209 protein-coding genes, 2 tRNA genes, 1 other RNA gene and 1 riboswitch (2 of these 213 only partly in view) are annotated in these 224,233 nt (G+C 60.2%); of the genes, 116 read left to right on the forward strand and 96 right to left on the reverse strand.

Translation table 11 applies throughout. The features are described 5' to 3' along the window. Positions 1-543: the 5' portion of an ABC transporter ATP-binding protein gene (locus ACJ8QF_RS16355; RefSeq protein WP_004937534.1), read on the reverse strand. Its footprint begins 381 nt before the window's first position; the window shows 543 of its 924 coding nt (coding positions 1-543); its start codon is at positions 541-543; its stop codon lies beyond the left edge, outside the window. 210 nt (positions 544-753) lie between these two features. On the opposite strand from ACJ8QF_RS16355, the gene can reads away from it, so the two are divergent. After that, complete coding sequence (can, locus tag ACJ8QF_RS16360) at positions 754-1,410, forward strand: carbonate dehydratase (RefSeq protein WP_015379031.1); 657 nt, start codon at positions 754-756, stop codon at positions 1,408-1,410. 38 nt (positions 1,411-1,448) lie between these two features. On the opposite strand, the gene hpt is transcribed toward can, so the two are convergent. The 4 genes from hpt to cueO all read right to left on the reverse strand — a co-directional run bounded on the left by hpt (position 1,449) and on the right by cueO (position 4,321). After that, on the reverse strand, positions 1,449-1,985 hold the full coding sequence (gene hpt / locus ACJ8QF_RS16365) for a hypoxanthine phosphoribosyltransferase (RefSeq protein WP_048234659.1): 537 nt from the start codon (positions 1,983-1,985) through the stop codon (positions 1,449-1,451). A gap of 90 nt (positions 1,986-2,075) precedes the next feature. After that, the gene (locus ACJ8QF_RS16370; protein ID WP_004937524.1) at positions 2,076-2,351 is read right to left on the reverse strand and encodes a type II toxin-antitoxin system RelE/ParE family toxin; all 276 of its coding nucleotides are present in this window, start codon (positions 2,349-2,351) and stop codon (positions 2,076-2,078) included. 5 nt (positions 2,352-2,356) lie between these two features. After that, positions 2,357-2,548, reverse strand: coding sequence for a type II toxin-antitoxin system RelB family antitoxin (gene relB, locus ACJ8QF_RS16375; protein WP_004937521.1), 192 nt, complete (start codon positions 2,546-2,548; stop codon positions 2,357-2,359). A 105-nt stretch (positions 2,549-2,653) separates the two neighbouring features. Further along, positions 2,654-4,321 carry a multicopper oxidase CueO gene (cueO, locus tag ACJ8QF_RS16380; RefSeq protein ID WP_442537688.1) on the reverse strand — a complete coding sequence of 556 codons (1,668 nt, stop codon included), beginning with the start codon at positions 4,319-4,321 and terminating at the stop codon, positions 2,654-2,656. Between the two features lie 217 nt (positions 4,322-4,538). Here cueO and ACJ8QF_RS16385 point away from each other — a divergent pair, with 217 nt between their 5' ends. The 3 genes from ACJ8QF_RS16385 (at position 4,539) to speD (ending at position 6,697) form a co-directional block, all read left to right on the forward strand. After that, entirely contained in the window at positions 4,539-4,886 is a 348-nt protein-coding gene (locus ACJ8QF_RS16385; protein WP_004937515.1) for a YacC family pilotin-like protein, read from the forward strand. 125 nt (positions 4,887-5,011) lie between these two features. After that, the gene (gene speE / locus ACJ8QF_RS16390) at positions 5,012-5,875 is read left to right on the forward strand and encodes a polyamine aminopropyltransferase (protein WP_004937512.1); all 864 of its coding nucleotides are present in this window, start codon (positions 5,012-5,014) and stop codon (positions 5,873-5,875) included. A 27-nt stretch (positions 5,876-5,902) separates the two neighbouring features. Then, positions 5,903-6,697 carry an adenosylmethionine decarboxylase gene (gene speD, locus ACJ8QF_RS16395; protein WP_004937510.1) on the forward strand — a complete coding sequence of 265 codons (795 nt, stop codon included), beginning with the start codon at positions 5,903-5,905 and terminating at the stop codon, positions 6,695-6,697. Positions 6,698-6,729: 32 nt separating this feature from the next. Here the strand turns inward: speD and yacL are convergent, their stop codons facing one another. The 6 genes from yacL to pdhR all read right to left on the reverse strand — a co-directional run bounded on the left by yacL (position 6,730) and on the right by pdhR (position 17,490). Next, entirely contained in the window at positions 6,730-7,092 is a 363-nt protein-coding gene (gene yacL, locus ACJ8QF_RS16400; protein ID WP_016930072.1) for a protein YacL, read from the reverse strand. Between the two features lie 139 nt (positions 7,093-7,231). After that, positions 7,232-9,829, reverse strand: coding sequence for a bifunctional aconitate hydratase 2/2-methylisocitrate dehydratase (gene acnB / locus ACJ8QF_RS16405; protein WP_004937504.1), 2,598 nt, complete (start codon positions 9,827-9,829; stop codon positions 7,232-7,234). 512 nt (positions 9,830-10,341) lie between these two features. Further along, positions 10,342-11,766 carry a dihydrolipoyl dehydrogenase gene (gene lpdA, locus ACJ8QF_RS16410; RefSeq protein WP_004937500.1) on the reverse strand — a complete coding sequence of 475 codons (1,425 nt, stop codon included), beginning with the start codon at positions 11,764-11,766 and terminating at the stop codon, positions 10,342-10,344. 233 nt (positions 11,767-11,999) lie between these two features. After that, a complete protein-coding gene (aceF, locus tag ACJ8QF_RS16415; RefSeq protein ID WP_004937497.1) occupies positions 12,000-13,883 on the reverse strand; it encodes a pyruvate dehydrogenase complex dihydrolipoyllysine-residue acetyltransferase in 1,884 nt (627 codons plus the stop codon). 13 nt (positions 13,884-13,896) lie between these two features. Beyond that, complete coding sequence (gene aceE / locus ACJ8QF_RS16420) at positions 13,897-16,560, reverse strand: pyruvate dehydrogenase (acetyl-transferring), homodimeric type (protein WP_004937495.1); 2,664 nt, start codon at positions 16,558-16,560, stop codon at positions 13,897-13,899. 165 nt (positions 16,561-16,725) lie between these two features. Then, positions 16,726-17,490: a pyruvate dehydrogenase complex transcriptional repressor PdhR gene (pdhR, locus tag ACJ8QF_RS16425; RefSeq protein ID WP_004937490.1), complete on the reverse strand. Its 765-nt coding sequence runs from the start codon at positions 17,488-17,490 to the stop codon at positions 16,726-16,728. Between the two features lie 631 nt (positions 17,491-18,121). On the opposite strand from pdhR, the gene ACJ8QF_RS16430 reads away from it, so the two are divergent. Then, positions 18,122-19,498: an amino acid permease gene (locus ACJ8QF_RS16430; RefSeq protein WP_004937488.1), complete on the forward strand. Its 1,377-nt coding sequence runs from the start codon at positions 18,122-18,124 to the stop codon at positions 19,496-19,498. Between the two features lie 64 nt (positions 19,499-19,562). Here ACJ8QF_RS16430 and ACJ8QF_RS16435 read toward each other — a convergent pair whose 3' ends face one another. From ACJ8QF_RS16435 to ACJ8QF_RS16445, 3 genes are read right to left on the reverse strand one after another with little or no spacing between them, the layout of a single operon-like run. Then, positions 19,563-20,798 carry a c-type cytochrome gene (locus ACJ8QF_RS16435; protein WP_442537689.1) on the reverse strand — a complete coding sequence of 412 codons (1,236 nt, stop codon included), beginning with the start codon at positions 20,796-20,798 and terminating at the stop codon, positions 19,563-19,565. Beyond that, the gene (locus ACJ8QF_RS16440; protein WP_004937484.1) at positions 20,795-21,349 is read right to left on the reverse strand and encodes a (2Fe-2S)-binding protein; all 555 of its coding nucleotides are present in this window, start codon (positions 21,347-21,349) and stop codon (positions 20,795-20,797) included. Before ACJ8QF_RS16440 ends, ACJ8QF_RS16435 begins: the two co-directional genes overlap by 4 nt. After that, positions 21,346-24,135: a xanthine dehydrogenase family protein molybdopterin-binding subunit gene (locus ACJ8QF_RS16445; RefSeq protein WP_442537690.1), complete on the reverse strand. Its 2,790-nt coding sequence runs from the start codon at positions 24,133-24,135 to the stop codon at positions 21,346-21,348. Before ACJ8QF_RS16445 ends, ACJ8QF_RS16440 begins: the two co-directional genes overlap by 4 nt. Positions 24,136-24,343: 208 nt before the next feature. Here ACJ8QF_RS16445 and ACJ8QF_RS16450 point away from each other — a divergent pair, with 208 nt between their 5' ends. Beyond that, entirely contained in the window at positions 24,344-24,928 is a 585-nt protein-coding gene (locus ACJ8QF_RS16450; protein WP_048325364.1) for a nucleotidyltransferase family protein, read from the forward strand. A gap of 8 nt (positions 24,929-24,936) precedes the next feature. Continuing rightward, a complete protein-coding gene (locus ACJ8QF_RS16455) occupies positions 24,937-25,989 on the forward strand; it encodes an XdhC family protein (RefSeq protein ID WP_049239917.1) in 1,053 nt (350 codons plus the stop codon). Here ACJ8QF_RS16455 and ACJ8QF_RS16460 read toward each other — a convergent pair. Next, the gene (locus tag ACJ8QF_RS16460; protein ID WP_442537691.1) at positions 25,913-26,779 is read right to left on the reverse strand and encodes a helix-turn-helix domain-containing protein; all 867 of its coding nucleotides are present in this window, start codon (positions 26,777-26,779) and stop codon (positions 25,913-25,915) included. The genes ACJ8QF_RS16455 and ACJ8QF_RS16460 overlap by 77 nt on opposite strands. A 152-nt stretch (positions 26,780-26,931) precedes the next feature. Beyond that, entirely contained in the window at positions 26,932-28,578 is a 1,647-nt protein-coding gene (fumA, locus tag ACJ8QF_RS16465; protein WP_004937467.1) for a class I fumarate hydratase FumA, read from the reverse strand. 349 nt (positions 28,579-28,927) lie between these two features. Here fumA and ACJ8QF_RS16470 point away from each other — a divergent pair, with 349 nt between their 5' ends. From ACJ8QF_RS16470 to ruvX, 6 genes are all read left to right on the forward strand, one after another. Further along, on the forward strand, positions 28,928-29,440 hold the full coding sequence (locus ACJ8QF_RS16470; protein WP_004937462.1) for a SprT family zinc-dependent metalloprotease: 513 nt from the start codon (positions 28,928-28,930) through the stop codon (positions 29,438-29,440). Between the two features lie 101 nt (positions 29,441-29,541). Then, positions 29,542-30,237, forward strand: coding sequence for a deoxyribonuclease I (gene endA, locus ACJ8QF_RS16475; protein WP_015379043.1), 696 nt, complete (start codon positions 29,542-29,544; stop codon positions 30,235-30,237). A 69-nt stretch (positions 30,238-30,306) separates the two neighbouring features. Beyond that, positions 30,307-31,038 carry a 16S rRNA (uracil(1498)-N(3))-methyltransferase gene (rsmE, locus tag ACJ8QF_RS16480; RefSeq protein WP_004937458.1) on the forward strand — a complete coding sequence of 244 codons (732 nt, stop codon included), beginning with the start codon at positions 30,307-30,309 and terminating at the stop codon, positions 31,036-31,038. A 10-nt stretch (positions 31,039-31,048) separates the two neighbouring features. After that, positions 31,049-31,999: a glutathione synthase gene (gene gshB / locus ACJ8QF_RS16485; protein WP_016930084.1), complete on the forward strand. Its 951-nt coding sequence runs from the start codon at positions 31,049-31,051 to the stop codon at positions 31,997-31,999. 133 nt (positions 32,000-32,132) lie between these two features. After that, entirely contained in the window at positions 32,133-32,696 is a 564-nt protein-coding gene (locus tag ACJ8QF_RS16490; RefSeq protein ID WP_004937452.1) for a YqgE/AlgH family protein, read from the forward strand. Next, complete coding sequence (gene ruvX / locus ACJ8QF_RS16495) at positions 32,696-33,118, forward strand: Holliday junction resolvase RuvX (protein ID WP_103830044.1); 423 nt, start codon at positions 32,696-32,698, stop codon at positions 33,116-33,118. Before ACJ8QF_RS16490 ends, ruvX begins: the two co-directional genes overlap by 1 nt. Here ruvX and ACJ8QF_RS16500 read toward each other — a convergent pair. Continuing rightward, positions 33,115-34,137, reverse strand: a complete 1,023-nt coding sequence (locus ACJ8QF_RS16500; RefSeq protein WP_131165516.1) for a type IV pilus twitching motility protein PilT — start codon at positions 34,135-34,137, stop codon at positions 33,115-33,117. The genes ruvX and ACJ8QF_RS16500 overlap by 4 nt on opposite strands. Before the next feature lie 20 nt (positions 34,138-34,157). Here ACJ8QF_RS16500 and ACJ8QF_RS16505 point away from each other — a divergent pair, with 20 nt between their 5' ends. Genes ACJ8QF_RS16505 through hemW form a run of 6 tightly spaced genes read left to right on the forward strand, consistent with a single transcriptional unit; the run spans position 34,158 to position 38,325 of the window. Next, a complete protein-coding gene (locus tag ACJ8QF_RS16505; protein ID WP_004937443.1) occupies positions 34,158-34,865 on the forward strand; it encodes a YggS family pyridoxal phosphate-dependent enzyme in 708 nt (235 codons plus the stop codon). 19 nt (positions 34,866-34,884) lie between these two features. Continuing rightward, positions 34,885-35,706: a pyrroline-5-carboxylate reductase gene (proC, locus tag ACJ8QF_RS16510; RefSeq protein WP_442537692.1), complete on the forward strand. Its 822-nt coding sequence runs from the start codon at positions 34,885-34,887 to the stop codon at positions 35,704-35,706. Between the two features lie 31 nt (positions 35,707-35,737). Then, the gene (locus ACJ8QF_RS16515; RefSeq protein ID WP_004937436.1) at positions 35,738-36,292 is read left to right on the forward strand and encodes a YggT family protein; all 555 of its coding nucleotides are present in this window, start codon (positions 35,738-35,740) and stop codon (positions 36,290-36,292) included. Continuing rightward, entirely contained in the window at positions 36,289-36,579 is a 291-nt protein-coding gene (gene yggU, locus ACJ8QF_RS16520; protein ID WP_004948014.1) for a DUF167 family protein YggU, read from the forward strand. The genes ACJ8QF_RS16515 and yggU overlap by 4 nt, the downstream gene beginning before the upstream one ends. A gap of 17 nt (positions 36,580-36,596) precedes the next feature. After that, positions 36,597-37,190 (forward strand): XTP/dITP diphosphatase, encoded by a 594-nt coding sequence (locus ACJ8QF_RS16525; RefSeq protein ID WP_325962499.1) that lies wholly within the window; start codon positions 36,597-36,599, stop codon positions 37,188-37,190. Beyond that, complete coding sequence (gene hemW, locus ACJ8QF_RS16530; RefSeq protein WP_048796774.1) at positions 37,183-38,325, forward strand: radical SAM family heme chaperone HemW; 1,143 nt, start codon at positions 37,183-37,185, stop codon at positions 38,323-38,325. The genes ACJ8QF_RS16525 and hemW overlap by 8 nt, the downstream gene beginning before the upstream one ends. 36 nt (positions 38,326-38,361) lie before the next feature. Here the strand turns inward: hemW and ACJ8QF_RS16535 are convergent, their stop codons facing one another. The 6 genes from ACJ8QF_RS16535 to trmB form a co-directional block, all read right to left on the reverse strand. Then, positions 38,362-38,610: a DUF2442 domain-containing protein gene (locus tag ACJ8QF_RS16535; RefSeq protein ID WP_004937422.1), complete on the reverse strand. Its 249-nt coding sequence runs from the start codon at positions 38,608-38,610 to the stop codon at positions 38,362-38,364. Beyond that, positions 38,594-38,836 carry a DUF4160 domain-containing protein gene (locus tag ACJ8QF_RS16540; RefSeq protein WP_004937418.1) on the reverse strand — a complete coding sequence of 81 codons (243 nt, stop codon included), beginning with the start codon at positions 38,834-38,836 and terminating at the stop codon, positions 38,594-38,596. Before ACJ8QF_RS16540 ends, ACJ8QF_RS16535 begins: the two co-directional genes overlap by 17 nt. Before the next feature lie 94 nt (positions 38,837-38,930). Next, positions 38,931-39,653 (reverse strand): DUF2884 domain-containing protein, encoded by a 723-nt coding sequence (locus ACJ8QF_RS16545; RefSeq protein WP_015379052.1) that lies wholly within the window; start codon positions 39,651-39,653, stop codon positions 38,931-38,933. Positions 39,654-39,683: 30 nt separating this feature from the next. Continuing rightward, positions 39,684-40,607, reverse strand: a complete 924-nt coding sequence (glsB, locus tag ACJ8QF_RS16550) for a glutaminase B (RefSeq protein ID WP_004937414.1) — start codon at positions 40,605-40,607, stop codon at positions 39,684-39,686. Positions 40,608-40,702: 95 nt separating this feature from the next. After that, positions 40,703-41,029, reverse strand: coding sequence for a YggL family protein (locus ACJ8QF_RS16555; RefSeq protein WP_004937412.1), 327 nt, complete (start codon positions 41,027-41,029; stop codon positions 40,703-40,705). Continuing rightward, entirely contained in the window at positions 41,029-41,748 is a 720-nt protein-coding gene (gene trmB, locus ACJ8QF_RS16560) for a tRNA (guanosine(46)-N7)-methyltransferase TrmB (protein ID WP_004937410.1), read from the reverse strand. Before trmB ends, ACJ8QF_RS16555 begins: the two co-directional genes overlap by 1 nt. Before the next feature lie 177 nt (positions 41,749-41,925). Here trmB and mutY point away from each other — a divergent pair, with 177 nt between their 5' ends. The 3 genes from mutY to mltC all read left to right on the forward strand — a co-directional run bounded on the left by mutY (position 41,926) and on the right by mltC (position 44,435). After that, positions 41,926-43,026 carry an A/G-specific adenine glycosylase gene (gene mutY / locus ACJ8QF_RS16565; protein ID WP_004937408.1) on the forward strand — a complete coding sequence of 367 codons (1,101 nt, stop codon included), beginning with the start codon at positions 41,926-41,928 and terminating at the stop codon, positions 43,024-43,026. Then, positions 43,023-43,295, forward strand: a complete 273-nt coding sequence (locus ACJ8QF_RS16570) for an oxidative damage protection protein (protein WP_004937404.1) — start codon at positions 43,023-43,025, stop codon at positions 43,293-43,295. The genes mutY and ACJ8QF_RS16570 overlap by 4 nt, the downstream gene beginning before the upstream one ends. A gap of 63 nt (positions 43,296-43,358) precedes the next feature. Further along, positions 43,359-44,435: a membrane-bound lytic murein transglycosylase MltC gene (gene mltC, locus ACJ8QF_RS16575; protein WP_004937402.1), complete on the forward strand. Its 1,077-nt coding sequence runs from the start codon at positions 43,359-43,361 to the stop codon at positions 44,433-44,435. A 48-nt stretch (positions 44,436-44,483) separates the two neighbouring features. Here mltC and speF read toward each other — a convergent pair whose 3' ends face one another. Next, positions 44,484-46,649, reverse strand: coding sequence for an ornithine decarboxylase SpeF (gene speF, locus ACJ8QF_RS16580; RefSeq protein ID WP_041922371.1), 2,166 nt, complete (start codon positions 46,647-46,649; stop codon positions 44,484-44,486). 705 nt (positions 46,650-47,354) lie between these two features. On the opposite strand from speF, the gene ACJ8QF_RS16585 reads away from it, so the two are divergent. The 16 genes from ACJ8QF_RS16585 to ACJ8QF_RS16660 all read left to right on the forward strand — a co-directional run bounded on the left by ACJ8QF_RS16585 (position 47,355) and on the right by ACJ8QF_RS16660 (position 66,171). Further along, a tRNA-Phe gene (locus tag ACJ8QF_RS16585) sits at positions 47,355-47,430 on the forward strand. A gap of 625 nt (positions 47,431-48,055) precedes the next feature. Continuing rightward, the gene (locus ACJ8QF_RS16590) at positions 48,056-48,538 is read left to right on the forward strand and encodes an Hcp family type VI secretion system effector (protein WP_004937362.1); all 483 of its coding nucleotides are present in this window, start codon (positions 48,056-48,058) and stop codon (positions 48,536-48,538) included. A 47-nt stretch (positions 48,539-48,585) separates the two neighbouring features. Next, positions 48,586-49,068, forward strand: a complete 483-nt coding sequence (locus ACJ8QF_RS16595) for an Hcp family type VI secretion system effector (RefSeq protein ID WP_004937359.1) — start codon at positions 48,586-48,588, stop codon at positions 49,066-49,068. A gap of 36 nt (positions 49,069-49,104) precedes the next feature. Then, complete coding sequence (locus tag ACJ8QF_RS16600; RefSeq protein ID WP_226883070.1) at positions 49,105-49,965, forward strand: hypothetical protein; 861 nt, start codon at positions 49,105-49,107, stop codon at positions 49,963-49,965. A 910-nt stretch (positions 49,966-50,875) separates the two neighbouring features. Continuing rightward, positions 50,876-52,171, forward strand: a complete 1,296-nt coding sequence (locus tag ACJ8QF_RS16605; protein ID WP_033645776.1) for a lysine N(6)-hydroxylase/L-ornithine N(5)-oxygenase family protein — start codon at positions 50,876-50,878, stop codon at positions 52,169-52,171. Positions 52,172-52,221: 50 nt separating this feature from the next. After that, positions 52,222-53,106: an ATP-grasp fold amidoligase family protein gene (locus tag ACJ8QF_RS16610; RefSeq protein ID WP_004937352.1), complete on the forward strand. Its 885-nt coding sequence runs from the start codon at positions 52,222-52,224 to the stop codon at positions 53,104-53,106. Positions 53,107-53,745: 639 nt separating this feature from the next. Then, complete coding sequence (locus ACJ8QF_RS16615) at positions 53,746-54,660, forward strand: alpha/beta hydrolase (RefSeq protein WP_442537693.1); 915 nt, start codon at positions 53,746-53,748, stop codon at positions 54,658-54,660. A gap of 427 nt (positions 54,661-55,087) precedes the next feature. Next, positions 55,088-55,498, forward strand: coding sequence for a GNAT family N-acetyltransferase (locus ACJ8QF_RS16620; protein ID WP_004937348.1), 411 nt, complete (start codon positions 55,088-55,090; stop codon positions 55,496-55,498). Between the two features lie 27 nt (positions 55,499-55,525). Continuing rightward, a complete protein-coding gene (locus ACJ8QF_RS16625; protein ID WP_004937346.1) occupies positions 55,526-56,215 on the forward strand; it encodes a helix-turn-helix transcriptional regulator in 690 nt (229 codons plus the stop codon). Positions 56,216-56,235: 20 nt separating this feature from the next. Next, positions 56,236-57,537 (forward strand): cytosine permease, encoded by a 1,302-nt coding sequence (locus tag ACJ8QF_RS16630; RefSeq protein ID WP_004937343.1) that lies wholly within the window; start codon positions 56,236-56,238, stop codon positions 57,535-57,537. Between the two features lie 529 nt (positions 57,538-58,066). Then, entirely contained in the window at positions 58,067-58,681 is a 615-nt protein-coding gene (locus tag ACJ8QF_RS16635; protein WP_004937341.1) for a helix-turn-helix domain-containing protein, read from the forward strand. Then, positions 58,682-59,578 carry a queuosine precursor transporter gene (locus tag ACJ8QF_RS16640; RefSeq protein WP_004937338.1) on the forward strand — a complete coding sequence of 299 codons (897 nt, stop codon included), beginning with the start codon at positions 58,682-58,684 and terminating at the stop codon, positions 59,576-59,578. It abuts the gene before it with no gap. After that, positions 59,556-60,395 carry an NADPH-dependent 7-cyano-7-deazaguanine reductase QueF gene (gene queF, locus ACJ8QF_RS16645; protein ID WP_154871717.1) on the forward strand — a complete coding sequence of 280 codons (840 nt, stop codon included), beginning with the start codon at positions 59,556-59,558 and terminating at the stop codon, positions 60,393-60,395. The genes ACJ8QF_RS16640 and queF overlap by 23 nt, the downstream gene beginning before the upstream one ends. Before the next feature lie 122 nt (positions 60,396-60,517). Continuing rightward, a complete protein-coding gene (locus ACJ8QF_RS16650; protein WP_442537694.1) occupies positions 60,518-62,665 on the forward strand; it encodes a phosphocholine-specific phospholipase C in 2,148 nt (715 codons plus the stop codon). 85 nt (positions 62,666-62,750) lie between these two features. Then, positions 62,751-63,887 carry an ABC transporter substrate-binding protein gene (locus tag ACJ8QF_RS16655; RefSeq protein ID WP_442537695.1) on the forward strand — a complete coding sequence of 379 codons (1,137 nt, stop codon included), beginning with the start codon at positions 62,751-62,753 and terminating at the stop codon, positions 63,885-63,887. Between the two features lie 160 nt (positions 63,888-64,047). Beyond that, a complete protein-coding gene (locus ACJ8QF_RS16660) occupies positions 64,048-66,171 on the forward strand; it encodes a TonB-dependent receptor family protein (protein ID WP_280631210.1) in 2,124 nt (707 codons plus the stop codon). A 26-nt stretch (positions 66,172-66,197) separates the two neighbouring features. On the opposite strand, the gene ACJ8QF_RS16665 is transcribed toward ACJ8QF_RS16660, so the two are convergent. Then, the gene (locus ACJ8QF_RS16665) at positions 66,198-67,094 is read right to left on the reverse strand and encodes a LysR family transcriptional regulator (protein ID WP_015379061.1); all 897 of its coding nucleotides are present in this window, start codon (positions 67,092-67,094) and stop codon (positions 66,198-66,200) included. 272 nt (positions 67,095-67,366) lie between these two features. On the opposite strand from ACJ8QF_RS16665, the gene ACJ8QF_RS16670 reads away from it, so the two are divergent. The 8 genes from ACJ8QF_RS16670 (at position 67,367) to ACJ8QF_RS16705 (ending at position 78,375) form a co-directional block, all read left to right on the forward strand. After that, positions 67,367-68,683: a M20 family metallo-hydrolase gene (locus tag ACJ8QF_RS16670; RefSeq protein ID WP_280631209.1), complete on the forward strand. Its 1,317-nt coding sequence runs from the start codon at positions 67,367-67,369 to the stop codon at positions 68,681-68,683. Continuing rightward, a complete protein-coding gene (locus ACJ8QF_RS16675; protein ID WP_442537696.1) occupies positions 68,680-70,131 on the forward strand; it encodes a M20 family metallopeptidase in 1,452 nt (483 codons plus the stop codon). The genes ACJ8QF_RS16670 and ACJ8QF_RS16675 overlap by 4 nt, the downstream gene beginning before the upstream one ends. Positions 70,132-70,231: 100 nt before the next feature. Further along, positions 70,232-71,758, forward strand: a complete 1,527-nt coding sequence (abgT, locus tag ACJ8QF_RS16680; protein ID WP_004937321.1) for a p-aminobenzoyl-glutamate transporter — start codon at positions 70,232-70,234, stop codon at positions 71,756-71,758. Positions 71,759-71,936: 178 nt separating this feature from the next. Beyond that, a complete protein-coding gene (locus ACJ8QF_RS16685) occupies positions 71,937-72,863 on the forward strand; it encodes an aminoimidazole riboside kinase (RefSeq protein ID WP_442537697.1) in 927 nt (308 codons plus the stop codon). A 194-nt stretch (positions 72,864-73,057) separates the two neighbouring features. Then, a complete protein-coding gene (locus ACJ8QF_RS16690; protein WP_442537738.1) occupies positions 73,058-74,467 on the forward strand; it encodes a carbohydrate porin in 1,410 nt (469 codons plus the stop codon). A gap of 63 nt (positions 74,468-74,530) precedes the next feature. After that, a complete protein-coding gene (locus tag ACJ8QF_RS16695) occupies positions 74,531-75,901 on the forward strand; it encodes a sucrose-specific PTS transporter subunit IIBC (RefSeq protein ID WP_442537698.1) in 1,371 nt (456 codons plus the stop codon). Then, a complete protein-coding gene (locus ACJ8QF_RS16700) occupies positions 75,901-77,310 on the forward strand; it encodes a sucrose-6-phosphate hydrolase (protein WP_442537739.1) in 1,410 nt (469 codons plus the stop codon). The genes ACJ8QF_RS16695 and ACJ8QF_RS16700 overlap by 1 nt, the downstream gene beginning before the upstream one ends. 21 nt (positions 77,311-77,331) lie before the next feature. Continuing rightward, complete coding sequence (locus tag ACJ8QF_RS16705; RefSeq protein ID WP_015379068.1) at positions 77,332-78,375, forward strand: LacI family DNA-binding transcriptional regulator; 1,044 nt, start codon at positions 77,332-77,334, stop codon at positions 78,373-78,375. Between the two features lie 57 nt (positions 78,376-78,432). On the opposite strand, the gene exbD is transcribed toward ACJ8QF_RS16705, so the two are convergent. Continuing rightward, positions 78,433-78,855 carry a TonB system transport protein ExbD gene (gene exbD, locus ACJ8QF_RS16710; protein WP_004937307.1) on the reverse strand — a complete coding sequence of 141 codons (423 nt, stop codon included), beginning with the start codon at positions 78,853-78,855 and terminating at the stop codon, positions 78,433-78,435. 3 nt (positions 78,856-78,858) lie between these two features. Beyond that, entirely contained in the window at positions 78,859-79,839 is a 981-nt protein-coding gene (exbB, locus tag ACJ8QF_RS16715; protein ID WP_004937304.1) for a tol-pal system-associated acyl-CoA thioesterase, read from the reverse strand. A gap of 431 nt (positions 79,840-80,270) precedes the next feature. On the opposite strand from exbB, the gene metC reads away from it, so the two are divergent. Beyond that, positions 80,271-81,467, forward strand: coding sequence for a cystathionine beta-lyase (gene metC / locus ACJ8QF_RS16720; RefSeq protein WP_442537699.1), 1,197 nt, complete (start codon positions 80,271-80,273; stop codon positions 81,465-81,467). Positions 81,468-81,612: 145 nt separating this feature from the next. Beyond that, a complete protein-coding gene (locus ACJ8QF_RS16725; protein ID WP_004937300.1) occupies positions 81,613-82,275 on the forward strand; it encodes a DedA family protein in 663 nt (220 codons plus the stop codon). Between the two features lie 10 nt (positions 82,276-82,285). On the opposite strand, the gene ACJ8QF_RS16730 is transcribed toward ACJ8QF_RS16725, so the two are convergent. Beyond that, the gene (locus ACJ8QF_RS16730; protein WP_442537700.1) at positions 82,286-83,206 is read right to left on the reverse strand and encodes a LysR substrate-binding domain-containing protein; all 921 of its coding nucleotides are present in this window, start codon (positions 83,204-83,206) and stop codon (positions 82,286-82,288) included. A gap of 108 nt (positions 83,207-83,314) precedes the next feature. On the opposite strand from ACJ8QF_RS16730, the gene ACJ8QF_RS16735 reads away from it, so the two are divergent. Then, positions 83,315-84,343, forward strand: a complete 1,029-nt coding sequence (locus ACJ8QF_RS16735) for a zinc-dependent alcohol dehydrogenase family protein (RefSeq protein WP_004937296.1) — start codon at positions 83,315-83,317, stop codon at positions 84,341-84,343. Positions 84,344-84,350: 7 nt separating this feature from the next. Here ACJ8QF_RS16735 and ACJ8QF_RS16740 read toward each other — a convergent pair whose 3' ends face one another. Continuing rightward, entirely contained in the window at positions 84,351-85,238 is an 888-nt protein-coding gene (locus tag ACJ8QF_RS16740) for an AraC family transcriptional regulator (protein WP_404948517.1), read from the reverse strand. Between the two features lie 226 nt (positions 85,239-85,464). Between ACJ8QF_RS16740 and yqhD the strand changes: the two genes are divergently transcribed. The 3 genes from yqhD (at position 85,465) to ACJ8QF_RS16755 (ending at position 88,484) form a co-directional block, all read left to right on the forward strand. After that, a complete protein-coding gene (gene yqhD / locus ACJ8QF_RS16745) occupies positions 85,465-86,628 on the forward strand; it encodes an alcohol dehydrogenase (RefSeq protein ID WP_015379073.1) in 1,164 nt (387 codons plus the stop codon). A gap of 284 nt (positions 86,629-86,912) precedes the next feature. Next, on the forward strand, positions 86,913-87,737 hold the full coding sequence (dkgA, locus tag ACJ8QF_RS16750) for a 2,5-didehydrogluconate reductase DkgA (RefSeq protein WP_004937289.1): 825 nt from the start codon (positions 86,913-86,915) through the stop codon (positions 87,735-87,737). A 141-nt stretch (positions 87,738-87,878) separates the two neighbouring features. Next, positions 87,879-88,484 carry a transglycosylase SLT domain-containing protein gene (locus tag ACJ8QF_RS16755; protein WP_004937286.1) on the forward strand — a complete coding sequence of 202 codons (606 nt, stop codon included), beginning with the start codon at positions 87,879-87,881 and terminating at the stop codon, positions 88,482-88,484. 63 nt (positions 88,485-88,547) lie between these two features. On the opposite strand, the gene ACJ8QF_RS16760 is transcribed toward ACJ8QF_RS16755, so the two are convergent. Continuing rightward, positions 88,548-90,716 (reverse strand): YgiQ family radical SAM protein, encoded by a 2,169-nt coding sequence (locus tag ACJ8QF_RS16760; protein ID WP_004937285.1) that lies wholly within the window; start codon positions 90,714-90,716, stop codon positions 88,548-88,550. 80 nt (positions 90,717-90,796) lie between these two features. Beyond that, positions 90,797-91,531, reverse strand: a complete 735-nt coding sequence (locus ACJ8QF_RS16765) for a GntR family transcriptional regulator (protein WP_004937283.1) — start codon at positions 91,529-91,531, stop codon at positions 90,797-90,799. A gap of 658 nt (positions 91,532-92,189) precedes the next feature. On the opposite strand from ACJ8QF_RS16765, the gene ACJ8QF_RS16770 reads away from it, so the two are divergent. Together ACJ8QF_RS16770 and ACJ8QF_RS16775 are read left to right on the forward strand one after the other, a co-directional pair. Continuing rightward, positions 92,190-93,587 (forward strand): purine-cytosine permease family protein, encoded by a 1,398-nt coding sequence (locus tag ACJ8QF_RS16770; protein WP_280631203.1) that lies wholly within the window; start codon positions 92,190-92,192, stop codon positions 93,585-93,587. Continuing rightward, entirely contained in the window at positions 93,584-94,516 is a 933-nt protein-coding gene (locus ACJ8QF_RS16775) for a PfkB family carbohydrate kinase (RefSeq protein ID WP_171404413.1), read from the forward strand. The genes ACJ8QF_RS16770 and ACJ8QF_RS16775 overlap by 4 nt, the downstream gene beginning before the upstream one ends. Before the next feature lie 34 nt (positions 94,517-94,550). Here ACJ8QF_RS16775 and ACJ8QF_RS16780 read toward each other — a convergent pair whose 3' ends face one another. Both ACJ8QF_RS16780 and xapA read right to left on the reverse strand, forming a co-directional pair. Beyond that, positions 94,551-95,801: a nucleoside permease gene (locus ACJ8QF_RS16780; RefSeq protein WP_280631202.1), complete on the reverse strand. Its 1,251-nt coding sequence runs from the start codon at positions 95,799-95,801 to the stop codon at positions 94,551-94,553. A gap of 80 nt (positions 95,802-95,881) precedes the next feature. Continuing rightward, a complete protein-coding gene (gene xapA, locus ACJ8QF_RS16785; RefSeq protein WP_004937273.1) occupies positions 95,882-96,703 on the reverse strand; it encodes a xanthosine phosphorylase in 822 nt (273 codons plus the stop codon). Positions 96,704-96,840: 137 nt separating this feature from the next. Between xapA and ACJ8QF_RS16790 the strand changes: the two genes are divergently transcribed. Then, positions 96,841-97,752 carry a LysR family transcriptional regulator gene (locus ACJ8QF_RS16790; protein ID WP_004937271.1) on the forward strand — a complete coding sequence of 304 codons (912 nt, stop codon included), beginning with the start codon at positions 96,841-96,843 and terminating at the stop codon, positions 97,750-97,752. Between the two features lie 17 nt (positions 97,753-97,769). Here ACJ8QF_RS16790 and ftsP read toward each other — a convergent pair whose 3' ends face one another. The 3 genes from ftsP to parC form a co-directional block, all read right to left on the reverse strand. After that, positions 97,770-99,185 (reverse strand): cell division protein FtsP, encoded by a 1,416-nt coding sequence (gene ftsP, locus ACJ8QF_RS16795; RefSeq protein WP_004937270.1) that lies wholly within the window; start codon positions 99,183-99,185, stop codon positions 97,770-97,772. A gap of 132 nt (positions 99,186-99,317) precedes the next feature. Then, the gene (locus ACJ8QF_RS16800) at positions 99,318-100,052 is read right to left on the reverse strand and encodes a 1-acylglycerol-3-phosphate O-acyltransferase (protein WP_004937266.1); all 735 of its coding nucleotides are present in this window, start codon (positions 100,050-100,052) and stop codon (positions 99,318-99,320) included. A gap of 246 nt (positions 100,053-100,298) precedes the next feature. Continuing rightward, on the reverse strand, positions 100,299-102,572 hold the full coding sequence (gene parC, locus ACJ8QF_RS16805; protein ID WP_015379079.1) for a DNA topoisomerase IV subunit A: 2,274 nt from the start codon (positions 102,570-102,572) through the stop codon (positions 100,299-100,301). A 325-nt stretch (positions 102,573-102,897) separates the two neighbouring features. On the opposite strand from parC, the gene ACJ8QF_RS16810 reads away from it, so the two are divergent. Both ACJ8QF_RS16810 and ACJ8QF_RS16815 read left to right on the forward strand, forming a co-directional pair. Further along, positions 102,898-103,479, forward strand: coding sequence for an NAD(P)H-dependent oxidoreductase (locus ACJ8QF_RS16810; RefSeq protein ID WP_131165415.1), 582 nt, complete (start codon positions 102,898-102,900; stop codon positions 103,477-103,479). 33 nt (positions 103,480-103,512) lie between these two features. Beyond that, positions 103,513-103,821, forward strand: coding sequence for a putative quinol monooxygenase (locus ACJ8QF_RS16815; RefSeq protein WP_004937258.1), 309 nt, complete (start codon positions 103,513-103,515; stop codon positions 103,819-103,821). Between the two features lie 8 nt (positions 103,822-103,829). Here the strand turns inward: ACJ8QF_RS16815 and ACJ8QF_RS16820 are convergent, their stop codons facing one another. The 6 genes from ACJ8QF_RS16820 to nudF all read right to left on the reverse strand — a co-directional run bounded on the left by ACJ8QF_RS16820 (position 103,830) and on the right by nudF (position 109,247). Beyond that, positions 103,830-104,726 carry a LysR substrate-binding domain-containing protein gene (locus ACJ8QF_RS16820; RefSeq protein ID WP_015379080.1) on the reverse strand — a complete coding sequence of 299 codons (897 nt, stop codon included), beginning with the start codon at positions 104,724-104,726 and terminating at the stop codon, positions 103,830-103,832. 82 nt (positions 104,727-104,808) lie between these two features. Then, a complete protein-coding gene (gene parE, locus ACJ8QF_RS16825; protein ID WP_004937254.1) occupies positions 104,809-106,704 on the reverse strand; it encodes a DNA topoisomerase IV subunit B in 1,896 nt (631 codons plus the stop codon). A 46-nt stretch (positions 106,705-106,750) separates the two neighbouring features. Beyond that, positions 106,751-107,335: an esterase YqiA gene (yqiA, locus tag ACJ8QF_RS16830; protein ID WP_004937252.1), complete on the reverse strand. Its 585-nt coding sequence runs from the start codon at positions 107,333-107,335 to the stop codon at positions 106,751-106,753. Further along, entirely contained in the window at positions 107,335-108,162 is an 828-nt protein-coding gene (cpdA, locus tag ACJ8QF_RS16835) for a 3',5'-cyclic-AMP phosphodiesterase (RefSeq protein WP_004937250.1), read from the reverse strand. The genes yqiA and cpdA overlap by 1 nt, the downstream gene beginning before the upstream one ends. Before the next feature lie 27 nt (positions 108,163-108,189). Next, positions 108,190-108,615 (reverse strand): DUF1249 family protein, encoded by a 426-nt coding sequence (locus tag ACJ8QF_RS16840; protein ID WP_004937244.1) that lies wholly within the window; start codon positions 108,613-108,615, stop codon positions 108,190-108,192. Further along, a complete protein-coding gene (gene nudF / locus ACJ8QF_RS16845; protein ID WP_004937242.1) occupies positions 108,615-109,247 on the reverse strand; it encodes an ADP-ribose diphosphatase in 633 nt (210 codons plus the stop codon). The genes ACJ8QF_RS16840 and nudF overlap by 1 nt, the downstream gene beginning before the upstream one ends. A gap of 347 nt (positions 109,248-109,594) precedes the next feature. Between nudF and hasF the strand changes: the two genes are divergently transcribed. Together hasF and dhaR are read left to right on the forward strand one after the other, a co-directional pair. Then, positions 109,595-111,094, forward strand: a complete 1,500-nt coding sequence (gene hasF / locus ACJ8QF_RS16850) for a multidrug efflux transporter outer membrane subunit HasF (RefSeq protein WP_049241513.1) — start codon at positions 109,595-109,597, stop codon at positions 111,092-111,094. A 150-nt stretch (positions 111,095-111,244) separates the two neighbouring features. Further along, positions 111,245-113,194: a dihydroxyacetone kinase operon transcriptional regulator DhaR gene (dhaR, locus tag ACJ8QF_RS16855; protein ID WP_442537701.1), complete on the forward strand. Its 1,950-nt coding sequence runs from the start codon at positions 111,245-111,247 to the stop codon at positions 113,192-113,194. Here the strand turns inward: dhaR and dhaM are convergent. The 4 genes from dhaM to ACJ8QF_RS16875 are packed head-to-tail and all read right to left on the reverse strand — an operon-like array spanning position 113,191 to position 117,497. Next, the gene (dhaM, locus tag ACJ8QF_RS16860; protein WP_131165417.1) at positions 113,191-114,621 is read right to left on the reverse strand and encodes a dihydroxyacetone kinase phosphoryl donor subunit DhaM; all 1,431 of its coding nucleotides are present in this window, start codon (positions 114,619-114,621) and stop codon (positions 113,191-113,193) included. The two genes, dhaR and dhaM, sit on opposite strands and share 4 nt — an antisense overlap. 11 nt (positions 114,622-114,632) lie before the next feature. Beyond that, positions 114,633-115,265 (reverse strand): dihydroxyacetone kinase subunit DhaL, encoded by a 633-nt coding sequence (gene dhaL / locus ACJ8QF_RS16865; protein WP_004937232.1) that lies wholly within the window; start codon positions 115,263-115,265, stop codon positions 114,633-114,635. Positions 115,266-115,274: 9 nt separating this feature from the next. Next, positions 115,275-116,345 (reverse strand): dihydroxyacetone kinase subunit DhaK, encoded by a 1,071-nt coding sequence (gene dhaK / locus ACJ8QF_RS16870; protein WP_442537702.1) that lies wholly within the window; start codon positions 116,343-116,345, stop codon positions 115,275-115,277. 51 nt (positions 116,346-116,396) lie between these two features. Beyond that, on the reverse strand, positions 116,397-117,497 hold the full coding sequence (locus tag ACJ8QF_RS16875; protein ID WP_442537703.1) for a glycerol dehydrogenase: 1,101 nt from the start codon (positions 117,495-117,497) through the stop codon (positions 116,397-116,399). A 353-nt stretch (positions 117,498-117,850) separates the two neighbouring features. Between ACJ8QF_RS16875 and ACJ8QF_RS16880 the strand changes: the two genes are divergently transcribed. Then, positions 117,851-118,513, forward strand: coding sequence for a DUF1190 family protein (locus tag ACJ8QF_RS16880; protein WP_004937226.1), 663 nt, complete (start codon positions 117,851-117,853; stop codon positions 118,511-118,513). 3 nt (positions 118,514-118,516) lie between these two features. Next, positions 118,517-119,677: a glutathionylspermidine synthase family protein gene (locus ACJ8QF_RS16885; RefSeq protein ID WP_004937224.1), complete on the forward strand. Its 1,161-nt coding sequence runs from the start codon at positions 118,517-118,519 to the stop codon at positions 119,675-119,677. A gap of 48 nt (positions 119,678-119,725) precedes the next feature. On the opposite strand, the gene ygiD is transcribed toward ACJ8QF_RS16885, so the two are convergent. Continuing rightward, a complete protein-coding gene (ygiD, locus tag ACJ8QF_RS16890) occupies positions 119,726-120,508 on the reverse strand; it encodes a 4,5-DOPA dioxygenase extradiol (protein WP_004937222.1) in 783 nt (260 codons plus the stop codon). 325 nt (positions 120,509-120,833) lie between these two features. Here ygiD and ACJ8QF_RS16895 point away from each other — a divergent pair, with 325 nt between their 5' ends. After that, complete coding sequence (locus ACJ8QF_RS16895) at positions 120,834-122,366, forward strand: alkaline phosphatase (RefSeq protein WP_280631194.1); 1,533 nt, start codon at positions 120,834-120,836, stop codon at positions 122,364-122,366. A gap of 52 nt (positions 122,367-122,418) precedes the next feature. Here the strand turns inward: ACJ8QF_RS16895 and ribB are convergent, their stop codons facing one another. Then, positions 122,419-123,072, reverse strand: coding sequence for a 3,4-dihydroxy-2-butanone-4-phosphate synthase (gene ribB, locus ACJ8QF_RS16900; RefSeq protein ID WP_004937218.1), 654 nt, complete (start codon positions 123,070-123,072; stop codon positions 122,419-122,421). 109 nt (positions 123,073-123,181) lie between these two features. Then, positions 123,182-123,342, reverse strand: a riboswitch (FMN riboswitch). A 147-nt stretch (positions 123,343-123,489) separates the two neighbouring features. On the opposite strand from ribB, the gene ubiK reads away from it, so the two are divergent. Next, positions 123,490-123,765, forward strand: a complete 276-nt coding sequence (gene ubiK / locus ACJ8QF_RS16905; RefSeq protein WP_280631193.1) for a ubiquinone biosynthesis accessory factor UbiK — start codon at positions 123,490-123,492, stop codon at positions 123,763-123,765. Between the two features lie 51 nt (positions 123,766-123,816). On the opposite strand, the gene hldE is transcribed toward ubiK, so the two are convergent. The 3 genes from hldE to ACJ8QF_RS16920 form a co-directional block, all read right to left on the reverse strand. Beyond that, positions 123,817-125,247 (reverse strand): bifunctional D-glycero-beta-D-manno-heptose-7-phosphate kinase/D-glycero-beta-D-manno-heptose 1-phosphate adenylyltransferase HldE, encoded by a 1,431-nt coding sequence (hldE, locus tag ACJ8QF_RS16910; RefSeq protein WP_004937214.1) that lies wholly within the window; start codon positions 125,245-125,247, stop codon positions 123,817-123,819. 77 nt (positions 125,248-125,324) lie between these two features. After that, on the reverse strand, positions 125,325-128,162 hold the full coding sequence (gene glnE, locus ACJ8QF_RS16915) for a bifunctional [glutamate--ammonia ligase]-adenylyl-L-tyrosine phosphorylase/[glutamate--ammonia-ligase] adenylyltransferase (protein WP_442537704.1): 2,838 nt from the start codon (positions 128,160-128,162) through the stop codon (positions 125,325-125,327). Positions 128,163-128,207: 45 nt separating this feature from the next. Then, positions 128,208-129,515: a CYTH domain-containing protein gene (locus tag ACJ8QF_RS16920; RefSeq protein WP_442537705.1), complete on the reverse strand. Its 1,308-nt coding sequence runs from the start codon at positions 129,513-129,515 to the stop codon at positions 128,208-128,210. A gap of 278 nt (positions 129,516-129,793) precedes the next feature. On the opposite strand from ACJ8QF_RS16920, the gene ACJ8QF_RS16925 reads away from it, so the two are divergent. Both ACJ8QF_RS16925 and ACJ8QF_RS16930 read left to right on the forward strand, forming a co-directional pair. Continuing rightward, entirely contained in the window at positions 129,794-130,414 is a 621-nt protein-coding gene (locus tag ACJ8QF_RS16925; RefSeq protein ID WP_004937209.1) for a TIGR04211 family SH3 domain-containing protein, read from the forward strand. A 122-nt stretch (positions 130,415-130,536) separates the two neighbouring features. Continuing rightward, entirely contained in the window at positions 130,537-131,781 is a 1,245-nt protein-coding gene (locus ACJ8QF_RS16930; RefSeq protein WP_004937206.1) for a multifunctional CCA addition/repair protein, read from the forward strand. A 39-nt stretch (positions 131,782-131,820) separates the two neighbouring features. Here the strand turns inward: ACJ8QF_RS16930 and bacA are convergent, their stop codons facing one another. Continuing rightward, positions 131,821-132,645, reverse strand: a complete 825-nt coding sequence (bacA, locus tag ACJ8QF_RS16935) for an undecaprenyl-diphosphate phosphatase (RefSeq protein WP_004937204.1) — start codon at positions 132,643-132,645, stop codon at positions 131,821-131,823. A gap of 133 nt (positions 132,646-132,778) precedes the next feature. Next, on the reverse strand, positions 132,779-133,138 hold the full coding sequence (folB, locus tag ACJ8QF_RS16940) for a bifunctional dihydroneopterin aldolase/7,8-dihydroneopterin epimerase (RefSeq protein ID WP_015379095.1): 360 nt from the start codon (positions 133,136-133,138) through the stop codon (positions 132,779-132,781). Positions 133,139-133,245: 107 nt separating this feature from the next. Between folB and plsY the strand changes: the two genes are divergently transcribed. Further along, entirely contained in the window at positions 133,246-133,884 is a 639-nt protein-coding gene (gene plsY, locus ACJ8QF_RS16945; protein WP_004937201.1) for a glycerol-3-phosphate 1-O-acyltransferase PlsY, read from the forward strand. Positions 133,885-133,914: 30 nt separating this feature from the next. Here plsY and tsaD read toward each other — a convergent pair whose 3' ends face one another. After that, positions 133,915-134,928 (reverse strand): tRNA (adenosine(37)-N6)-threonylcarbamoyltransferase complex transferase subunit TsaD, encoded by a 1,014-nt coding sequence (tsaD, locus tag ACJ8QF_RS16950; RefSeq protein ID WP_015379097.1) that lies wholly within the window; start codon positions 134,926-134,928, stop codon positions 133,915-133,917. Positions 134,929-135,253: 325 nt separating this feature from the next. On the opposite strand from tsaD, the gene rpsU reads away from it, so the two are divergent. The 3 genes from rpsU to rpoD all read left to right on the forward strand — a co-directional run bounded on the left by rpsU (position 135,254) and on the right by rpoD (position 139,353). Next, entirely contained in the window at positions 135,254-135,469 is a 216-nt protein-coding gene (gene rpsU, locus ACJ8QF_RS16955; protein ID WP_001144069.1) for a 30S ribosomal protein S21, read from the forward strand. A 136-nt stretch (positions 135,470-135,605) separates the two neighbouring features. After that, on the forward strand, positions 135,606-137,354 hold the full coding sequence (dnaG, locus tag ACJ8QF_RS16960; protein ID WP_442537706.1) for a DNA primase: 1,749 nt from the start codon (positions 135,606-135,608) through the stop codon (positions 137,352-137,354). Between the two features lie 157 nt (positions 137,355-137,511). Then, complete coding sequence (rpoD, locus tag ACJ8QF_RS16965; protein ID WP_004937194.1) at positions 137,512-139,353, forward strand: RNA polymerase sigma factor RpoD; 1,842 nt, start codon at positions 137,512-137,514, stop codon at positions 139,351-139,353. 55 nt (positions 139,354-139,408) lie between these two features. On the opposite strand, the gene ACJ8QF_RS16970 is transcribed toward rpoD, so the two are convergent. After that, entirely contained in the window at positions 139,409-139,861 is a 453-nt protein-coding gene (locus tag ACJ8QF_RS16970) for a nuclear transport factor 2 family protein (protein WP_442537707.1), read from the reverse strand. 15 nt (positions 139,862-139,876) lie between these two features. Further along, positions 139,877-140,365 carry a G/U mismatch-specific DNA glycosylase gene (mug, locus tag ACJ8QF_RS16975; protein WP_442537708.1) on the reverse strand — a complete coding sequence of 163 codons (489 nt, stop codon included), beginning with the start codon at positions 140,363-140,365 and terminating at the stop codon, positions 139,877-139,879. 146 nt (positions 140,366-140,511) lie between these two features. Here mug and ACJ8QF_RS16980 point away from each other — a divergent pair. From ACJ8QF_RS16980 to ACJ8QF_RS16995, 4 genes are all read left to right on the forward strand, one after another. Beyond that, a tRNA-Ile gene (locus tag ACJ8QF_RS16980) sits at positions 140,512-140,587 on the forward strand. A 122-nt stretch (positions 140,588-140,709) separates the two neighbouring features. Continuing rightward, the gene (aac(6'), locus tag ACJ8QF_RS16985; RefSeq protein WP_442537709.1) at positions 140,710-141,150 is read left to right on the forward strand and encodes an aminoglycoside 6'-N-acetyltransferase; all 441 of its coding nucleotides are present in this window, start codon (positions 140,710-140,712) and stop codon (positions 141,148-141,150) included. Between the two features lie 293 nt (positions 141,151-141,443). Beyond that, positions 141,444-142,085, forward strand: a complete 642-nt coding sequence (locus ACJ8QF_RS16990; RefSeq protein WP_442537710.1) for a YbhB/YbcL family Raf kinase inhibitor-like protein — start codon at positions 141,444-141,446, stop codon at positions 142,083-142,085. Positions 142,086-142,233: 148 nt separating this feature from the next. Continuing rightward, a complete protein-coding gene (locus ACJ8QF_RS16995) occupies positions 142,234-142,983 on the forward strand; it encodes an AraC family transcriptional regulator (RefSeq protein WP_346595660.1) in 750 nt (249 codons plus the stop codon). Positions 142,984-142,996: 13 nt separating this feature from the next. Here ACJ8QF_RS16995 and ACJ8QF_RS17000 read toward each other — a convergent pair whose 3' ends face one another. After that, a complete protein-coding gene (locus tag ACJ8QF_RS17000) occupies positions 142,997-143,713 on the reverse strand; it encodes an HPP family protein (protein ID WP_088381934.1) in 717 nt (238 codons plus the stop codon). A 171-nt stretch (positions 143,714-143,884) separates the two neighbouring features. Here ACJ8QF_RS17000 and yfcF point away from each other — a divergent pair, with 171 nt between their 5' ends. After that, positions 143,885-144,520: a glutathione transferase gene (gene yfcF / locus ACJ8QF_RS17005; RefSeq protein WP_004937171.1), complete on the forward strand. Its 636-nt coding sequence runs from the start codon at positions 143,885-143,887 to the stop codon at positions 144,518-144,520. Between the two features lie 74 nt (positions 144,521-144,594). Here yfcF and ACJ8QF_RS17010 read toward each other — a convergent pair whose 3' ends face one another. Genes ACJ8QF_RS17010 through ACJ8QF_RS17020 form a run of 3 tightly spaced genes read right to left on the reverse strand, consistent with a single transcriptional unit; the run spans position 144,595 to position 148,627 of the window. Further along, a complete protein-coding gene (locus tag ACJ8QF_RS17010; RefSeq protein ID WP_004937169.1) occupies positions 144,595-145,836 on the reverse strand; it encodes an aromatic amino acid transport family protein in 1,242 nt (413 codons plus the stop codon). A 58-nt stretch (positions 145,837-145,894) separates the two neighbouring features. After that, positions 145,895-147,349, reverse strand: a complete 1,455-nt coding sequence (locus ACJ8QF_RS17015) for an NAD-dependent succinate-semialdehyde dehydrogenase (protein ID WP_049189083.1) — start codon at positions 147,347-147,349, stop codon at positions 145,895-145,897. Between the two features lie 12 nt (positions 147,350-147,361). Then, a complete protein-coding gene (locus tag ACJ8QF_RS17020) occupies positions 147,362-148,627 on the reverse strand; it encodes a 4-aminobutyrate--2-oxoglutarate transaminase (protein WP_016930169.1) in 1,266 nt (421 codons plus the stop codon). Positions 148,628-148,748: 121 nt separating this feature from the next. Between ACJ8QF_RS17020 and pdxR the strand changes: the two genes are divergently transcribed. Continuing rightward, a complete protein-coding gene (gene pdxR / locus ACJ8QF_RS17025) occupies positions 148,749-150,221 on the forward strand; it encodes a MocR-like pyridoxine biosynthesis transcription factor PdxR (protein WP_442537711.1) in 1,473 nt (490 codons plus the stop codon). A gap of 22 nt (positions 150,222-150,243) precedes the next feature. On the opposite strand, the gene ACJ8QF_RS17030 is transcribed toward pdxR, so the two are convergent. After that, on the reverse strand, positions 150,244-151,863 hold the full coding sequence (locus ACJ8QF_RS17030) for an ATP-binding cassette domain-containing protein (RefSeq protein WP_442537712.1): 1,620 nt from the start codon (positions 151,861-151,863) through the stop codon (positions 150,244-150,246). Positions 151,864-152,170: 307 nt separating this feature from the next. Between ACJ8QF_RS17030 and ACJ8QF_RS17035 the strand changes: the two genes are divergently transcribed. Further along, the gene (locus ACJ8QF_RS17035; RefSeq protein ID WP_442537713.1) at positions 152,171-154,192 is read left to right on the forward strand and encodes an oxidoreductase; all 2,022 of its coding nucleotides are present in this window, start codon (positions 152,171-152,173) and stop codon (positions 154,190-154,192) included. Between the two features lie 194 nt (positions 154,193-154,386). Here the strand turns inward: ACJ8QF_RS17035 and rlmG are convergent, their stop codons facing one another. After that, positions 154,387-155,526 (reverse strand): 23S rRNA (guanine(1835)-N(2))-methyltransferase RlmG, encoded by a 1,140-nt coding sequence (gene rlmG, locus ACJ8QF_RS17040; protein ID WP_442537714.1) that lies wholly within the window; start codon positions 155,524-155,526, stop codon positions 154,387-154,389. A 149-nt stretch (positions 155,527-155,675) separates the two neighbouring features. Here rlmG and ACJ8QF_RS17045 point away from each other — a divergent pair, with 149 nt between their 5' ends. The 5 genes from ACJ8QF_RS17045 to sstT all read left to right on the forward strand — a co-directional run bounded on the left by ACJ8QF_RS17045 (position 155,676) and on the right by sstT (position 160,664). Further along, complete coding sequence (locus ACJ8QF_RS17045) at positions 155,676-156,182, forward strand: M48 metallopeptidase family protein (protein ID WP_033632026.1); 507 nt, start codon at positions 155,676-155,678, stop codon at positions 156,180-156,182. Between the two features lie 49 nt (positions 156,183-156,231). Then, positions 156,232-157,212: a Gfo/Idh/MocA family protein gene (locus tag ACJ8QF_RS17050; protein ID WP_049241481.1), complete on the forward strand. Its 981-nt coding sequence runs from the start codon at positions 156,232-156,234 to the stop codon at positions 157,210-157,212. Between the two features lies 1 nt (position 157,213). Further along, positions 157,214-157,945, forward strand: coding sequence for a glutamine amidotransferase (locus ACJ8QF_RS17055; protein ID WP_004937150.1), 732 nt, complete (start codon positions 157,214-157,216; stop codon positions 157,943-157,945). 252 nt (positions 157,946-158,197) lie between these two features. Beyond that, positions 158,198-159,166, forward strand: coding sequence for a TerC family protein (locus ACJ8QF_RS17060; protein WP_015379153.1), 969 nt, complete (start codon positions 158,198-158,200; stop codon positions 159,164-159,166). Between the two features lie 262 nt (positions 159,167-159,428). Then, a complete protein-coding gene (gene sstT / locus ACJ8QF_RS17065) occupies positions 159,429-160,664 on the forward strand; it encodes a serine/threonine transporter SstT (RefSeq protein ID WP_004937146.1) in 1,236 nt (411 codons plus the stop codon). 53 nt (positions 160,665-160,717) lie between these two features. Here sstT and ACJ8QF_RS17070 read toward each other — a convergent pair whose 3' ends face one another. Both ACJ8QF_RS17070 and uxaC read right to left on the reverse strand, forming a co-directional pair. Further along, positions 160,718-162,205, reverse strand: a complete 1,488-nt coding sequence (locus ACJ8QF_RS17070; protein WP_021505094.1) for a UxaA family hydrolase — start codon at positions 162,203-162,205, stop codon at positions 160,718-160,720. A 20-nt stretch (positions 162,206-162,225) separates the two neighbouring features. Beyond that, on the reverse strand, positions 162,226-163,638 hold the full coding sequence (uxaC, locus tag ACJ8QF_RS17075; RefSeq protein ID WP_004937143.1) for a glucuronate isomerase: 1,413 nt from the start codon (positions 163,636-163,638) through the stop codon (positions 162,226-162,228). A gap of 295 nt (positions 163,639-163,933) precedes the next feature. Between uxaC and ACJ8QF_RS17080 the strand changes: the two genes are divergently transcribed. From ACJ8QF_RS17080 to ACJ8QF_RS17130, 11 genes are all read left to right on the forward strand, one after another. Further along, on the forward strand, positions 163,934-165,232 hold the full coding sequence (locus ACJ8QF_RS17080) for an MFS transporter (protein WP_015379157.1): 1,299 nt from the start codon (positions 163,934-163,936) through the stop codon (positions 165,230-165,232). 119 nt (positions 165,233-165,351) lie between these two features. Beyond that, positions 165,352-166,128: a transcriptional regulator ExuR gene (gene exuR, locus ACJ8QF_RS17085; RefSeq protein ID WP_442537715.1), complete on the forward strand. Its 777-nt coding sequence runs from the start codon at positions 165,352-165,354 to the stop codon at positions 166,126-166,128. 186 nt (positions 166,129-166,314) lie between these two features. Then, positions 166,315-166,761 carry a hypothetical protein gene (locus ACJ8QF_RS17090; RefSeq protein WP_004937135.1) on the forward strand — a complete coding sequence of 149 codons (447 nt, stop codon included), beginning with the start codon at positions 166,315-166,317 and terminating at the stop codon, positions 166,759-166,761. Positions 166,762-166,897: 136 nt separating this feature from the next. Next, positions 166,898-167,578 (forward strand): DedA family protein, encoded by a 681-nt coding sequence (locus ACJ8QF_RS17095; RefSeq protein ID WP_004937132.1) that lies wholly within the window; start codon positions 166,898-166,900, stop codon positions 167,576-167,578. Beyond that, entirely contained in the window at positions 167,575-167,949 is a 375-nt protein-coding gene (mzrA, locus tag ACJ8QF_RS17100; protein ID WP_004937130.1) for an EnvZ/OmpR regulon moderator MzrA, read from the forward strand. The genes ACJ8QF_RS17095 and mzrA overlap by 4 nt, the downstream gene beginning before the upstream one ends. A gap of 243 nt (positions 167,950-168,192) precedes the next feature. Beyond that, positions 168,193-168,564: a DUF1090 domain-containing protein gene (locus ACJ8QF_RS17105; protein WP_442537716.1), complete on the forward strand. Its 372-nt coding sequence runs from the start codon at positions 168,193-168,195 to the stop codon at positions 168,562-168,564. A 164-nt stretch (positions 168,565-168,728) separates the two neighbouring features. Then, positions 168,729-169,034, forward strand: a complete 306-nt coding sequence (locus ACJ8QF_RS17110) for a DUF883 family protein (protein WP_004937125.1) — start codon at positions 168,729-168,731, stop codon at positions 169,032-169,034. A 2-nt stretch (positions 169,035-169,036) separates the two neighbouring features. Beyond that, positions 169,037-169,438 carry a phage holin family protein gene (locus ACJ8QF_RS17115; protein ID WP_033636106.1) on the forward strand — a complete coding sequence of 134 codons (402 nt, stop codon included), beginning with the start codon at positions 169,037-169,039 and terminating at the stop codon, positions 169,436-169,438. Further along, entirely contained in the window at positions 169,435-169,722 is a 288-nt protein-coding gene (locus ACJ8QF_RS17120; RefSeq protein ID WP_004937121.1) for a YqjK-like family protein, read from the forward strand. Before ACJ8QF_RS17115 ends, ACJ8QF_RS17120 begins: the two co-directional genes overlap by 4 nt. Before the next feature lie 294 nt (positions 169,723-170,016). Then, positions 170,017-170,412, forward strand: a complete 396-nt coding sequence (locus ACJ8QF_RS17125) for a DoxX family protein (protein ID WP_004937119.1) — start codon at positions 170,017-170,019, stop codon at positions 170,410-170,412. A 70-nt stretch (positions 170,413-170,482) separates the two neighbouring features. Then, positions 170,483-171,469: a glutathione S-transferase family protein gene (locus tag ACJ8QF_RS17130; protein WP_004937116.1), complete on the forward strand. Its 987-nt coding sequence runs from the start codon at positions 170,483-170,485 to the stop codon at positions 171,467-171,469. Positions 171,470-171,520: 51 nt separating this feature from the next. Here the strand turns inward: ACJ8QF_RS17130 and ACJ8QF_RS17135 are convergent, their stop codons facing one another. Continuing rightward, positions 171,521-172,417 carry a LysR family transcriptional regulator gene (locus tag ACJ8QF_RS17135; RefSeq protein WP_004937113.1) on the reverse strand — a complete coding sequence of 299 codons (897 nt, stop codon included), beginning with the start codon at positions 172,415-172,417 and terminating at the stop codon, positions 171,521-171,523. A 107-nt stretch (positions 172,418-172,524) separates the two neighbouring features. Between ACJ8QF_RS17135 and ACJ8QF_RS17140 the strand changes: the two genes are divergently transcribed. Continuing rightward, positions 172,525-173,226: a pirin family protein gene (locus ACJ8QF_RS17140; protein ID WP_004937111.1), complete on the forward strand. Its 702-nt coding sequence runs from the start codon at positions 172,525-172,527 to the stop codon at positions 173,224-173,226. Positions 173,227-173,283: 57 nt separating this feature from the next. Here the strand turns inward: ACJ8QF_RS17140 and rnpB are convergent. Both rnpB and rsmI read right to left on the reverse strand, forming a co-directional pair. Further along, an RNA gene (gene rnpB, locus ACJ8QF_RS17145) (RNase P RNA component class A) lies at positions 173,284-173,661 on the reverse strand. Between the two features lie 41 nt (positions 173,662-173,702). Further along, entirely contained in the window at positions 173,703-174,566 is an 864-nt protein-coding gene (gene rsmI / locus ACJ8QF_RS17150) for a 16S rRNA (cytidine(1402)-2'-O)-methyltransferase (RefSeq protein ID WP_004937108.1), read from the reverse strand. 62 nt (positions 174,567-174,628) lie between these two features. Between rsmI and ACJ8QF_RS17155 the strand changes: the two genes are divergently transcribed. Genes ACJ8QF_RS17155 through dolP form a run of 4 tightly spaced genes read left to right on the forward strand, consistent with a single transcriptional unit; the run spans position 174,629 to position 178,245 of the window. Beyond that, a complete protein-coding gene (locus tag ACJ8QF_RS17155; RefSeq protein WP_442537717.1) occupies positions 174,629-176,668 on the forward strand; it encodes a penicillin-binding protein activator in 2,040 nt (679 codons plus the stop codon). After that, positions 176,665-177,018, forward strand: a complete 354-nt coding sequence (locus tag ACJ8QF_RS17160) for a YraN family protein (protein WP_134942552.1) — start codon at positions 176,665-176,667, stop codon at positions 177,016-177,018. Before ACJ8QF_RS17155 ends, ACJ8QF_RS17160 begins: the two co-directional genes overlap by 4 nt. Before the next feature lie 51 nt (positions 177,019-177,069). Further along, positions 177,070-177,660 carry a DnaA initiator-associating protein DiaA gene (gene diaA, locus ACJ8QF_RS17165; protein WP_004937103.1) on the forward strand — a complete coding sequence of 197 codons (591 nt, stop codon included), beginning with the start codon at positions 177,070-177,072 and terminating at the stop codon, positions 177,658-177,660. A 9-nt stretch (positions 177,661-177,669) separates the two neighbouring features. Then, a complete protein-coding gene (dolP, locus tag ACJ8QF_RS17170) occupies positions 177,670-178,245 on the forward strand; it encodes a division/outer membrane stress-associated lipid-binding lipoprotein (protein ID WP_004937101.1) in 576 nt (191 codons plus the stop codon). 39 nt (positions 178,246-178,284) lie between these two features. Here the strand turns inward: dolP and mtgA are convergent, their stop codons facing one another. From mtgA to arcB, 3 genes are all read right to left on the reverse strand, one after another. After that, complete coding sequence (mtgA, locus tag ACJ8QF_RS17175) at positions 178,285-179,016, reverse strand: monofunctional biosynthetic peptidoglycan transglycosylase (protein WP_442537718.1); 732 nt, start codon at positions 179,014-179,016, stop codon at positions 178,285-178,287. Continuing rightward, the gene (gene elbB, locus ACJ8QF_RS17180; RefSeq protein WP_049189093.1) at positions 179,013-179,666 is read right to left on the reverse strand and encodes an isoprenoid biosynthesis glyoxalase ElbB; all 654 of its coding nucleotides are present in this window, start codon (positions 179,664-179,666) and stop codon (positions 179,013-179,015) included. The genes mtgA and elbB overlap by 4 nt, the downstream gene beginning before the upstream one ends. A 237-nt stretch (positions 179,667-179,903) precedes the next feature. Continuing rightward, positions 179,904-182,243 (reverse strand): aerobic respiration two-component sensor histidine kinase ArcB, encoded by a 2,340-nt coding sequence (arcB, locus tag ACJ8QF_RS17185; protein ID WP_049189094.1) that lies wholly within the window; start codon positions 182,241-182,243, stop codon positions 179,904-179,906. Between the two features lie 411 nt (positions 182,244-182,654). On the opposite strand from arcB, the gene ACJ8QF_RS17190 reads away from it, so the two are divergent. Beyond that, positions 182,655-183,362, forward strand: a complete 708-nt coding sequence (locus tag ACJ8QF_RS17190) for an acid phosphatase (RefSeq protein ID WP_442537719.1) — start codon at positions 182,655-182,657, stop codon at positions 183,360-183,362. On the opposite strand, the gene ACJ8QF_RS17195 is transcribed toward ACJ8QF_RS17190, so the two are convergent. Continuing rightward, entirely contained in the window at positions 183,357-184,289 is a 933-nt protein-coding gene (locus tag ACJ8QF_RS17195; protein WP_004937093.1) for a TIGR01212 family radical SAM protein, read from the reverse strand. The genes ACJ8QF_RS17190 and ACJ8QF_RS17195 overlap by 6 nt on opposite strands. A gap of 691 nt (positions 184,290-184,980) precedes the next feature. Between ACJ8QF_RS17195 and gltB the strand changes: the two genes are divergently transcribed. The 3 genes from gltB (at position 184,981) to ACJ8QF_RS17210 (ending at position 191,519) form a co-directional block, all read left to right on the forward strand. Beyond that, positions 184,981-189,441 carry a glutamate synthase large subunit gene (gene gltB / locus ACJ8QF_RS17200; RefSeq protein ID WP_442537720.1) on the forward strand — a complete coding sequence of 1,487 codons (4,461 nt, stop codon included), beginning with the start codon at positions 184,981-184,983 and terminating at the stop codon, positions 189,439-189,441. 14 nt (positions 189,442-189,455) lie between these two features. Beyond that, positions 189,456-190,874: a glutamate synthase small subunit gene (locus ACJ8QF_RS17205; RefSeq protein WP_015379170.1), complete on the forward strand. Its 1,419-nt coding sequence runs from the start codon at positions 189,456-189,458 to the stop codon at positions 190,872-190,874. 165 nt (positions 190,875-191,039) lie between these two features. Beyond that, the gene (locus ACJ8QF_RS17210; protein ID WP_004937086.1) at positions 191,040-191,519 is read left to right on the forward strand and encodes a hypothetical protein; all 480 of its coding nucleotides are present in this window, start codon (positions 191,040-191,042) and stop codon (positions 191,517-191,519) included. A gap of 64 nt (positions 191,520-191,583) precedes the next feature. On the opposite strand, the gene sspB is transcribed toward ACJ8QF_RS17210, so the two are convergent. From sspB to zapE, 5 genes are all read right to left on the reverse strand, one after another. Beyond that, the gene (gene sspB, locus ACJ8QF_RS17215) at positions 191,584-192,084 is read right to left on the reverse strand and encodes a ClpXP protease specificity-enhancing factor (protein ID WP_004937084.1); all 501 of its coding nucleotides are present in this window, start codon (positions 192,082-192,084) and stop codon (positions 191,584-191,586) included. Positions 192,085-192,089: 5 nt separating this feature from the next. Next, positions 192,090-192,731 carry a stringent starvation protein SspA gene (gene sspA, locus ACJ8QF_RS17220; RefSeq protein WP_004937082.1) on the reverse strand — a complete coding sequence of 214 codons (642 nt, stop codon included), beginning with the start codon at positions 192,729-192,731 and terminating at the stop codon, positions 192,090-192,092. 325 nt (positions 192,732-193,056) lie between these two features. Next, complete coding sequence (gene rpsI, locus ACJ8QF_RS17225; protein ID WP_004937080.1) at positions 193,057-193,449, reverse strand: 30S ribosomal protein S9; 393 nt, start codon at positions 193,447-193,449, stop codon at positions 193,057-193,059. Between the two features lie 15 nt (positions 193,450-193,464). Further along, positions 193,465-193,893 carry a 50S ribosomal protein L13 gene (gene rplM, locus ACJ8QF_RS17230; protein ID WP_004937079.1) on the reverse strand — a complete coding sequence of 143 codons (429 nt, stop codon included), beginning with the start codon at positions 193,891-193,893 and terminating at the stop codon, positions 193,465-193,467. Between the two features lie 264 nt (positions 193,894-194,157). Continuing rightward, entirely contained in the window at positions 194,158-195,285 is a 1,128-nt protein-coding gene (zapE, locus tag ACJ8QF_RS17235) for a cell division protein ZapE (protein ID WP_275095205.1), read from the reverse strand. 231 nt (positions 195,286-195,516) lie between these two features. Between zapE and zapG the strand changes: the two genes are divergently transcribed. The 3 genes from zapG to degS all read left to right on the forward strand — a co-directional run bounded on the left by zapG (position 195,517) and on the right by degS (position 198,616). Further along, positions 195,517-195,918, forward strand: a complete 402-nt coding sequence (gene zapG, locus ACJ8QF_RS17240) for a Z-ring associated protein ZapG (protein WP_004937074.1) — start codon at positions 195,517-195,519, stop codon at positions 195,916-195,918. A 180-nt stretch (positions 195,919-196,098) separates the two neighbouring features. Next, on the forward strand, positions 196,099-197,469 hold the full coding sequence (gene degQ / locus ACJ8QF_RS17245; protein ID WP_004937072.1) for a serine endoprotease DegQ: 1,371 nt from the start codon (positions 196,099-196,101) through the stop codon (positions 197,467-197,469). Positions 197,470-197,557: 88 nt separating this feature from the next. Beyond that, positions 197,558-198,616, forward strand: a complete 1,059-nt coding sequence (degS, locus tag ACJ8QF_RS17250) for an outer membrane-stress sensor serine endopeptidase DegS (RefSeq protein WP_016930201.1) — start codon at positions 197,558-197,560, stop codon at positions 198,614-198,616. Between the two features lie 71 nt (positions 198,617-198,687). Here degS and murA read toward each other — a convergent pair whose 3' ends face one another. The 7 genes from murA to mlaF form a co-directional block, all read right to left on the reverse strand. After that, the gene (murA, locus tag ACJ8QF_RS17255) at positions 198,688-199,947 is read right to left on the reverse strand and encodes a UDP-N-acetylglucosamine 1-carboxyvinyltransferase (protein WP_004937068.1); all 1,260 of its coding nucleotides are present in this window, start codon (positions 199,945-199,947) and stop codon (positions 198,688-198,690) included. A 55-nt stretch (positions 199,948-200,002) separates the two neighbouring features. Further along, on the reverse strand, positions 200,003-200,257 hold the full coding sequence (ibaG, locus tag ACJ8QF_RS17260; RefSeq protein WP_004937066.1) for a BolA family iron metabolism protein IbaG: 255 nt from the start codon (positions 200,255-200,257) through the stop codon (positions 200,003-200,005). Positions 200,258-200,397: 140 nt separating this feature from the next. Continuing rightward, the gene (mlaB, locus tag ACJ8QF_RS17265; RefSeq protein WP_004937064.1) at positions 200,398-200,700 is read right to left on the reverse strand and encodes a lipid asymmetry maintenance protein MlaB; all 303 of its coding nucleotides are present in this window, start codon (positions 200,698-200,700) and stop codon (positions 200,398-200,400) included. Then, positions 200,700-201,329, reverse strand: a complete 630-nt coding sequence (gene mlaC, locus ACJ8QF_RS17270) for a phospholipid-binding protein MlaC (RefSeq protein ID WP_004937063.1) — start codon at positions 201,327-201,329, stop codon at positions 200,700-200,702. The genes mlaB and mlaC overlap by 1 nt, the downstream gene beginning before the upstream one ends. A gap of 14 nt (positions 201,330-201,343) precedes the next feature. Beyond that, positions 201,344-201,892, reverse strand: a complete 549-nt coding sequence (gene mlaD / locus ACJ8QF_RS17275) for an outer membrane lipid asymmetry maintenance protein MlaD (protein ID WP_004937061.1) — start codon at positions 201,890-201,892, stop codon at positions 201,344-201,346. Positions 201,893-201,896: 4 nt separating this feature from the next. Then, positions 201,897-202,679: a lipid asymmetry maintenance ABC transporter permease subunit MlaE gene (mlaE, locus tag ACJ8QF_RS17280; protein WP_004937059.1), complete on the reverse strand. Its 783-nt coding sequence runs from the start codon at positions 202,677-202,679 to the stop codon at positions 201,897-201,899. Between the two features lie 4 nt (positions 202,680-202,683). Then, positions 202,684-203,499 carry a phospholipid ABC transporter ATP-binding protein MlaF gene (gene mlaF, locus ACJ8QF_RS17285; RefSeq protein WP_004937055.1) on the reverse strand — a complete coding sequence of 272 codons (816 nt, stop codon included), beginning with the start codon at positions 203,497-203,499 and terminating at the stop codon, positions 202,684-202,686. Between the two features lie 303 nt (positions 203,500-203,802). Here mlaF and ACJ8QF_RS17290 point away from each other — a divergent pair, with 303 nt between their 5' ends. From ACJ8QF_RS17290 to npr, 11 genes are all read left to right on the forward strand, one after another. Next, positions 203,803-204,780 carry a calcium/sodium antiporter gene (locus ACJ8QF_RS17290; RefSeq protein WP_004937053.1) on the forward strand — a complete coding sequence of 326 codons (978 nt, stop codon included), beginning with the start codon at positions 203,803-203,805 and terminating at the stop codon, positions 204,778-204,780. Between the two features lie 16 nt (positions 204,781-204,796). Then, entirely contained in the window at positions 204,797-205,783 is a 987-nt protein-coding gene (kdsD, locus tag ACJ8QF_RS17295; RefSeq protein WP_004937051.1) for an arabinose-5-phosphate isomerase KdsD, read from the forward strand. A gap of 17 nt (positions 205,784-205,800) precedes the next feature. Next, on the forward strand, positions 205,801-206,355 hold the full coding sequence (gene kdsC / locus ACJ8QF_RS17300) for a 3-deoxy-manno-octulosonate-8-phosphatase KdsC (protein ID WP_004937049.1): 555 nt from the start codon (positions 205,801-205,803) through the stop codon (positions 206,353-206,355). Next, a complete protein-coding gene (lptC, locus tag ACJ8QF_RS17305) occupies positions 206,352-206,930 on the forward strand; it encodes an LPS export ABC transporter periplasmic protein LptC (protein WP_004937047.1) in 579 nt (192 codons plus the stop codon). The genes kdsC and lptC overlap by 4 nt, the downstream gene beginning before the upstream one ends. Next, the gene (lptA, locus tag ACJ8QF_RS17310; protein WP_004937045.1) at positions 206,899-207,438 is read left to right on the forward strand and encodes a lipopolysaccharide ABC transporter substrate-binding protein LptA; all 540 of its coding nucleotides are present in this window, start codon (positions 206,899-206,901) and stop codon (positions 207,436-207,438) included. The genes lptC and lptA overlap by 32 nt, the downstream gene beginning before the upstream one ends. A 6-nt stretch (positions 207,439-207,444) precedes the next feature. Beyond that, on the forward strand, positions 207,445-208,170 hold the full coding sequence (gene lptB / locus ACJ8QF_RS17315; protein WP_004937040.1) for an LPS export ABC transporter ATP-binding protein: 726 nt from the start codon (positions 207,445-207,447) through the stop codon (positions 208,168-208,170). 52 nt (positions 208,171-208,222) lie between these two features. Then, positions 208,223-209,656, forward strand: coding sequence for an RNA polymerase factor sigma-54 (gene rpoN / locus ACJ8QF_RS17320; RefSeq protein ID WP_004937039.1), 1,434 nt, complete (start codon positions 208,223-208,225; stop codon positions 209,654-209,656). A 23-nt stretch (positions 209,657-209,679) separates the two neighbouring features. After that, positions 209,680-209,967 carry a ribosome hibernation promoting factor gene (gene hpf, locus ACJ8QF_RS17325; protein WP_004937038.1) on the forward strand — a complete coding sequence of 96 codons (288 nt, stop codon included), beginning with the start codon at positions 209,680-209,682 and terminating at the stop codon, positions 209,965-209,967. Between the two features lie 155 nt (positions 209,968-210,122). Continuing rightward, complete coding sequence (ptsN, locus tag ACJ8QF_RS17330) at positions 210,123-210,584, forward strand: PTS IIA-like nitrogen regulatory protein PtsN (protein WP_016930212.1); 462 nt, start codon at positions 210,123-210,125, stop codon at positions 210,582-210,584. A 127-nt stretch (positions 210,585-210,711) separates the two neighbouring features. Next, on the forward strand, positions 210,712-211,566 hold the full coding sequence (gene rapZ, locus ACJ8QF_RS17335; RefSeq protein WP_015379177.1) for an RNase adapter RapZ: 855 nt from the start codon (positions 210,712-210,714) through the stop codon (positions 211,564-211,566). Beyond that, complete coding sequence (gene npr / locus ACJ8QF_RS17340) at positions 211,563-211,835, forward strand: PTS phosphocarrier protein NPr (RefSeq protein WP_004937034.1); 273 nt, start codon at positions 211,563-211,565, stop codon at positions 211,833-211,835. The genes rapZ and npr overlap by 4 nt, the downstream gene beginning before the upstream one ends. A gap of 42 nt (positions 211,836-211,877) precedes the next feature. Here the strand turns inward: npr and ACJ8QF_RS17345 are convergent, their stop codons facing one another. From ACJ8QF_RS17345 to ACJ8QF_RS17390, 10 genes are all read right to left on the reverse strand, one after another. After that, entirely contained in the window at positions 211,878-213,794 is a 1,917-nt protein-coding gene (locus tag ACJ8QF_RS17345) for a BglG family transcription antiterminator (RefSeq protein WP_442537721.1), read from the reverse strand. A 51-nt stretch (positions 213,795-213,845) separates the two neighbouring features. Beyond that, positions 213,846-215,060, reverse strand: a complete 1,215-nt coding sequence (locus ACJ8QF_RS17350) for a lactonase family protein (protein WP_442537722.1) — start codon at positions 215,058-215,060, stop codon at positions 213,846-213,848. 87 nt (positions 215,061-215,147) lie between these two features. Then, positions 215,148-215,888: a 2-dehydro-3-deoxy-phosphogluconate aldolase gene (dagF, locus tag ACJ8QF_RS17355; protein WP_004937022.1), complete on the reverse strand. Its 741-nt coding sequence runs from the start codon at positions 215,886-215,888 to the stop codon at positions 215,148-215,150. Then, entirely contained in the window at positions 215,885-217,003 is a 1,119-nt protein-coding gene (locus tag ACJ8QF_RS17360; RefSeq protein WP_021505110.1) for a DgaE family pyridoxal phosphate-dependent ammonia lyase, read from the reverse strand. Before ACJ8QF_RS17360 ends, dagF begins: the two co-directional genes overlap by 4 nt. Continuing rightward, complete coding sequence (locus tag ACJ8QF_RS17365; RefSeq protein ID WP_286093612.1) at positions 216,987-218,126, reverse strand: amidohydrolase/deacetylase family metallohydrolase; 1,140 nt, start codon at positions 218,124-218,126, stop codon at positions 216,987-216,989. The genes ACJ8QF_RS17360 and ACJ8QF_RS17365 overlap by 17 nt, the downstream gene beginning before the upstream one ends. A gap of 63 nt (positions 218,127-218,189) precedes the next feature. Beyond that, positions 218,190-218,840 (reverse strand): DUF4310 family protein, encoded by a 651-nt coding sequence (locus tag ACJ8QF_RS17370; protein ID WP_004937013.1) that lies wholly within the window; start codon positions 218,838-218,840, stop codon positions 218,190-218,192. 11 nt (positions 218,841-218,851) lie between these two features. Continuing rightward, positions 218,852-219,628 (reverse strand): DUF4311 domain-containing protein, encoded by a 777-nt coding sequence (locus tag ACJ8QF_RS17375; protein WP_004937006.1) that lies wholly within the window; start codon positions 219,626-219,628, stop codon positions 218,852-218,854. 30 nt (positions 219,629-219,658) lie between these two features. Continuing rightward, the gene (locus ACJ8QF_RS17380; RefSeq protein WP_004937003.1) at positions 219,659-219,955 is read right to left on the reverse strand and encodes a DUF4312 family protein; all 297 of its coding nucleotides are present in this window, start codon (positions 219,953-219,955) and stop codon (positions 219,659-219,661) included. Continuing rightward, on the reverse strand, positions 219,955-220,320 hold the full coding sequence (locus tag ACJ8QF_RS17385) for a glycine-rich SFCGS family protein (protein ID WP_004937000.1): 366 nt from the start codon (positions 220,318-220,320) through the stop codon (positions 219,955-219,957). The genes ACJ8QF_RS17380 and ACJ8QF_RS17385 overlap by 1 nt, the downstream gene beginning before the upstream one ends. Positions 220,321-220,356: 36 nt before the next feature. Continuing rightward, positions 220,357-220,674, reverse strand: coding sequence for a glycine dehydrogenase (locus tag ACJ8QF_RS17390; protein ID WP_086016691.1), 318 nt, complete (start codon positions 220,672-220,674; stop codon positions 220,357-220,359). Positions 220,675-221,128: 454 nt separating this feature from the next. Here ACJ8QF_RS17390 and rnk point away from each other — a divergent pair, with 454 nt between their 5' ends. After that, positions 221,129-221,539 carry a nucleoside diphosphate kinase regulator gene (gene rnk, locus ACJ8QF_RS17395; protein WP_004936993.1) on the forward strand — a complete coding sequence of 137 codons (411 nt, stop codon included), beginning with the start codon at positions 221,129-221,131 and terminating at the stop codon, positions 221,537-221,539. 37 nt (positions 221,540-221,576) lie between these two features. Here the strand turns inward: rnk and ACJ8QF_RS17400 are convergent, their stop codons facing one another. The 3 genes in view from ACJ8QF_RS17400 to ACJ8QF_RS17410 are tightly spaced (each overlapping or abutting the next) and all read right to left on the reverse strand, a layout consistent with a single transcriptional unit that may run on beyond the window. Next, positions 221,577-222,365: a sulfite exporter TauE/SafE family protein gene (locus tag ACJ8QF_RS17400; protein ID WP_004936987.1), complete on the reverse strand. Its 789-nt coding sequence runs from the start codon at positions 222,363-222,365 to the stop codon at positions 221,577-221,579. Beyond that, complete coding sequence (locus ACJ8QF_RS17405) at positions 222,358-223,239, reverse strand: formyltransferase family protein (RefSeq protein WP_004936983.1); 882 nt, start codon at positions 223,237-223,239, stop codon at positions 222,358-222,360. Before ACJ8QF_RS17405 ends, ACJ8QF_RS17400 begins: the two co-directional genes overlap by 8 nt. Next, positions 223,236-224,233: the 3' portion of an FAD/NAD(P)-binding protein gene (locus tag ACJ8QF_RS17410; protein ID WP_004936982.1), read on the reverse strand. The gene runs 457 nt beyond the window's last position; only the last 998 of its 1,455 coding nucleotides appear in the window; its start codon lies beyond the right edge, outside the window; it ends in the stop codon at positions 223,236-223,238. The genes ACJ8QF_RS17405 and ACJ8QF_RS17410 overlap by 4 nt, the downstream gene beginning before the upstream one ends.

Below are 224,233 nucleotides of genomic sequence, written 5' to 3' on the forward strand. Positions count from 1 at the left end.
ATCTTTCAGGAAGCCCCACATCGAGCGACGCAGCTCAATATCCACCCCGGCTGTCGGCTCATCGAGGATCAGCAGCTTCGGCTGATGCATCAGCGCGCGGGCGATCATCAGGCGGCGCTTCATGCCGCCGGACAGCATGCGGGCGCGCTCGTTGCGCTTGCCCCACAGATCCAGCTGATTGAGGTATTTTTCGGCGCGCGCCATCGCTTCACGCCGCGTGACGCCGTAGTAACCCGCCTGGTTCACCACGATCTGCAACACGGTCTCAAACGGATTGAAGTTGAACTCCTGCGGCACCAGGCCGAGCTGGCGCTTGGCGTTGACGATGTCTTTATCGATGTCGTAACCGAATACCCGTACGCTGCCGGCCGTTTTGTTCACCAGCGAGCTGATGATGCCGATGGTGGTGGACTTTCCGGCGCCGTTTGGCCCCAGCAGGGCATAAAAATCCCCCGCTTCGACGCTCAGGTCAATGCCGCGCAGCGCCTTGACGCCACCGGCGTAAGTCTTGGTCAGCTGCGCTAATTCCAGTGCATAATTCATATGTAAAATAGTACCTTATAACGATGAGTATGCCGCCACCCCCCTGTTTGCGAGGCTTGAAACACTAACGATAATCCTAGCATCGGCGACATTTTCACTGCGTCGAATCCGTGCGCTAAATGAGGCTGCACCACTGTTCCGATTTCCAAATTGTGACGCTTACCCTATATTACCCCAACGCAATCTGTCCGTTACGGGTCAATCACCTCCATGAAAGAAATCGAAGAGCTTATCGCCAACAACCAGGCCTGGTCGGCCAATATCAGTCAGGAAGACCCGGATTTTTTTGAACGTTTAGCCCAGGCGCAAAAGCCCCGCTTCTTATGGATTGGTTGCTCTGACAGCCGCGTTCCCGCAGAACGCCTGACCGGCCTCGAGCCGGGTGAACTGTTCGTCCATCGCAACGTGGCGAACCTCGTAATCCACACCGATCTTAACTGCCTGTCGGTGGTGCAGTATGCGGTAGATGTGCTGGAAGTCGAACACATCATCATCTGCGGCCACCTGGGCTGCGGCGGCGTGCAGGCGGCGGTGGAAAACCCGGAGCTGGGTTTGATCGACAACTGGCTGCTGCACATTCGCGATCTGTGGTACAAGCACAGCTCGCTGCTGGGCGAGCTGCCGCCGGAACAGCGTTTCGACATGCTGTGCGAGATCAACGTCATTGAACAGGTGTACAACCTGGGCCACTCCACCATCATGCAATCGGCCTGGAAGCGCGGCCAGAAGGTGATGATCCACGGTTGGGTGTACGGCATTCAGGACGGCCGCCTGCGCGATATGGAAGTGCTGGCGACCAGCCGCGAGAGCCTGGAGATGGGCTACCGCAAAGCGATAGCCAAACTGAAGCAGGATAAAGGCGTATAACCCCGCCGCGGGCGCGGCTTGCCGCGCCCCACATCCAATTACTCGTCCAGCAGCACCACTTTGCCGACGTACGGCAGGTGACGATAACGCTGAGCGTAGTCGATGCCATACCCCACCACGAACTCATCCGGGATCGAGAAGCCGACATATTCAACCGGCACCTGCACTTCACGGCGCTCAGGTTTGTCCAGCAAGGTGCAAATCGCCAGCGACTTCGGCCCGCGCAGCGCCAAAATCTCGCGCACTTTGTTCAGCGTGTTACCGGAATCGATGATGTCTTCCACGATCAGCACGTCTTTGCCGCGAATGTCTTCGTCCAGATCCTTGAGGATCTTCACGTCGCGGGTGGTGGACATGCCGCTGCCGTAGCTGGAGGCGGTCATAAAGTCGACTTCGTGCGGCACGTCGATCGCGCGGCAGAGATCGGCCATGAACATGAAGGAGCCGCGCAGCAGCCCGACCAGCACCATGTCGCTGCCGCTGTCGCGGTAATGTTCGGTGATCTGGCGGCCAAGTTCGGCGATACGGGTCTTAACTTCCTGCTCGGAAATCATTACGTCTACAGTGTGTTTCATAGTATTCAGGTCAGTTGCCGGAAGAAAGGTGCGGAGTTTAGCATAGGCCGTTACGAGTTGCCTCTCTCCCGGACAGGGGAGTTTTCTTTATTAAGGGTATTCCTGACGAGCATGCAGGACACCCACTATTTCAATATGTGCAGCCAGCACGCGGTAAACCACAATGTAATTAGGATGAACGACCATTTCACGCGTCCCGTTTACCCTGCCTGGCCGGAACAGATAAGGATGTTCTGCTAACGGGATAACCGACTCTTCAATGCGTTGCAACAGAGCCTCAGCGGCAACGGGATTTCGCTCCGCGATAAAGGCAAGCAGCGTGTATAAACCCGTTTTTGCTTCGTCAGTCCATTTGACGATCAACATGAAGGTCAGGCCGATTTTCTTTTGGCTTTTGCCTGTTCGATAATGTGTCGAGCACCGGCCATGACCTCGTCATGGGGGACGCGCGGGGTGTCGCTATTGATGGAAGATTCCACCGTGCTTCTGAACCAACGATCATAGCTATCAGCCTGCTCTTGAGTCTCAAACTCAGAAACGATGGGATCCAATTTTGTCGGCATGACGCACTCCTCAACAGCTGATATTTTAATCAGTATAACGACTTCCTTTCATTGAACCAAGCGGTGGCGACGCGAGCGCGCCGCCACATGAGCGCCGGGCCGCGATCATTCGTCGACGGTAAAGCCCATCATCATGCCGGTATCTTCGTGTTCCAACAGGTGGCAGTGGGCCATATACGCATGTTCGCTGCTTGCCGGATGATCGAAGCGCACCAGCACTTCGCTGCGCCACCCTTCGACGCGCACCGTGTCCTTCCAGCCGCTGCGATGCGCCGCCGGCGGTTTGCCGTTTTCAGACAAGATACGGAACTGGGTGCCGTGAATGTGGAACGGGTGCAACATCATGTCGCCCTCGCCGGAAATGGTCCATTTCTCATACTGGCCAAGTTTGGCGGCGAACATCGGCTTGGTCATGTCGAAGGCCTTGCCGTTGATCATGTTGCCGTGGCTGAAGTCGAACGGTTTGGCTTTACCCTGCGCGCCGCCGTGATCCATCCCGGCCATCTTGCCATGATCCATGCCTTTCATGTTGCCGTGATCCATGCCCTGCATGCCGCCCTTCTCCATGCCTTTCATGTTACCGTGGTCCATGCCTTGCATGTCTGCGCCACCCGTCGCGCCATGATTCATGCTCATGCCGGCCATCGCCTGGTGGCCATAGCGATCCATCAGCGCCTGCATGCCCAGCATATCCAGCTGCGGATCCATCATCAGCTGTAGCCAGCGCTCCTGGATACCGGCGGTGGCAGGCAATGTCGGCAGCTTCACCAGGCTATCCGGCATGGCTTTAATGCCCTGCGCCAGCGAGGGCTGAATGCGCAGCACCGGCAGCGGTTGATCGAACGGCGCCAACGTCATGCCCATCTGCTTCACCGGCAACGTCACGATATCGAATGCTTTCCCATCCGAGGCATCGACCAGCACTTCAAAGCGTTCGCCCATCAGCATCGGCAGCTCGGTCAGCTTCACCGGCTCCGCCAGGAAACCGCCGTCGCTGGCGATAACGTACAGCGGACGATTGTCACTGGCCGCCAGATTCAGCGAGCGGGCGTTACAACCGTTGAGGAAACGTAGACGCAGCCAGCCGCGCGGCGCCAGATGTTGAGGATACTGCGCGCCGTTGGTGAACATGCGATCGCCAAACCAGCCCACCGCCGCGCTCATCACGTCCAGGCGGTATTCGATCTGCGCGTCTTTGCCCAACCGCTTATCCTGCAGGATCACCGGAATATCATCCTGCCCCCAGGTTTTCGGCAGCGGCAGTTTGGCGCTTTCGTCATCTTCCAGCAGCACCAGCCCCGCCAGCCCCATCATCACCTGGCTGCCGGTTTTACCGTGCGTATGCGGGTGGAACCAGCAGGTGGCCGCCGGTTGATCAACGGTGAAATTCACCGTGCGCGTCGCGCCGGGATGGATCAGCGCCTGCGGGCCGCCATCGACGTCGCCGGGAATTTCCAGGCCGTGCCAGTGGACGGTACTGGCCTCCGCCAGGCGGTTTTTGATATCGACCGTCACCGGCTGGCCACGCTGCAGCTTCACCGCCGGCCCAAGCAGCGCGCCGTTGAATCCCCAGGTTTTGGTGGCGGCGCCGGGCAACCAGCGGGTTTCCCCCGCCTGCAGCGCCAGCGCAATCTTTCCCTGCGCGTCGGGCGTCAACAGCGGCGGTACCGGCAGGGCCGGCCGCTCGGCCGCTAAGGCGGCTCGGCTCCATAACGGCAATGCGCTCGCCGCGCCCAGCGCGGCGGTTAATTTAATAAAATCACGGCGTAACATCGCTGACTCCCTTTTCTCAGTGACATAACTCAATGCCGCCAGCCTAAACCTTCCCCCAGGCGGAAGGTCAAGCCTTTCCTGGCGGTATTTTAAGCTATGCCTCACAATCAAGAGAGTGTGACTGGCAAGCGCGACGCCGGCCCGCCGGCAATAAAATTTGGTGCCTTTACAGACAAGTGTGGTAACGTCAGCAGACGACAAACAGGCCTATTTCATGATGAAAAAAACAACGTTATCGATGCTGTTGCTGGCGATGCTGGGCTTCTCCAACGCCAGTCTGGCGCTGAATGAATCCGAGGCGGAAGATCTGGCCGATCTGACGGCGGTATTTATTTATTTGAAAAATGATTGCGGCTACAACGATTTGCCAAACGCGCAAATCAAACGCGCCATTGTCTATTTCGCGCAACAAAACCGCTGGGATTTGAGCAACTACAACAGTTTCAATATGAAGGCGCTGGGCGAAGACAGCTATCGCGATCTCAGCGGCATCGCCATTCCAACGCCCAAGAAGTGCAAATCGCTGGCGCGCGACTCGTTGAGCCTGCTGGCCTACGCCAATTAATTCTTTCCCCTTCTCCCATCCGCTTAACGCTCTCTCTGTCTGAAATTCAACCGTGCATCGCCAGGCAGAGTTAGCTATGATGTTGCGCCGATTTTTCATGGCTGTTATTACGGAGTTTCCCGCACATGACCCAGAAAGAAATTTGGTACGAAACGCTGCATACGGGCTTCGGCCAGTACTTCTCGGTAGAGAAGGTGCTGTACCGCGAGAAGACCGATCATCAGGATCTGGTGATCTTCGAGAACCCGGAGCTGGGGCGCGTGATGGCGCTCGACGGCGTGGTGCAAACCACCGAGCGTGACGAGTTCATCTATCACGAAATGCTGACCCACGTGCCGCTGCTGGCGCACGGCCGGGCGAAGAAAGTACTGATCATCGGCGGCGGCGACGGCGGCATGCTGCGCGAAGTCAGCCGGCACCCTGGCGTGGAGCAGATCACCATGGTCGAGATCGACGCCGGCGTCGTCGAGTTCTGCCGCCAGTACCTGCCCAACCACAGCGCCGGCGCCTATGACGATCCGCGCTTCAAGCTGGTGATCGACGACGGCGTCAACTTCGTGAATCAAACCGACGAAACGTTCGATGTGATCATCTCCGACTGCACCGATCCGATCGGCCCCGGCGAAAGCCTGTTCACCTCGGCGTTTTATGAAGGCTGCGCCCGCTGCCTGAATGAGGGCGGCATTTTCGTCGCGCAAAACGGCGTCTGTTTTCTGCAGCAGGACGAGGCGGTCAACAGCCACGCCAAACTGAGCCGCTACTTTAGCGACGTCAGCTTCTATCAGGCGGCGATCCCGACCTATTACGGCGGCATCATGACCTTCGCCTGGGCGAGCCAGGACCCGGCGCTGCGCCAGCGCGATCTGCCTGCCCTGCAACAGCGCTTTAACCAAAGCGGCCTACACTGCCGTTATTACAACCCGGCAATTCACGTCGGCAGCTTTGCCCTGCCGCAATATTTGCTCAATGCCCTGAACGTAACACGTTAAGCGAGAAGATAAAGGAGGTGGCCCAAATTGCATAAGCTAAAACTGCACGGCTTCAACAACCTGACCAAGAGCCTGAGTTTTTGTATTTACGATATTTGTTACGCCAAAACCGCGGACGATCGCGACGGCTATATCGCCTACATAGACGAACAATATAACGCCAACCGGCTGACCGAGATCCTGAGCGAAACCTGCTCGATCATCGGCGCCAATATTCTGAACATCGCGCGTCAGGACTACGAGCCGCAGGGCGCCAGCGTCACCATCCTGGTCAGCGAAGAGCCGATCGATCCGAAAGACGTCGATACGTCGGAACACCCCGGTCCGCTGCCAAATACGGTCGTCGCGCACCTGGACAAAAGCCATATCTGCGTACACACCTACCCGGAAAGCCATCCGGAAGGCGGGCTGTGCACCTTCCGCGCCGATATCGAGGTTTCGACCTGCGGCGTAATTTCGCCCCTCAAGGCGCTGAACTATTTAATTCACCAGCTGGAATCCGACATCGTCACCATGGACTATCGCGTGCGTGGTTTTACCCGCGACGTGAACGGCGTGAAACATTACATCGATCATGAGATTAATTCGATCCAGAACTTTATGTCGGAAGACATCAAGGCGCTGTACCACATGATGGACGTGAACGTTTACCAGGAAAATATCTTCCATACCAAGATGTTGCTGAAGGATTTCGATCTGAAGCACTACCTGTTTAACGCGGAGCCGGAGGCGTTGAGCGCCGCCGAGCGCAAGCAGATCACCGATCTGTTATGGAAAGAGATGCAGGAAATCTATTACGGCCGCAATATTCCGCATCTGTGATGGAAAGGGCGCGGCACGCCGCGCCCTGATGCTTAGTACTTCAGCATGAAAGAACGATAGGCTTTCAACACCCGCAGGAAATCCTCAACGCCGCAGAATGAGAGGCTTTCTTCGTCGTAATAGTTCATCCCCTCTTCCATTTCATCGCCCTCGAACTCCAGCTGATTGGCGCGGATCATCACTTCTTCACCATCCATCAGCAGCGTATATTCATGGCCTTCCAGCTGCCATTGACGCTCGCTGCCTTTGACCTCGGCCGCACCGGCTTCAATGCGGTCCAGCAGGTTGAAATCGCCTTTGACTTCTTCGTTGATCCAGTGGCCAATCGCTTCATGCCCCATCGAAAATCTGACGATCACCTGACCGGTGACGTCACGCAGAAATTCGTAATCCATAGCATGCCCTCCTGAGCCCTTTTTCTTAGTGTAAACATAAATGGCTGACTAACTCAGTGAGCGCTCGCAAAGTTGGCAACTGAGCAAAATAAAACGGGAGGCCAAGGCCTCCCGTTAAACAGCTGCGCAATATAGCGGCTTACACGGCGGTTTGGAAGATCACGCCGTCGGCTTTTTCGGTGTACTGCCCCAGCTGGTCAAAGTTCAGGTAGCGGTAGGTATCCGCCGCCGTCTTGTCGACCTGCGCCATATAGGTCTGGTACTCGTCCGGCGTCGGCAGGCGGCCCAGCAGGGACGCTACCGCGGCCAGTTCGGCAGACGCCAGATAGACGTTGGCGCCGGTGCCCAGACGGTTCGGGAAGTTACGGGTTGAGGTGGAGACCACCGTCGCGCCGTCCGCCACGCGCGCCTGGTTACCCATGCACAGCGAGCAGCCCGGGATCTCGATACGCGCGCCGCTCTTGCCGAAGACGCTGTAGTAGCCTTCTTCGGTCAGCTGAGCCGCATCCATCTTGGTTGGCGGCGCCACCCACAGACGGGTCGGCAGCTGGCCCTTGTGCTGATCCAGCAGCTTGCCGGCCGCACGGAAGTGGCCGATGTTGGTCATGCAAGAACCGATGAACACTTCATCGATTTTGCTGTTGGCCACGTCGGACAGCAGGCGTGCGTCGTCAGGATCGTTCGGTGCGCACAGGATCGGCTCTTTGATCTCGTTCAGATCGATGTCGATCACCGCTGCGTATTCCGCATCCGCATCGCCTTCCAGCAGTTGCGGATCCGCCAGCCATTTTTCCATGCCCTGAATACGGCGCTCCAGCGTACGGCGATCGCCGTAGCCTTCGGAGATCATCCACTTCAGCAGCACGATGTTGGAGTTCAGGTACTCTTCGATCGGCGCCTTGTCCAGCTTGATGGTACAACCGGCGGCGGAACGTTCGGCGGACGCATCGGTCAGCTCAAACGCCTGCTCGACCTTCAGATCCGGCAGGCCTTCGATCTCCAGAATGCGGCCGGAGAAGATGTTTTTCTTGCCCTTCTTCTCGACGGTCAGCAGACCTTGCTGGATCGCGTAGTAAGGGATGGCGTGCACCAGATCGCGCAGGGTGATGCCCGGCTGCATTTTGCCTTTGAAGCGCACCAGCACCGACTCAGGCATATCCAGCGGCATGACGCCGGTCGCGGCGGCAAACGCCACCAGGCCGGAACCGGCCGGGAAGGAGATGCCGATCGGGAAGCGGGTATGGGAATCGCCGCCGGTGCCGACGGTGTCAGGCAGCAGCATGCGGTTCAGCCAGGAGTGGATCACGCCGTCGCCCGGGCGCAGCGAGACGCCGCCGCGGTTCATGATGAAATCAGGCAGCGTGTGGTGCGTGGTCACGTCGACCGGTTTCGGGTACGCAGCGGTGTGGCAGAACGACTGCATGACCAGATCGGCGGAGAAGCCGAGGCAGGCCAGGTCTTTCAGCTCATCGCGGGTCATCGGGCCGGTGGTGTCCTGAGAGCCGACGGAGGTCATCTTCGGTTCGCAGTATTCGCCAGGGCGAATGCCGGCGACGCCGCAGGCGCGGCCGACCATTTTCTGCGCCAGCGAGAAGCCTTTGCTGCTGGCGGCTACCGGTTTGGCGATGCGGAACACGTCGCTGTGCGGCAGACCCAGCGCTTCGCGCGCCTTGGTGGTCAGGCCGCGGCCGATGATCAGCGGGATACGGCCGCCGGCGCGCACTTCATCCAGCAGCACGTCGGTTTTCAGCTCGAAGTTGGCGATCAGCGCGCCGGTCTCGTGGTTGCGCACTTCACCTTTGTACGGGTAAACGTCAATCACGTCGCCCATGTTCAGCTCGGACACGTCCACTTCGATCGGCAAGGCGCCGGCATCTTCCATGGTGTTGAAGAAGATAGGCGCAATCTTGCCGCCCAGCACCACGCCGCCGCCGCGCTTGTTCGGCACGTGCGGGATGTCGTCGCCCATGAACCACAGCACCGAGTTGGTGGCGGATTTACGGGAGGAACCGGTGCCGACCACGTCGCCGACGTAGGCCAGCGGGAAGCCTTTCTTGTTCAGCAGCTCGATCTGTTTGATCGGGCCGACGCTGCCAGGCTGATCCGGCACGATGCCTTCACGTTCGTTTTTCAGCATCGCCAGCGCGTGCAGCGGGATGTCCGGGCGCGACCAGGCGTCCGGCGCCGGAGACAGGTCGTCGGTGTTGGTTTCGCCGGTCACTTTGAACACGGTGACGGTGATCTTTTCCGCCAGTTCCGGGCGCGACAGGTACCATTCGGCATCGGCCCAGGACTGCATGATCTGTTTGGCGTGCGGGTTACCGGCCTTGGCCTTCTCTTCCACGTCGTAGAAGTTGTCGAACATCAGCAGCGTGTGGGACAGCGCTTTGGCGGCGATCGGCGCCAGCTTTTCGTTGTCCAGCGCTTCGATCAGCGGATGAATGTTATAGCCACCCTGCATGGTGCCTAACAGTTCAATGGCTTTCTCGGGGGTAACCAGGGGGGATGTCGCTTCACCTTTGGCGATGGCCGCCAGGAAACCTGCTTTGACGTAGGCGGCTTCGTCGACGCCCGGTGGAACACGGTTAATCAGCAGGTCTAACAGGAATTCTTCTTCGCCTTTTGGCGGATTCTTCAGTAGTTCGACCAGCGCGGCCATTTGGGTGGCGTCTAGCGGCTTAGGGGCGATGCCCTCAGCAGCACGCTCGGCTACGTGCTTACGGTATTCTTCTAGCACGACGTTCTCCTCGCTCTCATTGTCATTTATTGTGCCTGGCGTATATGCAAACCGGGTTTATACCCTTTGGGTTTCACTCTGTGGCTAGGCGATCGGCCCGTAAAGGCCCCGAAACGGTGATTGGGGCAAACAAGCACGGTCAAACAGCGTTACAGCATGAAAGACTGATGGGTAGAGCGCACGGCGATATTGATGCCATCTATCCTGACGGGGCACTGCTGTCGATGTCCTGGACTGTAAGGTACAGTGCCCGGTTCCGCTCAGCCAGCATATCAGGATTTGAAACGGTTGTTAATTCGTTCACATAAAAGCAACATTAAATCTTTGCTGAATCGTTGAGCGCAGCGTAATCGGCTGCCGGACTAGCAGGACATTATATCCATATAATTAGAGTGGATATAAGCATGAGGATCGGAATTTGGCGCAGCGGCCACAAAAAATCGCGTTCTGCATCTGAGTAAAAAAACGGCCCCTTTTCAGGAGCCGCTTGATGACCGGTCAAACCAGCAGAATTACTTCTTCTTGGCTTTCGGGTTAGGCAGATCGGTGATGCTGCCTTCGTAGATTTCCGCCGCCAGGCCCACGGATTCGTGCAGGGTCGGGTGAGCGTGGATGGTCAGCGCGATGTCTTCCGCGTCGCAGCCCATTTCGATAGCCAGACCGATTTCACCCAGCAGCTCGCCGCCGTTGGTGCCGACAATCGCGCCACCGATGATGCGGTGAGTTTCTTTGTCGAAGATCAGTTTGGTCATGCCGTCTGCACAATCGGAAGCGATCGCACGGCCGGAAGCCGCCCACGGGAAGGTGGAGGTTTCGTAGCTGATGCCTTTCTCTTTCGCTTCTTTCTCGGTCAGACCCACCCACGCCACTTCCGGCTCGGTGTAAGCGATGGATGGGATCACTTTCGGATCGAAGTAGTGCTTCATGCCGGCGATAACTTCTGCGGCGACGTGGCCTTCGTGCACGCCTTTGTGCGCCAGCATCGGCTGACCGACGATGTCGCCGATGGCGAAGATGTGCGGCACGTTGGTGCGCAGCTGCTTGTCGACGTTGATGAAGCCACGCTCGTCAACTTCCACACCGGCTTTGCCAGCATCCAGCAGTTTGCCGTTCGGCACGCGGCCGATCGCCACCAGCACCGCGTCGTAACGCTGTGGTTCTGCCGGCGCTTTTTTACCTTCCATCGTGACGTAGATGCCGTCTTCTTTGGCTTCTACCGCGGTCACTTTGGTTTCCAGCATCAGGTTGAACTGCTTGCTGATACGTTTGGTGAAGACTTTCACCACGTCTTTATCTGCCGCCGGGATAACCTGATCGAACATTTCAACGACGTCGATCTGTGAACCCAGCGCATGGTATACGGTGCCCATTTCCAGGCCGATGATGCCGCCGCCCATAACCAGCAGACGCTCTGGGACGGTTTTCAGTTCCAGCGCATCGGTAGAATCCCACACGCGTGGATCTTCATGAGGAATGAATGGCAGTTGGATCGGACGAGAACCTGCGGCGATGATGGCATTGTCGAAGTTGATGGTGGTTGGGCCGTTTTCGCCTTCCACAACCAGGGTGTTAGCGCCGGTGAACTTGCCCAGGCCGTTGACCACTTTCACTTTACGGCCTTTGGCCATGCCAGCCAGACCGCCGGTCAGCTGAGTGATGACTTTTTCTTTCCAGACGCGCACTTTGTCGATGTCGGTTTTCGGCTCGCCGAAAACGATGCCGTGTTCGGCCAGCGCTTTGGCTTCTTCGATCACTTTGGCAACGTGCAGCAGTGCTTTGGAAGGGATACATCCCACGTTCAGGCAAACCCCGCCCAGAGTGGAATAACGTTCAACCAGAACGGTTTCAAGACCTAAGTCAGCGCAACGAAAGGCTGCAGAGTAACCTGCCGGGCCCGCCCCAAGTACCACGACCTGAGTTTTAATTTCAGTACTCATCATGACCTCTTAATTGATTGTCCGGCGGGTCAGACGTCATTTTTATTGCTAATCGATCTCATAACGCCCTTCATCCACCGGGACGCTTACACCGCGAGCAGTTTACAGAATTGTTAATAATCTGCAAAGCGTGTTCGAGTGACCCGTGTCTCAACAATTTTGTCGAGTTATGCAAAATCCGACAAAACTGCTACAGAATCGTCAGGGGCGCAGCATGCTGCGCCCCTTTTGCATTACATCACCAGACGGCGAATGTCGGACAGCATGTTGTTGATGATGGTGATGAAGCGCGCACCATCGGCACCGTCGATAACGCGGTGGTCGAAGGACAGCGACATCGGCATCATCAGGCGCGGCATGAACTCTTTACCGTTCCAGACCGGCTCCATCGCAGACTTGGAGACGCCCAGGATAGCCACTTCCGGCGCGTTGACGATCGGCGCGAAGTGAGTCGTCCCGATACCGCCCAGGCTGGAGATGGTGAAGCAGCCGCCCTGCATCTCGCCCGCGGTCAGCTTGCCGTCGCGCGCTTTCTTGGAGATGGTCATCAGCTCGCGAGACAGCTCGGTGATGCTCTTCTTGTTCACGTCCTTGAACACCGGAACCACCAGGCCGTTCGGGGTATCTACCGCCACGCCGATGTTGATGTATTTCTTCAGCGTCAGCTTCTGACCGTCTTCGGACAGCGAGCTGTTGAAGCGCGGCATCTGCTCCAGAGCGGCAGCAACGGCTTTCATGATGAACACGACAGGCGTGAACTTCACGTCCAGCTTGCGCTTGGCCGCTTCTTCGTTCTGCTGCTTGCGGAACGCTTCCAGATCGGTGATGTCGGTTTTGTCGAAGTGAGTCACGTGCGGGATCATCACCCAGTTGCGGCTCAGGTTCGCACCAGAGATCTTCTGGATGCGGCCCATTTCGACTTCTTCGATCTCGCCGAACTTGCTGAAGTCCACTTTCGGCCATGGCAGCATGCCCGGCAGACCGCCGCCGGCAGCAGCCGGAGCCGCTTCAGCGCGTTTCACCGCGTCTTTCACGTAAGCCTGAACGTCTTCGCGCAGGATGCGGCCTTTACGACCGGTGCCTTTCACTTTCGCCAGGTTAACGCCGAATTCACGCGCCAGACGACGAATGACCGGAGTCGCGTGCACGTAGGCCGCGTTCTCGGCGAACTCGCCTTTGTCTTCAGCTTTCGCAGCCGGAGCGGCGGCTTTAGCGGCGGCCGGCGCCGGCGCAGCGTCCGCTTTAGCGGCTGGCGCGGCGGCAGCGGCAGGCGCAGCGCCTTCCACTTCGAACACCATGATCAGGGAGCCGGTTTTCACTTTATCGCCGGTCGCGATCTTGATCTCTTTCACGGTGCCCGCGAACGGCGCAGGCACTTCCATGGAGGCCTTGTCGCCTTCCACGGTGATCAGAGACTGCTCGGCGGCAACCTTGTCGCCTACCTTGACCATCACTTCGGTCACTTCGACTTCGTCACCGCCGATGTCCGGCACGGCGACGTCTTTGGCCGCAGAGGCCGCAGGCGCTGCAGCGGCAGCCGGTGCTTCAGCCGCAGCCGGAGCAGCAGCGGAAGCGGCGCCGGCCACTTCGAACACCATGATCAGGGAACCGGTTTTCACTTTGTCGCCGGTCGCGATCTTGATCTCTTTCACGGTGCCCGCGAACGGCGCAGGGACTTCCATGGAAGCCTTGTCGCCTTCCACAGTGATCAGGGACTGCTCGGCTTCCACCTTGTCGCCCACTTTCACCAGGATCTCGGTCACTTCAACTTCGTCGGCGCCGATGTCCGGCACGGCAACGTCTTTGGCCGCAGCGGCAGCCGGGGCAGCAGCTGCTGCTGCCGGTTTTTCTTCCGCTTTCGCCGCCGGTGCAGCTTCCGCTGCGCCTGCCGCTTCGAAGATCATGATCAGTTTGCCGGTTTCGGTTTTATCGCCGACCGCCACTTTGATCTCTTTCACCACGCCCGCCTGCGGGGAGGGCACTTCCATGGAAGCCTTGTCGCCTTCCACGGTGATCAGCGATTGTTCCGCTTCAACTTTATCGCCGACCTTCACCAGAATCTCGGTGATTTCGACTTCATCTGCACCGATGTCCGGTACGTTGATTTCGATAGACATTATTCAGTACCTCTTAGGCCAGACGCGGGTTAACTTTTTCCGGGTTGATGTCGAATTTCTTGATTGCGTCAGCAACCACAGAAGCTTCGATCTCACCGCGTTTAGCCAGTTCACCCAGAGCAGCAACCACCACGTAGGACGCATCGACTTCGAAGTGGTGACGCAGGTTTTCGCGGCTGTCCGAACGACCGAAGCCGTCGGTGCCCAGTACGCGATAATCGCTGGCCGGCACATAAGTACGAACCTGTTCGGCGAACAGTTTCATGTAGTCGGTAGAGGCTACCGCCGGCGCGTCGCTCATCACCTGAGCGATGTAAGGCACGCGTGGCGTTTCGGTTGGGTGCAGCATGTTCCAGCGCTCGCAATCCTGGCCGTCGCGCGCCAGTTCGGTGAATGAGGTCACGCTGTAGGTGTCGGAACCCACGCCGTAGTCCTTCGCCAGGATCTGCGCAGCTTCGCGCACGTGGCGCAGGATGGCGCCGGAGCCCAGCAGCTGCACCTTGCCTTTGCTGCCTTCCAGCGTTTCCAGCTTGTAGATACCCTTGCGGATACCTTCTTCCGCACCCTGCGGCATCGCAGGCATGTGGTAGTTTTCGTTCAGCGTGGTCAGGTAGTAGTACACGTTTTCCGGGTTGTCGCCATACATGCGCACCAGACCGTCGTGCATGATCACCGCCACTTCGTACGCGTAAGCCGGATCGTAAGAGATGCAGTTAGGGATGGTCAGAGACTGAATGTGGCTGTGGCCATCTTCGTGCTGCAGACCTTCGCCGTTCAGGGTAGTACGGCCCGAGGTCCCGCCGATCAGGAAGCCGCGCGCCTGTTGGTCGCCCGCTGCCCAGCACAGGTCGCCGATACGTTGGAAACCGAACATCGAGTAGTAGATGTAGAACGGAATCATCGGCAGATCGTTGGTGCTGTAGGAGGTCGCTGCGGCCAGCCAGGAAGAGGCTGCGCCCAGTTCGTTGATGCCTTCCTGCAGGATTTGGCCTTTCTCGTCTTCTTTGTAGTAAGCAACCTGCTCACGGTCCTGCGGGGTGTACTGCTGGCCGTTCGGGCTGTAGATACCGATCTGACGGAACAGACCTTCCATACCGAAGGTACGCGCTTCGTCGGCGATGATTGGCACCAGGCGATCTTTGATCGACTTGTTCTTCAGCATCACGTTCAGGGCACGCACGAAGGCGATAGTGGTGGAGATCTCTTTGTTCTGCTCTTCCAGCAGCGAGCTGAAATCTTCCAGCGCCGGCATTTCCAGCTTCTGGGTGAACTCCGGCAGACGGGTAGGCACGTAGCCTTTCAGCGCCTGGCGACGTTCGTGCAGGTATTTGTACTCTTCGGAATCTTTCTCGAAGGTGATGTACGGCAGTTTTTCGATGTCAGCATCGGCAACCGGCACGTTGAAACGATCGCGGAAGTGGTGAACCCCTTCCATGTTCATTTTCTTCACCTGGTGAGCGATGTTTTTACCTTCCGCGGTTTCACCCATGCCGTAACCTTTGATGGTGTGGGCCAGGATAACGGTCGGTTTGCCTTTGGTGTCCTGCGCTTTTTTCAGTGCAGCGAAGATTTTCTTCGGATCGTGACCACCACGGTTCAGCGCCCAGATTTCGTCGTCGGTCATGTCTTTGACCAGCGCCGCGGTTTCCGGGTAACGGCCGAAGAAGTGCTCGCGCACGTAAGCGCCGTCTTTGGATTTGAAGGTCTGGTAGTCGCCGTCCAGGGTCTCGTTCATCAGCTGAACCAGTTTACCGCTGGTGTCTTTGCGCAGCAGCTCGTCCCAACGGCCGCCCCAGATCACTTTCAGCACCTGCCAGCCTGCGCCGGAGAAGATGCCTTCCAGTTCGTTGATGATCTTGCCGTTACCGGTGACCGGGCCGTCCAGGCGCTGCAGGTTGCAGTTGATGACGAACACCAGGTTGTCCAGCTTCTCGCGGGTGGCGATGGTGATGGCGCCTTTGGATTCCGGCTCATCCATCTCGCCGTCGCCCAGGAAGGCGTAAACGGTCTGCTCAGAGGTGTCTTTCAGGCCGCGGTGTTCCAGGTATTTCAGGAACTTCGCCTGATAGATGGCGCTGATTGGGCCCAGGCCCATGGATACGGTCGGGAACTGCCAGAATTCCGGCATCAGCTTAGGATGCGGGTAAGAGGACAGACCGTTGCCGTGCACTTCCTGACGGAAGTTGTTCATCTGTTCTTCGGTCAGGCGGCCTTCAAGGAAGGCGCGCGCGTAAACGCCCGGAGAGATGTGGCCCTGGAAGTAGACCAGGTCGCCGCCGTCTTTCTCGTTGCGTGCGCGGAAGAAGTGGTTAAAGCAGACTTCATAGAAGGTCGCGGAAGACTGGAAGGAAGCCATGTGGCCGCCCAGCTCCAGGTCTTTCTTGGATGCGCGCAGAACGGTCATGATCGCATTCCAACGGATCGCAGAGCGAATGCGGCGTTCCAGATCCAGGTTGCCTGGGTAAGCCGGTTCGTCTTCTACCGCGATGGTGTTGACGTAGTTGTGCGCTGCAGCACCGGCCGCAACGTTAACGCCGCCTTTGCGGGCTTCTCCCAATACCTGATCAATCAGAAACTGAGCTCGCTCAACACCCTCTTCACGGATGACCGATTCGATCGCCTGCAGCCAGTCGCGGGTTTCGATCGGATCCACGTCATTGTTTAAACGTTCTGACATGGTGGTATTCCTTATCTGTCTAATGGTTTGTTTGGAGCCTGTCTTCCTGTGCTCTGTGAAAAAACACACGAAGACAGGCCCATCAGTTTAGTTGCCGCTTAAGTACTTAACTAAGTACCTCGAACTTAACCCCCGCAGGCTGGTGTACCCTGAAGAGGACAGCTCTTAATCCTTGCGTTGCTGGAGACGCCGCAGCGATCTCTCGCGCCGAGTATGCTCCCGGCTGAGATCCAGCAAGATTTCCTCGATAAACGCCAAGTGGCGATGCGAGGCTTCACGGGCCTTTTCCGGCTCGCGTGCCACAATCGCCTCAAAAATTCCGGCGCGGTGGCTGCTCACTTTTGCCAACATCTCACGGCGCGAGTAGAGCAATTCAAAGTTCTGACGCACGTTCTGTTCCAGCATCGGCCCCATGCAGCGTAGCAGGTGAAGTAACACAACGTTGTGAGCGGCTTCGGTCACGGCGATTTGATACTGCATGACCGCATCGGCTTCGGCGTCGAGATCGCCGCTGTCTTGAGCCTGTTGAATCACGATGTGGCAGTCGCGGATGCGCGCCAGATCTTCATCGGTGCCGCGCAGCGCCGCGTAATAGGCGGCAATGCCTTCCAGCGCGTGACGGGTTTCCAGCAGATCGAACTGTGATTCGGGATGGTCGGCCAGCAGCTCGGCCAGCGGATCGCTGAAGCTCTGCCACAGATTAGTTTGCACGAAGGTGCCGCCGCCCTGACGGCGCAGGAGCAGCCCTTTCGCTTCAAGGCGCTGAATGGCCTCTCTCAGAGAAGGACGGGAGACATCAAATTGTTTCGCCAGCTCGCGCTCCGGAGGCAGTTTTTCGCCTGGGCGCAGTGTCCCCTCGAGGATCAGGTATTCGAGCTGTTGCTCGATAACATCTGACAACTTGGGTTGGCGGATTTTGCTGTAGGCCATGAGTGAATTCTTCTCTGCGAATGGCGCGGAGTCAATTGGTAATACCAATTTCAAAAACGTGACGGTAAAGTAACAAAGTATTCACCTCCTGTCCATACGGGCCTTGATCGAAATCAGGTTACCCGCACATTTTAACACCCCGCTGAAAACCCCGCTGCAAACCGGTAACGCCGTGATGGTATTACCATTTACGCGGCGGGTTGGGGATTTAACTTTTACCAAACCTTACGCAAGGCAGAGTGCAAACTTTTTGCCCGAGTTTTATTGCATGGTTATTACGCTTTAATGAATGGCTATTTGGCGAGCAGCGCAACGGCGGTTCGTTCATTATTTGAACGCAGCCCACCGTTCAGATCTACGTTATTTTTGCGCATTATGTGATTTGTTGCTTATTTCATGCACTGAATCCCCCCTGCCGTCACACAACCCGCATTTTGTTTCCTAAACTGCTGCAATCTTAATCACTCACACGACAAAGCAGGTGCAAACCGACGCACATAACATTATTCTCTGCCAAACGGTAGCGGCGCCGTGGAATTAATAGCTATAACGCCGTAAATAAAACAAAACACACATCGTAACCACTGCTTTACAGGCAGGTGGGCATTCACAACGACAGAGGGTTAGATTGATGGATGGTCAACAGCATGGTGACCAGCTGAAGCGCGGCCTGAAAAACCGCCATATTCAGCTCATCGCCTTAGGTGGCGCAATCGGCACCGGGTTATTTCTCGGTATCGCTCAAACAATAAAAATGGCCGGCCCGTCAGTGCTCCTCGGCTACGCCATCGGCGGCTTCATCGCGTTTCTGATCATGCGCCAGTTGGGAGAAATGGTGGTAGAAGAGCCGGTCGCCGGTTCCTTCAGCCACTTCGCCTACAAATACTGGGGCAACTTCGCCGGCTTCGCCTCCGGCTGGAACTACTGGGTGCTGTATGTCCTGGTGGCGATGGCGGAGCTGACGGCGGTCGGCATCTACGTGCAGTACTGGTGGCCGGAGATCCCCACCTGGGTTTCCGCCGCGGTATTCTTCCTGGCGATCAACGCCATCAACCTGGCCAACGTCAAAGTTTACGGCGAGATGGAGTTCTGGTTCGCCATCATCAAAGTGGTGGCGATTATCGGCATGATCGTGTTCGGCGCCTACCTGCTGTTCAGCGGCATGGGCGGCCCGGAAGCCACCGTCACCAACCTGTGGGCGCAGGGCGGGTTCTTCCCGAACGGCGTCATGGGTCTGGTGATGGCGATGGCGGTGATCATGTTCTCCTTCGGCGGCCTCGAGCTGGTCGGCATCACCGCCGCTGAAGCCGACAACCCGCAAAAAAGCATTCCGAAAGCCACCAATCAGGTGATCTACCGCATCCTGATCTTCTATATCGGTTCGCTGGCCATTCTGCTGTCGCTGTACCCGTGGGGCAAAGTGGTCGAAGGCGGCAGCCCGTTCGTGCTGATCTTCCACGCGCTGAACAGCAACCTGGTGGCGACCGTGCTGAACATCGTGGTGCTCACCGCCGCGCTGTCGGTCTACAACAGCTGCGTCTACTGCAACAGCCGCATGCTGTACGGCCTGGCGCAACAAGGCAACGGTCCGAAAAGCCTGCTGAAGGTCGACGGCCGCGGCGTGCCGGTGGTGGCCATCGGCATTTCTGCCCTCGCCACCGCGCTGTGCGTGCTGATTAACTACCTGATCCCGGGCCGCGCCTTCGAACTGCTGATGGCGCTGGTGGTGTCGGCGCTGGTGATCAACTGGGCGATGATCAGCCTGGCGCACCTGAAATTCCGCGCCGCCAAAAACCGCGAAGGCGTGGTGCCGAAGTTCAAAGCGTTCTGGTACCCGTTCAGCAACTACCTGTGCCTGCTGTTCATGGCCGGTATCCTGGTGATCATGTACCTGACGCCGGGCATTCAAATCTCGGTGCTGCTGATCCCGGTATGGGTGGCGATCCTGGCCGTCGGTTACGCCATCAAACAGCGCAGCCAGCGCGTCGACGGCGTCACCAGCCGTTGAATCCCGCGACCGCGCAATAAAATGGCCCGCAGATGCGGGCCATTTTTTTTTGCCTGAACGCCGCTTACTTGCGCAGCGCTTTCACCTGCTCGGCGGTGATGTCCGCCGGCAAATCGCCCCAGGTCACCCGCAGGTAATTTACCAGTTCCGCCACGTCGGCATCGCTCAAACGCTCGCCGAAGCCCGGCATGCTCTGCATGCTTTCACCGTTCGGGAACTGCTGGGCCGGCAGGCCGTCCAGCACCGACACGATCAGGTTCTTGCCGTCCGCCTGGCGCAGCGTGGCGTTATCGCGCATCGCCGGCGCGACATGCGGTTTGCCCTCGCCTTCACGTGCATGGCAGCCGGCGCACTGATCCAGATAGGCCATGCGCCCGGCATCGCTGCCTTGGCCCATTTTCACCGGTACCGCCGCCGGCGGCTGCTCGCCCATCAGATACAGCGCCAGCGCCTGATGGTCTTCCGGCGTCAAATGACGGGTGCTGAGATCCACCACCATATGCATCTCACTGAAGGCCGAACCCTGCGGCGCGAGGCCGGTGCCGAGGAAGCGGCTGACGTCCTGCGGCGTCCAGCCGCGCTGCGCCAGACCGTGCGGCGTAATGTCCGGCGCCATGAAGCGGCCGAGATCGCCGCCCTGCATCGGTTTGCCGAGATCCATCTGCCCCAGCGCGCCGCGCGGCGTGTGGCATTCGCCACAGTGGCCCAGCACATCGGCCAGATAGCGGCCGCGCAGCCATTGCGGCGAGCTGCCCTGCGAGCTGGCCGGCAGCGGATCCTGGCTGCGGAACAGCAGGTTCCAGCCGATCAGCGCCATGCGCTGGTTGAACGGGAACGGCATCTCGTTGGCCGGAATGGCCACGTCCACCGCCGGGCGCGTCATCAGGTAAGCGTAGATGTCATCGGCGTCCTGACGCGACATGCCCTTGTACGAGGTGTAAGGCATCGCCGGGTACAGGTGCCGCCCGCCCGGCGCCACGCCCTGCGTCAGCGCCAGGAAGAAGTCGTCCTTGCTCCAGCGCCCGATGCCGTGGTCGGCCGACGGCGTCAGGTTGCTGCCGTAAATCGTGCCGAACGGCGTGTCCAGCGGATAGCCGCCGGCCAACGGCGCCCCGCCGCTGGCGGTATGGCAGGCGGCGCAGTCGGCGGCCTGCGCCAGATAGCGGCCGCGCGCGATCTGTTCGGCGCCGGCGGTCACCTGCTGCACCGGGCCATCGTAACGGCGGTTTTCCCGCCACCACAGCAGCGCAATCACCACGATCGCCACCAGCACAATCAACACTGCGAGACGTTTTTTCATTGCGCCGTCTCCTTCAGCAGGCCCGGCGTTTTCAGTACCACGTCGCGCACCGCTTCGTAGTAGCGCACGTAGCCGGTGCAGCGGCAGATGTGGCTGTCCAGCGCCTGCTCGATAGCGTTCTCCAGCTGCTCGCGGGCGATCGGCTCACGCTTGAGCTTTTCCACGAAAATGGTGGCGGCGTTGACGAAGCCCGGCGTGCAGTAGCCGCACTGGAAGCTGTAGTGCTCCAGAAACGCCTGCTGGATCGGCGACAGCTCAACCACCTCCCCCTGTTCGTCCACCCTGGCGTGGCCTTCGACGGTGCGCACTTTCTTGCCGTTGAAGAAATGCGCGCCGGTGATGCAGGTGCGCACCTCTTCGCTGGTGCCGCTCGGGTGATCGACAATCGCCACGCAGGCGTGGCAAATGCCCTGCCCGCAACCGAGGCGCGAACCGGTCAAATCGAGATACTCGTGCAGGAAATCGATCATCATCAAGCCTTCCGGCACCTCGATCGGGCCGTACTGTTTCTCGTTGATGGTCAGGGAAATCGGCTGGGTTTTAATGCTCATTGTAATACCTCACGAATATTTTCTGCACGAACGGGCAAATCACGGAAACGGTGGCCGGTGGCGTCGGCAATGGCGTTGACCAGCGCGGCCACGATCGGGATCATCACCACTTCCGCCATGCCTTTCGGCGGATCGGTTTCCGACAGCGCCGGCAGGATGTCGCCGCTCTGTTTCCACACCGCCACATCACTGGCGCGCGGCAGGTGGTAACGGTTGAAGTTCCAGGTGCCGTTGCCCGGGCCGTCTTCGTACAGCGGTAAATATTCGTGCAGCGCATGGCCGATGCCCATCGCCAGCCCGCCCTGCAGCTGGCCGGAAACCAGTTCCGGCACGATCAGGTTGCCGCACTCCATGATCGAGTGGTGATTCAGCAACTCCACCTGGCCGGTGGCGATATCCACCGCCACTTCCGCCAGCGTGCCGACGGCGCTGTAGTAGGTCACCGCCGCATTGTTGCGCTGGGTCGGCGGGTAGTAGACCTGCCCGCGCGCCAGCGGCTTGAATTCGCCGCCGGCGTTGCGCAGCGCCATGCCGTCGATCGGCAGGCGTTCGCTTTTGCCGTTCAACGTGAAATCGGCCTCCGCCCACTGCCAGCGGTTGAAGACGTGCACCGCCGCGCCGGTGACGCCGCCCATCTGATAAGCCGTCTTGGCCAGCAACTCGAGGCTCAGCACCGACATGCCCGCCGCCGTCAGGCCGCCTTCGACCCAACGCGCATCTTCGCGCCGCACCACCAGCGGCGCAGCCTGGCCGCCGCCGATACCGGCCTGCCACAGCGCCATCGCCGCCGGCCACAGGCCGTGATCGAAGATCAGGCGCGCCGCTTCGCGGGTGCTGTGCGAGAAGTAATAGGCCGAATTGCTGGCGCTCGACGGCGAACAGTAGCTCGGCGTCCAGTTGGGGTTGGTTTGCAGCTTATCCTGCTCTTCCTGCGACATCAGGTAAGGATCGCCGCTGGTGACCATCGGCAATACCGACCAGTCGGTGACCGAGAAGTGGGCTTCGTCGGCCGGTTTGCCCAGCCACTGCGCGCACAATACCGACTGCGAGGTCGACATGCCGGTGCCCATCTCCGCGCCGCTGTGATGCAGCGTGATGCGGCCATCTTCGCTCAGCTCCACCCGGGCGAACGAGGTTTCCGCCCCGGTGCCGAAGTCTTTCTGCACGCAGCCGAAGCCGACGCCATAGCGCTTGCCGGGATGGCGGCTCTCAAACTCGGCCTTGCGTTCGGCGCGCTTGAGCCACATCTCGTGCTTCGCCGCCTTCTCCAGCACTTCATCAGCGCGGATCGCACCGGCCGGGATCGCCCCCTGGGTGTTTTTCATGCCGGATTTCAGCACGTTGCGCAGGCGAAACTCGATCGGGTCGATCTTCAGCTCGGCGGCCAGCTCATCCACCATCATCTCGGTGGCGGCCATGCTCTGTAGCGTGCCGTAACCGCGCGCCGAGCCGGCATCGATGGCGCGTGAGGCCAGCCCGACCGACGACAGATCGCTTTTCGGGAAGTAGTAAATCGACTGGGCGGCGGTTGCGCCGACCATCACCACCGAAGGGGTGAAGTTGCTGCGGCCGCCGCCGTCCGCGGTCATGTCACCGAGGAACGACTGCATGACGCCGGTCTGCTTATTCACCGCGATGCGGTAGTTCATGTCGAACGCATGGCGCTTCAGCGCCGTCTGGAACTGCTCGAAACGGTCATTGGCCAGGCGCACCGGGTGGCCGTCGCCATACATCGCCGCCACCGCGCCGTAATACGGGAAGTTGTAGTGATCTTTCGAGCCGTAGCCCACGGTGTAGCACGGGTGCAGGATCAGCTGTTTCACCGGCGGGTTGCGCTTGGCCAGCATGCGCGGCATCTCGTCGGCCACTTCCTGCGGCGACTGAGTCGGCACCACCAGATGCAGGGTTTGCGTCTGCGCGTCGAACCAGCCGTTGGCGTTGTCCGGCTCCAGCGCCGAGGTGTCGATCGACTGCGTGGTGTAGCGGCGTGACATCACCAGCCAGTCGGCCGGCGGATTCGCCAACTCGTCGGCGATCAGGCCCGCATAGCGCATGCCTTCCTGATCCAGCTTGCCGCCCTCGTGCCCTTCCGGCCACACCGGCAGGTGTTTTTTCATCGATACCGGGAAGATCGGCGTATCCTTCAGGCTGGAGAAGCGATCGTCGTCGAACGGCTGTTCTCCCCCCACCCGCACGTAACGGAAACTGCCCCAGGGATCGCGCTCCAGCGGGCCGGTGACCGCGCCGTATTTGATGGTTTCCTCACGGAATTTCAGCTTGTCCTTGGCGAAGCGGAAACGGGCGAAGTCGTGATAGATCAGGATCGCCACCGCCTGGCCGAGATAGGCAGGGGTTTTGCCGTTCGGCAGCAGCATGTCGTCACCGTAGAACGCCGGAAAGGCCAGGCCATCGCGCGCCAGATCTTCCGCCGTCACCAGGCGATCGGGCTGCAGCTCGTCCCCCAGCAGCGACAGATCGACCCCCTCGAACAGCCGGTCGGCTTTGGTCACGCGCAGAATGAAGGCGTGCGCCTGTTTCTGCGGCCAGTGCGGCATGTCCACCGCGCGGATATCGCGTGCGAACACCTTCTGCCCCATGACCTTGGCGCGGCCGTCGATACGGAAACGCACGCGCTTGGCCTGCGGATCCCAGTTGGGTGACTGGAGGATTTTTTGCTCGAACAGCGCGGCGTAGGCGCGGCTGTACAGGGGGGCGAGGTACACGGAGACCCCCGCAATCACGGCGCTTTTGATAAAGCGGCGCCGCGACGGGTTGAAATTGCTCATAAATAAGTCCTTCACGTCTTTCTTGTAATTGGTTTTTGTTCGCGGTGTTGTTGCGCAAACGCTGACGACCTTGCCGTAGACGTCATAAGCATATGCTTATAACTAAAATTATGTGATGATTAACAGGCTGTTTTCAACAAAAAAACATTTACAAAACACAGGTAGTTTGTAGGCTAATAAATAATTTGCGCAAACGCGGACTTCAACCATGACCACGGGCATTGTCATTACCGCCGCCGGACGCGGAGAGCGCTTTATTCAGGCCGGCGGCCAGGGCAACAAATTGAACGCCGGGTTTGCCGATGCGGCGGGCGAGCGGCGTTCGCTGTTCGAGCACACCCTATGCCAGGCGCTGGCCTCCGGCCTGCCGGTACAGGTGGTGACCCGGCCGGATAATCTGCCGGTACTGGCAGCCTGCGCCGCCAACCAGGTGCCGGTCACCTTGCTCGCCAGCGCGGGCCTCGGAGACTCGATCGCCGCGGGCGTTGCGGCCACGCCGCACTGGCAGGGCTGGCTGATCCACCTGGCCGATATGCCATTCGTCGGCGCCGACGTTTTCCGACAGGTGGCGGATGCCTTACGGCAACACCCGATCGTGCGCCCCTGTTATGCGCAACAGCCCGGTCACCCGGTCGGCTTTTCCGCTCTATTGCGCAAACCACTTTGCCAACTGCGCGGCGATAATGGCGCGCGTGAACTGCTGCAAGGCGCGGCAGTCCACCTGCTGCCGCTTGAGCACCCCGGCGTCGTGCGGGATATTGATCTTCCATCGCAACTCCCGGCCAGCGAGTAAATTCACCTATGCAACATCTTGATGTCACCGTGGTCAGCCAGGCGATAAGCTGGCTGCAACAACAGCCGGTTTGGTTATGCACCGTGCTCAGCACCTATGGCTCTTCGCCGCGCTCGCCGGGCGCGTTGATGGCGGCGACCCGCGACGGCCGCTACAGCGGCTCATTGTCGGGCGGATGCGTGGAGGAGGACTTTCTGCGGCGCGTGGCCGCCGGGGAGTATCAGGCGGCCAGCCAGGTGATTCGTTATGGCGAAGGCGGCATGACGCCCAACGTGGCGCTGCCGTGCGGCGGCGTGCTGGACGTGCTGATCGAGTATCTGCCGGCGGGAGAAGCCAGCGTCGCTTACCTGCAGCGCATCGCCGGCGCGCTGGAAGGGCATCACGCGTTGCTCAAACGCCTGACGCTGCCCCACGCCTGCCACAGCCTCGAGCAAAGCCACTTCACCAGCGCCACTCAGGTCGAACGCCGGCTCGAGCAGATTACCCTGCACATCGCGGCCGCGCCGCGCCTGCTGATCGCCGGGCTGTCCAGCGTGGCGCTGTACTGCGCCGATTTCGCCGTGGCGCTGGGGTTTGAGGTGCTGGTGTGCGAGAACCGCCCGGAGGCGCTGGACAACTTCGCCGCCGAGCTGAAGCCCGGCGTGACGCTGCTGCGCCAGTTTCCGGCCAAGTTCATCGAAGAGGGGGGCTGCCACGCCAATACCGCCGTCGTGGCGCTGACCCACGATCCGCGCATGGACGATCTGACGCTGATGGAAGCGATCCACACCCCGGCGTTTTATATCGGCGCCATGGGCTCGCTCAGAAACAGCGCACGCCGGCGCCAGCGGTTGCAGCAGATCGCCGAGTTCACGCCGCAGGAGCTGGAACGCATCCATGCGCCGATCGGCCTGCCGTTGGGCAGCAAAACCCCGGCGGAAATCGCCCTGGCGGTGATGGCGGCGATCGTGCAGCAAAAAAACCGGCTGCCGGCCGCCGACGGGATCAGTGCAGCGGCACCACCGGCACCAGATGCTGCAGCTCCAGGTGCAGCTCCTCTTTCCCGCTCAGCGAATAGCTGAACACCGTCATGTCCGGCCCGTCGCCGCGGGCCAGCCCCATTTCGGGCAGCACCTGCGTGTAGATTTGAATGATGTGATCATTGAGCGCCACCGGCTTGCCGGAATAGCGAAAACGGCAAAACTCGCCGTGGATCTCCGGCAGCGGCTCCAGCGCCACGCCTTCACGCAGCGGGTAGTCCGCCGTCACGCCCAGGGTATAGTCGACCCTGACCCGCTCGCCGTCCGGCACCAGTTGGGTAAACGAATAGGTTTGCGTCGGGCGCTCGCCCAACAAGGTGTAGAACTGCGCCCGCAGCGCGCTGCGCTGCGGCAGATGCGACTTGTCCAACTTTTCGATATCCAGGTGATAAGCGTACTGTTTGCCATGAAAGGCGTATTGCCCTCTGGCGATGCTGACGCGTTCGACCTGAATATCGCCGGGCTGGCTGGCCGCCAGCGAACGCACCAGATTGCTGAAGTCCTGTTTGCGGGCATGACGATACACGCTGGGCGATTCGGCGAAATGTTTCTTGAAACAGCGCGAGAACGTCTGCTGGTTATCGAATTGATACTCGACCGAAATATCGAGGATGCTCTTCTGCGTGAAACGCAAGGCGAAGGCGGCGATGTAGAGGCGACGAGCGCGAATGTAGGAAGCTAACGATAATCCGGTCTGCTTCTTGAACATGCGCTGCAGGTACCATTTCGTATAGCCTGACTTGGCGGAAACGATATCCAACGACAGCGGATTGGTCAGGTTATCTTCAATCCAGACCAGCAGTTCCCTGATATGATTTTCCTGCGTTCCCATGTGCTTGCTGAAACCTTCTGTTGCCGATATTCCATTAGTCGAATTTTAGTGCTATCCGCGTAGGGTATACAGGTTAAAACTCGGCGTCCAGCAAGCTACAGGACTTTACACAATCCCCCTTCGCCGCCCGCAGGCGGCGAAGGGGGCAACGCTTATTTCAGGCAGCTGGAGCACTGACCGGCCTGGATCTTCTGGAAGAAGTCATTGCCTTTGTCATCCACCAGGATAAACGCCGGGAAATCTTCCACTTCGATTTTCCAGATCGCTTCCATGCCCAGCTCAGGGTACTCCACGCACTCCAGGCTCTTGATGCTCTGCTGCGCCAGCACCGCCGCCGGGCCGCCGATGCTGCCGAGGTAGAAGCCGCCGTGCTTGTGGCAGGCATCCGTCACCTGCTGGCTGCGGTTGCCTTTCGCCAGCATGATCATGCTGCCGCCGTGGGATTGCAGCAGGTCGACGTAGGAATCCATACGCCCGGCGGTGGTTGGCCCCAAGGAACCGGATGCATAGCCTTCCGGCGTTTTAGCCGGGCCGGCGTAGTAGATCGGGTGGTCCTTGACGTACTGCGGCAAGCCTTCACCGCGATCCAGGCGCTCTTTCAGCTTGGCGTGCGCGATATCGCGGCCGACGATGATGGTGCCGCTCAGCGACAGGCGGGTGGAAACCGGGTACTGCGACAGCTGTTTGAGGATCTCGGCCATCGGGCGGTTGAGATCGACCTTGATCGCCTCGCCCTCCCCGGCCTGGCGCAGCTCCTGAGGAATGAATTTACCCGGATTGTGCTCCAGTTTTTCCAGCCAGATGCCGTCGCGGTTGATCTTGCCTTTGATGTTGCGGTCCGCCGAGCAGGAGACGCCCATGCCGACCGGGCAGGAGGCGCCGTGGCGCGGCAGGCGCACTACGCGGATATCATGTGCGAAGTATTTGCCGCCGAACTGTGCGCCCAGCCCCAGGTTTTGCGCTTCTTGCAGCAGTTCCGCTTCGAGTTCCAGATCGCGGAACGCCTGGCCATGCTCGTTGCCTTCCGTCGGCAGGCCATCGTAATACTTGGTCGAGGCCAGTTTGACGGTTTTCAGCGTCGCTTCCGCCGAGGTGCCGCCGATGACGAACGCCACGTGGTACGGCGGGCAAGCCGCGGTGCCCAGCGTACGCATCTTGTCGACCAGGTAGTTTTTCAGTTTGCCCGGCGACAGCAGCGCCTTGGTTTCCTGATACAGATAGGTTTTGTTGGCGGAACCGCCGCCCTTGGCGATGCACAGGAACTTGTACTCTTCGCCGTCCACGCTGTAGAGATCGATCTGCGCCGGCAGGTTGCTGCCGGTATTGACCTCTTTGTACATATCCAGCGCGGCGTTCTGCGAATAGCGCAGATTCTCTTCGATGTAGGTGTTATACACCCCGCGCGACAGCGCCTCTTCATCGCCGCCGCCGGTCCAGACGCGCTGGCCCTTTTTGCCGACGATGATCGCCGTGCCGGTGTCCTGGCAGGTCGGTAAAATACCCTTGGCGGCGATTTCTGAGTTACGCAGAAATTGCAGCGCAACGTACTTGTCGTTTTCGCTGGCATCCGGATCTTTGAGGATATCAGCCACCTGCTGTTGGTGCGCCGGGCGCAGCATGAACGAGGCGTCGTGGAACGCATGCTGGGCAAGCAGGGTTAACGCTTCAGGGGCAACTTTCAGAATTTCCTGGCCTTCAAATTCGCTCACGGAAACATGGTCGCGGCTCAGCAGGTAATATTCGGTATCGTCTTTCTTCAGCGGGAACGGATCTTGATAGTGGAACGGTTTATTCGACATTGATCTCTCACTTGCAACATCAGCTGCGTTAAATTCACACTTGCGGCGCGCGACGCGGCGCCTTGTCAAAAAACTGCCTCCACCTTACGTATTTTTAATCAGTCAGTTATTGCGCCAAATCGCAAAATAACCGCTATTTGCGTAAGGGATTACCGCAGGCGGCGTTTCAACCTTGCTCGGTGAGAACTGCGGGTACAGGCTCATCATGCACGCTTTATTATCCCGCAGTTAACACATTGATTACAATCCATCGGCGGCGATCGTCTTATCAATGTGGTGAAAAAGCGCCGGATGCGATTTGCGCCGGGACATATTGTCAGCCGCCGCGCCATTGCTTAAGCTAGCCGCAATGAACAAACCGAGAATCCCCATCGCGCTGCAACAAGCGGTGATGCGCTGCCTGCGAGAAAAGCTGCAGTTGGCCCGCCAGCATTTTGCCGTCGAATTCCCCGAACCCAGCATCGTCTATCAGCAACGCGGCACCAGCGCGGGCACCGCCTGGCTGCAAAGCTGGGAAATCCGTCTGAACCCGGTGCTACTGCTGGAAAACCAACAGCCGTTTATCGATGAAGTGGTGCCGCACGAACTGGCGCACCTGCTGGTGTTTCGCCAATTCGGCCGGGTAGCGCCGCACGGCCGCGAATGGCGCTGGATGATGGAAAGCGTGCTGCTGACGCCCGCCAGCCGCACTCATCGTTTCGAAACCGCCTCGGTGCAAAGCAAAACCTTCCCCTATCGCTGCGGCTGCGGGCAGCACCAGCTCACCATTCGCCGCCATAACCGCGTGCTGCGCGGTGAAAGCGAATACCGCTGCCGCCGGTGCGGCGAAAAACTGAAATTTCTCGCTAGCGAGAACCTTTAGTTAAACGATTTATACGTTAAAACAAGTAAATATCGCCATTTGCCACTGCCGACAAGTTCCGTTACCCTGCCTGCTTTTCCAATTTTGAGCTGTTTTGGAATATGCTTCGCAGAATTTTGTTTATGGCGGTTTTCGCCGCAGGCGCCGCACAGGCGCACGGCATCAATAACTTCTCTCAGGCCAAGACGGCGGCGGCCAAGATTAACCAGGATGCGCCGGGCAGTTTTTACTGCGGCTGCCGCATCGAGTGGCAAGGCAAGAAGGGCATTCCCGATCTCGCCGGCTGCGGCTATCAGGTGCGTAAAAACGCCCAACGCGCGCAGCGCATCGAGTGGGAACACGTGGTGCCGGCCTGGCAGTTCGGCCACCAGCTGCAGTGCTGGCAAGACGGCGGGCGCAAAAACTGCAACAAAGACGCCACCTACCGCCAGATAGAAACCGATCTGCACAACCTGCAGCCGGCGATCGGCGAAGTGAACGGCGACCGCAACAATTTCATGTACAGCCAATGGAACGGCGGCGCGGGCCAGTATGGGCAATGCCCAATGAAGGTGGACTTCAAGAATAAACAGGCGGAGCCGCCCGCCCGCGCCCGCGGCGCCATTGCCCGCACCTACTTCTACATGCGCGATCGCTACCAGCTGCGGCTGTCACGCCAGCAAACCCAGCTGTTTGAAGTGTGGAACCGGCAATATCCGGTGAGCCAATGGGAATGTCAGCGCGAAGCACGTATCGCCAAGGTGCAGGGCAACCACAACCCCTATATTCAACAGGCTTGTCAGCAGCGGAAAAGCTAACCTACTATAGCCTTTATCTTTCATGGTGCCGCCAACCTGCGGCGCCGTTTCGTCAGGATCAGACTACCCATGCGCATACCCCGCATTTACCATCCGCAACCGTTGACCGACCGGGCGGAGATCGCCCTCAGCGAGGACGCCGCCAACCACGTCGGGCGCGTGCTGCGCATGAGCGCCGGCCAGGCGCTGCAGCTGTTCGATGGCAGCAACCAGGTGTTCGACGCCGAAATAATCCGGGTGGACAAAAAGAGCGTGCTGGTGCGCCTTGGCGACGGCCGCGTGGATGACATCGAATCGCCGCTCAACCTGCATCTGGGCCAGGTGATCTCGCGCGGCGAGAAGATGGAGTTCACCATCCAGAAATCCATCGAGCTGGGCGTCAACGTCATCACCCCGCTGTTTTCCGAGCGCTGCGGCGTGAAGTTGGACGGCGAACGCCTGGCGAAGAAAATCCAGCAATGGCAAAAGATCGCCATCGCCGCCTGCGAACAGTGCGGCCGCAACCGCATTCCCGAAATCCGCGAGGCGATGTCGCTGGAGGCCTGGTGCGCCGAGCAGGACGGCAGCCTGAAACTCAACCTGCACCCGCGCGCCAGCCACAGCATCAACACGCTGCCACAGCCGGTGGATCATGTTCGCCTGTTGATCGGCCCGGAAGGCGGTTTGTCCGCCGACGAAATCGCCATGACCACCGACCACGGATTTACTGATATTCTGCTGGGACCACGCGTTCTGCGTACCGAAACCACAGCGCTCACCGCCATTACCGCTCTGCAGGTCCGCTTCGGCGACCTGGGTTAAAGGAGAAAAGATGATTAAGCTCGGCATCGTGATGGACCCTATCGATTCCATCAACATCAAGAAAGACACCAGCTTCGCCATGCTGCTCGAAGCGCAGCGCCGCGGTTACGAATTGCACTACATGGAGATGAACGATCTCTATCTGCATGCCGGCGACGGGCGCGCCCGCACCCGCCTGCTGAGCGTGAAGGAAGACAAGGAGAGTTGGTTCAGCTTCGGCGCCGAGCAGGATCTGGCGCTGCACGAGCTGGACGTGATCCTGATGCGCAAGGATCCGCCGTTCGATACCGAATATATCTACGCGACCTACATTCTGGAACGCGCCGAAGTTAAAGGCACGCTGGTGGTCAACAAGCCGCAAAGCCTGCGCGACTGCAACGAGAAGCTGTTCACCGCCTGGTTCTCGGAACTGACGCCGGATACGCTGGTCAGCCGCAGCGCCGCGCACATCCGCAAATTCCACCAGCAGCACGGCGACATCATCCTGAAGCCGCTGGACGGCATGGGCGGCGCGTCTATCTTCCGCGTGAAGCAGGACGATCCTAACCTGTCGGTGATCATCGAAACCCTGACCGAACACGGCAGCCGTTTCTGCATGGCGCAGAACTTCCTGCCGGCGATCAAGGACGGCGACAAGCGCATCCTGGTGGTGGACGGCGAGCCGGTGCCTTACTGCCTGGCGCGCATTCCGGCGCAGGGCGAGACCCGCGGCAACCTGGCGGCCGGCGGCCGCGGCGAAGCGCGCCCGCTGAGCGAAAGCGACTGGAAAATCGCCCGCGCCGTCGCCCCGACGCTGAAAGAGAAAGGGCTGATCTTCGTCGGCCTGGACGTGATCGGCGATCGCCTGACCGAGATCAACGTCACCAGCCCAACCTGCGCGCGCGAGATCGAGGCGGCATTCCCGATTTCGATTACCGGCATGCTGATGGACGCGATTGAAAAGCGCCTGGCGGCGAAGTAATGCGCAATGCGGGCGGCATGCCGCCCGCTGTTCTGCATCGCGCCCGCCAAAGCGCGCCTTGAAAGGCGGCGGGTATAGCCGCATACTGGCGGCTGTTTATTTTCTCACCCATTGATTACCTTATACTAACGCCATGAATTTACAGCACCATTTTCTGATCGCCATGCCAACGCTGCAGGATCCTCGCTTCAAACGCTCGGTGATTTACATTTGCGAGCACAATGAAGAAGGCGCCATGGGTTTGGTGATCAATAAACCGGTGGAGCAATTCACGGTAGCCACGGTGCTGAGCAAGCTGAAGATCATGCCGCCTGCGCGCGATCCGGCCATCAGCCTGGACAAACCGGTGTTCGCCGGCGGCCCCCTGGCGGACGATCGCGGGTTTATCCTGCATACGCCGCGCCACGGCTTCGGCGCCAGCATTCAAATTTCGCCCAACACCATGATCACCACCTCGAAAGACGTGCTGGAGACGCTCGGCACCCCGGAACAACCGGACGACGTGCTGGTGGCGCTGGGCTATGCGGGTTGGGAAAAGGGCCAGTTGGAGCAGGAAGTGTTGGAAAACGCCTGGCTGACCATCGAAGCCAACACCGACATTCTGTTCCGCACGCCGATCGCCAGCCGTTGGCGCGAGGCGGGGAACCTTCTGGGCATCGACATTCGCAGCATCGCCAACCACGCAGGACACGCCTGATGAGCAACCGCACCATTATCGCCTTCGACTTCGGCACCAAAAGCATCGGCGCGGCCGTCGGCCAGGAGCTGACCGGCAGCGCCCGCGCCCTGCCGGCTTTCAAAGCGCAGGACGGTTCGCCGGACTGGCTGAAAATCGAAAAACTGCTGAAGGAGTGGCAGCCGGATTTGGTGGTGGTCGGCCTGCCGCTGAACATGGACGGCACCGAACAGCCCGTTACCGCCCAGGCGCGCAAGTTCGCCAACCGCCTGCACGGTCGCTTCGGCATTCAGATCGAGCTGCATGACGAGCGCCTGAGCACCGTGGAAGCGCGCGCCAACCTGTTCGATCGCGGCGGCTTCCGCGCGCTTGATAAAGGCAGCGTGGACTCCGCCTCCGCGGTGGTTATCCTCGAAAGCTGGTTCGAACGGCAGCTGGGTTAACCCCTCGTTCCCTCCCCCGCGCACTCCCCCAACACGCCGGCGTCGATCCGCTGCTGCAAACCTTGCTCAAAGGTTTGCATGCCGGACTGCGCGCCGGTTTGCAACACGCTCGCCAACTGATGGGTTTTCCCTTCGCGGATCAGGTTGCTGACCGCCGCCGTCGCCGTCAGCACTTCAAAGATCGCCACGCGTCCGCCGCCAGGGCGCCTCATCAGCTTTTGCGCGATCACCGCTTGCAGGCTGCCGGCCAGCTGGGCGCGCACATAGGGTTTCTCTTCCGCCGGAAACACGTCCACCAGCCGCTCCACCGCCTGCGGCGCGCTGCGGGTGTGCAGCGTCGCCAGCACCAGGTGGCCGGTCTCCGCCGCGGTGAGCGCCAGCCGGATGGTGGCGATATCGCGCAGCTCACCCAGCAGGATCACATCCGGATCTTCGCGCAGCGCGGCGCGCAACGCCGCATCGAAGCTGTGGCTGTCACGGCCGATCTCCCGCTGCTGGATCAGCGATCGCCGGCTGCGGTGCAGGAATTCGATCGGATCCTCCAGCGTCAAAACGTGCCGCGGCTGGTGCCGGTTGATCTCGTCGATCATCGCCGCCAGCGTGGTGGACTTGCCGCTGCCGGTGGCACCGGTGACCAGGATCAATCCGTCGGCGCGCCGCAGCAGCGCCGGGACGATGGCCGGCACCGCCAGCTCGGCAAGCGAAGGCGACTGCCCGGCGATACGCCGCAACGCGAGAGAAATTCCCGCGCTTTGCTGAAAAACGTTGGCCCGCAGCCGCTCCCCGCTCGGCCTGTGCAGCGCCAGATCGACCTGCCCCAGCCGCCGCAGGCTCTCGCGCTGCTGCGCATTCAGCAATCCGTCGCAGAGGGCCTGCGCGCCTTGCGCCGTCAGCGTTGGCGCCGCCGCCAGCGGCTGCAGTTCACCGTCGATGCGCAACATCGGCGGATGACCGGCACAAAGGTGCAGATCGGAAGCATTATGCTTTACACTAAGGGCCACGAATTCATCGATATCCATATCACTCTCCCGGGTCAATAATGAGCACTATCCAACAGAACCTGCAGGATGTCAGAAACCGCATCGCGGCCGCCGCGCAAAACTGCGCGCGGGCGCCAGAAGAAGTTGCCCTGCTTGCCGTCAGCAAAACCAAACCTGTGGCGGCGATCGAAGAAGCCATCGCCGCCGGCCAGCGCGCCTTCGGCGAGAACTACGTGCAGGAAGGGGTAGACAAGATCCGGCATTTCGCCGAGTCGCCGCAAAGCGGCGAGTTGGTGTGGCACTTTATCGGCCCGCTGCAATCCAATAAGAGTCGGCTGGTGGCGGAACACTTCGCCTGGTGCCATACCGTGGATCGGCTGCGCATCGCCCAGCGCTTGAGCGATCAGCGCCCGGCCGACATGCCGCCGCTCAACGTGCTGATTCAAATCAACATCAGCGACGAGCAAAGCAAATCCGGCATTGCGTTGGCCGAGCTGCCGGCGTTGGCCGAAGCGATCGCCGCGCTGCCGAACCTGACGCTGCGCGGCCTGATGGCTATTCCGGCGCCGGAAGCGGATTATCAGCGGCAGCTGGCGGTATTCAGCCGGATGAACGACGCATTTCTCGCCCTGCGTCAGCGCTATCCGCAAGCCGATACGCTGTCGATGGGCATGACGGACGATATGGCGGCGGCGATCGCTGCCGGCAGCACCCTGGTGCGCATCGGCACCGCAATTTTTGGCGCCCGCGACTACTCGCAGGCCTGACACACAGACGAGGGATTTGATGCAACATCGCAAGATTACCTTTATCGGCGCCGGCAACATGGCGCGTGCAATCATCGCCGGCCTGGTGGCGGGCGGCTATCCAGCCAAATCCATCAGCGTCTGCGCCCCTTCGCCGAAAAACCGTGATGCGCTGGCTGCAGACTACGGCATCGTCAGCAGCGGCGACAATGTCGCCTGCGCGCGTGAAGCCGAGGTGGTGGTGCTGGCGGTCAAACCGCAGATGATGGCCGACGTGTGTCAGCCGCTGCGCGAACAGGTCGACTTCAGCGGCAAGCTGGTGCTGTCGATCGCCGCCGGTATTCAGGTCAGCCGTTTCTATCAGCTGCTCGGCGACAAGCTGGACATCGTGCGCATCATGCCCAACACTCCGTCGCTGGTCGGCAAAGGCATGAGCGGGCTGTACGCGCCGGCGCAGGTCAGCCAGCGGGATCGCGATTACACCGGCGATTTAATGGCGTCGGTCGGTAAAGTTTGCTGGGTCGATGACGAAAATGGCATCAACGGCGTGATCGCCGCCGCGGGTAGCGCCCCGGCCTATTTCTTCCTGTTTATGGAAGCGATGCAAAAAGAGGCCGAGCGCATGGGCTTCGACAGCCAGACCGCGCGCGATCTGGTACAACAGGCCGCTTCCGGCGCCGCCGCATTGGTGGAAGCCAACCCGGATACGCCGCTGGGCACGCTGCGCGAGCAGGTGACCTCCAAAGGTGGCACCACTGCCGAAGCGCTGCGGGTGTTCAACGAACGCCAACTGTCGGAAACCGTGGCGCAAGCGATGCAGGCCGCCGTTTCCCGTGCCCAAGAGATGGAAAAATTATTTTAAATAACCGCGAGTTAAGGAGAAGGACCACTTCATGCTAACGCTGACTTTCCTGGTCAAGACCGTTATTGATCTGTACGTGATGGTGCTGTTGCTGCGCATTTGGATGCAGTGGGCGCGCACCGATTTTTACAACCCGTTCTCACAGTTTGTGGTGAAGATCACCCAGCCGGTGGTCGGCCCACTGCGCCGCATCATCCCGTCACTGGGGCCCATCGACAGCGCTTCGCTGCTGCTGGCGTTCCTGCTGATGACCATCAAGTACCCGCTGCTGCTGCTGATTCAGGGCGGCGCGATGTCGCTCAGCCCGTATAACCTGCTGTTCGGCCTGATCTCGCTGGTGAAGTCCGCCGGCTACCTGATCTTCTGGGTGATGATCATTCGTGCGCTGATGAGCTGGGTAAGCCAGGGCCGCAGCCCGATCGACTACGTGATGTACCAACTGACCGAACCCTTGATGGCGCCGATCCGTCGCATCATCCCGGCGATGGGCGGCATCGACTTTTCCGCCATGGTGGTGATCCTGATCCTCTATCTGATCAACTACCTGGGCATGGATCTGTTCGGTGAGATCTGGTTCCTGCTGTGAGTGCAGTCACTCCGGTGCTGGACGGGCTGGCGATCAGGCTATATATTCAGCCGAAAGCCAGCCGCGACCAAATTATCGGCTTGCATGGCGACGAACTGAAAGTCGCCATCACCGCCCCGCCGGTCGACGGCCAAGCCAACGCCCATTTGATCAAGTTTATCGCCAAGCAGTTCAAAGTGGCGAAAAGCAACGTCACCATCGAGAAAGGCGAACTGGGGCGGCATAAACAGTTACGCATCGTGAATCCGCAACAGATCCCCGCCGTGGTCGCGGCGCTCATCGAATAATTTTCAAGGTAGTCATTATGCAAAAAGTCGTTCTTGCCACCGGTAACCCGGGCAAAGTGCGCGAACTCGCCGACCTGTTGGCCGATTTCGGCCTGGACGTGGTCGCACAAACCGATCTGGGCGTGGAGTCCGCCGAAGAAACCGGCCTGACGTTTATCGAAAACGCCATTCTGAAAGCGCGCCATGCGGCACAGGTCACCGGCCTGCCGGCGATCGCCGACGACTCCGGCCTGGCGGTCGACGCGCTGGGCGGCGCGCCGGGCATCTACTCCGCGCGCTATGCCGGTGAAGATGCCGACGATCGGCAGAACCTCGACAAGCTGCTGGCGGCGTTGAAAGACGTGGCGCCGGGCCAGCGCGGCGCGCAATTCCACTGCGTGCTGGTCTATCTGCGCCATGCGGCAGACCCGACGCCGCTGGTGTTCCACGGCAGTTGGGCCGGCGAAATCACCGAGCAGGCCGCCGGTGCAGGCGGCTTCGGTTACGATCCGGTCTTCTACGTGCCGGAGCTGGGCCGCACCGCCGCCGAGCTGAGCCGCGACGAGAAGCGGGCGATTTCGCACCGCGGCAAGGCGCTGAAGCTGATGTTGGAAGCCATGCGCAATGCTTAAGCTGCCCCCGCTGAGTCTCTACATCCATATCCCATGGTGCGTGCAGAAATGCCCGTACTGCGACTTCAACTCCCATGCGCTGAAGGGTGACGTGCCGCATCAGGAGTATGTCGATCATCTGTTAGCGGATCTGGATGCCGACCTGCCGCTGGCCGGCGGCAGGGAAATCAGCACTATCTTTATCGGCGGCGGCACCCCCAGCCTGCTGAGCGCCGAGGCGATGCAGGCCTTACTGGACGGGGTGCGGGCGCGCATTCGCGTCGCCGACGACGCCGAAATCACCATGGAGGCCAATCCCGGCACCGTGGAGGCCGATCGCTTCAGCGGCTACCAGCGCGCCGGCGTCAACCGCATCTCCATCGGGGTGCAGAGCTTCAGCGCCGAGAAGCTGAACCGTCTGGGGCGCATCCACGGCCCGGAAGAGGCCAAACGCGCGGCGACTCTGGCGACCGGCCTTGGCCTGCGCAGCTTTAACCTCGATCTGATGCACGGCCTGCCGGATCAGTCGCTGGAAGAGGCGCTGGACGATTTGCGCCAGGCGATCGCCCTCAATCCGCCGCACCTGTCGTGGTATCAGCTGACCATCGAACCGAACACCCTGTTCAGTTCGCGCCCGCCGGTTTTGCCGGACGACGATGCGCTGTGGGACATCTTCGAGCGCGGCCACCAGTTGCTGAGCGCCGCCGGCTATCAGCAGTATGAAACCTCGGCCTACGCCAAGCCGGGCTACCAATGCCAGCACAATCTCAACTACTGGCGCTTCGGCGACTATCTGGGGATCGGCTGCGGCGCGCACGGCAAGGTGACCTTCAGCGACGGACGCATCCTGCGCACCGCCAAGACCAAGCACCCACGCGGCTTTATGCGCGGCGACTACATGGACAAGCAGCATGAGGTGGCGGCGGCGGATCGGCCGTTCGAGTTCTTCATGAACCGCTTCCGCTTGCTGGAAGCCGCGCCGCGCGCCGACTTCGTCAACTACACCGGGCTGGCGGAAAGCGTCATTCGCCCGCAGTTGGACGAGGCGCTGGCCAAAGGCTATCTGGAAGAAACCGCAGAGCACTGGCAGATCACCGAGAAGGGCAAACTGTTCCTCAACTCGCTGCTGGAACTGTTCCTGGCGGACGACGAGTAAAAAAAAGCGCTGAATAATCAGCGCTTTTTTTCATGTTCAGGCGGCATTATGAGGGCGATGCGTCACGTCGCCACGCCCCTTCAGCAATCCCTCAACGGAAACATCCTCGTCCAACGCATCCCAATGGATGCCGCGAGCGCTGAGTTCATACTCTGCCCGCTGTTCTTGCGTCGCATTCAACAAACGCGGAAACCAGGCCAGTGGCACGCCAATAATTCGGGCGTCGCTCAGTTCGACCCACATCGTCGCATCGTCAAAGCTGACGCGTTTAGCCGAAATACTCATGCCAAGCCTCCAAAAACAATGCCTGATAGGTATCAACCAGACCCGCCAGCTCTTTTAGCGTTCTGGCGTTAAAGCCGTCATTACGCGCCAACTGCACGCCAGGAACCAACCAGAATTTCGCTTCAGCCTCAGCGTCTCTGATATGAACATGCGGCGGCTCAAGCGGGTCACCCTCGTTGGAATAAAAAAAGAACCTGTAGCCTTTATAACGGAATATCACTGGCATCAATGCAAAATCCTTTTGCCGATTGATTATAGTTTAGCCAGTTTGTCAGATAGCCGTCGTGAGGTCAAAAACGCACGGCGGCTACGCCTATCCGTTACTTCAACGCCTTCAGCAGATCCTTGCGCTGGGTTTCCAGTGCGGTGACGCGGTTGCACACATCATGGCCGAAGTTCTGGAAGTCCTGCTCCTGATTGTTCCATTCGTTCTGGATCGCCTTCTGCAAGCCGCCCAGGTTGCCCATGATCGCCTGCAGCGGGTTACCGCCGCTGTTGGCGGCCTGTTTGACGCCCATTTCGTTCAGGCTGTCCTGCAGCACGCCGCCCATGCTCTGCTGCACGATGTTGCGGCCATCCTGTTCCACCTGGTCGATCGCCTTGTGGTGGAAGGTCAGGCCGTCGCTGCGGTGCTCGATGATGCGGTTCATCTGCTGTTTCAGCTGGCCATTCAGGGTGGTCAACCGGTTGCGCACGTTGCTGTTGCTGCCCAGCTCTTTGACGATCACTTTATCCAGCGCTGCGCGGGCTTTCTCCAGGTGTTTCTGCGCGCCGTCGTCGATCCACGGCAGTTGCTTGCGCAGCGCGCTCTGGTAACTGAAGGCTTTCTGCCGCTGGCTGTCGTTCAGGCTCAGCGCCTGGCCGTTGCGGATCACGTCGCCATCCGGCGAGATTTGCAGGTCGCCGCTGGCGCCTTTCACCTGCACGCTCTGCGGGCTGATGATCACATCGTCCTGGGGTTTAACGCTGCATTGGTACTCGGCGTGGGCCTGCGCGGCAGTCGCCGCCAGCAGCAGTAAGGCTAACCCGGTTTTCTTCAACATAGCTTCTCCTGACTCCCATCCAGACTGGGATTAAAAAATCGAACGACCGATACGTTGAGACAACAGTTCCAGCGCCGCAGTTCCCGCCAGCGAGTTGCCGGAAGCATCCAGCTCCGGCGACCAGACGACGATCGACAGCTCGTCCGGCACGATGGCCACGATGCCGCCGCCCACGCCGGACTTGCCCGGCATTCCCACCCGATAGGCGAATTCGCCGGCGCCGTCGTACATGCCGCTGGTCATCATCAGGGCGTTGATCTGCCGAGCCTGCAGCGGGCTGATCACCGCCTCGCCGCTGAGATCGCGGCCGTGATTGGCCAGATAGACGAAGCTGCGCGCCAATTCCACGCAGCTCATGCGCAGCGCGCAGTAGTGGAAATAGGTTTGCAGCACGGTGATGACGTCGTTTTCGAAGTTGCCGAACGATTTCATCAGATAGGCGATGGCCGCATTGCGATCGGAGTGTTCGAACTCGGAACGCGCCACCCGCAGGTCATAGGCCAGATCGTCTTCGCCGGCCAGCTGACGCACCACCTCCAGCATGCGCTGTTTGGGGGCACTGAGCCGGGTTTGCAGCATGTCGCACACCACCAGCGCGCCGGGGTTGATAAACGGATTGCGCGGTTTGCCCTGCTCCATCTCCAGCTGCAGCAGCGAGTTGAACGGCAGGCCGGAAGGCTCTTTGCCCACGCGCCGCCAGATCTCAGGCTCCTGATAGCGCGTCAGCGCCAGCGTCAGGCTCAGCACTTTGGAGATCGACTGGATAGAGAAGCGCTCCGCGGCGTCGCCGGCCTGGAACAGTTCGCCATCCACCGTACACACGGCGATCGCCAGCCGATCGGCGGGCACTTCTGCCAACGCAGGGATGTAGTCGGCCACTTTCCCCTGGCCAATCAGCGGGCGCACCTGTTGCAGGATCTCTTCCAGCAACGCGTTATCCAATGTTGTTACCACCTCGGTCACACTCCGGGCAAAACAAAGGCGCCGTTAAGGCACCTTAGATCAATAAAACGGCGCGGCGCGAAGCCGCGCTCATCGGGCAAGCGCGATCAATCCCACCAGATATCGAACAGATCGCTGACCTTAACGTCGGTCAGTTTGCGCGCTTCCAGCCAGTTTTTCACCAGTTCGCGATGCTCGTCGGTGCAGTGGCCGATCTTCTGCAGGCAGATCAGACCTTCCCACTGCAGGTAGCCGCTGCCGTCAAACGCCAGGCCGTTCGGCTCGATCACTTCATCGATGAAGGTATCCAGCGTGCTGTCGATGTCTTCCACCGACGTGCCTTCGGCAAAACGCCAGGCTACGGAGAAACCCAGCTCCTGAAATTCTTCAATGTGCAACTTTTTACGTAAACGACGACTGCGGTTCTTAGCCATTATTCTTTCCTCTCAAACATCAAGTCCCAAACGCCATGTCCCAGGCGCTGGCCGCGTAATTCAAATTTCGTCAGCGGGCGCGAATCCGGACGCGGCACGTAATCATTATCGCTGGAAAGATTACGGTAGCCTGCGACCCCGTTCATAACCTCTAACATATGTTCCGCATAAGGTTGCCAATCGGTAGCCATGTGGAAGACCCCGCCGGTCTTCAGCTTGCGCAGCACCAGTTCGACAAACGGCGTTTGCACGATGCGGCGCTTGTTGTGGCGCGCCTTGTGCCACGGATCGGGGAAGAACAGCTGCACCATGTCCAGCGAGCCGTCCGGGATCATGTTTTCCAGCACTTCAACCGCATCGTGGCACATCACACGCAGGTTGCTCAGCTTCGCCTCGTGGGCGTCGGCCAGGCAGGCGCCCACGCCCGGCGAGTGCACTTCGATCCCTAAAAAGTTCTGCTGCGGATTGTTGCCCGCCATGGTCACCAGCGAGGCGCCCATGCCAAAACCGATCTCCAGCACCGTCGGCGCTTCGCGGCCGAACAGCGCGGCGAGATCGACAGCGTCAGCCTGATACTCCACGCCCATCACCGGCCAATAGTTCTCCAGCGCGTGCTGCTGGCCTTTGGTCAGCCGCCCCTGGCGGCGGACAAAACTGCGGATACGGCGCATCGCGCGGCCGTTCTCATCAAATTCCGGGGAGATGACGTCATTAATCATAGTGCTTTCTGTCTGTTTGGCTGCCAATTAGGGAAACGCGCATTATGCAAAGATACATTGGTTTAGCAAGTGTTCATCTTCTGTACCCGCCGTGCGGCGTCGGAAAGTTCCGGTTTACAGCATCATGACTCTATGCTGCAATCTCGCTTCATTTTCTGCCGGATAACGACGCTGCTCATGATGCAAGCACAACAATTCGCACAGGTGGTGCTTGACTGGTACCAGCGCTACGGTCGCAAGACCCTGCCGTGGCAGCTGGAGAAAACCGCCTATCAAGTATGGCTCTCCGAGGTGATGTTGCAACAGACTCAGGTTGCCACCGTCATTCCTTATTTTCAGCGCTTTATGGCCCGTTTTCCCAACGTGCGCGCGCTGGCGGAGGCTCCGCTGGACGAAGTGCTGCATCTGTGGACCGGCCTCGGCTATTACGCCCGCGCCCGCAACCTGCACAAGGCGGCGCAGACCATTGTCGCACAGCACGGCGGCGAGTTCCCGACAACCTTCGCAGAAATCGCCGATTTACCGGGCGTCGGCCGCTCCACCGCCGGCGCGGTGCTGTCGTTGGCGCTGGGCCAACACTATCCGATCCTCGACGGCAACGTGAAGCGCGTGCTGGCTCGCTGCTACGCGGTGGAAGGCTGGCCGGGCAAGAAAGAAGTCGAAAACCGGCTGTGGAAAATCAGCGAAGAGGTCACCCCGGCGCAGGGCGTCGGCCAGTTCAACCAGGCGATGATGGATCTGGGCGCCATGGTCTGCACTCGTTCCAAGCCCAAGTGTGAACTCTGCCCGCTCAACGTCGGCTGCCTGTCTTATGCCAATCACAGCTGGGCCAACTACCCCGGCAAGAAACCCAAACAGACCCTGCCGGAAAAAACCGCCTACTTCTTATTGCTGCAGCACGGCGACCGCGTGTGGCTGGAGCAGCGCCCGGCGGTGGGCCTGTGGGGCGGCCTGTTCTGCTTCCCACAGTTCAGCGCGCGCGTGGATTTGGAACTCTGGCTGCAGCAGCGCGGTCTGAAAGGCAAGCGCCTGGAACAGCTGACCGCGTTTCGCCACACGTTCAGCCATTTCCATCTCGATATCGTGCCGATGTGGCTGTCGCTCGACGCGGCGGGCAGCGGCATGGATGAGGGCGCGGGTCTCTGGTATAACTTAGCGCAGCCGCCGTCGGTCGGGCTGGCAGCGCCGGTGGATCGCCTGTTGCAACAGCTGGCGAAGCAGCCCCCGATCCAACAAAACTTATATGGCGATAGCGCCATCGACGAGGAATTAGCATGAGCCGCACCATTTTTTGTACTTTCCTGCAGCGCGACGCCGAGGGCCAGGACTTCCAGCTTTATCCCGGCGACGTCGGCAAGCGCATCTACAACGAGATCTCCAAGGAAGCCTGGGGCGAGTGGATGAAGAAGCAGACCATGCTGATCAACGAGAAGAAGCTGAACATGATGAACGTGGATGATCGCAAACTGCTGGAAGAGGAAATGATCAAGTTCCTGTTCGAAGGGCACGACGTGCACATCGAAGGCTATACGCCGCCGAGCGAATAACGCTGTTGGGGCCAGGCGCTGGCCCGCTTCAATCCTCTTATACTTCTTCCAAACGGCTTTAAGATGAAGAAAATTTTAGCTTTGCTCGTAATAGCGCCTTTGCTGATCTCCTGTTCCGGCAAAAAAAGTGAAGAAATCAACGAAGCCTGGATCAAAGACACCAACGGCTTCGACATTCTGATGGGGCAATTCGCTCACAACATCGAGAACATCTGGGGTCTGAACGAAGTTCTGATCGCCGGGCCGAAAGACTACGTCAAATATACCGACCAATACCAAACCCGCAGCCACATCAACTTCGATACCGGTGCCATCACCATCGAAACCATCGCCACCACCGATCCGGCCGCGCACCTGCGCCAGGCGATCATCAGCACGCTGCTGATGGGTGACGATCCGGGTTCCATCGATCTCTATTCCGACGCCAACGATATCCAGATCAGCAAAGAGCCGTTTCTGTACGGCCAGGTGCTGGATAACAAAGGCGCGCCGATCCGCTGGGAATGGCGCGCGGCGCACTTTGCCGATTACCTGCTGCAGACCAAGCTGCAAAAACGCACCTCCGGCCTGCACGTCATCTACTCGGTCACCATCCAGCTGGTGCCAAACCACCTGGACAAACGTGCGCATAAATATCTGCCGATGGTGCGCAAGGCGTCGGAAAAATACGGCGTAGACGAGTCGCTGATCCTGGCGATCATGCAGACCGAATCGAGCTTCAACCCCTATGCGGTGAGCGGTTCGGACGCGCTGGGCCTGATGCAGGTGGTGCAGCACACCGCCGGTAAGGATGTGTTCCAGATGCGCGGCAAATGGGGCACCCCGAGCCGCAGCTACCTGTTCGATCCGGAGAACAACATCGACACCGGCACCGCCTACCTGGCGATCCTGCAGAACAACTACCTGGGCGGCATTCAGAACCCGACCTCGCGCCGCTATGCGGTGATCACCGCCTACAACGGCGGCGCCGGCAGCGTGCTGCGGGTGTTCTCCAGCGACAGGACGCGCGCGGTGGGCATCATCAACGGCATGCAGCCGGGCGACGTGTACCAAACGCTGACCACCAAACACCCGGCCGCCGAGTCGCGCCGCTATCTGGTGAAAGTGAATACCGCGCAGAAGAGCTACCGCAGAAAGTAGCGCTTCCCGCGTGGAAATGAGAAGGGCCGGTGCGAACCGGCCCTTTTTTTACTGCTTGATCATATAGCCAAAGATGCGCTTCCAGCCGTGATCTTTTTTCTCGATGTAGACCCCCTGCAGCTCCGGCGAGAAGCCCGGCAGGCGGTTGATACCCTCCTCCAGCGCCAGGAAGTAGCGCTGCACCGCGCCGCCCCACACTTCGCCCGGCACCACGCACAGCACGCCCGGCGGATACGGCAGGGCCCCTTCCGCCGCGATGCGCCCTTCCGCCTGGCCGATCGGCACCAGCTCGACGTTGTCGCGGATAAACTCCACGTTGGCGTCCTGCGGGTTCATCACCACCGGCGGGAAATGATCCTGACGGAACATCTCCTTTTGCAGCTGCTTAACGTCAAAGCTGACGTACAGATCGTGCATCTCCTGACACAGCCGGCGAATGCTGTAGCCGCGGTAACGCTGCTCGTTCTTGCGGTACACCGTCGGCAGCACCACGCTCAGCGGCGCATCCTCTTCGACATAGCGTTCGAACTGCGCCAGCATCTCCACCAGCTGTTCCATCTTGGCCGGGTTCTCCGCCGGGGTCAGCAGGAACAGGATCGAGTTGAGATCGCACTTCTCCGGCACGATGCCGTTCTCGCGCAGGAAGTTGGCCAGAATGGTGGCCGGCACGCCGAACTCGGTGTATTGGCCGGTCGCGGCGTCAATCCCCGGCGTGGTCAGCAGCAGCTTGCACGGATCCACCAGATACTGATCCTGGGCATAGCCTTCGAAGCCGTGCCACGTCTCCCCCGGCACGAAGGTGAAGAAGCGCGCGTCGTTGGCGATCAGATCGGTATCGTGATCCTGCCAGTCTTTGCCCGCCACCTGCTGCGGAATAAACGGCTTCAGCTGCGAGCAGCGCGTGAGCAGCTGTTTGCGCGTCTCAATGCCCAGCTTGACGCAGTCCATCCACATGCGGCGCCCGGCGGGGCCGGCGTGCATCTTGGCGTTGACGTCCAGCGCGGCGAACAGCGGATAGAACGGGCTGGTCGACGCATGCAGCATGAACGCGTTGTTCAGGTGCTTGTGGTTGCAGTGGCGCTTTTGCCCTTTGATATGGTCGTCTTTCTTATGGATCTGCGAGGTCTGCGAGAACCCCGCCTGCTGTTTATGCACCGACTGGGTGACGAAAATGCCCGGATCGTGCTCATCCAGCTCCAGCAGCAGCGGCGAGCACTCTTTCAGCATCGGAATAAAGCCTTCGTAACCCACCCAGGCGGAGTCGAACAGAATGTAATCGCACAGGTGGCCGATGGTGTCGATCACCTGGCGAGCGTTGTAAATCGTGCCGTCGTAAGTGCCGAGCTGAATGATCGCCAGCCGGAACGGCCGCGCCGCCGCGGCTTTCTCCGGCGCCACCTCGCGGATCTGCTCGCGCAGATAGCGTTCGTCGAAGCAGTGCGCATCGATGCCGCCGATAAAGCCGAACGGGTTGCGGGCGGTTTCCAGATAGATCGGCGTGGCGCCGGCCTGGATCAGCGCCCCGTGGTGGTTGGATTTGTGGTTGTTGCGATCGAACAGTACCAGATCGCCGCGGGTCAGCAGCGCGTTGGTCACCACCTTGTTGGCCGCCGAGGTGCCGTTGAGCACGAAGTAGGTTTTATCGGCGTTGAACACCCGCGCCGCGTGCTTTTGCGCATCCTTGGCCGAGCCTTCGTGGATCAGCAAATCACCCAGCTTGACGTCGGCGTTGCACATATCGGAACGGAACAGGGTCTCGCCGTAGAAATCGAAAAACTGCCGGCCGGCCGGGTGCTTGCGGAAGAACTCGCCGCCCTGATGGCCTGGGCACGCAAAGGTCGAATTCTCCATCTCGACGTAGGTCTTCAGCGTTTTGAAGAACGGCGGCAGCAGCGCCTGCTCGTAGGCGTCGGCGGCGGCCTCCAGCTGCGCCATGTAGAACGGCTTGCTGGCGCCGGCCAGCAGCGCGAAAACACCACTGACAAACGGCAGATAGTCCGGCGAGAGATGCTCGTCCCCTTCCACCGCCACGAAGGTCGGAATGTCGAACCCCGTCGCCTGCAAGCGCGCCAGAATGCCGGCGTTCACGTCGGCGACCGACACCACCGCCGCCGCCACGTCGGTGTAGTCCGTCTGCTCTACGCGCACGATCTGGCGCAGCGTCTCAATGGTGGCGACCAGGCTGGCGCTGGTCGCGATTTTCAATTCTTTCATCATGCTGACTCTCAAACGGTGAAGGATGAGGGTGTGCCACCGGCACGGTAATGAGATAACGCGGTTATCCCGGTAAAAGCGATACCCGGGCACGGCAGCATAAGCGGCGTGCGTGACCGGCTCATGATCGGGGATCATCAGGCGGCTATCGGGGGAACTGGTCTTGGCAGCGTCCGACAGGCATCAGTAAAATCAGGGCCGCAGCGCTGGCTTTACGCATGCCTAACAGCGAGCGTCAGGCGGCCTTACCGCATGGCCGGCAGGCGTATTCGGGCGGATGACGTGCGGAGGAAACAACGGCGGAACGGTGGCGGCGTCAGATGTCTGGTGCGCAGCAGCGCTTGAGCAACAAAACCAGTCATGCCAATAACCCTCTGGCTTATAAGAAGCGGAAACACCGTCAGGGAACGGAGAGTGCTAAAATTTGCGCAATGATTGCATGATTCGTTGCAGGGTTCAAGCGAGAATCGCCTTGATTGAACGTCCATTGATTAAAGCATAATTCATTGTTATTTAATTGAAAAGCCAAAAATCGCGCGTTTAAAGATGGTATAATTACACGTTTTATATGCATATTTATTGAATGCGGATATCCCCCCGTCCCCCGCTCCTCCGGGCTTGCTGCCTGAAAATAGAGCAACCGATCGGCTTTGTGACAGAAAGCGATTGACGCCATCCGGCCAATACGGTTTAATGCGCCCCGTTGCCCGGATAGCTCAGTCGGTAGAGCAGGGGATTGAAAATCCCCGTGTCCTTGGTTCGATTCCGAGTCCGGGCACCATATTCAGAAGAACCCGCTTATGGCGGGTTTTTCGCTTTCTGAGATACGGACTCTCCATCGAACTGCGTTCGATTATTCGGCCAAGGGCCTCACCCTGCGGGCCAGCGCTAAAGCGCTGTTCAACGCGGCGCCAGCGCCGGTTGTCCGAGTCCGAGTCCGAGTCCGAGTCCGGGCACCCTATTCAGAATAACCCGCCTATGGCGGGTTTTTCGCTTTCTGGGGTACGGACTCTCCATCGAACTGCGTTCGATTATTCGGCCAAGGGCCTCACCCTGCGGGCCAGCGCTAAAGCGCCACCGCATCATCCGATGGATGTGCAATTTCGCATTACAGGTGCACTTTCTCAAAAGGCCCGTCCCCAATCCTCCAGGCGTCAAACGAGCGCACTCATATTCTCCGTTTATTGAGTGTTTTTATTGTCATTCGGTGATGGAATATAGCCACGAACCTCTAACGGTATCACTTTGTTAAATCACAATATATTGGATTAAAACTAGGAACATTCCGAATAAAAACGACATTGCTGTTAATTCATTCATATAAGGCTATGCTGAATTTTACCCATTGATAAGACATTTTTAACCTATTCCGCTGCCAACGCGAAATAATGGAGGATCCGGCGACAATGGCAATTGATATGTATATGAAAGTTGAAGGAATGACGGGCGAGTCCCAAGACAGCAATCATAAAGGATGGACCGACGTACTTTCGTTTAACTGGGGCGCTTCACAGCCAGGAAATATGGCTGTCGGCGGTGGGGGCGGTTCCGGGAAAGTGAATTATCAAGACCTCCGTATTCAAGCGCTTATCGACAAATCTACACCCGCCATTCTTAAATATTGTTCCAGTGGAAAACATGTCGCGAAAATCGAGCTTTCCGTATGCAAAGCGGGCGGCAACCAGGTGGAATATTCCAAAATCGTTCTCGAAGACGTGCTGGTGACGCAAACCGATTTTAATGGTGTCGGTCAAAATGATGCGATCCTGGTTGATTACGCCTTCCAGGCGTCAAAAGTCACCATGAGTTACTGGGAACAAGGCAGCAGCGGCACTAAAGGCGCGGAAAGCAAATCTGGTTGGGATATCAAGCAGAATAAAGAGAGCTAAGTGCATTCGGGCACCTAACAATACGTTAATGATCGGGTGATAAAATCATGGCAATGGATATGTTTTTAAAAGTTGAAGGCATTAATGGCGAATCGAAAAATGCGAATCACAAGCAATGGATCGATGTCTTCTCCTTTAACTGGGGCGCGCGGCAGCCTGGCAATATGGCCGTTGGCGGCGGCGGCGGTACGGGTAAAGTGAATTTTCGCGATCTGACCGTACAGGCTCTGATAGATAAAGCGACACCTGCCTTATTGAAATACTGTTCGGCCGGTAAACACCTCGCCAAGGTGCAGTTGTCGCTTTGCAAAGCCGGTGGGCAGGAAGTGGAATATACCCGCATTACCCTGGAAGATGTATTAGTGACTCATACCGACTTCATCGGTGTCGAGCACGGTTCCACGCTAGGCATTGAATACTCTTTTCAGGCCGGTAAAGTATCGATGGAATACTGGGAGCAAGCGAAGCAAGGCAATAAAGGAGCTTCGGTGCAGATGGGCTGGGACATTAAGCAAAATAAAGAAAGCTAATCACATTACGGTGCATATCGTAATGGCGGGGGGATTATGGCATTTCCTAAGTCACATGAAATTTTAGCTCTGACATCGCAACACGAATCGAATAATCGGGTGTCAGCCAACTTTTTGACCCGTGAGATTTTGAATGAGGCGCTGATCCTCGTCAGGTCTCTGTCACCAGAAGAAGTCTTTCGATTAACAAAAACGGAGACCGGCCAGATCGCGTTTACGCTGGGTGAACTCAAAGATGAAAACAACCGCCGATTGACAGCCAATAATATTGAGTCAGGACAACGACCAGGCGGAAGAATTAATCATCTGGATAACCGCATTAATGTCTCTTTTCCCGGAACCTCATGGCAAATGGGGGCGCGTGTTCAGCATTTTGAGAATATCGCGTCGAGTACCGTCGGCGGAGCCGGTCTGGTTTTGATCGCGGGATTATGGACGGGGGCCGGTTCTGGCGTTGGCAGCATTTTAGGCAGAAATGCCGCCCAGCTCGCGGTAGTGACTGGCACGTATTTGGGTAAACGCTTCGTGACCAATAAAACCATGGTCGTGAATCAGATGGCGGCGCATATCAAAAACCTTGCCGATATGTTTAACTCCACCCACAACGCCTTTAATGATTTCAAGTTCGAAAGCGCAGCCAAGCGCGCACAATACAGTCCCGATCCTCAGGCAGAGCACCCTATTACTTTTGAACAGAAAGTCACGGATAACAATGCAGTTCCTGCTAATCATACCGATGCCATTCAGGCTATCGTGCGCCGTTTTGTGACGGGAACTTACCAACGTGTAGATATCGTCGGCCAGGGCGATATGTTTATAAAAGTCTTTTTCAGCGATGGGGAACTGGACATTTCGCAAGCCCAATATGACTACCTCAGCAATTTGAAGCTCCCGTGATTGATCAACCTGGCAGGTCTTCGCGGTTCTGGCGCAACGGTTGTCATTCTGTCCAGGGTGCAAAAATGCCTCGAACTGACGGAAAGATTTTTATTGTCGGTAAGAATGGTCAATGACGATGACAAGGCAGACTGCCGGATCGGACGCGATCGTTGCGCCAGCGTGGCCAGTTTTTTTCACACTCGGCTCAAACAAGCGCCCTCTCCGGGCAGTCTTTGTCCGGCATTAATTAAACGAACCCTGCCCCCGGTAGTTAACGCGAACCCTCCGCGTCCATAGGGTGCAACTCGGGGTAAAATATTGCCGTTCGGGGGGCAACAAGAGGAGATAAAGGTACAGAAATGTGCGTATCACCTTAGTGAAAAAGTGTGATGCCCTGCCGCAAAAAAACAAAATAAAGCATTGAATTAAATGATAAAAATTAACTTACAACGCACGGATTTCATAATTTCACTTCCGATTTCATCTTTGCAAAAAGCATCCTGCCTCTAATATCACGTTATTTCACCTTCCCCGCGCCTATTTTAAGGCTATTCTAAGCAACGAATACACCGAGCCCGGCAGTGCAATGGCATATACATCAGAAAAGCAGATAAGAACTCATACGGTGGGCATCCTCCCTGGTGGCCGTTTTCATGGCTTGATGAATCAGGGGGGCATCGGAATTTTACTTAGGAATATTCATTAAATACACGCGCAAACCTTCATAGGGATTTTCATGGAAAGAAATACGCCCGTAGCCTTTGCCTGATGCGCTACCTAATGCTAAACGGGCATTTAAAATTGCGGTATTTTTGGCCCGTACACCTTTTAATTACATTTAATTCGTGAAGCTTAATTATAAGAAAAAGGCAGCCTCTATCTGCAGTCGTATTTCTGGGTATTATTCTCATTATACTGGAGCTTATTAATGAATCAGCGTTTGGATATCATCGGTATTGGCCTTGGCCCGTCGAATCTTAGCCTGGCAGCCTTAGGAAGTGAAATAGAGGGATTTACGGGACAGTTCCTTGAGCGCAAACCTCATTTCTCCTGGCACCCAGGGATGATCCTGGCGGATTGCAGTATGCAGACCAACTTTTTAAAAGATTTAGTGAGCGCGGTTGCCCCAACCAATCGCTACAGCTTTCTCAACTATCTGGTAAAAAACAGAAAATTTTATCGTTTCCTGACGACGGAGCAGCGCACCGCATCGCGCGAAGAGTTCGCCGATTACCTCACCTGGGCCGCCGCCGGGATGGGATCATTGGCATTCAATCAAGACGTTCAGCGGGTCGAATTTGACGATCGGCAGCGCCAGTTTGTGGTGACCACCTCGAATAAGGTCTTCCACGCCAAACACGTCAGCATTGGCATAGGCAAGAAAATAAAGTTGCCGGATTGCGTGACGACGCAAAGCGATCGCTGTTTCCATGCCAGCGAAATGATGCTGCGCAACCCCGATCTGACCGGCAAACGCGTGGCGATCGTCGGCGGCGGCCAGAGCGGCGCAGATCTGTTCCTGAATATTTTTAAAGGGGAATGGGGGCAGCCGGCGCAGCTCGACTGGATATCGCGCCGCAATAACTACAATGCGCTCGATGAGGCTGCTTTTGCCAACGAATACTTCACACCCGATTACGTCGAGAGCTTTTACTCACTGGACAGCGCGGCCAAGCGGCATATGCTGGCCGAACAGAAGATGACCTCAGATGGCATCACCAGTGAGTCGCTGCTGGCGATTTATCGCGCCATGTACCACCGCTTCGACGTCCTGCGCGAGAAATTATGGGTGCGCCTGCTGCCCAGCCGTTCGCTGACGGCCGTGAAACACACGCTGGATAACGCCTTCCAGCTCGAAACGCGTCATCATCTCGATCACGGCCAGGAAACCTTCAAGGCGGACGTGGTGATCTTTGCTACCGGATATCAATCGGCGACGCCTGAGTTCCTTGAGCCTTTGGCCCACCGGTTGTTAAAGACTGCGGACGGCGAATACCGCATAGCCCCGGACTTTACCTTTGAGTGGGAAGGCCCAGCGGAGAACTGCTTATTTGCGATGAACGCCAGTATGCATAATCACGGCATTGCCGATCCTCAGCTGAGCCTGATGGCCTGGCGATCGGCCCGCATTCTTAATCGGGCGTTAGACCACAAGCCTTTTGATCTGGGAACAACGCCGACAGCCATTCAATGGCGCAGTGAAAGCGTGCCGCCCGCGTTTTAAATACAAGAACGTCTTAATCATTGTCACTATGCTTTGATGGAATTACGTATATGAAGAGACAATTCAAGAAGTTTATTCTGAATCAGCTGGCCGTATTAGCCCCCGAGTTCAAGGCCAGATTGATATACAAAAGGGCATTTGGCAAACCGCTGAATTTACAGTCGCCATCAACCTGGAATGAAAAAATAAATCATCTTAAGTTGAATGACTACAGTAATAACGCATTAGTGACTCAATGTGCAGATAAATATGCGGTGAGAGAGTACATCAAAGAAAAGGGATGCGAAGAGATTCTTAATGAGTTGTATTTTTCCTGTGATTCAGTGCAGGAAATACCGTGGGAAACGCTGCCTGATAAATTTGTCATTAAGGGAAACCACGGTTCAGGGTATAATTTAATTTGCCAAAATAAACAATCGTTGAACATTAAAAGCGCCTCTCATCTGATCGATGGATGGATGAAAGACGATTACTGGAAAACCTATGTAGAACTCAACTACAAAGGGATACAAAAAAAGATCATTGGGGAAAAGTATATCGAATCGCCCAATGGTCACGGGCCTGAAGACTATAAAATCTATTGTTTCCGCGGTGTGCCTTACTGCACCTTGCTGTGCGTCGGCAGGGATACCGGGACGCCAAAATATTACTTCTTCGACAAAGAGTTCAAGTTCCTTTGCTATAGCGAAGACTGTCTGGCATTGAGCCAGGAGGAGATAGACGCTTTCGTGAAGCCTGAGGGATATGATGAACTGTTTGAGTACGCCACTCGCTTGTCGGCGCCCTTTGAGTTTGTTCGCGTTGATTTCTACATCTCGCAAGGCCACATCATTTTTGGCGAGCTGACCTTTACCCCCTCCGCCGGATTGGATACGGATATTTTGCCGCCGACCGATATTTTGCTTGGCAAGATGCTGACGCTGCAGCAGCACTGATTTTTACCGGACGCCCACAGGGAAGATCGGGCGGCGCAGTGCCCAGCGCGAGGAGGAATACCGGCCGGCATGTTCGCAACCTGCCGGCCGGTATTGCCCTGAAGGTATCGGGCCCATGATCTCGCTTGTTCATACCGCCGTTACAGAAAAACCCCGCCACCTATCCCTGATAGCCCGCAACCGACCCAGGCGCAATACCTTAGCCGGACCACATAACCATTTGAAAAATAATGGCATTAAATGATCAATAAGAATCACTTACATATTTATAATAAAATGTTCTATATGTATAGGAAGCTATAATATAAGATACCGGAAAGTTTCCCTGGTGTTGTTGTGTGTCTTTGCCCTATTTTATAGGGCTTTTTTTGCTAAAAATCGTTGATAACCGTGTGTTTCCCCCGCTATTCGCCATTCCCCTCCCCATAAAAACCATAACCATTTCTAATTAATTGCAATCTCTCTTATTCCTGACTTACCAATAATAACAATGAGTTGCTATTAACCCGGCAAAGCAACTGGCGGCCCTCTTCCGGGTTTTGGCCGCCATTCGCGGCCGGAATGTCCGCCCTAAAGGTAGGTTTTTGCCGGGCGCGAACGGATGCTACTATCGGCCTTTTTCCGAAGGTGTTAACCCGCATGTTTTTGTCCAACCGGCATTTTATCTCTGCGCTTCTGGCGCTCGCCATCGGCCTTTGGCTGCCGGGTTCCGTGCTGGCCAGGCCCGATTTGGAACGCAAGATCGGCACTACCGTAGCCGATAGCGATTCTGCCGATTACCGCTTCAGCGACCTGCGCTTCACCTCCGCCGATGGCCGACGGCATTACCGCGTTCGCATCGCTCAACCGCATCGGGCGCCTGAGCCGGGCGGCTATCCAACGGTTTATTTCCTCGACGGCAACGCGGTGCTGATGGAGTTAAACGCCGCCTTACTGGCCAAATTGGCAGCGGCGAAGCGGCCGCCGGTGCTGGTCATGATCGGCTATGACAACGATCTGCGCATCGATGCCGCCGGCCGCGCCTACGACTATACGCTCCCTCTGCCGGCAGGCATGAAGACACCGCCGCGGGCCGGCGGGGGCGCGGATGCGTTCCTGCAATTGATTGAAACTCGGATCAAACCGGCGATCGCCGCCAGACTGGCGGTCGATCCGCAGCGGCAGACGCTGTGGGGGCACTCCTACGGCGGGCTCTTCGTTCTGCACACGTTGTTTACCCATCCTGCCGCCTTTCAGTGCTATATCGCCGTGGAACCCTCGCTGTGGTGGGGCAACGGCATGATCCTGCAAGAAGCGCAGCAGATGACGGAACGGCGCGCGGCGCCGGCGATAAGGCTGCAACTGTGGGTTGGCCTGGCGGAACGCGATCGCGCGGCCCCGCCCGGTGTAAAGAGCCCCGCTCTGCCGGCGGACGCAACGCATTTGCTGGCCGAACAGCTGGCGCAGCTTGACGGTTTCACCGTCGGCTATCGGGAATGGCCCGCCTTAGGGCACGGCGCCATGCTGGGCGCGACCATCGAGCCGGCGCTGGGCAGCGTCATCGCAGAAGACTGAATTCGCGGCTCAGAAGGTATCGGCCACATTTTCATCTGCGGCGCATATCTTCTGATAAGAAGAGTGTTTAATATCTGAGACAGAGAACGGTGGCCGCGGGCGGGCGCGTCAAAAAACAAAGTGGCTCCCCCGTCGGCAAGTGAGCTTGCTCTATCCGGTGGAGCCATACAGTACTGCAGTTTTCCCGGTGGGGCCCTGGTGAGGCGCAAGTAGGAAAAGATGGTGTAAGCAGGGCATTTCAGCGTTTTAATACCGCCTGTTTCACTATTTTCTTCTCCCTGTGGCGCCTATCATAAGCGCCCGTTCACCAGGCGGAAAAGGGTGAAAACCACCCTTGAAATACATTAACGAAAGTGATATTAGAAGCGGTTGGGGCGAAAGCGCCTAGTTCAGTTTTGAATAATTAAATCAGGGAATTATATTAAAAATGAATATTAATATCACCGACAAACCCAACCCGCAGGATGAAGAGTTCGTTATCGACAGCCTTTGGGCGCACAATCACAAAACCCAGCCCGTAGACATTCACCCGCTGTTCCTGACCGTTACCGACGACAACCAGCAGATCGTCGGCGGCCTGGTCGCGCGCACCTGGTGGGGCGGCCTGGAAGTGCAGTATCTGTGGGTTGGCGATCAATGCCGCAAAAGCGGGTATGGCCGCCAATTGATGGAGTTGGCCGAAGAAGAAGCCCGCAAGCGCGGTTGCCATATGGCCTATGTCGATACCTTCGATTTCCAGGCCAGAGGCTTCTACGAAAAATTGGGCTACCGGGTCTATGGCGAGCTGGGCGACTATGCGCATCGCCACACCCGCCATTATCTGGCTAAAAGCCTGTAACGCGGCCTGAGCGGCACAGAGGTGGGTATGGGTTCATCACATAAAAATAATGAATCTTATTTTAAGGGCCTCATCACCATGATGGAGCACCTGAGCGAACCCTGGGGCATCAAAGACCACCTGTCCCGCCACCTCTATATGAACCGCGCCGCTTATCTCTATACCAATACGCCGCTGAATTTCGACGTCGCCGGCAAATATGACCACGAGTTCCCCGCCGACTGGGCCGACTCCGCCGCCGACTTTATCGAGCATGACAAGATGACCGAAGCGGCGCGCGATCGGGTCACGGTCATAGAAACGCACTACTGGTACGGCAAAGACAGCCTGACGCCGTTTATCAGCGAAAAGCTGCCGGTGTACAACGATGACAAACAGGTGATTGGCGTGATCTGGAACGCCAAGCCGATGAACAGCCTGTCGCCGCTGAAGTACATCAATCAGCAAAAACCCAGCGTGTTGACCACCGAAGTCAATAACGAGCTGTTCACCCGTGCCGAACTCGATGTTATTTTCCTTATGCTGCAACGATTTACGGTGAAAGAGATCGCCAAAATCTATAATGTCAGCAATAAGACCATCGAAAACCGCATTTATAACATTTACCAGAAGGCCAACGTGCATACTCAGCAGCAATTTGAGGAGTACTGCAAATACGCCAATCTGGATAACTACATTCCCGATCGCCTGATAACCAAAGGCATTCAGTTTATTTGAACCGCAAGGAAGATCTCACCGTGATAAAGATCGAAGATTATCCGCTCACCCGGGTGCCGCAGGATAAACGAGTTTCGTTTTTAAGCGTGGCCATCGTGCATATGGGCATGCTGACCGCACTGGACCAGTTCATGCTCGGCGCCGTACTCGGCAATTCCATGACGCTGATTGACGCCTTCACCGCCATCTTCGTCGGCAGCCTGATCTTCGGCGTGGTGACCTACGGCCTGGGGCTGGCGGGCATGCGCGAAGGCATTTCCGGCAGCCTGCTGGCGCGCTGGTGCGGCTTCGGCCGTCTGGGCTCGGTGCTGATAGGCGTGGTGGTTGCCGTCAGCCTGCTGGGTTGGTTCGGCATTCAGAACGCCATTTTCGCCAAGTCGCTCGACTTCGCGCTCGGCAATAAGCTGGGCTTCGGCCTGGCCGCCGGGCTCTCGGGCACGCTATTGACCATCCTGGTGGCATTCGGCTTCAAGGCGCTGCGCATCGCCGCCCGTATCGCGGTGCCGATGTTCATCATGCTGGTGGCCTATATTTCGGTGACCGCGCTTTCCGGCCATAACCTGCAGGAGATCATCCAGCTGGCGCCGCCGGGTGAACCGCTGACCATCAGCGCCGGCATCACCATCGTCGTCGGCGGCGCCATCGTGGCCAGCCTGATGACCCCCGATCTGACCCGTTACTCCAAAAACGGCAAACACGTGCTCGGCGTCACGCTCTTCACCATTATCGCCGGCGAGTTCGTGGTGAACGGCCTGGCGATCCTGATCGCCAAAACCCTGGGCACCGCGGATGTGGTCACCATCATGTCGCAAGCGGCCGGCGGCGCCGGTTTGCTGGTGGTGGTGTTCTCCACCCTGCGCGTCAACGATCTCAACCTGTACTCTTCTTCGCTGGGCATCGTCAATGCGGTGGAAGGCATCACCGGCAAGAAGCTGAAATACACCTACACTACGCTGGTGATCGGTATTCTGGGCACCACCCTGTCGGTGCTGGGCATTCTTGACCGCTTTGTCGACTTTCTGACGGTGCTTGGCGTGGTCTTCCCGCCGATTATCGGCATCATGCTGGTGGACTATTATCTGCTGCGCAGCCATCGCAAGATCCTGGATGAGAGCCGCCGGACCGGCCAGTTGCCGAACGAAACGCCAACTATCGGCTGGGCGGCGATCGTCGCCAGCATCGCCGGCGGCGCCGTTGGCCTGGCGACCGAATGGGGCGTACCAACCATCAATTCCCTGGTCGCTGCCAGCCTGCTGTATTGGCTGCTTAAACTGGTCTTCAGCCGGGCGCAAAAACCGCTGGCATCACAGAAATCGCTCTGATTTTCGTGAACGCGGTAATGCACTCCTCCGGTAACGGGGGAGTGTTAGACGCTCGAAAAGGGGATTCAATGCAAAAGAATGAGCCGATCGCGCAGACAAACGGCCGTGGTGGTTAGGGTCCCTGGTGTCGGTAGCAAGCTATCCATTATGCTCAGAGTGTGGCAACGCCCCCTCTGAGCTTTTTATTATAAAAACTGTCGGCTTCCGTGTTTTGATCGTAAAGAGAAACTTCAGCTTGCATGAACAGTAGCCCATGAAATCGGCTTTGGTCAACATAAAAGTAAACATAAAACCGGCTTTTGTGTTCACTTTTCCATAAGAAAAACCTAATCAATTGATTTGCACGGCTTTATCTTTCGCGCAGAGAAAGCAGACCGCCTCCGCTGATATCATTGCGCTAAACGGCTGACGGAAAACAATAATTACTGCTAATAATCAGTTCGTTACCTGCTCGCCTGCGCCTTTTTATCTGGACAACGCCACTGCGTAAGATATAGTGAAGCCTGCGTAATGTTTGTAAGGACAGCCAATGAAAACCACCAACGCACAGCGCAAAATCAACATCATTAAAAATATTGAATATCTGATGCGTACCCGCGGTGAAACCAAGGCTTCCTTTTCCAATCGCAGCGGCCTGACGCGCACGACTCTCTACAAAATTCTTGACGGAAGAGTGAACAACGTTCAGCAATCCACCGTGAATCGGATCTCCGATTTCTTCGGTGTCTCCTGTGAAGAGATCGAAGATTACGATCTGGAAAAGCTGGAGCTGCTTAACGAAACGCTGTCCACCGAAGGCAACAAGAACCCTTCCGCCATTCCGGTAATCCCGCAGTCGCGCTATCTGGCCGTCTCGCAGCGCAAGATCGGGCAACTGGTCACTGAGTTCCCTTTGACTTATTTCTTCGGCGATGAGTCGAACATGTTGGCAATGAAAATAGAGACCGAAATTAAAGGGTCATTTATTCCCGGCGAAGTCATCATCATCAAACGCCCGCCGGTACTGATTTGCGATTCGCCTTTGCTGTATCACTCGGGAAAAAGCGGCTTCTTTGTGGTTGACGACAAAGACAGCGAAAGCATGGACAAACGCCCTCAGGACACCGTGCAATTCCTGGGTTACATCGTTGGAGAAAGGCTATAAATGGAACCGAATCAGAAGTTCAAGCTGTTGGGCTTCACCCGGCATGGCACCATCGCGGCCAATGTCATGGTATTGGCCACCGGCAAAACCATCACCATGGGGCTGAATGAGCTGGCCGACAGCGAAATATCGGAAGATTTAAGCCGGCATGAGCTGCAGGCGCTGTACCGTAAACTCTATGGTGACAACCAACAAAAAACCGCCTACGAGCTCAGCGATCGCCATGAACGATCCTGGTACGCCTACCTGATTATTACCGTGGCACTCAGCGTGATTTATATTTTCTCAACGCTGTGCGGCGTCAAGCCAATCCAAATCCCGGTGCTGAATCTCATCACGCCGCCGGCGATCTTCATTTACCCGCTCACGTTCATTCTGGTGGATATCCTCAACGAATTCTATGGCTTACGGCTGGCCAGGCGCACCATCATCATCTCGTTTATCGCCAATCTGACCTTCGTCCTGGGCGTTTGGGTAACGACGCTGGTGCCGAGCATTCCGCAGTGGGAGTACAGCGAGACCTACAACGGCATCGTGCACAGCATCATGGCGGTGCTGGTGGCCTCGTCGGCGGCCTATCTGATCTCCGAAAACGTCAACTCCTACCTGCTCTGCAAAATCAAAGAGTTGACCAATTCCCGCTACCTGTTTGTGCGCGTGATCACCAGCACCGTAGTGGCTTCGGCCATCGACAGCGTGGTGTTCTGTACGCTGGCGTTCTACAACGTGCTGAGCTGGGACATCATCAAAACCATGATCCTGTCGCAGTTCCTGATCAAGGTGGTTTACGCCCTGCTGGGCGTCGGGCCGATCTACGCCACCCGCAGTCTGTTTAATCGCTACATCAATACCGAACAAGCAAAGGGCAATGAATATGCATATCCAAAAGCAAGATAAAATCACCCATCTTGGCGCGAACTCCGATTATCCGGATCAATATGCTCCCGCATTGCTCGAAGCCTTGCCGCGTGCCCGCGGCCGCGATCTGATCGGCGTGGACGAGCGGCAGCTGCCGTTCAGCGGCTTTGATCTCTGGACCGCCTTCGAGCTGTCCTGGCTCAACGCCAAGGGCAAGCCGGTGGTGGGCATCGGCGAATTTACCTTCCCGCATTCCTCGTCGAACCTGATCGAATCCAAATCGTTCAAGCTGTATCTCAACAGCTTCAACCAAACGCGCTTCGACAGCGTGGAACAGGTGAGCGCCGCCATGCAGAAGGATCTGTCGCAGGCGGCCAATGGCCAGGTCACCGTCAAGCTCTATCCGGGTCTGGAAGGTTATCCGGCGCAAATCGATCGCCTGCCGGGCATCAACATCGACGATCTGGATATCGCGGTCGACGACTTCGCCTTCAAACCGGAATACCTGAGCGGCGCGGCCGAGAGAGGGGAGCACGTAGCGGAGACGCTGTCTTCCAATCTGCTGAAATCCAACTGCCTGGTCACCAATCAGCCGGACTGGGGCAGCGTGGTGATCCGCTATGAAGGCCGCCAAATCGATCGTGAAAGCCTGCTGCGTTACCTGATCTCCTTCCGCCAGCACAACGAATTCCACGAGCAGTGCGTCGAGCGCATTTTCAACGACATCAAGCAGAGCTGCCGCCCGGAAAAACTCAGCGTGTTCGCGCGTTACACCCGCCGCGGCGGCCTGGACATCAACCCCTTCCGCAGCGATTTCGAAACAGCGCCGACGCTCGGCCGCCTGATCAGACAGTAAGCCTCATCCCCAATGCTCCCGCCAGGGAGCATTGTTTCTCTCGCTTTCATCTCCCTGTTATTTTTCGCCATTATCGTCGTCAGCGGCTATCTTCAAAGCACACTGACGGAGATTAACGACGCATGCCTGACCTTTCTCGCAGAGACATCCTGCGGGCTGCCGCCATCGGATCGGCGTTCTCGCTGTTGCCCGCCTCGATTCGCAAAGCGCTGGCCATTCCCGCCAATAACCGCACCGGCACCCTGCGCGACGTCGAACACGTGGTGATCCTGATGCAGGAGAACCGCTCTTTCGATCACTACTTCGGCACCTTGCCGGGCGTGCGCGGCTTCAGCGATCGCTTTACCATTCCACTGCCCGGCGATCGCCTGGTCTGGCAGCAACAGGGCGCCGAACGGCTGGTGCTGCCCTACCATCTGGACAGCAAACACGGCAACGCCCAGCGCGTCACCGGCACGCCGCACTCGTGGGTGGATGAGCAAGCCGCCTGGGATCACGGCCGCATGAGCGCCTGGCCCACCTACAAAACGCCGGCCTCGATGGGCTACTACCGCCAGCAGGAGCTGCCGTTCCAGTTTGCGCTGGCCAACGCCTTCACCCTGTGCGATGCCTATCACTGCTCCATCCACGCCGGCACCAACACCAACCGGCTGTTCCACTGGACCGGCACCAACGGCCCGTCCGCCGCCGACGTGGCGGTGGTGGTCAACGAATGGGACAGTCCCGGCCCGGCGGACAGCGGCTACCAGTGGACAACCTATCCGGAACGGCTGGAGGCGAGCGGCGTCAGCTGGAAGGTATATCAATTCCTGCCGGACAACTTTACCGACAACCCGCTGGCGGGTTTTCGCCAATACCGCGCCGCCAGCATTCAGGTGGGCAACCCGGCGTGGCCGCCGAAAGACTTCAACGCTTTCGTGCCTTATAGCGATGCGCTCAACGAGGCCGCACCGCTGTACAAAGGCAACGGCAACACCCTGCCGGCCGCCGACGGCAACGATCTGGACGCCATGCTGGCCGGATTCCGCGCCGACGTGCAGCAGGGCAAACTGCCGCAGGTCAGTTGGATCATCGCGCCGGCGGCCTATTCGGAACACCCCGATCCCTCCAGCCCGGTACAGGGCGGCTGGTTCACCCAAGAGATCCTCAACGCGCTGACCGACAACCCGGAGGTGTGGAGTAAAACCGTTCTGCTGGTCAACTACGACGAAAACGACGGCTTTTTTGACCATATGCCTTCGCCTTCCGCGCCGTCGCTGCGCGAAGACGGCAGCTTCGCCGGTAAATCGACGGTGCCGTTCGACACCGAGATCTTCCAGCACGTGGCGCCTCCCGGTTCGCAGGATCAACCGCCGCCGGACGGCCGCATCTACGGCCCCGGCCCGCGGGTGCCGATGCTGGTGCTGTCGCCCTGGAGCCGCGGCGGCTGGGTCAATTCGCAGGTTTTCGATCACACCTCGGTGCTGCAATTTTTGGAAAAGCGCTTTCAGGTGCATGAGCCCAACATCAGCGCCTGGCGCCGCGCGGTGTGCGGCGATCTCACTTCGGCGTTCAACTTTGTCGATCCTAACGGCGAAGCGCTGCCGAGCCTGCCCGCCACCAGCCGCCACGCCGCCGACGGCCTGCGCCAGCGTCAGGAACAGCTGCCGCAAGTGCCGCTGCCATCGCCCGCCCACCAGCGTTTACCCCACCAACGCCGCCTGTCGCGCCCTTCCCGCGCGTTGCCCTACCAGCTGCACGTCGAGGCCAGCGTCGCGGCCGAGCAACGCCGCGTGACGCTGAACCTGTTCAATACCGGCGAGCAGGGAGCGGTGTTTCACGTCTACGACCGGCGCGATCTGGCGCAGATCCCGCGCCGTTTTACCGTCGAGGCGGGCAAGGCGGTCAGCGACGACTGGCAAACGGAGAATGAGTACCATCTGTGGCTGCTTGGCCCCAACGGCTTTCATCGTGAGTTGCGCGGCGCCCTGAGCCGGCCGCAGCCGGAGGTGCGTTTGCGCCCGACGGGCCGCAACCTGCTGCTGCAGTTGAATAACCCGGCCCCCGAAGCGATAACGGTCACCCTTGAACGCTGCCCTTACACGCAGCAAGGCCCGTGGCCTATCACGCTGCCTGCGGGCGGCAGCCATCAGCAAGCGTTTGACGCCCGCGCCAGCGGCGGTTGGTACGATATTACGCTGCAAAGCGCCGGGGGCTGGCTGCGTCGCCTGGCGGGGCGGCTGGAAGATGGCGAACACAGCGTCAGCGACCCGCTGATGGGCCATGAATAACTATCGGCATCGAGGGAGTTCAAAAATCGAAAGGATATCGCTTATCATTGCGCTCTCGTTCTTCGCCGATTACCCAAGGATCTTCATGCCCGCTGTTCTTATCGCCAAAGCCGGCCGCTGGTTGGCCGCCTGCGTTTTACTGTTGGCCGGCGCCGCTCAAGCCGCGCCGATCGTCGTCACCGATGTCGCCGGCCGCCAGGTCACCCTGCCGCAACCGGCCAAACGCGTTATCCTGGCCGATGCCCGCGCGCTGCTGGCGCTGAATATTCTGCATCCGCAGGAGCCGCTGAAAAACATCATCGCCTGGGACAACTCGCTGAAGGTCAAAGCACCGGATCTGGTTGAAGCCTACGCGAAAAAATTCCCACAGGTCATGCAGATCCCCACCTTCGACAACCCCTACACCAGTGATTTCAGCGTGGAAAGCGCGGTGGTGCGTCAACCGGATCTGATCATTTTCGACATTGGCCTGCTGAGCAAATTGAAAGACAGCGGCGTGCTGACCCATCTGGAAAAAGTCGGCATCCCGGTGCTGATCATCGATTTTCGCCAACAGCCGCTCACCAACACCGTCGCCAGCATGGCGCTGTTGGGTAAAGTATTTGACGAGCAGCCCAATGCCGACGCCTTCATCCGTCTCTATCAGCAGCGCCTCGAGCTGGTGCGGCAGCGGGTCGCCACGCTGAAACCGGAGCAGCGCCCCAGCGTCTTCATCGAGCGCAGCGCCGGCATCAAAGGCGAACAGTGCTGCAACACCTTCGGCAAAGGCAGCTTCGGGCAGTTCATCGAGACCGCCGGCGGCAATAATATTGGCAGCACGCTGTTTTCAGACATGGGCGGTGAAGTGAACGTCGAACAGGTGATCAGCAGCAACCCGGATTTCTATCTGCTGACCGGCGCCGACTGGAGCCGCGGGCATCGCGGCACGCTGGCGGTGCCGCTGGGTTACGCCACCGATATGGCCACCAGCCAAAAGAAACTGGCGCACCTGCTGGATCGCACCGGCATTAACGTGCTGAAAGCGGTGAAAGAAAAACGCGTGATGGCGATTTACCATCAATTTTACGACACGCCGCTCAACTTTATCGCGGTTGAGGCGATCGCCAAGTTCCTGCACCCGGCGCTGTTTAAAGATATTGATCCGCAAGCGGATATCGAAATGGTGCACCAGAAATTCACCGCGCTGGATTACAGCGGCGTCTTCTGGCTTACGCCGCAATAGCCCCCGCCATGGCCCGCCAGCCGGGCCCTGTTTCCCGCATTCATTATTTAGTTACCCGCTTAACTATCCCGTAACAATTCTATTTACTTGCCAATAATTATCATTAAGATTGTCTTTTCTAAAAAAACACATCCGGGTCTGAAACTCTTAAGGCATTATTATGTCACCTCTTTTTCGGCTTTCTCTGCTGACGGCTTCCATCGCCATCGCATTCCCTGTCCTTGCTACTGATAACTCATCTCAGAACGATACCGACACCGTGACCGTCGTCGGCAACTGGCTGGACAACCCTGATACCAGTTCGGTGCTGCTCAACCATCCGGGCGCGCGTTCCATCGTCACCCAGCAGCAAATGCACGAACAGGGCGACCAAACCATCGCCGATAGCCTGCGCGGCGTACCCGGCGTGCAAGTGCGCGACAGCAACGGCACCGGCGGCAGTGACATCTCGCTTAACGTCGGCGTGCGCGGCCTGACTTCGCGTCTTTCTCCACGCTCCACCATTCTGATGGACGGCGTCCCGCTGGCGGTCGCGCCTTACGGCCAGCCGCAGCTGTCGATGGCCCCGCTGTCTATCGGTAATCTGCAATCGGTGGACGTGGTGCGCGGCGGCGGCGCGGTGCGCTACGGGCCGCAGAACGTCGGCGGCGTGATCAACTTCGTTACCCGTGACATTCCCAAAACGTTTGGTGGCACCGCCAGCGTACAAACCCAGGGCGCCAGCCACGGCGGCCTGAAGACCCTGACCAGCGCCTCCGTGGGCGGCACCGCAGACAACGGCCTCGGCGCCGAACTGCTCTACTCCGGGCTGCACGGCCAGGGTTACCGCGACAACAACGACAACACCGACATCGACGATTTCATGCTGAAAACGCGTTATGCGTTCACCGATCGTGACGAGCTGCTGGCCAATTTCCACTACTACGACGCCAAAGCCGGCATGCCGGGCGGGCTGAGCACCGCGCAATACGCGCAAAACCCATTCCAATCCACGCGGCCGTGGGACCAGTTCGAAGGCCGCCGCAAGGATATGTCGTTCAAGTACAAACATCAGGAAGACGACAAACAGTTCGAAGTGTTGACCTACTTCACCGACAGCTACCGCGGCAGCAACATCGAATCGGAAGGCACCGGCAAAAACGCGGGCCAGCGGCGCATGGTCTCCTATCCGCGCCACTATTCAACCTGGGCTATCGAACCAAGTTACTCGCAGGTCTTCCGTTTCTGGGATATGGCGCACGAGATCACCCTCGGTTACCGCTACCTGAATGAAACCATGGATGAAAAGGCGTCGCGTTCGGCCTGGTATAACCCGGCGAATATCGGCTCGACGCCGGAGACCCCGGATTATTACCAGCACACCTCCGGCGGCACCGCGGCCAACGCGTTCTATATCGACGACACCATTAACGTCGGCAACTGGACGGTCACGCCGGGCCTGCGTTATGAAAGCATTCGCACCCACGTGGACGATTCGTTCAACAACATCAGCCGCGAGAAAAGCTACAGCGAGCCGCTGCCATCATTGAACGTGATGTACCACCTGTCCGACGCCTGGAAACTGTTCGCCAACGCCAACACCTCGTTCGGCAGCATGCAGTATTTCCAACTGACCAAAGGCGGCAACGGCAACCAGCCGGCGCCGGGGCTGACGGCGGAAAAAGCGCGCACCTATGAGTTCGGCACCCGCTACGACGACACCGTGGTCAAGGCCGAGGCCACGCTGTTCTACATCGACTTCGATAACCAGCTGCAGTACATCAGCAACGACGTGGGCTGGACAAACATGGGTGCCACCAAGCACAAAGGCATCGAGCTGGCACTCAGCTACGATCTCAGCGAGTTGAATCGCGCGCTCGACGGCGCCAGCGTCTACACCAGCTATACCTACACCAAGGCCAGCACCGACAAGGGCGACTTCGCCGGTAAAGATCTGCCGTTCTACTCGCGCCAGGTCTATACCGTCGGTACGCGTTACGCCACCGGCAGCTGGGTATGGAATCTGGATGGTTATGCGCAGTCGAAACAGCATTCGCCGGGCACCGGGCCGGAGTACATCACGCAGGAAAGCGCCGATGGCCAGTTCGGCAATATCGCCGGTTACATGGTGTGGAATATGCGCGGGGAATATAACTTCGGGCCGCAGCTGTCGAACCTGACGCTGGGTGCCGGGGTGAAAAACCTGTTCGATCAGCGCTACTTCACCCGCTCCAACGACAACAACTTCGGCAAGTACGTCGGCGAACCGCGCACCTTCTTCGTGCAGGGGTCAATCGCCTTCTAATGTCGGGGCCCGGCAGGGCCTCGGTATCACCGACAGTAAAGGCGAAACAGGCGCGCCAGGTGCGCGCCCATCGGCGTCAGGGTGGTGTCCTTGCGTTGGATAAGATAAAACGTCGCTTTCGGCAGACGCTCTTCCAGCTCGAGCGGCACCAAATGCTTGCCCAAAATCGGATCCGAAATCACGTCCACCGACAGAATGCTGACAAAATCGCTCTGCGCCACCAGGCTGGTACAGGCCATAAAGGTCTCGCAGGTCACGCTGATCGACGGCGCCATGCCCAAGTCCCCGAACAGATCGTGCAATAGCCGATAGTAACTGCCTTTCGGTGTCGGCATGGTCCAGTCGCAGTGCTGCAGCTGTTTCAGCGAGGTCGCCCCCTCCATCGGATGCCCTTTGCGCACCACTACCCGATACTCTTTTTCCATCAGCCGTTCATACTGCAGCTCGTTGTCGAGGCTGCTGGGGTAGTAGGTATTGACGGTAAAATCCAGCTCGCCCTGGCGCAGTTCTGGGATCATCGACACCAGTTGCCCCTCGACGATGCGCACCTTCACGTTGGGATACTCACGGTGAAACTGGGTGACCACCTGCGGCATCACGGTGCGCGCAATGCTGCCGCCAACGCCGATATTCACCGTGCCGCCCGCCAACCCCAGCCGTTGCTGAATGTCTTCCTGCGCCACCCGCAGCTCTTCGAGGATCAGGCTGGCATGCTGGAAAAAGTTATCGCCGCAGTCGGTCAATACCACCCCCTGACTGCGGCGAATAAACAGCTTGGCGCCCAGCACCTCTTCCAGCTCCTGAATGGCTTTGGTCAGTGCAGGCTGGGAAAGGCGAGAGGTGCGGCTTGCGGCGCGGATGCTGCCCTGGCGGCTAACGTCCACAAATGCACGCAATTGGTGCAATTTTATCGAGGCTGGCATAGGCGAAAGGCGATAACCGTTGTTTATCAATAGCAAGATATTGGCATCTTATTTAGCCAGATTCCATTGTGTACATTCGGAAAAAACATAATAAATAACCAAATTCTTATTTCGCTTAATTAAGCGCATTTTCTGCGCCAATAAGCGCCATTCACGGCAGTTAGTAACCAAACGCACCTTTTTCTTTGCAATAGCTTCACCGTCTGATTTCAGTTCAGAGCATAACTGCTGCCTGGAGCGATCCAGCGCGCGATAACTTATGAGATATCACTATGACTAATTCGCTTTCGATGTTGGTGGCTGATTTGTACCCGCAATTGCAGGCCTGGCGCCGCGACTTCCACCGCTATGCCGAATCCGGCTGGTTTGAGTTCCGCACCGCCACCCTGGTGGCGGAAGAACTCGATCGGCTGGGCTATCGCCTGCAGCTGGGCCGCGAGGTCATCAAGGCAGAGGCGCGCATGGGGCTGCCCTCGCCCGCCGAGCTGGAAGCGCAGGAACAGCGCGCCCGCAATCAGGGGGCGTTGGAAAAATGGTTGCCGCATTTTTCCGGCGGCTTCGCCGGCATCGTTGCAACGCTCGATACCGGCCGCCCCGGCCCGACTATCGCTTACCGCGTGGATATGGACGCCCTCGATCTCAACGAATTGCTGGAACCCGAACACCTGCCGTTCCGTGAAGGGTTCGCCTCTTGCAACAGCGGCATGATGCATGCATGCGGTCATGACGGCCATACCACCATCGGCCTAGGGCTGGCGCACGTGTTCAAAAGCCTGGAATCCCAGCTTCGCGGCACCGTCAAACTGATCTTCCAGCCGGCGGAAGAAGGCACACGCGGTGCAAAATCGATGGTGGAGGCCGGCGTGGTGGACGACGTCGATTTCTTCACCGCGGTGCATATCGGCACCGGCGTGCCGGCCGGCGAGCTGGTGTGCGGCAGCGACAGCTTTATGGCCACCAGCAAGCTGGACGTTACTTTCCGCGGCGTCGCCTCCCACGCCGGCGCCAAGCCGGAAGACGGCCGCAACGCGCTGCTGGCGGCGGCGCAGGCTGCGCTGGGGCTTTACGCCATCCCGCGCCACAGCGAAGGCAGCTCGCGCATCAATGTCGGCGTGCTGCAGGCCGGCACCGGCCGCAACGTGATCGCCGATCGGGCGTTTATGAAGGTGGAGACGCGCGGCGCCACCAATGAGATCAACGCGTTTGTCTATCAACAGGCGCTGAACGCCATCGAAGGCGCCGCCAAAATGCACGGCGTCGCCTGCGATATCGCGCTGATGGGCGCGGCGCAGAGCAGCAAACCGACCCAACCGTGGGTGGATTACATCCGCCGCCAGGCGCAGCAGATAACCGAGCTGACCTCGGTGGTCGATCGCCGCGAACAGGCTGCGGGTTCCGAGGACGCCACCTACATGATGGAACGGGTGAAATCCCGCGGCGGCCAGGCCTCATACGTCATTTTCGGCACCGAGCTGAGCGCCGGGCACCATAACGAGAAATTCGACTTCAACGAGCAGGTGATGGCGGTGGCGGTGAAAACGCTGGCGTCGCTGGCGCTGAACCTGCCGACATTCGGGAGCGGAGCATGAGCAACTCAGAACTGCAGGCTTTTATCGACGACTACATTGACCAAAGCCAGCCCCGCTTCAGCGCGCTGAGCGACGCGATTTGGGACCACCCGGAAACGCGCTTTAACGAGACCTATTCCGCCACGTTGCTGGCCGATGCGCTGGAGCAGGAAGGCTTCTCGGTCGAACGCGGCGTGGGCGACATCGAGACGGCGTTCATCGCCAGCTACGGCAGCGGCCACCCGGTTATCGCGCTGCTGGGCGAGTACGACGCGCTGGCCGGGCTGAGCCAGCGGTCCGGTTGCGCCACGCCGCAGCCGCTGGTGGAAAACGGCAACGGCCATGGCTGCGGCCACAACCTGCTGGGCACCGCCGCGTTGGCGGGCGCCTTCGCCGCCAAGGCATGGATGCAGCAGAACCGGCTGAGCGGCACCCTGCGCTTCTACGGCTGCCCCGGCGAAGAAGGCGGCTCCGGCAAGACCTTTATGGTGCGCGAAGGCCTGTTCGATGACGTCGACGCCGCACTCACCTGGCACCCGGAAGGCTTCAGCGGCATGTTCAATACCAGCACGCTGGCCAACATCCAGGCGGCGTTTCACTTCAAGGGCGTCGCCGCCCATGCCGCCAACTCGCCGCACCTGGGGCGCAGCGCGCTGGACGCGGTGACGCTGATGAATACCGGCGCCAACTTCCTGCGCGAACATATCGTGCAGGAAGCGCGGCTGCACTACGCGGTTACCAACACCGGCGGCAGCTCCCCCAACGTGGTGCAGGCCGACGCCGAGGTGTTGTACCTGATCCGCGCGCCGCAACTCGATCAGGCGCAGGACATTTACCAGCGGGTGATCAACATCGCCAAGGGCGCAGCGCTGATGACTGACACCCAGATGGAGGTGCGCTTCGACAAAGCCTGCTCCAACTATGTGCCGAACCGCAGCCTGGAACGCGCGATGTATCAAAACCTGTGCGATTTCGGTCTGCCCGAGTACAGCGACGCCGAGCGCCGCTTCGCCGAGGAAATCCGCCAGACCCTGAGCCGCGACGACCTGCGCAACGCCAAACTCAATATTGCCCGCACCGGCGGCGCGGCCGGACGCGAGTGGGTGCAGCAGTTGGGAGATAAGGTGCTGATGGACGAGGTCGCGCCTTATGTGGAATCCGACGATCTGCTGTACGGCTCTACCGACGTTGGCGACGTGAGCTGGGTGGCGCCGACCGCCCAATGCTTCAGTCCTTGTTTCGCACTCGGCACTCCGCTGCACACCTGGCAACTGGTGGCGCAGGGCCGCACCGCTATCGCCCATAAGGGCATGTGCCTGGCCGGCAAGGTGATGGCGGCGACCGCCATCGATCTGCTGAGCGACAGCGCCCTGCTGGCGCGCTGCCGCAGCGAGTTCGAGCGCCAGCGCGCCGAACAGCCGTACCGCTGCCCAATCCCGCAGGGGGTGCAACCATCGCCATTGAAATAGCATGAACAGACAGGGCCCGGACAACCGGGCCACTAAGTATAATTATAAATAAATCAAATAATAACAATCACACAACAGAGCAAACACAGAGGGTAAAATCATGAGTGAGGCCACAACGCCAATCAATAAAAGCCCCGGACGCGTTTTTTACTGGGTGGAACGCATCGGCAATAAGATCCCCAATCCGTTTTTACTGTTCGTCTATTTGATCCTGGTGCTTATGCTGGCCACCGCGCTGTTTTCCTGGCTCGACGTGGCGGTGAAAAATCCGGCCACCGGCGAGCTCATCAAGGTGAATAACCTGATGAGCGTGGCGGGCATGCAGTGGATATTTCCCAATATCATCCATAATTTCAGCAGCTTTGCGCCGCTGGGGGCTATTTTGGCGCTGGTGATAGGTGCCGGCCTGGCGGAAAAGGTCGGCCTGCTGCAGGCGCTGATGTACAAAATGGCCTCGCGCGTCAGCGCCCGCTACGCCAGCTATATGGTGCTGTTTATCGCCTTCTTCAGCCATATATCATCGGACGCTGCGCTGGTGGTGATGCCGCCGCTCGGCGCGCTGATGTTTATCGCGGTGGGTCGCCACCCGATAGCCGGGCTGCTGGCGGCGATCGCCGGCGTCGCCTCCGGCTTTACCGCCAACCTGTTGATCGTCACCACCGACGTATTGCTTTCCGGCATCAGCACCGAAGCCACCAAAGCGGTGGACGGCGCGGTTCACGTCAGCGTGATCGACAACTGGTACTTTATGGCCACCTCCGTGATCGTGCTGACCATCGCAGGCGCGCTGCTCACCGACAAGTTTATCGAGCCCCGTCTGCCGAAGTGGCAAGGCGGCGCCGAAGACAAAATCGCAGCGCTGACCCCGCTGCAGAACCGGGGGCTGATGATGAGCGGCATCGCCGCGCTGGTGTTTATCGCCATCATCGCCGCTCTGGTGGTGCCGGAGGCCGCGCCGCTGCGTGACCCGAACACCGGTTCGGTGATCCCTTCCCCGTTCATCAAGGGCATTGTGCCGATCATCATCCTGTTCTTCTTCACCGTCGCCATTACCTATGGCGTGGTCACCAAACAGATCCGGCGGCCGGACGATATTCCCCACCACTTGCTCGATCCGATGAAAAGCATGGCGGGTTTCATCGTGATGGTGTTTCCGCTGTCGCAGTTCGTGGCGTTCTTTAACTGGAGCAACATGGGCAAGTTTATGGCCGTCGGCCTGACCGATATGCTGGAAGCCGCCGGCATGAGCGGCGCACCGGCATTTCTCGGCCTGATGTTCCTCTCTGCCTTCCTGTGCATGTTCATCGCCAGCGGCTCGGCGATCTGGTCAATTTTGGCGCCGATCTTCGTGCCGATGTTTATGCTGCTCGGTTTCCACCCGGCGTTCGCCCAGATGATCTTCCGCATCGCCGACTCTGCGGTGCTGCCGCTGGCGCCGATGTCGCCGTTCCTGCCGCTGTTCCTCGGCTTCCTGCAGCGCTACCGCAAAGACGCGCAGCTCGGCACCTATTACGTGCTGATCCTGCCCTATCCTTTGGTGTTCTTCAGCGTGTGGATTTTGCTGCTGCTGGTCTGGTATGCGCTAGGCTTGCCAATCGGTCCCGGCGTCTATCCGAAGCTGGGCTAAACGCCCCGCTATCTCGCCCCGCGCCGGTTCGCGGGGCAGATCCCCTTCTCCCCAAGCCCAGCAGAAAGATTGATCTTCCTCACTGACCAAGCGGCTTTGAGGATTATTTCATTGCCTTGCTAAACCGGTTCTTCTATTTTAGCTCACCATCTGACAACGACAAAAACAGGGATTAAGCATGATGAATCGCGTATGGGTACTGGGCGACGCCGTGATCGACCTGGTGCCGGAAAATGCCAACGGTTATCTCAAATGCCCCGGCGGCGCGCCGGCGAACGTGGCGGTGGGTATCGCCCGCCTGGGCGGCGACAGCGCCTTTATCGGCCGGGTGGGGCAAGACGGCTTCGGTGCCTTTTTGCAGCAGGTGCTGAGCGATGAAGGGGTGGATATCGGCCATATGCGGCCAGACCCCGAACACCACACTTCCACGGTGGTGGTGGATCTCGATCTTCAGGGTGAGCGCTCATTCACGTTTATGGTGCAGCCCAGCGCCGATCTGTTTTTGCAGCCCGACGATCTGCCGGCTTTCCAGCGGGGCGAATGGCTGCACCTCTGCTCCATCGCGCTCTCGCAGGAGCCCAGCCGCAGCGCGGCCTTTACGGCGATGGAACGCATGCGGGCAGTCGGCGGCCGGGTCAGTTTCGATCCCAACATCCGCGAAGAGGTCTGGCGCCAGCCGGAAGCACTGCGCCCCTGCCTGCAAAAGGCGCTGCTGCTGGCGGACGTGGTGAAACTGTCGCGCGAAGAGCTGGCTTTCATCAGCCATCTTGACGATCTGGAGAACGCCATGCGCTGGATGATGCAAACCTATCCGCTGCGCCTGCTGCTGGTGACGCTGGGCGGCGACGGCGTCTGCGTACACGATGGGCATCGTCTGCGTCATTTCCGCGCAACGCCTGTCGTGCCGGTCGATACCACCGGCGCCGGCGACGCCTTCGTCGCCGGGCTGTTAGCGGCGCTGGCACGCCTTCACGCATTGCCGCAGGAAGCGCAATGGCCGGCGGTTATCGCTCAGGCTCAGGCCTGCGGTGCGCTGGCCACCACCGCCAAGGGCGCTATGACCGCCCTGCCCCGCGCCGACGAGTTGGCTGCTTTCCTGCGTTGATTCTCTGCATCCACGGCGCTCCCCTTAGCGCCGTGGTCTTTTAACCCACGATTTGCGTACTCGATCACAATAGCTGAATCGGGTTAGCAAACTTGATTGCCAGTCCGCTTCTCGATCGCTATCTTTCGCCATGAAAAACCGGTTTAGCAATTTAGCAAAAAATAATAACAACCCTTCCCGGATGATAGACGATGATGAAAAAACTCAGCTATTTGGCGATAACAACAGGGCTTTTCCTCTCCACGTCTGCCGCAGCGGCCTCGGGCGGCGGCAGTATCGAGGCGCGTCTCAACGCGCTGGAACAACGTCTGGCGCAGGCGGAACGGCGCGCCGCTCAGGCTGAAATCCGCGCCACGGTGGCGGAACGCCGGGCGCAACATCTGGAACAGCGCACCGCCAACACCGAACGGCAAACCGCGCAGATTGCGCAGATTGCGCAGCATGCCGCTACGCCGATTGCCCCGGCCAGCGCGCTGAAATTGAGCGGATTCAATGAGCTGAAGCTGTATGGCGACGTGGAGTTCAACCTGGACGGCGCCAGCCGCAGCGGCCAGCTGACGTCGTTGAAAGGCAGCGACCACAAGGACTGGAAACCCGGCAACAAAGAGCGCTGGGACATCAACGGCCGCATTCTGGTCGGGCTGGACGGCTACCGCCGCAATCCGGACGGCAACTTCTCCGGCTTCAGCGCCCAGCCGCTGGCGGACATGAGCGGCAAAATGAACCTGGACGACGCCGCTTTCTTCTTCGGCAATGAAAAGAACTGGCAAACCAAAATCGGCCGCTTCGAAGCCTACGACATGTTCCCGCTGAATCAGGACACCTTCATTCAATACTCCGGCAATACCGCCAACGACCTGTACGCCGACGGCTTCGGCTATATCTACATGATGAAAGAAGGCCGCGGCCGCAGCAGCAGCGGCGGCAACCTGATGCTGAGCAAATACGCCGGGGATGTCTATTTCGAACTGAACACGCTGGTGGAAGACGGCACCTCGCTGTTCCAGGACAACAGCTACCACGGCAATGCGCTGGAAAATAAGAAAAACGTCGCCTATTTGCGCCCGGTGATCGCCTGGAAGAAAGACGCCTTCAGCATCGCGGCGGCGATGGAAAGCAACGTGGTGAATAACGCCTACGGCTATCAGGACAGCCAGGGCCGCTTCGTCGATCAATCCAAGCGCAACGGCTACGGCATGACCATGAGCTGGAACACCAACGCGGCCGATCCGGATAACGGCGTGGTGGCCAACCTGAGCACCGCCTACCTGGATGCGTCAGGCGAGCAAGACTTGACCGCCGGCGTCAACGTGCTGTGGCGGCGCTTCGAACTGGGTTATATCTATGCGCACAACAACATCAAAGAGTTCAATACCGCCGGGATCGCCGCCGATATCCACAACCCGCTCAGCGAACCGGGCAACTACGACATCCACACCGTTCATGCGTCGTATCAGATACCTAACATTATGAATATGAAGAATTTTAATTTGTATTTGGGGGCCTATGTCTCGCTGCTGGAAGCCAACGCCGACAGCAAGATAGCCAACGGCGACAACGACCAACGTTACGGCATGCGCGCCAGATTCAAGTATTTCTTCTGACATCGATTCACGTCGCTGCGCCGCAAACTGCGCAGCGGCATTTTTATTTAGCAAGGGGACAACATGAATATTACCGCAACCGCCAACGCGCTGTTGCCGCTGCTCGGCGGTAAAGAGAACATCGCCAGTGCCGCCCACTGCGCCACGCGCCTGCGCCTGGTGCTGGTGGACGACAGCAAGGTGGACAAAGAGGCCATCGGCAAACTGGACGGCGTTAAAGGCTGCTTCAGCAACGCCGGCCAGATCCAGGTGATCTTCGGCACCGGGCTGGTCAACAAGGTGCATGCGGAATTCATCAAGGCGGCGGGCGTCAGCGAATCCAGCAAGGCCGAAGCCGCCGATATCGCGGCGAAAAAGCTCAACCCGCTGCAGCGCATCGCCCGCCTGCTGTCGAACATCTTCGTGCCTATCATCCCGGCGATCGTCGCGTCCGGCCTGTTGATGGGGCTGCTCGGCATGGTGAAAACCTACGGCTGGGCCGATGCCAACAGCGCGTTGTTCATCATGTTGGATATGTTCAGTTCGGCGGCGTTCATTATTCTGCCGATTCTGATCGGCTTCACCGCCGCACGCGAATTCGGCGGCAATCCCTATCTGGGCGCCACGCTCGGCGGCATTTTGACGCATCCGGCGCTGACCAATGCCTGGGGCGTCGCCGGCGGATTCCACACCATGAACTTCTTCGGTCTGGACATCGCCATGATCGGCTACCAGGGCACGGTATTCCCGGTGCTGCTGACGGTGTGGTTCATGAGCCTGTTGGAAAAACGGCTGCGCAAGGTGATCCCCAACGCGCTCGATCTGATCCTGACGCCGTTCCTGACGGTAGTGATCTCAGGCTTTGTCGCCCTGCTGTTTATCGGCCCCGCCGGCCGCGCGCTGGGCGATGGCATCTCCTTCGTGCTCAGCACGCTGATTGCCCATGCGGGGTGGTTAGCCGGGCTGCTGTTCGGCGGCCTCTATTCCGCTATCGTCATCACTGGCATCCACCACAGTTTCCACGCGGTAGAAGCCGGGCTGCTCGGCAACCCCAATATCGGCGTCAACTTCCTACTGCCGATCTGGTCGATGGCCAACATCGCTCAAGGCGGCGCCTGCCTGGCGGTCTATTTCAAAACCCGCGACGCCAAAATCAAAGCCATTGCGGTGCCTTCGGCCTTTTCCGCCATGCTCGGCATCACCGAGGCGGCGCTGTTTGGCATCAACCTGCGCTTCGTGAAACCGTTTCTGGCGGCGCTGGCGGGCGGCGCGCTCGGCGGCGCCTGGGTGGTGGCCAACCATGTCGGCATGAACGCGGTCGGGCTGACGGCGATCCCCGGCATGGCGATCGTGCAGGCCAGTTCGCTGGTCAGCTATATCATCGGTCTGGCGATCGCGTTTGGCAGCGCCTTTGTCCTCTCCCTACTGCTGAAATACAAAACGGACGCGCAATGATGGAAGAACTCAGCTTAATCAAACAGGCAATGCGGGCGGTAATGAACGGCCAGCCGCTCGCGCTGCGCGATCCGCACCGACCGGACTGGCATCTGGCACCCAGCGTTGGCCTGCTGAACGATCCCAACGGCTTTATCCAGCACAACGGCGTTTATCATCTGTTTTATCAGTGGAATCCGCTGGGTTGCGATCATCGCAACAAATGCTGGGGACACTGGCAGTCGGCTGATTTGCTGCGTTGGGAGCACCAGCCAATCGCCCTGGCGCCCGGCGCCTGTTACGACAGCCACGGCTGTTACTCCGGCTCGGCGGTGGTGGCGGAAGGCAAAATCACGCTGATCTACACCGGCAACGTGAAATTCCCAGACGGCTCACGCACCGCTTACCAATGCCTGGCTCAGGAAAGCGAACGGGGCGAATATCGCAAACTTGGGCCGGTGCTGCCGCTGCCGGAGGGCTACAGCGGTCACGTACGCGATCCGAAAGTGTGGCGTCATCAAAATGACTGGTACATGGTGCTCGGCGCGCGTGACCTGCAGGATCGCGGCAAGGTGCTGCTGTTTCGTTCCAGCGATCTGCGCGACTGGCAAGCGCTGGGAGAGATCGCCGGTTCCGGACTGAACGGCTTAGAGGAATTCGGTTACATGTGGGAGTGCCCGGACCTGTTCTCGTTGGACGGCGATGAGGTGTTGATCTGCTGTCCGCAGGGGCTGACGCCGCAGCCGGAACGCTATCTCAACCGTTATCAGGCCGGTTATCTGCTCGGCAAGCTGGATTACCGGCAGGCGGCCTTCAGCCACGGCGAATTCCGCGAGCTGGACGCCGGCTTCGAGTTCTACGCGCCGCAGACGACGTTGGCGGAAGATGGCCGCCGCCTGCTGTTCGGCTGGATGGGCGTGCCCGAGCAAGATGAAGAAGCCCATCCGACGCGCCGTTACGGCTGGATCCACACCATGACCTGCCCGCGCGAACTGTCGCTGCGGCATGGCCGCCTCCACCAGCGCCCGGCGCGCGAGCTGCAACAGCTGCGCGGTGAGCGAGCAGGCTGGCAAGGCCGCGCCGATAACGCCCCCGCCTATGCGCTGGGGGCCGCGGAGCTGCAATTGACGCCGCAGGGCCCGTTCAACGCAACCTTTGGCGACGCGATGACGCTGAACTGGGACGGCGAAAGGCTGCAGCTGACGCGCGCTTCCCTGACCGACGGCCGGCCGGAGCACCGTTACTGGCGCGGCCCGGTCACGCATCTGCAACTGCTGTTCGATCGTTCCAGCGTGGAGATTTTCATCAACCACGGCGAGGCGGTGATGAGCGCACGCTACTTCCCGGCGGGTGAGCCGCAACTGCGGCTGTGCGGGAGCGCGCCGCTGGCGTTGGAATACTGGCCGCTGACGCCATGCATGCTAGAATGACGCATCCTCCGATGACTTCAGATGGCGTCAGTGAAAAAAAATAAACGCATTACCATCAGTGACATCGCCACGCTGGCCGGGGTGTCGAAATCGACCGCCAGCCTGGTGCTGAACGGCCGCAGCAAGGAATACCGGGTGTCCGACGACACCCGCGATCGCATTCTGGCGCTGGCGCACGAACACCATTATCAGCCCAGCATCCACGCCCGCTCTTTGCGCTCCAACCGCAGCCACACGCTGGGGTTGGTGGTGCCGGAGATGACCAACTACGGCTTTGCGGTGATTTCGCGCGAGCTGGAAACGCTGTGCCGCGAAGCCGGGCTGCAGCTGTTGATCGCCTGTACCGATGAAAACCCGGCGCAGGAAATGATGGCGGTGAACAGTCTGGTGCAGCGCCAGGTCGACGGATTGATTGTCGCCTCCAGCCAGCTAAACGACGCGGAATACCAGAAGATCAATGTCGGACTGCCGGTGGTGCAGATGGACCGTCTGATCGCCGGTTCCGAACTGCCGCTGGTGATCACCGATTCGGTCAACTCGACCGCCGACCTGGTGGAAAAGGTCGCGCGCCAACATCCGGACGAGATCTATTTTCTCGGCGGGCAGCCGCGCATTTCGCCGACCCGCGATCGGCTGGCCGGTTTCCAGCTTGGCCTGCAGCGCGCCGGCATCGAGTGCAAACCGGAATGGATCATCAACGGCAACTATCACCCCAGCTCAGGTTACGAGATGTTCGCTCAGCTGTGCGCACAGCTGGGACGGCCACCCAAAGCGCTGTTTACCGCCGCCTGCGGCCTGTTGGAAGGGGTATTGCGTTATCTGACTCAACATCAGCTGATGGAGAGCGACATCCACCTGTGCAGCTTCGACGATCACTACCTGTTCGACTGCATGACGCTGAAGATCGATACGGTCGCACAGGACTGCCGGGCGCTGGCGCAACATAGCTTCGACCAAGTCACCGCACTGATCGACGAGCGGCCGCTGGAACAGAACGCGCTTTATCTGCCGGGCCGTATCCGCTGGCGCCATGCCGGTTCCCGGGCTTTGTTGGCCGAAGAGTGATATCTCTGAATCAGTAAAAAAGGGCGCCGAAGCGCCCTTTTTTGTTTCATCAGCCCGCTACTTGGCGGCGCCTTCCATGCCCACCAGCCCCACTTTCAGGTAGCCGGCTTTACGCAGGGTGTCCATCACGCTCATCAGCGTTTCATAGTCCACGCTCTTGTCCGCCTGGAAGAAGATAGTGGTTTCTTTGTTCGCCTGGGTGCGTTGATCCAGCACCGAAGTCAGCTGATCGGCATTCACCGGCTGATCGCCGACGTAGAGCTGCTTGTCGGCCTTCACCGACAGGAACACCGGTTTCTCCGGCCGCGGCTGCGGCTTGGCGGAGGAGGCCGGCAGATCGACGCGGATATCTACCGTTGCCAGCGGCGCGGCCACCATAAAGATGATCAACAGCACCAACATGACGTCGATAAACGGCGTCACGTTGATTTCATGCAGTTCGCCGCTGTCGTCCAGATCTTCATTTAAGCGCATCGCCATGACTCACCCCGCCCGCAGTTGGTGCGCGTGCTGTGAGCGCTTGGCTTCCGCCGTCGCGGCCAGATCCAAATCACGGCCCTGCAGCAGCAAGACCTGCGCCGCCACGTCGCCCACCTGGGCGCGATGGCCGCTGATGACGCGAGCGAAGATGTTGTAGATAACGACGGCAGGGATAGCCGCGACCAGACCCAGTGCGGTCGCCAACAGCGCTTCCGCGATGCCCGGCGCTACGACCGCCAGATTGGTGGTCTGCGAATGGGCGATGCCGATGAAGCTGTTCATGATGCCCCACACGGTGCCGAACAGGCCGACGAACGGCGAGATGGCGCCGATGGTGGCCAGGAAACCGTTGCCGCGGCCCATGTTGCGGCTGTAGGCCGCCACGCGGCGCTCGAGGCGGAAGCCGGTGCGCTCTTTGATGCCGTTGTTGTCGTTGGATTCCGCAGACAACTCCAGCTCATTTTGCGCGTCGTTCAGCAATACCGCGCTGACGCTCTCCGGACCGAAGTTTTGCGCCAGCTCGGAGGCTTCATCCAGCGAGCGCGCTTCTGCCAGCGCCAGCTGTTCGCGGCGCAGACGGCGCTTGGCGCGCAGCAGTTCGCTGCCTTTGGAGAACAGAATGGTCCAGGTCACGATCGAGGCCAGCACCAGGCCGATCATTACCGCTTTCACCACCGCGTCAGCGTGCTGGTACATGCCCCAAACGGACAGGTCCATGCCGCGGGTTTCCGGTGGCTGGATCGTTGGCGCCGGGTTCACCGGCGTGATGCTCTCCGGCGCGGCGGCTGCAGCAGGTGCAGGCGCGGTGGTCGGCGCAACGCTTTCGGCAACGGCCGGATTGCTCGCCGGCGCGGCCTGCGCGCTGCCGGCCAGCCCTACGACCAGCACCATAGATGCCATCAGGCTGCGGCCGAAGGCCTTGCCCCACTGCGCCCGGCCCTGGCCGAACGATCCTTGATTTAAATTCTTGCCAGCCGTTTTCACGCTGTGCCTCCACCCATTACCGATCAAAATTAAGGAATAATTCAGCGTGCGATCATATCAAACCAACCGGGGATTGATAGTGGTTCTCATTATTATTTACCAAATAAACGAGAAAATTTTAGCCAGCCCCGTTACAAAGCGCCAATCTGTGTCCGTTCACCGCCAAATGCCCCTTTTATAGGGTGATTTCGTTACTTTTCTTCCACAACGACGCAACAACGCCACGCTGCCGAACGGCGTCTTGACCGATGAATGGGCTTCTCTCTCGCACCACGGCAGAAGGATGAGGCGAGAAATGCACGCCCGACAGACAATTATAGCCGTTTCTATATCTGGAAGTTAAAACGTCTGGATGGCTATATTAACTCATGTTAACGTAAGGGCTATCGTAAACGGGCACGTGCAGAGCAACCAGAGGTGAGCCAGGTACCATGACGTCAAAACATATCGAAACCGCGCTGATCGGCGCCGGCCGCGGCAAACGCTACACCCAGGGCTCTGTCAATCCCGTCACGCAACGCGCCTCTTCTTTGGTCTTCGACTCCGTCGCCGCCAAAAAACACGCCACCGCGCAACGCGCCCACGGCGAGCTGTTTTACGGCCGACGCGGCACCCTGACCCACTTCGCCCTGCAGGATGCGATGGTGGAGCTGGAGGGCGGCGTCGGCTGCGTGCTGTACCCCTGCGGCGCGGCGGCGGTGGCCAATGCGATCCTGTCGTTCGTCGGCGCCGGCGATCACCTGCTGGTCACCGGCTCTGCGTACGAACCGACCCAGGATTTCTGCACCCATATCCTCGGCCGCATGAACGTCAGCACCACCTATTTCGATCCGCTGATCGGCGCAGACATCGCCAAACTGATCCAGCCCAATACCCGCGTGGTGTTCCTGGAATCCCCCGGTTCCATCACCCTGGAAGTGCAGGACATTCCGGCGATAGTGCAGGCCATTCGCGCCGTGGCGCCAGAAGTGGTGATCATGATAGACAACACCTGGGCGGCGGGCGTGCTGTTCAAGGCGCTGGATTTCGACATCGACATTTCTATTCAGGCCGGCACCAAATACCTGATCGGCCATTCCGATTACATGCTTGGCACCGCCGTCGCCAACGCGCGCTGTTGGGATCAACTGCGCGAGTACTCCTATCTGATGGGGCAGATGGTGGATGCCGACACCGCCTACATGGCGAGCCGCGGCCTGCGTACCCTGAGCGTGCGGCTGAAGCAGCACGAACGCAGCAGCATCGAGGTCGCCAACTGGCTGGCGGGGCGGCCGGAGGTGGCGACGGTCAATCATCCGGCCCTGCCGAGCTGCAAGGGCCACGAGTTCTACCGCCGCGACTTCAGCGGCTGCAACGGGCTGTTCTCTTTCGTGCTGAAGGAACGGCTGGACGATACGCAGTTGGCCGCTTACCTGGATAACTTCAGCCACTTCAGCATGGCCTACTCCTGGGGCGGCTTCGAGTCGCTGATCCTGGCCAACCAGCCGGAAGAACTGGAAGCGATCCGCCCGGCGGGCGGCGTCGATTTTTCCGGCACGCTGGTGCGGTTGCATATCGGCCTGGAGAACGTCGAAGACCTGATCGCCGATCTGGCGGCCGGCTTCGATCGCCTCAACGGCGTGCGCTAAGGCGGATTCCGATAATTTTCTTCGTCTCGTTTAATGTCGGCTTAAGCTATTAGCGGTACACTAACCGGGTAACTGTCAGATACGGTACCCGCCGCATCCTGGAGAACGTGACCCCGGGCGCAACCGGCATGCAACAGGACATAAAATGGATGTATTACGAGAGATTATTCATGCGCTTTGGCAGCAGGACTTTATCGCCCTCGCCGATCCAAGCGTAATTTGGGTGGTTTACGCCGTACTTTTCACCACTCTGTTTTTGGAAAACGGACTGCTGCCCGCCTCCTTCCTTCCCGGTGACAGCCTGCTGCTGCTGTCGGGCGCGCTGATCGCCAAAGGCGTGATGGGCTTTGCCCCCACTCTGCTGATTCTGACCGCCGCCGCCGGCCTCGGCTGCTGGCTGAGCTATATCCAGGGCCGCTGGCTGGGCCACACCGGCCTGGTGAAGAGCTGGCTGCTGCAACTGCCGGCACAGTACCACCAGCGCGCGCACAACCTGTTCAACCGCCACGGGCTGACGGCGCTGCTGATCGGCCGCTTCCTCGGTTTCGTGCGCACCCTGCTGCCGACCATGGCCGGCATTTCCGGGCTCAACAGCTCGCGCTTCCAGGTGTTCAACTGGCTGAGCGCGGCGATCTGGGTCTGCGCGCTGGTCGGCCTCGGCTACGCGTTCAGCCAAATCCCGCTGGTGAAACGCTACGAAAGCCAGGTGATGACCGGTCTGATGCTGCTGCCGCTGCTGCTGCTGTTTGTCGGCCTGCTGGGCGCCATGCTGGTGATCTGGCGTAAAAAACGCGCCGCCTCTTCCTGAATCGGGCGCGCTACAGCGCCTTCTCGACCAACGCCAGACTGGCAGGCAGTTTGCTCACCAGCGTATCCACCGCCAGCCGCACCTTCAGCGGCAGGTGAGGCGTGTGCGGCCACACCGCATGCGCTTCAAAGGCGGCGCCCGGCCGATCGCGCAGCAAGCGCACCAGTGCCCCGCTCAACAACTGCTCACGCACCAGCCAGCACGGCAGCCAGGCGATGCCGAAACCCGCCGTCGCCGCATCCGCAATCGCCTGCAGGTCGTCCATTTGCAGCCGGTTATTCGGCATCACGTCCTGCGGCTCGCCGTTCTCGTCCAGCACCCGCCAGCTGCGCCGTGCGCCGGCGCGCATATAGGTCACCGCCTCATGCTGCGCCAGTTGCTCGATGCTGTGCGGTTCGCCGCACCGCTGCAGATAGGCCGGCGAGGCGCACAGCGTCATACGGTGATCGCCGATGCGGCGCGCCACCAAGCCGCTGCTGTTGGCCAGCGTACCATTGCGGATCGCCATATCGAAGCCGTCCTCAATCAGATCCACCACCCGATCGCTGAACGACAGCTCCAACTCCAACCCAGGATGCTCGCGCGTCAGTTCGGTCAGCAGCGGCGCAATGCACATGCGGCCAAACAGCACCGGCATCGACACCCGCAGCCGACCGCTGACCTGCCGCTTGCCCGACTCCAGCAGCGTTTCCGCGCCACGGATCTCCTCCAGCGCCCGCAGGCAGCGCTCGTAGAACAGCGCACCGTCGTCGGTCAGGCTCTGGCTGCGCGTGGTGCGATGAAACAGCCGCACCCCCAGCCGCTGCTCCAACCGGGCGATAGTTTTGCCGACCGCCGAACGCGAAAGATGCAGCCGATTGGCCGCCACTGCAAAACTGCCCGCCTCCACGGCGGTAACGAATACCGAAATACCGCTCAACCGATCGCTCATGATTTGTCGCTCTGAAAGAAACAATCTGCGGAAATCTTATCGCCACTGGCGAACCTTCATCAACGATATTATCGGCAGGTCTGTTAATCGCTGACTTTGGAGAACATCATGACCAATACAATGCAACGCTGGACGATGAGTGCCCTGGGGCGTGAGCACCTGCAGCTGAGCGCAAGCGCCATCCCACAGCCGGGGCCGCACGAAATCAGAGTGAAAGTGAAGGCTATCTCACTCAATTACCGTGACAAACTGATGATAGAAAGCGGCATGGGGCTCACGCTGCCGCAGCCGTTCACGCCCGCCTCGGACATGGCCGGCGAGGTCGATGCCATCGGCCCCGGCGTCAGCCGCTTTCAGCCCGGCGCGCGCGTCATTTCCACCTTCAGCCCCGGTTGGCTCGACGGCGAGCAAAAACCCTACGGCGATGCGCGCCGGGTGCCTTACCACACCCTCGGCGGTTTTTATCAGGGCGTGCTGGCGGAATACGTGATTTTGCATGAAGACTGGCTGGTAGCGGCGCCGGCGTCGCTGGACGACGTCCAGGCCAGCACCCTGCCGTGCGCCGGGCTGACCGCCTGGTTCGCGCTGGTGGAACAAGGCAAACTGCATGCCGGCGATACGGTGCTGGTGCAAGGCACCGGCGGCGTGGCGCTGTTCGCGCTGCAGATCGCCAAAGCCCACGGCGCGGAGGTCTATGTCACCTCCGGCAGCGATGAAAAGCTGGCGCGAGCCCTGGCATTGGGCGCCAATCATGGCATCAACCGGCTGGACGGCGATTGGGTGGAGGCGATTTATGCGCTGACGCAGGATCGCGGCATCAACCATGTGATCGACACCGTCGGCGGCACCAACCTCGGCAACTCGGTGCGCGCCGTGGCGGTGGGAGGACGCATCTCGGTAATCGGCATCCTGGAAGGCAACGAGATTTCCGCTCCCGCCGGCCCACTGCTATTAAAATCCGCAGTGATTCAGGGCATCGGCGTCGGCCACCGCCGCGCGCTGGAAGACCTGGTGCGCGCCGTGGACGCCGTCAACCTGCAGCCGGTGATCGACCAGGTATACCGCTTCGATCAGCTGTCGCAGGCGTTGGATCACCTCGATCGCGGGCCATTCGGCAAGATCGTCTTAACCCCATAAACGCGGCTCAGCCCTCCAGCAGCAGCGGGTTGGCCTCGCGCAGCCGGGCGACTTCATCGCTCGGCGTCATGCCGAACAGCCGTTTGAACTCGCGGCTGAACTGCGACGCGCTTTCGTAGCCGACGCGGATCGCCGCCGTGCTGGCCTTCAGACCGTCATGCACCATCAACAGGCGCGCCTTATGCAGCCGGTACGACTTCACGTACTGCAGCGGCGAAGTGTTGGTCACCGCCTTGAAGTTGTGATGGAACGCCGAGACGCTCATGTTGACCTCGCTGGCCAACTGCTCGACGTTGATGCTGTCGGCATACTGATGTTCGATACGCCGCAGTGCCTTGGCGATCTGGCTGAAGTGGGTATGCCGATTCACCAACTCCTGCAGCGACGCGCCGCAGGCGCCGCGCAGCACATAATAGAGAATCTCCCGTACGATCTGCGGCCCCAGCACCCGGGCGTCGAGCGGATTGGCCATCACGTCCAGCAGACGCTCGGTGGCGCACAGCAACTCTTCCGTCATTTCCGCCAGGTTCACCCCGTTGCTCTCAGCCCGCGGTTGCATCAGATAGTCGTCATCGCCGATGTCGATCAGCAAGTCCTGCAGCATTTGGGTATCGATATTGACCGCCAACCCAACCAGCGGCAGTTCCGGGCTGGCGAAGGTTTCGCATTCAAACGGCAGCGGCACCGTCATCAGCAGGTAGTTGCGCGGATCGTATTGGAACTTCTTATTGCCGCAATAACCGACCTTGTGCCCCTGAAAAACAATGACGATCCCCGGTTCATACATCACCGGCTGACGCGGGCTGTGGCGATCGACATACAAAATCTTCACCCGCGGCACCGGCGACGGCGTGTAGCCGTTGCCGCTGGCGATAGTCATCGCCTGGCGCGCCATGCGGCTGCGCAGCGCATCGATTTCAATCACGGAAACACCCTCTTACAGTCAGAACGATTCGGCATAAATAATAATTTAAAACTCGCCATTTCTACAGTGACTTATAGGAATAGGCAAGAACCAAACAGAAATGTGCATTGTGCGTTGCCGCCCGGTTCCTGACAATACAGACCAGACACCTTTGCGCCGCTTTGGCGCCCGCCTGACAGAAAGAGAGAAATCAACCATGCACAACTTCATTCTGCATACCCCAACCAAAATCCTGTTCGGCAAGGAGCAAATTGCCGAAGTGGCCAGCCAAATCCCGGCGGACGCGCGCATCCTGATCACCTACGGTGGCGGCAGCGTGAAGAAAAACGGCGTGCTGGATCAGGTGCATAGCGCGCTGGCCGGCCGCGACGTGCGGGAGTTCTCCGGCATCGAGCCGAACCCGACCTACGAAACGCTGATGAAAGCGGTCGAGGTGGTGAAAGCGGAAAACATCGATTTCCTGCTGGCGGTCGGCGGCGGTTCGGTGGTTGACGGCACCAAGTTCATCGCCGCCGCCGCCCGTTATACCGCCAGCAGCGACGCCTGGCACATTCTGCAGACCGTCGGCAGCCACATCGCCGACGCGGTGCCGATGGGCTGCGTGCTGACGCTGCCGGCCACCGGCTCCGAGTCCAACAGCGGCGCGGTGATCACCCGCAAAAGCAGCGGCGACAAGCAGCACTTCTTCTCACCGCTGGTGCAACCGCGCTTCGCCGTGCTGGATCCGGTGGTGACCTACTCGCTGCCGCCGCGCCAGATCGCCAACGGCGTGGTCGACGCCTTCGTGCACACCCTGGAGCAGTATCTGACCTATCCGGTCGACGCCAAGGTGCAGGATCGCTTCGCCGAAGGCCTGCTGTTGACCCTGCTGGAAGACGGCCCGCGCGCGCTGGCCGAGCCGGAGAACTATGCGGTGCGCGCCAACGTGATGTGGAGCGCCACCATGGCGCTGAACGGCCTGATCGGCGCCGGCGTGCCGCAGGACTGGGCGACCCACATGCTGGGCCATGAGCTGACCGCCATGCACGATCTCGACCACGCGCAAACGCTGGCCATCGTGCTGCCGGCGCTGCTGCACGAGAAGAAAGCGCAGAAGCGCGAAAAACTGCTGCAGTATGCTGACCGCGTCTGGGGCCTGCGCGAAGGCAGCGAAGACAGCCGCATCGACGGCGCCATCGCCGCCACCCGCGCCTTCTTCGAGCAGATGGGCGTGCCGACCCGCATGGCGGATTATCAGCTCGACGGCAGCAGCATTCCGGCGCTGCTCGACAAGCTCCATCAGCACGGCATGACCGCCCTGGGGGAGCATCAGGACATCACCCTGGACGTCAGCCGCCGCATTTATGAAGCGGCGCGTTAATCGCAAAACGGCGATTTTTTGCTAGGCTTTAGTCTCCGCCAGCCATTTTCGCCGCATCCTGCGCCCGGCCGATCACCGGGCGCAGTCGGGCGCTTCAGCGCCGCCGATCGTTTCGCACCACTCGTCTTACCGCTCATTTGCAGGGAGAGCGGGGAGAAAATAGCCCTCCCGCCACCGCTGAAATTAGGCTGGCAAACCCGGCAACCGCCCATTTTGCCAACTAGAATTTATCTATAGCCGTTTCGGCGCCGCAGGCGCCGCAATCCGTACACAAGGAGATGCGCATGACAACGCAACAACCCATCATCAAACTCCACGATGGTAATCTGATGCCGCAGTTGGGTCTCGGCGTTTGGCAGGCGAGTATTGAAGAGACCACCCGCGCGGTGAGCAAAGCGCTGGAGATCGGTTACCGCTCCATCGACACCGCCGCGATCTACAAGAACGAGGAAGGCGTCGGCGCCGCGCTGCAGTCCAGCTCGCTGCCGCGCAGCGACCTGTTCATCACCACCAAGCTGTGGAACGACGATCAGGGCGATCCGCTGGCGGCGCTGGAAACCAGCCTGGAAAAACTCAAGCTGGACTATGTGGATCTGTATCTTATCCACTGGCCGCGCCCGCAGCAGGATCAATACGTCTCCGCCTGGCGCGAGCTGATCAAACTGCGCGAGCAAGGCCTGGTGAAAAGCATCGGCGTATGCAACTTCCATACGCCGCACCTGCAGCGCCTGCTGGATGAAACCAACGTGGCGCCGGTCGTCAACCAGATCGAGCTGCACCCGCTGCTGCAACAGCGCCAGCTGCGCGCCTGGAACGCCACGCACCATATCGCCACCGAATCCTGGAGCCCGCTGGCGCAAGGCGGTGAAGGCGTGTTCGACCAGCCGCTGATCAAGGCGCTGGCCGAGAAATACGAGAAAACCCCGGCGCAGATTGTGGTGCGCTGGCACCTGGACAGCGGTCTTATCGTCATCCCGAAATCGGTCACGCCGTCGCGTATCCGCGAAAACTTCGAGGTATTTGATTTCAAACTCGATAAGGACGAGCTGGGCGAGATCGCCAAGCTGGACGTCGGCAACCGCCTGGGGCCTGATCCGGATACCCTGTAACCCCCTCAAGCCCTCTCCGGCCGGAGGGGGCTTTTCCTTCCCGCACATTGCTCCCTTGCGCCGCCTGACGTTATGATGACGACGCCGGAGGCTCCAGCCGCCGGTTCACGCCGTTAAAAAAACAGACAAGCACGGAGCACCATGAAATTTTCTTTCTCACACGGGTCACGGCTGGGCATGCTTTGCATCATGCTGGTGCTGGCGGGTTGCGCCGGCAAGAAACAGCGCGTCAGCTACGATCGCCACGCCTTCGATAGCGCCATTAAAGACGCCGCCAGCGAATACGGCGTGGACGCCAAGCTGATCACCGCCATGATCCAGGTGGAGTCCGGCTTCAACCCTTCCGCAGTGAGCAGATCCAATGCGATCGGCCTGATGCAGCTGAAAGCCGATACCGCCGGCTGCGATGCCTATCGCTACAAAGGCAAACGCGGCTGCCCGGACGACGATGACCTGCGGGATCCCGACACCAATATCGATCTCGGCGCCGCCTATCTGGCCACCTTGCAAAAACAACAGCTTAAAGGGATCGCCAATCCCGTCACGCTGCGCTACGCCACCATCATCGCCTACGTCAACGGCACCGGCGCGCTGCTGCGCACCTTCTCCAGCAACCGTCAGCAGGCGATCGCGATGATCAACAACCTGTCGCCGGAGGCCTTTAACTGGCACGTGCGCAAATACCATCCCGCGCCGCAGGCGCCGCGCCATTTGATGAAAGTGGAAGCCGCCTACGAGCAGCTGTGACGCTCAAAAGTAAAAAGGAGAACCCGAGGGTTCTCCTTTTTGTTTACGCACGCGGTGCGGCCGTTACGGCTTGGCTTTGCGAATCGGTTTGCGCGGCGGCCGGTTGGACGGCGTGCGCTGCCGATTGATATCGGTATGTTTGGTCAGCGCCGGCCGGGTATGGCGCTGCAGGCGTTTCGCTTCGCGCTGCTCGTCGATGCTCGGCGCCGGCACCAGACAATCGCGGCGGCTGCCGATCAGGTGCTTCAGGCCCATCTCTTCCAGCGCGGCGCGGATCAGCGCCCAGTTGGCCGGATCGTGGTAACGCAGCAGCGCCTTATGCAGGCGGCGCTGGCGATCGCCACGCGGCACCACCACATCTTCACTCTTGTACCCCACCTTGCTCAGCGGGTTTTTGCCGCTGTAATACATGGTGGTGGAGTTGGCCATCGGCGAAGGATAGAAGTTCTGCACCTGATCGAGGCGGAAACGGTTCTTCTTCAGCCACAGCGCCAGGTTCACCATGTCTTCATCACGGGTGCCCGGGTGCGATGAGATAAAGTATGGGATCAGGTACTGCTCTTTGCCCGCCAGCTTCGAATAGTGATCAAACAGCTGCTTGAAGCGATCGTAGCTGCCCATGCCCGGTTTCATCATCTTCGACAGCGGGCCTTCTTCGGTGTGCTCCGGCGCGATCTTCAGGTAGCCGCCGACGTGGTGGGTCGCCAGTTCCTTGATATAGCGCGGATCTTCCACCGCCAGATCGTAACGTACCCCGGAGGCGATCAGGATCTTCTTGATGCCCTCCAGCGAACGCGCGCGGCGGTAAAGCTTGATGGTCGGCTCGTGGTTGGTATCCATATAGGTGCAGATCTCCGGATACACGCACGAGGCGCGGCGGCAGGTCTGCTCAGCGCGCGGGTTGGTGCAACGCAGCATGTACATGTTGGCGGTCGGGCCGCCCAGATCGGAGATCACACCGGTAAAGCCCGGCACCTTGTCACGGATCTCTTCGATTTCGCGAACGATCGAATCTTCCGAACGGCTCTGGATGATGCGCCCTTCGTGCTCGGTGATCGAACAGAACGAACAGCCGCCGTAGCAGCCGCGCATGATGTTCACCGAGAAACGGATCATGTCATAGGCCGGAATGCGATCCTGGCCGTAGGACGGGTGCGGTACGCGTTGATAAGGCAGGGCGAAGACGCTGTCCATCTCCGGCGTGGTCAGCGGGATCGCCGGCGGGTTGATCCACACGTAGCGATCGCCGTGTTTTTGCATCAGCGCGCGGGCGCAGCCTGGGTTGGTTTCATGGTGCAAAATACGCGAGGTGTGCGCATACAGCACCTTGTCGCCCTTCACTTTCTCGAAGGACGGCAGCAGCACGTAGGTCTTCTCCCACGGCTTCGGTTTGGCGGCGCGCACGGTGACAGGCTTGGCTTCCGGCTCTTTCGGCTTGGCGCCGTCGGCGCACGGCAGATCCTCGCCGTACGGGTTCGGGATAGGTTCGATGCGGCCCGGCTTGTCGAGGCGGGTGGAATCCACACCGCTCCAACCCGGCAGCGCTTCTTTGCGCATCACCGCAGTATTGCGGATATCGTGGATATCGCCGATCTTCTCACCGGCGGCCAGACGGTGCGCCACTTCCACCAGCGGACGCTCGCCGTTGCCGTAGATCAGCATGTCGGCTTTGGAGTCCACCAGCACCGAGCGGCGCACGGTATCAGACCAGTAATCGTAGTGGGCGATGCGACGCAGACTGGCTTCAATGCCGCCCAGCACGATCGGCACGTCTTTATAGGCTTCTTTGCAGCGCTGGCTGTAGACCAGGGTAGCGCGATCCGGGCGCTTGCCGCCGACGTTGCCGGCGGTATAGGCATCGTCGTGGCGCAGTTTGCGATCGGCGGTGTAGCGGTTGATCATCGAGTCCATGTTGCCGGCGGTGATGCCGAAGAACAGGTTCGGTTTCCCCAACCGCATGAAGTCTTCTTTATTGCTCCAGTCCGGCTGCGCGATGATGCCGACGCGAAAGCCCTGCGCTTCCAGCATGCGGCCGATGATCGCCATGCCGAAGCTTGGGTGATCGACGTAGGCGTCGCCGCTGATGATGATCACGTCGCAGCTGTCCCAGCCCAGTTGATCCATCTCTGCCCGCGACATCGGTAAAAACGGCGCGGTGCCAAAACATTCGGCCCAATAAGGCTTATAGGAAAACAGTTCACGATCGGGTTGGATCAGGCTGGTGGTGCTCATTCTGCTGCTCTTTTTACAGGTTAATTAATCGCCGGGCGGCGATTATACGCACTAGTGGCAAAAAGAGCATGGTTATTTCGCTAACCGTTCACTTCGAATTCATAAACGTCGCTGCGGCACAAGATATCGCTGAACTCCAGCGCCTCACCCTGAGCGTTGCGGCTGGTTTGGATGATGTGCAACAACGGCGCGCCGCACGGCACGTTGAGCAGTTCGGCGACCTCGTCGCTGCAGGACACCGCCTTCAACAGAAAGTGTTTATCCTCCGGCACGATGCCGCGCGATTGCCATAACGCATACAGCGAGTGTTCCAGCTGCGCCGGTTCGGGCAAGAAGCGCGGTGGTATATAGGTGGTTTCCAGCGAGACCGGGCTGCCGTTCAGCAAGCGTAACCGCCGCAGTTTGATCACTTCATCCCCCTCCGCCAGCCCCAACGCCGCCGCGGCCTTGGCCGGCGCGCCGACTCGGGTGCGCAGCAGCCATCGATTGCTGACGCGGCTACCATGACGCAGCGCCTGAGCGGTAAACCCGCTGTCCTTATCGAGGGAATAGCCGATGCGCATCGCCACGCGGGTGCCAACGCCCTGCTGCCGCGAAATCAGCCCCTTCTCCTCCAGCAGCTTCATCGCCTTGCTGACGGTGACACGCGACAGCGCCAAACCTTCCGCCATCTGCCGTTCCGGCGGCAGAAATGCCTCCGCCGCCAACACCTGCTGCCTGATCGCGGTTTCTATCGCCGTCGCCAGCTGAATATAACGCGGCGCTACCGCCCCCTGGGCCAGATGGCCACGCAGCCAGGCCATAAAATCCGTCATTCGCCCGCCCTCTTACCTATGCCATTTGTCTGGATTTCGTTTTTTATCCTATCGCCGATCCGGCGATAAGCCCCTCACCTTAACTAAAATATCGCTAATGTTTTCAGAGTGGCATCACAATTTTTGCCTAATGGACTTTCATTGGATCTAGATCGCGCGTAATCTGTGCTTATTGATGTTGATACATCAATCGCACCAACACCAGGGACCCACTTTAAAAACAATAAAAAACCCGCTGCCAGCCCTAAAGGATACCCTTGATGGCCGGTAGCGGGCCTATACTGTCAGCACAAACGGCCGAGAATAAGCAACGTAGCTAATGGATAGCCTGCTCACTGCTCATCGCCGCATCACAGGATCCCCTCGCGGTGGGCGAACCGGATCGATGTCGGCAAATAGAAAGGTTCCCGCTTCGCCAAACCCCGCTGCAGACCCACTCTTTGACTACACTCATTGGCGCCGTGCGGCCGACGTGCCTCACCCGATAAGGCGGATACCGCCCTCATTTTGACAGACCCGGCGGCATCAGCCGCTACACACTGCGCGGAATCGGCGTCTTCACCGACAACGGGATAGCCGGCCTCAACCGCGCCAACGGAATCGATTTTCAGTCAACTGCGGCGGCCCTCGCGGCCCTGCGCAACAGGGATCATTTGCTATGACCGATATCAATCGCAATGAAGCATGGAAGGTAGAAAGCACCGGTATCGACCGGGTGCCGGACGCGGAACAGACCGGTAAGCCCATCGAGCTGTTTTGGATCTGGTCGGCGGCCAATATCGGTATTCTCGGCGTGGTGTACGGCGCCATCATCGTCGGCTTCGGCTTATCCTTTCTGCAATCGGTACTCGCCGCGCTGGTCGGCGTCGCCAGCTTCGTGCTGGTCGGCCTCACCAGCTTCGCCGGCAAGCGTGGGCGCACCTCTACGCTGACGCTCTCGCGGGTGATTTTCGGGCTGAAGGGCAACGTGGCGCCCACCCTGTTCAGTTGGATCAACCTGATGGGCTGGGAAGCGGTCAACGTGATCACCGGCACCCTGACGCTGGCGGCGCTGTTCGAGGCCTTCGGACTGGGAACCAGCCACCTGCTGACCGCGCTCAGCCTGCTGCTGTTCGGCGGGCTCACTGTCGTCGTCAGCCTGCTGGGGCAAAATACCGTGGTCTGGATGCAAAGCTGGTTCAGCCGCATCTTTGGCACCATGACGCTGATCGTGGTGCTGTATATCCTGTTCAATACCGAGTGGAGCCAGGTGCTGGCGCTGCCATCCGGCAGCTGGCTGACCGGTTTCCTGCCGGCGGTATCGGTGATCGCCGCCGGCACCGGCATCAGCTGGGCAATCGCCGGCGCCGATTACAGCCGCTATCAAAGCCCGAGCTCGTCGAGCAAAGGCATTTTCGCCGCGGTGATGGGCGGTGCCTGTTTGCCGCTAATGCTGCTGATGCTGGCCGGTATTCTGCTTTCCGTGCAGCTCCCCGATCTGGCCAGCGCCGCCAACCCCATCGCGCTGATAGGCTCGGTGCTGCCCGCCTGGATGGCCATCCCTTATCTGCTGGCCGCCACCGCCGGCATCGTCACCATCGCGGTGCTCAGCCTGTATTCCGCCAGCCTTAACCTGCTGACCATCGGCGTGCAGGTCAAACAGTGGCTGGCGGTATCGATCGACGCCGTGGTGGTGCTGGGCATCGCCCTGTATGTCCTGTTCATCTCCGGCGATTTCATGGGGCCGTTCATCTCCTTCCTGGTGTTCTGCGGGGTGTTCCTGGCGGCCTGGGAGGCGATTTTCCTGCTCGATTACCTGTGCCTGCGCCGCCACCACGGGTATGATGGCAACGCTTTGTACGGCCTGCATGGCCAGAACCGCGGCGTGCGCAAAGCCCCGCTGTTCTGCTGGTTCCTCGGCGCCCTGTGCGGCCTGCTGGTCACCAAAACCGGTTTTATCGACGGCCCGCTGGCCAAAGGCTTGTTCGCCGACTCCAGCCTGGGGCTGTTTGTGTCGTTTGCGGTTAGTCTGATCGCTTACGGTCTGTACCTGGCCCAACGCAGAGAACATCAATGAATGAGTGGGAAGCTGTAACACCTGTCCTGGTGATGGGGGGCGCGGTCGGCGATCTGGTGATGACGCTGCCCCGCCTGCCGACCAGCGGCGAAGATATCGAAGCCCAGCCGCAGGCGCGGCAAATCGGCGGCTGCGCGTTCAACGTAGCGCGCGCGCTGACGCGCCTTGAAGTGCCGGTGATCAACGGTATGCCGGTCGGCAACGGCGAATGGGGCGCGGCGATCGAAGCCGCCATGGGCGAACTGGGGCTGGAGGTGCTGTTGCGCCACGGCCAGATGGACAACGGCTGGTGCCTGGCGCTGGTGGAACCGGACGGCGAACGCACCTTTATCACGGTTTCCGGTTGCGAAAGCCAATGGAATAAAGCGCAGCTGGCGACCCTGCCGCTGACGGAACACACGCTGATCTACGCCAGCGGCTACGAGCTGGCCGGTGAAAACGGCGAAGCGCTGCGCGAGTGGCTGACGCGCATGCCGTTCGACCAACCGCGCCTGATCGATCCCGGCCCGCGCGTCGCCCAGCTCAGCGAAGATTTCTTCGCCATGCTCAGCGACAGCCACACCCTGCTGACGCTTAACCGCGACGAAGTGGCCACGCTGTGCGGCGCCGGCGACGCCGTGGAGGCCGCACAGCGCTATGCCGCCGCGCGTAATCTGACGCTGATTTGCCGCCTGGATCGCGACGGCGCATGGATCTGCGACGGCCGTACGCCGCCGCTGCACGTTCCGGCCTATCCGGTAGAGGTCGTTGACACCATCGGCGCGGGCGATGCCCACTGCGCCGGTTTGCTGGCGGGCCTGTCCGCCGGCTGGCCGCTGCCGCAGGCGGTCGATCTGGCCAACCGGGTCGCCGCTTGCGTGGTGGCCAGCCTCGGGGCCGCCAATCCGCCGGACCAGCAGCAGCTGCAGCAGCGCTTCCCGCAGGCCTGACGTTTCAGGGCGCAGCAAAGCCGCGCCCTCTGCCTCACTGCGCCGCCGCCGCGTTCTCCTGCGGCAGGTGGCGATAGTTGAAGCTCAACGCGAACACAATCCCCAGCACCAGCGTATACAGCGCAAACACCAGCCAGATGCTCTGCCAGTCTTTCACGCCGTCATGGCTGAAGAAGTCCACCACCTCACCGCTGACGAGCGCCCCCAGATAGGCGCCCAAACCGTTCACCATGGTCATGAACAGCCCCTGCGCGCTGGCGCGGATGCGGTGATCGGCCTCCTTCTCGACGAAGATGGCGCCGGAGATATTAAAGAAGTCGAACGCACAGCCGTAGACAATCATCGACAGCAACAGCAGCACGAAACCAAAGCCGACCGGCGTGCCGTACGCCAGGAATAGAAAGCGCAGCGTCCAGGCCGCCATGCTGATCAGCATCACCTGCTTGATGCCGTAACGGCGCAGGAAGAAGGGTATGGTGAGGATAAAGAACACTTCAGAGATCTGCGAGAGCGACAGCAGCACCGCCGGATACCGGACGCTGAGGCTGTCCTGATACAGCGGATTGAGCGACAGATCGTGCAGGAACGGGTTGCCGAAGGTATTGGTTATCTGCAGCGCCGCGCCAAGCAACATGGCGAACAGGAAAAACAGCGCCATGCGCCGCTGGCGGAACAACACCAGCGCATCCAGCCCCAACACGCTCACCCAGCTCTTCGACTCGGCCGCGCGGTTGGTCGGGCAGCGCGGCAGCGTCAGCGAATAGGCGGACAGCAGCAGCGACGCTGCAGAAGCCAGATACAGCTGCAGGTTGCTGAGCTCGATGCGGCTGAAACCGACCAACCACATCGCCAGAATGAACCCCACGGTGCCGTACACCCGCACCGGCGGAAAGTCCCTCACCGTGTCAAAACCGTGCTTTTCGAGGCAAAAATAGGAAATGGCGTTGGAGAGCGCGATGGTCGGCATATAGACCATGGCATTGAACAGCATCACCCAGAACATCAGCATCGGTTGCTCGACCTGCGCTGCGCAGTACAGCGCCAGCGCCCCGAGCAGGTGGCAAAGCGCATACAGATAGTTGGCCTTCATCCACCGGTCGGCGATGATGCCCGCCAGGCCCGGCATGATCAGCGCGGCGATGCCTTTGGCGCTGTAAACCATCCCCACCTGCATGCCGCTGAAATGCAGCGTGTTGATCATGTAGGAGCCCAGCGTCACCAGCCAGGCGCCCCAGATAAAGAACTGCAGGAAAATCATGACTTTTAATCGTGTTTTTATCGCCATCGCCATCACCTTGTTATTATGCTTTCAACGATGATTGGTGCGGCGGGCCCCTGCAGCCCGCCGCCGGTTTGCTTACGGTGTCACAGCGTTTTGAACAGCTCGCGGATCAGGCGCATGAAATCGTCCGCCGCCAGCGCCGCGCAGCTGAGCGTTTGTTCGTGAGAAAGAGGCGTATCCGACAGCCCTTCGGCGTAGTTGGTCATCGCGGACACCACCAGCACCTTGAGGCCACAGTGGCGCGCCGTCAGGACTTCCGGCACGATCGACATGCCCACCACGTCGCAGCCCAGGGTCTGCATCATGCGGATCTCCGCCGGCGTTTCGAAGTTCGGCCCGGTGTAGGCGGCGAATACCCCTTCCGCCAGCGGGATGCCCGCGCTTTCGGCCACCGCCGCCAGCCGGGCGCGCAGATCGCGATCGTAGGCGTTCGCCAGGCTGAAGAAGCGCGGCCCGAAGCGATCGTCGTTGGCGCCGACCAGCGGTGATTCCGGCATGAAATTGATGTGATCGGTAATGGCCACCAGGCTGCCCGGCGCCACCGAACGGCGCAGCGAACCGGCGGCATTGGTCGCCAGCAGGAATTCGCAACCCAGCAGTTTGAAGGTGCGCACTGCGGTGGTCATCACCTGCATGCCACGCCCTTCATAGAAATGACCGCGCCCTTTCATGCACAATACCGGCACGCCCTCCAGCTTGCCGGCGACCAGTTGCCCGGCGTGGCCGGCGACGCCGCTCACCGGGAAGCCCGGCAGCTCCGCGTAATCGAGGGTGACGGTTTCGGTCATCACCTCCGCCAGGGCGCCGAGCCCGGAGCCGAGAATCAAGGCCGCTTTCGGCTGGAAACCCGGCAGGCGTGCGCGGACGACATCGGCGCAGGTAAAAGCATCTTCTTGATTAAACATCGTATTCTCTCTTTCAGCGGGGGATAATAAGCCCCATAGTAGAGAGCGAGGCGCGGCCGAGACCAATACATTCTTGGCGGCCGATTTATTCCATTTACCTATAAGTTGAGCTGCGTCACAAGGAGGCGATACCCCGGATGAACCCGCCCCAAGCCCTGCCCGATCCCGGCCGGATTAACTTCCGCCTGCTGCACTATTTCCGCGTGGTGGCGGAAGAGATGAACTTCACCCAGGCGGCGCGGCGGCTGAATATGTCACAGCCGCCGCTCAGCAAACACATCAAAGAGCTGGAGAGTCAGCTTGGCGTCGTGCTGTTCAAACGCACCACCCGCTCCATGACGCTGACGCCGGCCGGGCGCACGCTGCTGCGCAACGTCGAGCGGCTGCTGGATCAGGCCGACAGCGCGTTGCATCAGGTGCAACAGATGGGGCGTGGCGAAGGCGGCCACATGGTGGTCGGCATGGTCGGCACTTCGGCCTGGGGCGGCCTGATCGCGGCGCTGCGGCGGTTCAGCGACCTGAGCGCCGGCGTCACCTGGTCGTTGAACGAGCTGACGCCCAGCCAGCAAATCGCCGCGCTGCAAAAGCGGCATATCGACATCGGGGTCTGGCGAGAGGCGCAGCAGCAGACGCTGCCGGGGTTGACCTGCCAACGGTTGGCAAGCGAAAGCATCGCCGTGGTGCTGCCGCTCGATCATCCGCTGGCGCAGCAGGAAAATATCCCGCTGGCGGCGCTGCAGAACGACAGCTTCATCGTGCTGCCGCCGCATGAGGCCAGCCTGGGGCTGTATCTGCACAATCTGTGTCTGCAGCAGGGATTTCTGCCGGACGTCGCTTATCAGGTCAATGAACCGCAGACCCTGCTGGCGCTGGTGGCGGAAGGCTGCGGCATCACGCTGCTGCCGGACAGCTACGGCCGCATCCCGTGGCCCGGCGTACGCTTTTGCTCGCTGCAACAGGCGCCGCCGGCGGATTTATACGCGGTGTATCGCGCCGACAGCGTCACGCCGGTGGTGCAGGCCTTCCTGGAAATGCTGCGGGCGCCGTAAGCGGCCCACAGCGCAGATTACATCGTCGGCTGCACCATCAGCTGGCCGGCGGTGCCGCGATCGGCCATCTCCAGCGTCTGGCTGTAATACAGGAACGGGAAGTGTTCGGAGGTAGGTTGGTTGAAATACACCAGCAGCTCGACGTCGCCATCGACCCAGACGGTGTCCTTCCAGCCGCGATCTTCCGCCATCGGCTGCGCGCCGTTGACGCGTTTGATCAGGAACTGCACGCCCTGAATATGGAACGCCTGCGGCGTATCCGCGTGAATGTTCCAGCGTTCCCAGGTGCCTTGCTGCGCCTGTACGTCGATGCGGTTCATGTCCCAAATCGCGCCGTTGATGCCGACGCCGCCGTCGCCCAGGCGGAAGTCGCGGGTGCGGCTGGCGCTGCCGTCCAACAGCTGATCCGCCAGCAGGCGCATCGGCAGGTTGTCGGTCACCAGTGGCAGCAGGCCGGTCGGGCGCAGCGTCAGCACCTGGGTGGACACCAGAATGCTCGACGGCTCGAACAGGCCGCGCAGGCGATCCATGATGCCCGCCGCTTCACCGGCGGTGATGGTCACCTCCTCGCCCTTCGACATGTCGATCAGCACTTCCCGGCGTTCGCCAGGCGCCAACGACAGCTGCTGCACCGCGACCGGCGCAGGCAGGAAGCCCTGATCGCTGGCAATCACGTTGAACGGCCGCCCGTCGCTGAGCTGCAGGGTATAGCGGCGCGCGTTGGAGGCGTTAAGCAGGCGCAGACGCACCCAGCCGCGCGACACGTCGACATACGGGTTTTGCACGCCGTTGACCAACAGCGTATCGCCGACGAAACCGCCCTGCGACGGTGCATCGTATTGCGGTGTGCCGAAGTTATCGAAGCGTTTGTCCTGAATGATCAGCGGGAAATCGTCGACGCCGTAGTGGTTGGGCAGCGGCAGCGCTTTGCTGACGGCATCTTCCACCAGCCACAGCCCGGCCAGCCCGTTGTAAACGTGCGGCGCCATACGGTTCGGCGTGTTGGCGTGGTACCAGCAGGTGGCCGCCGCCTGACGAATGGGCAGCACCGGCGACCAGTCGACGTTAGGCGACATCATGCGTGGCGCGCCGCCCATCAGCGTGCCTGGCACCTGCAGACCGCTGACGGTCATCGCTACCGGCTCCTGCAGGCGGTTGCTGTAGATCAGTTTGACGTCGTCACCGCTGTAAACCCGCACCGTCGGCCCCAGGTACATGCCGTTGATGCCCCACACCGCCGCTTTACGGTTATCCATAAACGCCCAATGGGCGCGCTGCAAGGTCAGGAACAGCGGCTGACCGCGGCGAGACTCCAGCAGCGGGGGAATGGGTAACGGGGTCTGCGTTCCGCTCGCCTCAGCCCTCAGCGGCACGGCGCCCGCGCACAGCGCCAGGCCCGATGCCTGTAAAAACTGACGTCGACTGAGTGACATATTTTCTCCATGAAAAGCAATAACTAAACCGTGTGCAAAACCCAAACGCCCGCCAATCAAGATTAGCAGGCGTTCAGGCGTTAACGGCGCTGAACGCCAATTAAAATCCTATTCTTTGAAGCCGGTAGACTCTTATTTTTTGGCGGCGTTGCGCTGGGCGACTTCGGCGTCCAATTCGGCGATTTTCGCCTCCATCAGCTCGCGGCAATGGGCCGCCAGCTCGCGCACGTTTTCTTTGCCGTATTTGCTGGTATCCACCGGCGCCAACATCTCGACGATCACATGACCGTTATTCCAGCGATTAAGATTTATATTACCGCTGGTGGTCGATACGCAGATCGGCACAATCGGCACGCCGGCGGCAATGGCCGCGTGGAAGGCGCCGGTTTTAAACGGCATCAGCCCACGACCGCGGCTGCGGGTCCCTTCCGGGAACATCCAGATCGAAATATCTTTCTTTTTGAACTGCTCCGCCACCTGGGCGATGGTGCCGTGCGCCTTGGCGCGATTATCACGATCTATCAGCAGATTACCGGTCAGCCAATACAGCGGGCCGAAAAACGGGATCCACACCAGACTTTTTTTACCGACGGTCACGGTGCGCGGCTGCACGATATTGGAGGCCGTCACCATGTCGTAGTTATTTTGGTGGTTGGCGATATAGATGCAGTTGCCATTGTTGGCCGCATCGGCCGGCACGCGGGTTTCAACCTTGATGCCGAACAGCGTCGACAGGCGGCCGAAAAGATGGCCGAAGGTCGCCACATGGCGAGGGTTGCGCGGGCTGAACAAGCAATAAACAGAACCGAAAATACACACCAGAATACAGAAAAGAGTGGCGAGAACGGCACGCAAAATCAATAACATAACAACCTCATTAGCACACTGCCAACGCAGTTTACTTCGCTGCGCAGATTCCTTTACTCATTATTTGCCGGCCAGGCGGTAAGCACGCCGATGTCGCCTGCATTTCTCGCTATTTTCCTGCCAGGCGGCAGTACGCACAATAATTTTATGCGCAGAAATGTTAACTATTTGGAAAATAAACGCCAGCAAAAATAAATAAGGCGGCCACAGCTCGCTGCGACCGCCCGTTAACGCCGGCGCCAACGCTTACTCTTCGCTGTCGCCACCCGACGCCCGCACCGGCGCATCCACTTCGACGCGATCGATGCGCTGCAGGCCGCGCGGCAGCTGGGTGCCCTTACGGCCGCGCTCCGCACGGAACTTCTGCAGATCTTCCGGACGCAGCGTCAGCTTGCGTTTGCCGACGTGCAGCGTGACGGAGGCCTGCGGCGGCAGCACGAACAGCCAGGCCAGCTTGTCTTCACCGGCGGCGGCCTGCGCCGCCGGAATGGAGACGATCTTGTTGCCCTTGCCCTTCGACAGCTGCGGCAGATCGGCGACCGGGAACATCAGCATGCGCCCGGCGGCGGTGATCGACAGCAGCATATCGTCTGCGCCGTGAATTTCCATCGGCGGCAGCGCTCTGGCGTTGTCCGGCAGCGTGATCATCACCTTGCCGGCGCGGTTGCGCGCCACCAGATCGTTGAAGGTACAAACGAAACCGTAACCGGCGTCGGACGCCATCAGCAGTTTTTGATCGTCGGCCGCCATCAGCACCTGCTCAATGGTGGCGCCCGGCGGCGGCGTCAGCTTGCCGGTCAGCGGCTCGCCCTGCCCGCGCGCCGAAGGCAGCGTCATCGGATCGAGCGCATAGCTGCGCCCGGTAGAGTCGATAAACACCACCGGCTGGTTGCTCTTGCCGCGCGCCGCGCCGCGGAAGCTGTCGCCGGCCTTGTAGCTCAACCCTGCCGGATCGATGTCGTGGCCCTTGGCGCTGCGCACCCAGCCCATTTCCGACAGCACGATGGTCACCGGCTCGGACGGCACGAAGTCGTGCTCGCTCATCGCCTTGGCTTCCGCACGCTCGGTCAGCGGCGAACGGCGATCGTCGCCGTAGGTTTGCGCGTCGGCCTGGATCTCTTTCTTAATCAGCGTATTCAGCTTGCGCTCGGACGCCAGCAGCGCCTGAAGTTGATCGCGCTCTTTTGCCAGCTCGTCCTGCTCACCGCGGATCTTGACCTCTTCCAGCTTGGCCAGGTGACGCAGTTTCAGCTCGAGGATCGCTTCCGCCTGGGTATCGGAGATGCCGAAACGCTGCATCAGCACCGGCTTCGGCTCATCCTCGCTGCGGATGATGTGGATCACCTCGTCGATATTGAGGAACGCCACCAGCAAACCTTCGAGGATATGCAAACGCTTGAGCACCTTCTCGAGGCGGTAGTTCAGGCGGCGGCGCACCGTATCGCGACGATAGGCCAGCCATTCGGTGAGGATCTCCACCAGCCCTTTGACCTGCGGGCGGTTGTCCAGACCGATCATGTTCATGTTGATGCGGTAGCTGCGTTCCAGATCGGTGGTGGCGAACAGGTGATTCATCACCTGCTCCAGATCGATGCGGTTGGAACGTGGCACGATCACCAGACGCGTCGGGTTTTCGTGGTCGGATTCATCGCGCAGATCCTCGACCATCGGCAGCTTCTTGGCGCGCATCTGGCTGGCGATCTGCTCCAGCACCTTGGCGCCGGAGACCTGATGCGGCAAGGCGGTGATCACCGCGCTGCCGTCCTCTTTCTTCCACACGGCGCGCATGCGCACCGAGCCGCGGCCGCTCTGGTAAATTTTGCGAATTTCATCACGCGGGGTAATGATCTCGGCTTCGGTCGGGAAGTCCGGCCCCTGCACGAACTCGAGCAGGTCATCGAGCGAGGCGCCCGGCTTGTCGAGCAGCGCCACCGCCGCAGCGGCGACTTCGCGCACGTTGTGCGGCGGAATGTCGGTCGCCATGCCGACCGCGATGCCGGTGGTGCCGTTCAGCAGGATGTTCGGCAGACGCGCCGGCAGCATCTTCGGCTCTTGCAGCGTGCCGTCAAAGTTCGGGATCCAGTCGACCGTGCCCTGGCCCAGTTCAGCCAGTAAGACCTCGGCGTATTTGGACAGGCGCGATTCGGTATAACGCATCGCCGCGAACGACTTGGGATCGTCCGGCGCACCCCAGTTCCCCTGGCCGTCCACCAGCGGATAGCGATACGAGAACGGCTGCGCCATCAGCACCATGGCTTCATAACACGCGCTGTCGCCGTGCGGGTGATACTTACCCAGCACGTCGCCCACGGTGCGGGCGGATTTCTTGAATTTGGCGCTGTTGGTCAGCCCCAGCTCAGACATGGCGTAGATGATGCGGCGTTGTACCGGCTTCAAACCGTCGCCAATGTACGGCAACGCCCGATCCATGATGACGTACATGGAATAGTTCAGATAGGCGTTTTCAGTGAATGTGTGCAGCGGTAAACGCTCTACACCGTCATGAGTCAGATCACTCATTACTCAATTATCCTCAGACCGTGGCTTGGCAATCCCTTGGACGACAAAAGGCATCGCTTGTCGATTCTGCCCGCGATAGTAACCCATCTGCGGGGTAGCTGTCACAGTTGGCGCAAGGATCGCCGGCGACGGCCGATTGCGCGATGCGGTTTATGCAAAATTTAGCTACCTGGCGGCCTCTTTATTGACTAGCAGTCAACACTGTTGTGCGCTGGATCGCATTTTTACTTGCCTGACTCACGATTACACTCGTCACCAGCGAGATGGTTTCCGCCTTTTCCGCGGGAAGCATGCCATATCTTAACACTGACGGGAGCCGCGAAAGATGAGCAATATCCTGATTATCAACGCTAAAAAACAATTCGGCCATTCCAACGGCGAACTCAACCAAACCCTGAGCGACGTGGCGGAAAGCTTCCTGCGCGATCTGCAGCACGATGTGCAGGTCACCGTGGTCGACGACGGCTATGACATCGAAGCCGAAGTACAGAAATACCTGTGGGCCGACGCGGTCATCTATCAGATGCCGGGCTGGTGGATGGGCGAACCTTGGATCCTGAAAAAATACATCGATGAAGTGTTCACCGCCGGTCACGGCAGCCTGTATGCCAACGACGGTCGCTCTCGTTCTGACGAAAGCAAAAAATATGGCTCCGGCGGCCTGATCCAGGGCAAAAAATACCTGCTGAGCCTGACCTGGAACGCCCCGATGGAGGCCTTCACCGATCCCGATCAGTTCTTCCACGGCGTCGGCGTCGACGGCGTTTACCTGCACTTCCACAAGGCCAACCAGTTCCTGGGAATGGAAGCGCTGCCGACCTTTATCTGCAATAACGTGATAAAACAACCGGATATCGAAGCGGACATCGCACGTTATCGCGAGCATTTGACGAAAATTTTTGCTTAACTGACGCAGAACATTCTCATCAACGAGGCAGACATGATCACCGTAATCGCAGAAATCAAAGTGAAACCCGGCCACCGCGCCACCGTACTGCAAGCCATTGAAAAACTGGTGCCGCTGGTGCTGGCGGAAGACGGCTGCGGCGAATATACGCCGATGGTCGACAGCAATACCCAGGCCCCCTGGCAGAAACGGTCGCCGGATTCAGTGTTCATGCTGGAGAAATGGGAAAGCATGGCGCATCTGGAAAAACACCTGGCCATTGAGCACATGCTCAAACACCGCGAGACTATCAAGGACAGCGTGCTGGACACCGAGATCTACATCCTGGAAAACGCCCTGTAAGCTCCGCCTTATAACGTCTGCGCGTCGATGTGCGCGCTGACGTAGTCAAGAAAACAGGTGATGCGCGCCGCCAATTGCGTATTGCGGTAATACACCGCGTTGATCGGCTGGCGCACGTCCAGCGTCTCCTGCTCCAGCAACGTCACCAACTTGCCGGCTTCCCGATCGCGACGGGTCATAAAGTCCGCCAGCTGTACGATCCCCTCGCCCTGCAGCGCCAATTGCCGCAGCGTTTCACCGCTGGACGCAGAGATCGTCGGCGTGATGGCGAAATGCGGCGCCTGGCGATAGCGCAACGGCCACTGGTTCAGCGACTCCGGCTGGGTAAAACCGAGCAGACAATGCCGATGCAACTCCTCCACGCTCTGTGGCGTGCCGTGCTGCTGCAGATAAGCCGGGCTGGCGAGGATGCGCAGCCGGCTGGCTCCCAGCGCGCGCGCATGAATGGTCGAATCACGCAACGCCCCGATGCGAATGGCAATATCCGTGCGTTTTTCCAGCAGATCGATAATCAGGTTGTCGGTGTTCAGCTCGAGCGAAATTTGCGGATAACGTTCTCTGAATCCCGCCACCAGCGGCACGATGACGTGCTCCATAAAAGGTGCGGCCGCATTGATCCGCAGCCGCCCGGCGGGCATTTGCCGGCGCACCGCCATTTGCTCTTCGGCATTTTCCACCGAGCTGATGATCGTACGCGCATGGTTCAGGAAGCTCAGCCCCTCTTCGGTCAGCTCCAAACGACGCGTCGTGCGGCGCATCAGGGTGGTATCGAGCTTATTCTCCAGGCGGCTGAGCGCGCGGCTGATGCCGGATGTTGTCTGGCCGAGCCGATCGGCGGCGGCGGTGATAGAACCGCTGTCGACCACCGAGGTGAACGCCAGCAATTCTTCGAGCGTGATCTTCATGCATTCCGGCCCAGGTTATCGGGCGCCGCATGAACGCCCTGCGGGAAAGCCGGCCCGGCGTTTCGCCGGGCCAGGGTCAGGCTCAGACCGCCAATTCGGCCATGTCGCCCTTGTCTTGCAGCCAGTTGCGGCGATCTTCCGAACGCTTCTTGGCCAACAGCATGTCCATCACCGCCAGCGTCTGATCGACGTCATCTTCCGCCACCGTCAGTTGCACCAGACGGCGGGTGTTCGGATCGAGGGTGGTTTCGCGCAGCTGCAGCGGGTTCATCTCGCCCAGCCCTTTAAAGCGCTGCACATTCGGCTTGCCCTTCTTGCGCTTCAGCTGTTCCAGCACGCCGGCTTTCTCTTCTTCATCCAGCGCGTAGAACACTTCTTTACCGAGATCGATGCGATACAGCGGCGGCATAGCGACATAGACGTGGCCACCTTTCACCAGCGAACGGAAGTGGCGCACGAACAGCGCGCACAGCAGCGTGGCGATATGCAGGCCGTCAGAGTCCGCATCCGCCAGGATGCAGATTTTGCCGTAGCGCAATTGGCTGAGATCTTCGCTGTCCGGATCGATGCCGATCGCCACGGAAATGTCGTGCACTTCCTGCGAGGCCAGCACTTCGTCCGAGGACACTTCCCAGGTATTCAGGATCTTGCCCTTCAGCGGCATGATCGCCTGATATTCACGATCGCGCGCCTGCTTGGCCGATCCGCCCGCCGAATCCCCTTCCACCAGGAACAGTTCGGTCATGGCCAGATCCTGCGAGGTGCAGTCCGCCAGTTTGCCCGGCAGCGCCGGCCCGCTGGTCAGCTTCTTGCGCACCACTTTCTTGGCGGCGCGCAGGCGGCGCTGGGCGCTGGAGATCGCCAGCTCGGCCAGCTGTTCCGCCGCCTGAACGTTCTGGTTCAGCCACAGGCTGAAGGCGTCTTTCACCACGCCGGAAACGAAGGCCGCGCACTGACGCGAGGAGAGACGCTCTTTGGTCTGCCCGGCGAACTGCGGATCCTGCATCTTCACCGACAGCACGTAGGCGCAGCGATCCCAGATATCCTCCGCCGACAGCTTCACGCCACGCGGCAGAATATTGCGGAATTCGCAGAACTCGCGCATCGCGTCCAGCAGCCCCTGACGCAGGCCGTTGACGTGGGTGCCGCCCTGCATGGTCGGGATCAGGTTGACGTAGCTTTCGGTCAGCAGCTCGCCGCCTTCCGGCAGCCACAGCAGCGCCCAGTCCACCGCTTCGGTGTCACCGGCGAAGTTGCCGACGAACGGCGCTTCCGGCAGGGTAATCAGGCCGTTAACCGCTTCCATCAGGTAGTCGGTCAGGCCGTCTTGGTAGCACCAGCGCTGCTCGGTGTTGTTCACCTTATCGATGAAATAGATCTCGACGCCGGGACACAGCACCGCTTTGGCCTTCAGCAGGTGAGTCAGGCGCGATACCGAGAAACGCGGGCTGTCGAAGAACTGTTCGTCGGGCCAGAAGTGCACGCTGGTGCCGGTGTTGCGTTTGCCGCAGGTGCCGGTCACCGTCAGATCTTGCACTTTGTCGCCGTTTTCGAAGGCGATGCTGTAAACGTTGCCGTCGCGGCGCACGTTGACTTCCACCCGCTTCGACAGGGCGTTGACCACCGAGATGCCCACGCCGTGCAGGCCGCCGGAGAACTGGTAGTTTTTATTCGAGAATTTACCGCCGGCGTGCAGCCGGCACAGGATCAACTCAACTGCCGGCACGCCCTCTTCCGGGTGGATGTCCACCGGCATGCCGCGGCCGTCGTCGATCACTTCCAGCGACTGATCGGCGTGCAGGATCACGTCGATGCGCTTGGCGTGGCCGGCCAAAGCTTCGTCGACGCTGTTATCGATCACCTCTTGGCCGAGGTGGTTTGGGCGCGTCGTGTCGGTATACATGCCGGGACGACGGCGCACTGGTTCTAGACCGCTGAGTACTTCAATGGCATCAGCGTTATAGCTGGATTGAGTCATCGTTGATTATTTTTTCGTGGTTAAAGGGAGGTGCCGGAACGGCCCGTCAGACCGCGTTTAGCCCTAAAAAATCCACAATCTGGGGGAAGTAGTGCTCGAAACCGACGAAGGCGTGGTTTCCACCCGACTCCACCGTTTGCCGACACGCGGTGTAATACGCCACTGCCTGGCCGTAATCGAGAATTTCATCGCCCGTTTGCTGCAGCAGCCAGATTAAATCCGGCGACTCCAAAGGATCGATCTGCATCACTTTCAGATCGTAAACGTGCCGAGACTCTAACACATATTGCTGGCCGGTGTAGGGGTTCTCGTTGGCGCCGAGATAGTCGACCAGCAGCTCAAACGGCTTGACCGCCGGGTTGACCACCACCGCCGGCAGGGAAAAACACTGCGACAGCCAGGTGGCGTAATAGCCGCCCAGCGATGAGCCGACCAGCCCGAGCGTTTGCCCGGCGCGTTCCAGCACCAGATTTTCCAGCATCTCGGCGGCCTCCGCCGGAAAGGCCGGCAGCTGCGGCACCAACATCTCGATAGCGGGATGGTGTTCGGCCAGCCAGGCCTTGAAGGCCACCGCCTTGGCCGACTGCGGCGAGCTGTTGAAACCGTGCAGGTAGAGCAGTGTCGAAGGCATCAGTATCCATCCGAGTCCATATCGGGGCGGAAATCGTCGTTTTCCAGGCGGAACACCTGCGTCTCGACGCGACCATCCGGCAGCAGATCGAGGTAGCGCCAGCCGGGGGAGACGTCGTCGATGGTGAAGTTCGTGCAGTGCGGCTTGAATTGCACGCAGGTAGACGGCGTCGCCAACAGGCGCCGCCCCTGCCATTCCAGATCCAGATCCTGGTGAATGTGCCCGCACACCACGGTATTCACTTTCGGATAACGCAGCAGGATCGCGCCCAGCATATGCGGGTTGCGCAGGCTGTGCTGATCGAGCCAGGTACAGCCGGAAGGCAGCGGATGATGGTGCAGCAGCAACAGCGTATAGCGCTCGGGGTGAGCCTGCAGGCAGCGCTCCATCCACTCCAGCTGGTATTCGCTCAATTCGCCGTGCGGCACGCCGAACACCTGGCTGTCCAGCATCAGCACTTGCCAGTTATCGCCCAGTAGCACCTGTTTGGAAGGCGCGATACCCGCGGCGGCCAATGCGTCGACCATCGCCGGTTGAAAATCGTGGTTGCCCGGCAGCCACACGCAGGGGGCCGGCAGTTGCGCGATGCCGGCGGCGAAGTGGCGGTACGCCTCTTGCGAATGATCCTGCGCCAAATCTCCCGTGGCGACGATCAAATCGACGTCGCGGCGCTGCGCCTGGATGGCGTCCAGCACCGCGTGATAGCTGCGATAGGTATTGATGCCGAGCAACGTCTCGTGTTCGCCGGCAAAAAGGTGGGTATCTGTTATTTGTAGAATCCTGACCGCGGCCCCACTCGCCACGGGCAGTTTAAACAGGCTTTCCAAATGGTGTCCTTTGTTATTTCAGTCTGTCTAACAAACCGGAACCGCCATCGCTCCATGCGCCAAACAGTAGCGCAGCCAATCAGCAAGAAACTGGTTAATTTGATGCTTTTCGTCGCGTTGATGCAACTTTTTATTAGGATAATCATAACGCGCTTTAAAGCGGTAGATCTGCTGACTGGAACACACTTCCGCAACCATGGCGTCATGGTACAACCGCACCGTCATCGCGGGCAGGCTCCAGTAGCTGACCGCCGGAAAGATCTGCTCGATCTCCACCAGCGACGTGTAACGCGTGGACTCAACGATGGTCAAACGATAGCCGGCGCCGTTCACCTGATAAGTCACCGTTTCGCCCGCTTCGTCGTTGCGCGGCAGCAAGCGGCGCAATTGCGCGAAGTTGGTTTCGCACAATCTCATCATTTCGGGGAAATCAGGGGTATAGCGCTGTTTCATTAGTTGGCCCACTCTTTTCTCAACGATTCATGGTGCAACGCCAGCCATTGCAATGCAATCACTGATGCGGCGTTATCGATCGCGCCTTCCTCAACCCAGCGGTAAGCCTGTTCGCGGCTGACCACATGAACGCGGATATCTTCATGTTCTTCCGCCAGGCCGTGGATGCCCTCGGCGGTGCCGGCGTCCACTTCGCCGACCATGATCGACAAACGTTCGCTGGTGCCGCCGGGGCTGGCCAGATAGCTCAGCACCGGTTTGCAGCGCCCGACCACCACGCCGGCCTCTTCCTGCGCTTCGCGGCGGCACACGTCCTCGACGCTTTCACCGGTTTCGATCATACCCGCCACCATTTCCAGCAGCCAGGGCGAATTACTGGTATCGACCGCGGCGATGCGCAGTTGTTCAATCAGCACAACCTCGTCGCGCACCGGATCGTAGGGCAGCAGCACCGCCGCATGGCCGCGTTCGAAAATTTCACGCGTGATTTCAGGGCTCATTTCGCCATTGAACAACCGATGGCGAAACCGGTATAAATTGAGTGAAAAAAAACCACGGTACAGCGTCTCGCGTGCAATAATTTCTACATCTTTTTTATCGAAAGTAACGGGCGACGGCTGCGAACGGTTCATGCGCGAATTCTCCTGCTTGAGTATGCCGATAAAATAAACGGTTTTGATGACAGAAACAGCGGGACTCTCCGCCGCGGCTTTATGTTAGGCTGTTTTTCGCCGCCGGATGCGGCACGTTTGTGCGCTCGCAGGTAATAGCGGGAAACAATCCGGATTGTCAGCCATAATATCAGCTGCAGTCGACCCGGGCAGTACGCCAAGGTAAATGGGCGGTCTGAAAGGTAAAAGTTACGTGAGATGGCACATTCAGCCACCTGATGCGTACCTCAGACTCTGCTAGAATCGGCAACTATTTCGTCTATCGTCAGCGCTAACATAGCAATATTGCTGCACAACAAGGAATGCAAATGAAGAAACTGCTCCCCCTTCTTATCGGACTGAGCCTGGGCGGCTTCAGTGCAATGAGCCAGGCAGAGAACCTGCTGCAGGTCTACAAACAGGCCAGGGAAAGTAACCCGGATCTGCGCAAAAGTGCAGCTGACCGCGACGCCGCATTCGAAAAGATCAATGAAGCGCGCAGCCCGTTGCTGCCGCAGCTCGGCCTGACCGCCGGTTACAACTACACCAGCGGATATCGAGACAGCCGCGACACCCATAGCGATAGCACAAGCGGGTCGCTGGCGCTGACGCAAACCATCTTCGACATGTCGAAATGGCGCCAGCTGACGCTGCAGGAAAAGACCGCCGGCATCTCCGACGTCACCTTCCAGACCGCTGAGCAACAGCTTATTCTCAACACGGCGACCGCTTACTTCAACGTGCTGAAAGCGATCGATACGCTGTCCTATACCCAGGCGCAGAAAGACGCGGTGTATCGCACGCTGGATCAAACCACCCAGCGCTTCAACGTGGGCCTGGTGGCGATCACCGACGTGCAGAACGCCCGCTCGAACTACGACACCGTGCTGGCGGCGGAAGTCTCTGCCCGCAACGATCTGGACAACGCGCTGGAAACGCTGCGTCAGGTCACCGGCACCTTCTACCCCGAACTGGCCTCGCTGAACACCGATCGCTTCAGCACCCAGCGCCCGGAAGCGGTGAACAACCTGCTGAAAGAAGCGGAAGCGCGCAACCTGAGCCTGCTGTCCGCCCGTCTGAGCCAGGATCTGGCGCGCGAACAGATCCGCGCCGCGCAGACCGGCTATATGCCGACAGTGGACTTCAGCGCCTCAACGGCGATCTCCAACAATAATTACGGCGGCTCACGCAACACCACGCGCGACGCAGACCTCGGTGAAAACAAAGTGGGTCTGAGCTTCAACCTGCCGCTGTACAGCGGCGGCGCGACCAATTCGCAGGTGAAACAAGCGCAGTACGGCTTCGTCGGCGCCAGCGAACAGTTGGAAAGCTCACACCGCAGCGTGGTGCAGACCGTTCGTTCGTCGTTCAACAACGTTAACGCTTCGATCAGCAGCATCAACGCCTACAAACAGGCGGTGATCTCCGCGCAAAGCTCCCTGGACGCGATGGAAGCCGGTTATCAGGTCGGTACCCGCACCATCGTCGACGTGCTGGACGCCACCACCACGCTGTATAACGCCAAACGTCAGCTGTCCGACGCGCGTTATACCTATTTGATCAACCAGCTGAACATCAAGTCGGCGCTCGGCACGCTGAACCAGAACGATCTGCTGCTGTTGAACGGCGCGTTGGGCAAACCGGTATCGACCGCGCCTGACGCCGTCGCGCCGCAGAATCGCGCGCAGGACGCCTATGCAGACGGCTATCAGGACAATGCGCCGATGCAACAGACCGCGGCGCCGGTACCGGCGGCCACTCGCGCATCCGCGCCGGCCGTTACCACCAGCCAACCGGCTCGCAACAGCGGCAACCCATTCCGCAACTGATGCGCGCACGCGGATAAACACGGGGTTCGGCCTGCGCCGCGCCCCGTTTTTTTTGCCTCGATTTCACCACTTCTGCCCGCCGTCTCACAGCCGCCGCCGCGTCAGGTGGTATCATCGTCACTCTCGTTTTCGCAGTCTGGATGAGGTTCGATGGACAACGATTCACGCTGGCAGCGTCTGATTAACGACGGCGAATTGCCGCCGCCGCTGCGCCCGGCACAGGCGGTTTACGCCTCCTGGCTGCGCTGCCGCAGCCTGATGCAGCCCGATGTCTGGCAAGCGCCGCACCGCGCGCAGGGCGCCACCTTCGAATCGATTTGCCGCCGCAAGAACGATCTGCTGACGCTCGGCCAGGCGGCGCTGGAAGACGCCTGCGAATACATGGAGCCGCGTCGCTGTCTGTTGATGATCCTCGACGAGAGCGGCTGCATGCTGTGGCGCTGCGGCGACGCCCAAACCTGGGAGCATCTGCAGCAACTGGGATTCGCCCCCGGCGCCTACTGGGCCGAGGGGCAGATCGGCACCAACGCCCCGGCGCTGGCGGCGGCGGAAGGCCACCCGGTACGAGTGAGTGGTGAAGAGCACGTGCGCCGGGCGCTGCACGGTTGGTCTTTCTGCGCGACGCCGGTCTACGACAACAGCGGCCGCCAGCGCGGCTCGATCGCACTGGGCTGCCTGCTGGCCGACTGCGCCGCCGGCGATCTGTCGCTGACGCTGGCCATCGCCCGCGAAATAGGCAATTCGCTGAACGCCGACGGCCTGCTGGCGGAATCCAATCGCCATCTGAACCAGCTTTACGGCCTGCTGGACGGCGTGGACGACGGCGTGATGGCCTGGGATCATCGCGGCTACCTGCAATACATCAACCAGCGCGCCGCCGCCCTGCTAAAACTGGACGAGCAGCAGAGCCAGGGCAAACCGCTGGCGCAGTTGCTGACGCTGCCCGCTCTGCTCAAGCGCGCCATCGCCGATCGGCAACCGCTGCAACACGTCGAAGTCACCTTCGAAAGCCAGCGGCAATTTATCGCCGCCTTGCTGACGCTCAAGCCGATTTTCGACGGCGATCGTTGCAGTTTCATCGCCCTGCTGCACCCGCTCGAGCGGCTGCGCCAGTATGTCAGCAGCCAGTTGGGGCGCGTCAGCCACAGCTTCGAGCAAATGCCCTCCGCCTCGTTGGAGATGCGGCGGCTGATCCGTTATGGCCAGCAGGCGGCCAAAGGCCAGCATCCGATCCTGCTGCGCGGGGAGGAAGGCGTCGGCAAAGAACGGCTCAGCCAGGCCATCCACAACGCCGGTGAACGCGCCGCCGGGCCGTATATCGCCCTCAACTGTCAACTGCTGCCGCAGGCGCAGGGACTGCGTGAGCTGCTGGGCAGCGACGCCAGCGAAGAAGAGGCGGGCCAGCTCAGCAAATTCGAATTGGCCAACGGCGGTACGCTGTACCTCGAACAGATCGAATACCTGCCGGCGGAGATGCAGTCGGCGTTGCTGCAGGTGCTGAAAACCGGCGTAGTGATCCGCCTCAATTCCAGCCGGGTGATCCCGGTCGATGTGCGGGTGATCGCCGGCAGCGCCGCCGATCTGCCGCTGCTGGTGCAGCAAAACCGCTTCCGCCGCCAGCTGTTTTACAGCCTGCAGGCATTCGAGATCCAGATCCCGCCGCTGCGCCAGCGGCTGAGCGATATTCCGCTGCTGGTCAAACACCACCTGCGCACGCTGGAGCAGCATTTTCAGTGCCGCTTTCGGGTGGATGACGAAGTGATGGCCCAGTTGGCGCTCTACCTGTGGCCGGGCAACGATTTGGAGCTGAAAGGAGTGGTGGAGCGCGCGGCAATGATTTGCCACGGCCACCACATCCAGTTGGCGGATCTGCCGGCGCACCTGCTCGGCCAGCCGTCGCTGCTGGAAAGCGATCCGCAGCCCGGCGCACCGCTGTTGACGCTGACGGACATGGAACGCCAGGCGATCCTGCGCGCGGCGACCGTCAGCCGCGGCCAGCTGACGGAGATGGCGCAGCTGCTGGGCATCGGCCGCACCACGCTGTGGCGGAAGATCAAACAGCACGGGATCGACATCCGCCAGTTCAAACTGCGCGCTTAGTGGCTGAGCTGCAATACCCCGCGCGCGGCGTCCAGCATCGCCTTCTGCCCGCTGCGGGTTTTGCTCAGGCAATCCTGCATGCCGACCACCATCGGAATGCCCATCGCCTTCGCCAGAATGGCGCTGTGCGACAGGGCATTGCCGCCGCTCAGGCAGATGCCGAGCACCAGCCGCCTGTCGAGCATCACCACCTCTGAGGGCATCAGCTCATCCATCACCAGTATTGACGGTTCTGGCAGCGCAATAACCGGCAGCGGCAGCCCCTGCAGATGGCACAGCGTGCGGCGCAGCATGTCGCGCACGTCCAGTTCGCGCGCCCGCATGTAGTCGTCATCCAGCTCGCGGTACTCTTCGGCGATCGCCTCCAGCACCTGTCGCCAGGCCTGCTCGGCGCTGCACAGCTGTTGCGCGATGCGGGTGTAAGCCGCCTGCTGCAGATCCGGATCGTCCAGCAGCATGCTGTGGGCGCCGAAGATCGCCGCCTGCGGCTTGCCGATCAGCGTGCCGGTGCGTTCCGCCAGCCGGTTCAGATCGCTCAGCGTGTGCTGCAGCGCCTCCCGCAGGCGTTGCTGTTCACCCAATACCTCGTCCGCGCCGATCCGCCGATCGGACGTGGGTGGCCAGAAGCTGTAAGCCTGGAACACCGGCCCGCTGGTGACGCTTTCCGCCACCGGGATACCGTGCAGCGAAGGCTGCTGCCGCTCGGAGACCGTCTCGCCAAAATGCTGCTCCGCCAGCGTTTTGAACGCCGCCAGCGCCTCGTCCGCCTGCGCGCCGTCGGCGATCAAACGGATGGTGTCGCCGTGACGCACCTGCAGCAGCGCCAGCTGATTGAGGCTGCGCGGATCGACGCACTGCCCCTGCTTTTCCAGCACCAGCTCAGCCTTGAACGGCGCCAGCGTCTCGACCAGCCGCGCCGCCGGACGCGCATGCAACCCGTGCGGGTTCTGCACCGTCCAAGTTGCGCTTTTGCCCTGCGCCAGCGGCAAGGCCACGCTTTTCGCCGTAGGTGAAGCCTCGCCCAGCTGTGCCTGTTTGGCCTGCAGCGCCCCCTGCGCCTCCGCTACCACCTGCTCCAGTGAGGCGCCGGAGTTGGCGGCAACCACCGCCGCCAGCGTGCCTTCAACCAGCGGCGCCGCACACAGCCGCACTTTGGCGGCCAGATCCGGATCCAGCAGATCGAGCGCGGTTTCGGCACTGAGCAGCGCGCTGCCCAGATCCATCAGCACCAGAACGCCGTCGCCGTCGGCGACCGCTTCGATCGCCTCCATCACTTTGACCGCGTCGGTGCCGATCGGGTGCTGCTCGTCATCCACGCCCGCCGCCAGCGCCAGTTTGCAGCCGTCGCCGCGCATCATCTGCCGCGCCAACTGCTCAACGCCGCGCGCCAGCAACGCGCTGTGCGAAACCACCACGATATTAATCATCTCGCCTCCTGCTAACTGCCGGCGACCTCGGCCAGCGTTTTCATCATCAACATCACCGAAGTGGCGCCGGGATCCTGGTGGCCGATGCTGCGCTCGCCCAGGTAACTGGCCCGCCCTTTGCGCGCCTGCATGGTAATAGTGCTCTCCACCGCCCGCTCGGCGCTGTCGGCGGCGCGCTGCAGCGCCTCCGCCACGCTCAGGTTTTGCTGCGCGGACTGGCCGAGGCTTTCCACCACCGGCCACCAGACGTCGCACATGGTCTTGTCGCCCGGCTCCGCCTTACCGCGCATCACCACGCCTTCCACCCCCTCTTGCATCATCTGATGCAGCTCTGGCAGATCCAGGCTCTGCTTGGCGTTCGCCGCCTGCGCCGCGCGGATGAAGAAGGTGCCGAACAGCGGACCGCTGGCGCCCCCCACGCTCGACAGCAGCGTCATGCCGGTGTTTTTCAGGATAAAGCCGATATCCTTGTCCGCCACCGACGGCAGCTTTTCCACCACCTTGTTGAAACCGCGATTCATGTTCAAACCGTGGTCGGCATCACCGATCTCGGTGTCCAACTGGGTCAGAAAATCGCGCTCCCGGCTGAACACCTCGCCGCAACGCATCAGCCAATCGACAACCTGTTGTTTGGTCAACGCCATGATTCCTCCTCAGTAACCCCAACGCAGCGCAGGCGTTTTCACCGGCGCATCCCACAAGGACAACAGCTCGTCGTCCACGTTCAACAACGTGATGGATACCCCCTGCATATCCAGCGAGGTGCAATAAGACCCCACCAGGTTGCGTTCAATGATGATGCCCGCCTCGGCGCAGCGCTCCGCCAGCCGATGGTACACGCCATACAACTCAGACAATGGCGTGGCGCCCAGATTGTTGACCAGCGCGATCACCCGATCGCCGCGCGTCAGCGGCTGCTTGGTCTGCATCTCGTCGCGCCACTCGCCCTGCTGACGATCCCAGACGCGGATCGCGCGCTGATAGTGGCCGTGGTCGATCAACGTATGGAACATGTCGTCCACCGCCGCGTTGAGCGTGGTGAACGGGCGGCGCGCAATGCCTGGCTCGCCGTGAATGCCGACGCCGAACTCCATTTCGTTCTCCGCCAGGGTGAACGACGGCTTGCCGGCGGCCGGCACGGTACAGGCGCCCAACGCAATGCCGATTGAATGCCCGTGGTTATTGATGCGATGCCCCAGCGTCACCACGCTGTCCAGATCGTCGCCGCGCGCCGCGGCGGCGCCCAACAGTTTCTCCATCAGCACGGTGTTGGCCACCCCACGCCGCCCGGCGGTAAACAGGCTGTCTTTGACCGCCACGTCGTCATCCACCAGCACCGTCGCCACCGCGACGCCGCTGTCGTGCAGCAGCTCGGTGGCGGTTTCGAAGTTGAGCACGTCGCCGGTGTAGTTCTTGATCAGCAGCAGCACCCCGGCGCCGCCGTCGATCGCCTGACCGCACTCGTACATTTTATCCGGCGTCGGCGAGGTGAAAATCTCGCCCGGACAGGCGCCGTCGAGCATCCCTTCACCGACGAAGCCGCAGTGCATCGGCTCATGGCCGCTGCCACCGCCGGACAGGATCGCCACTTTGCCCGCCACCGGCGCGTCGGCGCGGGTCACGAACACCGGATCCGCGTGCACCAGCAGCTCGGGATGAGCCTCCGCCAGCCCCTGCAACTGCTCTTCCAACACCGACTCGACCTGATTAATCAGTTTTTTCACGATGGTTTCCTCTGTAAGAACAGGGGCGCGGCGCACCGTGCCCCAACGGTATCAATGACGCTGCAACCAGGCGGCGCCCAGCCTATCCGCCGTCAGGATCGCCGCCTGCACGCCCGCAGGGGTGACCTTGAACGGCATGTTGTGAATGGTTTCACCCACGGCGCAGCTGGCCTCGGCCACCGCCATCATCTTCGCCGTCGCATCGCCGGTGACGCCCATCTGCGCCAGCGTGATCGGCAAGCCGATGTCATGACAAAACGCCAGCACGGTTTCAATCTGCGCCATCGGGCTGTTCTGCAGCACCAGTTGCGCCAGGGTGCCGAACGCCACTTTCTCGCCGTGATACAGGTGGTGACACTCCTCCAGCACGGTGAAACCGTTGTGAATGGCATGCGCCGCCGCCAGCCCGCTGCTCTCGAAGCCGATGCCGCTCAGATACGTATTGGCCTCAATGATGCGTTCCACCGCTTCCGTCACCACGCCGGCCTCGACCGCCAGTTTGGCTTTTACCCCTTCGGCCAGCAGCGTGTCGTAGCACAGCCGCGCCAGACTGAGCGCCGCCAGCGTCGATTTGCCGCCGGCCATGCTGGTGGCCTGCGCGTCGAAGCAGGCCTGCGCTTCGAAATAGGTGGAGAGCGCGTCGCCCATGCCGGCTACCAGCAGGCGCACCGGCGCTTTGGCGATGATGGCGCTGTCCATCACTACCATGTCCGGGTTGCGCGGGTAGATCAGGTATTCGGCGAATTCGCCCTGTTCGGTGTAGATAACCGACAGCGCGCTGGTCGGCGCATCGGTGGAGGCGATGGTGGGAATGAGCACCACCGGCAGCCGTTGGTAGTGGGCGACGGCCTTGGCGGTGTCGAGCGTCTTGCCGCCGCCGACGCCGATCACCCCGCGGCAGCCGTGGGTCTGCAGCTCGCGGCCAAGGCGGTCTATCTCTTTACGGCAGCACTCGCCGTTGAAGCGGGCCGCATGATGTTTCACGCCGTGCTGCTGCAGGCTGCCCATCAGGGTGTCGCCCGCCAGCTGCATCACAAAGTCGTCAGCGATCACGAAATAATGGTCGGCGAGGGATTTGGCGTATTCGCCGACGGCGGACAGCGCATTGGCGCCCTGAATGTATTTGCCTGGTGACTGGATGATTCTCAACATAACCGGATCCTTGTAGGGAGTTGGCGATGGTAACGTTCAGATATCAGGTGATGACGCGCCGGCTTCGCCGCCGGCTTGTTGTTGTGCTTCGACTATGAGCGCCTGCCGCCCGCCTGGCGAGCCACGCGATTTTTGTTCCATTATGGAACATCATCATAGCGACAACGTTTCATGATGAAACGCCAACGCGCGTTTTTTCGCCGCGAAAGCGAACTGGCGCACACCCCAACGTATAACTGCGTAAAGAGTGGATTCTGCGGGCGTTTCAGCTTTAATTTTGACCATGTTTCCCCTATCCTTAGCGCCACTACTGGGAAAGGGCGAAAACAGCCCGCATGATGGGATTGATAACGATGAAACGGACAAAAAACATCAACCAAGAGACGTTCCGCAAATCCTGGCGCAGCTACCGTGTCGCGCCCGTGGCCTTGGCGATCAGCGCCGTCTTTATGCTGGCCGGCTGCGAGAAGAGCGATGAAACGGTCTCCCTGTATCAGAATGCCGATGACTGTTCGCGCGCCAATCCTTCGATGAGCGAGCAGTGCACCACCGCCTACAACAATGCCCTGAAAGAAGCCGCGAAAACCGCGCCGAAATACGCCACTCGCGAAGACTGCGTCGCCGAGTTCGGCGAAGCGCAATGTACCCAGGCTCCGGCACAGGCCGGCATGGCGGCGGAATCACAAAGCAGCGGCAGCTTCTGGATGCCGCTGATGGCGGGCTACATGATGGGCCGCCTGATGGGCGGTTCCGGCTTCGCGCAGCAGCCGCTGTTCACCTCCAAGAATGCCGCCAGCCCGGCGAACGGCAAGTTTGTCGACGCCAGCGGCAAGAGCTACGGCCCGGCCACCGCCGGCGGCCGCACCATGACGGTGCCGAAAACCGCGATGGCGCCGAAGCCTGCGGTCACCAATACCGTTACCCGCGGTGGCTTCGGCGAGACCGTGGCCAAGCAGACCAGCATGCAGCGCAGCAGTGCCACCTCCAACTCCGGCTCTCGCAGCATGGGCGGTTGATGCATGAAACGTATTGCTATTACTGAGCGCCCGGACTGGCGTGAAAAAGCGACCGAGTTCGGTTTTCGTTTCCACACCATGTACGGCGAGCCGTACTGGTGTGAAGACGCCTATTACCAGTTCACGCTGGCGCAGATTGAAGAGATCGAAAGCGCCACCGCCGAGCTGCATCAGATGTGCCTGCAGGTGGTGGAGAAAGTGGTCGGTAGCGACGAGCTGATGGCCAAGTTCTGCATCCCGAAACACACCTGGGAGTTCGTGCGCAGCTCCTGGCGCACCAACCAGCCGTCGCTGTATTCGCGTCTCGATCTGGCCTACGACGGCGTCAACCCGCCGAAGCTGCTGGAGAACAACGCCGATACGCCGACCTCGCTGTATGAAGCGGCCTTCTTCCAGTGGCTGTGGCTGGAAGATCAGATCAATGCCGGCAAGCTGGATCCGCAATCGGATCAGTACAACAGCCTGCAGGAGAAGCTGATCGAGCGTTTCGCCGAGCTGAAAGCGCATCACGGCTTCGGCCTGTTGCATCTGGCCTGCTGCCAGGACAGCGAAGAAGATCGCGGCACGGTGCAATATCTGCAGGACTGCGCGCAGGAAGCCGGTCTGCCGACCGAGTTCCTGTTCATGGAAGAGATTGGTCTTGGCGAGAAAGGTCAATTCACCGATCTGCAGGATCAGGTGATCGGTAACCTGTTCAAGCTCTATCCGTGGGAATTCATGCTGCGCGAGATGTTCTCCACCAAGCTGGAAGACGCCGGCGTGCGCTGGCTGGAGCCGGCCTGGAAAAGCATCATCTCCAACAAGGCGCTGCTGCCGCTGCTGTGGGAAATGTTCCCGAACCACCCTAACCTGCTGCCGGCTTATTTCGCGCAAGACGATCATCCGTCGATGGATCATTACGTCACCAAACCGCTGTTCTCGCGCGAAGGCGCCAATATCCAGATCGTCGAAAACGGTCAGGAAGTGGCGCGCGTCGATGGGCCGTACGGCGAAGAAGGCATGATCGTGCAGCAGTTCCATCCGCTGCCGAAGTTCGAAGACAGCTACACGCTGATCGGCAGCTGGCTGGTGAACGATCAACCTTGCGGCATCGGCCTGCGCGAAGATCGCGAACTGATCACGCAGGATCTGTCGCGCTTCTATCCGCACACCATCCTCGGCTGATCGCTCCACTGAAGGTAAAAACGCCAGTCTCTGACTGGCGTTTTTTCTTTAGCCCACCTGCACCGACAGCATGCTAAGCGCCCCCATTTCGATACCGTCGATCGGCACGCTGATGGCCTCTTTTCCATCCCAGCCGCCGAGCACATACAGCAACGGCAGATAGTGTTCCGGCGTCGGATTCGACAGCGCCGCCCCCTCATGGCGCATGAAATCCACCAGCGGATGGTTATCGCCCCGATAACGCAGGTTATCCCGGACAAAGTTATTGAATGATTCCGCCCACGGGTAGGCGCTGGTATCGCCCTGCCATTTCACCATGCGCAGGTTGTGCACCACGTTGCCGCTGGCGACGATCATCACGCCCTCGTCCCGCAGCGCGGCGAGTTTGCGGCCCAGCTCATAGTGATAGGCCGCCGGCTGCGTGCCGTCGACGCTGAGCTGCACCACCGGAATGTCAGCATCGGGATACATCTTGATCAGGACACCCCAGGTGCCGTGATCCAATCCCCACTCGCCGAGATCCGCCGTTACCGGCACCGGCGCCAGAATTTGCTGCAGCTGCGCGGCCAGCGCGGGAGAGCCCGGCGCCGGATAGCGGGTATCAAACAGCGCCTGCGGGAACCCGCCAAAGTCGTGAATGGTTTTGGGTTTTTCCATCGCGGTGACCGCAGTGCCGCGGGTATACCAATGCGCGGAAACCGCCACGATCGCCTTCGGGCGCGGCAATGACTCACCCAACGCACGCCATGCCCGGGTGTAACGGTTGTCTTCCAGCACGTTCATCGGGCTACCGTGGCCAAGAAACAGTGCCGGCATACGAGAGGTGTTCATAGAGGGATCCTTAGTTCAAATTGTGCTATGCCGCTACATTACGCGCTTTGCCGCAGCAACACAGCCGGATAACCGTGATGAAGATATTCAATAAATTTGAATTAAAAAGCGCAAAAATGCACCGGCCAACAGAAAGTTAAAAAATACATATTTTTCAATTAATTAATAAATTTCGTGAATACCATGGCATTACTGCCACACAGATCTAATTTGTGAACAATTTATGTATTTTTTGTTAACACAGTCGATACACTCCTCTGTCAGTCGACAGGGTGTTGGCAGCCCGTCGGCGCTACGGGAATCACGTCTCACCAAGGAGGAATTCATGTTCAGACTCACACTGGCAACCCGCCTGGCGCTTTCCATGTTCTTACTCGCCGGCTGGACGGCAAGCACCGGCGCGGCGGACAACGCGCAGCTGACGCAGCGCGAAGATCCTTACTTCATTCAGGCGCAAACTCAGCTGCAACAGCGGCTGAAGCAAACGCCAAACACCAACCGCGCCAAAAACGTCATTCTGGTCGTCGGTGACGGTATGGGGTTTTCCACCGTGACCGCCGCCCGCATTTTTGAAGGGCAACAGCGCGGCGTGGACGGCGAATCCAACGTGCTGGCCTGGGAGGCCTTCCCCTATCTGGCGGCGGCCAAAACCTATTCCGCCGACGCCCAAATCACCGACTCTGCGCCCAGCGCGGTGGCGATGACCACCGGCGTCAAAACCATCAACGATCTGATGGGCCTCAACCATACGGCTACCCTCAACAACTGCGAGGATCAGCAAACCAAGGCCGTCACCACGCTGTGGGAGATGGCCGCAACGCTCGGCATGTCCACCGGTGCCGTGACGACCGCCACCATTACCCACGCCACGCCGGGCGCCACCTATGCCCATATCGCCAATCGCGACTGGGAGTCTGACGCCAAAATGCCGGCGGATGCCCTGGCCGCAGGCTGCCGCGACATCGCGCGCCAGCTGGTGGAAATGAAGTACGGCAACGGCCTGAACGTAGCGATGGGCGGCGGGCGCGCCAACTTTCTGCCCGACAGCGTGAGCGATCCGGAATATCCCGGCAAGAAAGGCGCCAGAAAGGACGGCCGCGACCTGACGCAGGCCTGGCTGCAACGCTACGGCGAGCGTGGGCAATACGTCTGGAATCAGGCGCAGTTCGACAAAATCGATCCGACCAAAGTCGACCACCTGTTGGCCCTGTTCGAACCGTCGCACATGAACTTCGAGCACGATCGGCGGCAAGACGCGGCGGGAGAGCCTTCGCTGGCGGAAATGACCGGCAAGGCCATCGATATTCTGGCCAGGAATCCCGAAGGCTACCTGCTGTTGGTGGAGGGCGGACGCATCGATCACGGCAGCCATAACGGCAATGCCTACCGCACGCTGAGCGACGCGGTCGCGCTGAACGAAGCGGTGAAAACCATCGTCGACAAGGTCAATCTGGACGACACGCTGGTGATCGTGACCGGCGATCACAGCCACACGCTGACCATCGCCGGCTATGCCAAGCGCGGCAATCCTATCCTCGGCATTTCCGTCGGCGTCGACGGCAAACCGCGGCTGGGCAGCGACGGCAAGCCATACACCACCGTCGGCTTCGCCAACGGCCCCGGCGGCACAATCCCGCTGACCGAGCGCCCGGCATTAACCATGGAGCAGGCCACCGCGCCCGACTTTATTCAGCCGGCGCTGGTGCCGCTGAACAGCGAGACGCACGGCGGGGAAGATCTCGGCATCTACGCCATCGGCCCCTGGGCGCATCTGTTCCAGGGTACGGTTGAGGAGAACTACACCTTCCACGTGATGAATTACGCCAGCCGCATCGGCGAACGCCTGTCAGAACGGTAGATACAAAAAAGCCGCTTTACGCGGCTTTTTTATCGTTGAAAGCGGCCGGCTATCAGCTGGCCTTTTTCTCGTGCGCCTGGCGGTAGGCCACCAGATCTTCGATGGTCAGCACCACCATGTCGTGCTGTTTGGCGAAGGTAATCACTTCCGGCGCATGCGCCATGCTGCCATCGTCGTTGGTCAGTTCACACAGCACGCCGGCTGGTTTGAAGCCGGCCATGGAAACCAGATCGATGGTCGCTTCGGTGTGGCCGCGACGGCTCAGCACGCCGCCCGGCTGCGCGCGCAGCGGGAAGACGTGGCCCGGACGGTTCAGGTCGCTCGGCTTGGCGCTGTCTGCCACCGCCGCACGGATGGTGGTCAGGCGATCGGAAGCGGAAACCCCGGTGGTCACGCCCTGCGCCGCTTCGATGGTCACGGTGAAGGCGGTCTGGAACTGGCTGGAGTTGTTGGTCACCATCATCGGCAGCTCAAGCTGCTGACGGCGTTCTTCGGTGATGCACAGGCACACGATACCGCTGCCGTGGCGAATGGTCAGCGCCATCTGCTCAACGGTCATGGTTTCCGCGGCGAAGATCATGTCACCTTCGTTTTCACGGTTTTCATCATCGAGCACCATTACGCCGCGCCCGTTGCGCAGTGCGTCGATCGCGCGTTCAACGCGTTCTGTTGGCGTGCCGAAGTCTGAAAGTAGCGTCTGATTCATGGTAAAAAACCTCATTAAAAATTATGGATTACCAGAACCAGGGCGATCTTGAGGAGTAGCTAGCAATAGCTAAAAAAATAACGCAAGCGGGCGCATGCCCGGCAGATACCGTTACTCTCTCCCATCCGGACTATAACCGTCGGCCCCGGAATTACACCGGATCTGCTGACCTCTAACCGGCCTTTACAGGCTGGCTGAGCGCTCGCGGGCTTTCACCGTAGAAGGTGATTTACCGCCGGTGGGGACTTTCACCCCGCCCTGAGAATAAGCAAGATGACTATAACGCTAATGGATAGACAGGGCAATTGGCAAAAGCACAATTCGGCCACGTACGGCGAATGCGCTTAATGGTGTTTATCCGGCGGGCAACTCGCATTACACTAAGCGGCAGCTATTAAACTCTGAAAGGGATACGCCATGATTGACCCGAAAAAAATCGAACAAATCGCACGCCAGGTTCATGAGTCCATGCCTAAAGGCGTTCGTGAATTCGGGGAAGACGTTGAGAAAAAAATCCGTCAGGTGCTGCAGTCGCAGTTGACCCGCCTGGATTTGGTTAACCGCGAAGAGTTCGACGTGCAGACTCAGGTGCTGTTGCGCACCCGCGAGAAGTTGGCGCTGTTGGAGCAGCGCATGGCCGAGCTGGAAAGCAAGCTGAGCGCGGCGCCGGCCGCCAAGCAGGATGACGAATAATTCCCGCCAAGGGCGCGCACCGCGCGCCCTTGTTCTTTACGTCGCCCGGCGTTAGCCGCGCCCGTCTTTGATCGCTTTGATGATGTTGGTGGTCGACAGGCCGTCTTCAAAGTTCAGCACTTTGACATCGCCGCCGTTGGCCCACACTTCCGCACTGCCGGCAATCTCTTCCGGCTTGTAATCGCCGCCTTTCACCAGCAGATCCGGCAAGATGTCGGCGATCAAGCGCTGCGGCGTGTCCTCCTCGAACGGCACCACCCAATCCACCGCTTCCAGCGCGCCCAGCACGATCATGCGGTTCTCCAGCGCGTTGACCGGGCGCTTCTCCCCTTTCAGACGCTTGGTCGAGGCGTCGCTGTTCACCGCCACGATCAGGCGATCGCCCAGCTTGCGGGCGTTGGCCAGATAGGAGACGTGGCCGGCATGCAGAATGTCGAAGATGCCGTTGGTCATCACCACTTTCTCGCCGCGCTGACGCGCCTGCGCCACGGCGTTTTTCAACTGTGCTTCAGTCATCACGCCAAAGCCGGTTTCGGCGCGGCCGCGCACCGCGTTTTCCAGCTCGATCGGCGACACGGTAGACGTACCGAGCTTGCCCACCACCACGCCGGCGGCGGCGTTAGCCAGGAAGCAGGACTCTTCCAGCGAATTGCCGGCGGCCAGCGAGGCGGCCAATACGCCGATCACGGTGTCGCCGGCGCCGGTCACATCAAACACTTCCTGCGCCTGGGTCGGCAAGTGCAGCGGCTCAACGCCAGGCTGCAGCAGCGTCATGCCGTGTTCGGAGCGGGTAACCAGCAGCGCCGACAGCTCGAAATCCGCTACCAGCTTCATGCCGCGTTCCACCAGTTCCGCTTCATCCTTACAGTGGCCCACCACCGCTTCGAACTCGGACAGGTTCGGCGTCAGCAGCGTCGCGCCGCGATAGCGCTCGAAATCGGATCCTTTCGGATCGATCAACACCGGCACCTTGGCGGCGCGCGCCAGTTGGATCATGCCCTGCACCTGGCTGAGCGCGCCCTTGGCGTAATCGGACAGCACCAGCGCGCCGATCTGCGGCAGCGCCTGCTGAATGCGCTCCAGCATCGGCTGCGGATCAACGTTGGAGAAGCCTTCTTCGAAGTCGAGACGGATCAGTTGCTGGTTGCGCGACAGTACGCGCAGCTTGGTAATGGTCGGATGGGTCGGCACCGAGACGAAGTCGCAGCGCACGTTGACTTCATTCAGTTTGGCGCTCAGCGCCCGCGCCGCATCGTCGATGCCGGTAAGGCCCACCAGACGGGAAGTGGCGCCCAGCGAAGCGATGTTCATCGCCACGTTAGCCGCGCCGCCGGGACGCTCTTCGATGGTATCGACCTTGACCACCGGCACCGGGGCTTCCGGTGAAATGCGGCTGGTCGGCCCATACCAATAGCGATCCAACATGACGTCACCGACCACCAGCACACCGGCGCGGCGAAAATCAGGCAGCGTAACTTTCATCCGATAACTCCAAAAAAGAACAAAATTTTAGTGGCGCAGATATTACCACAGACCGCCGGAATACCCGCAAAAAGGTATTAATCCAGCCATTTGGCCCAGCTGGCGCGCACCTGCTCGCGCTCGGCGGCAAACAGCTCGCTGCCGACCTTGCCGGAATGTTCCTGCAGCGCCAGGTGGTGGATTTCGTCGCGCATGGTGACATAGGCCTGAGTCAGCGCGCGTGCCTCTTCATCCGGCATGATGTCGTAATTGGCCATCAGCTCGAAGATGCGCACGTTGTCCGACCAACGCGTCAAGCGCGGTTCGCCCGGCGCATAGCGTAAGACCAGATATTGGGCAATAAATTCGATGTCGGTAATGCCGCCCTCATCGGCCTTGATATCAAACAGATCGCGCTGCTTGTTGCCGAGATGGTTGCGCATCTTTTCGCGCATCTCGCGCACTTCGCGCTTCAGGGTCTGCGCATCGCGCGTTTTGCACAGGATCTCGCGCCGAATCGCGTCGAACTGCTGATGCAGCGCCGGGTCGCCGTGCACGATGCGCGCACGCACCAGGGCCTGATGCTCCCAGGTCCAGGCTTCGTTTTGCTGGTAGTCGGCGAACGCCTCAACGGTGCTGACCAGCATCCCCGCAGCGCCGGAAGGCCGCAGGCGCGCGTCCACCTCATACAGAATACCGGAAGAAGTGCGGGTGCTGAACAGATGCATCACCCGCTGCGCCAGCCGCAGGTAGAACTGGCGGCCGTCGATGCAGCGATCGCCGTCGGTCATCACCTCCGGCGGACAATCCAACAGGAACACCAGATCGAGATCGGAACTGTAACCCAGCTCCCAGCCGCCCAGCTTGCCGTAGCCGATCACCGCAAAGCCGCGCCCTTCGCGCTCCTGCAGATGGGTCGGTTGGCCGTAGCGCGCCACCATGTCGCTCCAGGCCTGTTGCACCACCGCGTCGATGATCGCCTCAGCCAGATAAGTCAGGTGATCGCTCACTTTCATCACCGGCAGCGCGCCGGCGATATCCGCAGCTGCGATGCGCAGCTGCTGCGCCTGTTTGAACTGGCGCAGCGCCTCCAACTTTTGCTCTTCGTCGTCTTCCGGCACCCGCAGCAGATACTGCCGCAGCTCGCTGCGGTAGGCGTCCAGCGCCACCGGCTGATACAGCGTGGCCGGATCCAGCAGTTCGTCCAGCAGCAGCGGGTAACGCGACAGCTGGTTGGCAACCATCGGCGACGCGGCGCACAGGCGGATCAGATGGCTGAGCGCCGCATGGTACTCCACCAGCAGCTCGAGGTAGGTAGTGCGGGTGACGATGCTGAGCAGCAGCTGCGCCAGCCGCACCAGCGCGGTCGGTGCGTCCTGGCGCGGGCATACCTCCGCCAGCAGGCGCGGCATCAGCTGATCGAGCACGTCGCGGCCGCGCGGGCCGATAGTGCGTTTGTCGACGTCGTGGCGGAAATCGGCGATGGTGCGCAGCATCTGTCGGCGCCCCTCTTCATCGAGGTGCGGCGTCAGCGGCGCCAGCTCGCTCTCCTCCAGCGCGTCCTGCCACAGGCTGTGGTAGTGCTGGTAGTCGGGATCTTCCCCGACATCCGGGCTATCGTCGCCGATCAGGTCGTCGAACACCGCGCGCACCGCCTGCATATGCACCTCCAGCGCCGCCATCAGCGCCGGCCAATCCGCCAACCCCATGCCGTAGGCCAAGCGCGCCTGATCGAGCGCCTCCTGCGGCAGCGTCTGGGTTTGCTGATCGCCGATCGCCTGCAGCAGGTTCTCCAGCCGCCGCAGGAACAGGTAGGCGGCGCTCAGCGCCCGCACCTGCTCACTTTCCAGCAGCCCCAGCTCACCCACCGCCTGCAGCGTCGGCAGCAGCGAACGCCCCTGCAACGCCGGTTCACGGCCGCCGCGGATCAGCTGGAATACCTGAGTGATGAATTCGATTTCGCGAATGCCGCCGGCGCCCAGCTTGATGTTGTCCTTCAGACCACGCCGCCGCACTTCACGGGCGATCATGCCCTTCATGTTGCGCAAAGATTGGATGACGCTGAAATCGATGTAGCGGCGGAACACGAACGGGCGCAGCGTTTTGCGCAACTCCTGGCTGTAGGCGTCTTCCGCCCCGCCCATCAGGCGCGCCTTTACCATCGCATAGCGCTCCCAGTCGCGCCCCTGTTCCTGGTAGTAATCCTCCAGCGCCGCAAAGCTCATCACCAACGGGCCGCTGTCGCCGAACGGCCGCAGCCGCATGTCCACGCGATAGACGAAGCCGTCGATGGTTTGCTGATCCAACGCCTTGATCAGCCGCTGGCCGAGGCGGGTGAAGAACTGGGCATTGTCCAGCTCGCGCCGCCCGCCCTGGGTTTGACCATTTTCCGGGTAAGCGAAGATCAGATCGATGTCCGACGAGAAGTTCAGTTCGCCGCCGCCCAGCTTGCCCATGCCGAGGATCAACAGCGGCTGCGGCTCGCCGGCGGCGTTGCACGGCGTGCCCCATTCGCGGCAGCAGGTTTGGTACAGCCAGTCGCGCGCGCTGACGATCAGCGTCTCCGCCAGCCCGCTCAGCTGCAGCAACGTTTCTTCGGTCGAACACAGCCCCTGCGCCTGCGCCCAGGCGATGCGCACCAGCGTTTCGCGGCGAAACAGACGCAGCGTGCGCATCAGTTGCGCTTCGTCGCGCACCTCTTCCAGCTCGTCCTGCAACCAGGCGGCATAGTGTTGCCACTCACCGGGCGCCGGCGGCTGTTCGCGCAGCGTTGCCAGCCAGGCCGGCTGGGCGAGCAGCGCGTCGCTGACGAAATCGCTCGACGCCAGCACCCACTGCTCCTGCTCGCTAAAGGCGCAGTCCGCGCCGTGAACTTCATGAAAACGCTGCACAACCTGCTGTGCCTGAGCCTGTAACGCGGCTGAAAGTGGCGACATAGTGTTTGACCCGTTCTGCGGCCCACGGCTGGCGGGCCGGCTGGATTAACGAAGCGCGCCGTTTAACCAGAATGGCGCATGCGATAAGGCCTGTTTGCGGCTGGCTTCATACCAGCCCTGGCGGCGCTCGCTCAGCGCCGCCTGCAGCTCGCGCCAGGCCTCGATATAAGGCCCGGTCTGCTCGTCGGGGTAAGCGCCCGACAGCAGGACCAGCGCCGAAATCTGACGCGTCAGGCGCGGCAATTGTTCCTGATATTCATCTTCGTTCAGCGTACGGCTGAAGGCCTCTTTCAGCTCCGCGCCGCTGCGCCCCAGCATGATGTCGCTGAAGCGTTTGAAAGAACCGTCCAGCTTGGCCTGCGCTTTGGCGTCGATAAACGGCCGCCAGGCGCCGCTCACCAGCCATGATGTGAGCGCCAACTTACATTGCAGGTAGACCGCGCTGTAACACAGGATCTCCGGTTGCGCGTTTTTGTCCGCCAACAGCGGTTCGAGCTCGGTCAGGCGGGCGCGCAGATCGGCACTGGCCTTGCGCGGCACCAGGCCGCCGAAGATCACCAGTGCCTGGCGGATCGTGCCAACCGCCTCAATCACCGAAGCGCGCGCCTGCGCGTCGCCGCGCAGCCACAGCTCTTCATGGTACTGCCAGTGGCTGAGCGCCAGCTCGAAGGCGGCGATCATCCCCTGCTCCACGGTCGCCTTCGCCGCCGGCTTCAGCACCCGCAGCGGGCGCACCTCACGCGGCGGATTGCCCTGCGCCAGGTGGTAACCGCGCGCCGCCTTGCTCAGGCTGCCCTGACGCAGCCCGTCGTGCGCCGCCAGCTCACCGGCCAACGCCAGCAGATCAGCGGTATTGCCTTTCAGCAGTTCCAGTTCTATCTCGCTCAAGGCTTCGCTGAGGCCACCAGCACGCACTTCTCCTTGATCCAGGCCAATCTCTATCTCGCTTTGGCCGTAAGTAACCACCCACTTCTCACGCACGAAATCCGTACGGAACAGCGGTTGCAACGCCTGCTGCAGCGCCGCGATATCGCAATCCTGCGGCCAGATGTCGGCAGGAAACTGCGCCAACGCCAGCTGCGGCTCGGCGATAGCGACATTGTATTCCGGGCGCTGGTGCAGGCCGCCCACCACTTTACCGGCGGTTTTAATGGTCATCTCATAGCGATCGTCGAAACCGCGAATGCGCAGCCCCATGTCGTGACTGCGCAGGAAGTTGTCGGCCGTTTCGAAGTAAATGTTGGTCAGCTTTTGCGGCGCGGAATGCTGATGCGGCCAGGCGGCGAGCCAGTGTGGCAGAGCGGCCACCGCTTGCGGCGCGGCGATGAATTTCAGTTCAATTTCAACGGTCATAATTCTTTAACACCAATAAGTTACGCATTCGCGTCGGTTTCAGCGCGGCGCGCTCGGCCCGCCGTATGCTGCCCACTGACGCACAGTTGCCGTTATCTTACCGCGATTCCCGGCGCCTTAACCCTGCTAACTGTAGAAAAAACCTGTTACGTTATAAAACGCTGCGCAACTCACAGAATCAGCCACAGTAAGATAGTTCTCATTCCGGTTTTGGCGTTGCGTCGTCAGACTGAACCCTCTACTATCGTTCCATAAATTCACCCAGAAACGATGAACTAATGCAGAAATTACGCCTGATTTTCCTTGCCGCGCTGAGCTTCAGCATCACTTGGGCCGCACATGCCGAAGATAAACGCTATATCTCCGATGAGTTAAGCACTTACGTCCATAGCGGCCCAGGTAATCAGTACCGTATTGTCGGCACTCTGAACGCCGGTGAAGAAGTGACCCTGCTGAGCGTCAACGACAGCACCAACTACGGCCAGATCCGCGATCCGAAAGGCCGCACCACCTGGATCCCGCTCGACCAACTCAGCCAGACGCCAAGCCTGCGCACCCGCGTGCCGGAGCTGGAACAGCAGGTGAAAACCCTGACCGACAAGCTCGCCAACATCGACAACACCTGGAACCAGCGCACGGCGGAAATGCAGGAAAAAGTCGCAGGCAGCGACAGCACCATCAGCAGCCTGCAGAAGGAAAACCAGGATCTGAAAAACCAGCTGGTGGTCGCGCAGAAGAAGGTCAACGCCGTTAACCTGCAGCTCGACGACAAGCAGCGCACCATTATCCTGCAGTGGTTCATGTACGGCGGCGGCGTCGCCGGCGTCGGTTTGCTGCTGGGCCTGCTGTTGCCGCACCTGATCCCGCGTCGCAAGAACAACAATCGCTGGATGAACTGATCTCAGTATCGTTCAGTTTGAGTTTGGGCGCCTGCGGGCGCCTTTTTCATTGGCACCGACATCCCGCGGCTAATTCATGTAATCTGATAGACAGAGCCTTACACGATATTCAGGAGTCAACAGTGCAGATTTATCTGGTCGGCGGCGCCGTTCGCGACAGCCTGCTCAACATTCCGGTGGTCGATCATGATTGGGTGGTGGTGGGCGCCACGCCGGCGGAGCTGCTGGCATTGGGCTACCAGCAGGTCGGCAAAGATTTTCCGGTGTTCCTCAATCCCGATACCCACGAGGAGTACGCGCTGGCGCGCACCGAGCGCAAATCCGGCCAGGGGTACACCGGTTTTACCTGCTATGCCGCGCCGGACGTCACGCTGGAAGAAGATCTGCTGCGGCGCGATCTGACCCTCAACGCCATCGCTCGTTCCGCCGAAGGGGAACTGATTGACCCCTACGGCGGCGTGGCCGATCTGCAGGCGCGCGTGCTGCGCCACGTTTCCGACGCGTTCGGCGAAGATCCGCTGCGCGTGCTGCGCGTGGCGCGATTCAATGCTCGCTTCGCCCATCTGGGTTTTCGCATCGCCGACGAAACGCTGGCCCTGATGCGCCGGATGGCGCACAGCGGTGAACTGGCCGCGCTGACCGCCGAACGCGTCTGGAAGGAAACCGAAAAGGCGCTGCAAAGCCAGAGCCCGCAGGTCTATTTTCAGGTGCTGCGCGACTGCGATGCGCTGGCGGTGCTGTTCCCGGAAATCGACGCGCTGTTCGGCGTGCCGGCCCCCGCCAAATGGCATCCGGAGATCGACACCGGCGTACATACGCTGATGGCGCTGGCGATGGCCGCCCGCCTCACTCCCGAGGTGGACGTACGCTTCGCCACCCTGTGTCATGACCTCGGCAAAGGATTGACGCCAAAAGAGTTCTGGCCGCATCACCACGGCCACGGCCCGGCGGGCGTGCGGCTGGTCGAAGCGCTATGCCAGCGGCTGCGGGTGCCCAATCCGGTGCGCGATCTGAGCAAGCTGGTGGCCGAGTACCATGATTTGATCCACACCGTGAACAAGCTGCGGCCGGAGACCCTGCTGAAGCTGTTCGACGCCATCGACGTCTGGCGCAAGCCCCAAAGGCTGGAGCAGATGATCCTGACCAGCGAAGCGGACGCGCGCGGCCGCACCGGCTTTGAGGAGAATCCTTATCCGCAGGGCGACTATCTGCGCCAGGCGTATCAGGTGGCGAACGCGGTATCTATTAAAGAGGTGGTGGCCAGCGGGCTGCAGGGCACCGCGATCCGCGATGAGCTCAAACGCCGCCGCCAACAGGCGCTGGCCGACTGGAAGCTCAACCAAACCATCCTCAACGATCAGGCATAAAAAAACCCCGCAGAGCGGGGTTTTTTCTTGCCATCGGGCTTACAGGAATACCATGTAAACCACCGCCGCCACGATAAAGCGGTAGATGGCGAACGGCACGAACGAGATGCGTTTGATCAGCGACAGGAAGGTCTTGATCGCAATCAGCGCCACCACGAAGGCAGTAACGAAACCGACGGCGAACATCGGCAGATCGCCCCAGGTCAGGAAGTGCAGGCTCTTGTACAGATCCAGACCGCTGGCGCCAATCATCATCGGCACCGCCAGGATGAAGGAGAACTCGGACGCCGCATAGCGGTTCACGCCCACCAGCATGCCGCCGGCGATAGTGGAACCCGAACGGGAGAAGCCCGGCCACAGCGCCAGACACTGGAAGCAGCCGATCATGAACGCCTGACGGTAAGTGATGTCATCCAACCCTTCCGCGCTAGGCTTCTTCGGCTTCAGCCATTCCGCCGCCAGCAGCAGCAGGCCGCCGACCACCAACGCGTACATCACGTTTTTCGGCGCAAACAGCGACTTGATGAAATCATGGAAGGCCAGCCCCAGCACCACCGCCGGGATCATCGCCAGCAGGATGTGCCCCAGCTTCAGTTGGCCGCTGGTTTTGCCCTCGTGCTCCACTGGCTTGCCGCCGAAATGGATGCCGATCAGGCCGAACAACCGGCGCCAGAACATCACCACCACGGCCAGGATAGACCCCAGTTGGATGATGACTTCAAAGGTTTTGGCTTTGTCGCCGGTAAAACCCAGCCACTCGCCAACGATAATCATATGCCCGGTGGAAGACACCGGCAGAAATTCGGTTAACCCTTCGACAACCCCAAGAACAAACGCAATAAACAGTGAATGCATGTCAGCCATGTGCTTCGCTCACCCCATAAAATAACGGCCATCACATAAAAAAGCGGCAGTGCTTAAAAGACAATGCCGCTAAAACAATTCTCAGGATTAAGACCAGATTAACGGTCTTTCGTTGCAAGCAGATGACATAAAATCATGCGGGACGAGTGCCGCGCTCAATGATCACGCCGACCCGATTGGCATGTGCTACAGCGCCCGGTTTGCTGACCTTAATACGGACCCACGGGGAATTGAAGCGCTGAAGCAAAATTTCGGATATTTCCTCCGCCACGCGCTCCACCAGCGCGAACCGGTTCGATTCAACATGCTGGATCACGGCGTCGCTGACATCGGCATAGCTCAGACAGTCATTTACATCGTCGCTGGCGGCGGCCGGCCGGTTATCCCAGCCCATTTCGATATCGAACACCAGCTTCTGACGAATGCCCTGTTCCCACTCATAAACGCCAATGGTGGTAATTACGGTAAGCTCTTCAATAAATACGATATCCATCACGTCATTCTCTGTTTTTGGCCTTGCCGGATACCACTTCCAGCGGAATGTGCGTATTATCCATAGATGTTGCGAGTAAAACGACCATTATTAAACGGAACCGCGTTATGAGTGCTACCGCGCTTGGCATGATTATCTTCGCGTATCTGTGCGGCTCGATTTCCAGCGCGATCCTGGTTTGCCGGATCGCCAGGCTGCCGGATCCGCGTGAACATGGCTCAGGAAACCCCGGGGCGACCAACGTCCTGCGCATCGGCGGCCGGCTGGCGGCGGCGGCGGTGCTGGTGTTCGATATTCTGAAAGGGATGCTGCCGGTCTGGCTGGCCTACAAACTCGATGTGCCGCCGCTGTATCTGGGCCTGACGGCGATCGCCGCCTGTCTGGGGCACATCTATCCGGTGTTCTTCCACTTCCGCGGCGGTAAAGGCGTGGCGACGGCGTTTGGCGCCATCGCGCCTATCGGCTGGGATCTGACCGGCCTGATGACCGGCACCTGGCTGTTGACGGTGCTGCTCAGCGGCTACTCTTCGCTCGGCGCCATCGTCAGCGCGTTGATCGCCCCGTTCTACGTCTGGTGGTTCAAACCGCAGTTCACCTTCCCGGTAGCGATGCTCTCCTGCCTGATCCTGATGCGGCATCACGACAATATTCAGCGCCTGTGGCGCGGCCAGGAAGGCAAGATCTGGGGCAAGTTCCGCAAGAAGAAAAACGACGCGGATAACGGCGACCAGCCGAGAGAGGAATAACAGAAGGGCCGGATAATCCGGCCCTTTGCTTTATACCGCAGGCAGTTCCGCCAGCGGCCAGCGCGGCCGCACGGAAACGCTCAGCGCCGGGTTGGCGCCGCTCTTCAGGCGCACCATGCCGGCATAGGCGATCATCGCGCCGTTGTCGGTGCAAAATTCCGGGCGGGCATAGAACACCTCCCCGCCGCGTTTCTGCATCATCTCCGCCAGTTTGGCGCGCAGCGTGCGGTTGGCGCTCACGCCGCCGGCCATCACCAGGCGTTTGAAGCCGGTCTGCTCCAGCGCGCGTTTGCATTTTATCGCCAGCGTATCCACCACCGCATCCTCGAAGGCGCGGGCGATGTCGGCACGCGTCTGATCGTCGTTGCCGTTGGAGCGAATGGTGTTGGCGGCAAAGGTTTTCAGCCCGGAGAAACTGAAGTCCAGCCCCGGACGATCGGTCATCGGCCGCGGGAAGGTGAAACGCCCCGCCGTGCCCTGCTGCGCCATCTTCGACAGCATCGGCCCGCCAGGATAATCCAGGCCGAGCAGCTTGGCGGTTTTGTCGAACGCTTCACCGGCCGCGTCGTCGATCGACTCGCCCAGCAACTCATACTCACCGATGCCGGTGACGCTGATAAGCTGGGTGTGGCCGCCGGAGACCAACAGCGCGACGAACGGAAACGCCGGCGGGTTGTCTTCCAGCATCGGCGCCAGCAGGTGGCCTTCCATATGGTGCACCGGCACTGCCGGCACGTTCCAGGCGAACGCCAGCGCGCGCCCCACGGTTGCGCCGACCAGCAGCGCCCCCACCAGGCCCGGCCCGGCGGTGTAAGCCACGCCGTCGATATCGGCCGGGGTCAGGTTGGCCTCTTTCAGCGCCGCCTGAATCAGCGGCACGGTTTTGCGCACGTGATCGCGGGAGGCCAGTTCCGGCACCACGCCGCCGTAGTCGGCGTGCAGCTTCACCTGGCTGTATAATTGGTTGGCCAACAAACCGGTTTGATCGTCATACACTGCAATTCCGGTTTCATCGCAGGACGTTTCTATACCCAGTACTCGCATTACATTTCCCATCATTCACGTGCGGCCGCCAGTCTACCACATTCCGCCGCATTTACCGCCGGCGCCGCGCATCTTGTCACCGGCTTGCGCCTATGTCGATGATTCATCCAGAAAATGCCTGAGCGATTAAACACGAGCATTTTTTTCTGATTAGTCTATAATCAGCGCCCGGTGCAAAATTGCGCACGTTGCGGCAGAGCGACGCGGGTTTCAATTTGCTGTGATGCTTTACAAAGCAGCATCCATTGGAGTAAAATTCCGCACCATTTTGAAAAGGCTGGCGCTTGGCCAGCAACAAACCGAATTTTATTGAGGTGAGAGGCACATGCCGGTAATTAAAGTACGTGAAAACGAGCCATTTGACGTTGCTCTGCGTCGTTTCAAACGCTCTTGCGAAAAAGCAGGTGTTTTAGCTGAAGTTCGTCGTCGTGAGTTTTATGAAAAACCAACTACCGAACGTAAACGCGCTAAAGCTTCTGCTGTGAAACGTCACGCGAAGAAACTGGCTCGCGAAAACGCACGCCGCACTCGTCTGTATTAATTCTTCGGGGGCAACCCCACCGCGTGAATTTCTGATTTTCAAAATCGCGCAGACCGAGTAGTTGCATACGAAGGCCGTGCTTTCCGAAAGGAATGCGCGGCTTGTTCTCGTTTATAGGCTAATGAAGTAAGGGCTTATGGCTGGACGAATTCCGCGCGTATTTATCAATGACTTGCTGGCTCGCACCGACATCGTCGATTTGATCGACGCCCGCGTGAAGCTCAAGAAGCAAGGCAAGAACTATCACGCGTGCTGTCCGTTCCACCACGAAAAGACGCCTTCCTTTACCGTTAATGGCGAAAAGCAGTTTTATCACTGTTTTGGGTGTGGTGCGCACGGCAACGCCGTCGACTTTTTGATGAATTACGACCGACTCGAGTTTGTCGAAACCATCGAAGAACTGGCGACCATGCACGGGCTGGAAGTGCCTTACGAAGCGGGCACCGGGCCAACCCAGATCGAACGCCATCAGCGCCAGAGCCTGTACCAACTGATGGAACAGCTCAGCGCGTTCTATCAACAGTCACTGCAGCAGTCCTCCGGGGCGCCGGCGCGCAACTATTTGCAGCAGCGCGGGTTAAGTGACGACGTTATTCGCCATTTCGCCATCGGCTTCGCGCCGGCGGGATGGGACAACGCCCTGAAGCGTTTCGGCCGCGACGCCGACTCGCGCCGCGCATTGAACGATGCCGGCATGCTGGTGACTAACGATCAGGGGCGTTCGTACGACCGTTTCCGCGAACGGGTGATGTTCCCCATCCGCGACAAGCGTGGGCGCGTGATCGCCTTCGGCGGCCGCGTATTGGGCGACGGTATGCCGAAGTACCTGAACTCGCCGGAAACCGAAGTTTTCCATAAGGGCCGTCAGCTGTACGGCCTGTATGAAGCACAGCAGAACCACCCTACCCTGCAGCGGCTGCTGGTGGTGGAAGGGTATATGGACGTGGTGGCGTTGGCGCAATTCGGCATCGACTATGCCGTCGCCTCGCTCGGCACCTCGACGACGGCGGAACACATTCAGCTGTTGTTCCGCGCCACCGACAACGTCGTCTGCTGTTACGACGGCGACCGCGCCGGCCGCGAAGCGGCCTGGCGGGCGCTGGAAACCGCGCTGCCGTACCTGAATGACGGGCGCCAGCTGCGGTTCATGTTTTTGCCCGACGGCGAAGATCCGGACACGCTGGTGCGCAAGGAAGGCAAAGAAGCCTTCGAACAGCGAATGGATCAGGCGCAGCCGCTGTCCACGTTCCTGTTCGAAAGCCTGCTGCCGCAGGTGGATCTGAGCAGCCCGGACGGGCGCGCCAAGCTGAGCACGCTGGCGCTGCCTCTGATTACTCAGGTGCCGGGCGAAACGTTGCGTTTGTACCTGCGCCAGGAGCTCGGCAACAAGCTGGGGCTGCTGGACGACAGCCAGCTCGACAAGCTGATGCCCAAGCAGGCTGAAAATGCGAATCCTTATCAGGCGCCCCAGCTAAAACGCACAACCATGCGTATACTGATAGGGTTACTGGTGCAAAATCCGCAGTTGGCTACACTTATCCCTTCGCTGGAAGGGTTGGAGCAGACCAAACAGGCGGGATTGCCGCTGTTCGTCGAACTGGTGCAGACCTGTTTGGCGCAGCCGGGCCTGACGACCGGGCAATTGCTGGAGCTGTATCGCGACAACAAATTCAGCCAGCAGCTTGAAACCTTGGCGACCTGGAACCATATGATCGTTGAGGACATGGTCGAGCAGACCTTTTTGGATACGTTGGCCAGCCTGTACGACTCGGTGCTCGAGCAACGGCTGGAAACGCTGATCGCCCAGGCCAGAACGCGCGGTCTGAGCGCGGAGGAACGTGAAGAAGTCCGTTCTCTCAACCAGGTTTTAGCGAAGAAAAACTGAATACCAAACGGCTTAAGTGCCGATAATTGCGAGGGCAGAGCCCTGCACAGTGCCGCCATAGTGGGCCGCGGCGATAACGAAAACGCCCCAAATGCTATTGTTGGCGGTTTCGCCGACCGACACCAACCTAAATACTCTGAAGTGTGGATACCGTCTTATGGAGCAAAACCCGCAGTCACAGCTGAAGCTACTTGTCACCCGTGGTAAGGAGCAAGGCTATCTGACCTATGCTGAGGTCAATGACCATCTGCCGGAAGATATCGTCGACTCCGATCAGATCGAAGACATCATCCAGATGATTAACGACATGGGCATCCAGGTGATGGAAGAAGCACCGGACGCCGATGACCTGCTGCTCGCCGAAAACTCGAACAGCACGGACGAAGATGCGGAAGAAGCCGCCGCACAGGTTCTGTCCAGCGTGGAATCCGAAATCGGCCGCACCACCGACCCGGTGCGCATGTACATGCGCGAAATGGGTACCGTCGAACTGCTGACGCGCGAAGGCGAAATCGACATCGCCAAGCGCATCGAAGACGGCATCAACCAGGTACAGTGCTCGGTTGCCGAATACCCGGAAGCCATCACCTACCTGCTTGAGCAGTACGATCGCGTCGAAGCGGGTGAAGCGCGCCTGTCCGATCTGATCACCGGCTTCGTCGATCCTAACGCGGAAGAGGACATCGCCCCAACCGCCACTCACATCGGTTCTGAACTGTCGAGCGAAGAGCAAGACGACGACGAAGAAGATGAAGACGACGAAGACGACGACACCGAAGACGATAACAGCATCGATCCTGAGCTGGCGCGTCAGAAGTTCGCCGAACTGCGCGATCAGTATGAAGCGACCCGTCTGGTGATCAAGAAAAACGGCCGCAGCCATGCCAGCGCCGCGGACGAGATCCTGAAGCTGTCTGAAGTGTTCAAGCAGTTCCGCCTGGTGCCGAAACAGTTCGACTTCCTGGTCAACAGCATGCGCACCATGATGGACCGCGTTCGCACCCAGGAACGCATCATCATGAAGCTGTGCGTTGAACAGTGCAAAATGCCGAAGAAAAACTTCGTCACCCTGTTCGCCGGCAACGAAACCAGCGATTCCTGGTTCGAAGCCGCACTGGCGATGGCCAAGCCATGGTCGGAAAAGCTGAAAGACGTTGCTGAAGACGTGCAGCGCAGCCTGCAGAAACTGCGTCAGATCGAAGAAGAAACCGGCCTGACCATCGAGCAGGTCAAAGACATCAACCGTCGCATGTCGATCGGTGAAGCGAAAGCTCGCCGCGCGAAGAAAGAGATGGTTGAGGCCAACCTGCGTCTGGTTATTTCCATCGCCAAGAAATACACCAACCGCGGCCTGCAGTTCCTGGATCTGATCCAGGAAGGCAACATCGGCCTGATGAAAGCGGTAGACAAGTTCGAATACCGCCGCGGCTACAAGTTCTCGACGTACGCCACCTGGTGGATCCGTCAGGCTATCACCCGCTCCATCGCCGACCAGGCGCGCACCATCCGTATCCCGGTGCATATGATTGAGACCATCAACAAGCTCAACCGTATTTCGCGCCAGATGTTGCAGGAGATGGGCCGCGAGCCGACGCCGGAAGAGCTGGCCGAGCGCATGCTGATGCCGGAAGACAAGATCCGCAAGGTGCTGAAGATCGCCAAAGAGCCAATCTCGATGGAAACGCCGATCGGCGACGACGAAGATTCGCATCTGGGCGACTTCATCGAGGATACCACCCTCGAGCTGCCGCTGGATTCCGCGACCTCGGAAAGCCTGCGTTCAGCTACCCACGACGTGCTGGCCGGCCTGACCGCGCGCGAAGCGAAAGTGCTGCGCATGCGTTTCGGCATCGACATGAACACCGACCACACGCTGGAAGAGGTTGGCAAGCAGTTTGACGTTACCCGTGAGCGTATTCGTCAGATCGAAGCCAAGGCGCTGCGCAAGTTGCGTCACCCAAGCCGCTCCGAAGTGCTGCGCAGTTTCCTGGACGACTAAGTCCGGCGGTGGCACTCAAAACAAAAACCCCGGCCTGCCGGGGTTTTTTTATGCCTCAGAACATGCCGTTGCCGCTGGCGGTCTTCTCCGGCACCGGCTGCGTCACGTCCCAGTGCTCGACGATTTTTCCGGCGCTGTCGAGACGGAAGATATCGACGATCGCCGCCGTCTTGCCGGCCTCGCGTCCGCTGACCTCCACATGCAGGATCACGTAGTCGCCGTCGACGAACGCCTGTTTAATCTCGCTGTGCGAGTTGGGGTAACGCGTTTTCAGCAGCTCGACAAATTGACGAAATCCCTCCACGCCGTCTTTGGCGTTGGGGTTATGCTGTTTGTACTGTTCGCCCAAAAACGGCCGCGCCGCCGCAAAATCCTTGTTGTTCAGCCCTTGCCGATAAAACTCCAGCACGTTCTGCTTGTTACGCGCTTCCTGCGGCGAATGCCCCGCCTGTGCGGCGCCGGTCACCAACAGCAACGCCATCAAACAGCCTTTCATCATCGATGTCATCACACTCCCCTTATCTCATTGCAGCGCCAGGAACAGCTCGCGATAGCTGGCGGTCAGTTGCTCCAGCGTGGCGCGGTTCAATCCGCTGGGGTTGGGCAATACCCACACCTCGGTTTCCCCCAGCATAAGCGTCTGCTTGCCCCAGGGCGCGTTTTTCACCCCAAAGGCGGTGGTGAACGCCTGCTTGCCCAGAATCGCCAGCGCACGCGGCTGATAGCGCAGGATCTTCTCTTGCAGCGCCTCACCGCCGCTGCGCAACTCGTCGCGCGACAGCTCGCTGGCCGCCACCGTCGGGCGCGCCACCAGCGCGGTAATGCCGCAGCCGTTGTCCTTCAGCTGCTGCCACTGCTCCGGCGCCAGCTGGCTCGCGGTAAAGCCGGCCTGATGGATCACCTTCCAGAAGCGGTTGCTGCCGTTGGCGAAAGGATAGCCCTGATGGGCGGAAGAAAGGCCGGGGTTGATGCCGCAAAACACCACCCGCAGGTTGGGTGCCAGAAGTTCCATGAGTATCGTGAGTCCATTGCAGGGATTTACTGCGGTTATCGCAAAATCCGCCAGCAATTACAACAGGCTAGAACTGCGCAGAAAATCAACATACGGGCGGGTAACAGTAGACCGCCGCTTAAGGATTCCCTATAATCTCGCGGCTTGGCCCCTTAGCTCAGTGGTTAGAGCAGGCGACTCATAATCGCTTGGTCGTTGGTTCAAACCCAACAGGGGCCACCAAATTTTTGCTGTTTTCACAGCCTTACAAGCCATCCTGTTTGGGGTGGCTTTTTTGTTTCCCGCCGCCGTGCCACACTTCTCTTTCGGCATGCCTGATTTATTCCGACTCAAAAGGACCCCGCATGATCGTCAACTGCGACCACGACAACCTCGACGCCTGGCTGGCGCTGCGCTCGGCGCTGTGGCCCACCTGCCCGCTGGAAGAACACCGCGCGGAGATGCGCGAAATATTGGCTTCGCCGCACCACACCGCGTTTATGGCGCGGGGGCTGGATGGCGTTTTTATCGCCTTTACCGAGGTCGCGCTGCGCCACGATTACGTCAACGGCTGCGAATCGTCGCCGGTGGCGTTTCTGGAAGGGATTTATACCGTCGAACGCGCCCGTCGCCAGGGCTGGGCCGCGCGCTTGATCGCGCAGGTGCAGGAGTGGGCGAAGCAACAGGGGTGCAGCGAGCTGGCGTCGGATACCGACATCGCCAATCTGGACTCCCAGCGCCTGCATGCGGCGCTGGGCTTTGCAGAAACGGAACGGGTGGTGTTTTACCGAAAAACGCTTGGTTGATCAGGCACCTTGTGTTGCCGCTGATGCACCAACTGCTCGGCGCGCAGCAGCCTCTTCCCCACCAATATTAACCAAACCCCATCCCCATCCCCATCCAGCGTTTGCCGTGGCACTCTCACCGGCACAGCAACCGAATCGGTCGCCCATCAACATAAGGCTATCAAATACAATCACAATGAGCGTCATTGGTTCTATTTTGATTGGATTTGTCGCCTTACTTTATTTTGAAAAACTTATAATGGGGACATCACATACCCGCAGATACCGCTCAATAGAACAGGAGATTGGCATTTATGAAACTGACCAGCCAAAGCTTTAAAGAAGGAGAGTTCATTCCCGGTGAGTTCGCCTTCGCTATCCCCGATGCCGCCAACCATGTCGCTTTATCGGGAAATCGCAACCCCCATCTGGCCTGGAGTGAAGTGCCTGCAGGCACGCAGTCTTTCGTGATCGTCTGCCATGATCCCGACGTGCCAAGCCGTGGTGATGATGTGAATCAAGAGCGTCGGGTTGTGCCCGCGTCGTTGCCGCGCGTTGATTTCTTTCACTGGCTGCTGCTGGATATTCCGGCCAGTACCGTGGAAATTGCGGCGGGCTCTCAATCGGACGGCGTAACGCCGCGTGGCAAAGCCGGGCCAAACTCCCCTTCGGCCTATCGCCACGGCACCAATGACTATACCGGTTGGTTTGCCGCCGACGAGCAGATGAAGGGGGAATACTACGGTTACGATGGCCCATGCCCACCGTGGAACGATACGTTAGTTCATCATTATATTTTCACGGTTTATGCGCTTGCTACCCCCGGTTTGGATGTGCAGGGGCCTTTGACAGGGGCTAATGTGAATGCCGCCCTGGCGGAAGCGCCTGTGTTAGCCCAGACAAGCCTGACAGGGCTCTACAGCCTGAACCCTAACGTAGCGCCGAGGGTGCAATAACCGCATGAAGGAGTCGAATATGAGCCGGAACAGTTCCTCCAGGCCAATGAAAACCAGACGCGAGCCAGATGCGAAGCGTTTGCCCTGGTATTCTCCTTCGGGGGCTCCGGTGTCAAGGCGCCGGCTATGCGGGGTGTGTCAGCCGACATTGAAACGCCAGCTGCATACGCCGCAATTCGTCTTCCATGAAGCGACGGTCTTGTTGATCGTGGCCGGCCAGCTCGATATTACAACGGCCTCACACCACTTCTCTCTGGAGAACCCCGGCGAACTGGTCTTGATCGCCCCCAATACCCGTGCAGATTTGGTCAAAACACCGGTCGACATCGTTCGGCCTTTTCGCTCGATATTCCTGACGCTGTCGGCAGAATTGCTGGATACCTTTCACCGAAACCGGCAAGCTTCGGCCCCCATTCGCTATACAGACTACGCGTGTAACACGCTGCCTCTGAACGAAGATTTGTCGGCGACGTTTTATCACGTGATTGAAAGCGTGGAAAAACAGGAAATCAGCGATATTCGCCTGCAATATCGCCTTCTGGACTTTTTGACCGCGCTGGCCGAACGGGGGCATGTTTTTACGCATTTGCCATTGGATAGCCCATCACAGCGCCTGCGCACTTTGATTTTTGAGGCTCCGGAACAAAACTGGACGGCAGAAACAGCGGGAAAAACGTTAGCGATGAGCCCGGCAACGTTGCGGCGGCGTCTTGCCGCCGAACAGACACGCTTCGAAGATTTGCTGATAGACGTCCGTATGCATCACGCCATGATGTTGGTGCAAACCACCCGATGGGATATGACTCGCATTGCAGAAGCCTGCGGCTACAAATCCAGATCGCGTTTTAGCGAACGCTTTCAAAAGCGTTTTGGTTACGCGCCTTCCGCCATCCGGTAAAACGCTGGGCTGATCAGGCGGTCTTGCTTTGCCGCTGATGCGCCAGCTGCTCGGCGCGCAGCAGGATCTCCTGCAGATCGTCCTCATCGATATCGAACAGATCCCCCTCCATCAGCGCCTCGTGCAGATCGGCGCGGGTGATGGAAACGGCATCGATCGGCAGATTGGCCGGCTTGGCCTCCGCCGGCGCCAGCGCGTGCGGGTAGCGCCGTCCGGCCAGGTTATTGAACAAAATGGCCAGCGCCGCCAGCAGCACCGAGTTCAGCAGCACCGGGTACAACACGAAGTGGTAGCCCATCTGATGAATGCCGGGGCCGCCGAGGATGGCGGTCAGCGCCACCGCGCCGCCGGGTGGGTGCAGGCAGCGCAGCTTGAACATCAGGCCGATGGCCACCGCCGCCGCAGCGCCGCAGGCCAGGCCCGGATCGGGGATCAGCAGACCGGCGCTGACGCCCACCGTCGCCGCCAGTGCATTGCCGCCGACGATCGACCAGGGCTGCGCCAGCGGGCTGTTCGGCACGCCGAACAGCAGCACCGCCGAAGCGCCCATCGGCGCGATAAACCACAGGTTCACCTCGCCCAAAATAAAGTGGCTGATCCAGCCGGCGAGCATCAGCCCCAAACCGGCGCCAACGCTGGAAATCAGCATCTCTCGTTTGCCCACCGCCAGCGGGTGCGGCCACAGGCGCGCGCATCCCACTTTCACTCGTTCTATCCACTGCGTCTTCATGTTACCCAATACGGCTCAATTCACGTGTTGGCAACAAATATATCACATCATCCTGAAGGAGCTCACGGCGCCGTAAACCGCACCGCCCAAGAACTTTTAGGCTAACAGATTGATTTTTAGCCTCCCCTCGACAATGATGAATGTTCCCCCCTTAACCCCGAGGAACCGCCGATGTCTCAACCGATCACCGAGCTTTATACCGACAGTGAATTTTTCAGCCCGTACGCCATGTCCGCCTTTGTCGTGCTGACGGAAAAAGGCATTCCGTTCACCGTGAAGCCGGTGGATCTGGCGAAAGAAGAGAACAAAGAAGCGGCCTACGCGGCGCTGTCGCTCACCCGCCGGGTGCCGACGCTGGCGATCGGCGAGTTCCAGCTCTCGGAGTCTTCGGCGATCGCCGAATACCTGGAAGACATCCATCCGGCCCACGCCGTGTACCCGCGCGACGTGAAGCTGCGCGCCAAGGCGCGCGAGATCCAGGCCTGGTTGCGCAGCGATCTGCTGCCGATCCGCGCCGAGCGCTCGACCGAAGTGGTGTTCAACAACGGCAAGTTCCCGCCGCTGTCCGAAGCCGCGCAGGAAGCCGCGCGCAAGCTGATCGCCGCCGTGGAAAAGCTGTTGAGCCACGGGCAGGACAATCTGTTCAGGGAGTGGTGCATCGCCGACACCGATCTGGCGCTGATGCTCAACCGGCTGGTAATGCACGGCGATCCGGTGCCGGAGCGCGTGCGCCACTATGCGCACAAGCAGTGGCAGCGCCCGTCGGTGCAGGCCTGGCTGGCGTTGTCGGAAAAACGGCGCGCCTGAGGAAAAAAATCGGCGGCCACGACGCCGCCGTTCTCAATGCCGAGAAACAACATCACTGCTTGAGGGAAGGCAAATCACCATCCAGAGGGCAGATAGCCTAACAATGAAGCGATGGCGTACACCGCGCTGGCCAGGTACAGCAACACAATGCTGATCTGCAGCAGCGGGTGCGTGATCCAGTTGCACTGCCAGCGTGGGGTTTGGTCGCCGTGTTTGCGCGCGCCGCGCAGGATCAACATCGGCATGATCGACAGGATCACCCCGCTGAACACCCCGGCGAAGTAGAGCGCGTTGACGAACGACACCAGCCCGCTGTAGGCCAGCGCGAACGGCGGCACCACCACCAGCAGCAGCACGCCGAAGCGGCGCAGCGGCAGCTCGTCGTTGCCCAGCCGGAACTTGTCGAAAATATTGGTCAGGAAGCTGCCGCCCAACCCCCAGTACGAGGTCAGCATCGCGCACAGCGCGAAGATGTTGGCGGAGAAGAACGCCCACTGCCCCAGCGCCTGGCCCCAGGAAATGGTGGCCACATCGGAGATGTCATCCAGCCCGCTGAGCGCGATCACCGACATCGGCACCGCCGCCAGCAAAATGAAGGTCACGACCATGCCGACGATGATCGCCTTCGGCAGTTGCTCGGGCTTGTCGGCAAAGCCGCGCGCCATCTCCGGCACGATGTACTGCGCCGAGAAGCAGAACACCACCACGTTGAATACCGGCACCATATAGCGCCAGTCGCCGTCCAGCAGGTTGCGCATCTGGGTGGTGTCTTTCAGCAGCGTCGCCGCCACCAGCGCGGTCAACATCACCACCATGCCGATGCTGATGAACTTCTCGCCGCGGCCGATCGCTTTCAAACCGAGATACAGCACGCCGGCGGCGGGCACGAAGAACAGCAGGCTGCCCAGCGCCGGCGAGATGCCGAACAGCGATTGCAGCAGCTTGCCGCTGCCGGTCATGTAGGCGGTAAGCGCCCCGACGCTGTTGACGCATACCGAAGCGAACATCAGCCAGGCGCCCAGGCCGCCGACGTAGCGCTTCGCCAGCCCGCTCAGCTGCAGATGCGCGCGGGTGCGCAGCGTGGATTCGGCGACGTACAGCATAGTGATGGTGGTCAGGCTCCCCACCAGCACCAGCCAGAACAGCAGCGGCAAAAAACCGGCCTTGCTGGAGGCATAGGCGATGGAGAGCACCCCGGCGCCGATGTTGGTGCCGACGATCATCGCCACCCCTTCGAGGAAACTTAACGATTTGGCGGGTGCAGGTGCTCGCACCCCGGCGGCAAGCGCCGGAGAAACAGAGATATTATCAGACATGCATCATCCTTTATCGCCCGGCGACGCTGGCCGCCGGGATGGGTTAACGTCCTGACGCTCAACAGCTCACATCGATACACAGGTATTTCAGCTCCAGATATTCTTCTATCCCGTAGCGCGATCCTTCACGCCCGAGCCCTGACTGTTTCACGCCGCCGAACGGCGCCACTTCGTTGGAAATCAGCCCGGTGTTGATGCCGACCATGCCGTACTCCAGCGCTTCCGGCACTCGCCACTGGCGCGCAGCGTTCTGCGTGAACAGATAGGCGGCCAGACCGAATTCGGTGTCGTTGGCCATGGCGATGGCTTCCGCCTCGTCATGGAAACGGAACAGCGGCGCCACCGGCCCGAAGGTCTCTTCTTTGGCGAAGCGCATCTTCTGCGTCACGCCGGTTACCACCGTCGGCTGGAAGAAGGTGCCGCCCAGCGCGTGCGGCTGGCCGCCGGTGGCGATCTGCGCCCCTTTGATCAGTGCGTCGTCGATGTGGCTCTGCACCTTCGCCACCGCATCGCTGTCGATCAGCGGCCCCTGAGTGGTGCCTTCCTGGCTGCCGTCGCCGACTTTCAACTGCTCGACCGCCGCCACCAGCTTCTCCGCCAGCCGCTCGTAGATGCCGTCCTGCACGTAGATTCGGTTGGCGCACACGCAGGTCTGGCCGCTGTTGCGGAACTTGGAAGCCATGATGCCCGCCACCGCCGCGTCCAGATTGGCGTCGTCGAACACGATAACCGGCGCATTGCCGCCCAGCTCCAGCGACAGTTTCTTGATGCTCGGCGCGCACTGCGCCATCAGGATGCGGCCGACCTCGGTCGAGCCGGTAAAGCTCAGCTTGCGCACCACCGGGCTGTCGCACAACACCTTGCCCACCTGCGCCGCTTCCCCAGTCACCACCTGCAACACGCCGGCGGGAATGCCGGCGTCCTGCGCCAGCTTGGCCAGCGCCAACGCGGTCAACGGCGTTTGCTCGGCCGGTTTGACGATGATGGCGCAGCCCGCCGCCAGCGCCGGCGCCACCTTGCGGGTGATCATCGCCGCCGGGAAGTTCCACGGGGTGATGGCCGCGCACACGCCGATCGGCTGCTTCACCACCACCAGGCGCTGCGAAGCCTGCGGCGCCTGCAATACCGCGCCGTCCACCCGCTTAGCCTCTTCGGCGAACCAGGTGATGAACGACGCGGCGTAGGTCACTTCGCCGCGCGCTTCCGCCAGCGATTTGCCCTGCTCGGCGGTCATCAGCTGCGCCAGATCTTCCTGCGCGGCCAGCACCTTATCAGCCCAGGCCAACAGCAGCGCGGAACGCTGCTTGGCGGTCAGCTGTTTCCAGTCGTTTTGCGCCCGCTGCGCCGCCGCGATCGCCTGTTGGGTTTCCTCTTCGCTGACCAGCGGAATGCTGGCCAGTTCGGCGCCGGTGGCCGGGTTGATCACCGCTTCGCGCTTGCCGCTCAGGGCGTCGCACCATTCGCCGTTGATCAGACACTGGCTGCGCAACAGCTCGGGATTGTTCAATTTCATGCCGATCGCTCCTTAGTGGGCCAGCGCGCGGGACAGAATACCCATCGCCTTGGTGAACTGATCGTCCGGGATGGTCAGCGGATACAGGAAGCGGATCACATTGCCGTTCACGCCGCAGCTCAGCAGCAGCAGCCCTTCCTCCATCGCCTTCTGCTGCACCTGACGGGTGATCTCCGCCGAAGGCTTGCCGGTAGCCGGATCGTTGAACTCCACCGCCACCATCGACCCCTGCGCGCGCACATCGGCGATCGCCGGGCTGGTTTTGCGCGCCTGCTGGAGCACTTCCACCAGGTGCTGACCCAAGCGCTGAGCGCGCTGGCACAGTTGCTCCTCTTCAATCACGTCCAGCACCGCGTGCGCGGCGGCCACCGCCAGCGGATTACCGGCGTAGGTGCCGCCCAGCCCGCCCGGCGCCGGCGCGTCCATCACCTCGGCGCGGCCCGCCACCGCCGACAGCGGCATGCCGCCCGCCAGGCTTTTCGCCATGGTGATCAAATCGGGCTTAACGCTGTAGTGTTCCATGGCGAACAGCTTGCCGGTGCGGGCGAAGCCGGTCTGCACTTCGTCGGCGATCAGCAGAATGCCGTGCTGGTCGCACAGCGCGCGCAGCGCCTGCATGAAATCGGCCGGCGCCACGTTGAAGCCGCCCTCGCCCTGCACCGGCTCCAGCACGATCGCCGCCACCTGCTTGGGATCGATATCCGCTTTAAACAGGCGGTCCAGGCTGTTCATCGCGTCTTCGGTGGTCACGCCGTACAGCGCGTTCGGGTACTGGCCGTGGAACACCGAGCCGGGGAATGGGCCAAAGCCCAGTTTGTAAGGCGCCACTTTGCCGGTTAGCGCCATGGTCATATAGGTGCGGCCGTGGAAACCGCCGCCGAAGGTGATCAACCCCGGGCGGCCGGTGTAAGCGCGGGCGATCTTCACCGCGTTTTCCACCGCTTCCGCGCCGGTGGTGAAGAAGGCGGTTTTACACGGACCGGCGATCGGCGCGCGCTGGTTGATGCGCTCCGCCAGCGAGACATAGCTTTCGTAAGGAACGATCTGATAGGCAGTGTGGGTGAAGGCCTGCAGCTGCTTTTCAATCGCGGCGATCACCTTCGGGTGACGGTGGCCGGTGTTCAGCACGGCAATCCCCGAGGCGAAGTCGATCACTTCTTTGCCTTCCACATCCCACAGCGTGGCGTTCTCTGCGCGCTCGGCGTAAAAACCACACATCACGCCCACTCCGCGCGGGGTGGCGTCCTGACGGCGTTGGTTCAATTCTGCGTTTTTCATGCTGTTCTCTCCGGTCGGTGCCAGTTACACGTTTCGTTCACATTCGTGAAACAATGCCGTTTATTTACACAGGATGTGGCCCTATAATCGAGTGCCAGTTACGAATAATTGAGGGATCCAATTGCGCTCATTGAGTGGTGATCTGTTGCTGCAACGCCTCGGCGAACAGCCTGATGACAAGCTGCACAAGCGGCTTTACAACGCGATCCGCACCAGCATTCTCGACGGCAGTCTGCCGCCCTCCAGCCGCCTGCCCGCCTCGCGCGACCTAGCGCAGGAGCTCAGCCTGTCACGCAACACCGTGTTAACCGTTTATGAACAACTGTTGGCGGAAGGCTACGTGTCGGCGCGCGCCGGCAGCGGCACCTTCGTCGCCGACACGGTGCCGGACAGCTGCCTGTCCACCGGCGGCGCCCCGGCGGACGGCAGCGGGCAACCGCGGCGCGTCGAACTGTCGGAGCGCGGCGCCACGCTGCTGCACCACGCCAGCGCCAGCCCCAAACAGTGGGGGGCATTCATTCCCGGCGTGCCCGACGTCAACGCCTTTCCTCATCAGCTGTTCAGCAAGATCCAGGCGCGCCTCAGCCGCCGCCCGGCGCCGCAGCGGCTGACCTACAGCAATCAGGGCGGCAGCCCGGAACTACAGCATGCGTTGGTGGAGTATTTGCGGGTGGCGCGCTCGGTACGCTGCTCGCCGGAACAGATCCTGATCACCGAGGGCATCCATCAGGCGATCGATCTGGTGACGCGCATGTTGTGCAATCCGGGGGATGACGCCTGGATCGAAGAGCCGGGCTATTGGGGGATCCGCAATATCCTGCGCATCAATGCGCTGAACATCTGCCCGCTGGCGGTGGACGAAGCCGGGCTGGTGCCGCCGGAGCAGCCGGTCAACCCACCGCGGCTGATCTTCGTCACCCCGTCGCACCAGTATCCGCTCGGCTCGGTGATGAGCCTGGCGCGCCGCCAACGGCTGCTGGCGCTGGCGCGCAACGCCGGCGGTTGGATCGTCGAGGACGACTACGACAGCGAATTCCGTTTTTCCGGCCAGCCGATCCCGGCGTTGCAAGGGCTGGAAGCCGACGCGCCGGTGATCTATATCGGCACCTTCAGCAAAACGCTCTACCCGGCGCTGCGCCTCGGCTATGTGGTGTTGCCGCCGCCGCTGGTGCAGGCGCTGAAAACCGCCCACGCCGAGCTGTATCGCGGCGGGCACCTGCTGATCCAGAGCGCGCTGGCGGAGTTTATTCATGCGGGGCACTACACCGCGCATATCCGCCGCATGCGGTTGCTGTATGCCCGGCGGCGCGCCTTCCTGACCGGGTTGATCGAACAACATCTCGGCAAGCAGGCGCTCAGCGAATTCAACAGCAACGCCGGCTTGCACCTGATCCTCAACCTGCCGGACGAGGCCGACGACGTGGCGATCGCCGCCGCCGCCGGCGCGCGCGGGGTGCTGGTGCGGCCGCTGTCGCGCTACTATATGCAGCCCAACCGCCGGCGCGGCCTGCTGATGGGCTTTGCCTGCGTGCCGGAAGAGCAAATGGCCGCCGCCTTCACCCAGCTGCTGGCGTGCATCAACGCCCCGCACTAGGTCAGATCGCCGCCCGCCTGCCTCACCAGGCCTGAAGCCGCCAGCCATCCGCCTGCCGGTTCAGGCGATGCGTCGGCCGCAGCGCCTGCAGGAAGTCTTCGTCATGCGACACCACCATCATCGCGCCAGGGAAATCCGCCAGCGCGGTTTCGATCGCCAGCGACGACGCCAGATCCAGGTGGTTGGTCGGCTCGTCGAGCAACAGCAGCTGCGCCGGTTGTCGCCGCCACAGCGCGCAGGCCAACGCCGCCTTCAGCCGTTCACCGCCGCTCAGCGAGCCCAGCGGCAACGCGATGCGATCCGCGCCAAGCTGCAACTGCGCCAGCCGGGTGCGCAACGCGCCTTCCGCCAACGGCGAATCCTGTAGCCCCAGATGCTCCATCACCGACAGGCCCGGGTCGAGCTGCGACAGGGTTTGATCGAGGTAGGCGGTCGACAGCGGACAATGACAATGGCCGGAAAGCGCCGCCAGCAGCCCGAGAAGGGTCTTCAGCAAGGTGGATTTTCCGCAGCCGTTGGGGCCGGTCAACGCCACGCGCATCGGGCCGTCGATACGCAGATCCAGCGGCGGCGCGCTGACGAACGGCAGCTGCAGCCGCTCGAGCACCAGCACCTGCTTGTTCGCGTTCACTTCACTGCCCGGCAGCGCCAGCAACACCGGCGGTTCCTCCTCCACCCGCTGATAGGCTTCACGCACCGCCACATCGAGGCTGTCGCGCCGATCCTGATGCTGTTTGCGCAGCGTGCCGAGGCTCTCCTTCGCCGCCGACTTGTAGGCCACCCGTTCGAAAGAGGCGATATTCAGCGTATCGACGACGCGCAGCGTTTGCGCCGAGCGCCGCTGGCTCATGTCGTGCTCTTTCTGTTGGCGAGCGCGGGTGCGGCGGCGCTCCTCGCGCGCATGCTCCAGATCGGCGCGCGCCGCCTGCTGCTCCGTATCGCGCTGGCGCCGGTAGTCCTCATAGTTGCCGCCGTAGCTGCGCAGCGCGCCGGGCGTCAGTTCGACGATGCGCTCCATGCGCCCCAGCAGCTGCCGGTCATGGCTGGCGATCAACAGCCCGCCCCGCCACTGATCCAGCTGCTGATACAGCCAGGCGCGGCCGGCGCTGTCGAGGTGGTTGGTCGGTTCGTCCAGCAGCAGAAAATCCGCCTCGCCGAGCAAGGCGCCGCACAGCGACGCGCGCATCCGCTCGCCGCCGCTCAGCGAACTGGCGGATCGCAACGGATCGAAAGCCGGCAACCCGGCGGCGGCAAAGGCGTTTTGCAGACGATCGTGAAGATCCCAGCGCCCTTCCAGACGATCGATATCGTCCGTCAACGGCCGCCCCTGCTCGAGACGCGCCAGCGCGGCGAACACCTCACCGTAGCCCAGCAGCTGCGCCAGCGTAGTGTGCGGCGCGATCTCCGGCTGCTGCGCAACGTAAGCCAATGCGGCATGAGATTCAACGTGCCCGTTGCCCGGCAGATCCAATCCGGCGATCAGGCGCAGCAGCTGGGTTTTGCCGACGCCGTTGCGCCCTACCAGGCCGCAGCGCGACCGATCAAAAGCGAGATCCAGCGGGCCGAACAGCGTTTCGCCGTCAGCAAATTGGCAGGTCAGTTGATGTAAAACGAAATAAGGGGACTGCGCAGAATGAGCCATAAGCACTCCTGAATGAGATCAAAACATCCCCACAGGGCGCGAGAGCGCACGGCGTGGGACCAGATATCAACAGGCGTGGTTGTTCATTTTCGGTTATGGCTCCGCAGAGAGAAGGAATTTGCAACGCGTAAAGGCTAACCGATCTTTTGTTCGTTATGCAAACAGAGTCTGAGATTCATGACATCTATCACATTCGGCGCAACGCAGATTCCCAAGCGGCGCGACAACGGCTAGATTTATCTCATCCGACCACTTGTGTTCACATAATTATAACAACGGGCCCCGATTTCACCCGATGGAGAGTGCAATGAGCAATTACCCTCACCTGCTGGCGCCGCTGGATCTCGGCTTCACCACCCTGAAAAACCGGGTGCTGATGGGATCGATGCATACCGGCCTGGAAGAGCTGCCCGACGGCCCGCAGCGCCTGGCCGCGTTCTATGCCGAGCGCGCCGCCGCCGGCGTGGCGCTGATCGTCACCGGCGGCATTGCCCCGAACGAACAGGGCGTGGTGTTTCGCGGCGGTTCGCTCCTCAACAGCGAGGCGCAATTGCCTCACCACCGACCGGTGACCGAGGCCGTCCATCAGGCGGGCGGCAAAATTGCGCTGCAGATCCTGCACACCGGCCGCTACAGCTATCAACCCAAACTGGTGGCCCCTTCCGCGCTGCAGGCGCCGATCAACCCGTTTACGCCGAGCGCGCTCAGCGAAGCGGAGATTGAGCAAACCATCGCCGATTTCGCCCGCTGTGCGGCGCTGGCGCAGCAGGCCGGCTACGACGGCGTTGAGGTGATGGGTTCCGAAGGCTATCTGATCAACCAATTCTTGACGACGCGCACCAACCAGCGCGACGACCAATGGGGCGGCAGCTTCACCAATCGCATGCGCTTCGCCGTCGAAACCGTCAGGGCGGTGCGCCAGGCCGTGGGCCCGGAATTCATTCTGATCTACCGGCTGTCGATGCTCGATCTGGTGGAAGACGGCTCCAGCTGGCAGGAGATCGAGCAGCTGGCGCTGGCGATCGAACAGGCGGGCGCCACGATCATCAATACCGGCATCGGCTGGCACGAAGCGCGTATTCCGACCATCGCCACCATGGTGCCGCGCGCCGGATTCAGCTGGGTGACCCGCAAGCTGATGGGCAAGGTCAGCATCCCGCTGATCACCACCAACCGCATCAACGATCCGGCGGTGGCCGAGCAGGTGCTGGCGGACGGCTGCGCCGACATGGTGTCGATGGCGCGTCCGTTCCTCGCCGACGCCGCCTTTGTGCAGAAAGCCGCCGAGGGGCGCGCCGACGAGATCAATACCTGCATCGGTTGCAACCAGGCCTGTCTCGACCAGATCTTTGAAGGCAAGCTGACCTCCTGTCTGGTCAACCCGCGCGCCTGCCGTGAAACCGAAATGCCGCTGACAATGGCGGAAAAGCCGAAAAAACTGGCGGTGGTCGGCGCCGGCCCCGCCGGTCTGGCGTTTGCCACCACCGCCGCCAGCCGTGGCCATCAGGTGACATTGTTCGACGCCGCCGAGCAGATCGGCGGCCAGTTCAACATCGCCAAGCAGATCCCCGGCAAGGAAGAATTCCATGAAACCCTGCGTTACTTCCGCCGCCAGCTGGCGCTGCGTGAAGTGACGGTCAGGCTGGGCGTCAAGGTCGAGGCGGCGGATTTAAGCGAATTCGATGAGGTGATCCTCGCCTGTGGCATCGTGCCGCGCACCCCGGATATTCCCGGCATCGGGCACGCCAAGGTGCTGAGCTATCTGGATGTGCTGCGCGATAAAAAACCGGTCGGCCAGCGGGTGGCGATCATCGGCGCCGGCGGCATCGGCTTCGACACCGCCGAGTACCTTAGCCAGCACGGCGTCTCCAGCAGCCTGGATCAGGCGGAATTCAACCGCGAATGGGGCATCGACGGCCGCCTTGAGCAGCGCGGTGGGCTGGCGGAGCAAGGGCCGCAGGCGCCGCGCGCCGCCCGGCAAATCTACCTGTTGCAACGCAAAACCAGCAAAGTGGGCGAAGGCCTGGGCAAAACCACCGGTTGGATCCACCGCGCCAGCCTGGCGATGCGCGGCGTGAAGATGCTCAACAGCGTCAGCTATCGGCTGATCGACGACGAAGGGCTGCACATCACCCGCGCCGAGCAAGACAGCTGCCTGCCGGTGGACACGGTGGTCATTTGCGCCGGGCAGGAACCGCGCCGCGAACTGCAGCAGCCGCTGCTGGCGATGGGCAAAACCGTGCACCTGATCGGTGGCGCCGACGTGGCCGCCGAGCTGGACGCCCGCCGCGCGATCGATCAGGGTACGCGGTTGGCGATGGCGCTGTAAAAAAGGGGCGCCCGGCGCCCCTGATATTGATGACAAACCTCATCCCCATGCCGGGTTGGCAGAGAGCAGCGAATAGAGAACAAGGAAAATCAATTTATTGATTTTCGGCTGATATCCACAAAGGGGGAAAAACCACGCTTTTTCCCCCTTTGTCTACAGCCTGAGGGGCGCCCGGCGCCCCTTGTTATTCACGCTCAGCGACGCGCGCCGGATTTCACCGCTCGAAGGATCACGAACTTCTTGTTCGAGGCCACCAGCGTACAGTTGCCGAACAGGCGCTTGAGCTTCTGGTGATAATCGAGGTGACGGTTGCCGACGATGCGCAGTTCGCCGCCCACCTGCAGGCAGCGCTTGGCGTCACAGAACATCTGCCAGGCGGTGTGATCGGTAATGGCGTGCTGCTGGTGGAACGGCGGGTTGCACAGCACCGCCTGCACGCTTTCGCGCTCGATGCCCGCCAGCGCGTTGTTCACCTCAAACTGACAGCGATCCAACTCTTGCGGCAGGTTGTGCTCCACGTTCAGCTCGCTGGAAGCCACCGCCATGTAGGATTCATCGACAAAGGTCACCTGCGCTTCCGGGTTTTGCGCCAGCGCCGTCAGGCCAATCACGCCGTTGCCGCAGCCCAGATCGACGATATGGCCGTTCAGGCCGCGCGGCAGATGCTCCATAAACAGGCGCGCGCCGATATCCAGGCTGCCACGCGAGAAGACGTTGGCGTGGTTGTGGATCAGCCAATCGGTGCCGTCCAGCGTCCAGTTGGTGGTTTCCGCCGCCGCCGGCGGGACGATGTCCGCCGCCTGGCAGAAGATCAGGCGCGCCTTCTTCCATGCCAGGCTGGTGCGCGTTGGGCCCAGCACTTTTTCAAACAGCTGCATCGTCGAGGTGTGCACGTCGCGCGCTTTGGCGCCGGCAACGATCAGCGTGTCTTCGGTCACGACGTGGCGCAGCGCGCGCAGCTGCTGTTCCAGCAGCGCCAGCGCTTTCGGCACGCGAATCAGCACCACCGCCGGCGCCGCCGGCAACTCGGCCAGGCTGTCCAGCAGCGTGACCTGCTCGGGATCCAGACCGTTGAGTTTGAGGTTGTGGCGCGTCGCCAGCTGGCTCATGTACGAGTCGCTGACGTTGTAAGGGCGATGCGCGTGCAACGCACAGGCCAGGGTGCCGAAGTTATCGTTGAAAATCAGCACCGGGCGGCCGCCGATATCTACGTTTTCAAGCTGTTGCAGCAGATATTCGTCCGCCGCTTCCCACGCCTGCAGTTGGGTGGATTCTTCCTGTTGGGGATAACGCTCCAGCTCAAGTTGCTGTGTTCCCAGATCGAGTTGGCTCATTGCCCCTCCTGACTGATAAAATTTGGGCTGTTTATCCCCTAAAAACGCCCGTCAGTAAAATGTTTTTTCGGATAAATTGCGTATGTCAGGATTTGAGCGAAAAAACAGCATAGAATGACCGGCTGAATGGCCGTTGATACGGAACAAGAATGTCTGAATTGACCTACCTGCAAGGCTACCCGGCGCATCTGCAAAGCCAGGTGCAACAACTGATCCATCAAAACCGGCTGGGAGACGTGCTGCTGCAGCGCTATCCGCAGGTGCATGACTGCACCACCGACAAGTCGCTGTATCAGTTTACCGTCGATCTGAAAAACCAGTATCTGCGCAACGCCCAGCCGCTGAGCAAGGTGGCCTATGACAGCAAGATCCACGTCATGAAGCACGCGCTGGGCCTGCACACCGCCATCTCGCGCGTGCAGGGCGGCAAGCTGAAGGCCAAGGCGGAAATTCGCGTGGCGACGGTGTTCAAGGTCGCGCCTGAGCCGTTCCTGCGCATGATCGTAGTGCATGAGCTGGCGCACCTGAAAGAGAAAGATCACAACAAGGCGTTTTACAGCCTGTGCTGCCACATGGAGCCGGATTACCACCAGCTGGAGTTCGATACCCGGCTGTATCTGACGCACCTTTCGCTGTTCGGCGAGCTGTATGCATAGCGAGTGAGGGCGTGATAATCTGCGGTTTTAGGCTGGACCGGAGCTCGCCATGATTCGCTTTGCCGTCGTCGGCACCAACTGGATTACGGAACGTTTTATCGATGCCGCCCATGAAAGCGGCAAACTCAAGCTGAGCGCCGTGTATTCACGCTCGCTGGAGCAGGCGCAGGCGTTTGGCGCCAACTATCAGGTCACGCAGTTTTTCGACTCGCTCGAGGCAATGGCCCAGTCCGATGCCATAGACGCGGTGTATATCGCCAGCCCCAATTCCCTGCACTGCCCGCAATCGCTGCTGTTCCTGCGTCATAAAAAGCACGTGATCTGCGAAAAACCGCTGGCCTCCAACCAGCGCGAAGCGGAACAGCTGGTAGCCTGCGCGCGGGAAAACCAGGTGGTGCTGTTCGAGGCGTTCAAAAGCGCCTATCTGCCGAATTTTCTGGCGCTGCAACAGGCATTGCCGAACGTCGGCCGGCTGCGCAAAGCCTTTATCAACTACTGCCAATACTCTTCGCGCTATCCGCGCTACCTGGCAGGCGAGAACCCCAACACCTTTAACCCGCAGTTCTCCAACGGCTCGATCATGGATATCGGCTACTACTGCCTGGCCAGCGCGGTAGCGCTGTTCGGCGCGCCGCAGTCGGTGCTCGCCAGCGCCACACTGCTCGATACCGGCGTTGACGCCCACGGTACCGTCTGCCTGAACTACGGTGATTTCGACGTCACGCTTTCCCATTCCAAGGTCAGCGACTCGGCGATCCCCAGCGAGATCCAGGGGGAGGAAGGCACGCTGATTATCGACAAGATTTCCGAGTGCCAGGGCGTGGCGCTGACGCCGCGCGGCGGCAACCGCCAGGATCTGAGCCAGCCGCAGCACATCAACACCATGCTGTATGAGGCGCTGGCCTTCGCCGAGCTGGTTGAGCAGCATCAGGTTGAACATCCGGGGCTGGAGAATTCGCTGATCGTCGCCCGCCTGCTGACCGATATCCGCCGCCAGACCGGCGTCGTCTTCCCCGCCGACGGAGAATGAGATGAAACCGCTGCTCGTGATGCAAACCGGTGACGCGCCGCAGGCCATTCGTCAGGAATTGGCCAACTTTGAAGGCATGTTCCTGCAACAGGGCAATATCGACGCCGAACGCGCGCACATCGTGCACCTGCCCGCCGGCGAACGGCCGTTGCCGCCTGCCGCCTATTGTGGCGTAGTCATCACCGGCTCGCCGGCGATGGTGACCGAACGGCTGCCGTGGAGCGAGGAAGCCGCCGAATGGCTGCGCCAGGCGATGGCGATCAAACTGCCGCTGTTCGGCGTCTGCTACGGCCATCAGCTGTTAGCCTACGCGCTCGGCGGCGAAGTGGGCTACCACCCGCAGGGCATGGAGGTGGGTACGCTGGAGATCGAACTGCTGCCCGCCGCGGCCGACGATCGGCGGCTCACCCTGCTGCCGCCGCGCTTCAAGGCCAACCTGATCCACTCGCAGAGCGTGCTGACGCCGCCCGCCGGCGCGCAGACGCTGGCGCGTTCGCAGCAGGACGCGCACCAAATCCTGCGCTATGGCGATCACGCCCTGACCACCCAGTTCCACCCGGAATTCAACGGCGCGGTGATGAGCCAGTATCTGCAGTGGCTCGGCGAGCTGCATCCTGAGCAGCAGGCCCGCTATCAACAGCAACAACAACAGGTTAGCGACACGCCATTCAGCCGCCTGCTGCTGCAGGGATTCGTCGTCAGCCTCGGCGCGCAAAAAGCGATGGCCGGTTAACGCGATTCACGTTGACCGCCGACACATTTTGCATTACTTTCTGCTCTGCAAAGGGGAGTAACTTCATTGCCGGTCAATCGTCATTACGATGCGCAAGCATCCGGTTACCGGGCAACCTGATGTCAAAGGTGTAACCACCTTCATCAACGTTGTAAGTGAGACCTTGCCGGAAGGCGAGGTTTGCTTGCAGCGTTCACAGAGCGGCTGGCGTCTTCCGACGTTGGCCGTTTTTGTTTTTGAAGGATACCTCTGATGATGAATTCCGTTGGCACACCGTGGTTATGGGGCAGCTTTGCCGCCGTCATAGTCGTGATGCTCGCAATCGATCTCCTGTTGCAGGGCCGTAAAGGCGCGCACACCATGACTATGAAGCAGGCCGCCAGCTGGTCGCTGGTGTGGGTCAGCCTCTCCCTGCTGTTCAACTTCGGTTTCTGGTACTACCTGAATGAAACCGCCGGGCGCGCCGTCGCCGATACTCAGGCGCTGGCCTTCCTGACCGGCTACCTGATCGAAAAAGCGCTGGCGGTGGATAATGTGTTCGTCTGGCTGATGCTGTTCAGCTACTTCGCCGTGCCGGCCAACCTGCAACGGCGGGTGCTGATCTACGGCGTGCTGGGGGCGATCGTGCTGCGTACCATCATGATCTTCGCCGGCAGCTGGCTGGTCAGCCAGTTCCAGTGGCTGCTGTACCTGTTCGGCGCTTTCCTGCTGTTCACCGGTATTAAAATGGCGCTGGCGAAGGAAGATGACTCGGCGATCGGCGACAAACCGCTGGTGAAATGGCTGCGCAGCCGCTTGCGCATGACCGACAGCCTGGAAGGCGAGCGTTTCTTCGTGCGCCGCAACGGCATTCTGTTCGCCACCCCGCTGGTGCTGGTGCTGATCCTGGTGGAACTGAGCGACGTGATTTTCGCGGTGGACAGCATTCCGGCGATCTTCGCCGTGACCACCGATCCATTCATCGTCCTGACCTCCAACCTGTTTGCCATCATGGGCCTGCGCGCCATGTACTTCCTGCTGGCCAACGTGGCGGAACGGTTCTCGATGCTGAAATACGGCCTGTCGGTGATCCTGGTATTTATCGGCATCAAGATGCTGATTATCGACTTCTTCCACATCCCGATCGGCGTGTCGCTCGGCGTGGTGGCGGGCATCCTGACGTTCACCTTGCTGATCAACGCTTGGGTCAATCACCGCAACGATCGCCTGGCGAAAAAATAACCATAATCTGTTATCCGGGGCGCTAGTCGCCCCGTGATTGTTTGGCAATTCCCCCAAAACGCCAAACGTTATTGCGATCACACAAATGTAACCAGTATGTTATCAAGTGTTGATCCGCGCTCAGAATTTCACCCTCGCCTCTTTCCAACATCATTCGATTGCTGAATACTGATTCGGCAAACACACTTAGTTACAGAATCATATAAAGCTGCCCGGCGTCGTTCCCGCCGCGGCGGCCAGATAACATCAGGAAGAAAGCACTATGCAAAAACTACTACAAAAGATCACGCAGGGCAGCCTGGTCAAACAAATCATGGTCGGCCTGGTGGCCGGCATTCTGGTGGCGCTGGTTTCACCGGCGGCGGCAGCGGCGGTTGGCCTGCTCGGCACCCTGTTCGTCGGCGCGCTGAAAGCGGTGGCGCCGGTGCTGGTGCTGATTCTGGTCATGGCCTCGATCGCCAACCATAAACAGGGGCAGAAGACCAACATTCGCCCGATCCTGTTCCTCTACCTGCTGGGCACCTTTGCCGCCGCGCTGGTGGCGGTGGTCGTCAGCTTTATCTTCCCTTCCACGCTGGCGCTGACCACCGGCGCGACGGACATTACCCCGCCGGGCGGCATTGTGGAGGTGATGAAGGGCCTGTTGATGAGCGTGGTGGCCAACCCGTTCCATGCGCTGATTAACGCCAACTACATCGGCATTCTGGCCTGGGCCGTCGGTCTGGGGCTGGCGCTGCGCCACGCTTCCGAGACCACCAAGGGGCTGATCAACGACATGTCCCATGCGGTCACGCTGGTGGTGCGCGCGGTGATCCGCTGTGCGCCGCTCGGCATCTTCGGCCTGGTGGCCTCCACGCTGGCGGAAACCGGCTTCGGCGCGCTGTGGGGCTACGCCCAGCTGCTGATGGTGCTGCTTGGCTGCATGCTGCTGGTGGCGCTGGTGCTCAACCCGTTGATCGTTTACTGGAAGATCCGCCGCAACCCGTATCCGCTGGTGTTCGCCTGCCTGCGCGAGAGCGGCGTGACCGCCTTCTTCACCCGCAGCTCCGCCGCCAACATCCCGGTGAACATGGAACTGTGCAAGAAGCTGAACCTGAATGAGGACACCTACTCGGTTTCCATCCCGCTGGGCGCCACCATCAACATGGCCGGCGCGGCGATCACCATCACCGTGTTGACGCTGGCGGCGGTAAACACGCTGGGCATCGCGGTGGACGTCCCGACCGCCCTGCTGTTGAGCGTGGTGGCGGCCCTCTGCGCCTGCGGCGCCTCCGGCGTGGCCGGCGGTTCGCTGCTGCTGATCCCGCTGGCGTGCAACATGTTCGGCATTCCGAACGACGTGGCGATGCAGGTGGTGGCGGTCGGCTTTATCATCGGCGTCCTGCAGGATTCGGCGGAAACCGCCCTCAACTCCTCCACCGACGTGCTGTTCACCGCCGCGGCCTGCCAGGCGGAAGACCAGCGGCTGGCGAACGAAGATCCGCTGAAGGTGCGTTAATCGCGCGTTGCTTCATCAAAAAGGCGCTCCTTCGAGCGCCTTTTTTGTCAGCCTTACAGCGTCACCCCGCTTTTAAAGATCGCCAGCTCGCGGAAGTCGTTGGTTTCATTACGCGCCGGACGCCCGTTGGCGATCTCGACAATCAGATCGATGAAGCGGCTGAGCAACGTCTCCATCGCCACGCCGTGGATCAGGCTGCCGGCGTCAAAATCGATCCAGTGCGGTTTCTTCGCCGCCAGCTCGCTGTTGGTCGCCAGCTTCACCGTCGGCACAAAGCCGCCGTACGGCGTGCCGCGCCCGGTGCTGAACAGCACCATATGGCAGCCGGCGCCGGCCAGCGCGCTGGTCGCCACGGCGTCGTTGCCCGGCGCGCTGAGCAGATTCAGCCCCGGCACACGCAGCCGCTCGCCGTATTTCAGCACGTCCACCACCTGGCTTAGCCCCGCCTTTTGGGTGCAGCCGAGCGATTTCTCCTCCAGCGTGGTGATGCCGCCGGCCTTGTTGCCCGGCGACGGGTTCTCATAAATCGGCTGCTGATGGGCGATGAAATAGCGTTTGAAATCGTTGATCATGTCGACGGTTTTGTCGAAGGTCTCCCCATCGCGGCAGCGGCTCATCAGAATGCGCTCGGCGCCGAACATCTCCGGCACTTCGGTCAGCACCGTGGTGCCGCCGTTGGCGATCACATAATCGGAGAACCGCCCCAGCAGCGGGTTGGCGGTGATACCCGACAATCCGTCCGAACCGCCGCACTCCAGGCCAAACTTCAACTCGCTCAGGCGGCCCGGCTCGCGGCGATCGTGGCGCATCTCCCGGTACAGCTCGTGCAACAGCGCCAGCCCGGCTTCCACTTCATCGTCCTGTTGTTGGCACACCATAAAGCGCAGCCGCCGCTCGTCCTCTATCCCCAACGTGGCGCGAAAGGCATCCACCTGATTGTTCTCGCAACCCAGCCCGATCACCAGCACCGCGCCGGCGTTGGGATGGCGCGCCAGGTTCTGCAGCATGATGCGGGTGTTGGCATGATCCTGCCCCAGCTGCGAGCAGCCGAACGGGTGACTGAACAGATGCACGCCGTCGATCCCCTCTGCCTGCGTTTGCTGCAAAAAGCGTTGCTGGATCTGGCGAGCGATACCGTTGACGCAGCCGACGGTCGGCACGATCCACAGCTCATTGCGGATCCCCACTTCGCCGCCGGCCCGTCGGTACAACTGCACCTCGCGATCCGCGGCCTGCGGCGGCAACGTCGGGAATTGCGGCTGGTAACGGTAGCTGTCCAGATCGCTCAGGTTGGTTTTGGCGTTTTGCGAATGAATATGCTCCCCCGGCCCGATGGCCGCGAGCGCATGGCCGATCGGCTGGCCATATTTGATGATGTCCTCGTCCTTGGCGATCGGGCCGAGCGCAAATTTGTGCCCGCGCGCCACCGGCTGCGCCAGTTGGATGACCGCGCCTTCCAGCTCAACGCACTCTCCGGCAGCCAGATCGCGCAGCGCCACCGCCACGTTATCCTGCTCGTGAATCTTTATCGTACTTTGCATAAACCGGTCCCGGATAACGGCTACGCCAGTTCAATGGCGAAATAGTCCTTGGCGTTGTCGAAGCAGATGTTTTTCACCATTTCGCCCAGCAGCGCGATATCCGCCGGCGCTTCGCCGTCCGCCACCCAGCGGCCGATCATCTGGCAAAGAATGCGGCGGAAGTATTCATGGCGCGTATACGACAGGAAGCTACGACTGTCGGTCAGCATGCCGACGAAGCGGCTCAGCAGCCCGAGCTGCGCCAGCTGCGTCATTTGGCGCTGCATGCCGTCCTTCTGATCGTTGAACCACCAGCCGGAACCGAACTGCATCTTGCCCGGCGTGCCTTCCCCCTGGAAATTGCCGATCATGGTGCCGATCACTTCGTTATCGCGCGGGTTGAGGCAGTAGAGAATGGTTTTCGGCAGGCCCCCCTGCCGCGCCTGGGCATCCAGCAGCCGCGACAGCGGCTCCGCCAGCGGCCGATCGTTGATCGAGTCGAAGCCGATATCCGGCCCGACGGCGGCCAGCATGCGGCTGTTGTTATTGCGCAGCGCGCCGATGTGATACTGCTGCACCCAGCCGCGGCGCCGGTATTCGCCGGCCAGGAAAAGCAGCACCGCGCTTTTGAACTGGGCGCTCTGTTCCGGCGTCGGCAGCTCGCCGTTCAGACGGCGCAGCAGGATCGCATCCAGCGCCGCTTCATCGGCCTCGCCGAACACCACCACGTCCAGCGCATGGTCGGCCACCTTGCAGCCGTGGGCGGCGAAGTGATCCATGCGCTTGTACAGGGCGTCGCACAGCGCGCTGAAGCGGCCGATGGCGGTATCCGCCGCCGCCTCCAGCTGCCGCAGATAGTCATTGAAGCCCGGTGCATCGACAGTGAAAGCCTTGTCCGGCCGCCAGCTCGGCAATACCTTGATATCGAAGCCACGATCGTCGGCGATCGCCCGATGATGGCGCAGATCGTCGATCGGATCGTCGGTGGTGCCGACCATTTTCACATTCATCTGCCGCATGATGCCGCGCGCGCGAAACTCATCCTGCGCCAGCAGCGCATTGCCGCGCTGCCAGATCTCATCCGCCGTGGCCGGCGACAGCAGCGTATCCGTGATGCCGAACGGCCGACGCAGCTCCAGATGCGTCCAGTGATAGAGCGGGTTGCCGATGGTATGCGGCACCGTGGCGGCCCAGGCGTCGAATTTCTCACGATCGCCCGCATCGCCGGTACACAGCCGCTCCGCCACGCCGTTGGTGCGCATCGCCCGCCATTTATAGTGATCGCCCCGCAGCCAGATATCGTACAGGTTGCTGAAGCGGGTGTTCTCCGCGATCTGCTGCGGCGGCAAATGGCAGTGATAATCGAAAATCGGCTGTGGCGCCGCATAGTCGTGATACAAGCGCCGGGCAAATTCGTTGTCCAGCAGGAAATCTTCGCTCAAAAACGTCGCCATCTCGGGCTCCTTACTTGCCGTGCGGCACGGGGTTCGAATCACAAAAGTTATCACACCAATTTTCACAAGCGTCCAGCAAATTTTTCCCATGAGCTGCTGATTTAAGGTCCTTCAATCCCTTTTTCGCTCAATTTTACGGCAAATATGCGGTGTAAACGCACTATTTCACCGGCGACAGTATCGCTCAGGCGAATAATTCCTTTTGTGATATCACTCAACTTTTAAACCTGTATGACAGGTTATTGTCTCGCCAGCCGCATCGACGGCCACACCTTCAAACGGGGAGACATTTCGGATGCGTAAAATTAAAGGGTTACGCTGGTACATGATCGGACTGGTGACCATCGGCACCGTGCTGGGCTACCTGACCCGCAACGCCATCGCCGTCGCGGCGCCGACGCTGGAAGATACGCTGCACATCACCACCCAACAGTATTCCTATATCGTCGCCGCCTATTCCGCCTGCTACACCGTGATGCAACCGGTGGCGGGCTATGTGCTGGACGTGCTGGGCACCAAGGTCGGTTACGCCATGTTCGCCATTCTGTGGGCGCTGTTCTGTATGGGCACCGCGCTGGCCAACAGCTGGGGCGGCCTGGCGCTGGCGCGCGGCGCGGTCGGCATGGCCGAGGCGGCGATGATCCCCGCCGGGCTGAAGGCCAGCAGCGAGTGGTTTCCGGCCAAAGAGCGTTCGATCGCCGTCGGTTATTTCAACGTGGGTTCATCGATCGGTGGCATGATCGCCCCACCGTTGGTGGTATGGGCCATCGTGGCGCACAGCTGGGAAATGGCGTTCATCATCACCGGCGTGCTGAGCCTGATCTGGGCCATTTGTTGGCTGCTGTTCTACAAACACCCGAAAGATCAGAAGAAACTGAGCCAGGAAGAGCGCCGTTACATCCTCGAAGGCCAGGAAGCCCAGCACCAGACCTCTAACGCCAAAAAGATGTCCGCCTGGCAGATCGTGCGCAACCGCCAGTTCTGGGGCATCGCGCTGCCGCGCTTTCTGGCGGAGCCGGCGTGGGGCACCTTCAACGCCTGGATCCCGCTGTTCATGTTCAAGGCCTACGGTTTTAACCTGAAAGAGATCGCCATGTTCGCCTGGATGCCGATGCTGTTCGCCGATCTCGGCTGCATCGTCGGCGGTTATCTGCCGCCGCTGTTCCAGAAGTATTTCAAGGTCAACCTGATCGTCTCACGCAAGCTGGTGGTGACGATGGGGGCGGTGTTGATGATCGGCCCCGGCATGATCGGCCTGTTCACCAGCCCTTACGCGGCTATCGCGCTGCTGTGCGTCGGCGGCTTCGCCCATCAGGCGCTGTCCGGCGCGCTGATCACCCTATCTTCCGACGTGTTCGGCCGCAATGAGGTGGCGACTGCCAACGGCCTCACCGGCATGGCGGCCTGGACCGCCAGCACGCTGTTCGCCCTGGTGGTCGGCGCCCTGGCGGACACCCTCGGCTTCAGCCCGCTGTTCGCCGCGCTGTCGGTCTTCGATATTCTCGGCGCCATCGTCATCTGGACGGTGTTGCAAAACCGTCCGGCCGCCGAAACCCAGCCGGCCACGCTGCAACCGGCCCCGGCGCGCAGCTGATCCCGCCGCCCGGCCGCCGCGCCGGGCCTCTTGCTCCTCTGGCAGCGGTGCCGAATAAGTGGTATAACAAATCCGACGGCCACGCGCCCCTTCCCACCGCACCGTATAGAGCATTCACTATGGAATTCACCGAAACCAGACGCCTGTATCAGCAACTGGCCGCCGAGCTTAAGCAACGCATCGAAAGCGGCCGCTACCCGGTAGGCGACAAGCTGCCGGCCGAACGATACATCGCCGAAGAGATGAATGTCAGCCGTACCGTAGTGCGCGAAGCGATCATCATGCTGGAAGTGGAAGGCTATGTGGACGTGCGCAAGGGATCCGGGATCCACGTGGTGTCCAACCAGCAAAAGCACCTGGTGGTGCCGGGCGACAGCATCGAGTTCGCCACCGCCGGCCCGTTTGAGCTGCTGCAGGCGCGCCAGCTGATTGAAAGCAACATCGCCGAGTTCGCCGCCACCCAGGTGACTAAACAAGATATCGTGCAGTTGATGGAGATCCAGGAGCACGCCCGTAAAGAGGATCGCTTCCGCGACTCGCAGTGGGATCTGAAGTTCCACGTGCAGGTGGCGCTGGCCACCCAGAACACCGCCATGGCCACCATCGTGGAAAAAATGTGGGTGCAGCGGGTCAACAACCCTTACTGGAAAAAGCTGCACGAGCATATCGACGAACGCTCGATCGCCAGCTGGTGTGACGATCACGATCAGATCCTCAAGGCGCTGATGCGCAAAGACCCTTACTCCGCCAAACTGGCGATGTGGCAGCACCTGGAAAACACCAAACAGATGCTGTTCAACGCCACCAGCGATGACTTCGAATACAACGCCGATCGCTACCTGTTTGCCGAGAATCCGGTGGTGCATCTGGATGGCGTGAACCACGAGCCGAAATAGCCACGGCGGTCAAAAACCGTCGGCTTATGTCAGGTAATGTAAAATCCGCTGAATCGATGCCGGAACCGCCGTTTGCCGTGTACTATTTCACCGTCGGCAACGTAGATTTCCCTGTTGCCAATCGTGCTATTTTGGTAGAGTTAGCCCACTTTTTTACCCATTGCTGCGGGGGCGGGACGCGAATAAATGCGCTGGTTGTTTGCCATGCTGATTGCTGTTTTCTGCTGGACCGGTTCGGTCTCCGGCCAACAGCTATGCGTGGCGTCACCCAAGCCAACCCCCAGCGCGCTGAGCAGCCTGCCGCTGCTGGCGGAGCCGGCGCTTTCCCCCTATGATCATGTGTATCGGGCGCCGGCCGAAGCGCGCCGCAAAGCCCCCGGCAAGTTGCCGCTGCTGCTGCCCAGAGCGCACTCTTTCTCCGGTTCGCTGCTCGCATCCTCCCTGCCGGCGCCGGTCTATACCCTGGCCGCAGAGCCGGGTTACCGAATTCGCTTCCCCCGCCAGGACACCCCGGCTCCCAACCGGCTTGCCCAGGTCGACTGGATGCTGGACGCTTCCAGGCAACAGAGTCGCCAGGCCGGTTGGAAAGAAAGCAACATGCAGTACCGTGGCACGCTGACTTACCACCTATGACCGGTGTCGCACCGCTTAGAAACCTTAAAGCAACGCCGTTTCATCGTTATCAGCACTCAGGATCGCCGCGCGCTTTCAGCTCACGCCCGCTCCGCCGCTGAGATAAAAATAAACAATGACGTTTTAGGAACACCGGATGGACATCATTAAAGAACTGATACATGCCTTATGGCAGCAGGATTTTGAGACGCTGGCGAACCCCTCGTTGGTGTGGACCCTCTACATCCTGCTGTTCATGATCCTGTTTTTGGAGAACGGCCTGCTGCCGGCCGCTTTCCTGCCGGGTGACAGCCTGCTGATCCTGGTCGGCGTGCTGATCGCCAAAGGCACCATGGGCTTCCCATTGACCATCGTTATCCTGACCGTCGCCGCCAGCCTGGGGTGCTGGGTCAGTTATATACAAGGCCGGTGGCTCGGCAATACGCGAACGGTGCAAGGCTGGCTTTCGCATCTGCCGGCCCACTACCATCAGCGTGCACATAACCTGTTCCACCGTCACGGCCTTTCCGCCCTGTTGGTCGGCCGCTTCCTGGCCTTCGTGCGCACCCTGCTGCCGACCATCGCCGGCCTGTCCGGCCTGAGCAACGCACGCTTCCAGTTCTTCAACTGGATGAGCGGCCTGCTGTGGGTCTTGATCCTGACGACGCTGGGCTTCGCCCTGGGGAAAACTCCGGTGTTCCGCAAGTATGAAGATCAGCTGATGTTCTGTCTGATGATGTTGCCGCTGGTATTGCTGGTGGTCGGTCTGGTCGGCTCGCTGATCGTGCTGTGGCGCAAGAAGCGCGCCAACAGCCAGAACCCGGGGAAAGGGGCGTGACAGCAAAGCGCCCGCGCTGGCAATACGTCCTGATGATCGCGCTCGCCCTGCTGGCGCTGGCGACGCTGTTGGTGCCCTGCATGGTGCGCACCGAGAGCGAGCTGCGCATTCGCGCCAGCCAGCAAGGGCTGTCGCTGCCCGACGGTTTTTATGTCTACCAGCGCCTGGATGAACGCGGTATCCGCATCAAAAGCATCACGCCGGAAGGCGATGGTCTGGTCATCCGTCTGGATTCGCCGGAGCAGCAGTTGCTGGCGCGCGAAGCGCTGCAAACAATTCTGCCACCCGGTTACCATATAGCATTGAGCGAGTCCCCCGTGCCGTCGCATTGGGTGCGCGAATTTGCGCGCTCCCCGCTCAATCTGGGATAATCCCCCTTAATATGAAGGGGTTTCCTTTCATTGCCATAATCTTCATTTTCATTCGCATCGATTAGCTCAAGAATTAATCAGTCAGCACTGGGTCACGGCTGATTCTTTGGGGGCTCGCCGGTTTCATGACTATGCTGAAGGGTAACTTCAGCCGGCGATGAACGCCCTCCTCTCGCGCTGCCGCCTTCGGCAGTCAGGAAAGCGGATGCCTGTTCAGGCATCCCATGAAAAAGGAACTGAAAGATGAAATTACGCCACTCACTGTTACTGCTGTTACCACTCTGCACGCTGCCGGCGTTCGCTTCGGCCGCTGAGGGCGGCTGCGCCGCCAAAGCGCAAGACATCCAGCAGCAAATTGACTACGCCACCCAACACGGCAACACCCACCGCGTGGAAGGGCTGAAAAAAGCGCTGAGCGAAGTGCAGACTCACTGCACCGAAGCCGGCCTGCAGGCCGAACGCCAGAAAAACATCGCAGAGAAACAGCGCAAGGTCGAAGAACGCCGGCAGGAGCTGAAAGAAGCGCAGCAAACCGGCAAGCTGGACAAGGTCGCCAAGAAGCAGCAAAAGCTGGCCGAAGCGCAGGCTGAATTGAAACACGCCCAGGCGGAATAATTTTTTTACACCAGCGGATTTATCGATGAGAGCCCCATCACACGGGATTTCTTAAGCATATGGAATTGATGTCTGGTGTTATCTGCTGGTCATCACCCCTTTGCTCCGGCGAAAAAATCCGCTATGTTAAAAGTCTGTCGAAATAAACGTTAAGGAATAATCACATGGCACATGATTCAAATGCAGAAAACTTACGCGCTGAACTGAAGTCCTTAGCCGATACGCTGGAGGAAGTGCTGAACTCCTCCACCGACAAGCCGAAAGCCGAGCTGGAGAAGCTGCGCTCGAAGGCGGAAGGCGCGCTGAAAGAGACTCGCGCTCGCCTGAGCGACGCCGGTGACAAGCTGGCTTCGCAAACCAAACAGATCGCCGGCCAGGCCGACGACTATGTGCGCGACAACCCGTGGACCGGCATCGGTATCGGCGCGGCGGTCGGCGTGGTGTTGGGCGTGCTGCTCGCGCGTCGTTAATCATGGCTGAACAACCGCAAGTGCGCGCGCAGGGCCCCGCCAAAGGGGTCCTGGATATCGGTCAGCGCATCATCACGATCCTGGTCGGCATGGTGGAAACCCGTGTCCGGCTGGCGGTCGTCGAGCTGGAAGAGGAGAAAGCCAACCTCATTCAGCTGCTGATCATGGCCGGTATGACGCTGCTGTTCACCGCCTTCGGTTTGATGAGCCTGCTGATCCTGATCTTCTGGGCCATCGATCCGGTCTACCGGCTGATGGCGCTGGGTGCCACCACTGGCGTGCTGCTGTTTCTGGCCGTGGTCGGCACCATCTGGACGCTGGTCAAGGCCCGTCGCACCACGCTGCTGGGCGCCACGCGCAAGCAGTTGGAACTCGACCGCGCCGAACTGGAGCGCGAGCCATGAGCCGCCGTCGCTACCTGGAATGGAAGAAAGAGAGGCTGATTCGCCAGATCCAGCAACAGCGTCTGGATCTGGCCGAACACAAGTCTTTGTGGCTGGAAAAAACCGAACGCATTGACCGCGGCTGGCAGACCGTTTTTGGCCTGCGCCGCTATCTGGTACTCGGTTCCAGCGTCATGGCGCTGTACGGCATCCGCCACCCCAGCAAGATGATCCGCTGGTCGCGTCGCGCTTTCGGTGCCTGGAGCGCTATCCGACTGTTTAAAAAGACCTTCTCCGCCAAGTAAGCCCCGCGTTTTTCCTTCAAACATCCTGTTGCTCTGCCCTCGTTTTTCCCTTAAAACAGCGCTGTTTATCCCGAGGGCTGGGCAACCTGCTGACAAGCGTCAGTTTATTAGCACGCTAAAGATTCAGATTTTTTGAAAAATTACGACAGTTTTACTTGCTAACAACCTGAGCACTTCCCGATTAACATTCACTCCATCAATACGATATGGGCCGGACAGGGTGAGAGACCCGATATACCGCCCGTTGATATGACTACCGCCGAACAGGCACACAAAAACACTTTGGAGTAGATGATGAAAAAATTAGAAGATACAGGTTTGCTGGTTGCTCGTATCCTGATGCCAATCCTGTTTATCGTGGCAGGCTACGGCAAAATGGGTGACGCTTATGCCGGAACCCAACAGTACATGCAATCGATGGGCGTGCCTGGCTTCTTGCTGCCGCTGACCATTCTGCTGGAGTTTGGCGGCGGTCTGGCGATCCTGTTCGGCTTCCTGACCCGCACCGTGGCGCTGTTCACTGCCGGTTTCACCATCCTGACCGCGCTGCTGTTCCACACTGACTTTGCGGAAGGCGTAAACCAGCTGATGTTCATGAAAAACCTGACCATCGCCGGCGGCTTCATCGTGTTGGCGGTCGCAGGCCCGGGCGGCTTCAGCATCGACCGTCTTCTGAACAAGAAATGGTAATCTAAACTGTCATTCAGGGCCCGGCATGCCGGGCCCTGTCGTTTTTCACTCGGACACCAAGGAGATTCCCATGGGACAACTCGTCGATGGCGTTTGGCAAGACATCTGGTATGACACGAAATCTACCGGCGGCCGTTTCAAACGTTCAACCGCTCAGTTTCGCAATTGGGTGACCGCCGACGGTCAGCCCGGCGAACACGGCGCGGGCGGCTTCCAGGCCGAAGCGGGCCGTTATCACCTGTATGTTTCTCTCGCCTGCCCCTGGGCGCACCGCACGCTGCTGATGCGTAAATTGAAAGGGCTGGAGCAGATTATTCCGGTCTCGGTGGTGCACCCGCTGATGCTGGAAAACGGCTGGACCTTCGGCCAGGATTTTCCTGAAACCACCGGCGATCCGCTGTATCACGCCGACTTCCTGTACCAGATCTACCTGCGGGCCGATCCGCACTACAGCGGGCGCGTGACCGTGCCGGTGCTGTGGGATAAACAGCGGCAAACCATCGTCAGCAACGAATCCGCCGACATCATCCGCATGTTCAACAGCGCGTTTGACGGCGTCGGCGCTCGGGCTGGGGACTACTACCCGACCGATCTGCGCGGTAAGATCGATGAGCTGAACGGCTGGATTTACGATCAAGTGAACAACGGCGTGTACAAGGCCGGTTTCGCCACCAGCCAGGAAGCCTATGACGAAGCGGTCAACGGGGTATTCAACGCGCTGGAGCGCCTTGAGCAGATCCTGGGGCAACATCGCTACCTAACCGGCGATCGGCTGACCGAAGCCGACCTGCGTCTGTGGACCACGCTGGTGCGTTTCGATCCGGTGTACGTCACCCACTTCAAGTGCGACAAACACCGCATCAGCGACTATCTGAACCTGTACGGTTTCCTGCGCGACATCTACCAGATGCCGGGCATCGCCGAAACGGTCAGCCTGCCGCACATTCGCAACCACTACTACCGCAGCCACGCCACCATCAACCCGCACGGCATCATTTCCATCGGGCCGGCGCAGGATCTGGATGAGCCGCACGGCCGCGACCAGCGCTTCGGCTAAGGCAAAAAAAATCCCCTTGCCGCCCGGCAAGGGGATGTCATCCAACCGACGTTAGCGCTGCGCGAACAGGCGCGGAATTTCGCGCAGGAACCAGGCTTTCGCCTCCCCCATGCTGTCGCGCCGCCAGGCCATGATGATATCGGCTTCGCGGCTGTATTCCGGACCCACCACGCGCAGCCGCCCGGCCTCGATATCTTTCTCCACCATCGGATACGGCATGGTCGCCACCCCCAACCCGGCCAGCAGCGCCAGGCGTTTGTCTTCAATGGTGCTCACCGTCAGGCGCTGTTGCTTGTCCAGCAGCTGTACGGTCAACACCGGGCGCTCGCGGGCGGTATCCGCCACCGCAATGCCGCGGTACTTCACGCGGGTCACCTCGGACAGCGGCTCCGGCTCCTGGTGGATAGGATGATCCGGCGCGGCGACATAAACGCTCATGACCTTGTACAGTTTGCGGGTGTTGATCTCCGACGACGCGCGAAAATGCATGTCCGGCGCGATCACAATGTCGGCGCGCCCCTGTTCCAGCCGCTCCCAGGCGCCCGCCAGCACTTCGGTGAAAATCGACACCTGGGTGTTGGCCTTCAGCGCCAGTTTGTCCACCAGCGGGAACAGCAGGCTCGGCGGCGACAGCGCTTCGCTGACGATGGTCAGGTGGGTTTCCCAACCGCGCGCCAGCGCCTCGGCGTCGGTGGTCAGCTTATCGGCCGCCTCCAGCAGCACCCGCCCGCGCTCCAGCAACATGCGCCCGACGTTGGTGAACTTGGTGCGGTGGCCCGAACGGTCGAACAGCACCACGTCCAATTCTTCTTCCAATTTTTGCATGGTGTAGCTGAGCGCCGACGGCACCCGCCCCAATTCGTCGGCGGCCGCGGCGAAACTGCCACGCCGGTCGATCGCGTCCATCACTCTCAGCGCCTCAAGCGTGAGCGCCCGATCTCTGGCCATCGCATCCCTCTGTCAGGAAATTTGAATATGCCGACCAGATTAACTGGCTAACAATCCGACGTCCAGATGCTTACCATTTGGATAATGAATTTAGAGAGCCGATTGCCATGATTACATGCAGAACAGCACAACAATGCGGGCAAGCTGACTTTGGTTGGCTGCAGGCTCGCTACACCTTTTCCTTTGGTCACTACTTCGATCCCAAACTGATGGGCTACGCGTCGCTGCGGGTGCTGAATCAGGAGGTGCTGGCACCGGGCGCGTCGTTCCAGCCGCGCACCTATCCCAGCGTGGATATCCTGAACCTGATCCTGCAGGGCGAGGCGGAATACCGCGACAGCGACGGCAACACCGCGCGCGCCAAAGCCGGCGAAGCGCTGCTGTTGGCCACCCAACCGGGCCTGAGTTACAGCGAACAGAACGTCAGCAGCGATACGCCGCTGACCCGCCTGCAGCTGTGGCTGGACGCCTGCCCGGAACGCAACAACGAGCGAGTGCAGCGCCTGGCGCTGCCGGCGGCAGGCAACCTGCTGCTGGCCTCGCCGGACGGCGCGCAGGGCAGCCTGCAGCTGCGCCAGCAGGTTTGGATCCACCATCTCGATCTGCAGCCGGGCGAAGAACAAACGCTGACGATTAACGGGCCGCGCGCCTATTTGCAGTCGATTCACGGCACCATCGCCGCTACCGGCGAGCGCCACGAAGCGCAACGCCTGACCTGCGGCGACGGCGCCTTCGTGCGTGAGGAAAACCGCCTGACGATCCGCGCCGAGACGCCGCTGCGCGCGCTGCTGATTGACCTGCCGGTGTAAGCCGGCCGAAAAACGAAAAACCCCGCGCAACAGGCGTTGCGCGGGGTTTTCTTTTGTCGAGGGAGTTGACCGGTAAGCCGGGTTCTGTCGTGGACAGTCATTCCTCTAGGCCAGCAATCGCTCACTGGCTCAAGCAGCCTACCCGGGTTCAGTACGGGCCGTACCATGTGAACCCCTATTTGGCCTTGCTCCGGGTGGAGTTTACCGTGCCACGAACTGTTGCCAGCCGCGCGGTGCGCTCTTACCGCACCCTTTCACCCTTACCTGATCCCGCTTGCGCGGGCCATCGGCGGTTTGCTCTCTGTTGCACTAGTCGTAGGCTTGCGCCTCCCAGGCGTTACCTGGCACCCTGCCCTATGGAGCCCGGACTTTCCTCCCCTCCATCTGTCTCCCCGAAGAGGACGGCAATGAAGCGGCGACTGTCTGGTCAACTCCGGCGCGGATAGTAGCGTCGCGGCGGCGGCAGGTCAACCGCTTTACGGCTGTTGTTGCTCCAGCGCGTGCTTATACAGCGCATTTTTCTTCACGCCGTGGATTTCCGCCGCCAGCGCCGCCGCCTTTTTCAACGGCAGCTCTTTTTGCAGCAGCGCCAGCGTGCGCAGCGCCTCAAGCGGCAGCGCATCCTCCTGCGCCTTGTGGCCTTCGACGATCAGCACCATCTCACCGCGGCGGCGCACTTCATCTTCCTGCACCCACGCCAGCAGCTCGCCCACCGGCGCGCCGTGGATGGATTCCCAAGTTTTGGTCAGCTCGCGCGCCAGCACCACATAGCGCTGCGGGCCCCAGACGGTGACCATGTCCTGCAGGCTTTCCAGCAGGCGGTGGGTGGATTCGTAGAAAATCAGCGTGCGCGGTTCCTCCGCCAGCGCCATCAGCGTATCCTTGCGCCCCTTGGTTTTCGCCGGCAGGAAACCTTCGTAGCAGAAACGGTCGGAGGCGACGCCCGCGGCGCACAGCGCGGTGGTGGCGGCGCAGGCGCCCGGCAGCGGCACCACGCGAATGCCGGCCTCGCGGCAGCGGCGCACCAGGTGATAACCGGGATCGTTAATCAGCGGCGTGCCGGCGTCGGACACCAGCGCGATGCTCTGGCCTTCCTGCAGTTTCGCCAGCAGCTGATCGGCCTTTTGCTGTTCGTTGTGGTCGTGCAGCGCGAACAGACGCGCGTTGATCGCGAAGTGTTGCAGCAGCAATCCGGTATGGCGCGTGTCTTCCGCCGCGATCAGATCAACGCTTTTCAGTACCTCTAACGCGCGGTGGGTGATATCGCCCAGATTGCCGATGGGGGTGGGCACCACATACAGCGTTGATGCAGAAATGACTGATTGTTGGTGTTGATTCATTGTTTCATCCGGGTTGCCGATTTAATATTGAGCATCTTGAAAAAAACATCACTGGATACAGTATGCTTTCCTCAACATTCGTTCGTACCAAAGCAGGGCGTTCCAAGCCTGTCCGACTGACCGCAGTCATCGCCGCCGCCCTTTTCCTGGCGGGCTGTCCAAGTCGGGCCCCGCAAACGCCGCCCGCCAATATACAGGACGAAGCGAGCGCCAGCTCCGATTACTACCTGCAGCAGTTGCAGCAAAGCAGCGATGATAACAAGGCTGACTGGCAATTACTTGCTATTCGCGCCTTGCTGCGTGAAGGAAAACTGCCGCAGGCCGGCGACCAGTTGAACCAGCTGCCGAAAAACCTTAGCGGTGCGCAGCAGACTGAACGCCAGTTGCTGACCGCCGAACTGCAGATCGCCAACAAGAGCTACGTCAGCGCCCGCAGCACGCTGGGCCATCTGGACAGCGGTGCGCTGTCGCCGAATCAGAAGGTGCGCTACTACCAGGCGCAGATCGCCGCCAATCAGGGCAAAGCGTCGCTGCCGTTGATCCGCGCCTATATCGCCCAGGAGCCGCTGCTGACCGGCAAGGCGCACCAGGACAATCTGGATCAAACCTGGCAGGCCCTGCTGCAGCTGACGCCGCAGGAGATGAACAGCCTGGTGATCAACGCCGACGAGAACGTGCTGCAAGGCTGGCTGGACCTGCTGCGCGTCTATCAGGACAACAAGCAGGATCCCGATCTGCTGAAGGCCGGCATCAAAGACTGGCAGAACCGTTATCCGAAGAACCCGGCGGCCAAAACGCTGCCGGCTCGCCTGAATCAGGTGCTGAACTTCACCCAGGCCTCCACCTCGAAAATCGCCCTGCTGCTGCCGTTGAACGGCCAGGCGAAAGTGTTCGCCGACGCCATCCAGCAAGGCTTCGAAGCGGCGAAAAACGGCGGTTCCATGCCGGCGCCGCAACCTCAAGCCGCGCAACCGGCCAGCACGCCGGCCCAAACGGCGCCGGCCGATCAGGCCGCTACGGGTGACATCAACGCCAACGGCGCGGTCAGCCCTTCGGCGCAAGAGAGCCAGCCTGCCGTCACCGCCGCGCAACCCGCTGCGCCGTCCAGCGCGCCGATAACGCCGCTGCAGGCCGCCAACGCGCAGGTCAAAGTGTACGACACCACCAGCCAGCCGCTCGCCGCCTTGCTGAGCCAGGCGCAGCAGGATGGCGCCACCCTGGTGGTCGGCCCACTGCTGAAAGAGAACGTCGATCAGTTGTCCGCCAGCACCACCACGCTGAACGTGCTGGCGCTCAACCAGCCCGAAACGCCGAAGGACAACCTGAACATCTGTTACTTCGCCCTGTCGCCGGAAGATGAAGCGCGCGACGCCGCCCGCCACATCTGGGAACAGCAGAAGCGTCAACCGCTGCTGCTGGTGCCGCGCGGCGCCTTCGGCGATCGCGTCGCCAGGGCCTTTAACCAGGAATGGCAGAAGCAAGGCGGGCAAACCGTGCTGCGCCAGGACATCGGCTCCGCCGGCGAGCTGCGCCAAATGGTGAACAGCGGCGGCATCCGCATGACCGGTACGCCGATGTCGAGCGCCCCGGCGCCGCAGAGCGTCACCATCGCCGGGCTGACCATTCCTGCGCCGCCGAGCGACGAGCCCGCCGCCACCGGCGGCAGCGTCGACGCGGTGTACATCGTCGCCACCCAGTCCCAGCTGACGCTGATCAAACCGATGATCGACATGGCCACCAGCTCGCGCGGCAAGCCGGCGATGTACGCCAGCTCGCGCAGCTACCAGGCCGGCGCCGGCCCGGACTTCCGTCTGGAAATGGAAGGCCTGCAGTTCAGCGATATTCCGCTGCTGGCCGGCTCAAACCCTCAGCTGCTGCAGCAGGCCAGCGCGCGTTTCCGCAACGACTACTCGCTGGTGCGCCTGTATGCGATGGGGATGGATGCCTGGACATTGGCCAACCACTTTGCTGAAATGCGCCAGCTGCCGGGCTTCCAGGTTTCCGGCACCACCGGTACGCTGAGCGCGTCGCCAAACTGCGTGATCAACCGTAAGCTGCCTTGGCTGCAATACCGTCAGGGCACGGTCGTTCCAGTCTCTTGAACCCACGCGCCTCAGGGGCGGGCTATGAGTTACTGGCCCGCCGTCACCTGGAACACGCCGGGCTCACCTTCTGCGCCGCCAACGTCGCGGTGCGCGGCGGTGAGCTCGACCTCATCATGCGCGACGGCACCACCTGGGTGTTCGTCGAAGTGCGCTACCGCCGCAACGACGCCTTCGGCGGCGCGGCCGCCAGCGTCACCTTTCGCAAACAACAGCGGTTGCTGCACGCCGCCGCCGTCTGGCTGGCGGGGCGCGGAGCCAGTTTTGACACATCATCTTGCCGTTTTGATGTTTTGGCCATTACCGGTAGCCAGTTAGAATGGATACCCAACGCCTTCAATACGGATTAATCGGGGTTTTGCGGCGCAGACCGGCCCTTTGACTTAGTGGATTAATACAACGTGCTGGATAGAATTAAAGTCTGTTTCACCGAAAGCATCCAAACCCAGATCGCGGCGGCGGAAGCACTGCCGGACGCCATTTCCCGCGCTGCGATGACGCTGGTTCAATCCTTACTCAACGGCAACAAAATCCTGTGCTGCGGCAACGGCACCTCGGCAGCCAACGCGCAGCACTTCGCCGCCAGCATGATCAACCGTTTTGAAACCGAGCGCCCCAGCCTGCCGGCCATCGCTCTCAACGCCGACAACGTGGTGCTGACGGCAATCAGCAACGATCGGCTGCACGACGAAGTGTACGCCAAGCAGGTGCGTGCGCTCGGGCACACCGGCGACGTGCTGCTGGCGATTTCCACCCGCGGCAACAGCCGTGATATTGTGAAGGCGGTCGAGGCGGCCGTGACGCGCGATATGACCATCGTCGCACTTACCGGCTACGACGGCGGCGAGCTGGCCGGGCTGCTCGGCCAGCAGGATGTCGAAATCCGCATCCCGTCGCACCGCAGCTCGCGCATTCAGGAAATGCATATGTTGACCGTAAACTGCCTGTGCGACCTGATAGACAATACGTTATTCCCCCACCAGGACGATTAAGGAACTGAGATGAAGCTAAAAGCCACATTTGCAGTGCTGTCCAGCGCCCTGCTGTTGCAAGGCTGTATCGCCGGCGTCGTCGTCGGCAGTGCGGCCGTCGCCACCAAAACCGCCACCGACCCGCGCAGCGTAGGGACCCAGGTGGATGACGGCACGCTGGAAGCCAGGGTCGAAAGCGCCCTGAGCAAAGACCAGCAGTTGAAGAAAGATGCCCGGGTGGTCGCCACCGCCTATCAGGGCAAGGTGCTGTTGACCGGCCAGTCGCCTAACGCCGATCTCACCGCACGCGCCAAGCAGATCGCCATGGGCGTGGAAGGCACGACCGAAGTGTATAACGAAATTCGTCAGGGCACGCCGGTCAGCCTGAGCACCGCGTCCTCCGACACCTGGATCACCACCAAGGTGCGTTCGCAGCTGCTCACCAGCGATACGGTGAAATCGTCCAACGTGAAGGTCACCACCGAAAACGGCGAAGTGTTCTTGCTGGGCCTGGTCACGCAGCAGGAAGGGCAGTCGGCGGCGCAGATCGCCAGCCAGGTCAGCGGCGTGAAGCACGTCACGACCGCCTTTACCTACGTAAAATAATCCGCCTGGCGGGAGCGGCACCGTGCCGTTCCCGCCCGTTTAATCCAGCTTGTTCTCGCGTAAAAACGCTTCCCCGCCCAGTTGCCGCATCTGCCGCATGATCCACTGTTGACGCTGCACCACATAGCCGGACGGCGCATCGGCCCTGAAGCGATGCGGATTCGGCAATACCGCCGCCAGCAGCGCCGCTTCGGCCGCGCTCAGGCGCTTGGCCGGCTTATGGAAAAAGCGCTGTGAAGCCTCTTCCACGCCGAACACCCCATCGCCGAACTCGACGATGTTCAGGTACACCGTCAGAATGCGCCGCTTGGTCCACACCAATTCGATGCCGGACGTCAGCCCGGCCTCCAACCCTTTGCGCAGCCAGCTGCGGCCATCCCATAAAAACAGGTTCTTGGCGGTTTGCTGCGACAGCGTGGACGCGCCACGGATGCGCGTCGGGCGCTTCTCGTTGTGGCTGAGCGCCTTTTCAATGGCCGCCACGTCGAAGCCCCAATGGTCTGGAAACTTCTGATCTTCCGCCGCCATCACCGCCAGCGCCATTTGCGGCGAGATGTCGTCCATCGACACCCAGTCCGAATGGGCGACATAGCCGAAGTCGCCGCTCAGCCAGGCGCTGACCTGCCGTTCCACCATCACGGCGGAAAACGGCACCGGCAGGAAGGCGAAGAGCACAATGCCCAACACCCACAGGCCGATAATCGCGATGACGCCGCGCTTCAGCCAATACCACAGGCGCAGCCGCCGCCATCCGACGAGCGATTTTCTCATTCAGCCAGTTCCAGCACCCGCGCCACCAGTTTATCGATGCCCAGGGCCGCCTGCGCGATAGACGGCGCCAGCATATAGGCCGGCGTGGTCACGATCTTATGTTCGCTGTCCACCACGATGTCGTCCACCGGGCAAATCACCGGTTCGCCGCCCATGGCGTCAATCACTTCCCCCAGATCCGGATCGTTGCCAATGGTCAGCCGCGCTTGTTGATCCAGCAGTTTCGGCAACAGCGCCGGCGCGATGCACATCAGGCCAATTGGTTTGTTGGCCTTATGCATCTCGCGCGTCAGGCGCGCCAAATCTTCATCGACCCAACATTCCGCGCCGGCTTCGGCGAAATTGCTGAGGTTCTTGGCGGCGCCAAAGCCGCCGGGCACGATCAGCGCATCCAGCTGCGCGGCCTCCGCCAGCGCCAGCGGCTGCACCGCACCGCGGGCAATGCGCGCCGATTCAATCAGAACATTGCGCGACTCCGCCATCTCCTCACCAGATAAGTGATTAATAACATGGCGTTGTGGTTTATCAGGCGCAAAGCACACCGCCTGGGCGCCGGAACGATCCAACGCCAGCAGCGTCAGCACCGCTTCATGGATCTCCGTACCGTCATAAACGCCGCTGCCGCTGAGGACTACACCCACCTTTTTCATCACTCTTACTCCTGTCGCTGCTGTCAACTGGTTCGTGCTCGGAGTTGACAAACACTAATCTACATCACACATTTTAATGAATCTTCTAACAAGAGCGCTTACATTTGCTATGTTGTTGGCTGTATGATGTTTAGGAATTCGCAACAACCTGCTCGACCAGAACACTGAAACCAATACGCAGGTTCACAATTTCCCTGGTGTTGGCGCAATATTCGCGCACCCCGGCTTAGGTCGGGGTCATTTTTTTTCAGCGTTCTCAACCCAAGCCCGCAGTACCTGCACGTCGTTGCGCCACTCTTGTTTCAGCTCATCCACCCAATCCTGCACGTTATCCCACCAGGCCGGCAGCGTCGGCGTTTGAATCTGCTGCGCCAGCTGCTGCAGATGGCGCAGACCGACCGAACCGGCGGCGCCCTTGATCTTATGCCCTTCCTCAGTGATGCCTTTCTGATCGCGCGCCGTCATGTTGGAGTCCAGCACCGCCAGATAGCCCGGCATCATCTGTTCGAACATCTCCAGACTTTGGTGGATCAGCTGCGGGCCAACCAGATCCATGTACTGTTCCAGCATCGCGGTATCGAGTAACGACTCATTAATCTGCATCGCCTTGTGCTCCGTTTTCTTTGAAGTGTGAGAAGGTTGATGATCCCAATAGTGTTTGATGACCTTGGTCAGCGCCGGCACCGACAGCGGCTTGCTCAGCACATCGTCCATGCCCGCCTCGAGATACTCTTTTTTGTCTTTCAGCACGTTGGCGGTCAGGGCCACCAACGGCGGCAGCGCCTGCCCGGCATAGCGCTCGCGCAGCGCCCGGGCGATGTCCAGCCCGGTCATGTCCGGCAGTTGGATGTCCAGCAGCACCAGATCGAACTCGTCCGGCTCGAACATCGCCAGCGCGTCGTGGCCGTTCATCGCCACGTCGACGCTGTTGCCCAGCTTCTCCAGCACCGAGCGCGCCACGATCACGTTCAGTTCGATATCTTCCACCAGCAGGATGTGCAGCGCCGGCAACGGCAGCGCCTCTTCCTCCGGCGCCGCGCTGACGGCTTCCTGCACCGCCGGCGCCTTGATGGTTAAGGTAAAGCAAGAACCGTGCCCTTGTTCGCTGCGCACGGTGATGTCGCCGCCCATGCTCTGCGCCAGCCGTTTGGAGACCGCCAGCCCGATGCCGGTGCCGGTGGCCGGGCGGCCGCCGCGCTGATCTTTCACCTGGTAATACATGGCGAAGATTTTGTCCTGCTCGTCCTGCGGGATGCCCATGCCCGAATCTTCCACCTCGAACACCAGCTTCTCCTGCGCCTCGCGCCGTACGCGCACCACAATTTGCCCCTGCTGGGTAAATTTCACCGCGTTGCCGATCAGATTCCACAAGATCTGCCGCAGGCGGGTGCCGTCGGTCACGATCTGCTGCGGCAGCGGCGTCTGCGGCTCCATGACGAACTGCAGCCCTTTCGGCTGCGCCAGCAGGCCCGAGAGGTTCTCCAAATCCGCCAGGAAACCGGTGAAGTCCACCGGCTGGTTGTCGAGCTGCACCTTGCGCCGCTCGAGCTTGTCCATTTCGATAATGTCGTTGAAGATATTGCCGAGGGTGATGGCGCTGACGTGGATGGTCTTCAGGTATTTCAGCTGCTCGTCGTTCAGCTCGGTATCGAGCAGAATGCGGCTCAGGCCGACGATGCCGTTAAGCGGCGTACGCAGCTCGTGGCTGATGGTGGAGATAAAGGTAGTCTTCTCCCTGCTGGCGTTCTCCAGCGCGTCCTGGTAGCGCTTACGCTCGGTAATATCGCGGCCGAAGCCCATCAGCCCGTGGCGTTTGCCCACCCGGTCGTAAAACGGCACCTTGCGCAGCTCGAAACAGGCCTTGCGGCCGTCGGGATACACCAGCCACTGTTCGTAGGTCAGCGAAACGTTGTGGCGGAAAACTTTCTCGTCGGTCTCAATCACCTTTTCAGCGATCTCCTGGCCGTAGACGTCGAACGGCGTCAGGCCGATCAATTGCTTCTCGCTCTTGCCGGTCAGCAGCTCCATCGCGCGGTTGCAGCCGGAAAACTCTTTGTCTTCGTTGCGGTAGTAGACCAGATCCGGCGAGGCATCGAGGAAGGAACGCAACAGCGCCGATTGCTGGCCCAGCTCAATCTGCGCCTGCTCGCGCTGTTCCATCTCTTCCGTCAGCTTTTCCATCACCTGCAGGCGCTCTTCTTCCGCCTTGATACGGTCGGCGATCTCCTGATTCAGCTGGCTGATATTGTCTTTGAGCTGCTGATTGAGCTCCAGATCGCGGTGGCGCATCTCTTCCAGCTTGTCCACCAGCCGCGCCAGCCGTTGGCGCGACTCTTCCAACTGTTCCACCACCACCGAGAGAAAATAGACCGCCCACGGGGTGATCAACAGGCCGAAGAAGATCGAACGCACCACGTCGATGCTTTCCACTTCGCCGCGCAGCAGCATGGTCACCGCCATCTGCACCACCATCGCCAGCACCACCAGCGCCGAGGCCAGCAGCAGCGAGAAGCGCACCAACCCCAGTTTCACCATTAAATCAACGTAGTACTGGGCCAACACCCGGATTTGCTTCATAGCGGCTCCCATCAGACACAATCTTTTGAATCATACCGTAAATTTTTCCGTCGTGTCTGAGAGTCAAGTCCTGCTAACGGAAAATAGCGGCGTCTGGCATGCGACGGGCAGCTCATTGCCGCCGGCACCGTGAACAAACACGTTGATCATCCCGCTCATACTTAGGGATTAATCAGTTGTAACTAAAAGATTTTTTATGTGATTCACCCCACACCCAGGCCGCTTGAGAATGCCATTTTATTAATATATTAATGATGCACCGTGCATGACGCTTGCTTTAGCAGACACGGATAGCGAAGCCCTGTGGCTTGAAGTAAGGGAAAGGATTTTATCCCGCGGTTTACTTTCACCGGCAGCAGCGTTGTGGCCAGCCCGGCAGGCTTCCTCATTTCTTTGATGTGAGGACTAACCATGTTAACCATCTATCGCACTACCCTGTTCGTCCTGTCGCTGACCGTCATCTTTCCCCTGAAGGCCGCTACCGCCGTGGCCGGCTATTTGAATGAGGAACAACGGCAAATCGCCACGCTGTTGCCGCCGCCGCCTTCAACAGCTACGCCGCAGAATCGGGCGGATCTGCAGGCGGTGCTGACCATACAGGCTAGCCGTACGGCGGAACAGATCGCCAAGGCCAAGCGGGATGATCATCTGGAAGACGCCGCCTTTCCCTTTGCCCGCGATATTTTCGGCCCGACGTTCACCGTCGATCGCCATCCGCTCACCGCTGCCCTGTTCCGCCGGGTTTATCAGGACTTTGAGCACAGCCTGATGCCCGCCAAAGCCTTCTATAGTCGCCCGCGCCCCTATGAGGCCGACAGCCGCGTAAAACCGCTGCTGCCGCCGCCGGAAGGCGACTCCTACCCCAGCGGGCACGCGATGGACAGCTACCTGACGGCGATCCTGCTGGCGCAGATGGTGCCGGAAAAACGCAGCGCGCTGTTTGAACGAGCGGCAAGCAATGCGCAAAGTCGGGTCATTGCCGGCGTCCACTACCCGAGCGATCTGGAAGGCGGCAAGCTGGCAGCGACGGCGCTCGCCGCACGGCTGCTGGCGAACCCGCAGCTGCAGGCCGACCTGCAACGCGCACGCGCGGAGGTGCGCGCCAACCTGCGGTTATAACGTCGGTAAATAACGCAGGGCGGCATCCAGCGCGCTGCCCTGCCCGCCGTGCCGTTGCAGATAAGCGCCGACCGCCTGCATACCGCTCCAGCGGTTTTCGCACCACAGCGGCGCCAGCAGCGTCGGCCGGCGGGCGCTGGCGGAAAGGCGGTGGTACACCACCTCGCCCGGCGTATGGCGGATCATCTCCCCGGCGCTGGCGGCATAATCTTCCAGCGCCAGTTCGGGCAACCGCCCGGCCTGCCACGCCCGCGCCAGGGTGCTGCCGGTGACGACGTGCAGCGGGTGCAGCTTGATGCCGTCGACGCCGGTCTCCGTCACCTGCTGCAGCGTGAGCAGATGATCGCGCTGGGTTTCTCCCGGCAGCCCGACGATCAGATGGCAGCACACCTTCAGCCCGCGCTGCCGGGCCAGCCGCGCAGTCTGCTGATAACAGCGAAAATCATGGCCGCGGTTGATGCGCTTCAGTGTTTTATCGTGCGCCGTCTGTAACCCCAGCTCCAGCCACACCTCATAGCCTTGCTCGCGGTAGCCCGTCAGCAGATCCAGCGCGGCGGCCGGCACGCAGTCCGGCCGGGTGCCGACGCACAGGCCGACCATGGCACTCTGCGCCAACGCCTGCCGATACATCGCCTCCAGCCGTTCAACCTCCGCATAGGTGCTGGTATAGGCCTGGAAATAGGCCAGATAGCGCCGCGCCCGATCGACCCGCGCGGCCTGCTGCGCCAGCTGTTCGGCGATGCTCTGCCGCTGCATCGCCTCATCGGCGAACGAGGCAACGTTGCAGAACGTACAGCCGCCGCGCCCCAACGTGCCGTCGCGGTTAGGGCAGCCGAATCCGCCGTGCAGCGTGAGTTTATGGATCTTTTCGCCATAGCGGCGCTGGAGATCCGCGCCAAACATATTGACTAATTGCGGCAACTGCATAATCTTGGTGGTTCTCTGTGTTCAAAGCCGCGATGCTAATAAGAAACGGCTTTTCCCGCGATGACAGAGATCAACGCTTTCCCCGCAAGGCGCCACCAGGCATAACTATTCATCATAAATGCAAATCAATTCACTATAATTCTGATGAATTATTCTAATCGTCACGCAACCGTTAACGGCAATATGACAACACGGTGAAAAATAGTCATAAACATCAGCCAAGCAATATCTTATAGAATAAAATTCTGGCATTACCCCTCGCACTAGCATGGTGCAGAGATTAAGGGGTTGCACTATAGTGAGACAGCTCACACTTCTGAGTGGATCGGCGTTGCCCCATGATAGTGCAAAAATGCATTAAAACGCTTATTTTTCAAATAAATAAATACCATCAATTCGATAAGAATCTATCTTAAGCCCACATTTGACCTGCGAATTCTTTCTCGCTAAGTTGGAAGTCCGCTGGAAGCTTTCTGGACGGGCAAACGTCTCGTCATATTTATGCAGTAATTGAAGACTCCCTCTTAAAACAAGTCCTATACCACTTGTGAGACCGTCACGAGAGGCCATTGATGGAGGGCGGAAAAGCAGATTGGCGGGGTTAACTTGCTGATTGGACTTCTGCCTGAAATTGGGAAGCCCCCTCGCAGTAGGTTGTGAGAGTCACGCAGAGCCTGGGGAGGTTCACGATATGTTGTACGATAAATCCCAAGAGAGGGACAACTGTGGTTTCGGCCTGATCGCCCACATAGAAGGCGAACCTAGCCACAAGGTGGTGCGCACCGCCATTCACGCGCTGGCCCGCATGCAGCACCGCGGCGCGATCCTCGCCGACGGCAAGACCGGCGACGGCTGCGGCCTGTTGCTGCAAAAACCCGATCGCTTCTTCCGCATGGTGGCGGAAGAGCGCGGCTGGCGTTTGGCCAAAAACTACGCCGTCGGCATGATGTTCCTCAGCCAGAATGAAGAGGAAGCGCGCCTCAGCCGCCGCATCGTGGAAGAAGAGCTGCAAAACGAAACGCTGTCGATCGTCGGCTGGCGTGAAGTGCCGACCAACCCGGACGTGCTGGGTGAAATCGCCCTCTCCTCCCTGCCGCGCATCGAGCAAATCTTCGTTAACGCCCCGGCCGGCTGGCGCCCGCGCGATATGGAGCGCCGCCTGTTCGTGGCGCGCCGCCGCATCGAGAAACGCGTGCAGGATGACAGTTTCTACGTCTGCAGCTTCTCCAATCTGGTGACGATCTATAAAGGCCTGTGCATGCCTGCGGATCTGCCGCGCTTCTATCTCGATCTGGCGGACCTGCGCCTGGAATCGGCCATTTGCCTGTTCCACCAGCGCTTTTCCACCAACACCGTGCCGCGCTGGCCGCTGGCTCAGCCGTTCCGCTACCTGGCGCACAACGGCGAAATCAACACCATCACCGGCAACCGCCAGTGGGCGCGCGCCCGTACCTATAAATTCCAAACGCCGCTGATCCCGGATCTGGAGGCCGCCGCGCCGTTCGTCAACGAAACCGGCTCCGACTCCAGCTCGCTGGACAACATGCTGGAGCTGCTGCTGGCGGGCGGGATGGATCTCATCCGCGCCATGCGCTTGCTGGTGCCGCCGGCCTGGCAGAACAACCCGGACATGGACGGCGATCTGCGCGCCTTCTTCGACTTCAACTCGATGCACATGGAGCCGTGGGACGGCCCGGCCGGCATCGTGATGTCCGACGGCCGCTACGCCGCCTGTAACCTCGATCGCAACGGCCTGCGCCCGGCGCGCTACGTGATCACCAAAGACAAGCTGATCACCTGCGCCTCCGAAGTCGGCATCTGGGATTACCAGCCGGATGAAGTGGTGGAAAAAGGCCGCGTCGGCCCCGGCGAGCTGATGGTGATCGACACCCGCAGCGGCCGCATCCTGCACTCGGCGGAAACCGACAACGATCTGAAAAGCCGCCATCCGTATAAAGAGTGGATGGAGAAAAACGTCAAACGCCTGGTGCCGTTCGAAGATCTGCCGGACGATCAGGTCGGCAGCCGCGAGCTCGACGACGCGCAGCTCGAAACCTACCAGAAACAGTTCGGCTACAGCAGTGAAGAGCTGGATCAGGTGATCCGCGTGCTGGGCGAAATTGGCCAGGAAGCCACCGGCTCGATGGGCGACGATACCCCGTTCGCCGTGCTTTCAAGCCGGCCGCGCATCGTTTACGACTACTTCCGCCAGCAGTTCGCGCAGGTCACCAACCCGCCGATCGATCCGCTGCGCGAAGCGCACGTCATGTCGCTGGCCACCAGCATCGGCCGTGAAATGAACGTGTTCTGCGAAGCCGAAGGCCAGGCGCACCGCCTGAGCTTCAAATCGCCGATCCTGCTGTACTCCGATTTCAAACAGCTCACCACGCTGGAAGGCGAATACTATCGCGCCGAGACGCTCGATCTGACCTTCGACCCGCAACAGCAGGATCTGGAGCAGACCATTCGCGCCCTGTGCGACGAAGCGGAACGCAAGGTGCGCGAAGGCGCAGTGCTGTTGGTGCTGTCCGACCGCGCCATCGCGCCCGGCCGCCTGCCGGTACCGGCCCCGATGGCCGTTGGCGCCGTGCAAACCCGGCTGGTGGAGAAAAGCCTGCGCTGCGACGCCAACCTGATCGTTGAAACCGCCAGCGCCCGCGATCCGCACCACTTCGCCGTGCTGCTCGGCTTCGGCGCGACCGCCATCTACCCGTATCTGGCCTATGAAACCCTGGCCAAGCTGGTGGACAGCCAGGCGATCGACAAGAAATACCGCGACGTGATGCTGAACTACCGCAACGGCATCAACAAAGGCCTGTACAAGATCATGTCCAAAATGGGCATCTCGACCATCGCCTCTTACCGCTGTTCCAAGCTGTTCGAAGCGGTCGGCCTGCACCGCGATCTGGCGGACCTGTGCTTCCAGGGCGTGGTCAGCCGCATCGGCGGTGCCAGCTTCAGCGATTTCCAGCAGGATCTGCAGAACCTCTCCAAGCGCGCCTGGCTGAAACGCAAACCGCTGGAGCAAGGCGGCCTGCTGAAGTTCGTGCACGGCGGCGAATACCACGCTTACAACCCGGACGTGGTGAACTCGCTGCAAAAAGCGGTGCACAGCGGCGAGTACAGCGACTATCAGGCCTACGCCAAGCTGGTGAACGAGCGGCCGGTCGCCATGCTGCGCGATCTGCTGGCCATTACGCCGAAAGGCGAACCGATCCCGGTCGATCAGGTCGAGCCGGCGGAGTCGCTGTTCAAACGCTTCGACACGGCGGCGATGTCGATCGGCGCACTGAGCCCGGAAGCGCACGAGTCGCTGGCGATCGCCATGAACGGCCTCGGCGGCTTCTCCAACTCCGGCGAAGGCGGCGAAGATCCGGCGCGCTACCGCACCAACAAGGTGTCGCGTATCAAACAGGTGGCCTCCGGCCGCTTCGGCGTCACGCCGGCCTACCTGGTGAACGCCGACGTGATCCAGATTAAGGTGGCGCAAGGCGCCAAGCCGGGCGAAGGCGGCCAGCTGCCGGGCGACAAAGTCACCCCGTATATCGCCAGACTGCGTTACTCGGTGCCGGGCGTGACGTTGATCTCCCCGCCGCCGCACCACGACATCTACTCGATCGAAGATCTGGCGCAGCTGATCTTCGATCTGAAGCAGGTCAACCCGAAGGCGGTGATCTCGGTGAAACTGGTGTCCGAGCCGGGCGTTGGCACCATCGCCACCGGCGTGGCGAAAGCCTATGCCGATCTGATCACCATCGCCGGTTACGACGGCGGCACCGGCGCCAGCCCGCTGTCCTCGGTGAAATATGCCGGCTGCCCATGGGAACTGGGCCTGGTGGAAACCCAGCAGGCGCTGGTGGCCAACGGCCTGCGCCACAAGATCCGCCTGCAGGTGGACGGCGGCCTGAAAACCGGCGTGGACATCGTCAAAGCGGCGATCCTGGGCGCGGAAAGCTTCGGCTTCGGCACCGGGCCGATGGTGGCGCTGGGCTGCAAATACCTGCGCATCTGCCACCTCAACAACTGCGCGACCGGCGTTGCGACTCAGGACGACAAGCTGCGCCGCGATCACTACCACGGCCTGCCGGAACGCGTGACGAATTACTTCCAGTTTATCGCGCGTGAGACCCGCGAGATCATGGCCCAGCTGGGCGTAAGCCAACTGGTGGATCTGATCGGCCGCACCGAATTCCTGACCGAGCTGGACGGCATTTCCGCCAAGCAGAACAAGCTGGATCTGTCGCCGTTGCTGACAACCGCCACGCCGCATCCGGGCAAAGCGGTGTACTGTACCGAAAGCAGCAACCCGGCGTTCGACAAGGGTCTGCTGAACAAAGAGTTGCTGGCGCAGGCGCAGCCGTACATCGAAGCGAAGCAGGGTAAAACCTTCTACTTCGACATTCGCAACACCGACCGCTCCGTGGGCGCCATGCTGTCCGGCGCGATCGCCAACGTACACGGCGATCAGGGGATGGCAGGCGATCCGATCAAGGCGCACTTCTCCGGCACCGCCGGGCAGAGCTTCGGCGTCTGGAACGCCGGCGGTGTCGAGCTGACCCTGACCGGCGACGCCAACGACTATGTCGGCAAAGGCATGGCCGGCGGCAGCATCGCGGTGCGCCCGCCGATCGGTTCCGCCTTCCGCAGCCATGAAGCCAGCATCGTCGGCAACACCTGCCTGTACGGTGCCACCGGTGGCAAGTTGTTCGCCGCCGGCCGCGCGGGCGAACGTTTCGCGGTGCGCAACTCCGGCGCCATCACCGTGGTGGAAGGCATCGGCGACAACGGCTGCGAATACATGACCGGCGGCATCGTCTGCGTGCTGGGTAAAACCGGCATCAACTTCGGTGCCGGCATGACCGGCGGCTTCGCCTACGTGCTGGACGAAGACGGCGAGTTCCGCAAGCGCGTGAACCCGGAGCTGGTGGAAGTGCTGGATGTCGATCAGCTGGCGATCCATGAGGAGCACCTGCGCGGCCTGATCACCGAACACGTGCAGGCGACCGGCTCTTCCCGCGCGGAAGAGATCCTGGCCAACTGGCCGGAGTGGGCGCCGAAGTTCGCCCTGGTCAAACCGAAGTCCAGCGATGTCAAAGCGCTGTTGGGTCACCGTAGCCGTTCCGCAGCCGAGCTGCGGGTGCAGGCGCAGTAAGAGGTAGGTCATTAATGAGCCAGAACGTTTATCAATTTATCGACCTGCAGCGTGTTGATCCGCCAAAGAAACCGCTGAAGATCCGCAAAATCGAGTTCGTCGAGATCTACGAACCGTTTTCGGAAACCCAGGCCAAGGCCCAGGCGGACCGCTGTCTGTCCTGCGGCAACCCGTACTGCGAGTGGAAGTGCCCGGTGCACAACTACATCCCGAACTGGCTGAAACTGGCCAACGAAGGCCGCATCATGGAAGCGGCGGACCTGGCGCATCAGACCAACAGCCTGCCGGAAGTGTGCGGCCGCGTATGCCCGCAGGATCGCCTGTGCGAAGGCTCCTGCACCCTGAACGACGAGTTCGGTGCGGTCACCATCGGCAATATCGAGCGCTACATCAGCGATAAGGCCATCGAAATGGGCTGGAAGCCGGACATGTCGCATGTGCAGCCGACCGGCAAGCGCGTGGCGATCGTCGGTGCCGGCCCCGCCGGGCTGGCCTGCGCCGACGTGCTGACCCGCAATGGCGTCAAGGCGGTCGTATACGATCGTCATCCGGAGATCGGCGGCCTGCTGACCTTCGGCATCCCGGCCTTCAAGCTGGAAAAGGAAGTGATGGTCAAACGCCGCGGCATCTTCAGCGAGATGGGCATCGAGTTCCAGTTGAACACCGAAGTGGGCAAAGACGTCAGCATGGAGACCTTGCTGAGCGAGTACGATGCGGTGTTCCTCGGCGTCGGCACCTATCAGTCGATGCGCGGCGGCCTGGAGAATGAGGAGGCGCAGGGCGTGTACGACGCGCTGCCGTTCCTGATCGCCAACACCAAGCAGCTGATGGGGTATGAAACCGAGCAGCACGAGCCTTACGTCAGCATGGAAGGCAAACGGGTGGTGGTGCTGGGCGGCGGCGATACCGCCATGGACTGCGTGCGTACCTCGGTGCGTCAGGGCGCAACTCAGGTCATCTGCGCCTACCGCCGCGACGAAGCCAACATGCCGGGCTCCAAGCGCGAAGTGAAGAACGCCCGGGAAGAAGGGGTGGACTTCCAGTTCAACCTGCAGCCGCTGAGCATCGAACTGAACAGCGCCGGCCGCGTGGCCGGAGTGAAAATGGTGCGCACTCAGCTGGGCGCGCCGGATGCCAACGGCCGTCAGACGGCGGAGCAGGTACCAGGTTCCGAACACGTGATCGACGCGGACGCGGTGGTGATGGCGTTCGGCTTCCGCCCACACCGCATGGACTGGCTGGCGGCTCACGATGTGCAGCTGGATAAACAGGGCCGCATCCTGGCGCCGGAAGGCAGCGACAACGCGTTCCAGACCAGCAACCCGAAAATCTTCGCCGGTGGTGACGCAGTGCGCGGATCTGACCTGGTAGTGACGGCGATCGCCGAAGGCCGCAAAGCGGCAGACGGCATCATGAACTACCTGGAAGTGTAAACCTTCCGTACCATCAGAGGCCCGGCATATTGCCGGGCCTCTGTTTTTAGCCTGCCACGCTTTGTAACAACCTCCCCGCTCCTCACCGCCTCAACGCGCTATAGTATTGAGTTAGCACCATTGCGGGGCGCGGCTGCGCCTGACACCGAGATAAGGATAGCGAACATGAAATGCTCCATTTCCCTGTTGGCCGGCGCGCTGCTGGCCGTCAATTTCAGCGCTTCAGCCATGGCGCTGGATTCGCAGGAGGTTGGTTACAATATCGAAGCGCGCGGCGCACGGCCGGTCGTGGCGCAGTTGGGCAAGGCCGGGCAGTTCGGCGCCGTGGAAAACAGCATCCGGCTGGGGGACGACAGCTGGATTGCCCTGGCGCCCAAGTTGGCCGGCGGCGGCAATGCCGGATTTACCGCCGGCATCAAATCAGCCCTCTCCGCAGCCCTGATCTACAATCCGGCGGCGGTGTTGCAGGCGCTCAACAAAGGCAACGATCTGCCGCTCAATGACATTTGCACCGCCCCGCCGGAAGTGCAAGGCGATACCGCCATCACCAGTTTCCGTGAGCGTGCAACCCACGCCCTGTCTACCGTACGCGTAGGCGATCTCAGCGCGCCGCGCGACGCCTGCATTGCCGCGTTGAAAGGCTGACCCGCTTCTGCCGGGCAAAAAAAAAGCACCCCCATGGGGTGCTTTTTCGTTTGTTTTCACGGGGTTATTTCACCACGCGCAGCGCCGGGCGGCCACCGCGCGGCGGCTGCGGCGGTTCGTCATCCGGGCCGTTGTCTTCCGCGGTATCCGGGCGATCGCCGTCGATCACTGACATCAGGGTTTCCGAAGGGATCGTCTCATTGTCCAGACCTTCGAACACGCCTTCGCTCTCGTCGTAGGCGGCTTCCGGTTCGAACATCGTGCCGGCGCCGTTTTCACGCGCATAGATCGCCAGCACGGCGGCCATCGGCACCGAAACCTGACGCGGCACGCCGCCGAAGCGCGCGTTGAACTGCACGTCTTCGTTACCCAACGCCAGGTTGCCTACCGCGCGCGGCGCGATATTCAGCACGATCTGGCCGTCACGCGCGAACTCCATCGGCACCTGCACGTCCGGGCGAGTCACGTCGACCACCAGGTGCGGCGTCAGTTGGTTATCCAGCAGCCAGTCGTAGAACGCCCGCAGCAGATACGGGCGACGCGGCGTCATCTGAGACATGTCCATCGCGCTTAGCCCCGGGTCTGCAGGCGCATTTCACGCTCGGCTTCGGTCAGGGAAGCCAGGAAGGCGTCGCGTTCGAAGACGCGGGTCATGTAGCCTTTCAGCTCTTTGGAACCGGCACCGCTCAATTCGATGCCCAGCTGCGGCAGACGCCACAACAGCGGCGCCAGGTAGCAATCCACCAGGCTGAACTCTTCGCTCATGAAATACGGCGCCTGACCGAAGATAGGCGCGATCGCCAGCAACTCTTCGCGCAGTTGGCGACGGGCGGATTCCGCTTCCTGGCCGCTGCTCTTCTCGATCTTGTCCATCAGCGAGTACCAGTTCTTCTCGATGCGCAGCATCATCAGACGGCTCTCACCACGGGCAACCGGGTAAACCGGCATCAGCGGCGGGTGCGGGAAACGCTCATCCAGATATTCCATGATGATGCGGGATTCATACAGGGTCAGTTCGCGATCGACCAGCGTAGGCACCGTCTGGTAAGGGTTGAGGTCAATCAGATCTTGCGGCAGGTTATCCATTTCGACCTGCTCGATCTCGACGCTGACACCTTTCTCCGCCAGTACGATACGTACTTGATGGCTAAAAATGTCGGTCGGGCCAGAGAACAGCGTCATTACCGAACGTTTGTTGGCAGCGACAGCCATGAAAACCTCCAAGTTATCTAGAAAATACTGCGAATAGCCAACTGACAGGCTGCTATCCTGAATAATCTTGCCGCAGGCCGGCAGCACGCAGCGCGACCCGAGCCCATAAAAAACCGGCCCAGGAGGTCAACTGCACGGCGAACAGGCGCAAAAGTGGATGATAGTTTACCAGATTCTGCTTGTTTTGTGGGGGCGGTGCGGCGAATTCATGTTGAATTGTCTGATATGCCACAGATTTTAGTCGGGGACGGCGGATTTCAGGCGTAAAAAAACCCGGTGAAGCACCGGGTTTTTTGCGTAAATCGCACTGCCGAAGCAGCGAAAATTAACGCTTGGAGAACTGCGGACGACGACGTGCTTTACGCAGACCGACTTTCTTACGTTCAACCTGACGAGCGTCACGGGTGACGAAGCCAGCTTTACGCAGTTCAGAACGCAGAGTCTCATCGTATTCCATCAGTGCACGGGTGATACCGTGACGGATAGCGCCAGCTTGACCGGAGATACCACCACCTTTAACGGTGATGTACAGGTCCAGTTTGCCAACCATGTCGACCAGTTCCAGCGGCTGACGAACTACCATGCGGGCAGTTTCGCGACCGAAGTACTGTTCCAGGCTGCGCTGGTTGATAACGATGTTACCGTTGCCCGGCTTGATGAAGACGCGAGCGGCGGAGCTTTTGCGGCGACCAGTGCCGTAGTATTGATTTTCAGCCATTGCCATTAATCCCGATTAAATGTCCAGAACTTGCGGTTGCTGTGCCGCGTGATTGTGCTCGGTGCCCGCGTAAACTTTCAGTTTACGGAACATAGCACGACCCAGCGGGCCCTTTGGCAGCATGCCTTTAACCGCGATTTCAATCACGCGCTCAGGACGGCGGGCAATCATCTCTTCAAAGGTCGCTTGCTTGATACCACCGATGTGGCCGGTGTGGTGGTAGTACACTTTGTCTGTACGCTTGTTGCCGGTTACAGCAACTTTGTCAGCGTTCAGAACGATGATGTAATCACCGGTATCCACGTGCGGGGTGTATTCCGCTTTATGCTTGCCGCGCAGGCGACGAGCCAGTTCAGTAGCGAGACGGCCTAAAGTTTTACCATCTGCATCAACAACGTACCAGTCGCGTTTTACGGTTTCTGGTTTAGCTGTAAAAGTTTTCATTAGAAAGCTTACCCAATAATTAGTTACACGTTGGTGAACACCCAAACGCTCGAAAACAGTTGAGGCTCACACGACCATACAAGTCCAGCAAACCTACCCCTTCGAATAGCCATTGCCGGCACTATAAAGTTTTTGGGAAAAAAAACTTTGTTGTAACGTGGGGTCGCAAGATTATAGAGAAGTCGCTCACAAAGATCGAACGGTTTTTGAATGGAAAATAAATTTATCGCCGGCGGCGGACAACCGGCGATAGGCCCGGCGGGCTCAGGGCAGATGCGGCAGCTTGAGGTACTCTTCGCTCTGCATTTCCTGCAGGCGCGACAGGCAGCGCTGGAATTCAAATTTCAGCTGCACCCCCTGATAGATCTCGAACATCGACGCTTCGGCGCCGATCACCAGCTTGATGTGACGCTCGTAGAATTCATCCACCAACGCCAGGAAACGGCGCGCGGTATTCTCTTTCAGCGGCCCCATCACCTGCACATTATACAGGATCACGCTGTGATACAGCCGCGACAGCGCGATGTAGTCCAGCTGGCTGCGCGCCTCTTCGCACAGCGTGTGGAAATCCACCGCCAGCACGCCGTCCACCGAACGGATCGCCTGCAGCGGCCGATGGTTGATCTGCAGCACCGGCGCGTCCTCCCCCGCCTTGCCCGCCAGCTTGACGAACATCCGATCCAGCGCCTCGCGCGTCTGGTCGCTCAGCGGCGTCAGGTAGAGGTGCGCCTGGGTCAGGGTGCGCAGACGATAGTCGATGCCGGCGTCGACGTTCATTACGTCGCAGTACTCGTTGATCAGATCGATGGCCGGCAGGAAACGCGCCCGCTGCAGGCCGTTGCGGTACAGATCGTCCGGCGGGATGTTCGAGGTGGCCACCAGCGTGATGCCGCGCGCGAACAGAGCCTGCAGCAGCGTGGCCAGCAGCATGGCGTCGGTGATGTCGGAGACGAAGAATTCGTCGAAGCACAATACGTCGGTCTCGGCCTTGAAGCCATCGGCGACGATTTCCAGCGGGTTTTCCCGCCCCTGCAACTCGGTCAGCTCTTCATGCACCCGCAGCATGAAGCGGTGGAAGTGCAGACGCATTTTGCGATCGCCCGGCAGGCTGTGGAAGAACATATCCATCAACCAGGTTTTGCCGCGCCCGACGCCGCCCCACATATACAGCCCCTGCACCGGGCGCTGCGGCGCCGTCTCGCCGCCCTTGCCCAGCAAGCGGCTGAGCTTGCCGCGCAGCCCGCCGGCCGGCGCGTTCGCCGCCGGCTTTTGCCGCAGAGCCTGATAAATGCGATCCAGTTGAGTGACGGCCCGGCGTTGAACCTCATCGGCCTGATATTCCCCCGCCTCCAGCGCCTGCTGGTAGCGAGATAACGGTGATAGTGCCTGCATCTGTTCGATGTTCCCTAAGAACGCTTAGAAATTATTTAGCCAACGTTGGCGGCAAGTTGATGCCGATTCGCACCGTTATCGCCACAAATGCCCGCTGCGGGCGCCGCTGAAAACCCTGTAAAAATTAGGTGGAAGCGCATCAGGATTCCACTCGGACAAGGTTAACGGTTATAGTGGATATTATTAAGTGAAAAATCCCTGCGGAACAACGAAGTCAAAATAGGAGTCATCATGACCTGGGAGTATGCGCTGATTGGTTTGGTCGTCGGTATCGTGATTGGTGCGGTGGCGATGCGTTTTGGCAACCGTAAATTGCGTCAACAACAAGTCTTGCAGAATGAGCTGGACAAGAGCAAAACCGAGCTGGAAGAGTACCGTCAGGAGCTGGTCGGCCACTTTGCCCGCAGCGCCGAGCTGCTGGACAACATGGCGCGCGATTATCGCCAGCTGTATCAGCACATGGCGAAAAGCTCCAACAACCTGCTGCCGGATCTGCCGATGCAGGAGAACCCGTTCCGCTATCGCCTGACCGAAGCGGAAGCGGACAACGATCAGGCGCCGGTGGAAATGCCGCGCGACTATTCGGAAGGGGCCTCCGGCCTGCTGCGCGGTCAAAGCGCACGCCGCGACTGATATTCCTTCTTCGCCCGCGGGGCCTCCCGCGGGTTTAATCCCGTTTGTGCCATATTGACCTTCCCTCGCATTACCTTTACTGAACTTTGCACGCAAATTCACGGTCTTACCCTTCACTATGACAAGGCGATTGCCTTATCATCAAATTTTCATCGGCAGGTATTGAGAGAGTTATCATCAATGAAGAAAAAGTCGTTAATTCTTAGTGCATTGGCAATGAGCCTCGGTCTGGCGCTCAGCGCCGCACCGGCGGCCAACGCGGCCCTGCCCGTCGCCGTGCAGGGGCAGCCGCTGCCGAGCCTGGCGCCGATGCTGGAAAAAGTCTTGCCCGCCGTCGTGAGCGTGCATGTCGCCGGCACCCAGGTGCAGCGTCAACAGTTGCCGGAAGAGTTCAGACGCTTCTTCGGCCCCAACTTCCCCGGCCAACAGCAGAGCTCCCGCCCGTTTGAAGGGCTGGGTTCCGGCGTGATCATCGACGCCGCCAAAGGCTACGTGCTAACCAACAACCACGTCATCAACAACGCCGATAAAATCCGCGTGCAGTTGAACGACGGCCGTGAGCTGGACGCCAAGCTGGTTGGCCGCGATGAACAGTCCGACATCGCCCTGCTGCAGCTCAGCGATACCAAAAACCTGACCGCCATCAAGATGGCCGATTCCGACCAGCTGCGCGTCGGCGACTTCGCCGTGGCGGTCGGCAACCCGTTCGGCCTGGGCCAAACCGCCACCTCCGGCATCATCTCAGCGCTGGGCCGTACCGGCCTGAATCTGGAAGGGCTGGAAAACTTCATTCAGACCGACGCCTCCATCAACCGCGGCAACTCCGGTGGCGCGCTGGTTAACCTGAACGGCGAACTGATCGGCATCAATACCGCCATTCTGGCGCCGAGCGGCGGCAACGTCGGCATCGGCTTCGCCATTCCGAGCAATATGGCGCAGAACCTGAGCCAGCAGCTGATCGAATTCGGCGAAGTCAAACGCGGCCTGCTTGGCATCAAGGGCAGTGAAATGACCCCGGACATGGCCAAAGCCTTCAACACCGACGCGCAGCGCGGCGCCTTCGTCAGCGAAGTGTTGCCGAAATCCGCCGCCGCCAAGGCCGGCATCAAAGCCGGGGATATTCTGGTTTCCGTCGACGGCAAACCGGTGAACAGCTTTGCCGAACTGCGCGCCAAGGTCGGCACCACTGCGCCGGGCAAAACCCTCAAGGTAGGCCTGCTGCGCGACGGTAAACCGCAGGAAGTCTCGGTCACGCTGGACAACAGCGAGAGCGCCTCGACCAACGCCGAAACGCTGTCGCCGGCGCTGCAGGGGGTATCCCTCAGCAACGGCGCGCTGCCGAGCGGCGACAAGGGCGTGAAGGTGGAGAACGTGGATAAAGGCTCGACGGCGGCGCAAATCGGCCTGCAAAAAGGCGACGTGATCATCGGCGTCAACCGCCAGCGCGTGGACAGTATCACCGCGCTGCGCAAGGTGCTGGAAGCCAAGCCACCGGTGATGGCGCTCAATATCGTGCGCGGTAACGAAACCATTTATCTGCTGCTGCGTTAATTTGTGCAAAAACCGGGCTCGGTGACATACTGCGCCCGGTTAACTCATGCTATCCTCCGAACATCGTTCACCACACCACGAAAACTCCATGTTTGCTAAGCTCTTGCGTTCTGTCGTTATCGGTCTCATCGTTGCCGGCCTGCTGTTGGCCGCCCTGCCCATGCTGCGCTCTTCCAACGGCCTGTTTGCAGAGAAAACCGAGAATACCAGCGACGAAACGCCGGTGAGCTACAACAAGGCGGTGCGCCGCGCCGCCCCTGCCGTGGTGAACATCTACAACCGCAACCTGAACGGCGCCGCCAACGTGCTGTCGCTCGGTTCCGGCGTGATCATGAACGAACGCGGCTATATCATCACCAACCGCCACGTGATCAAAGACGCTCAGCAGATCACCGTGGTGTTGCAGGATGGCCGCCGCTATGAAGCGCTGCTGGTCGGCTCCGACGGCCTGACCGACCTGGCGGTGCTGAAGATCGATCCCGGCAATTTACCGGTGATCCCGACCAATAAAAATCGCGTTGCCCACGTCGGCGACGTGGTGCTGGCGATCGGCAACCCCTATAACCTGGGGCAAACCGTGACTCAGGGCATCCTCAGCGCTACCGGGCGCATCAGTATGAGCACCACCGGCCGGCAGACGTTCCTGCAGACCGACGCCTCAATCAACCGCGGCAACTCCGGCGGCGCGCTGGTCAACTCGCTGGGCGAGCTGATCGGTATCAACACCCTGACCTATGACAAAATCACCGACGGCGAAACGCCGGAAGGACTGGGCTTTGCGATCCCGATCGAACTGGCCACCAAAATCATGGACAAGCTGATCCGCGACGGCCGCGTGATCCGTGGCTATTTCGGCATTCAGGGCAAGGAGATCATTCCGCTGCGCTCGTCCAATTCCGGCATCGATCGCCTGCAGGGCATCATCGTGACCGAAATTACGCCGAACGGCCCGGCGAGCAACGCCGGTTTCCAGATCAACGACATCATCATCAACGTGGATAACAAACCGGCGGTATCCGTGCTGGAAACCATGGACCAGGTGGCGGAGATCAGACCGGGCACCGAGATACCGGTTATCGTGCTGCGCGACGGCAAACGCATTACGTTGAAAATGACGGTGGGTGAATTCCCGGAAGACAGCAATTAAAAAAGGGCCGGCATTGATAGCCGGCCCTTTGCTATTCATCCTGCCGACGCAGCCGCGCCGGCGCTAATGACTTACTCGCCTTTCACGCGCTCGATGTTCGCACCCAGCGCACGTAGCTTGTCTTCAATACGCTCATAGCCGCGATCGATGTGATAGATGCGATCGACGACGGTCACGCCGTCGGCGATGCAGCCGGCGATCACCAGGCTGGCGGAAGCGCGCAGATCGGTCGCCATCACCTGAGCGCCGGACAGCTGTTCAACGCCATGACAGATCACGGTGTTGCTCTCGATCTCCGCATGCGCGCCCATGCGGATCAATTCCGGCACGTGCATGAAGCGGTTTTCGAAGATGGTTTCGGTGATAACGCCGGTGCCTTCCGCCACCAGGTTCAGCAGGCTGAACTGGGCCTGCATGTCGGTCGGGAAGCCCGGGTGCGGCGCGGTGCGCACGGTGACCGCTTTCGGGCGCTTGCCGTGCATGTCCAGGCTGATCCAGTCTTCGCCCACTTCGATATCGGCACCGGCTTCGCGCAGCTTGGCCAGCACCGCATCCAGCGTGTCCGGACGGGTGTTGCGGCACATCACTTTGCCGCCGGAAACCGCGGCGGCGATCAGGAAGGTGCCGGTCTCGATACGGTCGGGCAGCACGCGGTACACGCCGCCGCCCAGACGCTCGACGCCCTCGATGGTGATCTTGTCGCTGCCAGCACCGCTGATCTTCGCGCCCAGCGTGTTGAGGAAGTTGGCGGTATCGACAATTTCCGGCTCACGCGCGGCGTTTTCGATAACGGTGGTGCCGGTCGCCAGGGTCGCGGCGCTCATGATGGTCACGGTCGCGCCCACGCTCACCTTGTCCATGACGATGTGCGCGCCCTTCAGGCGGCCCTCGACGGACGCCTTGACGTAGCCTTCTTCCAGCTTGATCTCGGCACCCAACTGCTCCAGGCCGGTGATGTGCAGATCGACCGGACGCGCGCCAATCGCGCAGCCGCCCGGCAGGGAAACCTGACCGCGGCCGAAACGCGCCACCAGCGGCCCCAGCGCCCAAATGGAAGCGCGCATGGTTTTCACCAGATCGTAAGGGGCGCAAAACTCGTTCACGCCGCTGGCGTCCACGAAGACCGAACCGTTGCGCTCAATCTTGGTACCCAACTGGTTGAGTAGTTTAATGGTGGTGTCGATGTCCTTCAGCTTAGGGACATTCTGCAGCTCGACCGGCTCTTCCGCCAACAGGGCGGCGAACAGGATCGGCAGGGCGGCGTTTTTGGCCCCGGAAATAGACACTTCACCGCTCAGGCGGGTCCGACCCTGCACACGAAATTTATCCATCTGACTACTCTCTGTTATCTAATCTGAAGCTGCCCGCCCGGCAGGGCAAACAGCCTTAAAATCCGTTGAGTTTGCGGTCTCGCTGCCACTCTTCAGGGGTGTACGCCTTAATAGACAAGGCATGAATGCGGTTGTCCGCAATGTATTCCATCAGCGGTGCGTAAACCGTCTGCTGTTTTTTGACGCGGCTCATGCCGGCGAACAGTTCACCGACCACGATCGCCTGAAAATGGCTACCGTCGCCCGTCACATGTACTTCATCCAGTGCCAATGCCTGCATCAGCACGTCTTTAATCTCGTTGGTTTCCATAGTATCCAGTTCTGCCGCTAAAGGATCATAAACAGCCTAGTATCTTAGTGGAATACGATGTTTTCTTAAACTAAAGAAAAAGCCCCTGCATAACAGGGGCTTTGTATCGTTTTACCACGCAAGAGCGGCCTAAAACGCCGCTAACCGGCGGTATCGACAGGCATTATCGCCTGCAGGTTGTAGAGCGCGATCAGCGTTTTCAGGCGCTCGGTAGCGCCGAAAATTTTCAGCGCTACGCCGCGTTGGCGCTGCTCTTCCTGCAGATGCAGCAACAGCGCCAGCCCGGCGGAGTCCACGCGCTGCAGTTGCGCCACGTCGATCGCGGTTTTATCCGCCATCAGTGCGGCGCGCTGCCGCCACAGCGGCTGCAGCGTTTCCCGATCCAGTTCACCGCGCAGGATCAGCGTCTGCCGCTCTGATTCGAAGCTGAGCGCTGCCGACATCAGTTTTTCTTGTCCAGCGTGATAGGCTGCGCGGCGGCGGCCTGCAGCTGCTTGGTCAGGCCGTCGATGCCCTGAGTACGCAGCGTAGACGCCCACTCATTTTGCTTGGTGGTGATCATGCTGACGCCTTCGGCGATCATGTCATACGCCTGCCAGTAGCCGGTTTTGCTGTTCTTGCGCCATTGGAAATCCAGACGCACCGGCGGGCGGCCGCCGTTGTCGATGATGGTGACGCGAATAGCCACGATGTCGGCATTGCCCAGCGGCTGTTCAGGCGCGATCTGGTAAGTCTGGCCGTGATACATCGCCAGCGCCTGGCCGTAAGCCTGCTCCAGGTAAGCCTGGAAGGCGGTGAAGTAAGCTTCGCGCTGCGCAGGCGTTGCCTCTTTGTAGTAACGCCCCAGCACCAGCGCGCCGGCGTATTTCACCTGCACGAACGGCATCAGTTCCTGATGCACGATGGCACGCAGGTAGTTCGGGTCCTGCTTGATCTTCGGCTGTTCGTTCTTCAAACGGCTGAAAGTCTTCTGCGCCGCTTCTTGCATCATGCTGTAGGGATTGGTTTGGTCGGCTGCGCTCGCCAGCGGTGCAACCACCAGCAGAGCCACCATCAGTAAACGTTTAAACATGCAGGTATCCTCTCTTAATGATTTGGAACAGCGGGTTGCGGTGCGGCGCCGGCAGCCGGCTCAGCGGCCGCGTCTCCCGATTTGGCGCTGTCCTGACCGCCGCTTTTATACAGGAACTGGCCGATCAGGTCTTCCAGAACCATGGCTGATTTGGTGTCCTGAATGGTGCCGCCATCTTTCAGGATGGTGGTGCCCATATCAGGATCTTCAAAGCCCACGTTAAGCGCCAGATATTGCTCGCCCAGCAGGCCGGAGGTGCGGATCGCCAGCGAACTGGTATCCGGGATTTGGTCGTACTTTTTCTGGATATCCAGCGCCACGCGCGGCGTGTAGGTTTTCGAATCGAGTTCGATGTCCGCCACGCGGCCGATCACCACGCCGCCAATTTTCACCGGCGAACGCGGTTTCAGGCCGCCGATGTTGTCGAACGTCGCGTAAATGCGGTAGGTCGGCTCGCTGCCGATCGATTTAAGGTTCGCCACCTGCAGGCAGATAAACACGATGGCGCACAGCGCGATCAGCATAAATGCCCCAACCCAGATTTCACTCTTCTTCGTTTGCATCGAATCAATTCCCAAACATCAGTGCGGTCAGCACGAAATCCAATCCCAACACCGCCAGTGACGAATGCACCACGGTACGCGTCGTCGCCCGGCTAATCCCTTCAGAGGTAGGCACGGCGTCGTACCCATTGAAAATGGCAATCCAGGTTACGGTAATGGCGAATACCACGCTTTTGATCAGGCAGTTGAGCAGATCTTTTTTCCACTCCACGGCGCCCTGCATCGCCGACCAGAAGAAGCCGCTGTCGATGCCCTTCCAGTCCACGCCGACCACCGAACCGCCCCAAATGCCGATCGCCACGAAGATGATGGTCAGCAGCGGCATGCTGATAAGCCCGGCCCAGAAGCGCGGCGCCACGATGCGCCGCAGCGGATCGACCGCCATCATTTCCAGGCTGGAGATCTGCTCCGTCGCCTTCATCAGGCCGATTTCCGCCGTGAGTGCGGAACCGGCGCGGCCGGCAAACAGCAGCGCCGTGACCACCGGCCCCAGCTCACGCAGCAGCGACAGCGCCACCATCATGCCAAGGCTGGCCTCGGCGCTGTAGGTGGTGAGCACGATATAGCCCTGCAGGCCCAGCACCATGCCGATAAACAGCCCGGAGACCATGATGATCAGCAGCGACTGCACGCCGACGCTGTAGAGCTGTTTCAACAACAGCGGCCACTGCTTGCCGGGTTCCGGCCGGCCAATCAACGCGTTGAACAGCATCAACCCGGCGCGGCCGAAGCTGGCGCTGGTGTTGATGCCACTGCGCCCCAACGACGCTAACGCTCTTAATAACATGAGCTTATTTACTCCCTAAGCCTAGCAGTTCGGTCTGATAATCCCCGGCCGGATAGCGGAACGGCACCGGCCCATCCGCTATACCATCTAGGAACTGGCGCACGCGCGCATCAGGATTGTTCTGCAATTGCTGCGTGGTGCCTTCGGCGATCACCCGGTTGTCGGCCACGATGTAGGCGTAGTCGGCGATGCTCAGCACCTCCGGCACGTCGTGCGACACCACGATGCAGGTAATGCCCAGCGCATGGTTCAGCTCGTCGATCAGCTTGACCAGCACCCCCATGGTGATCGGATCCTGGCCAACGAAGGGTTCGTCGAACATGATCATCTCAGGGTCCAGCGCGATCGCGCGCGCCAACGCCGCCCGGCGCGCCATGCCGCCGGAAAGCTCATTGGGCATCAGCTGGGCCGCGCCGCGCAGCCCCACCGCTTCCAGCTTCATCAGCACCGTGCTGCGCAACAAAGGCTCCGGCAGGTTGCTGTGCTCGCGCAGCGGGTAGGCCACGTTTTCGAATACGGTCAAATCGGTAAACAGCGCGCCCGACTGGAACAGCATGCTCATCTTTTTGCGCGCGTCGTATAACTGACGGCGGGACAACGCGGGAATGTTGTCGCCGTCGAACCAAATCTCCCCGCTGTCCGGCGCCAGCTGGCCGCCGATCAGGCGCAGCAGCGTGGTTTTGCCGATGCCTGATGGCCCCATGATCGCCGTGACCTTACCGCGGGGCACCGTCAGGTTGATGTCTTCAAATATCCGTCGGTCGCCGCGCGAGAAGCTCATGTCGCGCACTTCGACCAAATTATCTGCCTTTTGGAGCATGTTAATGGACCCTTTACGACTCATCTTTTGCTGAATCTACCCGTGATGTTAAAGCAATGGGCGCAATCCGTCTCATCTTTACAAAAACTTACTGCCATTTCGCAACCAATGGTGCCATTGGTTTTACTTTTCCGCGCCACCCGGTCAAAATTGGCGCCATAACGAAAAAAAACGAAACTGTTCAACTATTAGCCGGGGAAAACCGTTGCTGCGGCTCAAACGCGCGCAACGGAGGGCAAGCAATACCGCCGCATTGACGGCTTTAACCAACGAACCGGGATAATACCCGACAAAGGACCCTGCATGTTTCTCGCGATAGCATTATTAATCGTTGGTTTATTTCTACTGGTGTACGGTGCAGACCGCTTAGTTTATGGTGCTGCCGTGATTTCCCGCTCGCTCGGCGTACCGCCGCTGATCATCGGCATGACCATCGTCGGCATCGGCACCTCGCTGCCTGAGCTGATCGTGTCTACCACCGCCGCGCTGAACGGGCAGATAGATATGGCCGTTGGCAACGTATTAGGTTCCAACATCACCAACATTTTATTGATTCTGGGCGTGGCGGCGCTGATTCACCCGCTGGCCGCGCGCTCTGAGATACTGCGGCGCGAACTGCCGCTGATGTTAGCGGTCACAGTATTATGCGGTTTCGTGTTGATGGACGGCACCCTAAGCAGGCTGGACGGCGTGCTGCTGCTGGCCGCCGCCGCCGGCTTCATCCTGCTGATGCTGAAAATCGCCCGGCTGGCGCAGCGCGAGGGCAGCGACAGCCTGACCATGGAGCAGATCGCCGAGCTGCCGCAGGACAGCAGCAATACCGTGGCGGTGCTGTGGCTGGTGCTGGCGTTTATCATTCTGCCGCTCTCTTCCAGAATGGTGGTCGATAACGCGACGGTGATCGCGCACTATTTCGGTCTGAGCGAACTGGTGGTCGGTTTGACCATTATCGCCATCGGTACCAGCCTGCCCGAACTGGCCACCTCCATCGCCGGGGCGCTCAAGGGCGAGGATGATATGGCGATTGGCAATATCATCGGATCCAATATTTTCAACACGGTGATCGTGCTGGGCGTACCCGCCCTGCTGTCGCCGGGCAGCGTAGACACCGCCGCCTTCCAGCGCGATTACTGGGTGATGCTGGCGGCCAGCGTGCTGCTGAGCGTGCTGTGCATCGGCCGCAAACATCGCATCGGCCACCTGGCGGGCGCGCTGTTATTATGCGGCTTTATTGCGTATCTTGCGGTGCTGTTCTTTAACCCTTTCAGTACTTTCGGCTAAACCGACGGGAATGAGTATGTCGAACATTGAGTTGCAACCGGGCTTCGATTTTCAACAGGCCGGCAAAGAAGTGCTTCAGATAGAGCGTGAAGGGCTGGCTCAGCTCGACAGCTACATCAACGCAGACTTCACCCGCGCCTGCGAAACCATCGCCGCCTGCGGCGGCAAAGTGGTGGTGATGGGCATGGGCAAATCCGGCCACATCGGCTGCAAGATCGCCGCCACCTTCGCCAGCACCGGCACGCCCTCATTCTTCGTTCATCCGGCGGAGGCCAGCCATGGCGATTTGGGCATGGTCACCCCGCAGGACATCGTGCTCGCCATCTCCAACTCCGGCGAGTCCAGCGAGATCCTGGCGCTGATCCCGGTGTTGAAACGCCAACAGATCACCCTCATCTGTATGACTAACAATCCGGAAAGCTCGATGGGTAAAGCGGCGGATATCCACCTGTGCATCAAGGTGCCGCAGGAAGCCTGCCCGCTGGGGCTGGCGCCGACCACCAGCACCACCGCCACGCTGGTGATGGGCGATGCGCTGGCCGTCGCGCTGCTGAAAGCGCGCGGTTTCACGCCGGAAGATTTCGCGCTGTCGCATCCGGGCGGCGCACTCGGCCGCAAACTGCTGCTGCGGGTTAGCGATATCATGCACAGCGGCGATGAAATCCCCCACGTCAGCGCCGACGCCTCGTTGCGCGACGCGCTGCTGGAAATCACCCGCAAAAATCTGGGCCTGACGGTGATCTGCGACGATCTGATGAAAATCGCCGGCATCTTTACCGATGGCGACCTGCGCCGGGTGTTCGACATGGGCATCAACCTGCACGAGGCGAAGATTGCCGATGTCATGACGCCGGGTGGCGTGCGGGTGCGCCCCAACATCCTGGCGGTCGATGCATTGAACCTGATGCAACAACGCCACATCACCGCGCTGCTGGTTGCCGATGGCGACCAGTTGCTGGGTGTGGTACATATGCATGACATGCTGCGCGCCGGCGTCGTTTAATTAAGGAATAGAACGGAATGGGTATGGTAGAAACCTGCTACGGGCCGGTAGAACAAGAGGTTATGGCGCGTGCCGGGAACATCCGCCTGTTGATTTGCGACGTTGACGGAGTGCTGTCGGACGGCCTGATCTTCATGGGCAACAACGGTGAAGAACTGAAGGCGTTCAACGTGCGCGACGGCTACGGCATCCGCTGCTTGAAAACCTCAGACATCGAGGTGGCGATCATCACCGGGCGCTCCGCCAGGCTGCTGGAGGACCGCGCGCAGACGCTCGGCATCACCCATCTGTATCAGGGGCAGTCCGATAAGCTTTTGGCCTTCCGCGAACTGTTGGATAAACTGTCGTTAACGGCGGATCAGGTCGCCTATATCGGCGATGACCTGATCGACTGGCCGGTGATGGCGCAGGTCGGCCTGGCGGTCGCGGTGGCGGATGCCCATCCGCTGCTGACGCCGCGCGCCCACTACGTCACCCGCATTGCCGGCGGCCGCGGCGCGGTGCGCGAACTGTGCGACATCATTCTTTTGGCTCAAAATAAGCTGGAGGACGCCAAAGGGCTGTCGATATGAGTAAAACCAAACTGTGGATCACCATCCTGTTGACGGTGATCGTTCTGGCGCTGATCGGCTGGAACATGACGGACTTCAGCGACGACACGGCCCCTGGCCCGGTCAACGATCAGGATCCGACCTACCAGAGCCAGCACACGGTCACCGTGGTGTACAACCCGGCCGGCAAGCTGAATTACAAACTGGTGGCGGAAGACGCGAAGTATTACACCGCCGGCGAGCTGAGCTGGTTCACCCAGCCGGTGATGACGCTGTTCGATGAGAATGCGGTGGCCACCTGGTCAGTTCGCGCCGATCGCGCCAAACTGACTAAAGACCGAATGCTGTATCTGTATGGTCACGTCGAGGTGAACAGCCTGACTACCACCTCGCAGCTGGAAAAAATTAAGACGGACAACGCTCAGGTAAACCTGGTCACCCAGGACGTCACCTCCGATGACGAAGTCACGCTTTACGGGACCAATTTTACCTCTAACGGCATGAAAATGCGTGGGAACCTGCGGACCAAAACCGCTGAGCTGATTGATAAGGTTAAGACCAACTATGAAATTCAGAACCAAAAACCAACTCCGTAACCTGTTGCTCGGCAGCTTAGTTTTGGCCGCCAGCGCCCCCGCTCTGGCGCTGAAATCCGACTCCAGCCAGCCGGTCAGCATCGACTCGCTCAAGCAGTCGTTGGACATGCAAAGCAACGTCAGCACCTTCACCGACAACGTGGTGATCAAACAGGGCACCATCGATATTCGCGCCGACAAGGTGGTGGTCACCCGCCCGGGCGGGGATCAGAATAAGACCTATATTGAAGCGTTCGGCAACCCGGTAACCTTCTACCAGATGCAGGACAGCGGCAAGCCGGTCAAAGGCCACGCGCAGAAAGTGCGTTACGACGTGGCGACCCAGCTGGTGACCCTGACGGGCAACGCCTATCTGGAGCAGCTCGACAGCAACGTGAAAGGCGATCGCATCACCTATCTGGTGCAACAGCAGCAAATGCAGGCGTTTAGCGATAAAGGCAAACGCGTGACAACGGTTCTGGTACCGTCGCAGTTGCAAGACAAAAACGAGCAAAAAAAGAGTAACTAATCACTTATGGCAACACTCATCGCAGAAAACCTGGCGAAAGCCTACAAGGGCCGTAAAGTTGTCGAAGACGTCAGCCTGAAAGTGAAATCCGGCGAGATCGTCGGCCTGCTCGGCCCGAACGGTGCAGGTAAAACCACCACCTTCTACATGGTGGTCGGCATCGTGCCGCGCGACGCAGGGCGCATCGTGATCGACGAAGAAGACATCAGCCTGCTGCCGCTGCACGCCCGCGCGCGCCGCGGTATTGGTTACCTGCCGCAGGAAGCGTCGATCTTCCGCCGCCTGAGCGTGTACGACAACCTGATGGCGGTGCTGGAGATCCGTCCCGACCTCACCAGCGAACAGCGCGAAGACCGTGCCAAGGAGCTGATGGAAGAGTTCCATATCTCCCATCTGCGCGACAGCCTCGGCCAGGCGCTGTCCGGCGGTGAACGCCGCCGCGTCGAAATCGCCCGCGCGCTGGCGGCCAACCCGAAATTCATTCTGCTGGACGAACCCTTCGCCGGGGTGGATCCGATTTCCGTTATCGACATCAAAAAAATCATCGAGCACCTGCGTGACAGCGGCCTGGGCGTGCTGATCACCGACCACAACGTGCGCGAGACGCTGGACGTATGTGAACGCGCCTACATCGTCAGCCAGGGCAAACTGATTGCCCACGGCACGCCGGATGCTATTCTGGCCGACGAGCAGGTTAAACGCGTTTATCTGGGCGAAGAGTTCCGCCTCTAAGCGCCGGCGCGCCCTGCGGGGCGACACCGTTAACGGAAGTAGACAGAAAACTATGAAGCAAGGTTTGCAACTCAGGCTCAGTCAACAGCTGGCCATGACTCCTCAGCTCCAGCAGGCGATCCGCCTGCTGCAGTTGTCCACGCTTGAGCTTCAGCAAGAGATCCAGCTGGCGCTGGAGAGCAATCCGCTGCTTGAACAGACCGATCTGCACGACGAAATCGACGCCAAAGAAACCCAGGAGACCGAGGGGCTCGATACCCGCGAGGCGCTGGAACAGAAAGACATGCCGGAAGAGCTGCCGCTGGACGCCACCTGGGATGAGATCTACACCGCCGGCACGCCGTCCGGCACCGGCACCGACTACAGCGACGACGAGCTGCCGGTCTATCAGGGCGAGACCACCCAAACGCTGCAGGATTACCTGATGTGGCAGGTGGATCTGACGCCGTTTTCCGATACCGACGCCGCCATCGCCACCTCCATCGTCGACGCGGTGGACGACACCGGCTATCTCACCGTGCCGCTGGAAGACATTCTGGAAAGCCTGGGCGACGAGAACGTGACCCTCGAGGAAGTCGAGGCGGTGCTGAAGCGCGTGCAGCGTTTCGATCCGATCGGCGTCGCCGCGCGCGATCTGCGCGATTGCCTGCTGGTGCAGCTCTCCCAATACGCCAAAGATACCCCTTACCTGGCCGAAGCGCGGCTGATCATCAGCGAGCATCTGGATCTGCTGGCCAACCACGACTTTCGCAGCCTGATGCGATCAACCCGGCTAAAAGAAGATACACTGAAAGAAGCGATGCTGTTGATTCAGTCGCTCGATCCGCGCCCGGGGCAGTCGATCAATACCGGCGAATCGGAATACGTGATTCCGGACGTGCTGGTGCGCAAGACGCAGAACAAATGGACGGTCGAGCTCAACGGCGACAGCGTGCCGCGTTTGAAGATCAATCAGCAATACGCCGCGCTGGGCAACAGCGCCCGCAGCGAAGCCGACGGCCAGTTCATCCGCAGCAATCTGCAGGAAGCCAAGTGGCTGATTAAAAGCCTGGAGAGCCGCAATGAGACGCTGCTGAAAGTCACCCGCTGCATCGTCGATCAACAGCAGGCGTTCTTCGAGCAAGGCGAAGAGTTTATGAAACCCATGGTGCTGGCGGATATCGCCCAGGCCGTGGAGATGCATGAATCGACGATCTCGCGCGTCACCACGCAGAAGTTTCTGCACAGCCCGCGCGGCATTTTCGAATTGAAATATTTCTTCTCCAGCCACGTGAATACCGACAGCGGCGGCGAAGCCTCCTCGACGGCGATCCGCGCGTTGGTGAAGAAATTGATTGCGGCGGAAAACCCCGCCAAACCACTCAGCGACAGCAAGCTGGCCACCCTGCTCGCCGATCAGGGGATCATCGTGGCGCGGCGCACCGTCGCCAAGTACCGAGAGTCTTTGTCCATCCCGCCGTCGAACCAGCGTAAACAGTTGGTTTGACCTCTATTGAGAAGGAAGACACTATGCAGCTCAACATTACCGGACACCACATCGAAATCACCGATCCGTTGCGCGAGTTCGTGAACAACAAGTTCGCCAAACTCGAACAGTATTTTGATCGCATCAATCAGGTGTATGTTGTATTAAGTGTGGAAAAAGTGCAGCAAATTGCGGAAGCAACGGTGCACGTGAATGGAGGCGAGTTGCACGCCACCTCGGAAGACGAGAATATGTATGCCGCAATTGATACGCTGATCGACAAATTGGCACGTCAATTGAACAAACATAAAGACAAATTGAAGCAACACTGACACCCTAACCCATTCCATGAGGCGGCATCCGTCGCCGCCTCACCCTTCGGCGCGTGACCCGCATGGGTGACGCGCCGAACGGTAATCAGGGTTAAAACCGACGAAAAACCGCCTTGCCGGGCGCGCCCGGCGGCGCGGTTTTAAGTGAAGATGAGATGAACAACGAATATATGCAATTAAGCTCGGTGTTAAACATCGAGTGCACCAAAAGCTCGGTACACTGCACCAGCAAGAAGCGGGCTTTGGAAATTATCAGCGAACTGGCCGCCAAACAGCTCAACCTGCCTTCGCAGGTGGTGTTTGACGCGGTTCTCACCCGGGAGCGCATGGGCAGCACCGGTATCGGCAACGGTATCGCCATTCCCCACGGCAAACTGGAAGAGGACACACTGCGGGCCGTTGGCGTGTTTATCCGTCTCGACCAACCCATCGCTTTCGACGCTATCGACAACCAGCCGGTCGACCTGCTGTTCGCGCTGCTGGTGCCTGCCGATCAGTGCAAAACCCATTTGCATACGCTGTCGCTGGTCGCCAAACGCCTGGCCGACAAAACCGTATGCCGCCGCCTGCGCGCCGCGCAGAGCGACGAAGAACTTTACCAAATCATCACCGAGTGATGCCCGGCCGGCGTGACTTCCAGCCCGGATAACGATACTGTTTTACGATGATGGATCCGGCTGCGGCCGGAATAACAAAGTTTAACGGTGGCGATGAACGCCGCCGCGATGCCAGGGGAGTTGCCACATGGTGCTGATGATTGTCAGCGGCCGTTCCGGTTCCGGAAAATCCGTCGCCTTGCGGGCGCTGGAAGACATGGGTTTTTACTGCGTTGACAACCTGCCGGTGGTGCTGCTGCCGCAGCTCGCCAATACGCTGGCGGAACGCAATATCTCCGCAGCGGTCAGCATCGACGTGCGCAACATGCCGGAATCACCGGAAGTGTTCGAATACGCGATGACTCAGCTGCCGGACAGCTTCTCGCCGCAGCTGCTGTTCCTCGACGCCGATCGCAACACGCTGATCCGCCGTTACAGCGACACCCGCCGCCTGCACCCGCTCTCCAGCAAAAACCTGTCGCTGGAAAGCGCCATCGACGAAGAGAGCGATCTGCTCGAACCGCTGCGCTCGCGGGCGGACCTGATTATCGACACCTCAGAAATGTCGGTGCATGAGCTGGCCGAAATGCTGCGCACCCGCCTGCTGGGCAAGCGCGAGCGCGAACTGACCATGGTGTTCGAATCCTTCGGCTTCAAACACGGCATCCCGATCGACGCCGACTACGTGTTCGACGTGCGCTTCCTGCCGAACCCGCACTGGGATCCGAAGCTGCGGCCGATGACCGGCCTGGACAAACCGGTGGCGTCGTTCCTCGATCGCCATACCGAAGTACACAACTTCATCTACCAGACCCGCAGCTATCTGGAACAGTGGCTGCCGATGCTGGAAACCAACAACCGCAGCTACCTGACGGTCGCCATTGGCTGTACCGGCGGCAAGCACCGTTCGGTGTACGTGGCGGAACAGCTGGCCGATTACTTCCGCTCGCGCGGCAAGAACGTGCAGTCGCGCCACCGCACGCTGGAAAAGCGCAAACAATGACGGTCAAACAGACGGTTGAAATCAAAAACAAGCTGGGCATGCACGCGCGCCCGGCGATGAAACTGTTCGAACTGGTGCAAAGCTTCGATGCCGAGGTGATGCTGCGCAACGAAAGCGGCACCGAGGCCGAAGCCAGCAGCGTCATCGCGCTGCTGATGCTGGACTCCGCCCAGGGCCGGCATATCGAAGTCGAAGCGACCGGCCCCGACGAAGTCAACGCGCTGGCGGCAGTGGTCGAGCTGTTCAACTCCGGGTTTGATGAAGATTAGTCGCTGAGGGCGCGCCTCTGCGCCCAATCACTCACATGCCCCTCAACTCCGGCTCAGGCAGTCCAGCGCCACCGCTTTGAAGCTGTCGAAGCTGTCGCTGCCCAGCAGGCGGCTCATTGAACGTTCACGCACGAAGGTGACGAACAGCTCGTAGATCGCCATCGCCTCTTCATAATCGCTCTTGCTGATCGCCAGCAGGAAAATCACGTGCGCAACCTCACCTTCCCCCCAGGCGACGCCCTGCGGCGCCAGCAGCGTCACCACCACGGTCTTCTTCGCCAGCAGCCCCAGCGAATGCGGCAGCGCGATGCCCTCGCCCAGCAGCGTGGAGACGATCGCCTCGCGTTCGACCACCGACGGATAAAAGTCCGCGCCGACGTACCCTTCTCGCTCCAGCTGGCCGCACACCCGGCTGAACAGCTCCGCCTGCGTCAGCGGCTCGTTGAGCACCATAAAATGTTCGGCGTCGAAGAACTTCTCCAGCATGTACGGTTTGGTGCGATCCACCAGCACCAATTTGCCCAGTTGTTCCAGCTGATAATCGGTCGGGAACGGCGACATCACCACCACCGGCTTGTTCTTCTCGCCGATGCGGGCGTTGGAAATCACGAAGTCTTCGTCGATGTGCGCGAGCATCTCGTAATCGCGCAGCGAGACGATGCGCGTCATCACCAGCTGCGGATACTTGCGCGCAATCTGCGCCTGGATCATGCGCACCGTCGAGTTGCCGGTGTCGCACACCAGCATCACCTGCGGGTGGCGTTCATAACCGATGTTGTAATGCCGCTCCAGCCCCACGCCAATGTGCAACACCAGATAGCCGATCTCGTTTTCACTCAGCGTATAAGGCGTGTACTTGCCCCAGCTGGAGACCGCCGCCAGCGTCACGTCGTAAGCCATCGGATAGTGCTGCTTGATGTTGGCCAGCAGCGGATTGGGGATATTGATCTGGTATTTCACCCGCGTAATCATGGTCTTGATATGGGTGAGCAGATCGGCCCGCAGCTGCTCGTCGCCCTGCAGATTGTAGTTATAGTGTGCGTTGATGTAGGACAGGATGTAGTCCACCAGCGCCTCTTCATCGTCGGCGTTGATCTCGGTCGGTTGCACGTCCTGTACGCGCCGCGCGGCGATGTTGACCCGCAGATAGGCCTCTTCGGCCATCGAGATCTCTTTGCCGGAGGCCTCGCGCAGCTCCGCCGCCAGACGGGTCGACACCTGACGCACCGCCTCGTCGCCGTCCTCCACCTCGAAGTCCGGCAGCGGATAACCGTCGTTGATGCGCCGCAGCGCCACCGCGCAGTAGAAGATCAGGTACTGCTCGCCCTCGTCGGTCAGGCGAATGGCGTATTGCGACAACAGCGGGTGCAGCAATCCGGCGAACGCCGCCACCTGCGGCTGCAACAGGATCTCGTTGTTGAGCAACGGGTTCTCGGCGTCGGCCAGCTGCAGCTGGAACAGCAGATCGGTCAGGCAGGCGCGGATCGCCATCTCCGCGCCGAACAGCTTCATGCCGTAGCGCGGCTTGGTTTCGATCGTCAATTGATAGTGCGCCAGACGCTCTCTCACCTCAGCCATGTCGTTTTGCAGCGTGCCGCGGCTGACGAACCATTCGTCGGCCAGATCTTCCAGTTTGAGAGAGAAGGCTGAGGTCAAAAAACGCACCAGCAGATAATGCACCCGTTCCTGCGCGCTGCGCGGGGTGGCCTGTTTGCGGCGTTCCTGATGCTGCAGGGCGCTGAACAGCGCGGCGTTATCGACCTGCAGGCGATAGCCGGCTCCGCGGTTATGCACGAAACGCGCGCCGTATTTATCCAGGATCTCGTTCAGCGCGGTGATATCCGCCCGCACCGTGCGGGTGGACACGGCGAAACGCTTCGCCAGCTCATCCTGCGGCAAAGTCTCGGTTTGCAAAGCATCGAACAAGTAAGCCAAACGCGGGTAAGGAAATCGCACCATTCTGTGTCCGTCAATCAGGTAGCCCACCCGGGGAACCGGGCGGGCCACGGGTTACTTCGCCGGCGGCAGGAACGCCATTTGCGAGGGGCTGCCGATCGGCAGATAGCCGCCCACAAAGCTGAGTTTGCCGTCCGTCGGGTTGACGCTGAAGCGGGTGACGTTATCGCTGCGCTGGTTCAGCGCATACAGATAGCGGCCATCCGGGCTCAGCGCCAGCGAACGCGGATAATCGCCGCGGGTCCAGGTTTCCGCCACCGGTTTCAACTCGCCGCCGGCGCCCACGCTGAACTGGGCAATGCTGTTATGCAGCCGGTTGGCGACGTACAGCGTGTCGCCGTTCTTGCTGAGTGCCAGCCCGGAAGCGAAGCTGGTGCCCTGATAGTCGGCGGGCAGCGCGGAAACCGCATGCAGTTGTTTCAGAGTACCTTTTTGGCGATCAAAACGGTAGCTGGTCAACGTCGAGGCCTCTTCGTTCACCAGCAGCACGGTGTCGCCGTCCGGGTGGAACACAAAATGACGCGGGCCGGCGCCGGCGGAAGAGGCGGCGATCCACGGCGGATCGTTCGGCGTCAGCTGGCCGTTCGCGGTGTCAAAGCGCCATTGGTAGATGCGATCCAACCCCAGATCGGTGGAGAACACGAACTTGCCGCTCGGATCGCTGGCGATCATATGGGCATGCGGGCCATTGTGATCGCTAATGGCGAAGCTGCCGTTCACCGCCGCCGCCGGTTTGGCCGCGCCCGCCGGGCCCTGCTGTTGCTGCACCGAGCTGGCGGCGCCCAGGCTGCCGTCCGCTTCAATCGGGAAAGCCGCCACGCTGCCGCTGACATAGTTCGCCACCAGCAGATGGCGGCCGTCCGGCGTCGAGGAGAGATACACCGGCCCTGCCCCCTGCGAATCTACCTGGTTGAGCTGCGTCAGTGCGCCATCGGCCGGATTGACCCGGTAAGCGGTGATGCCGCCGTGTTTGCCGCCGTTGAAGTCGGCCACTTCACTGGCGACATACAGCGTCTTGCCGTCAACGCTCAGCGTCAGCTGCGCCGGATTCGGCACGTTGCTGACCAGCGTGGCGTGGCTCAGCGCGCCGCTGGCCGGATCGACCTGCACCCGGTAAACGCCTTCGCCGTTGGGATTGTAGGTGCCGATATAGGCGAAATGAGATGACGTGGAGTTCATTGCATCCTCAGCATGCAGCGCCGGGCCGGTCACGGCCAGCAGCGCCAGGAACAACGCGGTGCGTCGGGTTGGAACCTGCCAGTTTCGCATAGTAATCCTCAGTATAGGTAACGGCGCGGCATGCCGCGCCACGGGAAAACCTTCGCCTCCCAGCGTTTACCTCATCCCATTACGCGTTCAGCCCACCAGCTTTTTGGTCATCGCCAGCAGGGTTTTCACGTCCTGCGGACGCGTGTCGCCGCTGGCGGCGTCGATGATCGAGCTGTAGATATGCGGGATCACGCGTTTCACGCCGGCCGCCAGGGCGATCTCAACGATCGGCTCGTAGTTTTCCAGATCGATGCCGCCGGTCGGCTCCAGCATGAAGTCATGCTCGGCGCAGGCCTTGGCGACGTATTGGTATTCGTCCTTGCACTTCAGGCCGCCCATCGGGAAATACTTGATGGAACTGCCGCCCATGTCCTTCAGCAAAGCGATGGCGGTTTCCACCGGCACGATGCCGTCCGGCGCCGCGGCGCTCAATGGGCCGGTAGAGATCTTCACCCAGCCGACGCGGCCGGTCGGCGACACCAGGCCGTTGACCACGCTGTCGTTCTGGCCCAGCAGCGCGCGGCTGGCGCCGACGCCGGTAAACACCTGGTTAACGTGCTGCGGCTGCACCTGCTGAGCGATCAGGCTGACCATCGCCGACTGCTTCGGATCGCCGGCACCCAGGCCGACCGACAGCGCGTTGTCGATCAGGCGCGCATAGCGCAGCATGTCGGTCACCGCGCTGTCGACGTCCGGGTAGTTCTTGGAAAGCACGCCCACCAGCACATGGCCTTCCGCCGCGGCGTAGATGTCCTGCGCGTTGGCTTTGGAGCCGGCCAGCACGTTCAGGCAGACGCGGTCGCGATAGTAGTTAGGCTGCAGCTTCATGCTTGTTTCTCCGTAAACAGATTCTTGATACAGCTAAAGACGGTCATCAGCTGTTGCTCGTCGACGCTGCGCACGTCGACCTCAATCTTGCCCTCGTTGGCCTTGTAGCCGCGGAAGTAGATGGCGATGTCGCCGGTTTTCAGCGCCTGAACAATGTCATAGGTCGACCGCCCCAGCACCGCCTCATCAAAGGTGATCTCGGCGCGGGCGATATCGCGGCCGGCGCTGTCCCAGACGGTTTTGGCGCTGACGCCGGTCAGGGTGTTGAGGCTGTTGAGGAACGGCGTCATCCGCGCCACCATCTGTTGCCCGGTGGTTTTCTCAAGCGTCAGATAGCTTTCAATTGCCTGCGTCAGGCCGAGGATGCCCTCTTTGCCGACCTTCATCGCCCGGCCGATGCCGCCGGATTGCAGCTTCACCCACTCGACGTACTGTTTCTTGCCGATAACCAGGCCGCTGGTCGGCCCCTCGATGGCTTTGGCACCGCTGTAGATCACCAGATCGGCCCCCATCTGGTAGTAACACATCAGATCTTCTTCCGCCGCGGCGTCGACGATCAGCGGCAGGTTATGTTTGCGCGCCACCACCGCCGCCTGTTCGACGGACAGAATGCTTTTCTGCACGCAGTGGTGCGATTTGACGTACAGGATCGCCGCCGTCTGCGGCGTGATGCAGGCTTCAATCTGCTCCGGCGAACATTCGTTGGCGTAGCCCGCCTCCACTACCTTGCCGCCGCCCAGCGCCACCATGGTGTCCACCGGCGCGCCGAAGTTGACGTTGTGGCCGCGCGGCAGCACGATCTCGCGCGGCACGGCGATCGGCGCCGAGTGCAGGTTCACCAGCAGATTGGCGTTATCTTTAACGATCACCGCCGCCACTGACTGGGCGATCCCCGCCGAAGCGCAGGAAACGATCACCGCGTCCTCCACGTTGAGCAGATCGGCGATGTAGGCACCGGTCTTGTTGACCAGATCCTTGATTTCGAAATAGTGGTTCAGGCCGTAATCAACGGCGTCGATCACGTCCTGGCGCGGCGTGGAAACGCCGAGAATGGTCATGCGGCCGGAGGTGTTGATCACCTGCTTCAAACCGTATTTTTCATAAATCGAAGACATGGCTTGCCTCCCCTTGTTCGGTTAATAGGATTTCTCCGGCCACCACCGTGGCCAGCGGCACCAACAGCCGTTCGCCCTCGGCGGTTTGCCCTTCGGCGTCGGTGAACACCTGCGGTTCGCGGCGCAGTTCAAACAGCGTGAAATCGGCGTCATAGCCCGGCTCCAGCCGCCCTTTGCCGCTGAGCTGCAGCGCCGACGCGGCGTTCTCCGTCACGCAGGCGATCACCTGCGGCAGCGTCAGGCCGACGCTGAAGAATTTGGACATCACCGTCGCCAGGCTATGCACCGGCCCGTTCATGCGGTTGCGGCAGTAAATATCGGAGCTGATGGTGTGCGGCAAAATGCCCAGTTTGATCGCCTGGCGCGCCACCTCGAAGCTGAAGCTGGCGGTGCCGTGCCCCACGTCGAGCAACACGCCGCGCCGCAGCGCGCGCTGGATAGACTCGCGCAATGTGCCCGCCGGCGTCAGAATGCGGTTCGGTTTGCCGTTGTAGCAGTGGGTGATGATGTCGCCGCGGGTCAGCAGATCGGCGATGTCGTCCAGATCCGGCGGGTTGTTGCCGATATGCACCATCAGCGGCAGCTGGCGGTTTTCCTGCTGGATCTCTTTGGCCAACACCAGCGGCCGGGTACCGTTTTTCCCCACCACGCTGCTGCTCATGCGCGCCTTGATGCCGATGATGAAACCGGGGTGATTGGCGATGGCCTGGCCGGCCTCGCGCTTGTCGATGTCCGTCAACTCCGCCAGCTCGTTCTGCCGCAGCAGGCCGATGCGCGAGATGTTGAGGAAGGCGAAAACGTTTGTTTTGGCGCTGCGCGTCAGCTGATAAAAGGCGTCGATATCGTCGGCGCCGGTGCTGCCGGCGTCGACCACGCTGGTGACGCCGCTGGCGACGCCGACCCGATCCGGCTCGTCATGGTAAATCGGCGATTCGGGATAGCAGTGCACGTGCGCGTCGATCCAACCGGCGCTCAGGCGGCAGTTGCCCGCCAGATCCAGCTGGCGAACGGCGCTGACGTCCGCCGCCAGCCGCCCCACCGAGGCTATTTTGCCGTCCTTTACCGCCAGATCGATCAGCGTATCGTCCGCCAGTCTGGCGCCTCTGATTACTAAGTCATACATACCGCATTGCTCCTGTTAGCCCGGGCGCCGCCTCAGCCTCGGGCGGCGCCTGGCGCAGGCCTCTTAAGAAATGGCTACCGGGAAGATCGCCCCCAGGATCATCGCGCCGAGGATCGCTCCGCCGGTGATCGGTTTACCCCAGATATAGAACAGCAGCGCGCCGAGCAGCGAACCGATGCCGATCGGGATCGAAGCGGTCATCGCCGACAGGATGATCAACGGCCCGAGGAAACGGCCCGACGAGTTGCCCGCGCCCATCATCACGTCCGCGCCGTAGGTGGAGTTGCTCTGATTGATGGTGAATTTGCGCGCCAGGATGATCACGTAACCGATCGCCAGGCCGATGATCAGACCGGTGGCCAGCGACGCGGCGAAGTTGGCGACCGGGAACACGATGCCGGCCCCCAGCAGCAGCGCCGGTACGCCCAGCCCGACGCCGGTCTGGATCGCGCCGCCGATGTCGAGGATGCCCACCAGCGAGCCTTCGATGATGCGCGCGAACAGGAAGCTGGCGCCGAACGCCGCCACCGCGCCGTACACGCCGGTATCCATCCCCGCCCGCAGCATGGAGACGAAGGCCACTTCGTTAAAGGCGCCGATGCCGTACAGGTAGTACATGTGCGTCCCGGCGAACACGCCGGAGGACAGCAGGCCAACAAAAATCGGGAATGACCAGTCGGCGTACCAGAAGCCTTTTTGGGTTTGCTCTTCCATCATCCCGCTCCTTATTTACCGCTCAGGGTGTTGTGAATGGCGTCCAGCCAGCCCGGCACGCCGAGGCTGAAGGACTCGAGAACTTTCATGTCGAAGCCACGGAAGAAGCCGCTCAGCACGAACAGCAGCACGATCACCGCCATCATGATCTTGGTGATCTTGTTCCAGCCGCTCTCTTCCACGCCCTTGCCGATCAGAATGCCCAGCACCAGGCCCGGTACGGCGTTGCCCATGATCAGCTGCGCCAGGCCGCCGAAGATGGTGCCCCAGAAGCCGGAACGGCGCCCGGCGTCGATCGCCGCCAGCCAGAAGATCACCGGCATCACGGTGTTCACCAGCAGGTTGGCCGCCGGCACCAGCACCTTGATCGCGGTGACCTGCAGCGCGGCAGGCACGGCGGAAGCGGTGGTATTGAGGAAGGCCACCACCAGCATGCCGATGATGCCGCAGGCGATAGCCATTTTTTTCGGATCGTGCAGCGTTTGCGCCAGATTGCGGTTTTTGACCATCAAAGCCGCCGCGCCCCAGTGCGGGATGATGCGGTGATCGACGTCCTGCGTGAAGGAGCCCGCCGCCACGGAAGACGCCCAGGCGTTGAAGAAGAAGCCCAGACCGAAGGAGAAGTGGGAAGCCGGATCGCCCTCGCAGGAGTTCAGCTCGCCCAGGGTGCGAAACGCTCCCATGCCCTGTGTTGTCGGTGCGTGGAACATGCGTGCGGCGCCGGCCCCTACGCCGACCCCCACCAGCCCACCGATAATAATCGATTTAAATAAGATGATTAAAAACATCAGTATACCCTTTCATTTATGCTAACGTTTTTATTTCGTGACGAAGACAACCTTCTCGGTATTGATAATGGTTACGTTCACGGTTATTTCCAGAGAAACGGCATAGCTCTTTCTTTCACGCGGCAAAAAGAAGAAAAGAAATTTCTCTTTAGTTATTTTCTCTTCCGCCTTCACTACGCTGACGTCCTGCGGCTCGATGCGCAGCAGAATATTGTTGGTGGACTTTAATACCGCGCCCTGCACATTAGCCAAGGCGGAAGCAAAAGCTTTCGCTTTGCTGTCGCCCTTACCCTCCACCTTCACCGATGTGGTATATTGCTCTTTCATTATGGATTGCCATGTTTTTTGACGTAGGCTTCCACCAGTTTCTGGCCCAGCTCTTCTTTATCCATAAAGCCGAAACCCAGCACGTTGCAGCCTTCGTTAATTGCCGTCACGCCCTCTTCCACCGAACGCATGCCGTATTTGGCTTTGTAGCCGTATTTGGTTTGCGCGGTAATCGCACCGGCGCCGCCGCTGCCGCAAAAAGAGATGCCCAGCTGCGCGTTTTCCGCTTTCATGACGTCGCCCAGCTTCATATCCGCCGCCACGCCGGGGATGACCACCGCTTTTCCGCCTGCGTTTTCAACGCCCTGGCCGACTTTTTGCCCTTTGCCCAAACGATCGCCGATCACTACGGTAATTTGACCCATGGTATATTCTCCTGATTGAAATCGATGCGTTAACCGCTATGCGTTATTATCTTTCGCCACTTCGAAGTGCACGGACAGCAAATAGGCCTCTTCGATAGGCAATGTGCCAAACTGATCCACCACGCGCTCCGCCATTTGCATGGACTCGGCGGAAATTTCGTCGAACAATGATTTATCCACCTCCGGCAACGGCTCACCGGTTATTGAGCGCAGCACCATGGCGCGAATATGCGATTCCAGCATCTGTTGCTGCACCGCATTGGTATAAATATTCTCAGCATTCAGCATCGCGGTAATATCCGCCAGCACCCGAGCGGTGATCTCACCGGCTTCGCTGATATCGGATTGTTCAATTTCTTTTAATGAAGCAGATCCATCATTCACTTTTCAGTACCCCTAGATCCCACATTAATCAGTAAGCCGTAAAGCGCATCACCTGAATAACCCGCTTTCTGTGATGTCTTTACCCTACCCCCGGCAAGATTTTCTGTGGAGACCGGTTTTTTCCAGTTCGAAGTGGAAATCGAATGACGCGCGGAGATCCATTTCGCAAAACGGCGCTACGGCGAAAAAGTAAATGAGATAACAAATACATAACCCGGCTAACGGTTTTTTTTTGTCTCGATTGACGATAAAAGCCTTCGTGATCGGGATCTCTTTCTTTTCTCGCCCCAACCGCCTACTATCAATGGGACAAATCGACATTACCCACACCCCCGCTCCTCTGGCGCGGGGGTGTTGCTTTGTGTTGTTTTTCCGAATTTATGGGCGCACAGACTGGCGCCCTTTGATTTGACTGGAGAGTGGAATGACCAAACCCATCATTACTATTAATGAGCTGGATGCGGAACGCCTGGATGCGCTATTGGAACAACCGGCCTTTGCCAACACCGACGTCGCCGCCGCGCTGAACGACGAGTTGGATCGCGCGGAAATCCTGCCGCCGGAGAAAATGCCGGCCAACGTGGTGACCATGAACAGCCGCGTGCGTTTTCGCGATCTGCACACCGATGAAGAGCATGTGCGCACGCTGGTCTACCCGGCCTCGCTGAAAGACAGCCACGATCAGCTGTCGGTGATGGCGCCGCTGGGCGCAGCGCTGCTCGGCATGCACGTCGGCAAGCAGATCTCCTGGCAATTGCCGAACGGTGAAGAAGCGCGGATTGAAGTGCTGGAATTGCTGTATCAGCCGGAAGCGGCGGGCGAATACCACCGTTAAGCGGTTTTCAGGGCGGCATCCGGCCGCCCTTTCTGTCTCAGATACAGATGGCGATCAACACGGCGATCAGCAGCAGCACGTAGATTTTGGCATGCAGCGCGTCGCTCACCTTCGGCAAACAGCGCCTGGCAAACACGATCCCCGCAATCCCCGCCGCCACCAGCAGCCCCAGAATGTTCAGATTGACGTAACCCAGATACTGCGGCCCGCTCATCTCGCGCCACCCCAACACGATATACATCAGCGCCCCGATCACCGCCACCGGGATCGACAGCGGGTTGGCGGCGCTGACGCAATATTTCATGTCGTAACCATGGCGACGCAGCAGCGGCACGGTCATCACGCTGCCGCCCACCCCCAGCAGCGTGGCGATGCCGCCGATCAACGGCCCGCCGCCCCACAACGTGGCGGGAGACAGTTCGGCGCGCGCCGGTTTGATCAGGAAGCCCCGGCGGAACAGACAGTCGGCGATGGTCACCGCCATATAGACCACAAACAGCCAGCGGATCACGCCGTCCGCCAGCAGCGAGGAGGCGAACGCGCCCAGCGCCGCGCCGATGCCGATGAAAAAGATCAGCGGTACGATGGTTTCTCGCAGCAGGTTGCCGCTGCGCCAGTTGGTCAGGGTGGCATAACTCGCGTTGAGGATCATCACCGCTGTCGAGGTCGCTACAGCAATATGCATCGCCTGACCGGGCTGCTCGCCCGAGGCGGAGATCAGGTGATAGACAAAAGGCACCACCACAAAGCCGCCGCCGAAGCCGAACAGAATGGTGGTGATGCCGGTCAGAAAACCGGCACCCAGTACAATCAACGTTTCAATCATGGCCGTGCGCCCGCACGAAGTCGTCGAACCCGGCGCAGAACTGCCCCGCCAGCGGGTGGAAACGATCGCCGACGAACAGCCCCAGATACTGCTCGCGCACGGCGTCGTGATCCACCAGCTCAATGCCCGCCTGTTCCGCCCGCGCCAGCGTCTGTGCGTCCGGGAAGCCCCAATAGCGCGAATCACCCTGCTTTTCCGCCGCTATCGCTTCGCGCCGTTCCGCCCGCATGAGCTGGCGCGCCAGGAAGGTGCCGCTTTGCACGCCCAGCAACATCATGTTTTCCAGGAACGACAGATCGTGACGCAACTCGGCGGGCAGACGGGCGAGCACCGGGCCGGCGTCCCAGTGCTCATCCATTTCATGCAGCGTCACCGCACAGCTCTTGTCACCGTTCATCATTGCGCGGAATAGCGTCATCACCCCGCGATAGCGCGGCAAGTCGCCCGGATGCAGATTCCACAGCAGCTTGCCGCGCCGGCTGAAGGCGCGCACATAGTCGGCGGAAAATTTCTGATAACAGCGCAAAGAAATCACCCCGTCCATATGCTCCAGGCTGCTGATAAACGCGGTGTCATTGATGTCGAGAACGCGATGCGCTTTGACCCCGGCGGCGGCCAGGAACAGGGCCGGCGGTTGATAGGCCCCCTCACAGGCGGCGGCGTTGCGGCCAACGAACGGGAACACAAAATCGTTCAGCACCTCGCGCTCGTACAGCCCCAGACGGCGAACCGCCGGCTCCTGGGTGCGGCCGCCGCTTTTCGCCAGGGGGAAATACACCGTAAAAGCACACTCGCCTTTCAGGGCGGCGATCAGATCCTGACACACCAGCCAGGAGAAAATGTCGTTGCCGACAAAGAGCGCTACGTTTTTCATACTTCAGCCTTCTTTGCGTTGAAAATAGGGTTGTTGAACACGATTTTGCTGATATCCCGCGTGATGGATTCCATCGCCGAGGTATAAAAAAGATCGCCCTTGGCGGGCGCGCCGAGCGAGTAGAGATGCTGCTCACGGCCGCGTCGGTCGGCGATTTTCAGCGTATGCGGGTTGCACTTCACGCCGCCGAACAGGTTCTCTTGCACCAGCCCGTCTTGCAGCAGCTGCTGGCTCAGGCGGTTGGGCGGCAGTTGATAGGAAGGCGTGGTGCAGTTGAACAGATACTGCGCGCGCACCCGCGACTCATGGCAACGAAGGATAAACCCGTCCGTTGCCTTGCTGATATCCACCAGGCCGCCGCAGGCGCGCAGGCGTTGGCTCTCCAGCGCCGCCACGATCTTGTAGGCATTCTTGATCGGCATGGCGTGCCGATTGCGCATCCAGGAGGAGTTGTAAAAGCGCATGAAGACCTGCCGGTTGTTGGCATCCATCTTGACCCAGGCGGCGCACACCGCCGGGTGGATCGCCGCCAGATAGCTGCAGATATGCTCCCTGGCAAAGCGCGCGCGATCGAGGCTGTCCGCCAGATCGCGGTAGCAATCGCGCCTTTCCCCCAGCGCCGAGAGCACCGTCAGCCGCTCCGGCCCCGGATAGTAGCGCGCCAGCGCGGCGTTGATCGCATGCACCAGCTGATGCGCGTCAATAAAATCGCGGCCGGCGACAAAGCGCCGCAGCGCCTCAACAAACGCCTCCGGCGGCGGACGCATCAGCGCCGGCTGCACGCTGGGGAACAGGCCCGAGCGCGACAGGGCGCAGATGTCGGTCGCTCCCAGCCGCTCCATCAGTTCAACGATGGCGTCAATCGCCGTCAGGCTGCAGCCGATCACGCCGATGCTCGAATAAGGGTTGATCGGCGGCAGATCCTGATGAGCCTGATAAGCGATCACCCCATCCACTGGGTAAAGGCATTCCGGCGGGTTGTGCCCCGAACACA

It is taken from the genome of Serratia sp. CY81684, from assembly GCF_052166595.1.
GTDB lineage: Bacteria > Pseudomonadota > Gammaproteobacteria > Enterobacterales > Enterobacteriaceae > Serratia > Serratia nematodiphila.

What these genes read in the sequence shown, in the direction of transcription:
- ftsP (WP_004937270.1), bottom strand. Translation starts at nt 99,185, where the DNA reads ATGTCACTCAGTCGACGTCAGTTTTTACAGGCATCGGGCCTGGCGCTG.
- ACJ8QF_RS17095 (WP_004937132.1), top strand. Translation starts at nt 166,898, where the DNA reads ATGGACATCATTAAAGAACTGATACATGCCTTATGGCAGCAGGATTTT.
- rpsU (WP_001144069.1), top strand. Translation starts at nt 135,254, where the DNA reads ATGCCGGTAATTAAAGTACGTGAAAACGAGCCATTTGACGTTGCTCTG.
- elbB (WP_049189093.1), bottom strand. Translation starts at nt 179,666, where the DNA reads ATGAAAAAGGTGGGTGTAGTCCTCAGCGGCAGCGGCGTTTATGACGGT.
- ACJ8QF_RS17205 (WP_015379170.1), top strand. Translation starts at nt 189,456, where the DNA reads ATGAGCCAGAACGTTTATCAATTTATCGACCTGCAGCGTGTTGATCCG.
- rsmE (WP_004937458.1), top strand. Translation starts at nt 30,307, where the DNA reads ATGCGCATACCCCGCATTTACCATCCGCAACCGTTGACCGACCGGGCG.
- arcB (WP_049189094.1), bottom strand. Translation starts at nt 182,243, where the DNA reads ATGAAGCAAATCCGGGTGTTGGCCCAGTACTACGTTGATTTAATGGTG.
- ACJ8QF_RS16660 (WP_280631210.1), top strand. Translation starts at nt 64,048, where the DNA reads ATGTCACCTCTTTTTCGGCTTTCTCTGCTGACGGCTTCCATCGCCATC.
- mlaC (WP_004937063.1), bottom strand. Translation starts at nt 201,329, where the DNA reads ATGTTTAAACGTTTACTGATGGTGGCTCTGCTGGTGGTTGCACCGCTG.
- can (WP_015379031.1), top strand. Translation starts at nt 754, where the DNA reads ATGAAAGAAATCGAAGAGCTTATCGCCAACAACCAGGCCTGGTCGGCC.
- dkgA (WP_004937289.1), top strand. Translation starts at nt 86,913, where the DNA reads ATGACAACGCAACAACCCATCATCAAACTCCACGATGGTAATCTGATG.
- ACJ8QF_RS17290 (WP_004937053.1), top strand. Translation starts at nt 203,803, where the DNA reads ATGTTTCTCGCGATAGCATTATTAATCGTTGGTTTATTTCTACTGGTG.
- ubiK (WP_280631193.1), top strand. Translation starts at nt 123,490, where the DNA reads ATGATTGACCCGAAAAAAATCGAACAAATCGCACGCCAGGTTCATGAG.
- ACJ8QF_RS16670 (WP_280631209.1), top strand. Translation starts at nt 67,367, where the DNA reads ATGACTAATTCGCTTTCGATGTTGGTGGCTGATTTGTACCCGCAATTG.
- rpoD (WP_004937194.1), top strand. Translation starts at nt 137,512, where the DNA reads ATGGAGCAAAACCCGCAGTCACAGCTGAAGCTACTTGTCACCCGTGGT.
- ACJ8QF_RS16445 (WP_442537690.1), bottom strand. Translation starts at nt 24,135, where the DNA reads ATGAGCAATTTCAACCCGTCGCGGCGCCGCTTTATCAAAAGCGCCGTG.
- ACJ8QF_RS16540 (WP_004937418.1), bottom strand. Translation starts at nt 38,836, where the DNA reads ATGCCAGTGATATTCCGTTATAAAGGCTACAGGTTCTTTTTTTATTCC.
- ribB (WP_004937218.1), bottom strand. Translation starts at nt 123,072, where the DNA reads ATGAATCAGACGCTACTTTCAGACTTCGGCACGCCAACAGAACGCGTT.
- ptsN (WP_016930212.1), top strand. Translation starts at nt 210,123, where the DNA reads ATGAACAACGAATATATGCAATTAAGCTCGGTGTTAAACATCGAGTGC.
- aceF (WP_004937497.1), bottom strand. Translation starts at nt 13,883, where the DNA reads ATGTCTATCGAAATCAACGTACCGGACATCGGTGCAGATGAAGTCGAA.
- ACJ8QF_RS16730 (WP_442537700.1), bottom strand. Translation starts at nt 83,206, where the DNA reads ATGAGCGATCGGTTGAGCGGTATTTCGGTATTCGTTACCGCCGTGGAG.
- ACJ8QF_RS16490 (WP_004937452.1), top strand. Translation starts at nt 32,133, where the DNA reads ATGAATTTACAGCACCATTTTCTGATCGCCATGCCAACGCTGCAGGAT.
- ACJ8QF_RS16635 (WP_004937341.1), top strand. Translation starts at nt 58,067, where the DNA reads ATGAAAACCACCAACGCACAGCGCAAAATCAACATCATTAAAAATATT.
- ACJ8QF_RS16435 (WP_442537689.1), bottom strand. Translation starts at nt 20,798, where the DNA reads ATGAAAAAACGTCTCGCAGTGTTGATTGTGCTGGTGGCGATCGTGGTG.
- uxaC (WP_004937143.1), bottom strand. Translation starts at nt 163,638, where the DNA reads ATGGCGACGTTTTTGAGCGAAGATTTCCTGCTGGACAACGAATTTGCC.
- rsmI (WP_004937108.1), bottom strand. Translation starts at nt 174,566, where the DNA reads ATGAATCAACACCAACAATCAGTCATTTCTGCATCAACGCTGTATGTG.
- lpdA (WP_004937500.1), bottom strand. Translation starts at nt 11,766, where the DNA reads ATGAGTACTGAAATTAAAACTCAGGTCGTGGTACTTGGGGCGGGCCCG.
- ACJ8QF_RS16675 (WP_442537696.1), top strand. Translation starts at nt 68,680, where the DNA reads ATGAGCAACTCAGAACTGCAGGCTTTTATCGACGACTACATTGACCAA.
- sstT (WP_004937146.1), top strand. Translation starts at nt 159,429, where the DNA reads ATGCAAAAACTACTACAAAAGATCACGCAGGGCAGCCTGGTCAAACAA.
- rpoN (WP_004937039.1), top strand. Translation starts at nt 208,223, where the DNA reads ATGAAGCAAGGTTTGCAACTCAGGCTCAGTCAACAGCTGGCCATGACT.
- endA (WP_015379043.1), top strand. Translation starts at nt 29,542, where the DNA reads ATGCTTCGCAGAATTTTGTTTATGGCGGTTTTCGCCGCAGGCGCCGCA.
- yqiA (WP_004937252.1), bottom strand. Translation starts at nt 107,335, where the DNA reads ATGCCTTCGACACTGCTCTACCTGCACGGTTTCAACAGCTCGCCGCAG.
- ACJ8QF_RS16535 (WP_004937422.1), bottom strand. Translation starts at nt 38,610, where the DNA reads ATGAGTATTTCGGCTAAACGCGTCAGCTTTGACGATGCGACGATGTGG.
- mutY (WP_004937408.1), top strand. Translation starts at nt 41,926, where the DNA reads ATGATGCAAGCACAACAATTCGCACAGGTGGTGCTTGACTGGTACCAG.
- ACJ8QF_RS17090 (WP_004937135.1), top strand. Translation starts at nt 166,315, where the DNA reads ATGCGCTGGTTGTTTGCCATGCTGATTGCTGTTTTCTGCTGGACCGGT.
- xapA (WP_004937273.1), bottom strand. Translation starts at nt 96,703, where the DNA reads ATGTTTAATCAAGAAGATGCTTTTACCTGCGCCGATGTCGTCCGCGCA.
- ACJ8QF_RS17080 (WP_015379157.1), top strand. Translation starts at nt 163,934, where the DNA reads ATGCGTAAAATTAAAGGGTTACGCTGGTACATGATCGGACTGGTGACC.
- parE (WP_004937254.1), bottom strand. Translation starts at nt 106,704, where the DNA reads ATGACTCAATCCAGCTATAACGCTGATGCCATTGAAGTACTCAGCGGT.
- ACJ8QF_RS16755 (WP_004937286.1), top strand. Translation starts at nt 87,879, where the DNA reads ATGAAATTTTCTTTCTCACACGGGTCACGGCTGGGCATGCTTTGCATC.
- yacL (WP_016930072.1), bottom strand. Translation starts at nt 7,092, where the DNA reads ATGGATTACGAATTTCTGCGTGACGTCACCGGTCAGGTGATCGTCAGA.
- rnk (WP_004936993.1), top strand. Translation starts at nt 221,129, where the DNA reads ATGACCAAACCCATCATTACTATTAATGAGCTGGATGCGGAACGCCTG.
- ACJ8QF_RS16725 (WP_004937300.1), top strand. Translation starts at nt 81,613, where the DNA reads ATGGATGTATTACGAGAGATTATTCATGCGCTTTGGCAGCAGGACTTT.
- ACJ8QF_RS17400 (WP_004936987.1), bottom strand. Translation starts at nt 222,365, where the DNA reads ATGATTGAAACGTTGATTGTACTGGGTGCCGGTTTTCTGACCGGCATC.
- ACJ8QF_RS16655 (WP_442537695.1), top strand. Translation starts at nt 62,751, where the DNA reads ATGCCCGCTGTTCTTATCGCCAAAGCCGGCCGCTGGTTGGCCGCCTGC.
- mlaE (WP_004937059.1), bottom strand. Translation starts at nt 202,679, where the DNA reads ATGTTATTAAGAGCGTTAGCGTCGTTGGGGCGCAGTGGCATCAACACC.
- rlmG (WP_442537714.1), bottom strand. Translation starts at nt 155,526, where the DNA reads ATGAGCCAACTCGATCTGGGAACACAGCAACTTGAGCTGGAGCGTTAT.
- kdsC (WP_004937049.1), top strand. Translation starts at nt 205,801, where the DNA reads ATGGGTATGGTAGAAACCTGCTACGGGCCGGTAGAACAAGAGGTTATG.
- ACJ8QF_RS16665 (WP_015379061.1), bottom strand. Translation starts at nt 67,094, where the DNA reads ATGCCAGCCTCGATAAAATTGCACCAATTGCGTGCATTTGTGGACGTT.
- ACJ8QF_RS17115 (WP_033636106.1), top strand. Translation starts at nt 169,037, where the DNA reads ATGGCTGAACAACCGCAAGTGCGCGCGCAGGGCCCCGCCAAAGGGGTC.
- ACJ8QF_RS16705 (WP_015379068.1), top strand. Translation starts at nt 77,332, where the DNA reads ATGGCGTCAGTGAAAAAAAATAAACGCATTACCATCAGTGACATCGCC.
- dolP (WP_004937101.1), top strand. Translation starts at nt 177,670, where the DNA reads ATGAAGCTAAAAGCCACATTTGCAGTGCTGTCCAGCGCCCTGCTGTTG.
- zapE (WP_275095205.1), bottom strand. Translation starts at nt 195,285, where the DNA reads ATGCAGGCACTATCACCGTTATCTCGCTACCAGCAGGCGCTGGAGGCG.
- hpf (WP_004937038.1), top strand. Translation starts at nt 209,680, where the DNA reads ATGCAGCTCAACATTACCGGACACCACATCGAAATCACCGATCCGTTG.
- ACJ8QF_RS17370 (WP_004937013.1), bottom strand. Translation starts at nt 218,840, where the DNA reads ATGGAAGAGCAAACCCAAAAAGGCTTCTGGTACGCCGACTGGTCATTC.
- ACJ8QF_RS16770 (WP_280631203.1), top strand. Translation starts at nt 92,190, where the DNA reads ATGACCGATATCAATCGCAATGAAGCATGGAAGGTAGAAAGCACCGGT.
- ACJ8QF_RS16895 (WP_280631194.1), top strand. Translation starts at nt 120,834, where the DNA reads ATGTTCAGACTCACACTGGCAACCCGCCTGGCGCTTTCCATGTTCTTA.
- ACJ8QF_RS17035 (WP_442537713.1), top strand. Translation starts at nt 152,171, where the DNA reads ATGAGCAATTACCCTCACCTGCTGGCGCCGCTGGATCTCGGCTTCACC.
- plsY (WP_004937201.1), top strand. Translation starts at nt 133,246, where the DNA reads ATGAGTGCTACCGCGCTTGGCATGATTATCTTCGCGTATCTGTGCGGC.
- ACJ8QF_RS16780 (WP_280631202.1), bottom strand. Translation starts at nt 95,801, where the DNA reads ATGGCGATAAAAACACGATTAAAAGTCATGATTTTCCTGCAGTTCTTT.
- folB (WP_015379095.1), bottom strand. Translation starts at nt 133,138, where the DNA reads ATGGATATCGTATTTATTGAAGAGCTTACCGTAATTACCACCATTGGC.
- ACJ8QF_RS16505 (WP_004937443.1), top strand. Translation starts at nt 34,158, where the DNA reads ATGAGCACTATCCAACAGAACCTGCAGGATGTCAGAAACCGCATCGCG.
- hasF (WP_049241513.1), top strand. Translation starts at nt 109,595, where the DNA reads ATGAAGAAACTGCTCCCCCTTCTTATCGGACTGAGCCTGGGCGGCTTC.
- ACJ8QF_RS16740 (WP_404948517.1), bottom strand. Translation starts at nt 85,238, where the DNA reads ATGGCGCGCCAGGCGATGACTATCGCCAGCGGCAACGGCTACACGCCG.
- ACJ8QF_RS16430 (WP_004937488.1), top strand. Translation starts at nt 18,122, where the DNA reads ATGGATGGTCAACAGCATGGTGACCAGCTGAAGCGCGGCCTGAAAAAC.
- kdsD (WP_004937051.1), top strand. Translation starts at nt 204,797, where the DNA reads ATGTCGAACATTGAGTTGCAACCGGGCTTCGATTTTCAACAGGCCGGC.
- ACJ8QF_RS17055 (WP_004937150.1), top strand. Translation starts at nt 157,214, where the DNA reads ATGAAACCGCTGCTCGTGATGCAAACCGGTGACGCGCCGCAGGCCATT.
- ACJ8QF_RS16595 (WP_004937359.1), top strand. Translation starts at nt 48,586, where the DNA reads ATGGCAATGGATATGTTTTTAAAAGTTGAAGGCATTAATGGCGAATCG.
- ACJ8QF_RS17110 (WP_004937125.1), top strand. Translation starts at nt 168,729, where the DNA reads ATGGCACATGATTCAAATGCAGAAAACTTACGCGCTGAACTGAAGTCC.
- ACJ8QF_RS17070 (WP_021505094.1), bottom strand. Translation starts at nt 162,205, where the DNA reads ATGCAAAGTACGATAAAGATTCACGAGCAGGATAACGTGGCGGTGGCG.
- queF (WP_154871717.1), top strand. Translation starts at nt 59,556, where the DNA reads ATGCATATCCAAAAGCAAGATAAAATCACCCATCTTGGCGCGAACTCC.
- mlaD (WP_004937061.1), bottom strand. Translation starts at nt 201,892, where the DNA reads ATGCAAACGAAGAAGAGTGAAATCTGGGTTGGGGCATTTATGCTGATC.
- ACJ8QF_RS16640 (WP_004937338.1), top strand. Translation starts at nt 58,682, where the DNA reads ATGGAACCGAATCAGAAGTTCAAGCTGTTGGGCTTCACCCGGCATGGC.
- ACJ8QF_RS17385 (WP_004937000.1), bottom strand. Translation starts at nt 220,320, where the DNA reads ATGGGTCAAATTACCGTAGTGATCGGCGATCGTTTGGGCAAAGGGCAA.
- proC (WP_442537692.1), top strand. Translation starts at nt 34,885, where the DNA reads ATGCAACATCGCAAGATTACCTTTATCGGCGCCGGCAACATGGCGCGT.
- ACJ8QF_RS17135 (WP_004937113.1), bottom strand. Translation starts at nt 172,417, where the DNA reads ATGGCCAGAGATCGGGCGCTCACGCTTGAGGCGCTGAGAGTGATGGAC.
- ruvX (WP_103830044.1), top strand. Translation starts at nt 32,696, where the DNA reads ATGAGCAACCGCACCATTATCGCCTTCGACTTCGGCACCAAAAGCATC.
- bacA (WP_004937204.1), bottom strand. Translation starts at nt 132,645, where the DNA reads ATGGCTGACATGCATTCACTGTTTATTGCGTTTGTTCTTGGGGTTGTC.
- ACJ8QF_RS16610 (WP_004937352.1), top strand. Translation starts at nt 52,222, where the DNA reads ATGAAGAGACAATTCAAGAAGTTTATTCTGAATCAGCTGGCCGTATTA.
- dagF (WP_004937022.1), bottom strand. Translation starts at nt 215,888, where the DNA reads ATGAAGCTGCAGCCTAACTACTATCGCGACCGCGTCTGCCTGAACGTG.
- ACJ8QF_RS16925 (WP_004937209.1), top strand. Translation starts at nt 129,794, where the DNA reads ATGCAGAAATTACGCCTGATTTTCCTTGCCGCGCTGAGCTTCAGCATC.
- exbD (WP_004937307.1), bottom strand. Translation starts at nt 78,855, where the DNA reads ATGGCGATGCGCTTAAATGAAGATCTGGACGACAGCGGCGAACTGCAT.
- ACJ8QF_RS16650 (WP_442537694.1), top strand. Translation starts at nt 60,518, where the DNA reads ATGCCTGACCTTTCTCGCAGAGACATCCTGCGGGCTGCCGCCATCGGA.
- ACJ8QF_RS17195 (WP_004937093.1), bottom strand. Translation starts at nt 184,289, where the DNA reads ATGCAGTTGCCGCAATTAGTCAATATGTTTGGCGCGGATCTCCAGCGC.
- ACJ8QF_RS16460 (WP_442537691.1), bottom strand. Translation starts at nt 26,779, where the DNA reads ATGGGAACGCAGGAAAATCATATCAGGGAACTGCTGGTCTGGATTGAA.
- ACJ8QF_RS17125 (WP_004937119.1), top strand. Translation starts at nt 170,017, where the DNA reads ATGAAAAAATTAGAAGATACAGGTTTGCTGGTTGCTCGTATCCTGATG.
- dhaL (WP_004937232.1), bottom strand. Translation starts at nt 115,265, where the DNA reads ATGGCGTTGACCAAACAACAGGTTGTCGATTGGCTGATGCGTTGCGGC.
- ACJ8QF_RS17120 (WP_004937121.1), top strand. Translation starts at nt 169,435, where the DNA reads ATGAGCCGCCGTCGCTACCTGGAATGGAAGAAAGAGAGGCTGATTCGC.
- fumA (WP_004937467.1), bottom strand. Translation starts at nt 28,578, where the DNA reads ATGTCGAATAAACCGTTCCACTATCAAGATCCGTTCCCGCTGAAGAAA.
- ygiD (WP_004937222.1), bottom strand. Translation starts at nt 120,508, where the DNA reads ATGAACACCTCTCGTATGCCGGCACTGTTTCTTGGCCACGGTAGCCCG.
- aceE (WP_004937495.1), bottom strand. Translation starts at nt 16,560, where the DNA reads ATGTCAGAACGTTTAAACAATGACGTGGATCCGATCGAAACCCGCGAC.
- ACJ8QF_RS16815 (WP_004937258.1), top strand. Translation starts at nt 103,513, where the DNA reads ATGATCACCGTAATCGCAGAAATCAAAGTGAAACCCGGCCACCGCGCC.
- speE (WP_004937512.1), top strand. Translation starts at nt 5,012, where the DNA reads ATGACCCAGAAAGAAATTTGGTACGAAACGCTGCATACGGGCTTCGGC.
- ACJ8QF_RS17045 (WP_033632026.1), top strand. Translation starts at nt 155,676, where the DNA reads ATGTCTGAATTGACCTACCTGCAAGGCTACCCGGCGCATCTGCAAAGC.
- ACJ8QF_RS16455 (WP_049239917.1), top strand. Translation starts at nt 24,937, where the DNA reads ATGCAACATCTTGATGTCACCGTGGTCAGCCAGGCGATAAGCTGGCTG.
- ACJ8QF_RS16840 (WP_004937244.1), bottom strand. Translation starts at nt 108,615, where the DNA reads ATGAAACAGCGCTATACCCCTGATTTCCCCGAAATGATGAGATTGTGC.
- ACJ8QF_RS16800 (WP_004937266.1), bottom strand. Translation starts at nt 100,052, where the DNA reads ATGTTATTGATTTTGCGTGCCGTTCTCGCCACTCTTTTCTGTATTCTG.
- metC (WP_442537699.1), top strand. Translation starts at nt 80,271, where the DNA reads ATGACGTCAAAACATATCGAAACCGCGCTGATCGGCGCCGGCCGCGGC.
- ACJ8QF_RS16620 (WP_004937348.1), top strand. Translation starts at nt 55,088, where the DNA reads ATGAATATTAATATCACCGACAAACCCAACCCGCAGGATGAAGAGTTC.
- rapZ (WP_015379177.1), top strand. Translation starts at nt 210,712, where the DNA reads ATGGTGCTGATGATTGTCAGCGGCCGTTCCGGTTCCGGAAAATCCGTC.
- ACJ8QF_RS17210 (WP_004937086.1), top strand. Translation starts at nt 191,040, where the DNA reads ATGAAATGCTCCATTTCCCTGTTGGCCGGCGCGCTGCTGGCCGTCAAT.
- ACJ8QF_RS16525 (WP_325962499.1), top strand. Translation starts at nt 36,597, where the DNA reads ATGCAAAAAGTCGTTCTTGCCACCGGTAACCCGGGCAAAGTGCGCGAA.
- ACJ8QF_RS17405 (WP_004936983.1), bottom strand. Translation starts at nt 223,239, where the DNA reads ATGAAAAACGTAGCGCTCTTTGTCGGCAACGACATTTTCTCCTGGCTG.
- ACJ8QF_RS16735 (WP_004937296.1), top strand. Translation starts at nt 83,315, where the DNA reads ATGACCAATACAATGCAACGCTGGACGATGAGTGCCCTGGGGCGTGAG.
- mug (WP_442537708.1), bottom strand. Translation starts at nt 140,365, where the DNA reads ATGGAACTTCTGGCACCCAACCTGCGGGTGGTGTTTTGCGGCATCAAC.
- ACJ8QF_RS16695 (WP_442537698.1), top strand. Translation starts at nt 74,531, where the DNA reads ATGAATATTACCGCAACCGCCAACGCGCTGTTGCCGCTGCTCGGCGGT.
- tsaD (WP_015379097.1), bottom strand. Translation starts at nt 134,928, where the DNA reads ATGCGAGTACTGGGTATAGAAACGTCCTGCGATGAAACCGGAATTGCA.
- ACJ8QF_RS17060 (WP_015379153.1), top strand. Translation starts at nt 158,198, where the DNA reads ATGATGAATTCCGTTGGCACACCGTGGTTATGGGGCAGCTTTGCCGCC.
- ACJ8QF_RS17380 (WP_004937003.1), bottom strand. Translation starts at nt 219,955, where the DNA reads ATGAAAGAGCAATATACCACATCGGTGAAGGTGGAGGGTAAGGGCGAC.
- ACJ8QF_RS17345 (WP_442537721.1), bottom strand. Translation starts at nt 213,794, where the DNA reads ATGGTGCGATTTCCTTACCCGCGTTTGGCTTACTTGTTCGATGCTTTG.
- ACJ8QF_RS16690 (WP_442537738.1), top strand. Translation starts at nt 73,058, where the DNA reads ATGAAAAAACTCAGCTATTTGGCGATAACAACAGGGCTTTTCCTCTCC.
- ACJ8QF_RS16545 (WP_015379052.1), bottom strand. Translation starts at nt 39,653, where the DNA reads ATGTTGAAGAAAACCGGGTTAGCCTTACTGCTGCTGGCGGCGACTGCC.
- glnE (WP_442537704.1), bottom strand. Translation starts at nt 128,162, where the DNA reads ATGTCGCCACTTTCAGCCGCGTTACAGGCTCAGGCACAGCAGGTTGTG.
- gltB (WP_442537720.1), top strand. Translation starts at nt 184,981, where the DNA reads ATGTTGTACGATAAATCCCAAGAGAGGGACAACTGTGGTTTCGGCCTG.
- hpt (WP_048234659.1), bottom strand. Translation starts at nt 1,985, where the DNA reads ATGAAACACACTGTAGACGTAATGATTTCCGAGCAGGAAGTTAAGACC.
- hldE (WP_004937214.1), bottom strand. Translation starts at nt 125,247, where the DNA reads ATGAAAGTTACGCTGCCTGATTTTCGCCGCGCCGGTGTGCTGGTGGTC.
- zapG (WP_004937074.1), top strand. Translation starts at nt 195,517, where the DNA reads ATGACCTGGGAGTATGCGCTGATTGGTTTGGTCGTCGGTATCGTGATT.
- ACJ8QF_RS16450 (WP_048325364.1), top strand. Translation starts at nt 24,344, where the DNA reads ATGACCACGGGCATTGTCATTACCGCCGCCGGACGCGGAGAGCGCTTT.
- nudF (WP_004937242.1), bottom strand. Translation starts at nt 109,247, where the DNA reads ATGAACCGTTCGCAGCCGTCGCCCGTTACTTTCGATAAAAAAGATGTA.
- ACJ8QF_RS16600 (WP_226883070.1), top strand. Translation starts at nt 49,105, where the DNA reads ATGGCATTTCCTAAGTCACATGAAATTTTAGCTCTGACATCGCAACAC.
- ACJ8QF_RS16885 (WP_004937224.1), top strand. Translation starts at nt 118,517, where the DNA reads ATGAAACGTATTGCTATTACTGAGCGCCCGGACTGGCGTGAAAAAGCG.
- ACJ8QF_RS17350 (WP_442537722.1), bottom strand. Translation starts at nt 215,060, where the DNA reads ATGCGAAACTGGCAGGTTCCAACCCGACGCACCGCGTTGTTCCTGGCG.
- ACJ8QF_RS17375 (WP_004937006.1), bottom strand. Translation starts at nt 219,628, where the DNA reads ATGTTTTTAATCATCTTATTTAAATCGATTATTATCGGTGGGCTGGTG.
- ACJ8QF_RS16880 (WP_004937226.1), top strand. Translation starts at nt 117,851, where the DNA reads ATGAAACGGACAAAAAACATCAACCAAGAGACGTTCCGCAAATCCTGG.
- ACJ8QF_RS16790 (WP_004937271.1), top strand. Translation starts at nt 96,841, where the DNA reads ATGAACCCGCCCCAAGCCCTGCCCGATCCCGGCCGGATTAACTTCCGC.
- mlaB (WP_004937064.1), bottom strand. Translation starts at nt 200,700, where the DNA reads ATGTCGGCAGCGCTCAGCTTCGAATCAGAGCGGCAGACGCTGATCCTG.
- ACJ8QF_RS17000 (WP_088381934.1), bottom strand. Translation starts at nt 143,713, where the DNA reads ATGAAGACGCAGTGGATAGAACGAGTGAAAGTGGGATGCGCGCGCCTG.
- npr (WP_004937034.1), top strand. Translation starts at nt 211,563, where the DNA reads ATGACGGTCAAACAGACGGTTGAAATCAAAAACAAGCTGGGCATGCAC.
- ACJ8QF_RS16875 (WP_442537703.1), bottom strand. Translation starts at nt 117,497, where the DNA reads ATGTTGAGAATCATCCAGTCACCAGGCAAATACATTCAGGGCGCCAAT.
- trmB (WP_004937410.1), bottom strand. Translation starts at nt 41,748, where the DNA reads ATGATTAATGACGTCATCTCCCCGGAATTTGATGAGAACGGCCGCGCG.
- ACJ8QF_RS17365 (WP_286093612.1), bottom strand. Translation starts at nt 218,126, where the DNA reads ATGTATGACTTAGTAATCAGAGGCGCCAGACTGGCGGACGATACGCTG.
- ACJ8QF_RS17360 (WP_021505110.1), bottom strand. Translation starts at nt 217,003, where the DNA reads ATGTCTTCGATTTATGAAAAATACGGTTTGAAGCAGGTGATCAACACC.
- yfcF (WP_004937171.1), top strand. Translation starts at nt 143,885, where the DNA reads ATGTCTCAACCGATCACCGAGCTTTATACCGACAGTGAATTTTTCAGC.
- ACJ8QF_RS16470 (WP_004937462.1), top strand. Translation starts at nt 28,928, where the DNA reads ATGAACAAACCGAGAATCCCCATCGCGCTGCAACAAGCGGTGATGCGC.
- abgT (WP_004937321.1), top strand. Translation starts at nt 70,232, where the DNA reads ATGAGTGAGGCCACAACGCCAATCAATAAAAGCCCCGGACGCGTTTTT.
- exuR (WP_442537715.1), top strand. Translation starts at nt 165,352, where the DNA reads ATGGAATTCACCGAAACCAGACGCCTGTATCAGCAACTGGCCGCCGAG.
- yqhD (WP_015379073.1), top strand. Translation starts at nt 85,465, where the DNA reads ATGCACAACTTCATTCTGCATACCCCAACCAAAATCCTGTTCGGCAAG.
- ACJ8QF_RS17140 (WP_004937111.1), top strand. Translation starts at nt 172,525, where the DNA reads ATGATTACATGCAGAACAGCACAACAATGCGGGCAAGCTGACTTTGGT.
- dhaR (WP_442537701.1), top strand. Translation starts at nt 111,245, where the DNA reads ATGGACAACGATTCACGCTGGCAGCGTCTGATTAACGACGGCGAATTG.
- relB (WP_004937521.1), bottom strand. Translation starts at nt 2,548, where the DNA reads ATGCCGACAAAATTGGATCCCATCGTTTCTGAGTTTGAGACTCAAGAG.
- ACJ8QF_RS17050 (WP_049241481.1), top strand. Translation starts at nt 156,232, where the DNA reads ATGATTCGCTTTGCCGTCGTCGGCACCAACTGGATTACGGAACGTTTT.
- ACJ8QF_RS17190 (WP_442537719.1), top strand. Translation starts at nt 182,655, where the DNA reads ATGTTAACCATCTATCGCACTACCCTGTTCGTCCTGTCGCTGACCGTC.
- mtgA (WP_442537718.1), bottom strand. Translation starts at nt 179,016, where the DNA reads ATGAGAAAATCGCTCGTCGGATGGCGGCGGCTGCGCCTGTGGTATTGG.
- ACJ8QF_RS16605 (WP_033645776.1), top strand. Translation starts at nt 50,876, where the DNA reads ATGAATCAGCGTTTGGATATCATCGGTATTGGCCTTGGCCCGTCGAAT.
- ACJ8QF_RS16920 (WP_442537705.1), bottom strand. Translation starts at nt 129,515, where the DNA reads ATGACCGTTGAAATTGAACTGAAATTCATCGCCGCGCCGCAAGCGGTG.
- gshB (WP_016930084.1), top strand. Translation starts at nt 31,049, where the DNA reads ATGATTAAGCTCGGCATCGTGATGGACCCTATCGATTCCATCAACATC.
- ACJ8QF_RS17020 (WP_016930169.1), bottom strand. Translation starts at nt 148,627, where the DNA reads ATGAAAAACGCAGAATTGAACCAACGCCGTCAGGACGCCACCCCGCGC.
- ACJ8QF_RS16500 (WP_131165516.1), bottom strand. Translation starts at nt 34,137, where the DNA reads ATGGATATCGATGAATTCGTGGCCCTTAGTGTAAAGCATAATGCTTCC.
- mlaF (WP_004937055.1), bottom strand. Translation starts at nt 203,499, where the DNA reads ATGCTCCAAAAGGCAGATAATTTGGTCGAAGTGCGCGACATGAGCTTC.
- ACJ8QF_RS16700 (WP_442537739.1), top strand. Translation starts at nt 75,901, where the DNA reads ATGGAAGAACTCAGCTTAATCAAACAGGCAATGCGGGCGGTAATGAAC.
- sspB (WP_004937084.1), bottom strand. Translation starts at nt 192,084, where the DNA reads ATGGACATGTCTCAGATGACGCCGCGTCGCCCGTATCTGCTGCGGGCG.
- ACJ8QF_RS16810 (WP_131165415.1), top strand. Translation starts at nt 102,898, where the DNA reads ATGAGCAATATCCTGATTATCAACGCTAAAAAACAATTCGGCCATTCC.
- ACJ8QF_RS16555 (WP_004937412.1), bottom strand. Translation starts at nt 41,029, where the DNA reads ATGGCTAAGAACCGCAGTCGTCGTTTACGTAAAAAGTTGCACATTGAA.
- ACJ8QF_RS16760 (WP_004937285.1), bottom strand. Translation starts at nt 90,716, where the DNA reads ATGAGCACCACCAGCCTGATCCAACCCGATCGTGAACTGTTTTCCTAT.
- ACJ8QF_RS16990 (WP_442537710.1), top strand. Translation starts at nt 141,444, where the DNA reads ATGAAACTGACCAGCCAAAGCTTTAAAGAAGGAGAGTTCATTCCCGGT.
- ACJ8QF_RS17130 (WP_004937116.1), top strand. Translation starts at nt 170,483, where the DNA reads ATGGGACAACTCGTCGATGGCGTTTGGCAAGACATCTGGTATGACACG.
- sspA (WP_004937082.1), bottom strand. Translation starts at nt 192,731, where the DNA reads ATGGCTGTCGCTGCCAACAAACGTTCGGTAATGACGCTGTTCTCTGGC.
- ACJ8QF_RS17015 (WP_049189083.1), bottom strand. Translation starts at nt 147,349, where the DNA reads ATGAAATTGAACAATCCCGAGCTGTTGCGCAGCCAGTGTCTGATCAAC.
- ACJ8QF_RS16775 (WP_171404413.1), top strand. Translation starts at nt 93,584, where the DNA reads ATGAATGAGTGGGAAGCTGTAACACCTGTCCTGGTGATGGGGGGCGCG.
- hemW (WP_048796774.1), top strand. Translation starts at nt 37,183, where the DNA reads ATGCTTAAGCTGCCCCCGCTGAGTCTCTACATCCATATCCCATGGTGC.
- ACJ8QF_RS16820 (WP_015379080.1), bottom strand. Translation starts at nt 104,726, where the DNA reads ATGAAGATCACGCTCGAAGAATTGCTGGCGTTCACCTCGGTGGTCGAC.
- lptC (WP_004937047.1), top strand. Translation starts at nt 206,352, where the DNA reads ATGAGTAAAACCAAACTGTGGATCACCATCCTGTTGACGGTGATCGTT.
- ibaG (WP_004937066.1), bottom strand. Translation starts at nt 200,257, where the DNA reads ATGGAAACCAACGAGATTAAAGACGTGCTGATGCAGGCATTGGCACTG.
- ACJ8QF_RS16370 (WP_004937524.1), bottom strand. Translation starts at nt 2,351, where the DNA reads ATGTTGATCGTCAAATGGACTGACGAAGCAAAAACGGGTTTATACACG.
- murA (WP_004937068.1), bottom strand. Translation starts at nt 199,947, where the DNA reads ATGGATAAATTTCGTGTGCAGGGTCGGACCCGCCTGAGCGGTGAAGTG.
- mltC (WP_004937402.1), top strand. Translation starts at nt 43,359, where the DNA reads ATGAAGAAAATTTTAGCTTTGCTCGTAATAGCGCCTTTGCTGATCTCC.
- ACJ8QF_RS16615 (WP_442537693.1), top strand. Translation starts at nt 53,746, where the DNA reads ATGTTTTTGTCCAACCGGCATTTTATCTCTGCGCTTCTGGCGCTCGCC.
- ACJ8QF_RS16625 (WP_004937346.1), top strand. Translation starts at nt 55,526, where the DNA reads ATGGGTTCATCACATAAAAATAATGAATCTTATTTTAAGGGCCTCATC.
- ACJ8QF_RS16515 (WP_004937436.1), top strand. Translation starts at nt 35,738, where the DNA reads ATGCTAACGCTGACTTTCCTGGTCAAGACCGTTATTGATCTGTACGTG.
- parC (WP_015379079.1), bottom strand. Translation starts at nt 102,572, where the DNA reads ATGAGTGATCTGACTCATGACGGTGTAGAGCGTTTACCGCTGCACACA.
- ACJ8QF_RS16685 (WP_442537697.1), top strand. Translation starts at nt 71,937, where the DNA reads ATGATGAATCGCGTATGGGTACTGGGCGACGCCGTGATCGACCTGGTG.
- lptB (WP_004937040.1), top strand. Translation starts at nt 207,445, where the DNA reads ATGGCAACACTCATCGCAGAAAACCTGGCGAAAGCCTACAAGGGCCGT.
- degS (WP_016930201.1), top strand. Translation starts at nt 197,558, where the DNA reads ATGTTTGCTAAGCTCTTGCGTTCTGTCGTTATCGGTCTCATCGTTGCC.
- dnaG (WP_442537706.1), top strand. Translation starts at nt 135,606, where the DNA reads ATGGCTGGACGAATTCCGCGCGTATTTATCAATGACTTGCTGGCTCGC.
- cueO (WP_442537688.1), bottom strand. Translation starts at nt 4,321, where the DNA reads ATGTTACGCCGTGATTTTATTAAATTAACCGCCGCGCTGGGCGCGGCG.
- lptA (WP_004937045.1), top strand. Translation starts at nt 206,899, where the DNA reads ATGAAATTCAGAACCAAAAACCAACTCCGTAACCTGTTGCTCGGCAGC.
- ACJ8QF_RS16765 (WP_004937283.1), bottom strand. Translation starts at nt 91,531, where the DNA reads ATGACGGATTTTATGGCCTGGCTGCGTGGCCATCTGGCCCAGGGGGCG.
- ACJ8QF_RS16570 (WP_004937404.1), top strand. Translation starts at nt 43,023, where the DNA reads ATGAGCCGCACCATTTTTTGTACTTTCCTGCAGCGCGACGCCGAGGGC.
- ACJ8QF_RS16970 (WP_442537707.1), bottom strand. Translation starts at nt 139,861, where the DNA reads ATGACATCGATGATGAAAGGCTGTTTGATGGCGTTGCTGTTGGTGACC.
- rpsI (WP_004937080.1), bottom strand. Translation starts at nt 193,449, where the DNA reads ATGGCTGAAAATCAATACTACGGCACTGGTCGCCGCAAAAGCTCCGCC.
- rplM (WP_004937079.1), bottom strand. Translation starts at nt 193,893, where the DNA reads ATGAAAACTTTTACAGCTAAACCAGAAACCGTAAAACGCGACTGGTAC.
- degQ (WP_004937072.1), top strand. Translation starts at nt 196,099, where the DNA reads ATGAAGAAAAAGTCGTTAATTCTTAGTGCATTGGCAATGAGCCTCGGT.
- dhaM (WP_131165417.1), bottom strand. Translation starts at nt 114,621, where the DNA reads ATGATTAATATCGTGGTGGTTTCGCACAGCGCGTTGCTGGCGCGCGGC.
- pdhR (WP_004937490.1), bottom strand. Translation starts at nt 17,490, where the DNA reads ATGGCCTACAGCAAAATCCGCCAACCCAAGTTGTCAGATGTTATCGAG.
- ACJ8QF_RS16440 (WP_004937484.1), bottom strand. Translation starts at nt 21,349, where the DNA reads ATGAGCATTAAAACCCAGCCGATTTCCCTGACCATCAACGAGAAACAG.
- ACJ8QF_RS16385 (WP_004937515.1), top strand. Translation starts at nt 4,539, where the DNA reads ATGAAAAAAACAACGTTATCGATGCTGTTGCTGGCGATGCTGGGCTTC.
- ACJ8QF_RS17155 (WP_442537717.1), top strand. Translation starts at nt 174,629, where the DNA reads ATGCTTTCCTCAACATTCGTTCGTACCAAAGCAGGGCGTTCCAAGCCT.
- ACJ8QF_RS17030 (WP_442537712.1), bottom strand. Translation starts at nt 151,863, where the DNA reads ATGGCTCATTCTGCGCAGTCCCCTTATTTCGTTTTACATCAACTGACC.
- ACJ8QF_RS17010 (WP_004937169.1), bottom strand. Translation starts at nt 145,836, where the DNA reads ATGTCTGATAATATCTCTGTTTCTCCGGCGCTTGCCGCCGGGGTGCGA.
- ACJ8QF_RS17105 (WP_442537716.1), top strand. Translation starts at nt 168,193, where the DNA reads ATGAAATTACGCCACTCACTGTTACTGCTGTTACCACTCTGCACGCTG.
- ACJ8QF_RS16590 (WP_004937362.1), top strand. Translation starts at nt 48,056, where the DNA reads ATGGCAATTGATATGTATATGAAAGTTGAAGGAATGACGGGCGAGTCC.
- speF (WP_041922371.1), bottom strand. Translation starts at nt 46,649, where the DNA reads ATGAAAGAATTGAAAATCGCGACCAGCGCCAGCCTGGTCGCCACCATT.